Here is a 220,435-nt window from a genome sequence, read left to right on the forward strand (position 1 = left end):
ATGTGAAAGAGCTTTGGGACTGGGCAGAATCCAAGGGGACGATTACTCCTGCACAGGCTCCCGCACAGCAGCCTGCAGGCGGCAGAACCGTAAGTGTTGTCCAGGATTCAGGAGTTGAAGATCTTTTAGATGCCTATTTCGCTAAAAAAGAATATGTAAAAAAAACGGGAGAAGCAGCAGGAACGTTCGAATATACCGTGGGAAGCAACGGAAACAAAACCTCGACAGATGCTGAAAAGGCCAGAGTTGCACAAATTATTCTGGATAAACCCGGAGTAAAAGCTTTGAGTGATAAAAAAGAGTATACTACTTTAGACGCCATCAAGCAGGGGCTGACTAAAGATGTTTATAACAGAGGTGATAAAGTGACGATCCAGACTTTTAAACTGGGCGTAGAATTCACAAAAATAAACAGTGCTCCACTGGATACAAAAATGTACCTGGTAGCAAAAACATCAGGTCTCAACGGCAAGCAGGCGACCATTATCATCAAAGAAAAAGACGGGCTTATAAAAGGTTCCCCGAATGCAGTACTTCAGGCATTGGAGATCACTGAAGCACAAATGGAACAGACGGCACCGGCCGGAGAAGTCCAGGGAACAGAAAAGACAGAATTTAAAGGTACTGTTGATTCCGGAATGGTGAAAATTCCAATCATCCTGAGACCCAAATCTGATGATGAACTGAAACAGTGGAAAGAAAAAATATCCAAAGGAAAAGAAGACGGTGAATACACCTATAAATTTGGAGGTCCGAATAATGTAACTGACGAAAATTCTAAAAAAACGGTAGCGGAAACAATTCTCAGAAATGCTAAAAATGGAAATGCGGCCAATCAAAAAATAGCAGCCGGTAAAAGTGCTTACGTTGACGATATCGTCAAGACACTTGAAATAAAAAGTTACCGGAAAGATGACACCATTACCTTTAAATTATATAAAAAAGAAAAAGAACTCTTATACCTTCAGGCAAAAGCCCAGGGACAGAAGCAACATGATAAAGAGTTTCTGAAAGCGGACGGAGCTTATTTTGTTGTAGGAAAAAATTGTTTCTGTAATCGGGATATTACCATCACAGAATTTGAATCTATCCTCAAAAAGCTGAGAGAATCAGAAGGGATATCCAATACAACCGGATTGTTTTATGCAGATAACTGTAACCTGGATGATAAAACCAATGCAAGCTTCTTAGCTAAAATAAATGAAAAATTCAAAGAATATGAGATCAATACCTGTATCCGGAAGATTCATTTTCTTGCCCAGGTTTATCATGAAAGTGCTAAATTCACGACTACATTAGAATTTGCCAATGGGGCAAAATATGATCCGGGGCGCCATGCAGATGCTTCTAAAAACGGGAACACTGCTGTAGGAGACGGAGAAAAATATAAGGGTAAAGGGCTTATGCAGCTTACCTGGAAGAATAATTACAAAAAATATAAAGCTTATTCGGGGGAAGATGTAGTTGCAAGCCCTCTCAGAGTAGCCACAGAACTTGATCTGGCAGTTGATTCGGCAGGCTGGTTCTGGACTCAGGGGAAAGTTTTGAATAGTGGTACAGAATGGACAGTGCCGGATACATCATACAGTCAGTATGATAAATCTGTAGGTAAAAAATTTCCGAAAGCGCAGGTTTCGACTCCTGACGGAACTGAAACGTATGCGAGCATCAATATGAACCTTCTTGCCGATAAAGATTATGTCGATACCATCAGCTGGTTGGTTAACGGTGGAGGAAACGGAAGACAGGAGAGAAGAGACTACCTGAAAGAAATTAAAAAAATATTCGGTTATCCTGAAGACTGTGCAAATACCACTGCAACTTCATCAGATGCAGCCATCATAAGACTTACAAGAAAATGGCAGACGGATAAATCGACCATTGGTGAGTTTACAATAGACGGTTCGACTGTTTCCGGATATATTCTGGAAGAAAAAGGGCCGGATACTACGGTTTCCGGAATGGAGCAGAGGGTACCGATCGGTACTTACAAACTGGAGTGGCATTCAGGTACTAAATTCGCTAAAGCTTTAAAACTCTCTAATGATGTTGTATCAGTCAGCAGGGCTATCTTAATTCATTCAGGAAATACTGCTGCCGATACTGAAGGCTGCCTGCTTCCCGGAGGAACCAAGTCAACCGATTCTGTGGGAGGAAGCAGGGATAAACTGAAAGAAATCTTTGACTACGTTGAAGAGAAAGGTATTGAGGGTGCGCAAATTATTATAACAGAAGCTTATGAATAAACTGCTGAGCATATTTTTTGCCGTTTTGATTTCCTGTAACAGTCCCTCACAGGAAAAGAATACTGCAAATAAGGAAACTGTAATACAGAATTCATTTTCAGAAAAAAATGAAAAGGAATTTTTAGAAAATTTCCCAAAAGACTTTGTTTCATTCAAGGGTACTTTTGGCTGGAATGATACCAGACAGGCTCCTGAAAAGTTGTATAAAAACTCTGAACAATATATAAAATACTGGTTTTCCCTTCTGGAAAAACCGCAGTACCGAAAATATGAAAAGGGAATTATTTCTATAGCAGAAAACGGGAAATGGGAAGCGGATGCCGTAAATTATTTTAAGAATCAGACGGTAGATTACATCAAGAAAAATGACAGGTACCAGATCATTAATGATCTTGATGGTCAAAAAGCTAAGCATGTTCTGTCTTTTCTTACCTCAGGTCCTGCTTTTAAGTATGATGAAGTTTTTGCCAGACATCTGAATGAAGAAAAGCAAAATATTATTGCTGAGATTTCAGGTGAAAATTTTTCTCCGGAAAAAAAAAGAAGTACATTCAGCACCTATGAAAATAATGATGATTTTTTTATTAAATCATTTGATGTCAATAATGACGGAGTTTCAGATCGTATGGTAAGCAGCAAAGCTTACAGAGGAAATGATTTTTTTGTTTTCCTGGGTGATAAAAAAGGAAATTACCAATTGGTTTTGGAGACCACGAATTTTTCAGAAGACGGAGGTCATATTATCAGTGATATCTCTAAACTTTCTCATGGTAAAGGTCTATCGATAAAAACTTCATTTCCTGACAGAGGATACGATGAAAAAGAGATGATCCTCGTACCGGAAAATAATTCATGGTTCTTAAAGAAAATTGTTTATAAAACAATGTTGGATCTTTCAGCAAATGCCGTGAAATATATTTGTGATGTTTCTCAGAATATAGATATTACTAAATCAGGATGGTCAGGAAAAATTAATCAGATTCCGGCGGAGAACGAGAGAAATAAGAAATGCAGGATAGAGAATATGAATGCTGACACTGCTGGATATTTCGTTCAGGATCCCGATGGTTACACCAATCTTAGAAAAGAAAAAAACACGTCATCACAGATCTTACAGAAAATAAATTCGGGGGAGCGTGTTCATGTAATCAATACATCAGGAGACTGGTTTTATATAAAAACAGATAAAGGAAATAAAGGGTTTGTCCATAAAACCAGAATAAAAAATTCAGAATCATAAAAACAAATAACACAAAAAGATAAAATACATTGATCATTCTTCATTTCATCCGTCACGGTGATACCCTGCAGAGTATTGCCGAGCAAATAAATCTGGAAAACCCTTTATATATTAAAGAATTTCACAACAGCAATTGTGCCGGACAGGATTATATTGTTGAACATCTTGTTGCCGGAAAAAAACTGTTTTTACCGGATCATTTTACTGTTCAGCAGTATAATTCGAGAAATGATGCTGTATTCAAAAGCGTTGAAAGAAATCCAAAAATTATTTTCAATCCTGAAAATGATAAAAGTGAATACCAGGTACATGTTACGGAATCATCTTTCAGTGACGGGATAAAAACTGAAAACTCATTTTCTTATCAATTTTCTTTGCAGTGGATAAAAAATGAATTCAGTCAGCATACTTTTATTTTGTCAAAGAATTATTTTTCAAATCAAAAAGAGACAAAGATTGGTGATCTTGCCATTGCCTGCATTCAGGCTGTCAGCCCGATTGAAATTTGTACGGACTCAAAAGGCGAAATTCTGACTGTTGCTCTCTTGAAAGAAACATTTGAACGATTTCCGGAAATTAAAGAAAAACTATTAGATCAGTTTCCAGATCAGTATGCCAGGATTTATATTGAAGAATTTGAGTATGTAGTTCATAATCAGGAATTGTTTCAGAAAAAAATGAAAGAAGACTGGCTGATCAAAACCTATTTTGCCAATATCAGGAATGATTTTAAAAATGGAAAATCTCACTTTAAAATGACTCTGGAAAATCAGTCAGGTGAGATAAATATTGAGCAGACCGCTGATGTTTCTAAAAATGCAGATGAGGTTATCCTGTATCAGAGTTCGCCTTCTGAAATAAGTAATTTTGCAGGAAAGTATATAGTTTCAAAAATAGACGGAACCATAAAAGAGCTGGAAATCAGTCATTCTTATACCCAATACAATGTATTGTATTCTACTGACTTTAAAATAAATAAGTTGATATAAAGTTATTCCTAATCACGGCAATGCCGGAAGACTTTACTCTTTAAGAGTAGCAATATTTAAAGTCTATCTCATAAAAGACCATCTGTTAACAGTTGTTAATCCTTCCTAAAAAAGTCTTAAATTTCTCCTTTTAAGGTGAAATTTATATAGTCTGATTGTTAGGGAACCCTTATCAACAAAGGGTTTTTCTATTATGTTGACTGAGGTCGTAATTCTACTACATGAAATCGTAGTTTTACTACAAAATCTCAGATAACTGCTGTTTAAGTTTTTATAACTCCTTTTTGGCTCTATCTTCGCTATAGATATAACATCAAATCACAAAATATTAACAGTTTAACATTTACAAAACATGGCAGACAATTCAAGAGGAATCTTAAAATTCAACGGAAGCGAAGGACAGAAATTATTAAAGCTTAATTACAGCGTATCAAGATCTACGGATGTTTCGGGACGTGTAGCTTCAGATCCTTCCAATGCGATTATCAAATTAACAATTGAAGCAACAGAAAAATCTGAAATCCTGGAAAGTTTGCTTAATGGTAAGTATAAACCGACTTCAGGAGAAATTACATTTAACAAATCTCATGAAGAAGGGACACTGATCACTTTAAACTGGGAAAACGGATATGTCATTCAACATGAAGTAGACTTTGATGCAGTAGATCAGAATTCGATGCTGATCAGCTTTATCGTAAGTGCAGAAAAAATTAATTATGGCGGAGCTGCCTACGAAGGTATCTGGCCTGGAAAATAATTTCATTACTTATAAAATGATCGATGTGTACAAATTTTTATTTGTACACATTTTTTTTATAATTTATTCTTAGGCAATCACACTTTGTTTTTCAAACTCTGTACCGCTAAAAAAAAATTGGAAGAAATTCAAATATTTAAACATATTCCACAGATCAGGATAGGTTCTATCCGATCCATAAAAATAGTAAACCCATCAGATCATCAGTTGTTACTGATGTAAAACATGATTTAAATAAAACAAAATATAATGCGTCAAGTTTTGTCGCATTACACTGATAGATTTGCAATATAATCTTAAGGACATGGAATTACCGTTTTATTTAAATTTTAGAGAATTCGAAAAAAATTATTACAATAATCTCGAGTTGTGGTTTGAAGAGTATTATAACACCAGTGAAATTGATTTTCTTAAAAGTTTTGCAGCACTGTACAAACCCTATTTAAGTTACAGTTTTTCCGGTGATATATTACAGGCCGATGCCTCAGTCCAGGTAAAAAACTGTTTTTTTTCGTCGCTTGAAAATTATGGAATCTCGTTTAATATCGATGATAACTCAAAAAATTCCAAGACACAGATCAGTCAGGTGTCAGAACCCAAAATCATTTCAATGATGGAATACGCCCAATGTATATTGGATAAAATCAATGCATATTTTCATAAACATCAGATGAGTATGAAAGAAAATGAGAGCATCCTTGATTATCTCAATCATTATGAAATCATTACACTGAAAGAAAAAAACGGATATTGCCTCGATTATGACCTTCATCAGAAAACGCTTCCTTTTTTAAAAGCTTATCTACCGCGTTTTGGAAATACAGTTGATATGTCTGTATATAGTGATTTTTACTTTTCCGTAGTGAAAATTGCCGATTTTATTGATTTTAAACTTAACGAAGTGGAAGCTTTTGAGAAAAGTATTTACAGCGAATTAAAATCTGAATCAATGATCAGGATCCATATGAGGAATCAAAACTTTCTTACTATTTGCAATTGATTTTCGGGAGCCTGATCCCGCTTTCCGCACTCGCTATTTTTCTTTTTAAGAAAAATGAGCTCAGGCAAATGCTTCAATCGGGGCTAAAGATAACAGGTTTTTAAGAGAAAAAAATGTAATCAGTGATACCACAATCCATAATCCAATATATTTGTTGAAATATTGATGTATTTCAACAAAGAGACCAGATCATAAGATCTGGTCTCTGTTTATTCCAATTCAGATGATTCTTCATCGAGTGAATTTATGAAACTTGATTTTAGGAGAAGAATTAATAAATTTTAAATTCTTTTAAGGCAGATTATCTAAATAGCTCTGATCGATGACTCCGGTAGGAGGCATCTCAACACCTGCTCTCCACATATGCCACTGACCTGCGCCATTGATACTGTTATCTCCTCCGTTATATACCCATAACATTTTTTTAGTTGGTTTAGTAGTAGGAAATACAGCATTTTCAGTCTCAGCAAAACCAATCGTTCCAATGTATGGACTTTTTACAAATTTATGAGGAGGCTGAGCAACGGTCCCTATTAAAGGAAGAACCAAAGTTTTTGCTTCGTGTTCCAATACCAGGATGCCATTCTGGGTCGTTTCCACAGCACCCATAATCACTCCTGTATTTTGCGTAGTTTCTTCTAAAGCGTTTGCTGTTGGTAATGCAACAGCTGATGGTAAAGGAGAAGTAAGAGATATTATACCTGTGGGATCCTGAACCGACGGAAAAGCATAAACTCTGATACTTCTCCCTGCACGGCTTACATACAGTGCTCCCGGTACTCTTACCGTATTATTTGCCGCTGCATTTTCGTTAGCTGAATCGATGATAGGGAGTATGATTCCCATATTTTCTGAACTGAAAGAAAGAAGTACCTTACTGTCTGTAGATACAGACTCAGGATTATTGTCACCAATGATAATCTGAGATTTTATGGTTCCGGTCAGCATAATGAGAATTGACAATACTATACTTTTCATATTATTAATTTTTAGATGTTCCTAATTGAGCCTTGATACTTTCTAATACATCATAAATAGATCTGTCACATCCTTTTGCAATGCAGTCCCATTGATCACCATCAAACAGCATAAGGCATTTTCTTTCAGTGTCATATGCAATTGCACCTTTTAATTCTGAATCTGTTCCCAGCACTTCTGCGGGATTTTTAACTCTTGTTACCACAAAAGGTTTTGTATTTGATGCAAGCACCATTACTCCATTATTGATATCCTTCCCATCAATATCTTTCTGAGGCCAGTTTTGAGCCTGAGATGTGAATGTTGAAATTCCAAACTTTGAGATTTTAGAAACGGCAGCATTGCTGTCATCTATTTTAAAGCAACCTACACTGCCGGTATAACAGTCAATCATAAAATCTTCTGCATTCAAATCTGCAATGTCAGCTGCAGTAGTACCATAAGTATTACCCGTACCTGCGGATATTTTAATTTGGAGATTATTACCGGTATAAGCTGAAGCATTGGTAAGCTGGAATTTGTTATTATCTATAACACCGGCGACATTATTTGCAGATGCCGCTTTGATCTCTGCATAAATATCCTGATCTCCACCACTGTTTTTATTCCCGTAAAAAATATTATTTCTTATATTTCCGATGGTGCTTCCTCTGGTTTGGATTACCGCCTGTCTTCCTGCGCCTGTTCCCTGTAGGGCATTATTGTAAGCGAAGATATTACCTTCAATATCATAATTTGCCCCTGTTCCGACAGCTCCTGTAGCAAATGAAATAGCACTTCCTCCTCCGGTATTGGTACTTACTTTGTTTTCATAGAAAAAATTATTTTTAATATGGTTTGTTGTAACAATTGTACCGGAATTGATTGCAGTTTCTATCGCGATTGCTCCTCCTGCTCCGACACCTGTGTTATTGGTAAAGTTCTGAATAAAATAATTGTCTTCAATCTGCAGCCCCCGAACGTTTGTTGCAAAAATAGCCCCTCCATAGTTTGTCCCGCGAATTCCCAGAAAAACATTATTTTTAATGATTGTATTTCCTGATGCTGTCAGATAAATCCCTCCGGTTGTGGAGTTTGCAGTTCCACATGAAAATACATTTCCGATGATATAAAAACGCGCCTGGCTTGTAGTACTGTTCCCTGCTGAGGTAGCATAAAACCCTGTGCCGTCTGTGGCATTACCTTCGCCAAAAAGATTGTTACTTAATAAGACTTTTACGTCACCATTGACCGTTGTGTATTCAAATGGTCCTGTAGCACCCATTGTATTTCTGTAAAATTTATTGTTATGAAACCAATGAGTAGCCTTACCGCTGTTACCGACTGCTATGCGGAAAAAGCCCGAGCTTCCTCTTGAATCATGAATTTTGCAGTCTTCTACCTTTAATTGGTAATAGCGTGTACCTGCCTCGTGATTAATGATGCTTCCCGGTGTTGCCGTAGTTCCTGTACTTTGAAAATAGATACCTTTAACAGTCAGTTTATTGTTGCTGAAATTATTATCAGTAGCAGTTATATTAATAAATCGTATTGTTGATGCTTTCGAAATTCTTGAAATATAAACCTCAGGATTGTAACCCGACAAATCAGTTCCCGTAGCATCTTTTGAAAAACCTCCCTGGATGACAACATTATTGCCAATATAAGAATAAGCAGAATTGATATGATAATAATCTCCCTCAGCTATATAGATGTGAACATTGTTCAGGCTGTTATTTAGAGCAGGTATACTTCCTAAGGGATCGTCCCAGGATGTCCCGTTACCGGTACCTCCCGATTTAACAAAATAATTGGTTTGTGCTGGTAGGGCAACTGAAAAGAAGGTAAGCAGGCAAAGTAGACCCAGCTTACAAAGTAAGTGTATTTCTTTATACATAATTTTTTTTTCATTTGATTTGTTTTAAATACTTCACTGAATACATTTATATATCATAAATGTATACTGATGTGAATGCTGTTTTATGTATTGCTGTAAGGAGGTCCCCTTTGCGAAGAAGAATATTTACAGACGTTACTGAAAAACCGGTAAGATCTGTAGATGATTTTCTTTTCTTTATCTGAGATGAGATAATGTATCTTAAGAAATATATTGCAAGGCAATATACATTTATATAAAAATGAAGCAGGAATTATTACAGCATGATGCTTTGAAGTATGGTTTACAAATAGATGTCTGCTTTTTCGGATGATAAGACTTGAAGAAAAAGAGTTATTGACAATTAAAGCGGGCTTGTCATATTGCTTTTTAAATTTCCTTTTCTGTCTGTAGATCGAGCTTACAGTTTTTTTTGATTGCTTTTTCTGTTTTTCTTTGGATGGAATATTTTTCTGGCTGACGTTGAAATGACCAACTATGACTGTTCCTGGTTTTATATAAACTTTTGTGGATCCGGATGAACAGTATTTAGAATTTTTATGATATGTTAAATTTTCTTTATTTTTTACTGCGTAGGATACTGTTCTGTAATTCTGAGCTGAAAAGTATGATGAATACAATACTAAATGAATGAGCAGTAAAAAACTGCGCATAAGATAAAATCTTAGTTTCATTGCATTGTCGTTTGTTTTCATCATGTGTTTCAGGTATTGACTAATGATAATAATCAGTAATATCCTGCTGCAAAGTAACGAAATTTAATTTTTTTTAAAAAAAAATAATAACCCTCAAAATCCCTCACTTATAATGATAAAGCCTAATTTTTCTAAAACGTGTTGAAGAAATACGAGAATCAATAAGTATTACTCAGTAGGAGCTATCTCTTTTTATTGGGAAGAGTATTGGATTTATTTCACAGATAGAAGCACCATCTGAAAAAGTAAAAGATAATTTAAACCATCTAAATTTAATTGCAATAGCATTAGGATGCTCAACCAAGGAATTTCTTCCTGATGAACCGGATCCGAGATAAGAAATATGATATTAAGGAAATTAAAAGTAAAAATTCCTGAGGAGAGTCGGGATTTTGGTTTTAAGAAAAGATGCAATCTAATTATATAAAATTAGGTAAAAACACTGAATTTTTATTTTTCAACTTTCTTTATTTTTAAGGGAAAATGAAGAAATAGCTAAATCGTCATTCTTTATCACTAAACATTTTGATGATTAGTGATAAACACAAAATGGTATATAAATTTAAATTTTTTGCGATTTACGGTATTAAGTAATTTGTTACTGATTATTATAATTATTTTTGATTTTATATATATGACTAAAATAAATATTAAATAAAAAAAATCATTATGAAAAGAAACTTTACAATTTTGTCCTTTTTAGTAATATTTCCTGGACTAATAAATGCTCAAGAAGTTATTAATAGTTACACCATGAGTTACTTCAATAAAAATTATGAAATTGAAGCAAGTAAGGGAAAGAGTGATGATTTTACTGTTTATATTCAAGTAAATGCCGAAAGATCAAGTACAAAAGCAAACTATTTGATTAAGAGTGGTAAACTCAATGACTTTAAAGAGGCTCTAATAGCTACAAAAGATAAATATGTAGAATGGTCAAAAGTTGCAAAAGAGAATAATGTAACTGATATGTCAAAAGAAATTGATGTTAAATTTCCCAATGTTGATATTGCTTGGCTCGGTTCGAAATGGTTTTTTTCTTTCGGGAAAAAACTGTCCCCCAAATTTTTGATTTTAAAAGATGGGCAACACGTTGTTACGTTCGTCAATAAAAGTACAGCTTCTTCAAATCAATATATTGATGAAACTACATATTGGGTATTTGCAGATGTTAAAGAATTTGATGAATTTATCCAAAAACTTGATTTTGATAAAATAAACGGAAAACTTGAAAAAAGCGAAAGCAAAGCAGAACTCTTTAAATAGATTGCCTTGCAAATCAAGGGGTTTAGCAAAGTGGGGCGAAACTGCAGACTTCAACGGCAGTTCTTCGATTAAACTTTTGTAAAGTATTGAAGATTTTTGCTTCAATTGTCCCACGACCACAGTGTTCCGAAATTTTTTCCACAAGTAAAACTTAAGTGCAATAACCAATCATAAAGAAATAGCATAACTAGTTTAACAAAGTTTTTTAATTTAGATTAATGTACTATGTAAATTTAAACGTTAGCAACAATATTACCAAACTCAAAATAAATTAAAATGACAATATCTGGAATAATTGTATGTTCTACTTGTGGACATAAAATAAAACTAAGACATCAAATTTGACTTTTTTATCCCGTGAAAGTTAATATCCCTATAATGAATATGGTGAAATTTTAAAGGGAGAAGTAACTAAAAATGGTGATAGAGCATTTGTTTTCCCAAATGAAAATGTAACGATGGATTTTAATGGCGCTGATCAAACGATACAATTAAAACATTTTAACATTCATCAATTATGCTAATTGCATTAAATGAAATCATTTTAAATTATTAAAAACTGATTTTTATGTAGCTGAGTTTGATGAAGATTTTCCAAAATTTATAACAAAAAACTAGCATAAATATAGAAGAAGTAAAAAAAATAAGAATAGAAATTGAAAAATGTATTGATTTAGAGGATGAATTTATAAAAGGTGTAAAATTGTTGGAAAATTTTTCACTAAATGTCTTTTTGACAGGAATGTTTACGGAGTTGATGATACTGATGAGTTTATTTTCCCCAATGAAAATTTTATTTTAAAACAAATGACCTTTTGTGAAAAATCAGAAGTAAGCCTCTTATTCCTTCCTGATTTTGTAGGATATTTATTTAGAAAATCCAAATTATCTAAAGATAGATATGATAGTGGAAATTTAAATCTTGAAAAATCTTTATTAACAATCCACTGTTATAAAAATATGGTTGAATTAAGTGATAAGGGACTTTTTCACTTTTTAGATATCAATGAATAAATTTTACAAAAAGCTATCGAGTTAATAATATAAAATAATTAATTTTCATCAACCATTTAAACTCTAACTAATACATGGAACAAAAATACACTTACAAGGATTTCACTTATATTTTAGACAAAAATAATAATCACATTGTAGAAGTTAATCCCAAAAGAGATACTCCTGAAGAAATTTACAAATATTATTCAATAACAAAAAATTCGATAACTGCATTAAAAGATTTAAAACTTTATGCTACTCATCCATTTTTGTTTAATGATTCAATTGATAGTTCTGAATTGATTTTGGATTTTAGAAATATTTCTAAAGAAAGATATATTAGTTTTTATGAAAGAATAATAAACCGTGAAGAGTTTGTAAAACACGATTTTGGAAGTTTATATGAAGAAGATAAAAAGCGAAAATTTTATAATATAAGAAATGCTATATATACAACATTCTCAAGAAATTTTGGCATAATATCATTAACCACAATACCGTTCAATATTTTAATGTGGTCTCACTATACAAATGAAACAGGTTTTGTGATTGAATTTGATACAAAAAAATTGTTAGATAGTATTAAAATCAATAAAGATGTTAACAACTATTGTTTTCGCCCAGTGCAATATGTTGAAAACATAGAATTTATTGATGTATTTTCAAAGGATTTTTCAACACCTGATGTTTCGTTTTTATATGCTACAACCATAAAAAGAAATGAATGGGAGTATGAAAACGAATGGAGATTATCTGTCTATAAAAATGATATGGGTATCCCCTTCAGTAATTTGTATCCTGATACAAATGATTATGAAGGTTCTGATAATCGTTTTTTTCATTATTCCCTAGATTCAATACATTCAATAAGTTTAGGAAAACACTTTTTTAATGGCAAAAATTGTGAATTCGTTAATGAGGGTAATATATTTACACTTTATAGAAGAGATGATGAAAAAAATAAAGAAAATGATGAATTATTTATTGAATTAGTTACTCACCTTGCTGAAAATTTCAATGACAATCTATATATGTCTGGTGAATATGAAAATGGAAATACTCTAGTAAGAAGTCTTGGCAAAATTAATTTAGAAAAAGTATCTGAAAATGTTTTTAAATTAATTGACTTAAAACAAATAGTGCTACAAGATTAATTTAAAACCAATAACCATAAAAGATTGAATGTATATTTTATAAAATAATTGATGATATGGCAACAATAACTTTTCGTATAATGGGAATTGATGATGAAAGAAGAACTATGGATGTAATAATGCAAACCGTAAGTTGAGAAGGAAGATATATTCTTAAAATACAAAATAATCCAAATTTTGAGGATTTAATGGCTAACCAATTAGTTCAGTATAAAGTTCTGACAAGAAAGGTGATTAAAGATAAAGATGATGTAGAATCTTTTGAGTATAGCGAAGGAGATAATTTTGCTTCTGCAAAACTCAAAGATGCTTATAAATGGGTAGAAGAAGAAAAGAAAAAACTTAATCCAGATTATTACATGAGAATGTGGAATAAATTGAGTAGCAATCTCCTACTTGCTACGCTAATTGGAGCGGCAGTTGGAGCATTATTGACAGTATCATTAACATCCTTATTAAAATAATGAATATGAGTACAGAATTTTACACACAAGCATCGAGATATGAGAATTTAGTTCGTATAGCTTTCAAGTGTCCAAGAGGAGCAAAGAACGGTGCAGATTTAAGTTTTATGCAAAATGCAATGACTATGGAAAATGGAGATTCTTTTGCAAAGCATTTAAGGAGTTTTGATAAACAATTTGATAAGGTTAAGAATTACACTTCTAAAGCATTAATTAAATTATCAAGGACAAAACCATTTTCTTCTGAAAAAGAATTTTTCTTAGACTTAGAAGGGAAAATAAATTTTGTAGGTACAACTTCTCAGTTGATGAATATTGTTAACCAATCAATGGAAAAAGTTTTGGAGTTGAGAGAATAATTTCTATCAGCTCTCCGAGTGTCATAATGATACATATATTCAATCTCTGAGATTCCTAGGACTTATGCGTAATAAATACTTTATAAATATATTTAAACCATTACTGATAGGCTGTTTAGTGTGATTTTCGTTTTACTTGGCAAAATGACATTCATTTTAATGGATCAATATGACTTTTTAGAATCAGTATCAATAAAAATGAGGTATTCAAAATTAATTTTAAAATAAGATTTGTATCTACAAAAACATTTTATACGGTCTGCTACACAACAATAAAAGCTTTTTTTACCCTAGCGTTCAAAGATTCTAGCCCTTATCTTTTTTTTCTGGTAATCAGTGTCAAAAATAAATTTTAGGTGCTAAAATGTGGAAATGTTAGAAAAACATAGTTTTTTCAACATAATTAAAATGGTTATGTGATCATAGAGTTATTACCCTTGAACCTTGTATAAATACACAATAATTTTTTATTAGGTATTTTTGCTGGCTACAGTATTCATGTGCTTTAGCTTGGATTCGAACTAAGATACCCTTCTTGATATTTCATATTACCGTAAAATATCGAGGAAGTGCTTTACCAATTAAGCTACTAAAGCTGTATATATATAATTAATATTTAAGTCATTGATTCCATATTCTTGCAATAAGTAAGATTTTAAAGCATTTTTATATCGTTCCTCTTTATGTAATAAATTTAGTTTAAAATTTTTTCTTTTTAAATGATTTATTATTATATCATCACTTGGTTTTATAAAATCATATAAGTTATTTGCAAAATATTTCAAAGCTCTGGTAAAAAGTATAAAATCATTGAAACAGAGATTTTCATAATCATTCGGAGCATCAAATAAATCATATTTTTCATTTATTTCATCTTTTTTAATAATCAAATTTTGGAAATCCAATTGAAGAGAATCATCTGAAATTTGGAAATAGTGTGAGTATTTGTTTCTTACCTTTTTATAGTACTTAATTATGTCATAATGGATTTGTCCTACTTCAGATAATAAAACTTCTTTATTGTAAGGTAGTTTTGTAAGCAATTTTTCAAGAAAAGTATCATTTGAATCTCCAAATTCCATTTTGTGGTCGTATAATTCTTCATACTCTGTTTTGAATTTATAGAAAAATAATTCAGCATATTGTTGCACTGATGCAATATATTGAAGAGATAGTCTATTCATTAGTATGTCAACTTCAACATCATTTGTTCGAATATTATATTTTTTTGATTGTTCAGTAATATATTCTTGAATAGAAGAATGCTCATTTGCCTTTTCCATAAAATTTCTAACTGAAATTTCTGTTAATTGCACAACTGCATCATATTGTCCTAATATCTTTCTTAATTCTGTAACTGATTTTAATCTAAATGCCACTTTTAAAGTATTGAAGCTAATGCTTAAATATACGAATTGCATTAATATATAGATAGAAAAATTTATTATAATTCTCCTGCAACTTTATTCTAATAGATGTACAATATGTTTACATTTAAACTGTTTTTAAGACTTTCTGTTAAATATTTCAAGCAAAAAATCAATAGTAATATAATATTAAGCTAAACTGATATATTTATTTATTTCAAATTTAAGTAATTCAGGTTGTGCATTAAAAAAATTGACGAAGTCATCATTAGAAGTTAAATTTCCATTATCATCAAAACTAATGTTTTCGATTTGATTACTATTTTTTAAAATTCTTATGACATTAGGATTTAAACCAATTCTTGTTAAATCAATAATCTCTTTATCATCACTTCCATATATAGCCTTATAGTATGTATTTTCATCAATTATTTGAAAATCATATAAAAAAGTTATAAGTTTTTTAAGCTTGAAACTCACAAAATCTTCCTCCAGTTTTATTTTTATCAATGAAATATTTGAAAGTTCTTGTCTTGATTTATTTTTTAAGTTAATATAAACTTTATTAAGATATTCAGGATTATTATATTTTTTTGAAGTATTAATCTCTTCACCAAAAGAACCACCAATAAATAAAAGAGAATCAGTGGAGCTTGACGCTTTAGTTTCAAAATATTTTACAGTAGAAATTATCTTTTCTTTCAAGCCTAACAATTGAAATGTGTCAATATAGTTTTGATAATATTTCCTTGCCTGTGAATTTTTCAAACGTTCAACTTCATAATCTGTTATGTTTGATTCATTATTTTCTATGAATATTTTGTAAATTATATGTAATAAATTATTACCTCGTGGAAGATTATTAATGTTTTTGATAATAGATTTAATAACTACATCAATTTCCTTGTAAAAATCACCTATGTTATTTTCTATAAAATAATGCGTTATTCTTTCTTCAAAATTTTCAGGATTTACATTTAATAGGAAATTTGTAGAGTCAATTATTAGTAAATCTCTAATTTTTTTCTTTTCTTTCTCTTGTTTACTTAACTTTAAATTTTCAATATCATAATTTTCCAATAATGGATTTTTATTTTCATCAATAAAAATATGCTCTCTTAAAAGCTTAATTTTATTTTCCATATTACTTCGTGAATCAGTGAAATCATCACTGTCTACAAAATGAACTTTTGATAATAATCGTTTAAGGGAATGAGAAAAAACATAATTTAATCTATTAACTCTTCCTATTAAATTATTTAAGTCTTTTGAACTTAATCCAAATGTAGATGTTATATATAGATTATCAATAGGAAAATTAACCCCTTCTAATATTACAGAATTTGCAACAAGATATCGAAATTCTTTAATTTCTTTAAAAGCATTCTCCAAATATTCTTTTAAAATATTAGGTAGTTTACCATGAAGATAGAGAACACCTTTCTTAACTAAATTGATTAAATCTAAGTCTCCATTAATTTCGTCGGAGATAACTTTTGCAATTTTATTTAATTCTTCACTCTCATCAAAATCATCAATACTATTATAAATTTTATGCGCTATTCTTTCAACGAATTTTGGACGGTAATTATAGATGAAATTTTTATTATTACTCTTATTAATTATATATTCTGCAAATTCAAAATCCATTTTAAGATTGTAATAATCATCAGTAAATCTATTGTACTTTTTTAGTTTACCTCTTTTGTCAAGATAGTACACATCAAATGCTTTCATATTATGATTGATGGTACTTTCATAAATTTTTCCTTCAGATGTGTTTTTAATTTTAAGTTGTGATGAATCTGAAACAAGAGGACTTAAATAGAGTACTCGTTGGTTGTTATTATATTTATGATTTAACATTATAAATCTCGACAACAATAAATTTCTTGCATCGCTTTTTAGTAAATTATGTGCTTCATCGATAAATAGGATATCAAAAGATAATCCCATCTTATTAATTAATCTGTTAGCCCTTTCCTGTGTTAAAATTCCTATAAATCTTTCTTCATTATTATACATTTCATCATGTAAAATCAACTTATAATTTAAATTAAGTTTTCTTATATCATTGTAAGTTTGTATTAGAAGTGATTTAGTTGGAACTATTATTCCAATTTTATCAAAATTATTTTTTATAATTACATCTTTAATTATCGAACTTTTACCATACGATGTAGGAGCTATGTATGCTGAATCATTTTCTTTAATATTTTCAAAAATTTCCAAACTTCTGTTTGATTGCTCAATGGTTTCAATGTAATTGTCTTTCTTATATTTTTCATAAATCATTTTATTTATTATTCTTTCATTTATGAAACTTTCTATGAGATACTCTTTTGAAAGTATATAGTTAGAAATTGGATAAAAGCCAATTTGCAAACTGATATCATACAATGGTTTATAATCTTTATGGATTATGGAATATTTCAAAATTATATAATAGCCTATATTAAAGTAGCCTTTATATCTCTTATCGTGATTATAATATCTAAAGAATATAATTGCAGCAGATAAAATATAAGTTATTTCATCAGAATCAAGTCTTTGATTTAGTGTTATCTTTTTCAGACACTCATTAAGTATTTCATTATTTTTTAATGAACTTAATTGTTGTTTTTCTCTGGTTTGAATCTTACTCATTTAGATAATCAATAAAATTTTGAATTGATTTTTTATTTATGCAAACTGCATTAATACTTTTAAAATTATATTTAGATAACAATCTGACAAGATTATCCTTCAACATATTCTTATCAATATCTGAATACCTTGTTCCTAAATATATAGTTGAACTTGGTATTATATTGTAATCTTTGATTTGGCTGTAAGTACCATTAACATAATCTTTTGATAAGCTTTTTAATGTTTGAGATATTGTTTGATTAAAATCAATAGATCTTATATTAGAATGATTATAAGCATTTCTCCACGGGTCATTTGTAGTATTACCTCCTTCAATCTTACCTTTTAAATCACGGTATGCTTCACCTATATTACTATTATGAGTTGCTGTTAGTGTAGTTTCCAGAGATGATTTACTTTCGTAAATAAAATAGTCATCATCAATCAAGTAGACACCATCAAATCCCTTTTTCATCCCTTTTTCTTCAAGATTTCTAAAAAGAAAATGTTGTTTAAACTTATTAGCTCTAATATAAAGATGACAAATAAATTCGGATACAATTCCTATTTTCTGTTCCTCGGATTTCCCTTCAATAAGCTTTAAGATTTCTTTCTTTGTGATCGTAATGTCACTCGTATCTTCTATTAATTCATTATCTCCATTCCATATAAAATGAATACTTTCTTCAATGTAGTTTTTAAGACGAGGATTATAAACATCAATATTCAGGAAATGTAAAATAATATTCTCAGTAATTTTTATCTTATATCGATTAAACATTCAACAAAATTTTGGTTTACAGGTTTGTAGTTTTAACAAATATATGAATACTTTATATTTATCAAAATAATAAGGTATTGAATCTCAAAACAATTTGACCCTGTTAGAGGAAATTTTTAATTGAAAAAAATTAGTAAATTAGAGAGAACGGGATATGTGTATAAAACCACCCCCTCTTTGCTCAAAAGGAAAGTCGATTTTTTTAAGGGGGTACGGGTTCAAGGATTTTGGTTTTGAAAATAATTTCCTGAAAATTTATTCTGTACTACGAAAAAGAATACAATGTTTTTGCAGTCACTTTCCTGATTCCTATAAGAACCTGCATTGATATTGAATTATGAGGGTGATTGAGCAATGGAAATATAATAATATCTTAACCCTGAAATAATTTTTCATCACATTTTTATGCAGGATAATATAGAATATTATAACTTTACAGTGGGGAAATGGTGGGGAATAAATCTATAGAAAACAAAAAAACCCGTTGGTTTTCAACGGATTTCAATTAATGTTTGCAGAGAGGAAGGGATTCGAACCCTCGATACAGTTACCCGCATACTACCTTTCCAGGGTAGCTCCTTCAACCACTCGGACACCTCTCTAAATTGAAGACTGCGAAAATACGTTATTTTATTTGATTTACAAAGTAATATTTTCTTATTTGCTAACTTCTCCGCAAATGTCTCCTGAAAAATTCTCAGAAAAACTTCCGGGATAATTCGGATTATCAATTAAATGCATTGCTTTTGTAATGGCACATTCTGCAGTCATATCCCTGCCGCTGATTGCTCCTATTTTAGCGAATATATTACTGTTTTCATATTTGCCGAATGAAATGCCTCCTGATATACACTGGCTTACCACCACAATTTCAGTTCCGTTTGCCCTGATCTGCTGTAGTGTTTCTAAAGTTTTTTCACTGCTGAAAATGGTTCCCGAACCAAAAACCTGAAGAATAAGAACTTTCATTTTAGGGATTTCTTTAAAATGATTCAATTTCATTCCGGGAAAAATCCTCCAGAACAGGACATCCTCAGAAATGTGCTCATCCACATGAAATTCAATATTTTTATCACAACGGAATAACGTGTCTTTGTCGATTTTCAGGTGAACCCCTGACTGACCGAGAATAGGGTAGTTAGGACTGGCATATGCATCAAAGTATTCAGCAGAATACTTCAGGGTACGGTTCCCTCTCAGTAATTTATATTCAAAATAAATGGCCACTTCCTGGATCACTGCCTCATTTTCCTCGTAAAGGCTTGCGTAATACAGGCTGGTCAGAAGATTTTCTTTGGCATCCGTACGCAGATCTCCGATCGGAAGCTGTGAACCAGTTAAAATAACCGGTTTGCTGAGGCCTTTCAACATAAAGCTTAATGCTGAAGCAGTATAAGACATGGTATCTGTTCCGTGAAGGATTAAAAAGCCATCGTATTTTGTATAATTATCAAAAATGTAATTGGCAATAACTCTCCATTCTTCAGGTCCCATGTCGGAAGAGTCGAGTGGCTTTGCGAAAGGATGTACAAAAACTTCGCATTCCATCAGTTTCATTTCGGGCATTTTCTCAAAAATATTTCCGAAATCAAACGCACGGAGGCTGCCGGTTTCGTAATCTTTTTCCATACCGATCGTTCCGCCGGTATAAATCAGAAGGACTTTTCGCTTCATTTTAATTTAAATTAAATATTTGAGTTCCTTTTCAGGTTCAGAATTTCAAAATTACGTTAATTTGCAAAGATTTGAAAATAGATGGAATATTTAGCCGGAACTTACGAATATTTAAAACAGTTCCTAACAGAAGAAAGATTACGGAAAATTGAGCATTTTGCTCCCGAAAGTTCAGATTTTGTCCTTCCGGTCTTAGAAGACGTGTACCAGTTTAGAAATGCTGCAGCCATTGTCCGTTCAGTGGAAGCCTGTGGTTTTCATAAGGTAGTGGCCCTGCAGGAAGAAAATAATTTTGAGCCGAATCTTAAAGTTACTAAGGGCGCTGATACTTGGGTTGAAGTGGAAAAACTTCCCCGCAATATGGACTCTTTTCAAAAGATCAGAGACCTGGGTTATAAAATTGTTGTTGTTTCTTTAGAGAATAATGCAAAGATGTTACCCGAATATGACATTACCGAACCTATCGCTTTGGTTTTCGGAACTGAAATGGAGGGTGTTTCGCAGGAGATTTTAGATTTTGCAGATGAAACCTTAGCCATTCCGATGTATGGCTTCACAAGGAGTTTTAATGTTTCGGTAGCTGCTTCAATCTGTATGTACGAGCTGAAACAGAAGCTCATGAGATCTGATATTGATTATAAGCTTAATGAAGAGAAACTTCTGAAGATGAAAATCCGTTGGGCCGTGAATTCTATAAAAAGCGGTGAACAGATTTTAGCCAGATATGTAAGAGAAAATCAGTAAATTCATTGCATGAAAAATATTATTTTCATGACGATTATTCTCATTGTTTTTTCCTGTAAAAAGGAAAAGGAGACTGATTTAAACTGGATTTTACTGAATGACAAGAACAAAATTCCCGGACAAATCAGGGATTTTTTTCAGGCAGCAGAAAATAATGAACTGTTTCTTGCGAATCCTGATGAAGAATTCAATATAACGGATAATATTTCAAATCCCGGTTTGCCTTCAAGACAGTTGAAACTGTTGGAAAGAAAAAATCATATCTGGAGAATGGTTTTTATAAAGGGAGGTATCGGAAAGTCTTATCAGTTTTATCAATTTAGCATCCGGGGAGATACTATTTCAGAAATTAAAAAGGGCTATTCTCATTATAATATTGAAACCAGCGATTCCTTAGAATATTACATCAAAAAAGGGAAGGTGAAATTTGAAAAAATTCGGATCAGATATGAATAGCGCAAATCAGATCATCTTATTATAATTCCATGCAGCGACAAAAACTCCTGCTGTTTCGGTTCTCAGTCTCTGATTCCCTAATGAAACTGCTCTGATTCCTTTTTCTGCTAAAAACAGAATTTCTTTATCAGAAAAATCTCCTTCAGGACCGATCAGAAAAGTGTAGCTTTCTAATTTTGGAATATCACTCAAATTGATTCTTTCTAAATTTTCGTTGCAGTGCGCTACAAAAGTAGTTTCAGGATCTGCATTTTTAAGAAACTCCGGCAATTTAACCAAATCATTAATGACAGGAAAGTGAAATCTCAAACTCTGCTTAGATGCAGCAATAGCCTGTTTTCTTAGTTTATCAATGTTTAGATTTCTACGCTCCGTCTTTTCGGTCTGCAGAATCGTAATTTCTGAAATTCCCATTTCTACTGCTTTTTCAACAAAAAATTCAATGCGGTCAATGTTTTTTGTAGGAGCAATCGCAATATGCAGGTAAGGATTGAAATCAGGGGTTTCAGTTTTAACCTCATTAACGTCAATTCCTGCTTTTTTGCCTTCTATAACCAGTATTCCGGAAGCGAGATTTCCTTTTCCGTCAGTTACATGAATTTCCTCACCGTCTTTCATACGAAGTACTTTAACAATGTGTTGCTGTTCTTCGTCATTGATGATGGTTTTTTCACCGTTTATTTCTCCAAAAAAAAGTTTCATATGTAAATACTGAATCTAGATAAGTTTTATTGAATGAAATGATTTTTAAAATGTGATTTCATTATCACTTAAAAATGCTACACCGGTTTTTATCGTGGTATAGATGTCACCGTCACAGTCCCTGTAGGAACACATGTAGATTTCTTCAACCCACTTATTATTCATAAAAATCAAATTCAGGTATTCGTTTTTTCTTAAATTGTTTTTGATCGATAAATAATCTCCCTCTTTAGGCTCATAGGTAAAACTGAATACATTTTCAGAATTGATTTTTTCTACGATCTCTTCCTTCACATTCTGAACATATCCTGTTTCTGAACTTACCATTAAATAATCTTCATCCTCAGATTTTTCTGTTACTTCATTTTTTCCGGTAACAGTTTCTAAAACCCAGTAATATTTTGAGTTTTTTTTAGAATGGGTTCCCAGTGTTTTTTCTTCTAATAATATTTTCATCTGTAGATGTTTATTTTTAGTTTTAATTTCAAGCTTTTCTGGTTGAAATCAAACTGAATTAATTCTGATTTTATAAATCGTACTTTGAGGTTGCTGTTGTTCTTAAATCCGTAAATTCGCCTCTTTCAAATTTCAGTTGTGCAACCATAGCAATCATTGCAGCGTTGTCCGTTGTGTATTCAAATTTAGGAATATAAATATTCCAGCCTAATTTTTTGTTATTTTCCTGCATGGCTTCTCTTAATGCAGAATTGGCAGAAACTCCACCTGCAATGGCAACTTCTTTTATGTTTAGATCTTTTGCCGCTTTTTCTAATTTATTCATTAAGATTTCAATGATGCATTTTTGTACGGAAGCACAAAGGTCATTCAGGTTTTCTTTAATGAAATCAGGGTTTTTCCTCACTTCTTTCTGAATGAAATATAAAACTGAAGTTTTAATCCCACTAAAAGAATAATCGTAATTTTCCAATCTAGGTTTGTTAAACTTAAAAGCATCAGGATCTCCTACCTTTGACAACCGGTCGATGATCGGTCCTGCAGGATAATCAAGGTCAAAAATTTTCCCGATTTTATCAAATGCTTCACCTGCGGCATCATCAATGGTTTTCCCGATGATCTCCATGTCGAAATAATCTTTCACCAGGACAATCATGGTATGTCCGCCACTTACGGTAAGACACAAAAACGGGAATTTTGGCGGCACAGGATTTGCATCGTCGATGAAGTGCGCCAAAATATGCGCCTGAAGGTGATTGACCTCTATTAAAGGAACGTCAAGACTCATCGCCAGGGACTTGGCAAATGAAGTTCCTACAAGGAGGGAACCCAGAAGTCCAGGACCACGGGTAAAGCCTATGGCAGAGATTGCATTTTGTTGTATATTTGCTTTGATTAAGGATTTTTCTACTACAGGAATAATATTCTGCTGATGAGCTCTTGACGCCAGCTCGGGAACCACACCTCCATACTCTTTATGGATTTCCTGGTTGGCGGCAATGTTTGAAAGAATAGAATTTCCTTTGATAATGGCTGCTGAAGTATCGTCACAAGACGATTCGATACCTAAAATTATAGAGTCACTCATAGTAATGGCAAAGTTAGAGAATAATAACGAAAATGAGCATAAAAAATCAGTAGCTGAAAACCTGGGTGATCAGGTACAGAAGACGGTTGATAATGTTCAGGAGACCGTAAAGGAGGCTTCTGAGCTCGCTTCAGATGCCATAAAACATCCTATTGATACCGCTCAGGAGTTTGGAAGACAGGCTGCAAAAGATGTTACCAGCTACTCGTGGTGGGCAAAACTTTTACTGTTTCTTTTCTGGACACTTCTTTCGATCGTGGTGATTGTATTTATTGCCATTAATCTGCCCGTAACCAAAAGATGGGCTGCAGATCAGGCTCTGGATATTGTCAACAGAGACTTCAAAGCAAAGATGTCTACAGAAAGTGTCGAGGTCGATTTTTTCGGGGATGTTACCATCAAAGGTTTAAGAATCAAAGATTATAAGGATGTAGACTTCATCAAAGCCAGAGAATTCAAAGCCAATTCAGACTGGTTTTCGTTAGCCACGAATATAGGTAAGAAAAATTCTTTAAGTTTCAACGGGCTGAGACTTATTGATGCTGACATAAAAGTCATTACCTATAAAGGTGACAGTATTTCAAATTTTATCCGTTTTACAAAGCTTTTTGACAGCGGTAAGAAAAAAGATCCATCAAAGCCGCCTTTCCAGTTAAATTCCCGGTTGGAAATTTTAGATTCTAAAGTTTCTATCGTTAACCAGAATTCTCCCGGAGAGCCGGGGAAATGGCTCACTGCCACCAACGTCAATCTCATAGCACCCAGATTGAAGGTGGACGGAGTAAATATTACGGCTACCATTAATAATTTTACATTCACGACCAAAAGGTGGGGGAAATCTCACTTCGTAGAAACTTTTTCTACTGATTTTTCAATGACAGAAGATTTTCTCTTTCTGAAAGATCTGACTTTAAATACGGATCATTCCCTTCTTCAGGGTGATATTAAGTTTAATCTGAATAAAGGTTCATGGGCAGATTTTACCAATAAAGTAAAATGGGATATGAATCTTAAGCTCGGCAGCCAGCTGAGTGGTTATGATATTTCGTATTTTGTCACCAATTGGGATAATTTTGTTCCGTTTAATATAAGTGGTAAAATGGCTGGCCCTTTGAATAAATTTACCCTGGATAATTTTCTGATCAGAAATCCTTCGGTAAATATTGCCACTCAGAAAATGAATATTACCAATTTGCTGAAAGGGAATTTCTTAATCGAAACCAATAATCTTTCTGCAGATTTCACGTACAAAGATCTTAAGGCCATGATGCCGAATTTCATTTCATCTAAAATGAAAAACTTTGCAGATGATTTCGGCAAATTAAAATACAGTGGCGATGTCAGAGTTACACCAAAACAAGTCTATGTTTCATCCGGAAACCTGATGACAGGAATAGGGCAGGCAAAGATCAGAGGTTTTTCATTAACGGATTTCAGTACAGCACTGCCAAAGTATAAAGGTTATGCTGAAGTACAGGATCTCAATACTTCCGTGATTACAAAAAGTAAAACGGTCGGTCTGATATCCGGTAAATTCAATGTAGACGGTCAGAGTTTTGATGTTAAAACGATGCGTATTATCACCAAATCTCAGATTTCAAGTATTGATATCATGAATAAGGAAATCAATAACCTGAATCTGGATGGTCTGCTTGATCACAGAAAATACAATGGGTTGATTACGGTAAACGATGAACAGGCAAAAGTAACAGTCAAAGGTCTGATCGATTTCAGTACTTCAAGGATTTCCGCAAATGTTGACGCCGATGTCTCTTATCTGAATATGAATTATTTTACGGATAAGCCGGGAAGCCAGATCGTCAGCGGTCAGGTCAGCGGAAAGATGTCCATGACCAATATTAATGATCTGAATCTTGATGTTGAAGCAAATAATATCAGCTTCGCAACTGCCGCTCAAAAATATCGGATTCCGAATGCGAAAGTGAAAACATTCATTGAAGGTGGTAACCGGATCATTGATGTCAATGCTCCCGGAGCTGTGGATGGTAAAATCTCAGGAAGGTACAATCTTGCCGATCTTGCAGGGATGGTCGAAAACGGTTTAGGTAAAATTTTAGTTGGTCCGCCGCCAAGAAAACTTTACCGTGGACAGAATTTCACGATGAACTTTGATGTACAGCAGGGCTTGGTCAGTTATTTTATGCCCGATCTTAAACTTCCTCAGGGTGCAACTGTGGAAGGGGAGTACGATGGCAATTCCAATAATCTGATTGTAAACCTTGATGCTGCTTCGCTGAAATATGTGATGACCAAAAAAGAGGAGATAACTGATGCGGATACTGCATTGGCAGATGCCAATCCTGATTATAAGATCAATCCGAGAGAGGTGATTACAAGAGACAGTGCACTGGTCGACAGTGTCATGGTAAGAATCAATACTGCGAATCTGGATCAGCAGCTTTATGCAAAAATAAAAAGAGTAGAATACAATAAAAATATTCTGAAAGATATCCTGTTGACAGGTAAAAACGAGAATAACACCGAACTCCGTATTGCAACAAGTTTCAAACACGGAAGTCCTGAAGATGAGCTCGATGACAATCTGAAAAATTATGCAGTCAACTTCAATCAGTCTACCAACCCCGCGGGGGACTATATCTTCAGGTTCGAACCTACAGAAGTTAATTTCAATAATGTAAAATGGGCGATCGATACCAGCCCGGAACTTGATCATTACATAAGTTACCGCAAAAAAACAAAGGATTTTGAGATCAGAAATCTTAAGATTTATTCAGACCAAAGCTCTTTGTTAATCAATGAATCTATATTTAAATCGATCAAGGATTTCTACGTTGATGCAGAGGTACAGGATTTTGCAGTTGAGAAACTGCTGGAAATGCAGGCCGGAGGGAATCCTATGGATATCAAAGGTTTAGCCAATGGTAATGTGAAAATAAAAATGGACAAGAGCACCTTACAGCCATTGGTTGATCTTACTGTAGATGATATCATGATGAACGGGAATGATATGGGAGACCTTACCATCTCTGCGGTTAACGGTTTTTCACTCAATGTCTATGACGTTGACGTAAAAGTAACTTCGGCAGGAGTAATCGGTAATAATAATCTTCACCTGACAGGAACGGTGAATAATAATACAGCTTCCCCGACAATTGATTTTGTTACGGAACTCAGGGATTTTGATCTCGCATTCACCCAACAATTCGTACAGACTATTTTTGGGAACTTAAGAGGGAAAGCTACCGGGGATCTTAAAATCAACGGAACGCTGAAAAATCTGGATTACAGCGGTGATATTGCTTTGAAAGAATTCGGACTTAAACTTTTGTTCACAGGAGTGGATTATTCATTTGACGATACGGTAATCCCTCTTTCAAAAGGACTGGCTATTCTGAATAATATAGGCGTTCACGATGGCAGATCCAATTCGCAGGGAACGATTTCCGGCGCAATTCAGTTTGAAACTCTTTCATCATTGGGAGTCAACCTGGTTATGAGAGCTGATAATCTTTTGATGTTGAGCACCACGCAGAAAGATTATGATCTTTTCTGGGGAAGAGTATACGGGCAGGGAGATTTATATGTGGACGGTCCTGTTTCTGCTTTGAATTTATCAACACCTAATATGAAGGCGTTGAATGGAAGTACATTTACGTTTAATTCAAGTTCTACGTCCAATGTTGAAGAGTTTAAGATGCTCAGGTTTTTAAAAGAAGGGAAAGACGGTCTTGTTACTTTGGAGGAAAAGAAAAAAACAGGATCCAACATGAATATTGATTTCAGTCTTGATGTTGATAAAGGAACGACCGTGAATGTTTTGGTAGGCGATGACGTTGGTAATATTACCGTTAAAGGAGTTGCTCAGGGACTGAGGTTTCAGATGGGTAGACAGGGAGCTATTGCGATGAACGGAGCGTATATGGTAGACAGCGGAACCTTTGTTTCTAAAGCAATTCTTAACAGGACATTCCAGATTCAGAAAAACAGCAGTATCCGGTGGGATGGCGATGCCATGAAGCCGGCTTTGGATATTACTGCAAATTATGTAAGAATGGTTTCCAATGCAGGAGCATACCTTAACATGGGCCAGCTTCAGCCAATCAGTATTTTACTGCAGACTAAAATTACCAATACCCTGACAGATCCTAAGATTGACCTGAATGTTACCGCTCTGGATGTTTCAAGTCAGGTAAAAGAAACCCTTGCTGCAAAAATCAACCAGACAGAAGGTGAGAATGTTCTGCAGTTCAGCTCAATACTTCTGTTGAATATGTTTAATGAAACAAGCACCGGAGGCGTAGCTTTTAATGCCGGTAATGTAGCTGAATCATCAGGATATAATATGATCCTTAAACAGTTGGGCTCAGTATTGAATACGATGAGTACAGAGTTTCAGATTGACTTAAATTATGTGAAAGCTGATCAGAATTCCAATATCGGTGATCGTGCGAATGCAGGGGTAAGCTTTGATCTTTCACCAAGGATCACAGTGAAGACAGGTTTAGGGATTCCTTTAAATAAAACAGATGCAACAGATGTTAACTATCTCTCTGGCGAAGGAAGTATAGAGTACGATATTTCTAAGAAGAATGACGGAACTTTAATTTTAAGAGGCTATTCCAAACCTACGAATATAGGAATGGGAGTAGGGACTGTCGGCACCAACGGTTCTGCGAATCAGGCCTATGGAGGGGGAATCGTATGGAGTAAGAGCTTCAATTCTTTGTTCAAAAAGAGACGAAAAGATAAAAAAACACCTTCCGGTAATAATGAAATAAAAACAGATTCCGTAAAATCAAAGGTTAAATAATCTGAATCTTTGAATGATTTTTATCATCCGTGTTAATTATTGTTAATGTTTGATATATTTTTTTCAGTTAAATTATTTTTCTTAATTTTGTAAAAAATTTATGGATTTTTTAGGAAAAATATAATTTCACTATATGAACTATCAACTGGACGAAATAGACAAGAAAATTCTTGATTTCTTAGTAGAAAACACAAGAATGCCTTTTACAGAAATTGCTAAGCAGATGGATGTATCTGCGGGAACAATACACGTAAGGGTGAAGAAAATGGAAGATGCAGGTATTATTTTAGGATCATCTCTTAATTTAGATTATGGTAAATTGGATTACCACTTTACTGCTTTTATCGGAATCCTTCTGACAAAATCAAACCGTACGCAAGAGGTTTTGAAAGAGTTGGGAACAATTCCAAACGTTGTAGAAGCAAGCGTTATCTCAGGAAAATACAATATTTTCTGCAAGGTAAAAGCTAAAAATACTGAAGACGCAAAGAAAATTATTTATCAGATCGACGACATTCAGGATGTAATGAGAACTGAAAGTATGATCTCAATGGAAGAATTTTTAAGCGATAAAAACAGATTGATCAACGCAATCTCAATTTAATCAAATTTTAGACGATATAAATACCGGAGAACTTATGAATTCATTCATAAGTTCTTTATTTTTGCATGATGGAACAGGAATATAAAGAATACAGCTACTTTGATGAAGATCCTAAAAAAGGATGGGGGTTTATTTTAGCATTGGCATCATTGCTCCTTTTTACCTTTATGGGAATAGGACTTGATTTTGATGAATATCTGCAGCACGAAACCCTGAATATTCCTTTGGGTTACTTCTATTTTATTTTCTCCATCGATCTCCTGATGATCGCAGGTATTATACTGATGTATTTTTACAGAAAAGCAGGGATCATCCTGTTTCCCGTGATGCTGGTGCTGCATTTTTTTATGCACAATTATTATCTCTCTACATTTCTGTATTCCGATGTGACCAATCTTTTCCTCTTTACAGGATTTGGAATGCTTGCAATTATCCCTAAATGGAAGTTTTTCAGATAGAAAACAGGACTCACGTATCAAAGTGAGTGTACCTGACTAATTCCCGTATTATCTAATTGCAAGATCTGATCACAAATTTCTTTCATATCTTCCAAATAATGATTGATGATCAGAATGACTTTTTCAGATCCAAATTTTCTGATCAGCTCATAAATGAATTTTCTGTTTTCCCCGTCAAGGGAAGAGGTAGGTTCATCCAGTATTATAAATTGAGGATCGTGATATAAGACACGCAGCCAACCGATGAGTTGTTTCTGACCACCTGAGAGATTGATTCCCTCTTCTCCTACGAGTGTGGAAAGCCCTTGTGGTAAACTGTTGATGAATTTCTCAAATCCGTAAAATCTCAGTTTCTGTAGTTTTAGTTCATTAATTTTATCATCAAGAATGATATTTTCCAGAACGGTAGCGTTGAACATCTGTACATTTTGGGGAACAACACCGATAAGGCTCCGCCATTCATATAATGAGACTGTAGTGAGACTGATACCTCCGTTAATCATGATTTCGCCGTTCTCAGGGAAGTAATTTTTTTGCAATATCTCTGTGAATGTCGTTTTTCCACTTCCGCTCTCTCCAAGCAGGCAGGTGATCCTGCCTTTTTTAAGAGATAGTGAAACCTTGTTTAGGATTTTACTTCTTCCTGTAAATCTGAAATCAAGATCTTTGATTTCAATCTTGTCAATCATTTTAATTTCAATACCCTCCGCTTTTTCTTTTTGTAATGAAGAATATTCGAACATCCTGTCGAATGCAACTTTAGCTTCCTGTATAGGAATAGTTATCAGTGCAAGATTGGTGACGGATGCCAATAAGGAACCTGAAATTCCGATAACAGCCATGAGTTCGCCGATTTTAATTTCATTGCGCAGGACACCGAAAGAAGAAAATCCCAGCATCAGCAAAAGAAAAAAAATCAATGTGGTTCCGGAATAAAATGAGATGGTAAGGTTGAGTTTCCCCAATTCAAAAATCTTTGCCTGGAATTGCGTAAAAACATTTTCATTTCTTTTCATAAATACATCCTGTTTAGAAAATCCCTTGATTACGTCAATTCCCCTGATGCTGTCGATATAATTACTTTCATTATTTCCGTTAGCCTGCATCACATTACTCTGGACTTCAACAATTTTCCTGTTGAAGCTGAAAATAATGAAAAAAATGATGGGTGAAATCATTAAACAGATCAGGGCAACTTTCCAGTAATAAAAGAAAAGAAATCCAATTGAAATCAATACTCCTGAAATATCGACAGCTGTGTTGCTGATCAGTTGTTTGATTACAGCCTGTATTCTCTGGGTATCATTCAGCCTCACAGCAAAATCTCCGATTTTTCTTGTATCGAAAAATATTTTTGGAAGATGCAGAAGAGATCCGTAAAATTTCCGGTTTATTCTCTCATTAAAGGCTTTTGCCTGTCGGATGATATACCATTCCCGGAGTGCCTGGATGACCACTTTTACAAAAAGCAGAAAGCCGAGAAATAAAATACTTACTATTAATAAAGAAATTTTTTTCTGCGGTAAAATATCATCGATTAATTTTTGGTAAAATATTGACATTGACATGCCTGATAAAGTAAACAGCAGTCCAAGAAGTATGATCGTGTAAATGGCTTCCTGATCTTCTTTTATCAGATTCTTCAACCACTTTTTTTTCTCCGTGTCTGTATCTGTTTTTTTCGGAAAATGTTCATTGGGTTTTAGCGTAAGACAGGCTTTCGATATCCAGACTTCGTTCAGGTAATCTTCTGTCCAGTATACTAAACCTCTGGCAGGATCCCCAATAAGAAACTGATGGTCTTCAGAAAAATGATGAGAATAGCATATAACATAATGTTCAAATTTTTGGTCTGCAGTAATATGTAAAATGACGGGTGCTCTGTGTTGTATGAGCGCCTGTATATCTGCTTCGCATCCTTCCGCGTCAAAACCTACAGCCGTGGCACATTGCTGCAATCCGAGAAGTGTAGTTCCTGTTTTACTTGTTCCGCTTTTTTCGCGGAGGATTTCCATTGAAATGCTTCCTCCGTAATAGTTAATCAAAGATTGAAGACAGCCGGCCCCACAGTCTGTAAGATCCCTCTGGAGCGAAAATGTCTTTTGTATGAGTTTATTTTTTTTCATTAATGGTGTTGATCAGATTTTCGAGTTTTATGGCGCCGGAATTTCTTTTGAGAAGGTGATTGTTTTTGTCATACACCAGAAAGTAAGGTACACTGCTCATTGCCATTTTACGGTAGAGCTTAGCTTTGTCATCATGGCACCAGAAAATATTATGTTGCTGATCCAGAGCATACTTTGCTGCAAAATCCTTGATTTCTTCCAAAGGTTCACTGGAAAACCATATCCACTGAACATTGCCGTAATTTCCATGGACTTTAGAAAGCTCTTCTGCTTCTGCTGAACAAAAATGACAGGCTGTACTGAAATAGATGATAATTTTAAGCGTATTATTATCCAGATTATCCGAGGTCAGTAAAGTTCCGGAAATAGTCTGAAGGTTAAATGCAGGGATGTTTTTTAAGGCTTCTATCTTCTCTTTCTTATATTGAAAATTCAGAAATAACTGTATGAATACTACGATCAAAACAATTGGAATCAAAACAGCTGATGTTTTTAAGATTTTCTTATTCATCCTTTCAGTACTGTGCGTTGAGTATAATAAATGAAACCACGCCAACCCAAAACAGGAGCCCTATTCCATAGGTTATTGCTGTTAAGCCAAACGATTGTATAAAACTGATCCTGTGGTCTGAAAATTCACGAATTCCCAAAGCTAAAACTCCCCAATACATTAATTCAAAAAGGTTAATCAATTGTAAAGGGTAGGCGATCAGTTTTTCTGTGGATATGTATTCACGAAGATTGATCATTGAAATGGGGTAGTAGGTCTGCAGATCTTCGATCGTATACTCTGTATTGATCCAGTAAAAATTGACAAACTTATAAAAACCTGCTGTGATAAATATAAACTCAGCAATCAACGCGATAAAAATAAATTCTGAAAACTTAATATCATCGGATCCAGGTAGATCTGTGAGTTTGATAAAGCTGAGACAGAAGGCAACCAAAATAATCTTGCTTCCGTATGCAAAAGGAAATACCATGTAATTTAACCATTCCCATTTTCGCTGATATTCTATATAGCTATCTGCTAACTCAACTGGATAGTTTTCAGACAATAATTCCATTAATTTTGACTCAGGGAGTATATATGTTTTGTTGAGCCAGAAGATTAGAATATATAAAATGAGGAGGAGTAAAAATATTAAAAACTTATTCATTATCCGAAAGGTTATAGAATACGTTGGTAATTTCAGTTTCACGATGAGATGAGAAAATTATTGTTGAATCATTGTTTCTATTGATTAATAATTTATCCAGAACATTACAGGAATGATCATCGAGATAAGCGTAAGGCTCATCAAAAATCATTATGTCGCTTTCAAGAGCTAAAATGGAGATTATTCCAACTTTTTTTTTGTTCCCTTCAGAGAGATCTCTTATGTATTTTAATTCATTAAGATTCAAATTAAACTGTTCCGAGAGAGATCTGCAATTCTCTAAATAGCCCTTTTTATTATTTATTTGTTCCAAGAACTTAAAATATTCTAAAGGATACAGATATGGAATCAGACTTTCATTATGTATAAAACCTTTGATATCTTTAGTAGAGATTTTTAATTCACCACTATAATTCAGAAAACCCATTAAAGTATTTAATAGAACAGTTTTTCCCGTACCATTTTGACCTTTGATCTGGAACAGGATGCCCTCTTGTATATGTAATTTTTTGATTTTTAATATGAAATTTTTTAAAGAGATGGTGAGGTTGTTAATTTCTAATATATTCATCGTTTATTTTTTTAATGAAGAGCTCTGTTAAATTTTGTAAACCAAAAAAGAAGATTAAATAAGCAGCTGTAAGTAATAGTAAGGAATGGACAAGATTATTAATCGAAAAATAGTAAATGATGATTAAAATTATTTGAATAACAGAGGTCAAATAATTCATACCTGTCTGCCTTATTATGCTGAGCTTATTATCATATAAGTTCATTTTTCTAAATAACAGAATATAACAGGTTATCTGAAGAGGAATTAAATTTAACGTACATACTATGATGGAGATGGTTTTTTCATTCATTCTGTCTCCAGCAGATAGAAATAGCAATAGTACAGATGAGCAGATAAGTGTACAAAATAGTATTCTCTTAAATTGATCAATTAAAAACTTTTTGATTTGTAGTTTACTTCTGATGTTCAATATCTTATGATAGTCAAATGAAAACCCAAAATTAAAGTAACCAATATTTAAGATATTAAGAGACAGTGCTCCAATGGTAAAAATCATCCAGTTGAATTTACTTTCTTTCGATATTGAAACCAAAGTTAGAAACAACAGAAATGATAATACACCAATAGATAAGTAAACAGCAGGTAGCCAGTTTCTGAAAATTTGCTTGTAAAACATCTAATTTAATTTTAAATAATGATTCAGTTTTTTTACAGTTATTAGTATAAATGCAGTGAGTATGATAAAAAATAGTAAGAAGAATTTATCCCAATCTGATAAGCAGAACATTGTGAATCCGTTTATACTATAAAAGAACAGAAAAAAGATAATTCCTTTTCTTACCGTTTTAAGATTAAATACCAGATATGAATTAAAAAGAAAGAAAAGAAAAATGCTATATTCACCATTTAATAAGATACTTACAAATGGAAGATTTGTAAGTGAGATCAGAGGTAGAAAAAACAGAATGATTTTCTTATGTCTAACCTGAACGGGTAAATATATTAAATTTTTTAAATTTCCAATCATCCCTCTAAAAAATGTAAATTTTATAAAAAAATCAAAAAATATAATTACAAATCGAAGACTGTGAAATATCTGAATCATCTCCCAGTAGAAATATAATAAAATCATATTATAGAGGATATCAAAAATATAGTATCTGTTTTCTCTTTTTGAATTCAGAATAAAAAAACTCATACAGTGTAAAAAAACAGTAAGGTCTTTTTTTACACTGTATGAGCTTTCTTTTTTGTTATGGTTTACCATTGCAAGCTCCGTAATGATCCGCTAACATACTGCATCCGGCTCCTGCTATAAAAGACCCTAATCCTCCGGTGAAAACACCCACTATAGCTCCGGTAATACCACAGCCAACGGCAACGGCTGCCTGACATCTTTTAAGACCTCCCTGCAAATTTTCCATTTGCGAAACATTTAATTTTTTCATTTGTTCAAATTTTAAATTATAAAATAAAATTGTCATACGAGCCCTGACATGGGCGTTGCTGATCAGCCGTGTAATTTTACATTCTGAATGGTGCACCTGTCAAAACATAAAATATAATTGATTGTGTTTTTATATCGCAAACATAGGAAGGATGACGGCGTTAAAAATAAAATTTTACCCTTAAATGAACCCTTAAATTTGATAAGGGTGTAAGTAAGGGTTTTAATTGATTGATTATTAGTTATGTATAGATAATTTGATGAGGGTGTTTATCTGCTGAAATTGTAATTTCGCTTTAAAGAGATTTGAAAATCATCCAACTTTACACACTATAATGATCTACATTTTTAATTTTTTTTAGTCAATATTGAAGATTTCAGTCATTATTATTTGGTGTAACGGATCTGGAGATACTATGATTTTTTTCATCAATACAAAATATCAACACAAACCAACTGTAAAATAAATTCTGAAGATTTAATGCTGTCTGATCCAGGTAGATCTGTGAGTTTGATAAAGCTGAGACAGAAAGCTACAAGTGAAATTTTAATACTAATAATAGCTGGTGTCGTAACATAGCTTAACCCAAGACCATTTTTTCTGACTTTCTAAATAACTTTGTACAATCTCGTTAGAATAGTCGTTGCTTAAGAAATTGAAAATTTTTGAACCTGTAGTAATGTAAGTTTTGTCTAAATAAATAAGCGAAGAATAGCATAAGATAATGGTTATAAAAAGTATAAAGTTTTTCATTTCGTATAACAATTACTTAATTTTCTATTATGGATATTGCAATTTTCAAAGGACTTGAAAGATCATAAAGCATATAATGTATTAATTTTAAGAGAGGTTTTTACACTTCTCCTAAAATTAAAATGATTTATTTCCTTTTATTCAATAAAATTACAAGAATAACAAATATGAAAGTGGCTGAATAGGAAAGATATCTTCTTGCTACATCATTAAATATTTTAAAAATGACATCTAATAAAAAAATACCAAATGCTAAAATAAAATAAATTGTAAAATAAGTTTTTTTATTTAACTTCATTTCAATATTTGTTTTTTATAAAAAGTTTAAAACTTGTATCCAACTACTCCAGTATTTAGCTGCATAGGCCGAAGATAGAAGGCCTGGAAAACAGAGCAGTCCACCAATTATTAGCAAATTCATACCAACAGCAAAACATAATGCAGAGTTGGCACGACCAGATATTTTAGTTTGTTTTAAATTTATTTTCTTTCATTGTTGATTACATAAAATTATTTTAGAAAAATTCTATATAACTGATTAGTAATTAATTACTATTAAGATTTCAAAATTAGCAGATATTATTAACATTATAATTCTGTGAGTAGTCCTTGTTATTTCTTATATTTTATGATCAGATACACAATAACTAATATGATAGCAGAAAAAAAAGTTTTAGGATATATTTCATCTTGAAAAATATAACTAAATAGATTATATAATATAACGAAAACTGTCGCTACAATTATTATTATTTCAAGCCTTTTATTCATAATTAATTTTTTAATGATAATACTGTTCTCATTATTAAAGAACAGTACTACCTTAATTATGTTTAATTACCAGTTTCCAAATAACACACCACAACCAATTACAGCAATCATTAAAGAAGTTCCACCGGTAGGAATGGCTGCCCCTAGTGCTAATCCACATAGAATTCCACCAGCAAGATCTTGACCATCGCCACCAGCAATTATTTTTTCCATCTGATTTTGATTAATTTTTTTCATAAAATTTTGTTTTAAAGTTATTGTTATTTAGAACTGTCGCCTATCAAGCATCCGGCAGCTGCAACTGCAGCTCCCAAATAAAACATAGGAGTAAGCATCATTCCTATTCCAATACCGCAAAGTACTGCCTGATTATTTCCGCCTCCCTGCAAATTTTCCATTTGCGAAACATTTAATTTTTTCATTTGTTCAAATTTTAAATTATAAAATAAATTGTCATACAAGCCATGGCATTGGCGTTGCTGATCAGCCGTGTAATTTTACATTCTGAATGGTGCACCTGTCAAAACATAAAATATAATTAATTGTGTTTTTGTATCGCAAACATAGGAAGGATGACGGCGTTAAAAATAAAATTTTACCCTTAAATGAACCCTTAAATTTGATAAGGGTAGAGGTAAGGGTTTTTAAGTTGTTGATTATTAATGAATTTTTTTGATTTTATTATTTGTTAGAGTCTTTATCAGAAAACAGAATGTTTTTGTAGGTTTTACTTATTTCCAGGATTTCTTTTTTATTCTTGATACCTATTTTCTTGTAAATTTTGGATAAATGTGCAGATAATGTTTTTTCAGAAATATTTAATTTTTGGCTGATCTCAGAATATTTCAAATCAGGATTTTCAAGAAGCATGCTTAAAATTTCAGTTTCTCTTGTTGTAAGCTGATCGAAACATATATTATTTCTCATGTCTTTTTTACGCAATTCATATAAAAAATAATCAATGGCTACAGCAAAAAATCCAAAACTGAAAAAAGTATGCTCAATAAACTGATTATCCCCAAATACTAAAATCGTAACAGGCAGTGATAACAATCCTAATAAGCCAAAGATTCCACTAAGTTCATGAATTCTTAAAATGAAGCTGTTCTGCATTTTTATTTTTCTTATCTGTTGATGGATATCTATTGTTATTACAAACAGTAATAGTATCAGACAAAGACTTAAAAAATACATTCTCGAATCCTCTAACGAGTCAGTTATGGTGTAAGGCAGAATAAAAAGAAAGAGTAAAGCCAATAAAACAAATAGTGCAATTTGAGTAGAATGCAGTTTTTTTATAAAAGAGAAATCATATTCATTTTTTATAAAAATAAAGTAAAGGAATGCAACACCTAACCCAATAACCCAGGCAAAAATATTCTGTGAAATTATATTGATCTCAATTCTTTTGTCCGGTAATAGACCTTCAACGGTATTATAAATCAGCCCTGATGAAAATAAACCTAAAAATTTCAGATGATAGTTTCTGTCATTTTTATTTTCAGCGATTGCCAGTTTTAGTAAAACGATAAGAATCAACAACAAAAATATCAAAATATAAATAGCTGTACTGAAAGTAATTTCTGTATTAAACATATTTCAAAAAATAAAGAGGATAATTAAGCTCAAAAGTTTCATGAAAAATTTCAAAATTGTTTTGAATATAAAATTCACGATTTTCAGGAGTGGTGGTTTCTACGTAAATCAGTTGAGAATTGTAAATCTTCAGAGATTCCTGTAAAAGTTCTGTACCTATTCCTTTGCCCTGCTCACCGGGTAGTACAGCCATAATCCAGAGATGAACAAATTGACCTTCGGGATGGAAATTTTTCAAAAGCTTTTCTCTTCTGATTACATTTAATACGTTTCTTAGTCCAATACATTTAAAAAGCAGCTTGATTTCCAGTAATAATTTTTTTAAACTGAATTCTATCCTTTCCAGATAGAGTATGCAGCCTTTTTCATCATCACTTAAGAAGACCTTTCCATTTAAAACAGATAAGTCAAACTGAAATTCCATTAATGCTTTCAAGCGTTTGTGCCTGTTGCCGGAATTGCTGACAACAAAATTGATTGAATTGGGAATAAGAACATTAATAAAAGTCTTATATAAAATATCAACGGTCTTCTCCCGATCTTCAGAGGTCGCTTTTTTCATATTTTGCGTTTTATTTCAAAAATAAAAATAAAAACAGAATCGCAAAAAGCGCACAGTTAGTGATTAAATGAACAGTTATCTATTATATTTATTAAAAAACACAGAATTTATTTTATGAATATAATATCAAAAAAAAGCATCCGGAATTGGATGCTTTTCACAAATATTTAAAAAAAAAATTATTTATCTAAAATTCTTTTGACTGCTTCTTTTACGGCATCAGAATCAATTTTATATTTTTTCATCAGTTCGGCCGGCGTTGCTGATTCCCCAAACGTATCATTTACGGCTACAAATTCCTGCTTCGTAGGTCTTTTTCTTGCCAGCATTCCTGCTACTGACTCTCCTAAACCTCCTAAGTAATTGTGCTCTTCAGCAGTAACGATCTTTCCTGTTTTCTCAACTGATTTTAAGATGATCTCTTCGTCCAGCGGCTTAATCGTGTGAATATTGATCACCTCACATGAAATTCCTTCTTTTTCAAGCTCATCAGCGGCAACCAGAGATTCCCATACCAGGTGACCGGTGGCAACAATGGTTACATCAGTACCTTCCTGCAGCAGAATCCCTTTTCCGATCTCGAATGGCATATCTTCAGGAATAAAAACGGGAACCACAGGTCTTCCGAATCTTAAGTATACCGGACCTTCAAAATCTGCAATGGCTAAAGTTGCAGCTTTGGTCTGGTTATAGTCGCAGGTATTAATGACTGTCATACCGGGAAGCATCTTCATCATTCCGATATCTTCCAGTACCTGGTGTGTAGCACCGTCTTCTCCTAAAGTAAGACCCGCATGGGAAGCACAGATTTTAACATTTTTATTTGAATAAGCAATAGACTGACGGATCTGGTCATATACTCTTGAAGTAGAGAAGTTGGCAAATGTTCCCGTAAAAGGAATTTTTCCTGTGATACTCAAACCTGCAGCCAATCCCATCATATTAGCTTCAGCGATACCGACCTGGTAGAATCGTTCCGGCGCTTTTTCGATGAATTTTTCCATTTTCAACGAACCGATAAGGTCCGCACAAAGGGCGACTACATTAGGATTTTTATCAGCCAGTTCAGCCAATCCTGCCCCGAATCCTGAACGGGTATCTTTTTTTTCTGTATAAGTATATTTCATGTGAATTTCTAAGTTTATAATTGATTAATGATGTTTGATGAATAAAATACTGTAAACCAATCAGATGAATTAATTTTTAAGAGTAAGATATTTTTTTATGGATACTAAATTCAGATTGATCTGATTCTTAAAAGATTTTAAACTGAAAAATCGTCATGATCCAATATTACTTATCACCAATTACTCATTACTTATAATTAATAATCTGTCGGTGCTTCTAAGTATAACTGTTTAAAGGCTGTATCCAACTGCTCATCATTAGGAGCTTTTCCGTGCCATGCATGAGTTCCCATCATATAATCTACACCATTTCCCATCTGCGTATGAAGGATGATCGCTACAGGTTTTCCGTTTCCTGTCTCGGATTTTGCTCTTTCAAGAATAGCAATCACTGCTTCAAGATCGTTACCGTTTTTTTCTTCGAGAACAATCCATCCGAAAGCTTCTAATTTTGCATGAAGATTTCCCAATGACAGTACATTTTCAGTACTTCCATCGATTTGCTGTCCGTTATAATCAATGGTTGAGATAATATTGTCTACCTTTTTCGCTGCAGCATACATCAACGCTTCCCACACCTGGCCTTCCTGTAATTCTCCATCACCGTGAAGCGTGTATACCAGAGAATTGTCACCATCTAATTTTTTACCCTGAGCAACACCAAGTGCAACGGAGAGCCCCTGACCCAAAGATCCTGAAGCCACTCTGATTCCCGGTAATCCTTCATGAGTTGTAGGATGTCCCTGCAATCTTGAATCTAATTTTCTGAAAGTTTTCAGCTCAGCTGCAGGAAAGAAATCGAATCTTGCCAGAGTAGAATAAAAGACTGGTGAAATATGCCCGTTGGAAAGATAGAAATGATCTTCATTTTTACCTTCCATGGTAAAAGGCAGTCCGTAATTCAAAATTTTACCGTAAAGTGCAGTAAAATACTCTGTACAGCCTAAACTTCCACCAGGATGTCCTGAATTTACAGCATGAACCATTCTTAAAATGTCTCTTCTGATTTGCGTAGTAAGAGATTTCAGCTCTTCAATACTTTTACTCATATAGTAGGATTTATTATTAGAATTGATAGATGCGAATTTACAATTTTTTACCGGCTTACGGAAATGGAAAAATCCGGACTGAATATCCGGATTTCGTTATTATTTACTTTATAAAGTTAAATATATTTGAAAAAATTGAGTTGTCTTCAATAGAAGAATCAGTCTTCAGCCACATTTAGACTTGTAAACAGCATATGGACTAAGTCCAAACTTAACAGCCATTTGGTTTCAACAGTTTGTCATGAATCTAAACCAACTTCAGGTAATTTTTATTTTTAACAAGCCACAAACCGATAAATGTAAGGAGTCCATTAAGAATAATCAGTTCCACGCCAATTCTGTAATCAGTGTATGTGGTTACAAAATGGTTGATGATATAGGTAAGAACAGGAGCCAGAAGTGTTACGGCAAGAATGGAATATTTTCTTGAAATTTTAAACTTAGTAAAGATGCCGAAGGCGAAAAGTCCCAGTAGTGGTCCGTAAGTGTAGCCTGCAATTTCCATAATCAGATAAACAATGGATTTGTCATTCATTGCTTTGAAAACCATGATCAGAATAAAGAAGACAATCGTAAAGGTAAGGTGTATCTTCATCCGTAGATGTTTCTTCTGCTTTTCAGTTCTTGTCTTATCTTCATTTAAATTTAACAAATCGACACAGTATGAGCTGGTAACTGCTGTCAGTGCCCCGTCTGCGGATGGAAACAATGCAGAGATCAGTCCGATGATGAAAATAACGGAAATAGCCATCGGAAAGTATCCGTTGAGAGAGAGTGCCGGGAAAAGGTCGTCACCCATGATGTTTTTGACATTGCCCGCTGCATCTTTAAATCCGAAAACGTTTGAAACGACTTCCTTTCCGTCTACCATACTGATTACCTCGGAATATCCTGCCCCGTTCTGTAAAGCAAAAAGATAAAGCAGTCCCCCTAAAAATAAGAATGCAAGATTTACAAAAAGAAGTGTGCCGGCAAACGTCAGCATATTTTTCTTCGAATTCTTCAGGTTGTCAACAGAGATGTTCTTCTGCATCATTTCCTGGTCCAGTCCTGTCATTGCAATCGTAATGAAGATTCCTCCCAGAATGGTTTTCAGGAAAAAGGTTTTGGAATTCGGGTCAAAATTGATAAAGTGTGTATAGTTTTTCTCTCCCAGAATAGTGTATGCTTCACCAAAAGAGAGATTAAGATTTGATAAGATGTAGACGATACAGGCAATCAGGCTGATGATCATAAAAGAAGTCTGTAAGGTATCGGTAATAACGATTGTTTTCACACCGCCTTCAAATGTATATAAAAGAACCATGGACAGAAGAACCAGTGCGGTCACCCAAAAAGGAACACCCAGACCTTCCAGCAAAAATATCTGCAGGACATTCACAACGAGATAGAGTCTTGCTGTTGCTCCGATTGCTCTTGATACAATGAAAAATACCGAACCAATTTTATGGGCTTCCACATTGAAACGTTTTCCTAAATACGTATAGATAGAGGTCAGATTCATTTTGTAGTAGAGGGGAAGCAGTACTGCAGCCACAATAAAGTAACCGATAAAAAAACCGATAACCATCATGTAATATTCAAAACCTCCGAAAATATATTCCGTACCGGTCATTTTACCGACTGTACCGGGAACGGAAATAAAAGTGACTCCGCTCAGGCTGGTGCCGATCATCCCGAATGCAACAAGCCACCACTTGCTTTTTTTGTTGCCGATGAAAAACGACTGGTTATCTGAATTTCGGCTTGTAAAGTACGAGATCACAAGGAGACCTGCGAAATAGATAAAAACAAACAGCAAAAGGATGGTTCCGGAATTCATGTTTACATTTTAAATTTCAGCAAATATAGTTTTTTTTGTTTCTGTTAAAAAAAGAAAAACCTTTCAGAGAGATTTTCTGAAAGGTTTTTAAGATTTTAATGCGATTGTGATGTTACAATACATCCTGCAAATCTTTATTCTTTTGGAAAGTTGCTTTGGCAAAAGGACAGAGCGGAATGATCTTTTTGCTGTTTTCCCTTGCAAATTCCACTGCCTTGATCAGCATTTCTTTTCCAACCCCTTTGCCGTTATATTCCTGTTCAACCTCCGTATGATCGATGATAAAACGGTCTTCTCCGGCCCAGGTATAGGTCATTAGTCCTGCTTTTTTTCCTTCAATTGAAGCTTCAAAGCTTCCGTGTTTTTCGTCATTGTTCTGTTTTACTTCTATCATATTATGAAAATTTGGTTTGAATTTCTATTTCGTTGGTTAAAATTTTATGAACCGGACAGGCATCAGCAATAGCCTGAAGCCGTTTAAGCTGGTCTGTATCTAAATCATTTCCTTCAAAATTAATACTTCTTTTAAAAACGGCCAGCTTTGTCAGCGGGAAATTTTCCAGTTCTACTTCCACGTCAATTTTGTCAACGTTCCATCCCTTTCTGTCAATATACATTCTTAAAGTCGCCGCAGTGCAGCTTGCGAGGGAAGTCGCTAAAATTTCAAATGGATTAAAGCCTTTATTTTGTCCGCCTTTATCGACAGGTTCGTCTGTAACAAGATGGTTTTCACCCGCGACAACTTCTGTATAATACTTCGTTCTGCCTAAACTTGCTTTTACGGTTACAGCCATGTTTTTGTATGATTGATAATTGATAATTGATAATTGATAATTGATAATTGATAATTGAGCTGGAATCTAAGATTTGCAAAACTTATGTGTTCTTTTCAAGAAAAAGTTTTTTATCTGAAGCTCATATCATTCTACAGACAGGAAATCTTTTATAGTAAGCTCTTACAGTTTAAAGGTTTTAATCTCTCTGTGTAAAATTTTTTAATGATGACTCTGGTTCTTAAAATTCTCAATTTTTTCATTTAAGTCTTTCAGCATCTCCGGATTGATAACACCGCTTTCGAGGTCAAAGTTTTCATGAAATTTTGGCAGTGAAAAAGTCTCTCTGACCTCTGCTGCAAATTGAGGAAAGAAATTTTTGGCCGTATTCATAACATTTCCTCCACCGTATCCTCCGGGAGAGGTTGACATTAAGAACATAGGTTTATTCTGGAATACCTTTACATTGATTCTGGAAGCCCAATCAAAAATGTTTTTAAATGCCGCACTGTAGGAACGGTTATGTTCTGCAAGTGAACAGATAATAACGTCGCATTCTTCGATCTGCTTCAAAAAATGATGTGCTTCATCCGGAAATCCTTTCTTCTCAAGATCTACGGAATAAACAGGCATAGAGAAATCGTTAAGGTCGATTAAATTTACCTCATCTTCTTTAAAATTTTTAAGGACAAATTTTACGAGTTCTCTGTTGATAGAGGTGGAAGAATTGCTTCCAGCAAATGCTAATATTTTCATGATCTAATTTTTTAGGGTTATTTATCGGATCGAATCCTCCTTTACTTTTTCCAGATAGTCTTTTTCCAGATCGGTTAGTTTTTTAAAGAAGTTTTCTTTATCCATAAAAATTTTCGGATTGTAAGGATCCCCTGCTTTTCTTTTTTTGTGAAGATCAAACTGGCTTGCATGAGAAGACACCCATAGATCAAAGTCCAGTTTTTTCATTGCTTCGAAAGTCTCTGCGTAATCTTTCTGAATGTTTTTATAGGTCAGGACTTCAGAGAATTTACCATCGATAATAATTGAAGGTAAATTGGAAATCAAAACGGTATACTTTTTATTTCCCTCTTTGGTTTCAAATATAAAGCTGCATGATCCTCTGGTATGACCCGGATGGTGGAGCAGCGTTAAAACGGTTTTTCCGAGCTTTATCTGATCATTATTTTTCAGTACAAAATCGGGTTGTACGGGTTTGAAGGTGACTCCGTATTTTCCCATTTCGTAATCTGTTTTACCTCCGCTTTTCAATTCATCAGCATCCTTTTCATCTACGTAGAGTCGGGCTCCGGTCTCTTTTTTAATGTCTGCCATGGCTCCCATATGATCATAATGAGCCTGTGTCAGCGTCAATATTTTTATATCTTTATATTTAAAACCCAGCTGACGGATGTTTTTCTTAATAAGCGGAAGAGAGTTGGCCAAACCTGTATTAATCAGTATGTTTCCTTCAGGGGTAACAATTAAGTAGGATGCAAGATCGTAAGTCCCGACATAATATAAATTTCCCGCAATTCTGAACGGTGCATACTCTTTTGACCACTCTGCAGGATTGTTTGTCGGCTCTGTTACGGCCTGTGCGTTACCTAAAAGAGAAATTGCTGTAAAAATAAAAACAAGGAAGTTTTTCATGGGGGTTAGTTGTTGATTCAGAACGATTATTTTCTGTTTAAAATCGATTTCGGAAGTGGGACATAATCTTCATCATCTCCCGGAACTAAAGGAAAAGCTTCATGATTTTGATCATTCCAGTTTACCTTTGCTTTGTCAATCAATTCTTTATCTGAACTGACAAAATTCCAGAAAATAAAACGTTCTTCTTCGAAAGGTTCGCCGCCAAAAAGATAAACAGTAGCATTTTCGCTCATCTCAAACTCACAGAGTTGGGTATTTTTGGCGATCAGCAACTGTTTTGATCCATATGTATTTTCTTCAATATTCACTGTTCCGTCCAGGACATACATCGCCGCTTCCCCGTAAAGATCCTTGCCAATGCTTATCTTCTGTGCAGTTTTTGTCTTGATTTCAATAAAAAAAAGTTTACTGTGAACCGGGACTGCAGATTTTTTTCCGAATGCTTCCCCGGCAATTAATTTGTAATGAATTCCATTCTCTTCCCAGGCTGGAAGTTCATTTTCTTCAATGTGATGAAAGGTTGGCTCACTTTGTTCAAGATGTTTAGGAAGTCCTACCCAGATCTGGAATCCATGAAGTTTTTTGTCAGTTGTACGAAGGTATTCCGGTGTTCTTTCAGAATGTACCACCCCTTTTCCGGCAGTCATCCAGTTTACAGCTCCGGGTTTGATTTCCACTGAACTGCCGATGCTGTCTCTGTGGAAAATTGATCCTTCCAGCAGGTAGGTCAGAGTTGACAGTCCGATGTGAGGATGAGGAGGTACATCAAGGTTCTGATAGTCCTTCAGTTCGGCAGGTCCCATATGATCAATAAATACGAAGGGTCCTACCGCCCTTTTTTCCCGGAAAGGCAATAGTCTTCCTACAAGAAAATTTCCTATATCCGCTGATTTCTCTTCTATAATGAGTCCGATATTTGACATGATGCAGTGATTTGGTTTTTGTTTCAGGCTAATTTAATTAAAATTCGTTCTTTATCATATACTTTACTAAAAATTAAAGTTTAGCGTATCCCTCAAATGTCTCATCTACAATGCGTTTCCACTCCGTATTTTTTTTAATAAATGCAAAGACGTAAGGACAGAAAGGAAGAATTTTTTTTCCGCTCTCTTCAATGAAATGTAAAGTTTTTTCAACGACGGCTGCAGCTGCACCGGTTCCCTTAAGTTCAGGCTCTGCCTCGGTGTGTGTAAGTGCGATCTGGTGACTGGTTTCCTTATAATCAATAAATGCAACATGAAGGTTGTATTCTATTTCAAATCTCTTTTTTTCTTCATTTTTCAACAAAGGAATATTTTCGAATTCTGGTTTCATAACAGGTCTGTTTTTTAATTGTTAAGGTGTACTATTTATTTTTCTATTAATAATGTATAGTGAAATCAATCCTCAAGATATCCGAATTTCCCGGTATTGAAATCTTCAAAAGCCTGCATGATCTCTTCTCTGGAATTCATTACAAAAGGACCGTGGGAAAAGATAGGTTCGTTAATAGGTTCACCACTGATGATCAATACTGTTGAATCATCAGTGGCTTCCAGTGTGAAATTTTCCCCTTCATTTTTAAATAAAACAAAGTGGTCAGCAGGCGCTTTTTCTTCACCATTAACTATGATGTGTCCTTCAATAACCAAAGCGGCTGTATTGAACTGTGAAGGAAAACTGAATTTTACCTTTCCACCCGGTTTTAATTTGGCAGTCATCATGTGTATCGGAGAGAAAGTACATGCAGGACCTTTACTTCCTTTATAAGTTCCGGCAATGACTTCGATGAAACCGTTTTCACCTAAATCTGCTTTCTGCATTTCAGTTTTAGAGATGGCCTGATATTTTGGTTTACTCATTTTATCCTTTGCAGGAAGATTGACCCAAAGCTGAACCATCTGAAAAATCCCTCCCTTTTTTGACCATTCTTTCTCATGATATTCTTTATGCAGAATACCTCTTGCTGCAGTCATCCACTGTACATCACCCTCACCAATGATTCCGCCGCCGCCTGCGCTGTCATGATGTTCCACTTTTCCCTGATAGGCAATGGTCACGGTCTCGAAACCTCTGTGCGGATGTACACCGACCCCTCGTAGATTTTCAGATGCGTTAAAATGAAATCTGGAATTATAATCAAGCATAATAAAAGGATCCATTCTTTTCATATCCAGCCCCGCGATGCCAGGAATAAAATTATGCACCCTAAATCCATCACCCACAAAATGGGCTGGCTTTGGTGGAACAATGATTTCTGCTTTTTTAGTTGTCATAACAGGTTGTTTTAATGATAAACAAAATTAGGACTGTGAAAAGAGAAATACATTGATGTGTGGTAAGTTTGAATTTTTTGTATTGTTGAGTCTAAAATGTATAATTTTATTCTTCGGATTTCATATTTCTTCCATCAAACGTGTGAAGCCTTCTGAATACCAGACTTGATAAAATAGTTAAAATACCTACAGTAAGTAAGGTATAGCGGAATGCATTGTGGGTTTCATGCTGAATGAGATCCGGATTGTTTTCGTAAATTTTTAAAACAATGAGACCAAATGCGATCCCGAATCCTATTGCTAACTGTTGGTTAACAGAAATCAGAGAATTTCCGCTGCTGGTCTGGAAGTTCCGTAAATCGGCAATAGAGATGGTGTTCATCGAAGTAAACTGTATAGAATTAAAAAATCCTAAGACGGCAATGACAGGCACAAACCAGAATATAGAGGTATGAATATCAGGAATGGCAAGACAGCAGATTAAAATCCCGATGACGAATGTATTGACCATCAAAGTTCTTCTGTAGCCGTATTTATTCAATATCCTGATAACGGAAGATTTTCCGAACATTGCAGTGAGTGCCATAGGAGCAATGATCCATCCTGATATAACTGCAGATTCATTGTAGGCAATCTGAATCATTAAAGGAAGCAACAGCGGAACTGAGCTGATCCCTAATCTTGTAGCAAGGTTTCCCACAATTCCTACCCGAAAGGTACGGACCTGAAATAAATTGAGAGGGAAAATCGGGTTGTTGCCTCTTTTTGCATGTCTGTAATAATAGTATAAGAACAGGAATCCCAATATGAAAACCAGTAAAACAGGAGTTATATTCTGCATATCTCCGAATAATTCAAGTGAAATTGAAAGCAGGAGGGAAGCGGCAGCAAAAATCATGAAGCCTTTCAGGTCAAAATCGGTTTCACGTGAATTATAATTGGGCATATATTTTAAGCCTAAAACAATTCCTAAAATTCCGATAGGGATATTGATAAGGAAAATCCAGTGCCAGGAAAGGTAATCTACCATATAACCTCCTACAAGCGGACCCAAAACCGGACCGATCAAAGCGGGGACTATCGCAAAATTCATCGCTTTAAGCAATTCATTCCTGTTAAATGTTTTAATTAAAGCCAATTTTCCCACAGGAGTCATCAGGCTGCCGCCCACTCCCTGGATAACCCTTGATATAACCAGATGTGTTAAATTTTGGGACATTGCACAGAATACAGAACCTAAACTGAAAAGCACCAGAGAAAAGATGAAAACTTTTCGTGTTCCGAACCGGTCGGCCAGAAAACCGCTTGCGGGCATGAATACCGCTAAGGTCAGCACATAACTGATAATTGCATTCTGCATATTCAGAGGAGACTCGTTGAGATCTCTTGCAATAGACGGCAGGGAAGTGTTGAGAATTGTAGAATCAAGCATCTGCATAAAAATAGCAGTTGCCAAAATGAGAGGAAGAACTTTTTTTACGGTTTGGCGTGGGGATAATATTGTAGGCATTGTATAAAATTAAAAAAGTCCTGCGAGATTTCACAGGACTTTCTTATTTATTTTCTGGGTTTTTCTACTCCGATCCAGCCTTCGCCTTCTCTTTTGATTTGGCTCAGTGTGAATGTTTCAAAATCATCCGTTTTGTATTCGATGTTATCCAAATTCTGCTCGAATGGCATGATGTAAAAGAAATCTTTATCTGTTTTGTCAGCCTTGGTTCCTTTTTTAACTGTAGGCATATACTTTCTGTTGAATTTATATTTCGGTAAATACTGTTTCAGTGAAGCATAAAACTTTTTGTCTTTTTCATTCGGAACAATATCCACAATCTTAAACTCGTCTTTTTTCTTGTTTACCCAAAGATAATAGATGGTTTCTTCCATTGTTTTTTTATTCAGCGATGCGAAACCGAAGAATTCTTTTGGAGCCAGTTCCTTGATCTTTTCTGCATCAACTTTCGTAAAATATTCACCCTGAGAAGGATCTACGTACGTTTCAAGGTTGTATAACAATACCTGGTTATTCTGGAAATTTTTGTTCTTGAAATATTGGTCTAAGGATAATTCTGCTGTTTTTCTAAGTTCCTTTCCTCTGTCATCCAGTTTTTTTGTAGGGTTTTGAGGGTTGACTTTTTTTACAAAATTGTAAAGAACCACAGGTTTTACATCCGCCAGGTGAGGAAATGTTTTTAACTGTTCCGCTTTTACCAACCAGTAATATTGCTGATAATAGTCGTCTTTATCAACAGGTTTTACACTTTTATAAGTAAGAGCAAGTTTTTTTGAATTGAGATATTTTCCATATTTACCTTGTCCAAAAGCGAAGCTTACAGATAGTATAGCAAATAAAATAGTAATGTTTCTTTTCATTTTACAGCAATGATTTTTTTAATTTTTCAAATATAATTATTTATTAGATAATAAGTTTAATACTTAGTTAAATTATCCGAATATTATTGATTTTATTCAATAAAAAATCCTGTAAGAATACAGGATTAATAAATTTATGAGTTTTTAATAAGAGGTTTCGTGTACTTTGACCGCTCTTCCGCTCGGGTCATTCATCTTTTTAAAGGCTTCATCCCATTCCAGTGCGATCGGAGTTGAGCAGGCCACCGAAGGTACAGAAGGTACCGTTCCTGCTGCAGTCTCACTCGGGAAGTGCTCTTCAAAAATGGTCCGGTAACGATATTCTTCTTTGTTTTGCGGCGTGTTCAGGGGAAATCTGAATTTCGCATTCTCCATCATCTCATCAGTTACGTATTTTTCAGCAATTTCTTTCAGAGTGTCAATCCATGAATATCCGACGCCGTCAGAAAACTGTTCTTTCTGTCTCCATGCAATAGATTCAGGTAAAAGATCTTCAAAAGCTTTTCTCAATACCCATTTTTCGATTTTCCCTTCTGCTTTACTGATCATCTTATCCTCGGGATTTACGTTCATCGCAATATCCATAAATTCTTTATCTAAAAACGGAACCCTGCCCTCAATTCCCCAGCTCATCAAAGCTTTGTTGGCTCTCAGGCAATCGTAAAGATGAAGTTTTCCAAGTTTTCTTACGGTTTCATCATGAAATTCTTTAGCATTAGGCGCTTTATGAAAGTACAGGTATCCTCCGAACAATTCGTCAGCACCTTCGCCGGAAAGAACCATTTTGATTCCCATTGATTTTATAACTCTTGCCAAAAGGTACATTGGCGTGGATGCACGGATGGTCGTAACATCATACGTCTCTAAATGATAAATTACATCACGAATCGCATCCAGACCTTCCTGTACGGTAAAATTAACCTCATGATGAACTGATCCTATATGCTCTGCCGCTTTTTTCGCAGCTGCCAGGTCAGGAGATCCGATCAGGCCGACAGCAAAACTGTGCAGTCTTGGATACCATGCTTCCTGGGTATCACCGCTTTCCACTCTCTGTCTTGCATATTTTGCTGTAACTGCAGAAATAATAGATGAGTCCAGACCTCCGGAAAGCAGAACCCCATAAGGAACATCACTCATCAGCTGTCGGTGAACTGCATCTTCCAGTCCTTTTCTGATTGCCTGAATATCGGTGATGTTATTTTCCACTGCCTCAAAATTTTCCCAGTCCCTTTGGTACCATTGTTGAGCTTCACTGCCTTCGGGACTGTACACATAATGTCCGGGAAGAAAGGTTTCAATTTTTTTACAGACACCTTCCAAAGCTTTCAGTTCAGAGGCGATATAATAATTTCCATTTTTGTCCCAACCCTGATAAAGCGGACAGATGCCCATATGGTCACGGGCAATCAGATAAATGTTTTTTTCAATATCATATAAAGCGAATGCAAATATTCCGTTTAGTTTTTCAATAAAGTCTTTTCCATATTTTTCATAGAGCGCCAAAATGACTTCACAGTCAGATTTTGTCTGAAACTCATAATCCTGAAATTCTTCTTTAAGTTCACGGTGATTGTAGATCTCTCCATTGACAGCTAAGACGATTTTTCCATTTTTCGAAAACAGAGGCTGTTTTCCCGAGGTCGGATCTACAATAGCGAGTCTTTCATGAGAAAATAAAACATTTTCATTTTGAAAAACACCACTCCAGTCAGGTCCTCTGTGTCTGATCTTTTTAGACATTTCCAAGACCTGAGGCCTTAATATTTCAGTTGGCTGTTTAGCGTCAAACAGGCATATAATTCCACACATGTTATTTTTATTTAGAAGCAAAATTAAGAATAACAAATAAATTTTAAAACAATAAATGATATAAAGTTTAATTTTTTAATTAAATAATACTTTAAAGTTTAAATTTTAATTATTCTGTGGGCAATTATGCATCTGTGCTTAATTTTTTTCAGTGAGAAAAAATGATTTTTTCAGAATCAAAAAAAAATATAAAATCTTGATGTATGATAATTAATAATTCAAATATTTTTCATTCCTTTGTTGCTCGAAATAATTTTTTTTCATCATTTGTGTTTTTACCTCCTTGTAATAATATTGCAAGGAGGTTTTGTTTTAATCGGAACCCAGTAAAACTCCTGAAATATTCCATGCACTGAAACTCGTTCCTTCGGGTTCTCCCTGAGGAATTTTTATCTGAATCGTATGCTTTCCGGCCTTCAGATTACCCAGCTGAATGTAGTTTGGGTTAGTAACCGTTCCGGGGCACCAGTTTGATCTGCTGAGATCTGAGGAGGAAAGTCCGTCAGGAAAGTTTCCTGATGCAGGATTATACAGCCTGTACGATCCACAGTCAGTTCTCCAGGGTGTAAAGGAGAATGTCATTTTTCCATCCAGGTAAACGGAATTTTCTTTTGGGATAAATTCATCACCGTTTTCCCATCCGCCGTGACCGGTGGTAATATATCTTAACTGAGCATTTTTCAGATCTTTTTCTAAATTCATTTCAACAAAAATTCCTTTTTCATTATTAAACATCGTTGCATAATCCTGTCCTGCCATTTCCATAATATTTGTTGTATTGAATAGTGGAATGACCTTGCTGTTTTTGTGAACGGTCTGATCACTTTTATGAATAGTTATCTCCAGGCTTACCTTGTGACCGCTTTTATCATAATTTCCGATAAAGGTTCCAATCCATATTTCTTTTTCAGAAAGAGAAGGTTTCAGCTCGGTAATATCCTGACGAAACGGACTAACCGTCTGCCAGGTTTTGTCTTTCAGTTCCAGATTATTAAACTTGTTGATGCCAAATGCTGTGAAAAATCTCATCAGTTCAACCGCTGGCTGATAGTTTTCAGTTGCAGTGACTCCGAAATACTGTTTACCGTTTCCATTCTCATAAACCGGAAGTGTTTTTACGCCTTTTTCCAATCCGTCGAAAAATGTTTGTGAGGTATTTTCAGGAATGAAAAATACAGTTCCCGTCCTGTCGTAGGCATCACCGGTGGACTGTTGTTTTAATTCTACAAAAACATTCTCGCCCTGTGTGATTTTCGGGAATTTAATTTTTTTCAAAATGATGGTTCCATTGGCGAATCTTTTAATGTTTTCATCTGATTTTGACTGATCAGAAAAATTGATAATTTCATTTTCAAAAACCTTCAATGTTGTGAATCTGCTTTTCCAGAGTAAATCTTTATAGCTTAAAAGGTCTGTTGTTGAGATCGGTTTATTAATGATATCTTCAATTCCTGATTTTCTGATTTTTTTCAGTGAAGTTGCGGTGGTTGCTGAATTTCCGTTTCTTTCGATTTCTAAGACCAGACCTAAATTCTGACCCAGGCCTGACGGTCCGCCTTTCAGTTTGAGATCATTGGTGTACCAGATTTCTATGGTATTGGAATTTATTTTTGTTACTGCTTTTTTGCAGTTGTATCCTAAAATTTTCTTTGTTTTATCTGTGAATTCAAAATCTTGCTTTGCGATCGATTCTTTATCTGAAGTGGAAACAATATCTGCAGGATTTAAAAAACCGTAAGATACGATCGTATTGGAAGGCTTTTCTATTTTGCTTATTTCGAATGGATATTCATTTTTCTGTTCTTTGATTTTGGAATTCAGAATATAATTTTCACTTTCATTTACCCAGACAATCACAGGGTTCTGGTTGGGCTGTACTTTACCATTGTAAGAACTGGTGTACTGGATCTCATAGGTCTGAGAAAAACTCAGAGCAGATATGAAAATAAAAAAACTTGCTAAAATGGTCTTAAACATAATGTATTGATGGTTTTTTACAAAGATAATTTATAGTTAATACTGGTCAAATGTCTTTACCTCAATTTATCTTTAAAATATTAATTTAAGAATTTCGTTTGAAGTACAAACTAAAAAAATGAAGCTTCTTTTTTCTTTATTGATGTTTTTGTTCTGTGCGCATTATTATAATGCTCATAAAACGAAAGTAAAGATTAAAAATTTTGGAAATATAAAAACACTCTATATCTCAGTATTTAATTTTGGTGAAAAAACGGTGTCTGCAGAGGAACTGAAAATGGAAGTTTTAGGAAAATTGTCAAAGCAGATAGCAGATAAACTAGGCTTTAAAGATACTGTCATGCTTGAAAGGAAAACAGATATGTATCCTAATACGACTGACATCTTTATAGTAGAACAGAATGATACTAATTATAAACTGTTAAAACTTAGCGAAGGTTATGACGAAATGAAAGGTGGGAGCGGAATTGCAATAAGAATACAGAGTCTCAAAGTAAATATTGAGGATGTCTTAAAACTGGTTGAGTACGGTATTAAAAATCAAGAGAAGCTTAACAGGCATCTGTTAAAAACAAACTATTTGATAAATGAAACTGATATTGTTCAAGTTTTAGAGAATTCTAAAGAGTTTATTTTAGAAATTACAAAACCAAAATCAAATTTGGTCAGTGAGCTTATTCGTGAAAAGATATTTTTGTCTGATAATTCTGTTATGAAGATTTTTTGGCAAAATAATGAGTTTGTTTTTGGGATGAATTTAGATAAATTTAAACCTGAAAATATTTATGCAGAGATCATAAAATCAAAGTTTAGAGTTGGAGACTTTGATTATTACATCAATTCTCAGGACTCATATTTTTTTTTGATTTTCTATGATGCTGAAACATTTTCCTATTTTGATGGATGTGAAGAAAACGGTACTCTGAAAATTTTAATTGAAAAAAAAATTGGTATCCGTTTAGATTAGGCAAAGAAAAAATTGGTGATAAAATTATACTCTATGATACATCTGAATATTTTTATGTTTACGATATCAAAAAAAAACTACTCCAAAAAATAGAGTAGTCTGTATCTTGTATTTAAAAAAAATCTAAGCCCGTCTTTCGATCAAAGCCATGTAGAATCCGTCATAGCCTTGGCTTGGCATTATTTTTTCGTCTTTGATTAATTGGTAATCAGGATTGTTTTTTAAAAATTCAGCAACCTGTTCATTGTTTTCAGATGGAAGAATAGAGCAGGTGGCGTACACCATTTTTCCACCCTTTTTAAGGATCTTTGAGTAGTCCTGGATAATTTGCTGCTGTTCTTTTTTGATTCTGTCAATAAATGCCTGATCGATTTTCCATTTGCTGTCCGGGTTTCTTTTAAGGACTCCCAAACCTGAACATGGTGCATCAATCAGCAGTCTGTCTGCGGTCTCGTGCAGACGTTTGATGACTTTGTTATCAGAAATCATCCGGGTTTCAATATTGTGGGCTCCGGCTCTTTTTGCACGGCGCTTCAATTCAGCCAATTTCCATTCATAAATATCTAAAGCGATAATCTGTCCTTTATTGCCCATTAAAGCTGCTAAATGGAGGGTTTTTCCCCCTGCTCCTGCGCAAACATCAACGACTCTCTGACCCTCTTTTACATCAAGAAAATATCCGATTTTTTGTGATGTTGCATCCTGTACCTCAAACAGTCCGTCTTTGAATGCGCTTGTAAGAAAAACATTCTTCTTCTCTTCCAGCTGCACTGCATCAGGATAGTTTTTTACGGTGTAAGCCACCACATTTTCAACGGCAAGATCTGAAATCAATTCTTTCGCTGAAGTTTTCAGTGAATTGGCTCTCAGAACGGTCGGGGCCTGCTCGTTCAGAGCTTTCATTTCTTTTTCCCAGACAGGGCCCAGTTCTTTTTCTAAAGTTTCTGCCAGCCATTCAGGAATTGAATGTTCTATTGATTTTGTAGGAACAGTTCCTTTTTTGAGTTTGGTTGTGATGTCGGCGATTTTGATACCTTCGAACTCTTCAAATCTTTTATAGTTGGTTTTACTGTAAAGACAGTAAGCCACAATTAATTTATAAACATTATCAGGTTTTACACTTTCACCCATATAGTATTCAAGGCGTCTTTTCCAACGGATAATGTTATAGAAAATCTCAGAAACAACTGCTCTGTCCTGGCTTCCCCACTTTCTGTGAGCCTTTAAAAGTCTTTCAATTACTTTATCGGCGTATTTATTTTTCTCGAAAAAAGTTTCCTGTAACGCATCGTGAATTCCGATGGCCAGGTTTCTGTGTATTAATTCCATTATTGCAGTATGCTGTTTGAACTTGCAAAAATACGAATTTAACTTGAGAGTTAGGAGTTTATAGATATGAGTTATATTTTTGTAAATATTTGAATCATTCTTATCATTCACTTAGATTATTCTGTTACAAAATAAAGTTTTGATTTTGTGCAAATTTCACGATGAAACTTGTAATTCAAAAAAAATTACCTTTGCAAAAATTTAAATATGAGTGATGTGGTTATTTGCCCGAAATGTAGTTCGGAGTTTACTTATGAACAGAATGATCTGATGGTTTGTTCGCAATGTTTCTACGAATGGAATCCTAAAGAAGCTGCTGCCGAAAATGATAATTCAGGAAAAATTTTAGACGCTAACGGAAATGAACTGCAGGACGGAGATTCTGTTGTTGTAGTGAAAGATTTACCTGTAAAAGGTGCTCCAAAACCTGTAAAAGCAGGGACTAAAGTAAAAAATATCAGATTGAGACCTGATAGCGATCATAATATCGACTGCAAAATCGACGGTTTCGGATCGATGGCACTTAAATCTGAATTTGTGAAGAAAGCTTAAATACGTATGGTGTGAAGCATTTAGCTTTTAGCATATTGCCTATTATGTAAAACCGGCATCTGAAAGCTAAGTGCCTATTACCAAATAAAAAAAAGGAAAAGATTGAACAGGGTAAACTTCCGTAGACTTCATTGCAGGAGAATGCTAATTTCAGTCTGTGGTCGGAAGGATATTGAATCAAAAATTTCCTTATGTTGTTGCTGATTCAAATGTATTAAAAATACTGTTAATCAGATAGATAAATATTTTTTATTTATCCACAAACTAACATTGAGGTTGATAACTAAATGTTAATAAGACGAGCTACCATTGAAATATTCTTTTATGAATTGATTTTTTTCAAAAGGATGAAAAGAATTCTTCAGTCAAACCGATAAATTGTTTTCAAAAGAAATTTTTAAGGTTCCCTCAATTTTTTCATGGGTATATATGATGAGCAGCTTATTTTCTGAAACTATTTTATTCCAGTAATGATTTCCTGCAAACCGGCTTTCTATTACTTCTGCTTCAAATCCATGTTCTGAAATTCCAATCTGATGGGGATAATACGCAAAACCTGAAATTCTAAAATTCTGCATTTCAGATTCAGTGAAAATATTTACTTCTCCAAAAAGTTTGGCAACATAGGTGTTGTAAGGATTTTTATAGGTTTCTTCGGGGCTGTTTTTCTGTATCAGTCTTCCGTTTTCCAGAATAACGATCTGGTCAAGCCATGGAATCACATCCTGTAATTCGTGGGTGGAAATAATCAATGAGATATTTTTTTCCTTCACATATGTGAAAAGCTTTTCACGAAGTTCGATTTTTCTTGCATAATCAAGGTGGCTGAAAGGTTCATCCAACAGAAGTAATTTAGGCAAAACGGAAAGTGCTCTTGCAATGGCAACCCTTTGCTGCTGTCCGCCGCTCAGATTTTTAGGAAGTACATGGGCAAATTCTACCAGTCCGACCACTTCCAACAGTTCGTAGACCGTTGCTTTTTTTTGGGCTAAATTGATATTGGAAATGAATTTCCCGACATTGTCAGCTACCGTTGCATAAGGCATCAGGTCAAAATTCTGTGCAACCAGTTTCATGTCAGCTTCTCCCGGAACAAGGTTTCCTTTCGGACCCATAAGTTTTTTGCCTTCGAATACGATTTCTCCCTGTTCCCAATTCAGAAGCCCATAGATCAGGCTTAATAAAGTTGATTTTCCGCAACCGCTTTCTCCTGCTAATGCAATTATTTTTCCTTCATCAAGATTAAGGTTGAAGTTTTCGAACAGAAGCTGCTCTTTTGTATGCGAAAAATGTAAATCGGTTATCTCTAATAGCATAACACAAAAATACGGATTTTAGGAAACACTGGCATATTTTTAGTAATTTAGCAGAGAGTTAAAATTTATTTATAATGAAAAGAAGATTATTCTCTTTGGCAGTTCCTGTGCTTTTTACTGCAGCTGTATTGTTTTCATGTCAAAAAGAAAAACCGTTAACGAGTGATAGCAATGAAGTGACGACGACAAAAGACGGTGACCGTTATGTGCTTGATACTTTAAACAGCAGAGTTGAGTGGAAAGGATATAAAGTGTTCAAATCTGAGAATACAAGTCATTTTGGAACGATCACTTTTGAAAGCGGTGATGTGACCGTAAAAGACGGGAAGCTGGAAAGCGGAAAATTTGTAGCAGATATGAATTCCCTTACATCTGTTGACTTAAAAGAAGATGCGGAAAATTTAGGTAAACTGAACGGTCATCTGAAAAGCGGTGATTTCTTTGAAACAGAAAAATTCCCGACCGCTTCGTACGAAATTACAAAAGTGACTCCATCCTCTGAAGGCGATTATAATACGCTGTTGGATGGTAATTTAACAATAAAGGGTATTTCAAAACCAGTTCAGTTTAAAGCCAATGTTTCTGTTAATGCAGGGGTTGTAAGTATTGCAACGGAGCCTAAAGATATCATGAGGGAAGAATTCGGAGTGAAATTCCAGAGTCCTGCTCAAAATGGGGTAATCAAAGATGAAGTTAGCCTTCAGATTAATGTGAAAGCTTTAGAAAAAAAATAACAGGATTTTTCATTCAGTCTACTGCTTAGTATTTCTTTTTCTAAGGCGAATGACTAAGTGATTTTAAGAAAAAATATCAGGATCTGCCTTAAAAGGCAGATTTTTTTATGATAAATTCAAAACTTTTTTAATTGGAAAACCTTATTTTTGCAGATACATTTTTGAAAGGGTTAATATAATGACAGAAAAGATAGAAGAATTACTGATCGAAGTAAACAGCTTCAGCGCAACATCCAAAGATGAGATTGAGAATTTCAGAATCAGGTACAACGGTAAAAAGGGAGTTCTGAATGATTTTTATGAATCATTAAAGACGGTTCCGAATGACCAGAAAAAAGATTTTGGGCAGAAGATTAATTCTTTGAAACAAGCGGTAGCTGCCAAACTTGAAGATTTTAAAGCGTCTTCTGAATCTTCTGTGGTTCTTGAGAAAGAAGACCTTACAAGGCCTGCCTTTCCTCTGGATTTGGGTTCCAGACATCCCATCAATCTTGTTAAGAACAGAATTATTGAGATCTTCAAATCTATTGGTTTCGCAGTTGCGGACGGACCTGAAATTGAAGATGACTGGCATAATTTCACCGCATTAAATTTACCGGAGTATCACCCGGCAAGAGATATGCAGGACACTTTTTTCATTGAGCAGAATCCTGATATTCTGTTAAGAACACATACTTCATCAGTACAGATAAGGTATATGGAAGAAAATCAACCGCCTATAAGAATCTTATCTCCAGGCAGAGTCTTCAGAAATGAAGCCGTTTCTTCGCGTTCACACTGCATTTTCCATCAGATTGAAGGATTGTATATAGATGAAAAGGTAAGCTTTGCAGATTTAAAGCAGACGATCCAGTTTTTTACGACGGAGTTATTCGGAAAATCCAAGATCAGAATGAGACCTTCTTATTTTCCTTTTACTGAACCAAGTGCAGAGATTGATGTATATTGGGGATTAAATTCTGAAACAGATTACCGAATCACAAAAGGAACCGGCTGGCTTGAAATCATGGGCTGTGGAATGGTGGATCCTGCTGTACTTAAGAACGTAAATATAGATTCTGAAAAATATTCTGGTTACGCTTTCGGAATGGGCATTGAGCGAATTACAATGCTTCTTTACCAGATGAGTGACATCAGGATGTTTTTCGAAAACGATATAAGAACGCTGGAACAGTTTAAGACACTGTAAAGCACTCTGTAATTTCAATAAAATTCGATCCTGTAAATTAATTTTTTACAGGATTTTTTTTATTAAATTTATCCTATAATTACGCAAAAAATGTTTAAAAAATCTTTGAGTTTCAGACTGAGGAAAATTGTGCAGTATTCACTTATCATTTGCATTCTTTTAATACAATGTATCATTGCCGGTTTTTTTTATAATGAGTTTGTCAACAGTAAAAATCTGAATTTTATTGAAAAACAGTTAAAAGAAGTCCAGCTGCTTGAAAATCTGACTTTTGATTCAAGGAAAGAACTGAATACTGCCCAGGATTATTTTCAAAAATATGTAGAAAGCGGAGATGAAAAATATTTAGAGCTTTACTTCAATTCTGTCAATAAGCTGACTGAAAACCTGGATAGTATCAACCATTTCAAATATCAAAATCCTGATCTTAAAAATATTTTTGCATCTCACAAAAAAGATAGCGTAGAAACGAAAAAATTGAAACTTATGGTAGATTCTACCTATCAGTTTTCAATTAATTCAAGTTTTAAAGGGGCAAGCGAGCTGCCTAAATTTAAGAAATTCGAATCGCAGTATAATTTTGACAAATTTGAGGTGCAGACAAAAACTTATTCAGACACTGTAAAAAAGAAACGTTTGCTGGGCCGGTTGGGTGATGCAATATTGGGAAAAGAAAATGTCAGGAGAGACAGCGTTGTTGTGACTGTAAAAAGTGGTAAGCCGCTGAATATTCCCATCATAAAAGGAGAGGTAGACAGTATTGTCAATTCAATAAATAAACATTATGCGAAAGAAATTCAAAAAATTCAGTATAATATCACTAAAAATAAAGATAACAGCGGAAAGTTTTATACAACTTTCGGCAATATTTTACTATACAGTAATCAGCTCATGAGTATTTATGAGTTTGCTGTGAAAGATTCAAAAGCAGAGTTGGAAAGAGAATATGCCGATCAAAATTCTGAAAGCAACAAAATCAGAAAAGATCTGGTACTGGGATTAATGATTTTAATGTTTGTGGTGTCAATTCTGATCATGTATTTTACAGGCATTGCTTTTATTTATGAACAAAATCTCAAAACGGCTAACAGGCAGATCAATGAAAACCTGAATTTTAAAAACAGGATTCTAGGAATGCTGAGCCACGAACTGCGTTCACCTTTAACGATAATAGGAATTTTCATCAACAGAATCAATAAGAAAACAAATGATGAAAAGATTAAAGAATACCTGAAATCAATCAGTTTTACCAATGATACTCTGCTGATGCAGGCCAACCAGATTTTAGAATATACTAAAAATCAGCATGTGGAGAATAAACTCGTTCCCGTTGTTTTTAATTTGAGAAATGAAATAGAGTCAATAGTAACTTCCATAGAGCCCTATATAGAAACAAGAAATAACAGATTTATCGTTGAAGAAAATATTGATCCGGATCTTACGGTTTATTCTGATAACACAAAGATCAATCAGATTTTCATGAATATTCTTGGTAACGCAAATAAATTCACGGAAAACGGGCAGATTACTGTATCAACTGCATCTCAGAAAATTGATGAAAAAACAGTTTCCCTCCATACTGATATAAGTGATACCGGTGCAGGAATTTCAGAATCTGATCTGGAAAAAATATTTGAACCGTATTATCAGGGAGTATTGTCAGACAAGGTAGAAAATCTCGGCGCAGGCCTGGGGTTAAGTCTTTGTAAGGAAATTATAGAACTGTATTCAGGAAGTATTTCTGTAAAAAGTGAACTCAAAAAGGGAACCACAGTTTCTTTCATAATCAATCTAAATCTAAAGCAGTAATGAATCAATCAGATACAAAGGCGGTAACTTTTTTGCTTGCAGACGATCACAGTCTCATCCGGCAGGGGCTGATTTTTATGATTGAAGAAATATCTCCCCAGAGCAGTATCCTACAGGCGTCGAGTCTGCAACATGCCATGGATTGTCTTAAGACAAATGACGTTGATATTGCGATTATGGATGCTCATTTTCCGGATGGTAACAGCTTAACAGTTTTATCCGAAATAAAAAAAATAAGACCCGAAGTCAAAATTCTGATTTTTACAGGAATGGATGAGAATACCCAGGCTCTCAAATTTATCAACGCAGGCGCAAACGGATTTCTCAGCAAGATGAGTGAGGAGGACGAGATAGAAAATGCAATAAAGCAAATGCTGGAGCATGGTGAATATATTTCATCAGTTACAAAGGATTTATTACTGATTTCTTTGCGTAATCCTAAAGATCTTAACCCATTGTTACGCCTCACGGAAAGAGAACTTCAGATTGCGGAATTGTATGCGGAAGGTTTAGGGAATCTTGAAATTGCCAATCAACTTGAGGTCAGGCAAAATACGATCAGCACGATCAAAAAGAGACTGTTTGACAAATTAGAAATTGGAAATATTGTAGAACTCATTAAGATCATTAAAGACAGATAATGTGAAATTAATAATTTAAATTCATTCACTTCTGTTTATTTAAGTTACTTTTTTTTACAAATCTCATAAGCGTAGATAAATATCTACACTTGTGTCGAAGTATATCTAAGTGTTTTATAGATGATTTGATACTTTATGTTAGTAATTTTGCTATATCATAATCGATAGTTATATCGTAACTGGTAATTTAATTTGGTGTTTGGTTCTAAAAACACAAATGATGAATTTTCAAATATCAAATTAAGACATAAGTGGTGAAATAAAGTATTATCGTGCAGGGTCATCAGACTCTGTATGAAATGCTTTAGAAAAAAACATATTTCGCAAAAGGTATAAAACACAAATAATAAACTCTTTTTACCAATAGCGACTTTAGAGTTGTTATTAAACACAAAAGCCAAGGCAGTCCTGCTTTGGCTTTTTAATTTTTAGGTCATTAGTGCTTTAAATGCTTACTTTATAAATTTCAGGGGATATTTTACATTCTTATAATCATCAATACTGGCTTTCAGAGATCCTACTGCCAATTCAGCTTTCAGCAGTAAAGGAATATGATTTCCGTCGTTGGATACCCACATGGTCACCCCTTCTTTTTCCTTAAATACCCTTCCGCTTTTTACAGACGGAATAATTTTCAACGCATTAATAGTGCCGAATTTTGTTTTTAAATTCTCTGTTCCTATTACTTTCAGCTGAAAAGGAAACATTTCATCATCAATCCATACATTCATATTGATGATGGTTCCTGTCCGCAGTTCTGCAGGCGTTTTACTCCTTAAAAAATAGAAACAGGAAAGCATATCCTGAACGCCTTTTACAGATTTTATTGTTTTTGAACCATTGGCAGTATTTTTTTTATCTGTCAGCACTAAGGTATGGTTATCATGGTTGAATACAGTCTGTAAATGCTGTGTGTAACTTCCTTCTTTTACATTTCTTACATAAAAACTGGGAAGTTCTGTCTGCATATTGATATAACTTTCATAGAGGTCCTCCACCTTAAAAAAAGCTTTTACAGCACCTGTGGTCTGCCCTGCTCCCTTCACATACAGATGCGGGACACCTTTGTAATTTGTTCTCCTGGCTGTCAGATTAGCAGATCCGGCATTTAAAAAACCATAATGAATTCTCAGGGTGATGGATTCACCGTCTGCAACATTTGTGATTTGAGAATAGGCGAAAAAGAAAGCAAATATCGCCGTAATATTAAATAATTTCTTCATAATGTACAATTTTACAAAAACACTGCCAGTAAAGACAATGTCTGTCCGGGAGATTTGATAAATCTCAGTTTTTTATTTAAGCCTGATTAAATACGCTTCGCATTAAAATTAGTAAATTTGCAGGTACATACAATTAAATTATCTATATTATTATGATAACGACAGACATATTGATTATCGGAGCTGGACCAACGGGGCTTTTTGCTGTATTTGAGGCAGGTTTGCTTAAAATGAAATGCCATATCATCGATGCACTTCCACAGCCTGGAGGTCAGTTGGCAGAGTTGTATCCTAAAAAACCAATTTTTGATATTCCGGGTTATCCGTCTGTGAATGCAGGTGAACTGGTAGATAATTTAATGGAACAGATCAAGCAGTTCCAGCCTGGTTTTACTTTAGGTGAAACAGCGGTGTCGTATAAAAAAGTGGATGATGAGTGGTTTGAGGTGACAACCAACAAGGGTACCATACACAGGGCAAAAGCAATTGCAATTGCAGGTGGTCTGGGAACTTTTGAACCAAGAAAACCGACAATGGATAATATTGCTGATTATGAAGAAAAAGGTTTGGAGTATTTCGTAAAAGAGCCTGAACATTTCAGAAATAAAAAAGTTGTCATTGCAGGAGGTGGAGACTCTGCTTTAGACTGGAGCGTATTTCTTTCAAACGTAGCGAGTGAAGTAACCCTCATTCACAGAAGAAACGAATTCAGAGGCGCTTTAGATTCTGTTGAAAAGGTACAGGATCTGAAAAATCAGGGTAAAATTAAACTGATTACCCCTGCAGAAGTTACAGCCATTAAAGGAGATGGAAGGGTAGAGGCAATTACTGTAGTAAAAGATGGAGAAGAGCCTGTCGATATTGCGACGGATTATTTCATTCCGTTATTCGGTTTGACTCCAAAATTGGGAGAAATTGCTCAGTGGGGACTGAATATAGAAAAAAATGCAATCGTTGTCAATAACGCATTGGATTACCAGACCAACATCGAAGGAATTTATGCAATCGGTGATATCAATACATATCCCGGAAAATTAAAGTTGATTCTCTGTGGCTTCCACGAAGCTACTTTGATGTGTCAGAGTGTTTATAACAGATTAAACCCGGGTAAAAAATTCGTTTTAAAGTACACGACCGTAAGCGGAGTAGACGGTTTCGACGGAAGCCGTAAAGAAGCTGAGAAAGCAGTGGTGAAAAAAATTGATTAATTTTGGGAGTATAATTGGCGGGTTAATATAATTAAAAACTATAGTGATCAGCAATTAATAATCAGCATCAGACAGAATGAACGATATAAATATAAGAATAACCGACAGAGAAGGCCTGACTCATGACATTGTCGCTCCTACCGATATGTCAATGAATCTGATGGAAATTATCCGCTCTTATGAATTGGCAGAAGAGGGAACCATCGGAGTTTGCGGCGGAATGGCCATGTGTGCTTCATGTCAGGTTTATGTAATTACAGACCTCGGACTTGAGCCGATGGGTGATGAAGAAGATGCCATGCTTGGAGAAGCGTTTCATGTGCAGGAAAACAGCAGGTTAGGCTGTCAGCTTCATATTGCCGACGCCATGGAAGGTCTTGCAGTTGAAATCGCACCTTATCCTTAATGAAATTTTCTAAAAATATAAACTCCCAATTTTTTCGGGAGTTTTTTGTTGTCTCAGATTCGTTTTCTGAATTATTACCAAACATTAATTATACAGATAAATCAACCTATATATCTTCCTTAGAAATCCACTTGCCAGCCGTTGGAGCTTTATAGTTTCTCATCTTTTCCAGAAGATCATTACTATTATCACTCACCAAAAGCATTTCCTGATTAATCTGTTTTAAAAATCCTTTGTCAACCATTGTCTGGACTAACTTTATCAGGTCATCATAAAATCCGTCAATATTCAAAAGCGCAATTGGTTTTTGATGAAGTCCGAGTTGTGCCCAGGTAATCATTTCAAATAACTCTTCCAGAGTTCCAAATCCTCCCGGCAGTGCAATTACACCATCGCAAAGTTCATTCATTTTGGTTTTTCTTTCATGCATGGTTTCTACCAAAATAAGTTCCGTGAGATGAGTATGTGCAATTTCTTTTGACTGTAAAAAATGCGGAAGAACTCCAATGGCTTTTCCGCCTTCTGACAAAACTCCGTCAGCAACCGCACCCATTAATCCTACATTGGCACCCCCATACACAAGTTGAATATCTTGTTTGGCTAAAGTCTGTCCGAGAAGAGTTGCCTGTTCTTTATAAATTTCTTCCGAACCGAAACTTGATCCGCAAAATACTGTAATACTTTTCATTGCTGTATATTAATTATTTTCAATTTGATTTTACCGCAGACATGATTTTTAATTCAAGTCGGATTTTTGATAAAACTTCGAAATCATTCTTTACATAAAATTCCAAACGAGATTTGTAAAGATTTCCGTTGAGTTTATATCATTATTGTGGTCGATTATCCAACCATTTAATTTATTTTCATGTTGTCTCAGTTCATTCAAAACTTTTCTTACGCAACCTTTACCATGAAGGTTTTCTGAAAAAATAATCGCAAACCAAATTCGTTATCTCTTAAAAAGTCATTAAAAGTCATTGGTTAACCTTGGATTTTTTCATCATCATTAATTAAAAAAAATGATTAACCTTATTTAATTTTTCAAGAAATCTTTTAAATCCATCGAAACTTTTATAGGCAGTTCTTCAGGATATTCACTATTCTATCATTGCAGAATCTGTTTTTTTGTTCCTGATTACGTTGTTGGGTATTTTTGATTTTCATCTGAATGATTTTAAACAAAAAATATCCAAAATCAAAAGACTTTGGATATTATAATTTGATTAATGATCTACTTATTTCAAAGGAATATTCGCTAAAATATCTTTAGTGAAACTCCAGAATTTCTGAGTAGAAGAAATATTGGCTTTTTCGTCAGGTGAGTGTGCTCCTCTTATGGTGGGTCCGTAACTTACCATTTCCATTTCAGGATAATTGGCCCCTATGATTCCACATTCTAAACCTGCATGACACGCGACAACGTGTGGTTTTTCTGCAAATTTTTCGGTGTATATTTTTTCCATTATCTGTACGATTTCAGAACCTGGTTTTGGTTTCCATCCCGGATACGATCCGCTGAGTTCAACATTCATTCCTGCCAGTTCTGAAACGGATTTTAATTGTTCAGCAACAGAATCTTTAGATGAGTCTACGGATGATCTTGAAAGGTTTAGTATTTTCAGACCTCCTTCTTTCAATTCTACCCTTGCCACATTGTTGGATGATTCTACCAGGTCCTGTACATCAGGACTCATTCTGTAAACACCATTGTGAAGAGATTTTAAAACAAGAATGATTTTCTTTGAGTCTTCCTCAGAAATGGCAGGATCTGAAGAAGTTGAATTTTCAATATTGATCTGAAGTCCTGCTTCAACCGAGGCAAATTCTTCTAAAATTTCTTTTTTGATACCGTTGGTTACATGGTCAATAAATTCTCCTGAATTTCTAACAGAAATTAAGGCAACAGCTTCTCTCGGAATTGCATTTCTCAGACTTCCTCCGTCTATAGAAATCAATTGAACGTTTTGATTTTCCAAAGCTTTATAAAGAATTCTGCCTAAAATGATATTGGCATTCCCGAAACCTTTATGGACATCCATTCCGGAATGCCCTCCCTGTAAGCCTTTTACCTCAATTCTTACGATTTGTCCCTTGGATGCTTCTGTAGAATAGTTTTGGCTTACGGTTACATCAATTCCGCCTGCGCAACCGATATCGATTTCATCATCCTCTTCTGTATCGAGATTTAAAAGGATTTGTCCTTTTAACTGTCCGGGCTTTAGTCCCAGAGCTCCGGTCATTCCCGTTTCTTCATCAATGGTAAAGAGTGCTTCCAGATCAGGATGAGGGATATCTGTACTTTCAAGAACTGACATGATGGTTGCTACTCCCAGACCGTTGTCAGCACCTAAGGTTGTTCCCTTGGCCTTTACCCAGTCTCCGTCAACTTCCATCTGGATTCCCTGAGTTTCAAAATCAAAATTGACATCATTATTTTTCTGGCAGACCATATCAAGGTGTGACTGCATGACAATTGATTTACGGTTTTCCATTCCCGGAGTGGCTGGCTTTTTAATGATCACGTTCCCAACTTCATCAACGGTGGTATTCAGTCCTAAATTTTCGCCAAATTCCCTGATAAAAGCGATTACTTTTTCTTCTTTTTTAGACGGTCTCGGAACAGCATTCAATCTGGAGAAATTCTTCCAGATAATCTGCGGTTCTATGTTTGATAGTTCCATAAAATTTATTTTTATCAAAATTACGAAATCGCTGTGATTTAGAAACGATAATGGCCGCTAAAAACTCCATGATTCTACATGATAAAAAAATAGATAAGTATATATGAAATAAAAAACTGCTCCCAAAATCCAGGAGCAGTCATTTTTGCATATTACCTATTACCTATTACTCATTACCCATTACTCAGCATCCGCATTCACCGTAAATAGGCATTTTGGTAACGCTACCGTCAGGTTTTTCAATGGTCAGCATTCCTTCAAAAAGAAGAACCTCTTCGTGTTTGATCTTTTTACCTCTTACAGAGATTTTATAGTTTTCATTTTCAATCTCTTTAGTGAGCTCTTCATCCACTTCAATATCACTGGAAGAAATCAGATTCATAGCGATTCTTTTTCCGTCGAGTTTCATGTAGGCAGTTTTCCCTGCATCATCCGCATAAATGTATTTTTCATTTTCGAAATCAGCTTTGTTTTTTGCAAAATAACAAGAGCATTCTTTGATTTCCTTTGGAAATGGGAATACATCCACCAAAACAGTGGAATTTGGAGAATCAGTTTTTACAGAATCCTGAACAATGTTTACAGAATCTGAAGGTTTTGAATTTAAAACAGTTTCTTTCTCCTTTTTGCAGGCTATCAGTGAAAATGCTGAAAAGAAAATGATTAAGTATTTCATCTTTTTAAGGGTTTTTTCCGTGCTGTAGAATTATAGTACTATCATGAGTTCAAAATGTAAGCCATCTGCATAAAGCAAATTTCCAAAAACAGGATTATCCTCTGGCTCTTTCCAGAAGAACCATCATCAGTAAAGATAATACTACCAGGCTTTCATCTTCATCATCTATGTCAATCAGTCTGTCCAGCTGGAATCTTCTTCCGAACATAGACGGCATTTTTTTAAGTTTGAAATATTCTTTTCCGTCGATTCCTTTAACGGTATATGCAGGATTAAGAAAATATCCTGTAAACATTCCGATAACAGGGATTTCACCTACCATTCCGTCAAAAAACTTCACCCATGCATTGTCTTCAGTGATCGTAAATTTCTGCTGATCGGCTTCATCCAGAACATTATACGTAGATTTCCAGATAGAGCGCATTCCTTTTCTTGCCAATCTTCCGAAGTTTTTCCCCAAAGTATCTTTAATCGAATAAGATGCATTAAAATCAATCCATTGGTTTGCCTGAATTCTGAAAAGTTCTTTTGTTTTGCTTTCGTCATTGAAAACAATAACATCTTCTTTCAGTTTAAACATTTTCTGACGTACGTAGGCGACATAATTTCCGTTTTTATCTGTGATATTGAAATCGCTCGCAAGTGTGGTGATTTTAAACTTAAAATCAAGTGGATAGTTGAGGTTATTAAGTACCATAAAGTTTATTTTTCTGTTTAATATTTTGATGATCAAAGATAAATCATTGCGAAGAATTTTTTCGTTTAAAAGTGAAATATTTTAAAGTATAGATCAATAAATGTAATATGATCAGTAAAAATCTTTATCATTGAATTTTTATCTTTACACCATTGTTTAAGATAAATCATGGGGCTATTTATTCATACAGGTTCTTTTGAGGAGCAATCTTTCCTGGAGAGCTTTCTGGAAAAAATGAAAATTTATTTTGAAAGTATAAATACAACAAATACTGTAAAATTGTCTAAAGCTGAAATAGAATTTATAGAAAGAGGTTTGCAACAAGCTGATAAATGCGATTTGGTTATAAGCAAGGATGTTCATGAGAAAGCAAAAAAATATGTTCAAAATAGAATGGACTTTCGAAGTTCAGGAATAATATTTTAAAACCCTGGAATTTTGGAATGATTATAATCAATCTTCTGCATATTCTGAAAAATTAAAGAAATTCTATGTGTAGAGTCTCTTTCAGCTCAAAATCCTTTTATTGGTTAAATCATCGACGGTACAAACAGCAAAGTAAGAAGAGTTTTGATATTGCAGAATTTTGCACTGTACTACAGAATGAAAATAACAGTATTGAAATCATTTCATTTTGGGGAAATGAGATGAACCCTGATAAACTTATAATGTAAGCTGCATTTTTAAGTTTTTTAATCGAAATTCTAAAATTTGATTCCGGTTTTTTAGCTTTTTAATCATAATCTTTTTCCTTATTTTTGCTTTATGGATTATCCAAGTAAAGTACTGGCAAAAGCAGTCGAAGAAATTTCGGGACTTCCGGGTATCGGCAGGAAAACCGCATTACGCCTGGCACTTCATTTACTTAAACAGCCAAATTCCAGAGCAACAGGTTTAGGAACTTCGATTATCAATCTGGTCAATGATATCAAATACTGCAAAGAATGTCATAATTTTTCTGATTTTGACGTTTGTGAAATCTGCAGCAGTGACAAACGCAGTGATGAACTGATCTGTATTGTCGAAGATGTGCGTGATGTCATTGCTATAGAAAATACAGGAAAATACAGAGGAAAATATCTTATTTTAGGAGGGAAGATTTCTCCTATGGAAGGAGTAGGGCCCCACCAGCTTAATATTCCGAGCATTGAAAAAAAACTGCAGCAGGGCCATGCGAAAGAATTCATCTTTGCCTTAAGTGCGACAATGGAAGGCGATACCACCGCTTATTATATTTATAAGAAATTTAAAAACTCAGGCATACAGTTTTCCAGTATTGCGAGAGGAATCTCCGTAGGTGATGAGCTGGAGTATGCTGACGAAATTTCACTGGGAAGATCAATTACCAACAGGCTTCCCTACAACGAAAAAGATTAAAATGAATAAGAAGCTTTCAATCATTATCGTTCATTATAATGTCGCTCTGCTGCTCAGAAAATGTCTTCTTTCTATTCAGAAGTATGCTTCGGAAACAGACTTTGAAATTATTGTCGTTGATAATCACTCTACAGACAGTTCGTGGGGCGATCTTATCCCTGAATTTCCAAAAGTACGTTTTATTGCTTCGAAAAAAAATGAAGGCTTTGCAGCAGCAAACAATAAAGCTGTTAAAAATGCAGAAGGTGACTATCTTTTGATTTTAAATCCGGATACTGAGCTGGAAGGATATTATCTGAATGAAATTCTAAGTTTTGCAGATTCCAAAGATGATTTTGGATGCCTTGGCGTAAGGATGCATGATGCCAACGGAGATTTTCTCCCGGAAAGTAAACGTTCTGTGCCTGATATGTTCAATTCCTTCGAAAAACTGTTTACGAATTTTAAAAAGAAAAATTCAAAATCATATTACCGGAATGATATTGATGAATATGAAATTGCTGAAGCAGAGGTCATCACAGGAGCGTTTTTCTTAGTTAAAAAGCATGTCTATGAAGAAGTTGGAGGACTCGATGAAAGATATTTTATGTATGGTGAAGATATTGATCTGTGCTATACTTTACTGAAAAACGGATTTAAGAATTACTATTATGGAAAAGCCTCTATACTTCATCATAAAGGTGAGAGCACGGTGAAAAATGAGGTCTATCTTGAGCGGTTTTATGGTGCAATGCAGATTTTTATTGATAAATATTACCGTGAAAGTAAACCGTTGCAGTATTCGTTTCTGAAAGCAGGTTTAAAATTACGGCACAAAATTGAACTCATAAAACTGAAATAAAAAAGCAACTCGATTTGAGTTGCTTTTGTTTATCTTAAATAAAATATTTATTATTTAGTTGCCGGAGTACTTACCGGAGCTGTAGTTTTAGAAGCTGGTGCTGTCTGATTCGCCGGTGCTTCAGTTCTGGCAGGAGCTGCAGGAACAGGAGCTGCTTGTTTCGGTTTCCCTGTAACAACAACGCTGATCAGGATAAGAACGATGATTACCGTTCCTAAGGTCCAGGTTGACTTCTCCATGAAGTCATTGGTTCTCTGTACCCCGAACTGTGCAGAAGATGCACCTCCGAATGTACTTGAAAGACCGCCACCTTTAGGGTTTTGAGCCATGACAACGATTACCAATAAGATGCTGGCAATCATAATAAGAACCATCAATAGTGTAAATATAGTATCCATTAATTCTAATATCTTTTTGAATGGGCAAATTTAATGTTTTTTTACAGAACGGCAAAATAAAGATTTCACTAAAAAACAAAAGCGGCAACAATTGTTACCGCTATTGTAGAATTTATTATATTCTTATTTGAAATCAGTGTCTTTTGCCTGATTTACTTCATAAGATTTTACTTTCATGGTCATATCCATACCCATCTGATTGACAGTGATGGTATAAGGCATTTTTACACCAGCAACATCCTTATAGTCAGAAAATGTAGTGGGAACAGTCATATTTTGCCCCTGCGCTTTAACTGTTTCTGTTTCTCCGGTTTTAAGACCTGTTTTTACGCTGTAATAGTAAGCTTTGTCAGCATTTTTTATAGCGTAAGAATCTTCACCTGCGATTTTTTCAATTCCTGCCAATTTATAATCAGCCGATTTAGAAAAACCAAGTTCTTCAAAAAGTTCAGTATTTTTCAGGTTATCAGCAATTTCTTCTTTGGTCATGGCAACCTTTTGCCCTTGCTGCTCAGAGAATCCTGTTGTACCGTCAAAAACCTGTTTCTGAAGAGTCATAGCTCCCATAGAAACTAAGGTAAGTTCTTTACCGCCCTGGGCTTTAATAGTTTTAAAATCAATGGTCTGGCCCTGCATAGACATCGAGGCCATCATCGTATAAGAAGATACCTTTGCGATATTTGCTTTTCCACCGATCGCTGTAATGTATTTATCAACAACAGAAGCAACTGTAATTCCTGCATCTACTTTTTGAGCCGTTGGCTTGGCAACAGGATTTGCATTGGCATCGTAATATTTTACAGGATATCCTAATTTCTCCAATCCTTCAGAAATGTCTGAAGCTTTTCCTGCGATGAAAATTCTGCTTTGATTTGGCAGAACAGTATTTTTTACAGCACCTGAAACATCTGCAGCAGTTACTTTATCGATGGATTTTAAATAATTGGTGTAGAAATCTGCAGGAAGGTTATTCACTTTTTGGCTTACTGCAAATCTTGCAATCGTAGCAGGCTGTTCCAGTGACATGATAAAGCTTCCTTTTAGTTTCGCCTTAGCGTTTGTTAATTCATCAGCTTTAACAGTAGAAATTCCATTGATCTCGTTCATGAATTCTTTAACTGCCTTATCAGTTACTTCGTTTCTTACGCTGGCTTCTGCTGAAAATTCAGGAGAATATTTACTTGCACTCATGCTTGAATACGCTCCGTAAGTAAATCCGTTTTTCTCACGGAGATTCATGAAAAGTCTGGCCTCACCACCGCCGCCAAGAATGTAATTGGCAATGGTAGCAGGAAAATAATTGGGATCATTCATCTTCAGTGAAGTTAGATTTCCGACTGAAACTACAGACTGCACTGCAGAAGGTACATCTACCACGTTGATTTCAGTTTTAGTAACATTTGAAGCCGGCTCTAAAGGTGCAAAAGTCGTGTTGGCTTTTTTCCAGTTGCTGAAAGCTTTTTCAACCATCGGTTTTACCTTGTCAAACTTTACATCACCAACAATTACCAAATAAGCATTGTCGGGCGCATAATATTTTTTATAAACATTCTGAACGTCAGCTAACTGAATTTTGTTAATAGATTCTACCGTCTCGAATTCTCCTCTTGCTGTATTTTTACCGTAGGTCAGTGCATTGGAAACTCTTGATGCAATTGCAGAAGCATTCTTTTCTTCACTTTTGATGCCTTCGATTGATCTTTCTTTTGATTTCTGAATTTCATCAGCAGAAAATTTAGGGTTAATGACTGCATCAGCCATCAAGTTTAATACCTGAGGAAAATATTTTGAAAGAGAATTGGATGAAGCACCTGCAGAGTTAAAACCTAAGCTTGCTCCCAGGAAATCTACTTTTTTGTTGAATTCGTCTTTGCTTAAAGTCGTTGTTCCGTTACCAAGCTGATCTGCCATAATCTGGCTAACCCCTGTGACAGCTCCCTCGTAATAAGGTTGTCTGTCCATAGAGAGGCTCATGTTTACTCTGGGTAATTTATTATTTTCAACAACCATTACAGTTAAACCGTTTTTTAACTGAAAGGTTTTTGGTTGCGCAATATTAATCGAAGGGGTAGGTCCCGGTTTCGGCATTGCGTTAAGGTCAATTTTTTGTGCAGAAAGCATTCCTGAAAATAAAAATGCTGCTGCTATATAGGTGAGTTGTTTTTTCATTTGTAAAAATTTAAGGGTATAATCTGATTTAAAAACAGGAGTTTCCAAATGATTATTTTTTTTCAGGTACGTAATTGATAATTACTCTTTGGTTAGAATTAAGATACTTTTTGGCAGCATTCTGCAAATCCTGCTTAGTGATTGATCTGTAGATTTCAATTTCTTTATTGATCAGATTGGTATCTCCCATTAACACATGATTGGTTGCTAACGAAGCTGCAATTCCCTGAATACTTGAATTGGCATTGACAAACTGATTCTCATACTGATTCTGAAGCTTCTGATAATCTTCATCTGAAATCAGGGTAGTTTGTACTTTTTTAATTTCAGCATCAATGTCATTCTGTAAAGTCTGCTTCGTTGTCGTTCCCATTGGAATAGCAAAGAATGCAAAAATACTGTAGTCTTCCATACCTTGATTGAAAGCAGCTACCTGAAGAGCTTTTTTGTCCTGATCTACCAATTTTTTATATAAAACAGAAGATTTACCATTACTTAAATAAGAAGAAAGCATATCTAATACATAAGCGTCTCTTTCTTTATTGCTTGGTGTTCTGTACGCAAAAATGTAAGCAGGAAGCTGAATATTTGCATCAGTGGCAGTGACTTCTTTTTCCTTTGTTATAGGCTCATCCTTAGGAAAGTTTTTTGGAGTTACAGCTCCTTTTGGAATACTTCCGTAATATTCAAGAATCCATTTTTTAGTCTGTTCAGGTTTTATGTCTCCGGCAACGACTAAAGTAGCATTGTTTGGGACATAGTATTTTTTATAAAAAGCTTTAAACTCGTCCAGTTTGGCGCCGTTTAAATCTTCTATAGAGCCAATTACAGAACCGTGGTATGGGTGATTGGTGAAAAGATTTTGCTGAATAGTATTAAAAAGATTTCCATAAGGTGAGTTATCCATTCTCAGCCTTTTTTCTTCTTTTACTACCTCTCTCTGGGTATCTACACCGATTTGGTTAATTTCCGCATGACGTAATCTTTCAGCTTCCATCCAAAGGCCCAGCTGCTCATTGTTTGAAGGGAATGTTTCGTAGTAATACGTCCTGTCCATGCTTGTGTTGGCATTGTTTTGCCCTCCGTTGGAAGATACAATTTTAAACCATTCCCCTCTTTTGATATTCGGAGTTCCTTCAAATAGAAGGTGCTCAAAAAAGTGGGCGAAACCTGTTCTTCCTTTAACTTCATCTTTTCCACCAACGTGATACATTACTGCTGTGGTAACAACCGGAGCAGTATTATCCTGGTGAAGAATTACGTGCATACCATTGGGTAAATCATACTCTTCGAATTTGATTTGTTGTGCGTTCAGTATTACTCCAAAAAAAGCAGCAGCTGCAACACTAAGAAGTCGTTTTTTCATAAATAGAAATTGTTTTGTCAATGAGTGCCAAAAATACAGGAATTGTTACAAATTTCTGAGAAAATTTTGTAGTTTTAAAAGTTGGGATAGTAATTTGGCTTAAATTATGGTATTTCAGTCATTTTAAAATTATATTTGAAGCTTGTAAAGTACTTCGTATGAAAAGTTTTTTAGAACAGAATGTTTCACCGGAATCATTGATAACACTCTTCAGTCAGGCTCCTGTAGCAATGTGTCTGTTAATGGGTGATGATCTTATTATTCAAAACGCAAACCCGCAGATTTTAGAATTGTGGGGACGTGATTCTTCAGTAATCGGAAAGCCATTGTTTGAAGTTTTACCGGAAGTGAAATCTCAGGGTTTTGTTGATATTTTTGATAATGTTTATAGAAAAGGTGAGATATTTAACGGCAATAAGCTTCCTATTTTTTTAGAGAAATTCGGTAAACTTGAAGAGCATTTCTTTGATTTTATTTATGCCCCTGTTTTTAATGATAAAAAGAAAATCATAGGTGTAAGCGTAGTCGCTACTGAAGTAACAGATCAGGTTATTTCTGAACAAAAATTACAGGAAAGTGAATACAGACTTGAGGAATTAATAAAAAATTCAGATTACTCTACTGCCATTTACCGTACCGATGAATTGTATATCGAATTAGCGAATGATCTGATCCTTAAGACCTGGGGTAAAGATGCTTCTGTGATCGGGCTTAAACTTGAAGATGCCCTTCCTGAACTTGAAGGTCAGCCTTTTATAGGGATTCTCAAAGATATTTTTAAGACCGGAAAGACGTATACTGCAAAAGAAGACCGCGTTGATCTGATGGTTGACGGTAAACTTCAGAGCTATTACTTTAATTTCTCATACAAGCCGTTAAAAAATGCAAATGGGGAAGTGTATGCCATTCATAATATGGCAGTTGATGTTACAGATCTGGTCACTGCAAGGGAAGAGATCCAGAAGAGAGAAGAGAAATTCAGAGATTTGGCCGATTCAATGCCACAATTTGTCTGGACCTGTGATAAGCATGGTGAAGTAACCTACATGAATGACAACTGGTACCGGTATACAGGTTTTGACCGAAATGAAAAACCATCCGAAGGTTTTAAAAGAGTAATCAGTCCGGAAGTGCATGCAAAAGTGGAAGCTGTATGGGCTGACAGCGTGAAAAACGGAACCTCTTTCGAAATGGAATATCAATTCAGCGATCCTAAAGATCCCAACGTATACCGCTGGTTCTTGGGAAGGGCAGTTCCTACTTTTGATGAAAAAGGTGAAATTACCCAATGGATCGGAACATTTACCGATATTGATGATTTTAAACAGTTACAGACCCAAAAAGATAACTTCCTCGGTATTGCCAGCCATGAGCTGAAAACTCCTCTCACAAGCCTGAAAATCTATACTCAGTATATTGAAAAAAATCTCATCAGGCAGGATGACCGTAAAAATGCTGAAGTTGCCAGAAAAATGGACGGGCAGATTGATCTTCTTACAGATTTAATCAGTGATCTTCTGGATGTAACCAAAATACAGAACGGAAAAATTCAGCTGAATGAATCTGAGTTTGATTTTGACGAACTGGCAGGGGAAACTGTTGCAGAACAGCAGATGACTTCAAGACATAAAATAACTTTTAATCCGTCGGGTATCGGAACTGTCTTTGCAGATCGTCACAGAATTGCGCAGGTAATGAGTAATCTTATAAGCAATGCGATCAAATATTCTCCTGGTGCAGACCAGGTCATCGTGTCTACAGAATTGAATGACAATACCATCACGTTCAGCGTAAAGGATTTTGGAATTGGAATTCCTGCGGATAAGCATAAAAAAGTATTTGAACAATACTATAGAGTGAGTGGTTCGAAGGAGCATACTTTTCCGGGACTCGGGCTCGGGCTTTATATTTCTTCTGAAATCATTAAAAGAGCCGGCGGCCGTATTTATGTCTTGTCAGCAGAAGAAAAAGGGTCTGATTTTTGCTTCGAAATCCCCAAAAGTAAAAAAGTATAACAAAAATGCCTAACGCAACAAAAGTTTTAGTGGTAGATGACAGTCCGGCGATTGTCGATTCTATAGAGATGATGCTTGATTTTGAAGGATTTGAGATTGAAAAATTTTATAAAGGTTCAGATATGCTGAAAACTTTAGATGCTGACTCAAAACCGAATGTGATTTTAATGGATATGTGGCTGTCCGGTGAAGATGGCAGAGATATATGTAAAGAAATCAAATCAGACGAAAACCTTAAAGATATTCCTGTTCTCATCATGTCAGCCAGCCGCGGATTAGAGCAGTCAGCATTAGATGCCGGTGCAGATGCTTTTATAGCGAAGCCTTTTGACCTGGGAGATATGGTTGACCGTCTAAAAGCCTATGCTACCTAAAGGACAGTTTAATATATATAAAAAGTCAGCAGAATTTTTTCCGCTGACTTTTTGTTTTAAGCCATAAATAATACTATTATGTATTTTTAAGATGTTGTGAAACCATCTGTTGTCACTATAATTTTATTGCTTCAGTAAATTAAATATCCTTCCTGTTTTTAAAACAATTTATTCAGAAAAAATTGTCTTTTGAGCAGGTTAAAAAATGTACCAATACATGAATTTCTAGAGAATATAAAATAAACAGGGCTCTTTCACTTATTTTCGAAAATGCATAATAGGTGAAAAAATATTTAATGAAAGTAAATATGAAACAGAACAGGTTATAAAAACTTTTTAGTTCTGAAATCAAATTTGAATTCTCCTTATAATACACTAATTTTGTCATCCCAAATTTTTTTGCAGTATGGATTATCTGAAAGGACTTAACGAACCACAATATGAAGCCGTTACCACAATACAAGGGCCATTAATGGTGCTTGCCGGAGCAGGTTCCGGAAAAACACGTGTACTCACCATGCGTATTGCACATCTGATTACCAATGGAGTAGATCCTTTTAATATCCTGGCACTTACCTTTACCAATAAGGCGGCAAAAGAAATGAAGGAACGTATTGCAAAAGTTGTGGGGCAGAGCAATGCGAGAAGTCTTTGGATGGGAACTTTTCACTCTGTTTTTGCAAGAATTCTCAGAAGTGAAGCTCATTATCTGGGCTATCCTTCCAACTTTACGATCTATGATCAGCAGGATGCACTGAATGTCATCAGAAAAGTGCTGAAAGATATGAATATTGATGCTGATCTGTATAAACCTAAAAAGGTTCAGTCAAGAATTTCAAATTACAAGAATAACCTGATTACTGTAAAGGCCTATTACAACAATCCGGAACTGATGGAAGCTGATGAAAAGGCCAACATGAAATTCATTGGGAAGATCTATGAAAAATATGTTGAAGCCTGCTATAAAAACGGTTCAATGGATTTTGATGACCTTCTGTTAAAAACCAATGAACTGCTGACCCGGTTTCCTGAAGTTTTAGCCAAATATCAGGATAGATTCAGATACATTCTGGTCGATGAGTACCAGGATACGAACCATTCCCAGTATCTGATTGTGAAAGCCCTTGCCTCAAAATTTGAAAATATCTGCGTGGTGGGGGACGATGCACAGTCAATCTACTCGTTCCGTGGTGCCAATATTTATAATATTTTAAACTTCAAAAAAGATTATCAGGATGCCGTAACGGTTTCTCTGGAACAAAATTACCGTTCTACACAAAATATCGTTAATGCTGCGAATGCGGTAATTGCCAAAAACCTGCAGCAGTTTAAGAAAAATGTCTTCAGTGAGAACGAAGAAGGGGAAAAGATCAAAGTATACCGCTCACTTTCTGACGCTGATGAAGCCAATTTCGTTGCAGGAAATATCTGGGAGCTGAGAAACAGGGATCAGAAAAAATTCAGTGATTTTGCTATTTTATACCGTACCAATTCACAGACAAGGGCATTTGAAGATTCCCTGAGACGGAAAAATATTCCGTATAAAGTGTATGGAGGTCTGTCTTTCTATCAAAGGAAAGAAGTGAAAGATCTTATTGGCTATCTGAGACTTCTGATCAATGAAAATGATTCCGAAGCTTTGATGAGAATCATTAACTATCCAACCCGTGGAATTGGTGAAACGACTCAGAATAAACTGATTGTTTTTGCAGATTCACAGAATATTCCGGTTTCTAAGGTTTTAGACAATCTGGGAATGTACGCTCCACAGCTGAAATTCAATAATGGGGTTCTCACAAAACTGAGCGATTTCTGGTCGATGATCAAAGCCTTTCAGGTTTTGCTTAAAACAGAAACTGCTTACAGTGTTGCCATGGAAGTGGCTAAACGAAGCGGCCTGATTAAATTCTTAAAAGATGATCAGACACCTGAGGGAATTTCACGTGTAGAAAACGTACAGGAATTGATGAACTCGATGCAGGGTTTTATTGAAGAACAGATGCAGCTTGAGGACGGTGATCCGAGTTTGCCGAATTTCCTGGAGAATATTGCCCTTTCTGCTGATACCCAGAGAAAAGATGATGATGAAGATATGGTGTCACTGATGACCATCCACCTTTCAAAAGGTCTGGAATTTCCTGTTGTGCATCTCGTAGGACTGGAAGAAAATCTCTTCCCCAGTTTTATGAGTTCCGCAACCCGTGAAGATCTGGAGGAAGAAAGACGTTTGTTTTATGTGGCGCTGACCCGCGCAGAAAAGCAGGCTTTCTTCTCTTACGCCGTTTCGCGCTTTCAGTGGGGGAAAATTACGGATGCAGAGCCTTCAAGGTTTTTGAGTGAAGTTGATGAAGCCTATATTGAGTTTTTAAATCCGGCTATTGAGAAGAGGTTTATCAACAATGCGGGGATCACGTCCAATATTTTTGATGAGCATCCTTCCGAAATGAAAAGTTTTAGGAAGATCGAAAAGAAAAGTATTACCAAAACTGATAATGACAAGTCAATCGCAGAGCCGAAAAAGTTAAGACCAGTGAGTACTGCGAAAATCATCAACCCAAGCGGAGCTTCCTCACAGGATATTGAAGTGGGGGATAAAGTAAGACATGACCGTTTCGGAATTGGTGAAGTGAAATTCCTGGATGGGACGGATCCGCAGAATATCAAAGCTAAAGTCGTTTTCCTGCATGAAGGAGAAAAGAACCTGATCTTAAAGTACGCGAAACTTACCAAAATTTAAAAATTATAATCGGAATATATTATTTTTTGTAATTTAATAGTCTACTTTTTTTGTAGACTATTAAATATTTTTTACATTTGCATCCTGTAAAAACAAAATTTAGAATATCTAATTATAGAGTGTATGAAAAATAAAAAGACCATTTTGTCTGCGTCGGTTTTGTTTTTCCTGGGAACTTATGCAGCGGCACAGGAAAAAGATACGGTGAAGACAGCTAATGTAGAAGAGGTCGTCATTTTAGGATCAAGGAGCGGAGCAAGGTCAAAGGCTGACAGCCCGGTTCCTGTAGATGTATTTAATATTAAAGAAGCATCGGTTGTTCTTCCGCAGAGTACCATCGGCCAGATACTGAATTCAATTTCGCCTTCATTTACCTCAACGATTCAAACCAATGCAGATGGTACAGATCATCTGGATCCGGCACAGCTGAGAGGATTGGGTCCGGATCAGGTTTTGGTACTGGTGAATGGAAAGAGAAGACATACTTCAGCTTTGGTCAATGTAAACGGCTCACCGGGAAGAGGAACGGTAGGCACGGATTTGAATGCGATACCTTCCTTTGCAATCAGCAGAATTGAAGTTTTAAGAGATGGAGCTTCTGCGCAGTATGGTTCCGATGCTATTGCCGGGGTGATCAATTTAGGATTAAAGAGAGATATCGGTAAGCTGACCGGGCAGTTTACATACGGCGGAAATTTGACCCCTGCTGCGAATGATCATACAGGAGATTTTGACGGCCAGAATGTTCAGGTCGATTTGAATTATGGTAACAAGATAGGAAATAAGGGTGGTTTTTATAATATTACATGGTCTTCCCAGTTCAGAAATCCAACCTACAGAGCAGGTACGGAAAGCGGTAATCTCTTCAATGCCTATAATGCTATTGAAAAACGTGCTCTGAATGATGGTGTAAACCTTTCTTCACTGTTCACCGATATCGGAAATACACCTAATTCACAGCAATTGATCAATTACATACATCAATATGCTCAGGGCGTGGATTATTTTTCTTCCCAGTTTCAAAGTCAGATTCAGGGTGCTACTACAATTGCGGGTTTGCAGGGACTGTTAGGTCAAAATGTTACTGATCAGGAGCTGGCTTACAGAGGTCTTTCAAGAAAAGATTTCAATATGCAGGTAGGGCAGTCAAAACTGAATAACCATCAGCTTTTTGCCAATATTGAAGTCCCGATTAATGACAATTGGAAAGCGTATACCTTTGGAGGATACAGCTTCAGACACGGAACTTCAGGAGGTTTTTACAGGAAACCTAATCAAAGCAGAACGTTTACTGGGCTCTATTCTGACGGTTATCTCCCACAGATCGGAACTGATATCCAGGATTTATCCCTCGCTGCAGGAATCAAAGGGAACTGGAATGGCTGGGATGTTGATTTCAGCAATACTTTCGGTAGAAATTCATTTGATTATACCATTTCCAATACAGGAAACACATCTTTACGGTTCGCTTCTCCGGCTGAGTTTGATGCCGGAGGACTCAGATTTTCCCAGAATACCATCAACCTGGATTTCTCAAAAAAATATGATGTATGGAAAGGGATCAATGTTGCATTCGGAGCTGAGCACCGGTACGAAAATTTTAAAATAACAGCCGGAGAAGAAGCTTCTTATTCTGCTTATGATGCAGCCGGTAATTTATTCAACGGATCTACCCAGAGGCCGACTGATTTTTTCGGGAATATTCTTCCCGGCGGTTCACAGGTTTTCGGAGGTTTTAAACCGCTTAATGCTGTTAATAAAAACAGACAGTCTGTTGCGGGATATGCAGATGTAGAATTCAATTTTACAGATTGGTTGCTGGTTGATGCAGCGGCGAGGTATGAAAATTACTCCGATTTCGGATCTACCTTCAATTACAAGCTGGCTTCGAGAATCAAACTTACGGATCATTTAAATTTCAGGTTTGCAGGATCTACAGGTTTCCGTGCTCCTTCGATTCATCAGATTTATTATAATGTGACGTCTACTCTTTTCACAGACGGTAATTTGCGGGAAGTGGGAACCTTCAGTAATGATTCAAAACTTGCAGAGCTTGTAGGAATACCGAAGCTGAAACAGGAAACTTCCAAATCCGCAAGTGCAGGGTTTACCTACAGAATTCCTTCCGCAGGTTTAACATTTACCGCAGACGGATATTTTACCCGGATTGATGACAGGGTAGTACTTACCGGGCAATTCCCCAGAGCGGTGGCACCGGAAGCATTTGATGCTGAAGGAGTCAATGCGGCTCAGTTTTTCACCAACGCTATTGACACCGAGACAAAGGGTCTTGATGTAGTGATTTCCCATACAGCGAGATTTTCACAGGTAAAACTTGATAACAGTTTTGCACTGAATTTAAATCAGACAAGAAAAGTGGGAAATATACATTCATCCGGAGCTTTGCAGGCGGCGAATCTGGAAAACACCTATTTTTCAGAAGCAGCAAGAGTATATCTTGAGGAGGCAGTTCCGAGGACGAAAGCAAGTTTGTCTCATACGATCTCATGGGACAAAGCCTCATTATACCTGAGAAATACTTATTTCGGAAAAGTAACCAGTCCTGATACCGTTGATGCCAATGGTGACGGAGTGATTTCACCGAACGAACACCAGGTTATCACCGATAAAATTATCACAGACTTATCTCTGGCTTACCAGTTTACAAAAAGCGTAGGATTGACAGCAGGAGTGAATAACCTGTTTGATGTTTATCCTACCAAAAACATTCCTGCATCAACCAATAATGATCAGTTTATCTATTCGCGTTCTACTTCACAGTTTGGTCAGAACGGAAGGTATGTTTTTGCAAGACTTAATTTTAATTTTTAATAGTTTATAGTTTGATTTGGAACGGGTTCAATTTTTTTTGAATCCGTTTTTTGTTTGAGGAAAGATTGAAATTTCATGAAATTTTTAATTGTCAAACTTATATGTTCTCTTTAGCACAAAGATGATTTTAAAACTGATGTGACTCATGTGTTTACAGGGACACAGTCACCTTTGTAATCCTCAGATTATATAATTTTCAAACTTATATGTTCTCTTCAACACAAAGATGATTTTAAAACTGATGTGACTCATGTGTTTATAGGGACAGAGGCACCTTTTCCATCCTCATATTATATAATTTTCAAACTTATGTGTTCTCTTCAAAACAAAGATGATTTGCAAACTGATGTGACTCATATGTTTATAGGGGCAGAGTCACATTTGTCATCCTCATATTATATAATTTTCAAACTTATATGTTCTCTTCGACACAAAGATGATTTTAAAACTGATGTGACTCATGTGTTAATAAGAACAGAGTCACTTTTGTCATCCTCGGAAATTTTCAAACTTATATGTTCTCTTCAACACAAAGATGATTTTAAAACTAATGTGACTCATGTGTTAAAATCTTTAGTAACCAAAAAACACTTATCCAGTTGCCTGAAAATCCAAAATCACGAAATTACAAATTTGTATATTTAGCGTATAAAAATTCTACAATGAAAAAACTGCTTCTGTTTTTCTTACTGACAATCACATCAATTCCATTGTTTTCACAGGAATACCAAACTATTTCAAACGTTCATTACTACGATGAAAAAACAAACAAAACGGATGCATACATCAATGAAAGATGTGTTCTGGACATTTACTTGCCAAAAAACGTCAGGAATTTCTCCACGATCATCTGGTTTCACGGAGGAGGAATAACGGGTGGCGAGAAGAATATTCCGGAAGAATTAAAAAACAAAGGAGTAGCGGTCATTGCGGTGAATTACAGACTTTCACCCAAAGTGAAAGCTCCGAAATATATTGAGGATGCAGCGGCGGCAACGGCCTGGGTTTTTACCAATATCAAAAAATATGGCGGAAGTGAAGACCTGATTTTTATCACAGGACATTCAGCAGGAGGGTATCTTGCTTCTATGGTTGGATTCAATAAATCTTATCTGAGTACCTATAAAATAGATGCTGATCGTTTAGCCGGAATTATTCCTTTCAGCGGACAGATGATCAGTCACTTTACCACCAGAAAAGAACAGGGAATTGAGGAACTCGATGCAAGGATTGACGAAATGGCACCACTTCATTTTATCCGGGCAGATGCACCGCCACTGCTTTTAATCACCGGAGACCGTGAAAAAGAACTGCTCGGAAGGTATGAAGAAAATGCATATATGTGGCGCATGATGAAGTTAAAAGGTCATACACAGACTGTTTTGTATGAACTTGACGGTTTTGATCACGGAGGAATGGCTCATCCTGCTTTTCCATTGCTTTTAAATGAGATCAGAAGAATCGAAAAACTTAAAAAGATACAGCGATGAGACCATTTATTTTTCTGTTACTCATTTTGGTTTTTTCCTGTCGTGATCCGGAGGAGAAAACGATTGTCGGCTCGTGGGAATTAAAAGAATTGCAGTATGGAACAGGTGCAGAAATTGTAGATGATAAAGACGATTTTGAATATACTCTAAGTTTTGATAAGAATGGCAGATACCGGGAATGGATTAATGGCAAACAGATAGATGACCGATATCTGCTTACTGATCATCATTTAATTCTGTTAATCAATTCCAAAACATCAGACAGACTCTACTATGCGTATCGTCTGGATGGGAAGAAATTAATTTTAGATGAAGCCGACAGAAAAAGGGAGTCTGATGTGTGATGAGGGCTGCTCAAAAATCTTTAAGAGACAGAAAAAATAAAAGAGACGCAAATCAAATTGCATCTCTTTTTTATATTTTGTTTGCAGATTATCTCTCCACCAGTTCTTTGACTGTTTCGCCATAAAAATCAGTATGGGAAGTTTTGACCTGCAGGAGCTGATACCATTTTCTAAACGCACCGACAAAAACCACCAGCATCAGAACCATTGCGATCACTGCCAGCACTGCCAGCAGATATTGTCCTTTAGGAATGTAGATATCCATTACCTGGATATAGCCTGCCCAAAATGTTATGATAGCCATAAATACACCCGGGATTGCCGAGCAGAGTGCATATTTTCCCCTGTTGAGGCGGATGAGCATCGTAGTACAGACAATCAGACCACAGGCTGCGAGCAGCTGATTACTGATTCCGAAAAGAGGCCAGATGCTGCTTACATTTCCGGTGAAGACCAGATATCCCCAGGCGAAAGTAAAAAGGAGACTGCTGATGATAATTCCCGGAGTCCAGTTTTTATCATTGAATTTAGGAATTACAGACCCCAGCATTTCCTGTAAAAAGAATCTTCCGACTCTCGTACCTGCGTCAATGGCAGTCAGAATAAATACCGCCTCAAACATAATTGCAAAATTGTACCAGTAGGCCATCAGCTGATCCATATACGGGATCTTATTGAAAATATGTGCCATTCCTACTGCCAGGGAAACCGCTCCTCCGGTTCTTCCGTGCAGGTCAATCCCGATCCTTTCTGAAAAATAATCGATATCAACACCGTGTAAACCGGGGTGAGTTGCGAGAAAGGCATCATATGTATCTTTTGGAGTATTGATTGCAAAGTAATCTCCCGGCATCAGTGTACAGGCAGCAATCAGTGCCATTAATGCTACAAAACCTTCTACCAGCATGGCTCCATAACCCACAAATAAAATTTCTTTTTCTCTGTTAAGCATTTTAGGAGTCGTCCCTGTTGCAATGACCGCATGGAATCCTGAGATCGCTCCGCAAGCAATTACAATAAAGATAAACGGTAAAACCGGTCCACCGATAACCGGTCCGCCTCCGTTAATAAATTCTGTCAGTGCAGGCATCTGAATCGTAGGATGAATAACGATAACTCCGATGGCGAGCATGATGATTGTTCCTATCTTCAGATAAGTTGAAAGATAATCCCGGGGTACCAAAAGCAGCCAGACAGGAAGCACAGAAGCTAAAAATCCATATAAAGGAATGGCAATGGAAATTGTTGTGATGTCCCAGGTAAACATACTGTTCATGGTTTCATTCTGCATCAGGCTGTGTCCACCGATAATTCCTGCAATCAGGAGAACACCCCCCAGAATACTCGCGAAAGTCACAGAGTTTTTCCTGTACCGCATGATCAATCCCATAATAATGGCAATCGGCATGGTGATGATAACGGTAAATAATGACCACGATGCCTCGTGCATAGCATTGATACAAGCCAGTGACAGTCCCGCCAGTGTTAAAATCAAGATGAATAAAATAGCAAAACCTGCTACCGTTCCCGTTGTTTTTCCTATTTCTTTGGAGGCGATAGTTGCTAAACTCTGCCCTTTATGCCGTACTGATGCAAAAAGCACCACCATATCATGGACACCGCCTCCCAAAACACATCCGATCAAAATCCATATTGCTCCGGGGAGATATCCGAATTGAGCAGCTAAAACAGGACCTACCAAGGGACCTGCGGCAGCAATTGCCGCAAAGTGGTGTCCAAAAAGAACGTTCTTATTGGTAGCCACGTAGTCTTTTCCATCTGCAAATTCTACAGCCGGAGTCGTATTTTTGTCATTAAGGCGCAATACTTTATTTGCCAGAAAAATTCCGTAAAAACGGTAAGCAATAGCAAAGATGAGAAGTGAAGTAAACACCAAAGTGAGTGCATTAATTCCATTTAGAAATTCCATATCATTTTGATTTTATAAGAATAAATAATTAGGGTTTTTGCTCTTTTATTGTTAATAATGTAAGCATTCTGCCAAGGTACTTATTTTCAGTATAAAATGAATCAATATGTATATTAATTTAGCAAAGTTATTGTTTTTACAACATGTTATCTAATATAAAAATTTGTATATCAGTATTTTAATGAATGATTCAATTTGAAAATAGATTTAATGTCAGTACATTGAATTTATTTCTTTAGTGTGTATGGGACACAATGAAATCCACCATTGCAGTATTCAGTTCGTTCTGATAGGCAGCGTCAGTGGTTTTAAAACCGTGATTCCCTTTCTTTACGATGATAAAAGAATGTTCCGTCCCTGCTTTTTTAAGCATCCTGTTGAGTCTTTTTGAATGTCTGATTGGAGCGATTTTATCTTTGTTACCATGAAGTATTAATGTAGGGACCGTATTTTGGGTATAATAAAGTGGTGAAATTGTTTTACACAGTTCTATTACCTTTTTTCTTTCAGTTTTGATGTCATAACCGGTCATTCCTTTCGCAATTTTAGTTCTGATATCGATAATTTTCGGAGCAATGCGACCAACAAGGAACAGCAGAGGCTGTGGTGCTCTGGTATGAAGAAGTCTGTTTATATCCGTCGGTCCGAAATTATCAACCACGTAGCCGACTTTACCTGAATATTTTGACAGCTGTGGATCACCGACAAATTCATTATCCGGAGTATATGCTGAAAGCAGGGAGATATGGGCACCTGCAGAAACTCCCCATAGACCGATGTTTTCCGGATCAAAACCATATTGATCTGCATTTTTTCTTACCCATCTTACTGCATCTTTAGAATCTTCAACAGGGCCGGGAAAATGAGTGTCATCGCTGACAAGGCGATAATTTACACTTAGTACTGCATAGTTCTTTTCCGTCAGCTTTAAAATGGTCTGTTCTACATAATTATCAGGAGCGATTACTTTGTCACCTAAAGCCCACGCTCCGCCATGGAGAAAGATCACAACCGGCAGTTGTTTACCTGCTGAATTTTTTGGTCTGTATATATCTAATTGCAGATCTTTCCCTTTGTCATCTTTTTTATAGGTGATATTTTCAGAAACTGCAGTTTTCTGCTGAAGTAAAATACTTTTTGATGTCTGTGCAGACAGGGATACTGAAAAAAAGAAAATAAAAAATAGGTTCATAAAAAACCTGTTGATATCTGTATTGCTGATAAATAAATTCATAAAGTAAATGGTTGAGGTATATTATTTCACTAACTCCTCAAAAAGTTTACCAAAAGTCTTTTCCAGGTCTTTGGATTTCCCCGGATGAGGTCTCGAAGTCTGCACAACTGCACTCCTCACAGCTGTCAGCCAACGGAATCTATCGGGAATGTCCAGCATGGCTATTGGCCCGCCATCTTTTTTTCCTTCCGCAATATTTTTAAAGCTTTCCAGATTTTTGATAATGTCTTCGTAATCGAGTTGGCTTTTTATCAGTTTAAATTTATCCGGACAAAGGTAAAATTCTACTTTAATAAATTTTTCCCTTTTCGAAAACATGACCAATCCTATATTGAAAAACTCTTCTCTTTCAACCTTCGGCACCAGGCGTATAACGGCGTATTCGTATATTTTATCCTCTTGCATTTTTGGCTTCGTTTACAAAGATTTGAGAGTTTTCTAATCGGGTTTTCAGGAAGTTAAAATAAACTTCACGTATCTCGTCCGGATTTTCTTCAGCATCATCCCAATGCAGCCAGTCCTGTGGTATCAGATTGACAATCTCTCTGAAAACCTCATCATTTAAAACTTCGTGAGCAAATTTTTCAGCTTCATCCAATAAGGTGGCCTGCCGGAGGAGAACATGGTCTTTCACATATTTAAACGGGGTTTTTGCTGCCGTGTCAAAATTCTGCCACGAATGATGAAAATAAAATGAAGCTCCGTTATCAATTACCCACAATTCCTTGTGCCACATCAAAAGATTTGTATTCTTAAACGTCCGGTCGATATTGGTAATAAACGCATCCAGCCAGACAATTTTTGAAGCAAGAAGCGGATCAACTTTTACACTCGAATCGAATGCAATTGACTCTGATAAATAATGAAGTCCTAAGTTTAATCCTTCAGAATTTTTCAGCAGATCCTGAATTTCTTCATCCGCTTCCGTTCTTCCGAAATCTACATCAAGGTTGGCAAAAACCAGTTCGGGGATTGGCAGTCCCAAAGCCTGTGTAATCTTCCCTCCCAAAAGTTCAGAAATTAGCATTTTTACGCCGTGGCCTGCACCACGAAACTTTAAAACATATTTAAAATCATCGTCAGCTTCTGCCAAAGCAGGGAGCGAACCACCCTCCCGCAGCGGCAGTATATAGCGCATTACTGTAACGGTTCTTAAATCCAACATACCGCAAAAATAAGGTTTTCCTTTGTGTTTAAATGTATTTGTGCTATTTTTAGGTCTAAAATTTATCGGATTATAATCTATCAGAATTTAAAAAGCTTTGTACTCTTTGCTCAGTGAACTGCCTTAGTGAACATTAAAAGCAGTTAGCGATAAAAAATTCTTTGCGGACCTTTACGTTAAAAAAATGCATCATTATTAAAAGCGAGTATTAAAAAAATAGTTGAAACTAAAATATTTCTCTCACAGGCTGGACTGATTGACCAGATTTTTTAGTTTAACAAAAATCAAATGAATCTGTAAAATCAGTGAGAAAAAACAATTAATAAAAATATGAAAATCATCAAAAATCAAAACATCATTATCTCAAATCCCGAAACCAAAGATTTTCCTGCAGATGCTTGTTATGCTGAATCCGAAAATAAGCTTCCGCTGGTGATCTTCGTTCATGGATATAAAGGATATAAAGATTGGGGAGCCTGGGATCTGATGTCTGAGAAATTTGCAGAAGCAGGTTTTTTCTTTGTTAAGTTTAATTTTTCACATAACGGTACTACATTGGATAATCCTTATGCATTTGACGATCTGGATGCTTTTGGAAATAATAATTATTCAAAGGAACTGTCTGATCTTGATGCGGTTCTTGATCATTTTATCAAAGATCCTAAAGTTGACAGCCAGAAAGTGATTTTAATAGGACATAGCCGTGGAGGAGGAATTTCGATTATTAAAACCTGTGAAGATATCAGAATCAATGGATTGATTACCCTTGCAAGTGTTGATCATCTTGAACGTTTTCCTAAAGATGAAGCCCTGGAAAACTGGAAAAAAGAAGGGGTCTATTATGTGGAGAATGCACGTACCAAACAGCAGATGCCGCATTTTTATCAGTTTTATGAGGATTTTTACCGCGATCCGCATCGTTTTGATGTCGAGCGATCCATGGAAATGGCAAAAGCCCATGTTCTGATCATTCATGGAACTTCCGACGAAGCAGTCAGTATGAAAAATGCCGAACACCTTTATATCCTGAATCCGAATACTGAACTTTTTTTAGTGGAAAATGCCAACCATACGTTTGGAGCAAAAGAACCATGGGAAGAAAAAACTTTACCTGATGATCTGAATACGGTTGTCGAAAAGTGTATCAGATTTATCACAGATAAAATTGTCAATGAATAAAAAAAGAGACCGCAGAAAATTATTTCTGCGGTCTCTTTTTAATAGATAAAAGCCTGTAATCTGGCTCTTTCTGCTCTTCACTTAAGCTTCACAAGCCGAACAGCTCACAAAATTCACCATCATCTCTTTAGAAACAGATGAGCTTCTCTGATAGTATAAGGTTTTTACTCCTTTTTTCCATGCTTCGATGTACAGGTAATTCACATCTTTTACTGGCATGGTAGACGGAATCTGTAAATTCAGGGACTGTGCCTGATCAATGTATTGCTGTCTCTGTGCTGCCTGGGAAATGATCTCCATTGGAGAGATTTCCTTGAAGGTTTTGAATACTGCTTTCTCTTCGTCAGTAAGTTCAGTAAGGTGTTGTACAGAACCATGATTCAACATAATGGTTCTCCATGTTTCCTCATTGTCAAGACCTTTTTCCTCAAGTAATTTAGCAAGATATTTATTCTTACGCATAAAGTTTCCTTTTGCTAAACCTGCTTTGTAATAATTTGAAGCAAAAGGTTCAATTCCGGGAGAAGTCTGTCCTAAAATTGCTGAACTTGAAGTGGTAGGGGCAATTGCCATGACCGTTGTATTTCTCATTCCATAACCTTTCAGAAGTTCAGGCTCGCCATAGATGTTGGCCAGTTCTTTTGATGCGATATCAGCCTGTGCTCTGATGTGTTTGAACGCTCTAGCATTAAACTGTGTTGCCTCAAAACTCTCAAAAGGAATCATGTTTTTCTGAAGGTAAGAGTGGTAACCCAAAACACCTAATCCAAGTGCTCTGTGACGCATTGCAAAGTCTCTTGCTCCCTGAAGGTAATAATTTCCTTCCGTTTTCTCGATAAATTCAGATAAAACAGCGTCAAGGAAATAAATTGCCAGCTGTACAGCATTCGTATCTTTCCACTCGTCATATAATTCCAGGTTCATCGAAGAAAGACAGCAGATGAAAGATTCCTGTCTTGTAGACGGAAGCATAATTTCCGAACAGAGATTACTCGCATTGATGGTTAATCCAAGGTCTTTATATACCTGCGGTTTGTTTCTGTTCACGTTATCGGTAAAGAAGATGTAGGGAAGGCCTTTCTGCTGACGACTCTCCAATACTCTTGCCCAGATTTTACGCTTGTCGGCATCACCGTCAATCATATCCTGCATCCAGTAATCCGGTACGCAGATTCCGGTAAACAGGTTCTGGATTGGGCTTCCGATATCTTTAATTGATAGAAATTCCTCAATATCGCCGTGGTCTACATCTAGATAGGCTGCAAAAGCACCTCTTCTTACACCGCCCTGAGAAACGACATCCATTGAAGTATCAAAAAGTTTCATAAAGGAAACCGCACCCGAAGATTTTCCGTTATCGGTCACCGCAGTTCCTCTGTTACGCAGTTCCCCGAAATATCCCGAAGTACCGCCCCCGATTTTCGTCTGCATGATTACTTCACCCATTTTGTGGGTAATTCCTTCAATGCTGTCCGGAATATGCACATTGAAACAAGAGATTGGAAGACCTCTCTGCGTTCCCATATTTGCCCACACCGGAGAAGAAAAACTGATCCATCCTTTCATGATCATCTCCTTGAAAGCCGGCTGTAGTTCAGGTTTATATAATTTTTTTGCTGCTGCAGTCGTGATTCTGTCGATTGCGCCGTCTACGGTTTCGCCTTTCAGAAGGTAGCCTCTGTTCAGCATTTGCTCAGATTCTTCGTTGAGCCACCAGATATTGTTGTTTTGTTCTTCCATTTTTTATATTGTAAAATGCACTAAGTACATTGTTTTGTTAATTTTCAGGAGCAGAAAATTTGTTTTTCTTCTCACTTGTGTACCTGCTTTCCGCTGTATCTTTTTTCTGGGTACCTTCGACTGCGCTCAGTCACCCAGAAAAAAGGATGCCGCTGCAATCAGGGCTAAGACGGTGGTTTGTCTTTCTTATCACTGAGTCTATTATTCCGAAAAACAATAGCTTTAAGTTTTGGCTAAATTCAGATGAATTTCTTTTTCTTTTAAAAACGGGTTAAATCCCTGTATTGATGTTTTAATCAAAATTCAAGGTTTTTTCCTAATACTTCGACAATTCAATACGACATGATGAGTTCTGAAAAGAAGTTTTAGGCAACCTGATTATTTGTGCATTTTTTCTACTTCTTCAGTGCAGGAGAATTTTTTAAAACAAATCATTCGCCGTAATACTCTTATCATGCTTCGTATAATCCACCGGTCTTTTGGCAAAGAAGTCATCCATAGAATTGGCAAAAACTTCTTCTTCAAACCATTTCATCGGGCTGTATTGTTCTGCAGTGGTATTGTACCGTTTTTCCATGTTGATTTTAATTAAGCTTTCGTCAACACGGTATTTCATAAAGTTGATCAAATCCTGTTTTGAGAATTTATCCAGTTCACCCATTTCAAAGATCCAGTCCAGAATCTCTTCTTCCAGTTCTATGGATTGATCAACTAAAGTATAAATATCTTCAATATCAGAATCGGTTAGCAGATCAGGCTGCTCCTCACGGATTTTATTGATCAGGTAAATTCCCCCGTTAGCATGAATCTGCTCATCAATAGACGTCCACGCAATGATGTTGGAAACATTTTTCATGAAACCTTTAAATCTTGTGAAAGAAAGAATAATGGCAAACTGTGAAAACAGAGACACATTCTCAATCAGGATACTGAATAAAAGCAGCGATGATACGTATTCCTTTGGTGTTGCTGAATTGGCATGTTTCAGAACGTTGGATAAGAAATCAATTCTTTTCTTTAATGCAGGAACTTCTACAACATGAGAAAATTCTTCGTTATATCCCAAAACTTCCAGCAAACGGGAATAGGCTTCAGAATGACGGAATTCACATTCTGCGAATGTAGATCCCAAACCATTCAGTTCAGGTTTTGGAAGGTGGCTGTAAAGATTTCCCCAAAATGACTTTACCGAAACTTCAATCTGGGCAATGGCTAAAAGTGCATTTTTTACAGCATTTTTTTCGTGTGGTTCAAGCTGTGACTGAAAATCCTGTACATCTGCTGTAAAATCAACCTCAGAGTGTACCCAAAATGATTTGTTGATTGCTTCAGTAAACTGAAGAACTTCAGGATATTCAAATGGCTTATAGCTTATTCTTTTATCAAAAATTCCCATATTATAGTGTAATGTCTTAAAATTATAAAAATAGATTCACGGTATTTAAAATCAAGGAAAATGATAACTTTCTGATCAGTTGAGGGTTATGTATAAAACCTTTCAACGTAGAAGAGTGTTCATCTCTTGTATCGTGCGAAGCACAAAGTTCGAAAAAAAGAAACGATTTAGAAAGGGGTAAAGACTAATTGACTGACTTTTAACCTTAAAAGTTTTCCACATTTACATGAAACTCCCTCTGATATTGATTTAGAGATAGTTAATGATCAAAAATCTAAGCCCTGTAAAGATATAGGTTAAACAGACTTTTGTAAATTACTGATTTGCAAATTATTGTATGTTAAACATGTGAATTTGTAAAGTTTTTTTTAATCTTGTAACAAAAGCAAAAGATCTACTACTTATTGAGAATAAAAACAGTCAACGCTTCATGTTAGTAATTCAGGATCTGCATAAATCATACGACACCGGAAAGAGTAAGCTGCACGTTCTCAAAGGTATTAATCTTAATATCGGAGAAGGTGAATTTGTCTCTATTATGGGAAGTTCCGGTTCAGGAAAATCGACCCTTTTGAATATTATCGGAATTTTAGATGAAAAAGACAGTGGGGTTTACGAGCTTGACGGAATTCCGATTGAGCATCTTAACGAAGTGAAAGCAGCAGAATACCGCTCAAAATTCCTTGGTTTCGTATTTCAGTCGTTTAACCTGATTGGATATAAAACCGCCCTGGATAATGTTGCGCTTCCTCTGTACTATCAGAATGTACCGAGAAAGGAACGTAACCGGAAAGCAATGGAGTATCTCGAAAAAGTGGGTCTTGCGCAGTGGGCAACCCACCTTCCGAATGAACTTTCGGGCGGGCAGAAACAGAGAGTTGCTATTGCAAGGGCATTGATTACCGATCCTAAGGTGATCCTGGCCGATGAACCTACAGGAGCATTAGATTCAAAAACCACCCATGATATTATGAAACTTCTTCAGGATATCAATAATGAGGGGAAGACGATCATCGTGGTTACCCATGAGCCGGATGTGGCTGCACAAACCAAAAGAAACGTCATCCTTAGAGACGGAATTATGGAGAGTGACGAATTTATTCAGCAGATTGTTCTTTAAAGGTGAGTGGTGAATAAAAGAAAATTGCCTGCGAAGTAAATTCACTTTTTTACAAGTAAAAAAAAATAAAAATATGTTTGACCTTGATCGTTGGGAAGAAATATTCAGTTCTATTCGCAGTAATGTATTGCGGACCGTACTTTCAGGCTTTACGGTAGCATTGGGTCTGTTCATATTTATTGTTCTTTTCGGAATAGGGACCGGTCTGAAAAATGCTTTTACGCAGGGCTTTGCGAGAGATGCTCAGAACCTGATTTCTATTTTTACAGGAAATACGACAGTAGCTTATAAAGGCCTGCAGTCGAACAGAACGGTAACGATGAATAATGATGATTACGATTTTCTGATCGGAAGTGATAAAGAGAAAGTTGGTTATTCCACGCCCAGATATACTGCCAATCTGATGGTAAAGTACGGGAAAGAAAGCGGTACTTACCAGATCAACGGCGCAGATCCGGAAGAAAAATTCATCGAGAACAGGAAAATGCTCGAAGGACGATACCTTACACCGGGGGATTTGCAGAGAAAACAAAACGTAGCTGTAGTCGGAAGAATGGTACAGCGGGATCTGATCAAAAACGGAAGCCCGGTCGGGAAAGACCTGGATATCAACGGAACAATGTTTAAAGTAGTCGGAGTATTTTCAGATGATGGCGGAGACTGGGATGAGAGGCATATTACCGTTCCGATCACAACGCTGCAGCAAATGAAAAAAGGTTCTGATACGGTAAGTGGAGTGTATATTGCGTACAACGAAAATATGACACCGGCTGAAGCCATAAAATATGGCGAACAGTTAAGAGATAAACTGAAAGCCAGAAAAAGTGTTTCTCCGGATGATGAAAATGCGGTCCGTGTGTGGAATAATGCTCAGAATATGAACGAAACTTTCATGTTTATGGCAGTACTCACAGGAATTGTAACCTTTATCGGATTGGGAACTTTGCTTGCAGGGATTATCGGGATCAGTAACATCATGGTATATATCGTAAAAGAAAGAACCAAAGAAATCGGTGTCCGGAAAGCGATTGGTGCCAAGCCGCGGAGTATAGTTGCGCTGATTGTTCAGGAAAGTGTGGTGATTACCGTTGTATCAGGGTTTGTAGGCGTAGGTGTAGGCGTTCTGGCTTTACATTTAATAGGAGACAGCCTTGAAGATTATTTTATTAAAAGCCCGAGTGTCGGTTGGGGAACCATTTTCGCAGCATTTGTGGCACTTGTTTTTTCAGGTCTGATCGCAGGATTTGTTCCTGCCTACAGAGCCTCCAAAATTAAACCTATCGAAGCATTAAGAACAGAATAATTTAATTTGAAAATTTGAGAATGAGATAATTTAAGAATGAAATTAACTTCTACCAATAACTTATAACGTACTAAAGTGAACATTTTATTTAAAAAAGATACCTGGCAGGAAATTTATTATTCATTACGGAATAATAAACTCCGCACATTCCTTACCATGATCGGAGTGGGCTGGGGGATGTTTCTGTATGTTGTTTTGCTGGGCTCTGCCAAGGGGATGGAGAATGGTTTTGATAAATTGTTTTCAGGTTTTGCGACCAATTCTATTTTTCTGTGGGCACAGAATACTTCGATCCCTTATGAAGGTTTTCCAAAGGGAAGAGATGTTAACCTGAAACTGTCTGATGTAGATGTTTTAAAAAGAAAAATTTCAGATATCGATTATATTTCACCACAGAATTCCAGGGGGAGTTTTACAGGTACTCCTGGTGAATCGATGTCAAGGAACGGGAAAAATGCCACATATTCCCTTACCGGAGATTATCCGATCGGTAATAAAATTTCAGAAAAAAAACTCATTTTCGGAAGATACATCAATGATGCGGATGTTACCGGAAATAAAAGCGTGGCCGTAATTGGTGAAGAAGTGTATAACAACTTTTTTGATTCAAAAAAGAAAGAAAATCCACTGGGTAAGTCTATCAATGTTAAAGGGCTTTTTTTCAATGTTATAGGAGTTTTCAGAGTAAGAAAAGGAGGTGGTTTTGAAAATGACCGTACCGTGTTTATCCCGCTTTCCACCTATACGAAAATGTATAATGCAGGGGAACAGATCGATATGTTTGCGATTGTCAGCAAACCCAATGTAGATGTAAACAGTGTTGAAGAAAGAGTAAAAACCGAATTGAAGGCTAAAAATCAGATTTCTCCTGAAGATACCAATGCATTCGGAAGTTTTAATCTGGGTAAAGAATTCAAAAAACTGACAGGGTTCCTGAGCGGAATGCAGCTTCTTACGATCATTGTAGGAGCACTGACAATTCTCGCAGGAGTCATTGCTATTTCAAATATTCTTCTGATCACGGTAAAGGAAAGGACCAAAGAGATCGGTATCAGGAGAGCTTTGGGAGCAAAGCCGTCTGAGGTAAGAAACCAGATTTTACTGGAAAGTGTTGTAATAACACTCAGTTCGGGACTGCTCGGGTTTATTCTCGGGATTTTTGTCCTGATGATTTTTAATATGCTCACGCAGAATCAGGATGATTTTCCATTCTATAATCCCACCGTCAACTACGGGAATGTTTTCGCTGCAATGTCGGTCATGGTGATTTTAGGATTGATCATTGGTATGATTCCTGCGCAGAGGGCAGTAAAAATAAGACCTATTGAAGCCCTGAGAAGTGAATAGGTTCCTGAAGTTGAAAAGAAACTGATAAAAACACAATCAGAATAAAAATAATATTAAAAATAAACTATATATGTGACATCGCCGGCGATATCATGTGACCATTAAAAAAATAAAAATTTACTTATGAAAAAGAAGTTCACCTGGAAAAAAGCTATTTATATTGTCCTTGGGCTTTTATTTGCGCTTGCATTATTTTCGGGAATCAGCTATTTGGTAAAGTCAAATTCTAAGCAGAGTGAAGCTTTTCTGACCAGAAAACCGAGCGTTCAGAATATGGATGATAAAGTAATGGCAACAGGAAAAATTGTTCCGAAGGAAGAAATTGAAATCAAGCCGAATATTGCTGGAATTATCGATAAAATCCTGGTGGATGAAGGGGATAGAGTAGAAGCAGGGCAGCTGATCGCAACAGTGAAAATTATTCCGAATATTGCTGAAGTAAACAATGCACAGCAGGAGGTTATGAATTCTCAGCTCCAGATCAGCAATGCAAAAATGAATGTTGACAATATGCAGAAACAGTTTGCCATGCAGCAGAAACTCTTCAGTCAGGGAGTCATTTCAAAACAGGAGTATCTGAATTCTCAGCAGCAGTTATATTCAATGCAGCAAAGTGTAAAGAATGCCAATCAGCAGCTTCAGACGGCACAGAAAAGACTGCAGATTGTAAAAACCGGGGCAACTCCGGAATTGCAGGGTCTTGCAACCACACAGATCCGTTCAAAAGCTGCGGGAACTGTTTTGGAAGTTCCTGTAAAAGTAGGAAGCCAGGTAATTGAAGCCAACTCATTTAATGCGGGAACCACCATTTGTTCGATTGCAGATTTAAATTCATTAATTTTCCAGGGGGAGATTGATGAAGCACAGGCAGGGAAACTGAAACAGGGAATGGATATGAATATTGTCATCGGTGCTTTACAGAATAAATCTTTCCCGGGAAGACTGACCATGATCGCTCCCAAAGGAAAAGATAATAACGGAACGATAAAATTCCCTGTGGAAGGGGATGTTCACAATCCTAACAATGAGTACATCAGAGCAGGATTTTCAGCGAATGGAGAAATAGTCATGAGTTCTCAGAAAAATGCTTTGCTGCTGGATGAATCTTTGGTTCAGTACGAAAAAAGGAACGGTAAAGACAAAGCTTTTGTAGAGGTGAAACAACCTGACGGAAAATTCAAAAAAGTGTATGTAAAATTAGGAGCGAGTGATGGTATCAATGTGCAGATTCTTTCAGGTATTGATAAGAATGCGGAGGTGAAAGTATGGAATCCTTCGGATAAGGATAAAGAAGAATTAAAAGAAAAGGCGAAAAAGTAATTTGTTTTATCTGAGATAAGACAGAATTAAATAAACGGTTCCAAAGAATCTTTAACCTGTTTTAAATTAAACAAAAAAGTCCCGGATTTCCGGGACTTTTTTGTCTGGCTGTTATCAGAGTTGACTGAATAAACTTTTAGATTACAGTTTTAATCTTAAACTGATCTTAAAAAACCTTGTTTGAAACTAACTCAAAAACTTAATTTCTTTGTCTTTGAATTTGTTTCTTATCACCAGTTTGTTCATGGTAGAGAGCATTTCTCTACGGAGTTTAGCCAGTTTTCTTACATTTTTATCTTCGCTGTAATCAAAAATATTGTCTTTGAAACTAAATGTGTCGCCATCTTTAAAATCGATATTGTTTTTCTTTAGTTCTCCCTGCAGCATAAGATTTGTCATGCTTTTAAGGATTAAATATTCAGATTCACCGAGAGATTTTAAAGATCTGAGCAATTGTTTTTTGTACTTTTTCTTTCCCATAATTTCAGACGATTTTTCGCTTTTTTAAGATGAATGCAAATATATATTTTTAATGAAGAGACTTTTTAAAATTACTCAAAATTTATTCCCGAATTCACAAAAGGTTTAATCTTAACTAATTTTAAGAAATTCATTGCTTAGGGCATGTAAAAGGAACTTATCAAGATGTATGTGAAATTACAGGATGATGAATCAATTATAAATTAATGAGCTGGTTGATAACCCATAATTCTCGGAAATTCCGTAATTTTGGAATTCAAAATCTAAAATCTAAAAGTAAATGGACATTATTTTTGACCTTATCGAAAAAGAAAGAGAAAGACAATCCCACGGATTAGAGCTTATTGCATCAGAGAACTTTGTATCTGAAAATGTAATGAAGGCGATGGGAAGTGTATTGACTAACAAGTATGCGGAAGGATATCCCGGAAAAAGATATTACGGAGGTTGTGAAGTAGTAGATGAGGTTGAGACATTAGCCATTGACAGAGCAAAGGAGCTTTTTGGGGTTGATTATGTGAATGTGCAGCCACACTCAGGTTCCCAGGCCAATGCTGCAATTTATCTGGCAGTTCTGAAGCCTGGTGATAAAATCATGGGGATGGATCTTTCTATGGGAGGTCACCTTACCCACGGTTCTGCAGTGAATTTCTCAGGAATTCAATATAATGTGGTTTCTTACGGTGTTCAGCAGGAAACCGGTCTGATCGATTATGACCAGATGAGAGAAGTGGCATTAAGAGAAAAACCTAAAATGCTGATCGCAGGTTTTTCGGCCTATTCAAGAGATTTAGATTATGCAAAATTCAGAGAAGTCGCAGACGAGATCGGTGCAACACTCTGGGCAGATATTGCTCATCCCGCAGGTCTGGTGGCTAAGGGATTGCTTAATTCTCCATTCGAACATTGTCACGTTGTAACCACAACGACTCACAAAACTTTAAGGGGTCCAAGAGGAGGAATGATCATGATGGGAAAAGACTTTGAAAACACGTACGGACATACGACTCCGAAGGGAGAAATTAAGCAGATGAGTCAGGTTTTGGATAGTGCTGTTTTTCCTGGAATTCAGGGTGGGCCGTTAGAGCATGTCATCGGAGCAAAGGCAGTTGCATTTGCTGAAGCGATTGATGACCAGTTCCTCACTTATGCAAAGCAGGTAAAATCAAATGCTCAGGCTTTGTCAAAGGCAATGGTAGGATTAGGATTTGATATTGTAAGCGGTGGGACTGATAACCATTTGATGCTGGTTGATCTCAGAAATAAAGGAGTTAACGGGAAAGAAACTGAAAAAGCTCTGGTAAAAGCTGATATTACCTGCAATAAAAATATGGTTCCTTTTGATGACAAATCTCCTTTCACTACCTCAGGGATCCGATTGGGAACTGCTGCAATTACTACCAGAGGACTGAAAGAAAATGATATGAATACGATCGCTGAACTTATTTCAGAAGTTGTTGATCATATTGGAAATGAAGAAGTAATTTCAGGAGTCAGAAAGAAAGTCAACGGACTCATGGAAGGAAAAGCTTTATTTAATTATTAAAAAGCTGACCGCTGTTGGCATATAGCTGACGGCTTCTAACAATATAGAGATAAAAGAGGTGCAAATAATTTGTGCCTCTTTTTAATAAAGCATATTTTCATCACCCATCGCTAATTATCCATTACCTATTACTCATTAACTATTATCCATGCAGCCCGAAAAAAAACTTTTCACTTTTGAAGAAACAAGACAGAAGCTGGTTAACTACTGCGTTTACCAGGATCGCTGTCACGCAGAGGTAGAGCAGAAGATGAAAGAATTTGTGCTTATTCCGGAAGCAAAGGAAGAAATAATCCTTTATTTATTAAGAGAAAATTATCTTAATGAAGAACGTTTTACCCGAAGCTATATCCGTGGAAAATTTTACATCAAACACTGGGGAAAGACGAAGATCAGGATACATCTTAAGCAAAAAGGTATTACGGAAAAGTTAATAATCAGATGTTATGATGAGATTCATGATGATGATTACAGGAAAACAATTCAAAAACTGTATGAAAACTACGAATCCAAACTGAAAGGATTGAAGGATTATCAGAAAAAATCAAAGACTGTTAAATATCTACTAAGCCGGGGGTTTGAGTACGATGTGATTATGCAAGTTTCTGAAAGTTAACATATATGTAATTTATAGTTTTAAACATTATTTTTTTTAAAGCATAGTTTTGTGAACGAAAAAAATAATTATGAATTTAAAACTACAAAATTTCTCAAAAGTGTCTGCGGCATTTTTGATGACGCTGTTCTCAGTTTGGGGATGGGGACAGGGAACTTTAGTGAATCCGGTTTTTTCGGAGAATTTCGGAACCCTTGCTGATGGAACTGATTTAACAACTGCTAATACTGCTTTCAGCTGGATTCGTGTAGGAACATCTACAGGATCTGCAAGTATCAATAATGAGATTGTTGCCAAGAATCCATCTGTTTTTACCGGGAGTTCAGGCTTGATCGGTGCAAAAGGCGGTAGCGTTTCTACGGTAGATAAAACGGGACTGTCTTCTTTTAATACAGGTGTTTTTACTTTCAGGTTCAGGACACCCGCTTCACTTACTTCAGCTACGATGGTTGCTGCCGTAGGTTCGGGATCCAGTTTTGGTTCAACCAATGGGTTTACGGGCGCTCAGCTTTCTGCAGCTTTCCAGATCAACGGTATAAATTTACAGATCAGAACCAGCGGAGGGTGGACAACTGTTCAGACCGTTACAGCTTCCACAAATTATACGGTAGCCATTGTATTTAATAATACAACAGGAAGTTTAAGCTACGGTGATGGTAATACCTTACCGGCAAACAGAACGGATATTTGGATAAACGGAGTGAAAACTTCCAGTCAGTATGTTGCTGCAACATCTTCTTTGTCAGCTACTGCATTCAGAATATACACGACAACTGCAGAATACGAAGTTGATGATATTGCAGTTTATAATACTCTTCCCACTGCATCTGCTACAACATGGAACGGAACATCATGGTCTAACGGAAATCCATCATCCACTCTTAATGCAGTCATTAACGCAGATTATACGGGAGCGTCTTTTACTTCAAATTCTCTAACTGTAAATGCTGCAAACACCCTTACAATTAATTCCGGACAAACTGTAACAGCAGGTAATGTTACAAATAATGGAAACATCATCGTAAATGATGGCGGTAACTTTATCCAGACCGTGGGTGGTACTTATACAACAGGAACCGGATCTTCATTCATAGTAAACAGAAACAGCACAAGTGCTGGAAACAAATATGTATTTTGGTCTTCACCCGTAGTAGACCAGAATATTTTTACAGCGTATACATCAGGTTCTTCAGCTTTAGTACCCACTTACGTTATGACCTATAATACAGGATCAAATTTGTATGATCTTGTGACAAATGCGGATAATAACTTTGTTGCCAATACGGGAAAAGGATATTCCGTAAAAGTACCTCAGGATAACGCAGGATTGTCTTTTGGTGGAACAAATAAAACACCTAACAATGGAACTTTTAATCTTTCGTTAAACGGAACAACCGGAGGGATAAACTATAATTTGATAGGGAATCCGTATCCTTCCAATCTGGATCTTAATGCTTTTTACACCGCAAATAATTCTGTGTTAGAATCTACATTGTGGTTTTGGGATAATACAACAGGGAATGTTACGACACAGACGGGAAATACTTCAGTAAATGTAGGATATGCAACAGTTAATGCTGCATCCGGAACATGGACTGAAGCGCCGGGAACACAGGCATACACTTCTGCTGCTCTTAATGGAACAGGGAATATCGCAAAAACAGGACAGGGCTTTATTGTTAAAGCAGTAACTTCAGGTACGGCTTCATTTACTAATGCAATGCGTGCTTCTGTCAATGGAGTAACACTGAACAAAAACGGAGATTCTGATACAGGGAAATTCTGGATTAAACTGACAACTTCTTACGGTAATACCGTTACCCAGGCTGTGACCTATAATCAAGGTGCATCAAATGCATATGATGTATATGATTCAAAAGCAATGGGAACGGGTTCAGACGCATTTTATTCTTTGGCAGGTGCTGAAAAGGTAATTATTCAGGGTAGAGCACCTTTTAATATTAATGATGTAGTTCTTTTAGGAACTAAACATTTTGAAAACGGAAACTTTACAGTTTCTTTATCTCATAAAGAAGGTCTGTTTGCAAATGGTCAGGCTATTTATCTGCATGACAAATCAACAGGAACCTACACTAATCTTCAGAATCAGTTGTATTCTTTTTCAGGTACTGCAGGAGAGTTTGAGAACAGATTTGAAATTGTCTACAAATTAGATGTATTAGCTACCTCAGAAACTCACAAAGATACTTTTGAAGTGTACAGAGACGGTGAAGACCTTTTTGTCAGAAACAATAAAAATATACAAACGGTTGAAATATTTGATGCGGCTGGCAGAAAAGTACACGATATTGCCGGCAATTCTACAATGATCCGTATTAAATTAGAATCTAAAGGATTGTATATCATCAGAGCGAAATCAGGAGGAAAAGAGTATTCTAAAAAAGTAATTAAATAATACATTTGAAATAATGAAAAAAACAATAATAATGTGCTCAGTAGTTCTTTCAGGTCTTGCATTTGCAGATCAGTCAGACAATCCATTTGTTTATGAGGAAGAACCACTGGAGGTAACAGCGGTAGGAGATGCTCCAGCAGCTCCCGGAGATCCCGGTGCGGTTCCCATTGATCAGTACATTCCCTTTCTTCTCATAGCCGCGGCTGCAATAACATTTACTTACGGCAGAAGAAAGAGGACAGCTTAATACATATCTTTTAATACTAAAATTTACAACTCCTGATGTTTTTACTTCAGGAGTTGCTGTATGAGATTGTACCATCTTTGAATGATGCAGCAATTATTTTAGAATTTCCGTTACCACCATGCTAAATGAAAGGATCTGTTTAATCAGGATTGTCTGTGGATGAAAGAATTTCAGAGAAAACTTATAGAGGAAAAGATCATGCAGCAGCATTGATATTTTGTAAGCTTTACTTTAAAAGATCTATCAGTTCTCTGTTTACTATCATTTGATGACCGGGTAAATATATAATTAGTAAATTTCTATATTTACAGTTTAAATCAAAATATATTCGAATAATTGTGAATAATATTACATAGAATGAAATCATTAACTGAATTCTTCAACTTTAAAATAATGTTCGCAAGTAGTATTTTAATCAAGATAATATCATTATCTTTGCAGGATATAACAAAAACACCAGAAATGCTGAATGAAAAAGCTGCGTAACGCTTTTATTGCTTTATATAATGGGGATAATATTCTGAAACTCACCGAGCTAAGGTATATTCCTAGATGGATCGTTTTTTTAATTGATGTATTCATCATTCTTTTATCAATTTTACTATCCTATTTTCTACTTGAAAAACTGAAAGTACGAGTTAACTTCCTTGAATACTTAACGGAACAGAGGATTTTATTGATCTTGATGAATATTCTTTTTATGTTTCTCTTCAAGACCTACGCTGGAATTATAAGGCATTCCACTTTTTTTGATTTTTTTAAGATCATTCTTTCTTCAGGGGGTACTTTATGTGCTTTGCTATTATTAAATTATGCAAGTGAATTTTGGTTAGGCAAATCATTATATCTTTATCCTACTCTCTTTCTTTATTTTTTTATATCTGTTTCTGTCCTGTTTTTTTTCAGAATGCTTACCAAGCAGTTTTTTAATGTTTTAATTGATATTAAAGGGTCTTCATCAAAAATAAGAGTAGCTGTAGTAGGGGTAGGGGATGCATCTGTATCTTTAGCAAGAGCTATACTTCATAATCCTAATTATCCTTACCGTTTGGAAGGTTTTCTGACCAAACGGTTAGATTCTCATAAAGCTGTATTACTGGGACATAAAATTTATAACAGTGAAAAGTTTTATAAAAATCCAGCTCTTGTTAAACAGTTTGATGCCGTTCTGATCATTAAGGAAATCATGACTAAAAATGAGCTTGAAGAATGGATGACTGCTGCACTGGATCATGGTTTAAAAGTTTTGAAGGCGCCGACTGTCAGTAAAATGAGAGATTCTGATTTGGTAGGAGGAATACGTCAGCTTCAGATTGATGATTTACTGAATCGGAGACCTATTAAAATCGAAAATAAGGATATCATTAAGAGGCACGTTGATAAAAATGTTTTGGTTACCGGAGGTGCAGGTTCCATCGGCAGTGAAATTGTACGCCAGGTTGCGCAGTTCAGCCCTTCTCTGATTGTCGTTTTAGATCAGGCAGAGTCTCCTCTTTATGAATTGGAATTGGAGTTGTTAGAAAAGTTTCCGGAACAGAAGTTTAAATTTGTATTAGCTGATATATCGAATAGCTACCGATTGGAAAAGTTATTTGAAATCTACCAGTTTTCAATGGTGTACCATGCCGCTGCTTATAAGCACGTACCGCTGATTGAAGAAAATCCGCATGAAGCGATTTTCGTCAATGTTTTAGGAACTAGAAATGTGGCTTTGCTTTCTAAAAAGTATCTTGTAAACCGTTTTGTCATGGTTTCAACCGATAAAGCAGTTAATCCTACTAATGTAATGGGAGCCTCAAAAAGAACTGCCGAATTATTTGTGCAGTCGCTGCAGAATTCTGAGGGTAATACAACAAAATTTATCACCACCCGATTTGGAAATGTATTGGGATCAAATGGATCTGTGATTCCCCATTTTAAGAAACAGATTGAAAAAGGAGGTCCTGTTACGATTACCCATCCAGATATTATCAGATATTTTATGACGATTCCTGAAGCGTGCGAACTGGTACTTCAGGCAGGAACCATGGGAGCAGGTGGTGAAATCTATGTTTTTGATATGGGAGATCCTGTGAAAATCTTAGATCTAGCCAAAAGAATGATTAAACTATCTGGTTTTACTCCTGATTTGGATATTAAGATAAAGTTCATCGGACTGCGTCCGGGAGAGAAACTATATGAAGAACTTCTGAGCAATGATGCCACAACAGTTCCTACTCATCATGAAAAAATCATGATTTCTAAGGATCCTACCGTTGATTTTAATGAAATTGAAATTCTTTTCAAACAAATCATCAAGTCTGCAGTTAAGAGAGATAAGGTACAAGTCGTTACTTTATTAAAGAAAATCGTTCCTGAATTTATCAGCAACAATTCGGAATACGAAAGCCTGGATAAAAAGAGTTCCGACAATCAGCATATACATGTTACTGAAAATATATTACAAAGCAAGTAAAATATCAAAATTCAAAACAAGTTTCAGTTTAAAATAATAAACCTATTTTTGTGAAAAATTTATTAAGAATGACTTTAAAAAAATATTGTGTATACACAGCATTAACTTTAGCTGTGTTTTCCTGTGCTCCAAGACAGGAGATTAATTATATGAAGGATATTGAAAATATTGCTTTGGATAATTCTGTTAAAAACAGCCGGAGTACTTTACAGCCAGGTGATCAGTTGGTAATAACGGTTTCAGCCAAAGATCTGGATGTGGTAAAACCTTTCAATCAAAACTATTCTTCTACTGCAACAGTTGCACAATATACTGCACCAAGCGGAAATACTCAGTTTCAGGCGGTACCAACTTCGGGACCTACATATATCGTTGATACAGATAGTAATATAGATTTTCCTCAGATAGGTTTAGTAAACACCAAAGACGAAAATGTTGAAACACTGAGAGCGAAACTGTCAGGTCTGATCTCTGCCTATGTTAAGAATCCAGTAGTTGATGTTAAATTAATTAATTTTAAAGTATCTGTATTGGGAGAAGTATCTAAACCTGGGACTTACGTAATCCCTGATGGTAATGCCACAATTTTACAAGCATTAGGTATGGCAGGTGATTTGACGACTTTTGGTTTGCGAAAGAATATCCTGATCATTAGAAATGTAGATGGGAAATTTACCCAACAAAGAATAGATATTACAAGTGCTCAATTTATAAATTCTCCTTTTTATTACTTAAAGCAGAATGACATGATTTATGTACAGCCGAATACTGTTAGAGAAAAATCGGCAAGAGTAGATCCTAATACGGGATTATATATTTCTGTAGCTTCCTTGGCGGCTTCTTTGGTGATTAGTGTTTTAGCACTTCTCAAGAACTAATTTATTAAATTTAATTAATCTTATTGTGAATAATAATGAATTTCATGAGTCGTCTCAGGAAGATGAATCTTTTAATATAAGAGAGATTGTCAAGCCTTATATTTATCGTTGGTATTGGTTGATTGCGGGAGTCATCATCGCTGTTCTTATAGCATGGTTTTTTTTAAGATACACAATTCCCGTTTACAATACAGAATCAACATTATTGATTAAAGAGGTTAAAAAATCTTCCTCTGGTCAGCCGGAAATGTCTGTACTTACTGAAATAGGGGGTGTAGGGGGTATGGGTACCAACTCGGTAGACAATGAGATTGAAATTTTCAAGTCAAAAAAATTGATGATCTCAGTTGTCAGGGAATTAGGTCTTGAAACAAATATTTTCTCTAAAGGAAAGCTTAAAGATACTGAGCTTTACAAAGATGCAGTTCCTTTTATTATAAGAGTTATTCAAGAAAAACCTCGAGGTGCTTATCCCGCAAAAGAAGTTTTTGCATCAGTACAGGGAAATTCAATTGTTTTAGAATCAGAAAGTTTTAAAGCGCCGATTACAACGACTTTTAATAAAGCACTTTCATTACCATTTGGTATAGTCATGTTTCAGAAAAATCCCAAACTGATCCAAACCAATAAACCTTTACAATATCGACTGGAATTCATGTCTGCGATGAACAGGGCCAGATCTCTGCTTGTTGCACTGAATGTAAGTTTGGTGGAAAAAAATTCTACAGTAATAAAATTAAGTATCAATCATCCCTCATCAGAAAAGGCGGAAGATATTTTAGACAGGTTGGCTGTTAATTACAACCGCGAAGCTATTTTAGATAAAAACTCGGAAGCCCAAAAAACTGCCGCATTTATTGATGAAAGAATCAAACTTATTGGTGACGAGTTAGGAAGAGTTGAGACACAGAAAGAGAATTTTAAGGTTCAGAATAACATTGCGGATATTGAAACTGAAGCTGGATTGTCTTTAGAAACGGCTTCCACGATACGCCAGCAGCAAATTGCTACAGAATCTCAGCTTGAACTGATTGGGAGTTTAATTGCAAACTTAAACAGCAGACAGGGCAATTACGAAGTTTTGCCTTTAAATGTTGGTCTTGCAGATTCAGATTCCAATTCAAATATTGAAATGTATAATCAGCTTGTATTAGAAAGAGCTAGGTTATTGCAAAATGCTACAACTTCAAATCCTATGGTGCAGGATTTGACAAAACAGATCATCAGCATCAGGAGTTCAGTATTGCAGAGTTTACAAAAGAGCAGATCTGCTCTTCAGATCTCCCGAAATAACGTACAATCTGAACAGAACAGACTGTCAGGCAGAATTTCCAAGATCCCTATTCAGGAAAAACTTTTCAGAAGTATTGAGAGGCAACAGAATATTAAAGAACAGTTGTATCTTCTTCTTTTACAGAGGAGAGAAGAGGCTGCAATTTCATTGGCGATTGCCGCACCTAAAGCAAGAGTAGTTGATGATGCTTTGACAATTAAGATGGTCTCACCTAACAGACAAGTTATATACCTTGGTGCTTTGTTGGTGGGTTTATTAATACCTTTTTTAATTATTTATTTTGTAGAATTATTTAATAATAAAATTAAATCCAAACAGGATCTAGAAAAATTATCTGAGGGTGCAACCGTTGTTGGCGAATTACCCTCCTTGGAGAAAGGTGATCCTGAGATTGTTCATCTAAATGATTTATCACCATTAGCTGAAGCTTTCAGAATTTTGATTACCAATATTAATTTCATGCTCCCTAAAAATAAAAAAGGGCATGTCGTTTTTGTAACCTCTACAGTAAAGGGTGAAGGTAAAACATTTGTTTCGGTAAATTTAGCTTTAACACTTGCAACGCCTCGAAAAAAGGTGGTGATTATTGGCTCAGATATCCGTAATCCCCAACTGCAGCGATACAATGAAAACAGAAGAGGATTGGTAGGATTGTCAGAATTTATGTATGACGATAAAATGAAAATATCTGAGATTATTCATCAGACAACATTCAATCCTTACTGTGACGTTATCTATTCGGGTGCTATTACACCAAATCCTACGGAATTGCTTTCAAATGGCAGATATCAGGAACTTATAGAAAGTTTAAAGTCAATATATGACTACATTATTTTAGATACAGCGCCTTTAATGTTAGTTACAGATTCACATTTAATCTCTGATGTAGCGGATGTAACGATTTATGTAACAAGATCCGGGTATACGGAAAAAGAGCTGGTTGGCTTTATCAATAAACAGATTCGAGATAAAAAAATAAAAAATGTAGGTTTAGTGCTTAATGATGTAAGCAAAATGAATAGCGGTTATGGCTATGGATATAAGTATGGATATGGATATTCAGCGGATCAAAAAAAATCTTTTTTTGAAAGATTTTTAAAAAATAATTAAAACAACATAATTTCAGTAATGAAATTATGGTCATATAAATGGATAGAATACACAAAATTGCAGTAATTGGTCTGGGATATGTTGGTTTACCTTTAGCGAGGCTTTTTGCAACAAAGTACCCGGTCGTAGGCTTTGATATCAATGAAAAGCGTGTTGATGAGGTCAATGCCGGAAACGATACTACTCAGGAAATTTCTGCAGAATTACTGCAGTCAGTTTTAGTTTGCAGGAATCCATTTTCAAATGCTGAGGAGGGTTCAGCAGAGATCCTATCAGAAAAAAATACAGGTCTATACTGTTCTTCAGATAGTAAAGATATTAAGGATGTAAATGTTTACATTGTAACCGTTCCCACACCTATTGACAAGCATAACAGACCTGACTTAACCCCGCTGTATAAATCAAGTGAAACTGTAGGACGGGTACTGAAAAAAGATGATATTGTTATTTATGAATCTACTGTTTACCCGGGAGTAACAGAAGAGGAATGTGTACCTGTTTTGGAAAAGATATCGGGCTTAAAATTTAACAGAGATTTTTTTGTAGGCTATTCGCCTGAACGCATCAATCCCGGAGATAAAGAACATACTGTCGAAAAAATCTTAAAAGTTACTTCAGGATCAACTCCTGAGATCGGGAAAGTTGTTGATGATCTGTATAAATCAGTTATTACTGCAGGAACTCACCTTGCGCCTACAATCAAAGTTGCAGAAGCATCGAAAGTGATTGAAAATTCACAGAGGGATCTTAATATTGCTTTTATGAATGAGCTGGCAAAGATTTTTTCATTAATGAATATTGATACCCATGATGTGTTGGAGGCCGCAGGAACCAAATGGAATTTTTTAAAATTCAGACCTGGTTTGGTGGGTGGCCACTGTATTGGGGTAGATCCATTTTACTTAGCTCAAAAAGCGCAGGAAATAGGATATTATTCTGAATTGATTTTAGCAGCAAGAAGGTTAAATGATTCGATGGGGGCATTTGTAGCATCTCAGGTTGTTAAACTGATGATAAATAATGATCTTAAAATCAGAGGTGCAAAGATTTTAAATCTGGGAATTACTTTCAAAGAAAACTGTCCTGATATCAGGAACTCAAAGGCTATTGATGTGATTACAAATTTACAGGAATATGGCGCTGATGTTATTACCTATGATCCATGGGCAGATTCTGAAGAAGTTAGATATGAGTATGATCTTCCCAGCTATATGGATCTGAACGAACAAAAACTGGCTGAGGCGCTCAAAATAAAATTTGACGCAATTATTTTAACGGTTTCACATCAGGAATTTTTAAGCTTAAACCTGTCTGAATATCTTAAAGAGAATGGAGTTATCTACGATGTAAAAGGAGTTTTATCGAAAGAAATAGCATCCAGACGGCTATAATTTCTCCTGATGGAAAACGCTCTGACAATCTAAAAATTTACAGTCTAAAAACAAATAATAGAAATGCAAAAACTGGAACACGACATAAGACCCTGGGGAGAATATTGGGTGCTTGAAGATGCAGAAACCCATAAGGTAAAGAGGATTTTAGTTAATCCGGGTCAACGTTTATCCCTTCAATATCATCATTACCGTGCAGAGGTTTGGACTGTCATTTCCGGCATAGGAATAATTACAATCAATGATGAAGTAAAAGAATATAAAATTGGTGATGTTGCACAGATTCCTGTTGGAGCTCAACACAGAATGGAGAATAAAACAGCTGAACCTGTTATTTTTATTGAAGTTCAGTACGGTACTTATTTTGGAGAAGACGATATTGTAAGAGTTGAAGATGATTATAACCGTTCATGAAAATCTATAATGTAATTTTATCAGGCGGAATCGGAAGTCGATTATGGCCGCTCTCCCGAAAACAGCATCCGAAGCAGTTCCTGAAATTGTTTTCAGGAAAATCACTATTTGAACTTACTGCAGAAAGAAATGCGTCAATAGTTGATGAGGTAATGGTGGTGGGCAATACAGATCATATTGAACTAAGCCGAAAACTTTTGATTGATATAGCTCTGCCTCAAAAATTTATTACCGAAACCCAGGCAAGAAATACAGCCGCTGCGATTGCATTTGCCGCTCTTGCCGTAACTCCGGAAGATATTTTGATTGTTACACCTTCAGATCATCTGATACAGAATCAGGACAGCTATAATAAAGCTATCAGAGATGCTATTGATTTAGCAAAAAAAGATTTCCTGGTTACCTTTGGTGTTGTGCCTTCCAAACCTGAAACTGGGTATGGTTATATAGAATATGAAGGCAAAGATGTTTTGTCATTCAGGGAAAAGCCGAATACTGAAACTGCTCAGGAGTTTTTAGACCGTGGGACTTTTTTATGGAATTCCGGAATGTTTTGTTTTAAAGCCGGAGTATTATTAGAAGAACTGAAAAATTACCAGCCTGAAGTATATGAAACATGCCTGGAGACCTGGAAACTTTCTTTAAATCATATCATTGATGAATCTGCATCTCTCAGAATTCCTTCAATCAGCATTGATTATGCGGTGATGGAACGTTCAAAGAGAATAAAAGTAGTTCCGGCTCATTTTAGATGGAATGATCTGGGATCTTTTGAATCTTTATATGATTATCTGCGTTCGTACGGTCATTCTGTGGATGAGAGCGGAAATATGATCATTGGAACTGATATTTTCACTGCTTTCGTAGGAATGAGAAATTGCATATTGGTTCATACCAATGATGCTATTTTGATTCTGCAAAAAGAAAAGTCGCAGGATGTAAAGAAGATTTACAATCAGCTGGAAAAATACCAGTCAGTTTTAAGATAGGAATAAAGATGCCATGATTCTGAAAAAGCTAAAAATATCCTTTTATGTCTTTAAGCAGAAATTGACAGATAATCCTCAAAATTCTAATCCTGTATGAACAAAAAACTATTATTTTCAGTTATTTTTAAAAGAAGCTAATTGTTTAATATAATACTAAAATGAAATTACCTACACTAATAAATCTTCCTAAGATTCTAGACAAAAGGGGGAATTTATCTTTTTTTGAACATCCGAATCAATTGCCTTTTGACATTGCCAGGACGTACTGGATTTATGATGTTCCGGGAGGAGAAGTCAGAGGAAGCCATGCATTTAAAGAGCAACAGGAATTTATTGTTGCACTGTCAGGGAGTTTTGATGTAATATTAAATGATGGTCAGAAGGAGGAGAAATTTTCACTTAACAGATCTTATCATGGGTTATATATTCCTACAATGTATTGGAGGAGTTTAGAGAACTTCTCTACAAATTCACTGGCTCTTATTGTCTCAGATAAATTGTACGATGCAGATGATTATATCAGAAATTACGAACAGTTTAAAATGTTAAGAAATGGATAAGATATCAGTTTTTGACTGTTCAGTAATTGATCTAGGGAAAATTAATTTCGATGAAGGAAATCTTACAGTTGTTGAAAGTGATTCAGATTTTCCATTCAATGTAAAAAGAGTATTCTACCTTTATGATATAGCAGGAGGTGAAAGCCGGGGAGCTCATGCACATAAAGAATGCCATCAGTTTCTCATCGCTGCGAGCGGTAGTTTTGAGGTAGGTCTAGATGATGGGAAATATAAAAGACAGGTGTTTCTTAATAGACCAAATATCGGCCTACACATTCCGCCCGGAGTATGGGCATCGGAAATAAATTTTTCCTCAGGAGCAATTTGTCTTGTACTGGCATCTCATCAATATAATGAAGCTGATTATATCAGAGATTACGAACAATATATCAAGCTAAAAAATGGATAAAAAAATAATCTGCATAGCAGGCAAAAATAATATAGCGGTTGATGTCGCACAATATATTCGACATCAATATCCTGAATTTACATTGGTTGCATGTTGTAATACGAATGATACCGGTAACAACAGTTTTCAAAGATCATTCAGAAATTTTTGTGATTTAAATAATATTCTTATTGTTGAATTAAAAGATCTGTATAGCATTGTAGATCTTATTTTTCTCAGTCTTGAATATGACAAAATAATTAAAACCGAATTCTTTTCAAGCACCAGACTGTTTAATATCCATTTTTCCTATCTTCCAGAATATAAAGGAATGTACACTTCTGCTTTGCCAATACTGAACGGCGAAACGTATACAGGAGTCACATTGCACAAAATTGATTCAGGAATCGATACAGGAGATATAATTTCGCAGCAAAAAATTATTTTAAATGAAGAGGTTACAGCAGAGAAATTATACTCTATGTATATTGATTATGGCTCTAGATTAGTAATAAGTAAACTGCAGGAATTAATTTACAATGATTTTACCAGCCATATACAACCAGGTAAATTATCAACTTATTACTCAAAAAAAGCTATTGACTATGGAAACATTATTATTAATCTTAATAAGACAGCATATGAAATAAGCAAGCAGATTAGAGCATTTGTATTTCCTGCCTATCAACTTCCCAAGGTATTTGGATATGAAATTTATGATGGTCATATTACTGATGTAAAGTCCACTGTCAAAGCAGGTACCTTGCTTAAAGATGATGAGTTTTCTATCTTAGTAAGTTCAATCGATTATGATATCAGATTATTAAAGGATTTACGCAAAAATTTATTTGATTTTACCAGAGAAGGAAACCTGAATAGTTTAAAATACTATATTGATAAAGGTTATGATATTTTTCAACGTTCAGAAGAAGGTTGGGATTTAGCTATTATCGCAGCATATAATGGTCGGTACGCTTTTCTTGAATACCTTATAGAAAATTTAAATTGGGATGTGAATACAAAAAATAATAATGGAACCACTTTAACAATGTATTTGATGACGTATTGTTCTAAAAATAATGAGCCGGCTATGTTGGAAAATTACCTAAAAAAATACATTCCGCAAAAAGACCAGATTGACTTCTCAGGTAATAATATTGTATATTATACTGAAAAATATAATAATTTTGAAGTCATACAGATAATTAAAAATTACTTTAAATGATCAAATTTCTTGATTTACAGAAAATAAATCTTGCCTATCAGCAGGAGATAGAAGAAAAAATACTTAGTACATTTCGTTCAGGATGGTATCTTTTGGGAAATGAAGTTAACAGTTTTGAAGATAAGTTATCTCAATATATTGGAGCTGACCATACAATAGGTGTTGCCAATGGTTTAGATGCTTTACGATTAATTTTCCGTGCATATATAGAACTTGGGATAATGCAAAAAGGCGATGAAATCATTGTTCCTGCCAATACCTATATTGCATCAATACTGGCTATTTCTGATAATGGGTTAGTTCCTGTACTGATAGAACCGGAAATCAATTCACAAAATATAGATATATCTAAAATTGAGGAGAAAATTTCCGATAGGACAAAAGGGATCATGGTTGTACATCTTTACGGACGGGTGATTTTTTCTGCAGAATTAAAAAGAATTGCAGAGAAGTACCAACTCAAAATCATAGAAGATAATGCACAGGCTATTGGTGCAGAATGGAACGGTCTAAAAACTGGAAATTTAGGTGATGCGGCAGGATTTAGCTTTTATCCCGGAAAAAATTTGGGAGCGTTAGGTGATGCAGGAGCAGTGACTACCAATGACAGTAACCTGGCAAAAACAATCCGGACTCTGGCAAATTATGGCTCCAATGAAAAGTATGTAAATATTTTTCAAGGATTAAATTCCAGATTAGATGAAATACAGGCTGCTGTCCTCTCGGTAAAATTAAAATATATTGATGCTGAGAATAACAGAAGAAGAGAAATTGCGATACGGTATACAAAAGAAATAAAAAATCCTGCTGTTATTCTTCCTGAAATACCAGACAGTTCAAAAGAACATGTTTGGCATTTATTCGTTATCAGAACCGGGCAGAGAGAAAATCTTCAGGCATATCTTACAGAAAATGGTATCCAGACTTTGATTCATTATCCTATTCCTCCTCATAAACAGAAAGCTTATAAGGATTGGAACAATCTTTCATTTCCAATCACTGAAATGATACACAATGAGGTTTTGAGTCTGCCAATAAGCCCTGTGATGGAAGAGGAAGATATTAACAAAGTTATTCAAGCGATCAATAGCTATTCATAAAAGTAAAAAAGTTGTTTAATATTCATAATTATCTTGTTTTTCATCAAAACTTATTATTGTATAATTGTAAAATGAGTAATTGCTGATCCTATTCAGAATCCTATAAATTCGAAAAAATAAATTAAAATATCCAGTTTAGCTGAGACGGTTTTTTCTTTGCTTTATTAAGTTATATATTTGTAAAATAAGATGACATTACAAGTACAATTTGTACAATTAATTGAGCTCAACTGTTTTTAGTATGAGTTTATTATTACAAAATTTTATTGATCAGACATGCACCATTTAAATTTTAAGTCAGTTACCTTTTTTTATCCAAGCAGAGTAATCGGAGGAGCGGAATTCTTATTTTTTAGGCTTGCTGTATATCTTTTAAGTAAGTATGGTGTTTCGATATCTTATATTGATTATCATGACGGTGTCGTGAAGAAAATGTTTGAAAATGAAAATGAAAATATAAATATCAATTTTCTGGAATATACTGGCTCCAGTACAATTGAAGTAAATTCTGATTCTGTTTTGATAACCCCTTTATCATCCGTGTATGATATATTGTTTTGTTTAAAGGGGCAGTTCAGAATATTTTTTTGGTCAATCCATCCTTCCGGATTATACAATTCAGTCAAATTGAATAACAGGTATCATTTAAATAGCATACCATTGGCCAAAATTGGTAATGATTTAGATTTGATGATCAGTAAAAAAGGTGTGTTTTTTATGGATGAAACCAATCTGTCATTTCAGCAAGATATCTTTAATTTTAAAAGAACACCCGATTTTTTTGTACCTATTTTCTACGAAAAACGAAAAGGTAAACATAAAAATGTAAATAAAGATCATATCCATCTTGGTTGGGTGGGACGGTTAAGTTTTGATAAAATATTTTCTCTGATTAATGTTATCCATCATTCGATTAATTTTGCACATGAACATTTAAATAAAAATCTGACAATTCATATAATAGGTGAAGGAGATGATAAAAATAAAATTGAACAAATAAAACTACCCAGTAATGTGCAGATTATTTTTCTAGGTACACTTGTAGGAGAAAGCCTTACCGATTATGTCAATAATAATTTTGATTTGGTTTTTGCTATGGGGACTTCAGCATTGGAAATGGGTAGTATGAAGAAACCTGTTATTTTAGTGGATTTTAAATTTACTCCTTTTCCTGAAAATAATAAATTTAGATGGTTATATCAAGCAGAAAATTATAATGTTGCAGAAAAGTTTGATCCGAATCTGGTTAGAAAGTTAAGTTTTACAGAACTGATTGAGTTGGTAAGTAAAGAAAAACATTATGATGAGGCTGAAAAATGTTATCATTACGTTGAAAGTAACCATTCATTACATGCTGTAGGAGAAAAAATTATTAACGGTATCAATCAGAGTGATTTGTTTTTTGAAGATCTGTATAAAACAAGTTTTAAAATATCTGTTATCCTTAAAATTTTAAAATTCAGTAAAAGATATTTAATAAATAATAGACAAAAAATACGCCTATGAAGTTAATCTTTCATTTTATTTTTCTTAACAAACAGGATTTTCCCGCATTAACCAATAAGAATTTGTTGAGTGCCAAGGATAATAATTAAATTACTGAATTTATCAATACATAAAGTCGCTGGTGACAAAATTGTTGATGAGTTATAACAAAAATAAATCATTTTAATGTCTGAAGAAAAATCTTCTTATCGACAAATTTTTAAGGCAACTTCTATTTTTGGAGGTGTTCAAGTATTTAATATTATTATATCGATCATACGGTCTAAGTTTATTGCAGTTTTAATAGGTCCTGCAGGACTTGGTATATTTGGATTACTAACCTCTACACTGAGTTTGATAACTTCATTTACCAGTTTCGGTTTGGGAACTAGCAGTATTAAAGATATTGCTTTAGCCAATGAACAGCAGGACAGACCTAAACTATTGAATGTGATCAGTGTTCTTAATAAATTGGTTTGGTATACCGGAGGGTTGGGAATGATTTTAACTTTACTGTTTTCTCCCTATCTGTCTAAATTAACTTTTGACAATTATGACTATACATGGTCTTTCGTTTTTTTATCTGTAACTTTATTTTTAGGTCAATTATCATTAGGCAAAGATGCAGTTTTACAGGGGACCCGTCAGTTGAAATGGTTGGCCTATGCCAATATGTCAAGCTCTCTAATTGCATTGTTGATTACATTTCCACTGTATTTCATATATGGTGTAAAGGGGATTGTGCCCTCAATGGTTATTATGGCAATCGTTACATTAATTGTTACCCAGTTTTTTTACACCAGACTAAAATTTGTTGTACCAAGTACAAATTTTAAAGAAACATGGGAGAAGGGAAAAGGAATGATGCGGTTAGGTTTTTTTCTAAGTCTCAGCGGAATTATTGCTACCGTTGGTTCTTATGGAGTAAGAATCTTCATTACCCGTTTCGGTGGACTTGAGCAGATGGGCTACTACAGTGCCGGTTTTGGAATTATTAATTCTTATGTAGGGATTGTTTTTGCAGCTATGGCAACAGATTACTATCCTCGGCTTTCGGGTTCCATTCATGATCACGTAAAAATGAGTTCAATTATTAACCAACAAGGTACTGTCGCGTTAATCATCCTGGGACCGCTACTTACCACATTCATAATTTTTGTCAATTTTGCCATTATCCTTTTATACAGCAGAGAATTTCTGCCAACAGAATCCATGATGCAATATGCAATGATTGGAATCTTTTTTAAAGCTGCATCATGGCTGCTTGGTTTTCTTGTACTGGCAAAAGGGGATACGAAAATTTTTTTTTGGTCTGAATTAGGATTTAATGTTTATCAGACTATATTTAATTGTTTAGGATTTTATTTTTGGGATATTGAGGGTTTAGGAATCTCTTTCATAGCAAGCTATGTTTTATATCTCATTCAGATGATCTATATCTCAAAATTTAAATACCAGTTTAGCTTTGATATTGATTTTATAAAAATTTTTATCATCCAGATTTCTGTAGCTGCAGTAGCACTTTTAATCATGAAATTAGTTCCCAATATTATCTTGGGATACAGCATCGGATGTATATTGATGATCGTGTCAGTGACCTTATCACTAAGAAAGCTGAATACGATTTTCAGCATACAGTCTCTTTTACAAAAATTTAAAATAAAAAAATAATTTTCTCTCGCAGATGTTTTTTTAAGCAATTTTGCTTTTATGAATTTTTAAATATATATATGATGTATCCCTTAGTCAGCATTCTTATTCCTTCATACAATCATTCTAATTATATAGTAGAAACTCTGAATTCAACTTTAGAGGATACCTATAAAAATAAAGAAATTGTAATTATAGATGATGGTTCAAAAGACAATTCAGCAGATGTTATTGAGCAGTGGATAATTGATAATCCTAATCAAAAGGTCAATTTTAGAAAGAGAGAGAATAAGGGATTGTGCGCCACATTCAACGAATTAGTAGAAATGGCTGAAGGGCAGTATGGAGTCATATTGGCAAGCGACGATTTACTGATCAATAATACGATTGATGAACGGGTAAAGATTCTACAAAACAGTAACAAAAAGGTTGTTGTGTCGGATGCTGTAGTGATAGATGATAAAGGAGAAAAAATTTATGACAGTATGTTATCTGACTTTCATAAAGCTGATAAATCCAAATATATAAATGATGATGAACTTATGGATCAGATTATCTTCAAATTTTCAATTTCAGGCGCCGTTGTAATGATGGATTTGAGTATTTTCAAATTGATAGGAAAATATCCCGAAGATTTAAAAGCAGAAGATTTGTACTTCTATGCAAGCGCCGCTGCCAAAAGTGAATTGTTGTTTTATGACCGTTATGTTTCAAAATACAGAATTCACGATTTTAATACATCAAAAGATAATCCTGAATTGATTAAAACTGTCTTAAAAACCTGTAAAAGATTATTTTTTAAAATACCCGGATTTAAAAGAAAATTAAAACTCTTAAGGAATATAATAGGATATCAAAGGTATATTTACAGAAATGGTCTTTAATAATAAATAAATGATTTATAATGCTTAGATTTTTTAAAATTTTAAATTACTATAGAATTTTATCAATTAATGATATTAAATGCGTTTCTAAACAATTTGAATGGCGTTCAAGAAATCAACATAATATGACTCATATTTCTAAAACTGTAAAGGATATAAATATAATAAATGTTGGTAAAGATTCTTATGGAGTTATTGATATTTTATCTTATGAGAATCCTGATGAAGGTTTAATTATTGGTAATCATGTATCAATTGCAACCAATGTATTGTTCATTTTGGGGGGGAATCATCAAATAGATTCTTTTACAACATATCCCGTTAAAGCTCAATTTTATAAAAAGTATGCAGTAGAGGATGCGCAAACTAAAGGGAAAATCATTGTAGAAGATGACGTTTGGATAGGAGCAAACGCTATAATTTTATCAGGTATTACTATAGGTGAAGGAAGTATAATATCCGCAGGAAGTGTAGTTACTAAAAATGTTAAGCCCTATTCAATTGTTGGTGGAAATCCGGCAAAATTTATAAAATTCCGTATTCCTGAAGACCTTATAGAGGCAAGAATGGAATTTGATAGGGAAAAGTTGCTATATAAAAATTTATCCTCTGAAAAATTAGATTTGCTTTATCGTCCATTAGATAAAACAGTTTTAAAAAAATTAACAGAAAATTAAATGGATTTATCAATCATTATTGTTAACTATAATACTTACAATTTAATTGTTGATTGTATAGATTCTATCTATAAAAATACTTCAAATATCAAATTTGAAATTATCGTTGTTGATAACGATTCGCCTGATAGAAGTATAGAGAATTTACCTGAAATTTTTCCCCCTGTTAAATTAATTAATAATCATATAAACAGTGGTTTTGGAGCTGCCAATAATCTTGGAGCCCAGGCTGCTGTTGGAGAATATTTATTTTTTTTAAACCCGGACACTATATTGTATAATGAGGCAATCAACATTCTTTATGATTTTATAAAAACGAATCCTGGCACAGGTGCTTGCGGCGGAAATCTTTTAACACAGGATTTTTTGCCAAATACATCGTACAGCAATTTTATGCCGGGTTTATTGCACGAGATAGACTTTTTTTTATTCAATGCTTTAAGCAAAATAATATATAAAGGTGAAAATTTTAACCATTCAGGAAAAAACAAACCTGTGGGAGGATTCATCAGCGGTGCAGACCTCATGATCAAAGCTGATGTATTTAATCACCTGAAAGGTTTCGATGAAGATTTTTTTATGTATTATGAAGAAACTGAACTAATCTATAGGATCAGAAAACTCAATCTCAAAATTTTCTCAGTGCCAAAAGCAAAAATTGTACATTATGAAGGAGGATCAGAAGGTATCAAAGAAAAAACGTTTGAAAGAATGAAAAACAGTGAACTGCTTTATTATGAAAAAACGGATCAGCAGTATATGATTTATGTAGGTTTTTATCTGAGAATTATCCGTTTTTCCCTAACTGCTTTTGTGTACTCACTAATCGGTCAAAAACAGAAGTCAGAGATTTTAAAAAATATGATTCACTATCTGAAAAAATACAAAAATTTTAAGCGTCATGAAAATTAGCATTATCGTTCCGGTATACAATGTTGAGAAATATTTAGACCGATGCTTAGAATCTATATTGAACCAAAGCTATACAGACTTTGAAGTAATATTGATTAATGACGGTTCCTCAGATTCTTCTTTGCATATCTGTGAAAAATATACTGGAAAAGATAAAAGATTTTTTCTTATAAATAAGAAAAACGAAGGCGTTAGTAAAGCCAGAAATAGAGGAATTGCTGAATCAGGTGGAGATTGTATATGTTTTGTTGATTCGGATGATCATATCGATGCCGATTATCTATTGACAATGTTTAAGGATTGGCATAAGTCAGAAAATACAGAATTGGTTTTTCAGGGAGTTAGAAGAATTTTTGAAAATGGTACAGAAAACATAACGGATATACCCGATATGACTGTACGTTTTTTTGATAAACATAAACTGTTTAACGCAGGTAAAATTTCTTTAAATGGAAATCCTGTCTCTAAGTTATTTAAGTCTTCAATTATTAAAGACAATAATTTGTTCTTTAATGAAAAATTCACTTACAATGAAGATATGATCTTCATTCTTGAATATATTCTACTTTGCAGAAATCAAATTGTTTTTTCCAGTACTGTACATTATAATTATATGATCAATATGGGATCTCTGACAAATAAATTACTACTGCCTAATGAATATTTTGAACCTTATGTTCATTATAAAAAATTATTTGTTGAGGACTATAAAATTGACTTGGATGATCAGAATTTTTCAATAATTTATGAAAACTTCAAAATCAATCTTCATATGTTTATGAATTCAGCCTTAATAAATAAAGTTAGTCCTTCTGATATATTTAAACAGGGAGATTGGTTGATTTACCGTAAGATATCTGAAAAGAGTGAACCAAGAAGAAAATTTCTGGATTTTTTTATTATCCGAAAAATTTATTTTATTCCCGGAATTTTTACCCGTCTTTTTTTTAATTCAAAATTTTAATATGAGCAGACAGCTAATAATATTTTCCTACGACTATCCGCCATCAGACGGAGGTATAGCCCGTTTATGCCAGGAAGTTGCTGATGGAATGAGCTCATTTTATGAAAATGTGACAGTTCTAACCAGAAAAAAAAATGGTTTTAGTAAACCTTATAATTATAATAACGTCAAGATCATTACATTACCTTCCAAAAGATTTTTTTGTGAATTATCTGCATTATTTTTTCTGTTAAAACTAAATGATAAAAAAAATATTGACGTTCTTTGTGGACTATGGTATCCGGAGGGTCTTTTATGTCTGCTTGCCGGTATTAAAAATTACTATGTTTTGGGGCATGGCACTGAGTTTTTATCAGGAATGTCTAAATTTAGAAAATCTATATGGCTTCCTGTTTTAGGGAAATTGGTATTGAGAAAGGCCAGGAATAATATTGCAAACTCTCATTATACAGCAGGTCTTATGCAAAAAGTATCTCCAAAATCAAAAGTATCTACTTTACCATTGGCTGTAAATCAAAATTTTTTTAAGCCCTTTCCAAATAAAAATTCTAATGGTCAATTAAATATAGTAACAGTCTCAAGAATTCTGAAATTTAAGGGATATGATTTTATAGCGGAAACAATAAGTAAGCTTCCCGAATACTACCGAAATCGTATCAATTGGAATATAGGCGGTACAGGATCATATTTAGAGGAGTTGAAAATATTGGTGAATAATCTGGGATTAAATGATAATGTTAGCTTTCACGGGTTCGTTCCTGATGATAAGTTGCCGGAATTTTACAGTGAAAATGATCTTTTTATTATGTGTACAAGATCTTCGGAGGAGGACACAAGTGTTGAAGGGTTTGGTCTTGTTTTTTTAGAAGCACAGTCTTGTGGTACTCCTGCTATCGGAACAAAATCCGGAGGTATCCCTGATGCAATAAGTCATCTGAATGGAGGCTGGTTAATTGAGCAGGATAATTTTGAGGATCTGTCTCAAATTTTAATATCGCTGGTAGATAATCCTCTAATCATCAGAAATCAGAGTATAAAAGCAAGGGAAAGAGTACTGTCTAACTGTACATGGGAGATGTATTGTGAAAAATTAAAATTTGTGATGTCATGAAATTCGGAGAACTGTTTCCCATATATTATTATGTAATATTATCTGCTTTTGTATTGTTCTATTCAATACCATTATTTTACATAAAAAAAATAAATTTATATCCGAAGATTAATCAAATTATCGGTCTTCCTTTATTAGCTTTCTTCATAACATTTTATATTGGTTTAAGAGATCCTTTCGGTTCGAGTAATTTCTATGGTGACACTTTAAACTATACAATGTTTTACATCAATTTGGCCGATAGCGAATTTGGATTTAATTTACTGATGCGATTCTGTAAAAATTTTTTACTTTTAAACGTAACAGGATTTTATTTAGTTTGTTCGTTTATTTATATAGGATTTCACTATCTGGCTCTGAGAAGGTGGTTTTCAAAAGATGTATTTTTTCCTTTTATTATCTTGATAACAACAATGTTCTTTTTTAGTTTCGGGATTAATGGGCTTCGGACTGGATTAGGCTTTTCTTTATTTTTTTATGCATTGTCATGTGAGAAAATGCTTCTAAAAATCTTGTTTATGTTCATTAGTGTAAGTATGCATTCGTCCTTACTGTTGCCTGTAATGGGCTATTTATTAGCTCAAACAAAATGGATATCTATAAAAAACTTAATAAAAATATGGTTTTTTGCAATTATAATTGCATTTCTTGTAGGCAAACAGATCATGAGCCTCGCAGAAAGTTATTTTGCTTTCATCTTTTCGGATGATGATAGAACAGGTAGTTATCTCAGTGCTGAAAATACAAGCAGTACTTTTCGAATCGATTTTATTATATATAGCGCAGTTCCAATTTTTGTTGGATACTATTTTATTTATAAGAGAAAATTTTATGATCGTTTTTATACTGTTATTTTTAAAACCTATATAATAGTAAATACATTCTGGATTTTTATTATCTATGCTAATTATACCAATAGATTTGCATGTTTATCATGGTTTTTAATTCCTTTAATACTTTCTTTTCCGTTATTTAAAGACAAGGAACTTATCAAAAATCAACCTAGATTTCTGCTTAAGATAATATATATACAATTAGCATTTACTATTTTCATGTTTTTGAAAGACTACGTCAAAGTTATCTAAACAAAATACACTTATGAAATATACTTTTACAATCTTCACTCCGACATACAATAGAGGACATCTTCTAGAAATTGTATTTTCATCATTACTGTCTCAGTCATATCAAAATTTTGAGTGGGTGATTGTCGATGACGGAAGTACTGATGATACTGATGAAATCGTTAATCACCTCAAGTTAAAGTCAAATTTCCCAATCAAGTATTTGAAACAACAAAACAAAGGAAAACACATAGCAATCAATAGAGGTGTTGAAATTGCCGAGGGAATAATGGTAGTACTACTCGACAGTGACGATAGACTTCCCTCTGATTCATTACAAATTATATTTAATAAATATCAACAAAATAAAGATAGAAATAATTTTGGTGGAGTAGCAGGAAGAAAAGCCTATTTTAATGGTCGAATTGTAGGAAGTGAGACTCCTTTTGATGAAATTTATACAAATTCTATTGATTACAGGCACAAATATAAAATCATAGGAGATATTGCAGAAGTATTTTTGACTCATGTGTTAAAAGAGTTTACATTTCCTGAGACAGCTGGTGAGAAATTTTGTCCAGAAGCTTTGGTTTGGAATAGGATAGCACAAAAATATAATTTATTGTTCTTTTCAGAAATAATTTATGAGTGCGAGTATCTTCCTGATGGTCTGACATCTAAAATCGTTAAAATCAGAATGAACTCTCCAATTGCATCAATGATGTTCTATTCCGAACTTGAGAAATGTAAAATCCAATTTATTCAAAAAATTAAAGCAAACATTAATTATTGGAGATTTTCTCTAAATGCTTCTTCCGGTTTCAAAGAGAAATTGAGGAAAATATCAAAAATTTATACTATTATTGGCCTTTTGCCAGGAATTTTGATGTATATGAATGATAAAAAAAATAATCAATAAAATGTCACAGAAAGTATTACACGTCATAAATGAATTAGGAATGGGCGGAGCAGAAATGCTCTTGATAAAAGCTCTTCCTAAATATGACAATAAGCTGATTACTGTAGATCTTTTAGTTTTGCTAGAAAGACCAAACTGCCCATATACATCAGATCTAAGAAGAAAAGGTGTGAATATTATTACGTTAGGCTCAAATGGTTTTAAAAATCCAGTATTAATATTCAAGCTTATTCCTTATCTTAGAAAATATGATATAATACACGTTCATCTTTTTCCGTCATTATATTGGGTAGCTTTAGCTAAAATGGTGAGTTTTTCATCAACTACCTTAGTTTTTACTGAACATAGTACAAACAACAGAAGGATAAATAGTTCGCTATATTCTGTTTTTGACTTTTTTATATATAAATACTATTCAAAGATTGTTACAATTTCCAAGGATGTAGATATAGCAATTAAAAAACATTTAGGTTTCAAAGATTCCAGATTTCATATGATTGAAAATGGGGTTGATTTACAGGAAATCTATGATGGAGTTGCTTATAATAAAGAAGATTACTTTAATTTTAAAGACTGTAAGATTATATTGCAGGTTTCAAGTTTTAAAGATCCAAAAGATCAGGATACCCTAATAAAATCATTAAAACTGCTTCCCGAGAATTTCTGTCTGATTTTAGTGGGTGAGGGTATAAGAAAAGATGAATGTGAGTTATTAGTGAACAGCTTAGAATTAAAGCATAGGGTATTATTTTTAGGAAACAGGAATGATATACCGAAATTATTGAAAACAGCTGATATTGTTGTCTTATCTTCACGTTATGAAGGACTTTCTTTGGCAAGTATAGAAGGTATGGCATCGGGAAAACCCTTTGTAGCATCTGATGCGCCGGGGCTTAGTGATATAATTGAAGGTGCAGGTATATTATTTCCAATTGGAAATGAAAAAAAATTAGCTGAAATAATTCAATCTTTAGACTCTGACAGTGAGCTGTACAGAAGTACAGTAGAAAATTGCTTAATCAGAGCTAAGAAATTTGATATCAATCGAATGATTGATCAACATATAGATTTATACAAAGAATTAAATTGATAAAAATGGATTCCAAAATTTTAGATCTTAATGATCAAACGAAATATATCTTCAAAGAATGTTTTGACAATAATGAGTCACCCAAAAACATTGAAGTAATAGACTGGCAGTTTTTTAAAAATAAAAACAAAAATTTTGTTGATATTGAATTTGATGAGGTCAACAAAAAAGCTGCTGCGATTTACGCAACTTTTGGGGTTAAGTTTAAAATTAACAGTAAAATTTATTTAGGCTCACAGTCTTTAGATACCATAACGGATATTGATTACCGCGGAAAAGGTCTTTTTATTAAGTTAGCGAAAGATGTTTATAAAAATGCAACAAGTGATCATGTAGCTCTGGTATATGGTTTCCCAAACGGAAATTCTATTCATGGTTTTAAGAATAAATTGGGATGGGAAGTCTTGGATCCTGTACCATTTTTAATTAAGCCGTTGAGGTCGGGCTATTTTACTCAAAAAATCCCATTTTTAAAATTTTTGCCTAACATTAATATTCCTTTTTTTACATACAAGAAAAATAAAAAATTCCGTATTGAAGATAGTTTTTCATTTCCAGAAGCTGTAAATGATCTATGGCAGGAGTTTTCAAAAGATATTAAAGTAACAGTTCAGCGTGATAAGCAGTATTTAGATTGGCGATATCTCGAAAAACCTTTTGAGGATTACAAAATTTTGCATTGCTATGATGATAAACAAGTTTATGTAGGTTTTATTGTATACTCAATAAAAGAAAAGCATGGAGGAAAGATTGCGTACATTATGGAATTAATATACAATTTAAGTATTCCGGAATCTGGACAAGAATTATTAAAGTGCGCGATCAGTAAAATAAAAAAATCTCAAGCAGATTGTATCTTAAGCTGGTGTTTTCAGCATTCTCCAAATTTTGGATCATTTAAAAATGAGTTATTTTTAAATATGCCAGAAAAATTTCGACCTATTGAACTGCATTTTGGTGCGAATAGCTTTATCGATGATTTAAAAGATACGATAAATGATAGAAAAAACTGGTATATAAGTTACTCAGATTCAGATACTGTTTAAAATTTTTAAAATTTTTGTGATGGGTAATGGTAAATTTGTTATATCTCTAGATTTTGAACTGCATTGGGGAGGGGTTGAACTGTGGGATTTAGAGAAAAAGAAGAAATATTTTGAAACTACAAGAGTAGGTATTCCTAAAATAATCAATTTATTCGAAAAATATTCAATTCATTGTACATGGGCTACCGTTGGGTTTTTATTTGCCAAGAATCTGCAGGATTTGAGAGATAATATACCTAACGAAAAACCAACCTACTTAAATGAAAATTTATATTATTATTCATTGATAGAGAAAAATAAAATAGGGACAGATGAAATTGATGATCCTTTTCATTTTGGTTTTTCCCTTATCCGGAAAATTCTGAATTCCAAAAATCAAGAATTGGCATCTCATACTTTCTGTCATTATTACTGTACCGAAAAGGGACAAAATGTTACGCAATTTAATGCTGATATAAAAGCTGCCCAAAACATATCGGAAAATAATTTTCAAACAGAATTGAAATCACTTGTGTTCCCAAGAAATCAATTTAATAGAGATTATTTGGAAGTTGCCAGACTTCAGGGGATTAAAGTATTCAGATCCAATCCAAATGTGTGGTTCTGGAAATATAGTTTTGGTAAACTTACTTCTTTGTTCAGAGCTTGCGATACTTTATTTTCTATCAGTAAAACACTGACATTTAAGGAGTCTGAAATAGTATCTATAGGTGATATTGTAGAACTTCCGGCTTCGAGATTTTTCAGACCTTACGTTTCAAAAGAAAAAATAATAAGAAAAATAAGAATACGAAGAATTTTGAATGAAATGACTTTTGCAGCTAAAAATAATAGAATTTATCACCTTTGGTGGCATCCTCATAATTTTGGTGATGCATTATCCGAAAATCTTGAAGATTTAGAAATCATTTTATTACACTATCAAAAGTTGAATGGTCAATACGGCTTTGAATCAAAAGCAATGAAAGATTTCTTAAAAAAATAGTAATGCAAAAAATTATACGTACCTCGACGATATCATTATCATTAGATATTTTGCTGAAAGGTCAATTGGCTTTTTTAAGACAGTACTATAAAGTGATTGCGGTTTCAGGGGAAGATAGCCATTTAGTAACTGTAGCTAGAAGAGAAGGGGTTTACACCGCTGATGTAAAAATGGAAAGGAATATTTCTCCCATCAAGGATTTTATTTCACTCGTTAAATTATACCTGCTTTTTAAAAAGGAAAAACCACTTATTGTTCATTCTATTACTCCAAAAGCAGGATTACTTTCTATGACAGCCGGTAAACTTGCAGGTGTACCAATTCGTATGCATACCTTTACCGGCTTGATTTTTCCGACTCGTACAGGTTTTATTCAAAAGCTTCTAATTAATATGGACCGATTGCTATGCTGGGCAGCAACCAATGTATATCCGGAAGGAAACGGTGTGAAGAATGATTTGGAAAAATTCAAAATAACATCAAAGACGTTAAAAGTTCTGGCACAAGGGAACGTTAACGGTATTGATTCAGAATATTTTAATGTAAAAAATATTTCTCATGAGCAAAGAGTAGTATTAAAGAATGATTTAAATATTAAAGACATTGATTTTGTATTTATATTTGTAGGACGTTTAGTCGGAGATAAGGGAATTAATGAATTAGTATCCGCATTTAAAAACCTTCCTTTGGACAGAAATAATTCAAATAACATAAAATTGCTGTTAGTGGGAGCTTCAGAAGAGGAATTAGATCCTCTTTTACCCCAAACAAGTTATGAAATTACACATAATCCAAATATTATCAGTGTTGGATTTCAGAAAGATGTTCGCCCATATTTAGCGATTTCTGACGCATTGGTTTTTCCAAGTTACAGAGAGGGTTTCCCCAATGTTGTCATTCAGGCTGGAGCAATGGAACTGCCAAGTATTGTTTCTGATATCAATGGATGTAATGAAATTATAATAAATGGTGAAAATGGAGTGATTATTCCTGTGAAAAATTCAGAGGCTGTTAAAAACAGTATGATTCATTTTATTCAGGATAAAGAGTATTATAAAAAAATTAAAAATAACAGTAGAAATTTAATTATAGAACGATACGAGCAATCAGTTGTATGGAATGCTTTATTAGATGAATATAATTTATTATCAAACGCTAAGAAAAATGTTGTATAAAAATTATATAAAAAGATGTTTTGATTTTGTTTTCTCATTTTTTGGATTGTTGATCTTGAGTCCGGTTTTTATAGCTGTAACAGTCGGTTTATATTTTGCAAATGACGGTAAACCTTTTTTTCTTCAGTCCCGGCCAGGATTAATGGGAAAAATTTTTAATATCATCAAGTTTAGAACAATGAATGATAAAAAAGATTCGAAAGGAAACCTTCTTTCTGACGCTGAAAGACTGACTTCGATCGGTGCTTTTATACGTAAGACATCTTTGGATGAATTACCACAGTTAATCAATGTTTTTAAAGGTGATATGTCATTGATTGGTCCAAGACCGTTATTGCCTCATTATCTACCCTTATACAGTCAAAATCAGAAACGCCGTCATAATGTCCGACCTGGAATTACGGGTTGGGCACAGATTAATGGAAGAAATGCTATTTCGTGGACAAAAAAGTTTGAATTGGACGTTTGGTATGTAGATAATGTTTCATTTGTCACAGATATGAAAATATTCTTCACTACATTTAAAAAAGTTTTTAAAAGAGAAGGTGTTTCACAGGAAGGACAAGCTACAACGGAAGCTTATAATGGAAGTAATTAGCAATAAATAATTATTTTAGAATGTACTTATACGGAGCAAGCGGCCATGGAAAAGTAATTGCAGAAATTGCGGAGGAGAATAACATCAGAATAGATGCCTTTCTTGACAGCGATATATCCAAAAAAAACCTTTTAGGTTATAATGTCATTCATGAAATTCCGGAGATGGATATTGATGTAATTATCTCAATTGGTAATAATGTAATACGGAAGAATATTGTTTTAAAATATAAAAATTTTACTTTTAAAAAATTACTTCATCCCAAAACTGTTATTTCCAGAAGAACTGAAATTGAAGAAGGCACTGTTATAATGGCTGGTGTAACTGTAAATTCCGAAGTCAAAATAGGTAAGCATTGCATTATTAATACCAATGCATCTATAGATCATGACTGTACTCTGGAAGATTTTACGCATATTTCACCCAATGTTTCATTAGCAGGAGATGTATTTGTAGGATCAGGTTCACATATTGGTATAGGTGCAACGGTAATTCAGGGAATTACAATCGGAAAATGGTGTACTGTAGGTGCAGGTTCAGTAATTATAAAAGATATTCCTGACGGCGCAACAGTTGTTGGAAATCCGGGAAAAATAATAAAAATACTTTAGATATATTAAAATGAATTCAAAAATATGGCTATCCTCGCCTCATATGGGCGGAAACGAACTGAAATATGTACATGAAGCTTTTGAAGCAAATTGGGTGGCGCCTTTAGGTCCGAATGTTGACGGTTTTGAAAAAGATATAGAAGATTTTTTAAATAGTGATGTAAAAGTAGCTGTTCTTTCTGCCGGTACAGCAGCATTGCATTTAGCGTTAATTGAATGTGGAGTAAAATATGGTGATGAGGTAGTTTGTCAGACCATGACATTTTCAGCTTCTGCAAATCCAATCGCCTACTGTGGGGCAATTCCAATTTTTATTGATTCAGAAAAAGATACGTGGAACATGTGCCCTACAGCATTAGAACAGGCAATTGAGGATAGAATTGCAAAGAATAAAAAACCTAAAGCAATCATTGTTGTGCATTTGTATGGAATGCCTGCAAAAATGGATGAAATTATTTTAATTGCCGAAAAGTATCAGATTCCTGTTGTTGAAGATGCTGCAGAAGCATTAGGTTCAAATTATAAAGGCAGAGCATGTGGAACTTTTGGACGTTTTGGTGTTTTATCATTCAATGGAAATAAGATTATTACCACTTCCGGAGGGGGGGCTCTTGTATGTCATACACAGGTCGATAAGGATAAAGTTGTGTTTTTATCTACGCAGGCCAGAGATAATGCTCCTCACTACCAGCATTCCCAAATAGGATATAACTACAGAATGAGTAACATTGTGGCTGGAATAGGGCGTGGTCAGATGGAAGTCTTATGTGATAGGGTTGATGCACGTAGAAAAATGCATGATTTTTATCTAGATACGTTTGAAGACATTGCAGGCGTTGAAGTCTTTACAGAGATAAATGATGATTTCTATTCAAATCACTGGTTGTCTGCAATTATAATTGATGAAGCAAAAACAGGTAAAAACCGTGAAGATTTGAGACTGGCTTTTTTAAAGGCTAATATAGAATCAAGACCATTGTGGAAGCCGATGCATTTACAGCCTGTATTTGCTAATGCTCCTTATTACGGCACCGATATTGCCGAAAAACTGTTCAATGATGGATTGTGTTTACCTTCAGGATCTAATCTTTCTGATGAAGACCGGAGTAGAATTAAGAAAGTGATATTGGAGATCTTTAATAAGGTATAATGAGTTTGAATAAATTTAGTGTTTAAGCAACTGCTTGCTTTTCAAAAAGTAAGCAGTTGTTTATTCTGTCGACAGAGATGAATCGTCATGATATAGAATTGATAATCAACATCTTTTTTTATCTTTGCAAACTAATTCAGCACAAGTGAAGAAATATCCATGGTGGAAAGCTTTGATGGACTACGGATTAAGCTTCGTAGCGATTATTGTTTTGCTTCCTGTATTTTTAATTTTAGTGATAGTTGCTTCAGTCGATACAGGCTTTCCAGGGATTTTTATGCAGAAAAGAATTGGCAGAAGAGGCAGCGTCTTCGTCATTTATAAATTCAGAAGTTATCATCCCACAAATAAAGTCAAATCAAATATTGGTGTCTGGATGAGGAAAACGAAACTCGACGAAATGCCGCAACTTTTTAATATTCTTAAAGGAGATATGTCCTGGGTAGGGCCAAGACCGGATATTTCCGGATACTACGACAAACTGAAGGGTAAAGATAGGCTTATATTAGATTTAAAACCTGGATTAACAAGCGAAGCAAGTATTAAATTCAGGAATGAAGAGGAAATTTTAAATCTGCAAAACGACCCACTTAAGTATAATGACGAAATACTATTTCCGGAAAAAGTAGAAATGAATCTTAAATATTATCATAAACTTTCATTTAAAAACGATATGAAAATTTTGATGAGAACTCTTCTCACTTTCGGTGAAAAATAATATCATTAATTACGGAAACAGGTAAAAGATGTTTTATGCTTATGTTTTAACGGAAACTAAATTAAGATATTCAGTTATCAAAAACGGCAGTTAGATTATTGCTGTCTCTTCCGGATTAGCAATCAAAATCCCAGCTAGAAATCAGGATAAAAAATATTTTCTCTGATAAATGACATTAGTGATTACCGTACGATGTCAATATAAAAAATCTTATCAAAAATGGACTTGAGAATTTAATTTCAATGTTGAAAACCTATTGAATTTAGTTATGAAATTGCATCTGACAATCATAATATAACCTGAGTTCGGGACAAATAATTTTTAAATAATTGATTTTCAAAACAATGTTGTTTTATCGCAAAGAAAAACAAGAAATACTACTTTTTGAAACGCTTTCAAGTTAAACAGTGTCACTTCGTTTATCAAAGCTATACAGGAATTTTGTATTGCTATGATAAGTTTCATGCCTTTGTCTATCCTAAATCTTAGAAAATCATGTGATTACTATTTTTGTTTAGCTTTGCGTTTTATAGAGCCTTATTCCGAACTGAGGTTAATATAGAATAATAATAGCGAAAATTTGTAGAGAACAAAGATAACAGATACGGTATAGTACATTATAGTACATTATTTTTTTTCTAAAATAATATACCAGTCTGCCAAAAGTCTTTTTTATTGATTCAAAATATAATTATTAGAATAATTACTATAGGCTTTTTATAAAATATAGATATATTTGCAAAGTTTGTTATTAAATAAAAATTAAACTTAATTCTCATCTTATAATCCAACGAAATGGATAGCAAAAGCACTAAAGAAATTAACATCAAAGAACTTATAAATCCTTATATAAAAAATTGGAAATATTTCGCAGGAATGGTTTTTCTAATGATATTACTGGCCATTTATTATATAAAATCTTCTGCTCCTGTTTACAAGGCACAAACTTCTGTACTTATTAAAGATGCCAAGAAAATGTCTGCTGCATCAGGAGATATGGGGGTACTTCAAAGTTTAGGAGGTCTTAGCGGAATGGGAACCAATAGTATTGAAAATGAAATTGGAGTTTTTCAGTCAAAATCTATTGTTGTAGATGTGCTGAAGAATTTAAATTTTCAGACTACTTTTTATGCTAAACAGACTTTAAAAAATATTGAGCTTTATGGAAAATCCAATCCTTACATTATTCATGTAATTGCGGAGAAAGAAACTGCTGATTTTCCAGAAAAACCAATATCTATTACCAGCAAGGGAAATAGGGTAATTTTGTCATCTGATGAGTTTAAAGAAGATATTGTAACCACTTTTGATAAGACAACAACTCTGCCTTTTGCGATCATTATGATTAGCAAAAATCCGGCTTATCAAGCTCCATATAAAACGGATATGTCTGAAGTGTTTTTCTCTTACAACAGTTTTGACAATATAGTAGTAGATTATCAGGAAGCATTAATGGTTGATTTATTAGATAAAGATGGAACGATTATTAATTTATCGGTAAATTTTGAGAATAAAGATAAAGCCAAAGATTTCTTAAATGGATTGGTCCGACAATATAATGAGTATGCTACTAATGACAAAAATATAGAGTCGAAGAGAACAAAGGATTTTATTGACCAGAGAATAATATTGATCTCACAGGAATTGGGTGATGTAGAAACACAGAAAGCGGGGTACAAATCCAGTAACAATATGGTAGACCTTCCAACAGAAGCGAGGATAGGTCTTCAGATGAGAGAGCAGAGTAAAAGTCAGATTCTTGAACTGGGAACTCAACTCGAACTTAATAAAATAATTCAGAACTCGCTTAATAAAAAAGGGATTGAAGATGTTCTGCCAATTAATATAGGTCTAGAAAGCGATGCCGCAGGTAAAGCCATTCAAGAATATAATGCGTTGGTTTTGCAAAGAAATAAATATTTACAGGATGCAACTCCTGATAACCCGCTTGTAAAAACAGCTGAAAAACAGATTCAGGAATTAAAGTCTTCACTATCTCAGTCTTTACAAAGGAATGTAACTTCTCTTGAATTGGCAAAAAGGAAAGTTGAAAGTCAGCTGGGCGGGTCTGAACAAGTGATAGACAGGGTGCCGAATCAGGAGAAAATGTTTAGAAGTATAGAAAGGCAGCAGCAGATCAAAGAAAATCTGTATCTTTTGCTTTTACAAAAAAGAGAAGAGGCGGCAATTACAATGGAAATTACTTCAGAGAAAGCTAGAGTACTGGATAAAGCATTTATCTTAAAAAAACCTGTTGCCCCTAGAAAGATGGTCATAATGGCAATTTGTCTTTTTTTGGGATTATTGATACCATTTGCTGTAATTTATTTAAAACAGCTTCTTCAAAGTACTATAGTTCGAAGATCAGATATAACAAAACTCACAGATTTGCCGGTAATTGCCGAAATTCCAAAACTCAGATCACGAGACAATGCATTGGTTACATTCAACGATGTTTCTCCAATGGCTGAAGCATTTAGAATACTGGTCACCAACCTTAAATTTTTATTAAGTGCAAAAGATGAATGTCAGGTGATTATGATCACTTCATCAGTAAAAGGTGAGGGGAAAACATTTGTATCTACCAATTTATCAATTATTCTTGGTTCAGCGCGAGGTAAAGTACTGATCATCGGTGCAGATGTCAGAAATCCTCAATTACAGCGGTATAATCCTGAAATGAAATCAGCGAAAGGTCTGACTGAATTTTTAAGTCAGGAAGATATTTCTGTCAACGAAATAGTTCATCCGAGTGGCTACAATGAAAACTGTGATTTTATTTATTCTGGTTCAATACCTCCGAATCCTACAGATCTTTTACAGAATGGAAGATTTGATGTACTTCTTTCTACTATAAAATCTCAGAATAAGTACAAGTATATTGTTTTAGACACTGCGCCGCTTCTGCTCGTAACAGATTCTTTCCTGATAGCAGAGAAGAGTGATGTAATTGTCTACGTTACCAGATCTGAAATTACAGAGAAGGGATATTTAGAATTTCTTAATAATTCAACTGAAAATAAAAAACTTAAAAACATTGGAATTGTTTTAAACAGTGTTAAAGATTCAAACTTTGGATATGGCAATAAGTTTGGATATGGCTATAATGCTGATAACAAAAAATGGTGGCAATTTTTTAAATAAAAGCATAAATGAAAAAAAATTTAATTGTTTTTGGTACCAGGCCAGAAGCTATAAAAATGATACCACTTTTTAAGAAATTTAAGGAATATCCAAATTTGTTTGAAACAAAGATCTGTGTTACAGCTCAACATAGAGAGATGTTGGATCAGGTATTAGATTTCTTTAATGTAATACCTGATTATGATTTGAATATCATGAAACCGAATCAGGATTTATTTTCTTTAACTTCTGAAATTATCAGCCAAATGAAGTTCGTATTGCAGGATTTTTCTCCTGATTACATTTATGTCCATGGTGATACAACAACAACGATGGCCACGGCAATAGCAGGTTTCTATTCAGGTGCGGAAATATGCCATGTAGAAGCAGGTTTACGAACCTATGACAAAAAATCTCCATTTCCTGAAGAGATGAATAGGCAGGTTACAGGAAGAGTTGCAGATTATCATTTCGCACCAACCGGTCAAGCAAAAATTAATTTGCTAAAGGAAAATGTTTCTGAAGAAAATATTTTAGTTACAGGAAATACAGTTATAGATGCTCTGATGGAAAGTTCTGCAAGAGTGGAGGATTATCATAGTGCAGAAATTGAAAATTTAAGTGGAAAGATAGATGTACATAAGAAAATAATTTTGGTAACAGGGCATAGGAGAGAAAATCACGGACAGGGTTTTGTCAATATCTGTCTTGCATTGAAAGAGCTAGCTCATCTTAATCCAGACGTACAGATTGTATATCCGGTTCATCTAAATCCAAAAGTTAAAGATGTGGTTTACAATTTATTATTTGGAATTGATAACATCATTTTAATTCAGCCATTATCGTATCCATCATTTGTATGGATGATGAAAAAATCTTATATTATTCTTACGGATTCGGGAGGTATTCAGGAGGAAGCTCCAAGTCTTGGAAAGCCTGTGCTGCTTATGAGAGAAGCTACGGAAAGACCGGAATCCCTGGAGGCAGGTACGGTAATCTTGGTAGGAAGTGATAAAGATAAAATAATATCCGAAACCATGAAGCTACTCAATAACAGCGAGCTTTACAGTAAGGCCAGTAACATACATAATCCTTTTGGAGACGGACAAGCCAGTCAGAGGATTGTTGATTTTATGGCTAAATTATAAACAATAAATGATCATATTAATTGAAAAAAGTGATATGCTGTTACAAAATTATACCAAGACAGATGTTTTTAATAATAAATGGTTATTATTAAAAGAAAAAATAGGTATGTCAATTTTTTGTCCGCCAAAAACTTTCACATCAGAATTTTGCTAAAAAAATACTGTCATTATAGTCTGCATAAAGCATCAATTATACTGGCTAACGCACTTTTAACAATATATCTGTTTTTAAAATTACAAAATTGGACGTATGATTTTATTTTTATCTAAATATCCGCAGACCGAAGAAGATTTCAGGGATGGTTATTTTCAAAGAGTAATACATGTTGATGCTCTTTTTGCTGATAGAAAAAAGGTATATCTTGTCGTATCTCCTTACAGATATCTAAAAAAAATGTATCTGGTAGATGATCAGGAAAAGAGAGTAATCGTAAAATGCAATCTGATTTTTTGTATAGGATTAATTTTAAGATTATTTAAAAAGTCAAAAACTGTATATGTACATTCTATACATAATCTGGTTTATTTATTTTTGTTTTTTAATTTTTTTAAAAGAAGATATGTTTTAGACTTACATGGCTTGGTTCCGGAAGAATTTGCTCTTCAAAAGGAGCATAACAAAGTTTTAATTTTCAGTTTGATTGAGAAGTTCACTTACAATAAGCTGAAGTTTGTTATTGGAGTCACTCAAAGAATGATCAATCATTATAAAATAAAATATCCCACCGCAAAGTCCGAGAATATTGTCTATCCAATTCTTCCAAACAGCTTAATTGATATTACACAGTTTGAAATAGATTTATCCAATAAAAGTGAAAAGGTTAACTTCATTTATAGCGGAAATCTTCAGGCTTGGCAGAATATAGATTTAATGTTGGATCATATTAAAAAAATTAATCACAATGCACATTATTTTTTTCAAATATTAACAGGAGAAGTTGAAAATATGAAAAAAAAATTCTCTGAGAAACAAATAGATATGAATAATATCGATATACGAGGGGTACAATCATACGAGCTTGCAGAATACTATAAAAAAGCGCACTACGGATTTGTTTTGAGAGATAATATTCCTGTTAATAATGTTGCATGCCCAACAAAATTGGTAGAATATATGAATTATGGGATTATACCGATCGTACTGTCAGAAGAAATCGGAGACTTCAAAAATATGGATTACGAAAATATTTCTGTTGATGAACTTTCCGATAATTTACAACCAAAAAAAAGTTTGCACAATATAAAAATCATACAGGCAATGTATTCTGAAAGTTATAAAAGCAAGTCTTTTATTAAAAATCTTTAACAGGATTAGATCAGATATTGAGTTTCTTATATTGAGTTTTTTAATTGAAGTTGAAAAAATTATAATGATTAGCCTTTTCTTAGCACTTTTTCTCGTTTTCACCATATTATTTTTAGTTGATATAAAGAATAAGATAATGGTTGGTGCAGTACTGATAGTTTGTGCTTTTACACTCATTCTTGTTGCCGGATTGCGCGAAAAAGGTATGGACAAAGATTACTTCATATATAAAGCATTTTGGATGACCACTCATTTGCGTGGCAATGTAGAATATTCATTTTATCTCATTCGTAATTTTTTAAAATATCAGTTGGGATTACAATTTCAGTATATGCTATTGGTGTATGCAGTCTTGGGCGTTACTATGAAACTTGTTGCAATAAAGAAGCTGTCTCCTTTTCTATGGGCATCTTTGCTGATTTATTTTTCAAATTATTATATTTTACATGAGTTTACGCAGATTAGAATTGGCGTAGCTACTGGTTTTTTATTATTATCGCTGTATTATTTGATAGATAAGAAGTACGTTCATTTCTATGTATTTGCAGGTTTGGCTATTTTTTTCCATCAGAGCTGTTTCTTCATTATTATTTTTCCGCTACTACAAAACACAGACAAAAGAATTAAATTATATTATTGGGTTATTCCAATAGGATATCTTCTGTTTTTCTTTAATACTTATCTAAATTTTAAGATTCCAATTCCTAGTCTTCAAGATAAGATCGATATGTATGAGATGGCTACAGAATCTGGTTGGATGAAAGAAGAAAAAACAAATGTATTTAACGCGTTATTGTTAATCAGAATCGTAATTTTGAATGTCTTACTGTATTATTCAAAGAAAATATCGGAACATTTCTCTGGTGTTTATCTTTTAGTTAAAATTTATTCATTCTCTTTATTTAGTTATCTATTTTTATCTAAAATTCCTGTATTTGCTGTTCGAATTCAGGAGTTATTGGGTGTAGTTGAAATAATTCTGATCCCCTGCCTTATTTACATTTTTTCAAAGCAATTTAAGTTTTTAGGAATGTTTTTAGTCTGGACAGTAGCTTTAGCATTTTTTTTAATGGATATTTATTATGTCAAGCTAATACTGGTAAAATAGATGAGTAATAAAATAGCAATTCTTCTCTCTACATATAATGGAGAAAAGTATCTGGAGAAACAGCTACAATCTATACTGAATCAGGATCACAAAAATTGGGAATTATATATCCGTGATGATGGATCCGATGATTCAACAACAGATATTATAGAAAATTTTTGCAGAATATATAGTAATATTTATTTCTTTAAAAAAGATAATATCAACAGAGGTGCAGCTGGTAGTTTTATGTATTTGCTTGAACATGTTGAATCTGACTATTATATGTTTTGTGATCAGGATGATTTTTGGTATAGTAATAAGATAAGTACAGTTTTTAATATTCTACTTGAAAATAATAATACACCATGTCTGGTTTTTTCTGATGCAAAAGTCGTAGATCAAAACCTGAAAATTATAGATAATTCTTTTTGGAGCTACAATAAAACTCCACCAGACCCTATGCTCTCTAATCCGGAATTCATTGCAGTTTATAATTGCGCCCCAGGTTGTACAATGATTTTTAATAAAGCATTAAAGAATCATCTAGCAGATTATGACTCTAATATGATTATGCATGATTGGTATGTATTGATAAAAGCATTACAAAAAGGAACAGTGAAATACAGTAATAAAGCTTTAATGATGTACAGACAGCATCAGAATAATGCTTTAGGTGCCGATAAAATATCCATTTCAGATCGTTTTTCTAAAATATTCAGGATGAAAAAATCTTTTAATACTCAGATAAAACTTTTCAGATTTGTCAAAAGATATATGAAGATAAACATTTTCAATTTCTATATGCTTAAATTGAAGTTCAATTTATTGAGATTTAAAAACAAATGATCATATAAATCTTTTTTTAATTTTGTCAGTAAATTATTAATTATCATAATAACTAAAATTCGTTTGCATGAAGGTAAGTATTTGTATGGCTACATACAATGGGGAAAAATATCTGGAGGAGCAATTGCATTCTATATTAAAGCAATTGAAAAGTACTGATGAGGTTATAATTTCTGACGACGGATCTACTGATAATACAGTCAACATCATCAATGAAATCAATGATGATAGAGTAAAACTTATTTATAACAAAAGCAATAAAAAAGGTTATACCCCAAATTTCGAAAATGCATTAAGCTATGCAACCGGAGATGTTATTTTTCTATCAGATCAGGATGACGTCTGGATATCAGGTAAATATAATGCTGTATTGAAGAAACTTAAAACTTATGATTTAGTGGTTACAAATTCAATGGTTACTGATGATTCTTTAAATGTTACCAACAATTCTTTTTTCACAATATATAATTCGGGGACAGGAATTTTAAAAAATGTTTTCTGTTGTACCTACTATGGTTGCTGTATGGCTTTTAAGAGAGAGATATTGAATCAGTGTATGCCACTTCCAAAGAACAGTGAGATAGCAGTTGACCTTTGGATTGGTCTGGTTGCAGAAGTTGTAGGAAAAGTGAAGTTTTTAGAAACACCATACCTCTTATACAGAAGGACTGATAATAATGTTACGCAGCTTGGGAGTATTTTATCAAGAAGCGATAGGCCGTTCTATATGAAACTTTATAAAAGGCTTGTCCTTTTAGTAGCCATATCTAAGTTTTCTATTAGATACAAACTAAATCAATTCTGTAAAAGCGTATAATTTACAATATCCAGGTCATAAAATATCTGAGCTGAAAATATTCCAACTGTGATGGTTCTTTTAATATTTGTTAAAAAGATTGAATTTATGTGAACAGATAGCAAATGACTGACAACAAGAAGTTTCTTTTTTCCTTATTCTTTTATATGTAATTTTTAAATATAAAAGACTAATTTAGAATTTTATATTTAAAAAGTTTTTTTATGAAAATAGCATTGGTTCACGATTGGCTAGATAAATATGGGGGTGCTGAGAGGGTTGTCAATTCGTTAGATACTATTATAGATTTTGATTACTATTTCGCTTACGCCGATGTAATGAGTGATGCTGACAAACAAATAATGTTTAATGGTAAAATTCCTTCTATACTTTCAAGTCATTTTTTAAAATTATTAGGGGGGAGATTTCGTTATGCTTTACCTCTTTTTCCATTAATAACCAGGTTTTTTAATAAGCAGGTTAAGTCGATTGAAGTTGATATTGTTATTAGTTCATCCTGGTGCCTATCGAAAGGATTTAGAATTGACCACGAAAAACAAGTGTGTTACATGCAGGCCAGAAATTTCAAATATGTCTGGGACGAATATGATAATTATTTTAAAGGGTTGGTAGGAATACTATTTCTTCCGTTTAGGCATTATCTTCGGTCTTTTGATAAGAGGATGGCACAAAACCCAGACTATATAATTGCCAATTCAAGATATGTACAGGAATGGATCAAAAAACATTATAACAGAGATTCATATGTAATATATCCTCCAGTTGCAATTGAAAATTTCATTTTGCGTACTGTAGAAATTCATACATCCGATTATTACGTAACGGTAGGTCGTCTTGTTCAATATAAAAGATTTGATCTGTTGATTAAAGCTTTTATCAATATGAAAAAAAAATTAATTATCATTGGCGATGGATCTGAAAGATCAAAGCTGGAAAAGTTAGCATCCGGAAATGAGCATATAATTTTTACAGGTTTTTTAAAATCCGATGTAATTAATCAATATATAAGTAATGCAAGAGCTTTCGTTTTTTCTTCTCTTGAAGATTTTGGTATAGCTCCGGTAGAAGCTCAGGCATGTGGTACTCCTGTGATAGCTTACGGAAAAGGTGGAGCATTAGAAACCATTGTTAATAATGAGACAGGTGTTTTTTTTTATTCTCAGGATGTTACGGAAATAGAATCAGCAGTTGTTAAATTCGAAAAAAATATACATACATTTAATCCTCGTAAAATTCGTGAAAATGCAGAAAAGTATAGTTCCGAAGTTTTTAAAACCAGGATGCAGTCATTTTTATCAAAATTATGATGCTTTTATATAATTTCTCATAAATAATTAATCACCGTTAAAATTTATCATGAATACATTTAAATATATTATTAATATCTTTCTCATTATACTTTCAACTACTCTTTTCAGCTGTCAGGATCTTACCGGAAATCTTACCGTTGACTTTCAGAAAAGAGAGTCTGTAAATTCAATGGTGGGTTTTTTACATTTTAATGATATTTATAAATTAGAAAAAGATATTAAAGAACTTAAACCGAAGTATTGGAGATTCAGATTTAGAGATAATACATTAAACATCGTAAAAGTTCTTCTAAAAAATGATGTTACTCCTATTATTGTTATAAGTGATAAATATGGTTACACAGATGATCCCAACTGGAAATCACCGCTGGAATCAAATAGATATAAAAGTGTAATCAAAGAAATTTATTCAGAGTTAGGTAACAAGGTAATATATGATCCATGGAATGAACCTTACATGAGAGGTTTTGGTGAATTTTCTTCCAAGGATTTTTTTGCTGTGTTTAAGCAGGCTCATGATATGATAAGATCTTTGCCGGACGGAAAGAATGCCTTAATTACAGGGCCGTCATTTCATGAGTTCAAAAGAGCTGAAATGGAAGATTTCTTCATTTTTTGTAAAAATAATAAGATAAAAGTCGATATTTTATCATGGCATGATTGGAGAAATGGAGACGAATTAAAGGCAATGCAATCTGATATAGAATGGGTGAAGAATTTTCTTTTGCCAAAATACCCGGAGGTAGGTGTCAAGAAAATTGTTTTGACAGAAGTTGTCCACGCTTATATTCAATTTTCACCAACGCAAGTTTATAAGGTTTATGAAGCTTTAGAAAAAAGTAAAATTGATGGTGCCTGCAGAGGCTGCTTTTCTGAAACGGATGGTGTTGTTAATTGTGAAAATAATTCGATGACGGGATTACTTGATTCTTCAGGAAATCGCAGATCTATCTGGTGGGCAACTAAGATGTATGCAAAGAGCACGGAAAACCGAGTGTTAAGCCAGAGTAATTTAAAGGATTTGATATCTTTTGCTTCATATGATCAAAATAATGCATATTTATTATTGGCTAACAATTATAAAAAACAAATAAAAAATCTTAATGTTAATTTAAAATTAAACAAACTTTCAATTCTGAAAAATAATAAAAAATTAAGGCTGACGATTTATAAAGTTCCTGATACTGGTGAAAAATTATTAAATAACCCTATTTTTGTCTCTTCAAATTTTGTAAGTACAAAAGGAAATATTTTGAATTTTGAAATTAAAGATTTATCTCCACAAGAGATATTGTACGTTACAATTTCAAAATGATATTATATTGCAATTAAACATTACAACAAAATCGATTTTAATAATAAAATTTAATATTTTTGCCACAGTTTCTAAAAAACCACATGTGTTATGAAAATAAAATCTACCCCACTGAAAGACTGTTATATTATAGAGCCGAAGATTTTTGAAGATGACAGAGGATATTTTTACGAAAAATTCAACGAGCAGAAATTTGAAGATCTAACAGGGATGAATGGGCATTTCGTACAGGATAATATCTCAAAATCCAGTTATGGCGTTTTAAGAGGTTTACATTTGCAGAAAGGAGACAGAGCACAGGCTAAACTGGTATCATGTTTGGAAGGTAAGGTTTTGGATGTAGCGGTTGACTTACGTGAAGATTCTCCAACATATGGGCAGTGGTTTTCTATTGAACTGACTGAGGAGAATAAGTTACAACTTTATATTCCGAGAGGTTTTGGACATGGATTTTCCGTTCTTAGTAATAACGCTGTGTTTTCTTATAAGTGTGATAATTTTTATGATAAAGATTCGGAAGGTGGTGTTTTATGGAATGATGCAGATCTCAATATTGACTGGCAGCTACCCATAGAACATATATTGCTTTCAGATAAAGATAGAATTCAGCCGGCATTTTCCGAAAAAAATTTTTAATGTTAAAAAGTCAGTTAAGATCAAAAATTCTTGTTACTATATATATGCAGTATATTTGTGATTAAGAAAGGTCTGAATACTAATTGCCGGGTTATGCTAGTCTATTTTTTAAAACATTTACCTAAAATTTTTCTGGTTGTAGATTATTTCATCATTAATCTATTTTTTATTGCAGGGAAGTTATACTTCTTTGAATTTAGTGATTTGGATTTTGCGCAGGATTACAGAATTCATCTTATTCTTCTTAATAGTTCATGGCTTGTTATTACACTTATAACACAGCCTTACAAAAGTTTAAAGATTAAAGAGTCATCACTGCATTTCAATGCATTGACAAAATCTTATATTTTACTTATTCTTACTTCGTTTGTATATCTGAATTTTGTTTTTGAAGTAGAAATTGACTATAAAAACATGATTATTTATTTTGTATTAGTCGGTTTCTTTATCACTCTTACCAGGTTTGTTATTTTCTTGTATCGAAAAAAAAACAGAGTTAGATTAGGAAGAAAAATATTTTCACAAAATACTGTACTTATAGGCGAAAATATTACCTCCAAAGCACTTTTGTCAAATAACAATCTGAGAAGGTCTCTTGGAATTAAGGGGACATATACTACAGGGAATAAAAAAACAAAAAATAAGTATTTAGGTGATATAGATCAGTTATTTGAGGATCTGGAAAAAAATCTAATTAACAATATTATATTTTGTGATGATAATTTTGATATAGAACTATATAAACATATTATTGATGTTGCGGAAAATAAAATGATAAGGATTTATATGGTGCCGAGTTTCAAATACATTAATCTTGGTCCTAATTATTTGGATATAATCGATGAGGTTCCTTTTTTGAAATTATTAAAGGAACCACTGTCGAATCCCAAAAAACAAATTCTGAAGAGAACGTTCGATATTTGTTTCTCACTTTTCGTAATCATATTCCTATTATCCTGGCTTATACCTGTAATAGCACTTATCATACAACTGGAAAGCAATGCATCCGTATTTTTTTTACAGAAAAGATCGGGATTAAATAATAAGACGTTTAACTGTATAAAATTCAGAAGTATGACAGTCAGCAGGAATGCTGATTTGCAGACCGCAAAAAAAGATGATCCGAGAGTTACGAAATTTGGAGCATTTATGAGAAAAACCAGCATCGATGAATTGCCACAGTTTATTAATGTTCTTTTAGGTGAGATGTCTATTGTTGGGCCCCGTCCACACATGGTGTCACAAACAGAAATATATTCTAAAATAACAAAAAAGTATATGACCCGGCATATAGTCAAGCCTGGAATTACTGGTTGGGCACAGGTAATGGGCTCAAGGGGAGAGATCTTTTGTCACGGGGATATGGAGAAACGGGTAGAAAAAGATATATGGTATATTCAGAACTGGTCTTTTTTCTTAGATATGAAGATTATTTTTCTTACTTTATATAATATTAGCAGAGGAGACGAACAGGCATACTGATGTTCTTTAAAAAAGATATTATTTCATTCAATAAAATAAAGAATTATTTAAAATCAAAATCTCTAACCACTTATTCCCAAGTGGTTTTTATATGTTTAAGATACAGATTTATATTTTGTATCTTTGCAGACTCAAAATAGAAAGATGCGTACAAAATCTGTAGGAAAGAAAAAAATTAATGTTGTAACCCTTGGGTGCTCTAAGAATGTTTACGATTCAGAAGTTCTGATGAGCCAGCTTAAAGCCAACGGTAAAGAGGTCGTTCACGAGGACAGAGGAGATATTGTTGTGATCAATACCTGCGGATTTATTGATAATGCCAAAGAAGAATCAATCAATACGATTCTGGATTATGTGGAAGCAAAAAACAGGGGAGAAGTAGAAAAGGTTTTTGTTACTGGCTGTCTTTCTGAGAGATATAAGCCGGATTTGATTAAAGAAATTCCCGATGTAGATCAGTATTTCGGAACCCGGGACCTGCCGATTTTGCTGAAGCATTTAGGGGCAGATTACAAACATGAGCTGGTAGGAGAGCGATTAACTACGACTCCGAAACATTACGCATATCTCAAGATTTCTGAAGGCTGCGACAGACCCTGCTCATTTTGTGCTATTCCCCTGATGAGAGGAGGGCATGTTTCTACTCCCATTGAAAAACTGATAAAAGAGGCGCAGAAACTGGCAAAGGTCGGAGTGAAGGAATTAATCCTGATCGCTCAGGATCTAACGTATTACGGATTGGATATCTATAAGAGGAGAGCGTTAGGTGAACTTTTAAAAGAATTGGTTAAAGTTGAAGGAATTGAGTGGATTCGACTTCATTATGCTTTCCCGAGTGGCTTTCCTGAGGATGTTTTAGATATCATCAGAGAAGAGCCGAAAGTTTGTAATTACATCGACATACCGCTTCAACATATCAATTCTGATCTTCTGAAATCGATGAAACGTGGGACAACTCATGAAAAAACAAATGCTTTATTAGATAAATTCAGAGAAAAAGTGCCTGATATGGCAATCAGAACCACTTTGATCGTTGGATACCCTGGTGAAACCAAAGAAAGATTTAATGAATTGAAAGAGTGGGTAAAAGCTCAGAAATTTGACAGATTAGGCTGCTTTACATATTCTCATGAAGAAAATACAGGAGCTTATGTTCTGGAAGATGATATTCCGCAGGAAGTAAAAGAAGCGAGAGTGGAAGAGATCATGGAGTTGCAATCACAGATTTCATGGGAAAAAAATCAAAAGAAGATTGGTGAAGTTTATAAATGTGTCTTTGACAGGAAAGAAGGAAACTACTTTGTTGGAAGAACAGAATATGATTCTCCTGATGTTGATAACACTGTTTTAGTTGCTGCTGACAATACTTACATTTCAATCGGTGAGTTTGCCAACGTAAAAATAACCTCTGCAGAGGAGTTTGATTTGTATGGTGAACTGATATAGGAATAGATATTTTAAACAAAAATAAAAACCAATGATCAAGTCATTGGTTTTTTGTTGCATATGCGGTACCTGTGAAAGAGATGTTGTCATATTCCTTATCTGAGTTATTTGAATAGTGAAATAAAAATAAAAAATGGTAAGTGGATCTTGCCAATTAAGAAAGTGCCAGTATCGTATAAACTTCAGTTAATTTCAATTTCATTAAGATTTTCTTCGCTCTCTGTTCAAAAAGCACTTCTTTTGACTTGAAAAAGTAACAATACCTTAATCATACAAACTGATGAAATGTATGAAATAAATACATGATTTCAGATCTGTTTTTATTCTCTATCTGATCTGGTGATAATAAATTTCGATGAATAATTAGTGAAAAATAATGTGAATTTTAGCAAAAATAGAATTAATTAAATATTTGATTATCAGTTATTTAAAAATTAATATCGCTTTTAAAGACACTTGAAGCAGTTAATTATGTTAACTTTTACTCTATAATTTTAACGTTTTTTAACATAGCCTTCTAAACGTCCTGTTAATAGGTACTTAGAATAAATTTTAAGTTATTTTTAATCTTTTATTAAGGTTTGTTAACATTTAAAATAGGTGAGTAAAAACTTTCAGTATACTTTTGCCCTGTCAAACAATAAAATAATTCAAAATGATGAAAAGATTCATTCTCGTAATCATAATGATGATTTCAACACTAGGTATTTATTCTTTCAAGAATAATGCCGAAGATGCGAAGAAAACAAGTTATGCGTCGTATTACCACGACAAGTTTAATGGTAAAAAAACAGCAAGCGGAGAAGTTTTTAATAATTCAAAACTAACTGCAGCACACAGAACGCTTCCTTTTGGAACAGAAATTAAGGTAACCAATCTGAATAATGGAGAAGAGGTAATTGTAACGATTAATGACAGAGGACCTTTTCATTCATCAAGAGCATTAGATATGTCTAAAGCAGCGTTCGATGAGATTGGGGGAATACAGAAAGGTATTATCCCGGTAGAGTACGAAATTGTCGATTAAATGTAATACGATTCTTAAAATTAAAATAAAGCCAGCTGATTCAGCTGGCTTTATTGTTTTTAGAGGTTGACTTCAATCATTGCAGGGCAGTGATCAGAATGTACCGCTTCCTTCAATATAACAGCCCTTGAGAGTTTATCTTTCAAAGAATAAGATGCGAAATTATAATCCAGTCGCCAGCCCTTATTATTGGCTCTCGAATTTTGCCTGTAACTCCACCAGGTATAGTTGCCGGGCTCGTTATTGAAATGTCTGAAGCTGTCTATCAGTTCGCATTCATTGATGAAATTGGTCATCCATTCTCTTTCCATTGGTAAAAAGCCTGAAGTGTTTTTTAAACCAACCGGGTTATGAATATCAATGGCTTGGTGGCAGATATTAAAATCACCCGATATAATAAGATTCGGAATCTCTTTCTTTAAATTTTTAATGTATTCTAAAAAATCGTGGCAGAACTGCATTTTAAATTCCAGTCTTTCTATATTGGATGCCGAAGGAACATAAACTGAAATCACAGAATAGCCTTCAAAATCTGCACGAATAATTCTTCCTTCATTATCATAGCTCTCTATTCCACATCCATATTCAATATGAAGAGGCTGGATTTTTGAGGCAATGCCGACACCACTGTATCCTTTTTTAACTGCTGAGTGCCAGTAACTGTGATAACCGATTTTTTCTAAGCTTTCGATGTCAATCTGATCGTTTCCTGCTTTGCTCTCCTGTATACAGATAATATCAGGATCAGCAGTTTTGAGCCAGCCTAAAAAATCTTTCGTAAAGGCTGCTCTTATTCCGTTGACATTGTAGGTGATTAATCTCATTAAAATTGTGTGAATTAAAGTAAAATAGATTTTGATTGTAGAGTACAAAAATAACAAAAGAAATGACCGGAGGAAAATGATGATTGAGTATTATGATCAGATTCAAAATCAGTAATCGTACTAAGATATACTTTTTCCTATCACGGATATGAGTTTTTTGTATGCAGAGACTTAAGATCAGTTGATAAGAAGTGTCAATAAAAAAATCCGGGCGGTAAAACTGAATTTTTACCGCCCGGACCCAAAATAATAACTATGAAAAACTATTTAGGTTCTAAAATGCTTATCGGAATGATACATTCCTCTAAAGAAATTCCACCATGCTGATAAGTCTCTTTATAATAATTGACAAAATGATTGTAATTTTTAGGATATGCTAAAAATGTATTGTTCTTTGCAAAAATATATTTTGAACTTAAATTTCCTTTAGGTAAAAATATCTTTTCAGGATTTGTTACTGCCCAGACATCCTTATCGTCATAGGTTAAACTTTTTCCTGTTTTATAACGGATGTTGGTCGAGGTCTCTCTGTCACCTACAACACGGCTCGGTTTTTTCACATAAACAGTTCCGTGATCTGTGGTAATCACCAATTTAAATCCGCTTTCTGCTGCCAGTTTAATAATTTTGATTAATGATGAATTCTCAAACCAGTTGGATGTTAATGATCGGAAAGTCTTATCATCTCTGATTAACTGATCAACAATATGATTATCTGTTTTAGCGTGAGAAAGTATATCAATAAAGTTGTAAACAATCACCAAAAGATCATTGTTTTTGTGCTGATTAAAATCTTCGTAGATTTTTTTCTCGAAATCTGCATTCAACACTTTCAGGTATTTCATTGATTTAGAATTTAAACCAATTCTTTTCATCTGATCTTCAAGGAAATCCCTTTCAAATTCATTCTTGTTTCCTTCTTCATTATCGTTAAACCATTTGTCAGGGAAACGCTTTTCGATTTCTGATGGAAGCATCCCTGCAAAGAAGGAATTCCTTGCATATTGAGTCGCTGTTGGAAGAATGCTGTAATAATAATCCTCCGAAACTTTATTGTAATATTTTGTAAACAGAGGTTCAATCACTTTCCACTGATCATATCGCAGGTTATCAACCATAAGCAAGAGGACTTTGTCTTTTTCAACTTCCGGTTTTACCTTATCCCTGAATAGGGTATGGCTCATTAAGGGCTTATCATTACCATTAAGCCAGTCTTCATAATTGTTTTCAATAAATTTCGCAAACTGAATATTGGCTTCCTCTTTTTGAGACTGCAGCAGATCAGCAAATTCGTTATCAGCAACTTTGTCGAATTTAAGTTCCCAGTTAACAATCTTTTTATAATATTCAGCCCAATCCTGGTAGGTTCTTAAATAGGAAAGCTCCATCGAAAGGTTTCTGAATTCCTGCTGATACTGAAGGATTGTTTTTTGTTCAACAAGATTATCCTGCTGAAGGTTTTTCTTGAGTGATAAAAGGATCTGATTAGGATTTACCGGCTTTAAAATATAATCTGCAATCTGAGAGCCGATTGCTTCTTCCATAATATGTTCTTCCTCACTTTTGGTGACCATTACAATCTTCAGAGAACTGTCTTTTTCTTTGATCATCGGAATAGCCTCCAGGCCTGAGATTCCCGGCATGTTTTCGTCAATAAGTGTCAATGCAAATTTTTCTGAATCCATCAGTTCCAAAGCCTCATTTACATTATTGACAGGAGTTACATGATAACCCTTCTTTTCCAAAAATACGATATGAGGTTTGAGTAAATCTATTTCATCATCGATCCATAATATTTTTTCTGACATAAAAGTTTTATTTTCTGTTATTATTGTATCAAAACTGTGACCAAAAGGCTTTAACAAAAGCCAAATTGACTCACCTAAAAGTTAAATCTTAGTTAAAGAATTCTGACTCTTTCATATTTATAATATGTGGTATGAAGATACTGCAAAACTTCACTGTTTAAAGCATTATTAAGGAAAATTCATTCGATAAATTTTACAATTTTCGTAGAATTGACTTTAATACCTTAATTTTGCAGTTATCACAGTGTATTTCTATGCAGAATAAACTTAAAATTATCAACGATCCTGTTCACGGTTTCATCAGAATTCCTCATGAGATTTTATTTGATATTATCGAACATCCCTATTTTCAGAGATTGAGAAGAATTTCGCAGACCGGACTTTTAAATTTAATTTTTCCGGGTGCGACCCATACAAGATTCCATCATGCATTAGGAGCCATGCATCTGATGTTTACCGCTCTGGAGACACTAAAACAGAAAGGGATTAAGATTTCTGAAGAAGAAGAAAAAGGAGCTATGCTGGCCATTTTAATGCACGATATTGGTCACGGACCTTTTTCGCATGCTTTGGAAAACAGGTTGATGAATGACTGGCATCACGAAAATCTGTCGTTGCTCTTAATGAACCGATTGAATGATGAGTTTAATGGAGAATTATCAACGGCAATCGAAATGTTTCAGGGCAAATATCACCGTAAGTTTTTCAATCAGTTAATAAGTTCACAGTTAGATGTCGACCGTCTGGATTATTTGAAAAGAGACAGCTTTTTCACGGGTGTTTCGGAAGGGAATGTTAATACCCAGAGAATTATTTCAATGATGAATGTTTGTGAAGAAGAATTGGTCATTGACGCCAAAGGAGTTTATTCTATTGAAAACTTCCTGACGGCAAGAATGTTTATGTACTGGCAGGTATATTATCATAAAACATCGGCATTGGCAGAATTTATTCTCGTTAAAATTTTAGAAAGAGCAAAATACCTGGCTTCACAGGGAATAGATTTACCTGCAACTGAGAATCTGAAGTACTTTCTGAATCGTGAAAAAAGCGGAGAAAGTGAAGAAGATATCCTCAGATTTACCCAAATGGATGATAATGATATTATTCATGCCATGAAATTATGGCAGACTGCCGACGATTTTATTCTGTCCTATTGGTGTCAGTGTGTAATTCAGAGAAACCTTCCTAAGACCATCATTTCTTCCCAGCCTTTTGATCCGGGATTTATTGAAGAAAAAATAAAAAGCACGAATGAGTTTTTAGGGATAACCAATGCTCACGAACTTGTACACGAGATTGAACGGAGTCTTTTGCCTTACAATACATTAAGACAGCCTATTTATTTATTGCAGAAAAGCGGAAAAATCCTTAGACTTGATGAATCGGAGGATCAGCTTTTATCAGGTTTAATCACCAATAAAACTACCCGCTACATACTTACTTTTCCAAGACATTAAAAGCTTTGAATTCTTAAAGAATATTAAAATCGATATTCCATAAACTAAAAAATGTTGGTGAATAATAGAATTTGTTATCTTTGCAGAATATGGAATTCACAGCTTCGCAAATTGCGAGTTTTATTGACGGAAAAATTATAGGTGACGAAAATGCACTTATAACAGGGGTTTCACCTATTGAAAGCGGGGAAACCGGGCATCTTTCTTTTATTGCCCAGGAGCGTTTTTCTCACCACTTGGAAACTTCAGAATGTTCCGTACTTATAGTTTCGGAAAACATTTTAACTAAAGATACTTACAGACAGACCATCATTGCTGTAAAAGATGCCTATCTTTCATTTCAGGTTCTGATGAATTTATATCAGGAAATGCAGGGAAGAAAAGAGGGCGTTGAAGACGGTGCTTCTATCCACGATACTGCTGTGGTAGGAGACAGGGCATATGTCGGAGCATTCACCTATATATCTGAAAAAGCTAAAATTGGAGAAGGATCACAGATCTATCCTCAGGTTTATATCGGTAAAGGAGTGAAAATCGGCAAAAACTGTAAAATAGACAGTGGAGCAAGAATTTATGACTACTGTATTATTGGAGATAACTGTATCATTCATTCCAATACGGTGATCGGTGGTGACGGTTTTGGTTTTCAGCCAACTGCGGAAGGCTTTAAAAAAATACCTCAGCTGGGCAATGTTATCATCGAGGATGATGTTGAAATTGGCTCGAACTGCAGTATTGACCGGGCAACAATTGGCTCAACTACGATTGGCAAAGGAACTAAAATCGATAATCTTATTCAGATTGCCCATAATGTAAAAATCGGGCAGAATAACGTAATTGCCTCACAAACCGGAATTGCAGGTTCCACAATCGTCGGAGACTGGAATCAGATTGGCGGTCAGGTAGGAATTGTAGGACACATCAAAATCGGAAATCAGGTGAAAATTCAGGCCCAGAGCGGAGTAACTTCTCATGTAAATGACAGAGAAACTTTATATGGCTCCCCTGCAATCAGTTATAATGACTATCTTAGAAGCTACGTTCATTTCAGGAATCTTCCTGAGCTCGTAAAAAGAATAAATAATCTTGAGAATAACTCAAAAGATCAGACTAATGAGTGATATGCAAAAAACACTTCAGGAAGAAGTAACTCTATCCGGAATTGGCCTTCATACTGGTAAAGAAGTAAAATTAACCATCAAACCTGCCAAAGAAAATACGGGTTTTATCTTCGTCAGAACAGATTTGGAGGGTCATCCTCAGGTTGAAGCTGATGTCAATTACGTTGTCGCCACTGAAAGAGGAACTACCCTGGAAAAGCTTGGCGTGAAAATCAATACCTGTGAGCATCTTTTAGCGGCTTTAGTGGGTTGCGATATCGACAATGCTTATCTGGAGATGGATGCTTCAGAACCTCCGATCTTAGACGGATCTTCCAAATTTTTCGTTGAGGCCATCGAAAGTGTAGGGATTGTAGAACAGAAGACAGCCAGAGAATATTTGGTAGTGAAAGAAGTATTGAGCTACAGTGATCCTGCAACCGGTTCAGAAATTACAATTATCCCTTCAGATAATTACGAAATTACAACAATGGTAGATTTTGGGACTAAGGTGTTAGGAACTCAGAATGCTACCCTGAAAAATATTTCAGAATTTAAAGAAGAAATTTCTTCAGCAAGAACATTCAGTTTTTTACATGAACTGGAAATGCTTCTTGATCACGGTTTGATCAAAGGGGGAGATATTTCTAATGCGATTGTATATGTTGATAAAGATCTTACTGTTGAAACAACAGAAAAATTAAAGAAAGCCTTTGGTAAAGATCACGTTGCGATCAGACCCAACGGTATCCTTGATAATCTGACATTAAATTATCCTAACGAAGCCGCAAGACACAAGTTACTTGATGTAATTGGTGATCTGGCACTGTGTGGAGTGAAAATAAAGGGTAAGATTATTGCCAACAAACCCGGACATTTTGTAAATACCCAGTTTGCAAAAAAACTGAACCGTCAGTGGAAATTACAGAAAAAGAAAAACGTACCTGATTTCGATTTAAATAAAGAACCTGTTTTCGATATTAACGGAATCATGAGATTAATGCCTCACAGACCTCCGTTTTTATTAATAGACAAGATTCTTGAATTATCAGATTCTCATGTAGTAGGTCTCAAGAATGTAACCATGAACGAACCTTTCTTTGTTGGTCACTTTCCGAAAGAGCCGGTAATGCCGGGAGTTTTACAGGTTGAGGCGCTGGCACAGACCGGAGGTATTCTTGTTTTGGCAAGTGTACCGGATCCTGAAAACTATTCTACTTATTTCATAAAAATGGATAAAGTAAAATTCAAGAGAAAAGTAGTTCCGGGAGATACAATGATTTTTAAAATTGAATTGATTGAACCAATCAGAAGAGGTATCGTGCACATGCAGGGGTACGGATATGTTGGTGATACCATAGCTGTAGAAGCTGAGCTGATGGCTCAGGTTGCAAAAAATAAAGTTGAGTAGATGATTCATCAATTAGCCGCCGTTGATAAACGAGCAAAAATCAGTAAAAATGTAGTTGTAGAACCATTCACTACCATTGCAGGGGATGTAGAAATAGGGGAAGGTACCTGGATCGGTTCTAATGTGACTATTATGGATGGAGCAAGAATCGGAAAAAACTGCAGGATCTTTCCCGGAACTGTTATTTCCGCCATTCCGCAGGATCTGAAATTTGATGGAGAAGACACTCAGACAATTATTGGTGATGAAACAACCATCAGAGAATGTGTTACCGTAAACAGAGGAACAAAAGCTTTAGGTTTTACAAAGATCGGAAACAACTGTCTGATTATGGCAACCTCTCATATTGCGCATGACTGTGTGATTGGTGATCATGTAATCATCGTTAACGGATGTGGAATTGCCGGTCATGTGGAAATTGGTGATTTTACAGTAATGGGCGGCTTAAGTGCTGTACACCAGTTCGGTAAAATCGGTAAGCATGTGATGATTTCAGGAGGTACTTTGGTGAGAAAAGACATTCCGCCTTATGTGAAAGTAGCACGTGAACCTATGTCTTATGCAGGAATCAATTCGGTAGGTCTGAGAAGAAGAGGTTTTACCAATGATAAAATCTTTGAAATCCAGAAAATTTACAGAGCAATCTTCCAGATGAAAATGAATGTTTCCCAGGCAGTTTCGCACATCGAAAAAGAAATGCTTCCAACCGCTGAAAGAGATGAAATTCTCCAGTTTATCCAAAACTCTCCAAGAGGTATCGTTAAAGGATATGGAACAGGAAAGGAGTGATCATCGAAAGTCGAGTATAAATAAAAAATAATTAACTATAAAAACCGGGATTAAAACTTACATTTTAATCCTGAAACTTTAAACCAAAAGTATGGCAACAAGTAACGATATAAGAAAAGGTCTCTGTATTGAATTCAGCAATGATATTTTCAAAGTAATCGAGTTTCTTCACGTAAAACCGGGTAAAGGACCTGCTTTCGTAAGAACGAAACTAAAATCAGTAACCAACGGAAAAGTTCTCGACAATACTTTTTCTGCAGGTCATAAAATTGATGAAGTAAAAGTAATTACCAGAAAATTCCAATATCTTTATGATGATGAGAACGGTTTTCACTTTATGAATAATGAAGATTTCTCTCAATTATATCTTGATAAAGAAATGATTGAAAATTCTCAGCTGATGAAAGCGGGTGAAGAAGTAACCATCATTTTGAAGGAAGCTGATGAAACTCCTCTTTCTGCAGAATTGCCACAGTCAGTATATTTGGAAGTTACCGAAGCTGATCCGGGTGTAAAAGGAAACACAGCGACCAACGCACTGAAAAATGCGATCGTTGAAACAGGAGCAAGAGTAATGGTTCCTTTATTTATCGAACCTGGTGACAGAATCAAAGTGAGCACCGAAGACGGATCTTACTTAGAAAGAGTAAAATAATTTTTTACCGATAATGCAAACCTTCCAGTACATCAGAGATTTTACAGCTGTCATCTGTTTCTTTGGCTGGATTTTGCTTTATTTTATAGATAAGGAATACACAAAAAATATTCGCAAAAATTTACTCATTGTATTTATAATATGTGTAATACTATTTATTTACAATATTTATTTAGTGAAAATTAATTAATATAAGGATGAACTGATGTAAGTAGTTCATCCTTTTTTAATATAAATATATATGACTTTTCATCATCCACAAAAACTAAAAACAATTGCAGATCTTATCGGAGCGAGATTTGTAGGTTCCGAAGATTTTCAGGTTTCAGGGACAAATGAAATTCACAGAGTAAAATCCGGTGAAATTGTATTTGTCAATCATCCGAAATATTACGATAAAGCTTTAAATTCCGAAGCAACTGTCATCCTGATCGATAAGGAAGTTGAATGCCCGGAAGGAAAAGCACTGTTGATTTCTGAAGATCCGTTTGCGGATTTCAACAAGATCAATACTCATTTTACTAAAATCTATAATTTTACTGAAACCCTCCATGACGTTGAAATAGGAGAGGGTACAAAAATTCATCCTTCAGCAGTTCTTGGAAATAATATCACGATTGGGAAAAATACAGTAATTTTTCCTAATGTTGTGATAGGAGATCGTACAGTAATTGGTGACAATGTGATTATTCAGTCTAATACAGTATTGGGAGGTGATGCATTTTACTATAGAAAATCAAACGGTGATTTTGACCGCTTAATCTCGGTAGGAAATGTAATCATCGGTAACAATGTTGAAATAGGAAACGGATGTACCATCGACAGAGGGGTCACCGATTCTACCATCATTGGTGAAGGTTCAGTACTGGATAATCAGATTCAGATTGGTCATGATACCGTTATTGGAAAAAAATGTTTAATTGCTTCTCAGGTCGGTATCGCCGGATGTTGTATCATTGGGGATGAAGTTACCTTGTGGGGACAGGTCGGTATCGCTTCAGGAAACACGATTGAAAGCGGTTCTGTTTTGTTAGGTAAAACAGGAGTTAACCGTGATCTGAAAAAAGGAACATACATCGGGATGTTTGCTGAAGATTATAAAACTTACCTTAAAAAAGAGGTGAAACTGAGAAATCTTGAATAACAATTTGCCGTGTTTTATCTGAATTCAAAGAAAAATAAGTAAATTTGTGAGCATTAATAAGAAATCAAAAAATAAATTAAAACAACAATAAAATGTCAATTTTAGTAAACAAAGATTCTAAAGTAATTGTACAAGGTTTTACAGGTAACGAAGGTACTTTCCATGCAGGTCAGATGATTGAGTACGGAACGAACGTAGTAGGTGGTGTCACACCTGGAAAGGGAGGCAGCGAGCACTTAGGAAAGCCGGTATTCAATACTGTTGCTGACGCTGTTGCCAAGGCAGGAGCCAATGTAAGTATCATCTTTGTACCGCCAGCATTCGCTGCAGATGCAATCATGGAAGCTGCGGAAGCGGGAATCAAAGTAATCGTATGTATTACAGAAGGTATTCCTGTTGCAGACATGGTAAAGGTAAAATCTTATATCGCTGACAGAGAATGCAGATTGATCGGTCCAAACTGTCCGGGAATCATCACTTCTGATGAAGCTAAAATTGGTATCATGCCAGGTTTCGTTTTCAAAAAAGGAAAAGTAGGAATCGTTTCAAAATCAGGAACTCTGACTTATGAAGCTGCTGATCAGGTGGTAAAAGCCGGTTATGGTGTTTCTACCGCCATTGGAATCGGTGGTGATCCAATTATTGGAACTACCACAAGAGAAGCATTGGAATTATTCATCAACGACCCGGAAACTGAAGCGGTTGTAATGATTGGTGAAATCGGTGGTGGTCTTGAAGCTGAAGCAGCGAGATGGTACAAAGCCAGCGGTTCTACAAAACCGGTTGTTGGTTTTATCGCAGGACAGACTGCTCCTAAAGGAAGAACGATGGGGCATGCAGGTGCTATCGTAGGAGGTGACGAGGATACAGCTCAGGCTAAAATGGAAATTATGAGAGAAAACGGTATCAATGTAGTAGATTCCCCTGCTGACATTGGTGTTACCGTAGCCAAAGTTTTAGGATAACCTCCTAAACAATAAAATGATATGTAATCGCCTTGACTGACTTAGAAGCAAGCAATGAGCAGAAAGGCGGTTACATTTCTTTCCTGATTTTATTCAGGATAAATTTAAAACAATACAATGTACATATGAAAAAATTTTTATTAACATCCGCTTTGGCTTTTTCTGCGATATCCTTTGCACAAATAGATCTAAGCAGTACTAGATTTGGAGTAACCGCAGGCGCAAATTACTCTAGAGTTAAAAATGCTCATAATCCCTCCGGAGCAAGGTTTGCTTTTCAGGGAGGAGTTTTGGCACTAATCCCAATGGGAAGTTCCAATCAGTTTTATCTTCAGCCGGAAGTGGTATATTATGGAGCAGGAGAATCCGGAAAAGATAAAGATGCTAAAGGTTTGGCAGGTTATGATGCAATGTATGCAAATAACTACATCAGCGTTCCTGTTTCCTTCAAAGGATATTTTTCAGAAGCTGAATCGGAATTCTTTGGGTTGATCGGACCTAGATTCAATTTCCTTATCGACCAGAAAGTTAAAAACGAATCCCGTGAAATCTACAGAACAGATCAGCTGGGAAAGGCTAAATCATTTAACTTCGCCATTGGTGCAGGTCTTGGGTACAGCTATAAAAGACAACTTGAAGTTGCTTTAAAATATGATTTCGGATTATCTAATACGTATCCGGATTTGGATGAAAGTAAATTAGATCCAAACTCTGCTAAAAAGAAATCTGAACAGGTTTTGAGTGTAAGCTTAAGCTACATCTTTAATTAAGAAGTTTTCATTTAAACATAAAATACAAAAACTCCCGGAATATTATTTCGGGAGTTTTTGTATTTGAAAACAGGACGCTTCAAGTTTGTGAATCAAGCAATAATTAGCTTTCTTTAATTTTTAAAATTTTAATGAAAATGATCATCTGTTAACTTCTGATCCATTTCCAAAGTTCCTTAAGTGTTGCTTTGTTTCCATACATCAAAATTCCAACCCTGTAAATTTTTCCTGCCAGGAAAATCATAAAAATAGTTGTGGCAAGAAGCAAGAATATAGATAAGGCAATCTGCCATGCCGGAACGCCGTACGGTATCCTTGCAATCATGGCAACGGGTGATGTGAAAGGAATAATGGATAACCAGAAACCTAACGGTCCGTCAGGATTATTCATCAGAGAAAAGCTTCCGTACATTCCTAAAGTTAAAGGTAAAATAGCGAATAAAGTAAATTGCTGTGTTTCCGTTTCGTTGTCAACTGCGGAGCCTATTGCTGCGTAGATCGAACTGTAAAAAATGTATCCCAAAAGGAAAAATACAATAAATACAAAAATGATTAAAGGAAAATTAAGATCCAGTAAACTGTGAGAAACCTGTGTCGCAATCTGAGCTATATCTAATTTTTCAGTTAATTCATTATTAGCTCCCGGTATATTTTTCTGAACAGATGAAAAACCTGTATTCAATACCAAAGCTCCGATTACTGACATCGTAATCCAGATAATGAACTGTGTAAGAGCCACCATGGTTACACCAAGAATTTTACCCATCATCAGTTCAAAAGGTTTTACAGAAGAGATGATAATTTCTACTACACGGTTATTTTTTTCCTCAAGAACACTTCTCATGACACGGACTCCGTAAATTATAATGAACATAAAAGTAACATACATTAATCCTAAACTTAATCCTGTCTTTACACCGAAAGCCAGATCCGAATCCTCTTTATTGTCTTCTGAAACATTAATAGTCTTCAGTTCAAAACTTTTGTCAAGATTGTTGAGCTGAGATTCAGCAATACCCAATTGCTTGATTTTTTCCTTTTTAATCACATTACTGATGTCAGAAATAATCTGCTGCTTGGTATCAAGACCAATTTTTGTATTGACAACCAGCCTGGTGTTTTTTTCAAGGTCATCAAAATTCTGACCTGAGATCTGAGGTAAGATAAGAATTCCATCTAAGTATTCATTGCCTTTCAGATTCTTGATTTTAGATTTTTCATCAGCTGCCGGAACAAAAATATATTCCAGTTTATCGTTAGATTTCAGCTGACCTTTGAAAAGCCCGCTGTTGTCTACCACTTCGATGATATTGTGGGATTCATTCGCTTTGAACATCAGTCCGATTACTGCTCCGAAAACAACAATCATTAAAGGAGCGAGTAAAGTAAGCAAAATGAATGATTTTTTCTTAACCTGAGTAAGAAATTCTCTTTTGGTAATTAAAAAAATATTTTTCATGGATAAATTCCGTTGTTGTGTACTATAAAATTAGATCTTCTGATTTTATCAGTGTCTGTGCATGAAGATGTCGTATTATGGAGGTATTTAATTTAAGAGCGGCTGCCACCAACAGCATTGATAAATACTTCATTCATACTCGGGATCTTTTCGTCAAATGACCTTACTTTTCCGACCTGGACAAGATCCAGAAGGATATCATTCTGATTGACGGTATTTTTAAGGTCAAACGAAATCAGATTGTTCTGTTCCGATAGATTGAAGATCTCATATTTGTTCTGAAAATTTTGAAGCTGTTCATTATTCACATCAGAAAGTGTGATTCCAAAAATATTCTTCTTGAATTTTTCTCTTACATCAAATACTCTTCCGTCGATAATTTTCTTAGAATTATCTATTAATGCTACATAATCACACATTTCTTCCACACTTTCCATCCGGTGGGTAGAAAGAATAATAGTGGTTCCGTTGTTTTTAAGTTCGATGATCTGATCTTTAATCAAATTAGCATTGACCGGATCAAAACCTGAAAAGGGCTCGTCAAGAATCAAAAGATGGGGTCGGTGTAGTACGGTGACTACAAACTGGATTTTCTGAGCCATCCCTTTGGAAAGTTCAGAAAGCTTTTTTTTCCACCACTGATCAATATGCAGCTTTTCAAACCATTTTTTTGCTTCATTGAGAGCGTCATTTTTTTTCATTCCTTTCAGTTCTCCGAAATAGAGAATCTGATCTCCGACACTCATGTTTTTATACAGACCTCTTTCCTCGGGCATATAACCGATATCCCTGATGTGATTGGGATTCAGCTTTTCTCCGTTAATGAAAACATCCCCGGAATCTGCCTGTGTAATTTGGTTGATGATACGGATAAACGAGGTTTTACCCGCTCCGTTGGGTCCGAGAAGACCGTAAATACTTCCTTGGGGAACGTGAATGCTAAAATCTTCCAGTGCTGTTTTTTTTCCGGCATTGTAGGTTTTAGTAATATGATCAGCTTTCAGCATGAATTTGTTTTTATAATGAGTATAAAAAATAATCCGAAAGTTACGGAAATATTGAAGCAGAATAAATCCAAAATAAAAAATCCTGATGATTATCAGGATTTAAGTATTATTGTTTTACTATTTGAGTAACTTTTTGCGTATTGTCACTGAGAATATACCTGATCAGATATTTCCCAGGTTTTAATTTTTCAATATTGATTTCAGCTTTGTTCGTATTGACATTGTAGTTGGCCACCTGTGTTCCCAATATAGAATAGAAAATAACTGATTTGATTTTTAAAGAAGAATCCTTGGCTTTTACCACCAGAAAATCTTTTGCGGGATTCGGGTATGCAGTAAGAACACCATCGTCAGATTTCTGAGATGTCGCTGTTGGCTCCTTGATCTGTGCTTTGATATTGTTGGAAAAACCAACAAAAGCGCCCGTGAATATGATTAAAAGTAAAAGTTTTTTCATCTAACGTATTATTTGCATAATTATTACTAACAAAAATAATAAATTCTATAATCATCTGCAACAGTTATTTATAGAACTTATATTAAATTTGCAATAAATTATTCAAAAAGTATTCCAAAATGATATATTCAAGAAACAGAAGATTGAGAGTAAATGAATCTATGAGGGGATTGGTTAGAGAGTGCAGTCTTTCTACAGACGATTTTGTGATGCCGGTTTTCGTAATGGAAGGAGAAAATAAAGAAGAAGCGATTTCATCGATGCCCGGAATTTTCAGACGAAGCATTGATCTGACTGTTAAAGAATGTAAGGAATTATTTTCTTTGGGGGTAAAAGCGGTAAATCTTTATATGAAGGTTTCAGATCACTTAAAGGATAATACGGGGAAAGAAGCATGGAATAAAAACGGCTTGATGCAGAATACCATCAGAGCTATAAAAGATGCTGTTCCCGAAATGGTCATTATGCCGGATGTTGCTTTAGATCCTTATTCAGTCTACGGTCATGACGGGATCATAGAGGGTGGAAAAATTTTAAATGATGCGACCAATGATGCTTTGGCCAGAATGTCAGTATCACATGCAGAAGCAGGTGCAGACATAGTGGCACCGAGTGATATGATGGATGGCAGAGTTTTGGCGATTCGTGAAGCTTTGGAGCAGAGTGGATTTCATGATGTCGGAATTCTGAGCTATGCTGCAAAATATGCAAGTTCGTTTTACGGACCTTTCCGCAGTGCTCTTGACAGTGCACCTAAAGATGATCTGGAGATCCCAAAAGATAAAAAAACCTATCAGATGGATTTTCACAATTCCCGTGAAGCTTTAAATGAAGTATTTAAAGATGTAGAAGAAGGTGCTGATATTATTATGATCAAACCGGGACTTCCTTATCTGGATATTGTTGCAAAGGTTCGTGAAGTCATTGATTTACCCATTGCAGTATATAATGTCAGTGGAGAATATGCCATGCTGAAAGCTGCGGCTCAAAATGGCTGGTTAGACAATGATAAAGCAATTATTGAAAGTCTCACCTGCTTCAAGAGGGCAGGAGCAGATATGATCTTTACTTACGCTGCCAAAGAAGCTGCAATGCTCTTACATAAATAAGGATAAATGTGAAAAGCACTTCGATCGAAGTGCTTTTCTGTTTTTTTAAGAATAATTACTATCCGAAACAGGCATTGTAATGAGGAGATCCCGGTACAATCGGTTGCTGGCCACCTTTATCATACACACAGATATTTGAGGGGCACAAATACCATCCCGGTTGACAATTGCCATTTTCATCAGGAAATCTAATATTTCCACCATTAATTTTCATTAGGCTTTTTCTTGTTAATTTTTTCATGATAAAATCTTGTTTTAGTGAAAAACTAAATTAGCAAAAATATATCACATTATGTTAAAATCTTTTCCTTTGATAAATTTAGCGGCAAAGGGAGCCTGATTTCCGGAGTATTTTAAAACAAAATGTTTTTTGGTATCGGTATCAACTTTCGCTTCCACTTCGACATTCTGCGTCTGAAAACTAACATCTACGTTTACACCTGAATTTTTTTCAAGAAAAATCTCAACACTTTCTGCATAAAATAAAGAAGTACTCAGATAATTGAATTTGATGTTTTTCCGGTATGTTTTCGATTGGGAATCCGTGAAATCAGAATAACTTCTCATAATCTCAATTCCCGGAGAATCAATGTTTGTAATTCTCGATTTTGTTACTCCGTTGACACGTACGGAAAAACTTTTGGCACTGTTAATATCTCCGTTGATTCCGATATTGAACAGAGAGGGGAGAGATAGCCCATATTCAATCATATTTTCTTTGGTAAATTCAAAATCAGGGATCAGAGCTGCATGTCTGGGAACATGTGCCAGCTGATCTTTAACCTTTGCCAGCTGGATATCTGAAAAGAGAAAGCCTATCAGGTTGTTATTCGTTGTTCTCCAGTTCCTGCCGTTCCATTCGTAAATTTCACAGAGCAGCGTGTCTGTGGAGGAATGAGGGAGAAGATCGATGTCCTGCCATTTAAAAACCTCCTTGGCGTAAGGTCTTCTGTTGATCAGATTAATGCCAAGATCTAAAGCTAAAAGTTCTGTGAGCTGTTGATTATTTTCCATAAAAATTAAATTGTCATTGGTCATTTAAAATTATGAAAAAAAATTGTTCAAATCTAAAAAGAAGAAATTTATTAAACCTAAAGCCAGCCTTTTTTATTATGAACATAAGTATTGTCAAATTGTTCATCACTCATGAATAAATATAAAATACCTTCAATGAACGGAATAATCGAAGCAACTCCACAAGTAACAATGTTTAGGACAATCTGAATAATGCCTTCTTTCGTATAACCTAAATAGAATTTGTTCAAAGCTAACCAACCGACCAACAAACCTAAAAGTGCCGCAGTAATCTTCTTTTCCGATTTATAGGGAATACTGTTTTGCAGTTGTGTGTTGTTTTCTTTTGAATAGCCATAATTTTCCATAATTTAAATTTTTATTATTTATAAGTAGCATCTATTATGATATCGTTACATAGAATTGTTAAGATAACTGAAAATTAATATTCGTCTATTAAAATATCATAAAACTGACGTAACCGTTTTTTTAATCTGAAATTTAAATTCAAAAAAACTTTATCTTTGCCTTATGATTTTACGAGGAGAAAACTTAATCAAGGAATACGGTCCCAAAAAAGTTGTAAAAGGTGTTTCTGTAGAGGTTCAGCAGGGCGAAATTGTTGGTTTGCTGGGTCCGAACGGGGCAGGAAAAACGACTTCGTTTTATATGATCGTTGGTTTGGTAAAGCCGACTTCTGGAAAGATTTTTCTTGACAAACAGGAGATCACCACTGATGCAATGTACCGACGGGCCCAGAAAGGAATCGGTTATCTTGCTCAGGAGGCCTCTGTTTTCAGAAAACTTTCGGTAGAGGATAATATCATGGGAGTTCTGCAGCTGACGAAACTTTCAAAGCGTGAGCAGCAGATCAAATGTGACGAACTGATAGAAGAGTTTTCATTACAGCATGTAAGAAAAAACCGTGGTGATCTGCTCTCAGGTGGAGAAAGACGTAGAACCGAAATCGCAAGATGTCTTGCAACCAGCCCAAGTTTTATTTTACTGGATGAGCCTTTTGCCGGAGTAGATCCGATTGCTGTAGAAGATATTCAGAAAATCGTCAGAAGCCTTACCGATAAAAACATCGGAATTCTGATCACTGATCACAACGTACAGCAGACTTTGGCAATTACCAACAAAACCTACATTATGTTTGAAGGAAAGATCCTGAAAGAAGGTCTTCCTGAGGAACTGGCCAATGATCCGCAGGTAAGAGAAGCATATTTGGGAGAAAACTTTGTTTATCAGAGTATTTTTGACAAGCCAAGTAAGAAGACCTATGCATATAATATCTGGGCGGGTAATTTTGAATCCAAATCTCAGCTTCAGAGTTTTGTTAATGATCAGTTTGCTCAGTTCGATGATTTGAGACTGATGTATGGTTTTGAAGACATCAGCTTTGCTTCTTTAGCCAATTCTGAAATCGAGCATATTTTTGCTGATGTGGTTGATAAAAATGCGAATAATTCTTTTGTTTTTCAGCGTAAGGAAATCAATTTGCAGTATTCTCTGGAACAGGCAGAAGCAGAATCAAAAGCAGCAGGTAAGCCCGAATTGCATTATCTGACAACCTATGTTTATGAAGGATAAAGTTTAAATTTAAAAGAGAATTATTTGCTCTGAAATATAATAAAAACGTACCTTTTCTCTCAGAAACGGTACGTTTTTCTTTAAAACCAATTCATGGCAAAACCTTTTAACCGCACAGTTACCCTATTTGGAATTTACAAACAGCTGATTCCTTTTATAAAGCCGTACCGCCCGATGATCTATGGTACTTTATTTCTGACTTTTATCGGTGCTCTGGCAGCACAGGTGAATCCTCTGGTTCTGAAATATACGGTGGATGAAGTAACAAAACTTACCCATTTTCCTGATCCTATGAATCAGGGAGTCCATATCCTCATTGTCATTTCAATTATCTTATTGGGAAAAGAGCTGCTCAATATTTTTATCAATTTCGGACAGAAATTTTATGGTGAAAAAATCAGGATTAAAGTCAGTTCGGTTCTGGCACAATCTGCAATCGATAAAATTCTGACATACCGGGTTGCCTATTTTAATGATGAAAATCATGAATCCGGAAAGTTACAGATCAGGATAGACCGCGGAATCGAAAGTTTGACAAGATTGGTTCAGAACTTTTTTATTGATATACTTCCCCTGTTTTCAAATGCTTTCATTGCACTGATTATCATGTATATGCAGAATGTGTACGTGGGTCTGGTATCCACAGTCATTGTTCCTGTCTATTTTTATATCAGTTCGTTACAGGCAAAAAAGCTGGGAGGTGTGAGAAGGACGCTGAGAAATCAGAGAGAACAGAAAACTTCAGGACTCTTAAATTTAATCAACTCAATTATGGTGATTAAAAGTTTTGTCCGTGAAAAATTTGAGGGTAAAAAGCAGTATGACCTGCAGATGAAATTAATGGACAGCCAGATGTTTACCAGGAAAACCAATTTTATTTATGACGGGTTAAAAACTTTTATTGAACAGTTCGGAGTGGTTTTAATTATCCTTCTTACTGTATATATGGTATTGGATCAGCAGATGACCATCGGCGCTATTATGCTTCACATTATGCTTTTCAGTAACGTTTCTTCACCAATCAGGCAGCTGCACAGGATCTATGATGATATGAACGATGCAATGATCTATGCCGAAGGATATTTTGATATTTTGAATGCTGATCAGGAAAAGGAGCCGACCGGAACTTTTGTTGAAAATAAAATTACCGGCAATTTTGAATTAAAAAATGTCAACTTTACCTATCCGAATGGCACGAAAGCCTTGAATGATGTTTCTATGTTCATTGAAAATGGGAAAACAACGGCTCTGGTAGGATTAAGCGGTGCCGGAAAATCAACGGTTATCAATCTTCTCTGTAAATTTTATCTGCCGGATTCCGGTGAAATAAGTTTAGATAAAGTTGATTTGAATCAATACAATAATACTTTCCTGCGTGGCGACCTGGGACTTGTTTTGCAGAAGAACCATATTTTCCAGGGGAGTATAGAAGATAATATCCGTTATGGAAATATGAATGCAGGGTTTGAAGAAATAGAAGAAGCTGCAAGAAAAGCTTACCTCCACGAACAGATTTTAGATCTACCAGAAAAATACCGGCATGATGCTACCCAGCTTTCAGGCGGACAGCAGCAGAGAATTGCAATTGCAAGGCTTTTTTTAAAAAATCCACCCATTATTTTTCTTGATGAGCCCACGGCAAGTCTTGATGCAATTGCAACCGAACAGATCAAAAATTCATTAGATGCCATTAAAGAAGGCAGGACTGTAGTTATAATTTCTCATTCTCTTTCCCAGATTTTAGATTCAGATAAAATCTATGTGATGAAAAAAGGTCATGTTGTAGAAAGCGGAACCCATGATGAACTTTTTGAAAAGGACGGGACATACAGGGAAATTTTTGACGCTTCTGCAAGAAGTCTGAACCTTGGCCGTTTAATAAAAACCTACAAAGAAAATTAATGCAGGATCATTATCTGAAAAAACTTGACAGGGTTACTGCAATTCTCACGCAGTTACAGTCTAAACCTCTCGTAAGAGCACAGGATCTAGCAGGAAGGTTTGAGGTCAGTGTAAGGACAATCTACCGTGATATCAAAACCCTTGAAAATGCCGGAATTCCAATAATCGGTGAAGCTGGAAGCGGTTATTCACTCATGGATGGCTATAAACTTCCGCCTGTAATGTTTAGCAGGGAAGAAGTGTTAAGTTTCATAACGGCTGAAAAACTCATGCAGAAATTTTCCCACCAGAGTTTAGGGAATCATTATCAGACTGCTATGGAAAAACTTCGTTCTGTCTTGAGAAATTCGGATAAAAATCTAATTCAGAATATTGAAAACCAGATCGATATATTTGATTATAGTCCTAAATCAGATGATACAGTGAAAAATATTATTCCGATTATCCTGGACAGTATTGCTGAAAAAAAACAGCTGTCTATCGAATATCAGCGTGTTGATGCAAATGTGTCAAGCCGTACGATTGAAGCCGTAGGAATTTTCTATGAATTCACTTACTGGTATATTATGGCATTTTGTACACTGAGAAAAGATTTCAGACAGTTCAGAGTCGACAGGATTATGAAAATTTCCAAAACTGAAATTCCATTTTCCCAGGAGTATGGAAAAATCAATGACCACCGCAGAGTTGCATCAAAAACCACAACAAAAGTAAAATTACTGGTTGATAAAAAAATTATAGGGTATCTGGTGAATTCTAAAAGCTATTACGGATTGATCAGTGAAGAAGAAACTGATAAAGGAATTGAAATGACTTTTGAAACAGAATGGATTGATGAAGGATTTCCCCGGTGGCTGATTACTTTTGCAGACTATGCTGAAATTGTGGAGCCGGAATTTTTAAAAACTAAAATGAAAGATTTAATCACTAAAATTGCAAAAAGATTTTAAATACATGAAGACGTTTTTTTTACGAAGTTTATTGGTACTAACGCTTACACATTCTGCCGCAGCGTTAGCCTGTTCCGCCTTTTTATTAAAAGGAAAAAACCACTGCGTGGTGGGTTTCAATGAAAACTGGAAAACAATGCCGGGAATGATTGTCGTCAATAAACGCGGTGTCTCAAAGAGAAATATAAGCTGGGAAAATCTGACGACAAATAATGTAAAAGCTCAAAAAGAATGGATTTCAAAATACGGTTCGGTGACTTTCAACCTTCTCGGGTATGATTTCCCCTGTTATGGTGTCAATGAGAAAGGACTTTTTCTGGTCGAATTATATCTGGAGGAAACTACAAAAGTTTACAATCCGAAAAAGCCCAATATGTTCTGGGCACAGTGGATTCAATATCAGCTGGATCATTATAATTCTGTAAAAGAAGTTGTAGATCACCTGAATACAGGCCCCAATATTGACTGGTGGCCAAACGCTGCCGGAAGTCATTTTTTCGTGACCGATGCCAAAGGAAACTCCGCCACCATAGCTCTGCTTAACGGAAAATATACCGTGCTGACAGACAAAGAAATGCCGATGCCGCTTCTGTGTAATAATCAGTATAAAAAAGACCTGGAGGCTGCTGAAAAGTTTGATTTTCTGGGTGGACGTGAAAAGTTTGATTTTGCACAGCAGGGAAAATGGGAAGACCGCTACAACCGTGCTTACTATATGCTGCAAAACTATCAATATGATGATAAACCAATAGATTATGCGTGGAATATTTTAAATTCAATACATGCAGGTGAATGGCAGACCGTGATCGATGTGAAAAATATGAACCTTTCTTTTCGATCAGATCTTAAAAAAGAAATAAAAACGATTGACCTGAAAAAGCTTGATTTTTCAAAGGACGCAAAAGTGAAGTTTCTTGATATTCATACAGATCAGCTAGGAGAGGTCAATAAGGATTTTCAGGTCTTAACAATGAATAGAAATAATGCATATGTTGAAAAAGGATTCCCGATCGGTTACGATAATAAAGAATTTGGAACTTCTGAAATTTTTCAGACACTGAAAGAAAATATCAAAAAATTCTTCAGATCTGTCTTACCTTAATAGATATCGATATACAGGAAAAAGTATATAGGGAGTAAGTGAGTTAGCACGGTGGATGCTACTTTACTTACCGTTAATAACAAAAAGCTTTCAGAATTTTCTGAAAGCTTTTTTGTTGGCCTTAATTCAGATTAAAATCTTTCCCAGAAGAACGGCGGTTCAATGCCTAAGGCTCTCAAGTACGTAAAGCCCTGTCCACGATGATGAACTTCATTATCAATAAAATACAGGATGTTCTGATAAACAGGAAATTCATACTGACCGAATAAATTGAACGTTTCCTGGAATCTTTCTTCTGAAATCAGATTAAAATAATGATTGATAACCTCCGTTTCCTCGTCCCATTTTTTCAGAATTTCTTCTTTTGTTTTCGGCTGAAAAGCTTCTTCTGAAAACTCTTCCACCTGTGAGTCAACGATTCCTTTCAAGGCAGGTCCAGCAATGCTGATCAACTCAACGGCTAATTGGGCAAATGGTCTCATTCCACCGATTGAAAACCCGAAAAGTTCTTTTTCAGGGAACATGTCGATAACTCTTCTTGTCAGGTTTCTGTGACCCTGCCAATGTTCCAGAAGTTGTGCTGCACTGATAAATTGTTTTGTTGTTGCTGCTGTAGTTGTCATAACGTGTTTGTTTTTTTGTTAATGTTAAGACAAAGGTAAGGTCAGATGATGACAACAGTTTGTCAGTAGGAAATCAGATCGATGTTTTTTTATTTCAAAGATTTAAAAAAAGCAGAACGACTGAAACTTAAAGTCATCTTATAGTATAATTTGACCGGAGAATTTTAGACCTGGTCATTTAAAGATAGAGTACTGCTAACGTCAAAATTAAGGCAGGGATCATTACAAGGATACCAACCTTTAAAAACTCCCAGGCAGAAATACGGTAACCTTCTTTTCTTAAAGCGACCAGCCAGAGAATTGTAGCTAAAGAGCCGGTAACAGATAAATTCGGGCCTAAGTCTATACCGATCAGTACAGCATTCTTTACTGAGTCTGAAATCTGGGCAAGTTGTAAAGTGCTTCCTGCAATTAATCCTGCGGGTAAATTATTCGTAAGATTACTGCCAAAACCCATTATTAAGCCAGTTGTAAAAACTGCAAGATCTTGTGACTGAGCAGAAAAGTCAGTCAGTACAGATGCCAGAAGATTAATAATTCCCGTCGTATTCAGTGCTTCTACAATAATAAATAGTCCGGCAACTAAAGGAAGTACAGACCAGGAAACCTCTTTGATGATCTTCACAGGAGACTTTTTTGAAATTAGAATTACAGTAAGTGAAGTTAAAATCCCGGTAACTGCAGTAGGTAGACCCAGATCAAGACTGAATGAAGATGCTGTTAATAAAACAACAGCCGTAAAAGCAATTCCAAAGGCAGCAGATTTGCCACCAACAGACAATTGGGGAACCGTAACATCCGATTCTATTTTCTGTCTGAGAGATTTCTTTTGTGTAAAATAAAGCATGATGAAAGTAACAAGAATAGAAACCAGAGAAGGAAGTAAAAAATGACTGAACCACACAGGAAGTGAAGGCATATCTTTTCCGTAAATAACAAAGTTAGCAGGATTGGAAATGGGTAAAACAAACGAAGCTGCATTGGCAATAAATGCACAGATGAGTAAATAAGGAAGAGGCTGTTTTACGTTAGCCGCTTTCATGGCAGCAATTACAGCAGGTGTCAAAACGACTGCAGTTGCATCATTTGAAAGAAATACAGTAACGAAGGTGCCTACCAGATAAATAAGAATAAACAATTTAACGGGTGAACCTTTAGATAGACGGGTGGCAAAAGCAGCAAGCCAATCGAACAGTTTTTCTTCTTTAGCGGTTTCAGCCAGAAGCATCATTCCAATTAAAAAAAAATAAACATCACTGCCGTTTTTTATTCCTTCAAAAGACTGACTCAGGGAAAGTAAACCTGAAACTATCAGAATAAGCGCACCTGAAACTGCCCAGACAGCTTCTGCTATCTTAAAAGGACGGATAATGACGAATGCCGTTGTCACCAAAGCAGTCAACCATATCAATTGATTATGATCCATTGAAAATTAAATTATAAATCTAAATAACTGACGTAACTTCTAACAACATTTTTTTAAAGAAGAGGCAAAAACCATCCACACCACGATTGATACTGTTGCGAAACTCCCGAGAATCAAAAACGCGGAACCATAATCCATCTTCTGTGCGATCCAGCCACCGATTGCGGGGCTTAAAGCGGCACCGATTCCCTGAACTGTCATCACCGCACCCTGTCCTACATTAATTCTTCCGGTTCCGTTCAATATCTTTGCTACTAAAGCAGGGACAGCCACACTCTGTAATCCGGCGCCTATGCCGTCGAGGATCTGAACGGGATAAATTCCGAATGAACTGACAAAGCGGGAGGCAATGTAACCCCGGATCGGCAGCGAGAAAAAGGAAATGAGCATGACAAAATAATATCCTTTTACAGCACCACTTCTCATGGCAATTATCGATGTAATAATCATTGTAGCCTGAGCAATAACAATGGTAAGTGCAACAAATAAGGAGGGATCATTACTGTTTTTTGCAGCATTTGCCAAACCATATAATGGAAGCATGGCCCCATTCCCTAAGTGAAAAAAGGCAAGACAGACTGCCAGAATGATTAATGCTTTGGTTTCAAATAAAACTTTAAAGCCGCTGGCCTTATCGTTACGGTGTTCCTCTCCTTCTTTTAAACCACGCGAAGCATTATAATCAATACTATCTGCGGGAATTGCAAATGTGGTTATAATCGTAAGAACACCAAATACAGCTGCCAGGATAAAAATTGCAGGCATCCCGAATTTCCATCCCAGAAAACCAGAAAGACCGGCTGCAATCATATTTCCCGCATGATTATAGGCCTGATTAATACCATTCTGCCGGTTAAAGCCCTTTTGTTTTACAATTCCCAAAGTAATTCCGATGACTGCAGGACCAATGGCTGCACCGGCAACAGCAGTAGCGATCTGAGATGCTGTCACCAGCCAAAAATCCTGGGAAACTAAAATCAGTCCCGAAGCAATGATTGTGAAAATTGCAGGAATGATTACATAAAGCCGCTTATTCTTACTCATATCAATAAGTGCACCTGCGGGTGTAGTGACCAGCATCCCAAAAATACCAGCTATCGATAAAACGGTTCCTATCAAGCCGCTTTCCCACTGGTGTGCTAACAGAAAAACTCCTAAAAAAGGACCGATTCCTGCCTGAACATCGGCCATAAAAAGATTTAAAAATTTTAGTTGTAAAAGACCTTTTTTTGGTGTTTCCTGTATGTTTTCCATCATCGTATTCGGTATTTTTCCGATAAATAAATATATTACAATTTTTCAAGCTGTAGAAAAAAAAGTACATTAGTACCATGAAAATTTATACCAAAACAGGCGACAAAGGACAGACCGCTTTGTATGGCGGAACAAGAGTTTCTAAGGCAAGCGCAAGAGTAGAAAGTTATGGGAATATTGATGAACTCAATTCGTTTATCGGAATCTCAAAAAGTCATATTGGCGATGAAGAAGTTTTAAGACAGCTGAAAAAAATACAGTTTGATTTGTTTACGGTAGGCTCTGAAGCAGCAACACCGGTTGACAAACTGATGCTGGCAAACGGAAAATCCCGTCTTCCTCTGGTTATTTCAAATCAGGAAATTGAAGAACTCGAAAACTGGATGGATGCTTTTGAAGAAAAATTGGAACCGCTTCAGTATTTTATACTTCCGGGAGGTGGAAAATCATCAACATTTTTACACGCTGCAAGAACCATCTGCAGAAGAGCAGAAAGGTCTTTGGTCTTTTTAAATGAATCTGAAGAAGTACGTCCTGAACTGATTAAATACTTAAACCGGCTTTCAGACTACCTTTTTGTTCTGGCAAGATATATTTCAAAAATCAACAACGAGCCTGAAGAATACTGGAATCCGAATGAAAGATAATATGGTAAGAATAGTTCTTCTTTTGTTCTGTATATTTTCTCATTCTCTTTTTTCTCAGGACATCACTGTGTATCTTGATGAGGGAGACCAGTTTATTTCCAAAAATAAATTTTCTGATGCCGAAAGTATTTTCCGCAGGGGACTGAAAGAAAATCCTGAGAATCCAATTTTAAAATCGCAATTGGCTTTATCCCTGATCAATCAGGATAAAAATGCTGAGGCAGAGAAGATCATTGATGAAATTCTGGCATTACAGCCGGAATTCACTGCAGCACTCTGGTATGGCGGAATTAACAATTTTAGTAAAAAAGAACCCGATTTCAGGAAAGCAATTTTCTATTTTGAAAAAGCTTATCCTCTGATTGATGCAAATTCAGGACAGTATTCCGGGGTCAATTATTTCATTGGAAGATCATACCGGAAACTGCTATACAGAGAAGGACTGACTTATCCTGAAGTGGACAGAATGCTGGAAACGTATAAAAAATATATCGAATTGCAGCCTGATGCAGAAGATAACCTGGACGCAAGAAGTTTCGTAAAAAAAACAGAAGAAAAAAGACCGGGTAAAAATGTAGCGAAATGGATTATCATGACACAGCAGAACGTACAGGAACTGATGAATAAAACGACGGAATAATGAAAAAAGCTTTATTATTTATCAATGGAGATGCTCCGGAATCCTTTCCTGATCCGGAAAATTATGATCTGATTGCCTGTACAGACGGTGCTTTTCATTATTTAAAACGATTGGGTTTTCCGTTGGAAAAATTAGATTTTATCTCCGGTGACTTTGATTCACATTCAGGGGCGGATGAAAATGTATATGAAGATAAATTCATTTATACTCCGGATCAGGAAAAGACCGATTTTCATAAAGCCTTAGAGATCATATCAGAAAAAGACTTTAAAAATATTGATGTTTTTGGTGCGAGTGGAGGAGAACAGGATCATTTTTTGGGAAATCTCACCGTTGCTTATACATTTAAAGAAAATTTAAACATAAAATTTTACGATGAATTTTCTGAATATTTTTTTATTCCCAAAACTTATCTGCTGAAAAATGTTAAGGATAAACTCGTCTCGCTCTATCCTTTCCCAACAGTTGAACAGGTGATAACTCAGGGATTGAATTGGTCCTTAAGTCGTGAAAATCTGAGTGTTACCACCAGAATAGGAACCAGGAATTTTGCTGTTGAAGATGAGGTTACCATTACCTATGAGAAAGGGGATCTGATGATCTTTATAGGAAGGGAATATCTCTGAAAATTCCATAGACCGGAACGATTTTACTAATTTCAAATCTTCGAAAACTTTAAGAAAATTTAAAACTAAAAAATCAAACTTTTTTAGCAATTTTGCATTCTTAATTCACTTGTCAGAAAATGAAAATAAAATACTCGGAACTTATTGATCAGACATTGTATTTTCCTACGGAAGAATTCAATGTTTCTGAGAACAATTTGTCTTTTCACGATATCCCCTTAATGGAAGTTGTTGAGAAGTTTGGAACTCCTTTAAAGGTAAGTTACCTCCCGAAGATTTCTCAGAATATTCAGAAAGCAAAAGGCTGGTTTAAGGAAGCTTTTGAGAAAATCGATTATAAAAAAAATTATAGGTACTGTTACTGTACAAAATCCAGCCATTTCAAATTTGTTATTGAAGAAGCTCTGAAGAATGACATCTCTATCGAAACATCTTCGGCTTATGATATGGATATTGTAAAATCACTTTATCATGAGGGTAAGGTTGATAAAAATATTGAAGTAATCTGCAACGGTTTCAAAACAGATGACTATCTGGCGAAAATTTCAGATATGATCAACAGCGGTTTTGAAAATATTACTCCGATCCTTGATAATTACCGCGAGCTGGATAAATTAACTGAAAGTATTGATACCACTTTCGATATCGGAATCAGAATCGCATCTGAAGAAGAACCGAAGTTCGAATTTTATACCTCAAGATTAGGAATCGGATATAAAGATATTATCCCGTATTACAGCCAGAAAATTGCAGAGCATCCCAATGCGAGGCTTAAAATGCTTCACTTTTTCATTAATACCGGTATCAAAGACACTGCATATTACTGGAACGAATTATACAAATGTCTTCGTGTTTATGCACGTTTAAAAAAGATTGCTCCGGAAGTAAACTCATTAAATATCGGTGGTGGTTTCCCAATCAAAACATCTTTGAATTTCGATTATGATTACCAGTATATGGTCGAAGAAATCGTTTCTCAGATTAAAAAATTCTGTGAAGAGGAAGGCGTTGAAGAACCAAATATTTATACAGAATTCGGAAGTTTTACGGTGGGAGAGAGTGGAGCCAACCTCTATAAGATCATTTCTCAGAAACGTCAGAATGACAGAGAAAAATGGAATATGATCGATTCATCGTTCATGACAACCCTTCCTGATACCTGGGCTATCTCAAGACACTTCATTATGCTTCCTCTCAATCGTTGGGAAGATTCTTATGAAAGAGTTTTCTTAGGTGGGTTAACTTGTGATTCAGATGATTATTACAATTCAGAGCAGCATACCAATGCCATTTATTTACCTGTTTTCAGCGATACGAAACCTTTGTATATCGGTTTCTTCCATACGGGAGCTTATCAGGAAACAATTGGTGGTTATGGCGGCGTTCATCACTGTCTGATGCCACAGCCACGGCATATTCTGATTCAGAAAGATGAAAATGGAGAGTTTCAGTATGAGATTTTCAGAGAAAGACAGGAACCTGAAGATATTCTGAAAATATTGGGTTACTGAGTTGTTGCTGTAAGCAAAAAACTAAGCATATCATTAATAGAAAGGGCTTTAGCCCATTTTCATACAATAAATCAATTGGCTTTAGCCAATACTTATCAAAACAGCTTTCATACTTTGAAAGCTGTTTTTTTATTTGATAAAATTCGAAATCTTATCAATTTCCAGTTCATTATAATCTGAAACTACAATATTGGCAAGACTGTAATCCTGATGATGGGTGTGCAGACTTTTATACGCAGCACAGAAAATATTCGCCCGGTGCGCCGCCAAAATTCCGTTGGTGGAATCTTCAATGACCATACAGTGTTTTGAATCCTCATTTGACATTTCACCTGCTTTGATGAAAATTTCAGGATGAGGTTTGGATTCTTTTAGATCCGCACCACTGATTTTTCCACTGAAGTATTTTTCCAGCTCAAATTTCTCGAAGACCATATTGATCGTAGTCATGGTCGCAGAAGAGGCGAGAATTAAGGTAATTCCGTTATCATAATAATGCTGAATCAGTTTTCTGACTCCCGGTATCAAATCAAACTCTTCATCATGATAAAAATAATCTTTGAAATGGGCTCTCTTCATGGCAGCCAGCTCCTCATATGTATAAGAAAGACTGAAACGTCTGATTAAAGTTTCGAAGACATTTTTGGTAGAAGCACCTGTGAAAGAACTGTAAAGTTCTTCGGAAACATCAATGTGCAATTCATTGAATGTTTTGAAATACGCTTTTCTGTGCAAAGGTTCTGTATCTACAATAACGCCATCCATATCGAACAGCACAGCTTTTAAGGACATAAAATGATAATTTGTACAAAAATAATGTTTTAATCTTTGAATCTTTGAAGATTGAAAGATTAAAAGGATTTAAAGATTGAAAAATTAAAAGATTAAAAAAAACATAAAACTCTTCACTTATGATTTGTAAATTATAATACTTGCAAATTGTTCTTCTTATCTTTGCCTTATTATTTTAACATTTAAATTATTTAATTTTTTAATCATAAATTATGAAAACATACGCAGGGATTCCTGAAGAAAATGCTTCATTGGAAAATTCAAAAGTAGTTTTGGTAACCGTTCCCTATGATGGAACTTCAACCTGGGGGAAAGGAGCTGATAAAGGTCCGGAACTGTTTCTGGATGCTTCAGAAAATATGGAACTTTACGATATTGAAACAGGTACTGAGCCTTATCTGGAAGGAGTTTACCTGGCTGGTGAAGTTTCTGAAAACGCTACACCCGAGTCAATGACAGAAGCGGTTTATCAGAAAACAAAAGAGCTTCTTTCAACAGATAAGTTATTTACACTTTTCGGTGGAGAACATTCAGTTTCTATCGGTTCGATCCGTGCCGTGGGAGAGAAATTTGAAAATCTTACGGTATTGCAGTTAGATGCCCATACAGATCTCCGTCCGGAATTCCATGGTTCTGCATCCAATCACGCATGTGCTGTTTTTGAAGCCAACCAAAAGCATAATCTGGTTCAGGTGGGAATCCGTTCTATGGATGTAGAAGAGGTTGAATATTTACCTGAAGGAAGAGTGTTTTTTGCGCATGAAATTGCCAATAACGAGAACTGGGTCAATGATGTTTTGGAAAAAGTTTCCGGGAATGTTTATATCACCATCGATCTGGATGCTTTTGATCCTTCAATAGCGCCTTCTACAGGAACTCCGGAGCCTGGTGGTTTACAGTGGTATCCCACTTTGGAATTGCTAAGAAAGGTTTTTGAAAAATGTAATGTTGTCGCTTTTGATATCGTTGAGTTAATGGATTCTGCATATTCTAAGCCGAGCGCATTCCTGGCAGCAAAACTTTATTATAAAATGTTGGCCTATTATCACATCAACAGAGATTAAAATTCCGCAGGAAACGGATTTTTTCTTTCAGTTTTTCTTTGGAAATTTGTGATATCAATACAGTGAAAATGTCCAGACAGGAAGAAATAGATTATCAGAGAATTGCGAAAGCAATTGCGTTTATTCAAAGTAATTTTAAGCAGCAGCCAAATTTGGATGAAGTTGCCGGACACGTGAGTATAAGTCCTGCACATTTTCAGAAAATATTTACAGATTGGGCCGGAACAAGCCCAAAGAAATTTTTGCAGTTTATCAGTCTTGAACATGCAAAAAGTTTATTGAAAGAAGAAAAAGCAACGCTTTTTGAAGCTGCCTCAGAGACGGGACTTTCAAGCACCAGCAGGTTACATGATCTGTTTGTGAAAATTGAAGGGATGTCGCCTGCAGAGTATAAAAACGGCGGAAAAAGCTTACATATCAATTACAGTTTTTCCGAAAGTCCTTTTGGGAGAATCATTGCCGCTTCCACTGAAAAAGGAATCTGCTATATGGCTTTCGGAGAAAATACAGAAAATGCATTGGGAGATTTAGTCAATAAATTTCCCAATGCATCTTTTTTTGATAAAATAGATGAGTTCCAGCAAAATGCGCTGTCTATTTTCAATTTGGACTGGACAAAACTGAACACGATTAAACTCCACCTCAAAGGAACTGATTTCCAGTTAAAAGTATGGGAAAGTTTATTAACTATCCCGATGGGAAAACTTTCAACCTATGGAAAATTAGCTGGTGAAATTGGAAATCCGAAATCTTCGCGGGCTGTAGGAACAGCTATAGGAAGTAACCCGGTTGCTTTTTTAATTCCATGTCATCGTGTCATACAGTCGTCCGGTAAAACAGGAGGGTATATGTGGGGCAGTGACAGGAAGCAGCTGATGATCGGCTGGGAGAGTTCGAGGGTTTATGCTTCTGATGATCCTGTATAGGATGAGAGGTATCCTAAAAGATGACTGTATCTGCTTATAGTAGATATTAATGTTTAATATAACAGTGATTTCAGATGAATTTATTCGGCGATATACAGGAATTCCCCATCAACATCCTTCCTAAAGATGGGATTGCAGATTACTACGGTGCGGTTTTTTCTGATCAGGAATGCGAAAAATATTATCAATATCTCTTTAATGAAATTCCGTGGGAAAATGATGAAGCGGTCATTTTTGGCAAACTGATCATTACCAGGCGCAAAGTAGCATGGTTTGGTGAAAAGGAGTTTGAATACACTTATTCTAACAGAACGAAGTACGCAAAACTCTGGACTAACGAATTATTGGCATTAAAACAAAAATGTGAAGCCGTTTCCGGAGAGACCTATAATTCCTGCCTGCTTAATTTATACCATGACGGAAGTGAAGGAATGGCGTATCACAGTGACGGAGAAAAGGATTTAAAGAAGCAGGGTGCAATTGCGTCTGTGACTTTCGGAGCAGAAAGGAAATTTTCTTTCAAACATAAATTATCCAAAGAAAGAGTTGATATAATGCTGGAAAACGGTAGTCTTCTGGTCATGAAAGGAACGACTCAGGAAAACTGGCTTCACAGGCTCCCTCCGACTACGAAAGTGAAAACACCGAGAGTGAATCTGACTTTCAGGACTATTGAGGAATAAAGACGGTGGCTTCGAGAGCCTCAGCCACCTACTTTATTTCGATTAGTTATTCTTTAAAATTCTAAAGTAGGAAAAAGGTCAGTATTTTTATGAAATCTTTAAGATAGACCTTTTGAAAAGTTGCATCTTATGTTGACTGAGATTTGGGGACGGTGGCTTCGAGGGCCTCAGCCACCTACTTTATTTCGACAAGTTATTCGTTAAAATTCTCCAGTCGAAAAGGTCAGTATTTTTATGAAATCTTTAAGATAGACCTTTTGAAAAGTTGCATCTTATGATGATTGAGGCTCTTGGATGGTGACTGAGGCTCTCGAAGTCACCATTCGAGCCTCAGCCACCTACTTTATTTCGACTAGTTATCCTTTAAAATTCTAAAGTAGAAAAAGGTTAATATTTTTTGATGAAATCTTTAAGATAGACCTTTTGAAAAGTTCTTATGTTGACTGACATTCGGGGACGGTGGCTTCGAGGGCCTCAGCCACCTACTTTATTTCGACTAGTTATTCGTTAAGATTCTAAAGTAGAAAAAGGTTAGTGTTTTTTGATGAAATCTTTAAGATAGACCTTTTGAAAAGTTGCATCTTAATGTTGACTGACATTCGGGGATGGTGACTGAGGTTCTCGAAGTCACAAAACCTGAGCTTCAATCGATGAATCCGCAAAAACTTTGATAAAAGCCTTTGTATAATCTTCTTTGGTTGCCATATTTGGATTAGCCAAAAACTTCTGCGGATTGACAGAAAACAGGGGAAACCAGGTCGAGCTGATCTGAATCTGAATTTTATGTCCTTTCTTGAAAGTATGGACAACATCCTGTAATCTGAAATTAACCGCAGTTTTTTGATTGGGAACCAAAGGTTCCGGTTTTTCACGGGAATTTCTGAACCTTGCAGGCATGATTTCACTTCTTACCATCTGATGATAATTCCCATAGATGACTCCTTCTTTTTTCTCCACCGGTTTGAAATCTTCAGGATAAACATCGATTAATTTTACAGCAAAATCTGCATCAGTAGAGCTAGAAGCAATGTTTAATTTCGCCATTAATTCCCCGGCAAACGTGATATCATCCGATAAAATATCAGTAGTGAAAGTAAGGACATCAGGTCTGCCCACAGCAAATCTCTGATCTTCCGACATATAGTTCCTTGGAGTGAAACCGTTAAAATCTTTCAGGTTTGTGGAACTTAAAACAGGATTGTCAGGATCGCTGTAATATTCTGATGCGTTCTGTCCTGCTATATTTTTTAAAGTTCCGTTGGCTAAATAGAAATTTATTTTTTTTGCATTTTTCGGAGGATATTCACTGAATTCTTTCCACTCTTTAGCTCCTGTATCATACATGACTGCTTCAGGTAAGCCGGCGTCCTGTTTTGTATTTCCTTTTAAGTAATGGTTGAAAAATTTTGTTTCAAGGTTCTTTTGATAATAAGTTGCGATGCTGTCTCCGAAATAAATTTCGTTGTGAAAGTGCTTTCCCTGTTCCTGAGCCCAGGCTCCGTGTGAAAAGGGTCCCATCACGATCGTATTTTTAGCCTTCGGACTTGTTTTTTCTATTGTTTTATAAATATTTAAAGGTCCTGACAAATCTTCTGCATCAAACCAGCCTCCTACAGTCATTACCGCATGACTGATGTTTTTAAGATGGGGTAAAAGGTTTCTTTTCTGCCAGAAATCATCATAATTCGGATGATTCATAATTTCTGTCATGAAGAAATTATTTTTATAATATTTATCATAAGCTTCTTTAAGTGTTCCTAGTTCCCTGTAAAATTTCAGGCCGTCTTCCGAAGTTGATTTAATCATAGAATCTGAATACCATGCTTTTTGCTCAGGCTTTGTTTTCTGAACTCCAAAAACAGGAAAGGTTTTAAAGTAACCCAGCATAAATTTTCCATTATGAAGGAAATCATCATTCCAGAAATCTGAAATCGGTGCCTGAGGTGAGGAAGCTACCAAGGCGGGATGCTGTGCCAGAGTTCCTACAGCTGTGTAAAATCCAGGATAGGAAGTGCCGTACTGTCCTACTTTACCGTTATTGTCTTTGATGTTTTTAACCAGCCAGTCAATCGTATCGTAGGTATCTGTGCTTTCATCAACCTCTTTTTTTGTTTTCCGTTCTACCTGCGGAGTCATATTGGTGAATACTCCTTCACTCATGTATCTTCCACGGACATCCTGAAGAACAAAAATGTACTTTTCGTTCATCAGGTACTTGTTGGGACCTAATTTAGTTCTGTATTCATTCTCACCATAAGGAGCAATACTGTAGCAGGTTCTCTGCATCAGAAACGGATATTTTTGTTTTTTTGAAATATCTTTTGGAATGTAAACTGCAGTAAAAAGTTTTATACCGTCCCGCATTGTGATATAAAATTCTTTTTTGTTGAAATTATCTTTTACAAACAGGTCTGCTTCAGCGGAATTCTGAGATTTCCCGGTTATAAAAAGTAAAATAAGGATCAGTGAAAAAGAAATCTTCATAATTGAAATTTGTTGCTAATTTATTAATAAATAATTAGTCATATAATTTAAAAAAGAAAAATGATCAGAATTTCTCCTGATCATTTTAGAAATATATAAATGGTTGGTTTGGTCATTATCAGCAATACTGTAATCTTTAGATGATCGAGGGTATGCTGCCGTCTTGTATTCAAAATCACTGCCAAAAAAAGACTTATTTTTAAAAAACAGCTGATAGGTCTGATTCTCAATGGTCTTTTTTTTAACGTCAGCTATTTCCCACCAACAGTGAGTTCACGGTTTTTTTAATAAACACTTTTTTTATAAATAATAGCAGTAGTATATACTTTTCAATTTGTTTCAGAAATCTGAAAAATAAAAAACATCCCTCATCAGGGATGTTCTTTATTTTGTATTTTTAAACTTAAGTTTTAAAAAAGTTACGCTCTTAGGTATCTTGAATATGCATAACCTTCCTGTCCGTCAGTGGTTTTTACTTTCCACCAGTCATCAGAAGTCTGTTCAACTAATGTCACTGAAGATCCTTTTGCTGCTTTACCGACAACGGCAGCTTCTGTAGAAGGTTCCTGTCTGATGTTCAGATTAGAATCTTCTGTTGCGATCGTAAGAGAGGCACCGGCAGAAAGCCCCGCAACCTGTACGTCGATGTTTATATCTGAAGCAGAATAGGTAGAGTCAATAGCTCCTAAAGCATTCCATACGGCATCTTTAGCAGCAGTATTGGAAGCATTTCCTGAAACGTATAAAATTCCGTCCTGTTCCTGAACCTGAAGATTGGATACACCTGCAGACTGGGCTGCAGATACTACGCTTGAATATTTATCTTGTAATGTGCTCATTTCGAATTATTTTACGGTGTAATTGTAATTAACTTTCCCAACTTTCAAAGCATCAACAGATTCTTTGATTTTTCTTGCCTGAATCGAAGATGCAGTTCCTGTAAGAGTCAATTCGCCGTTGACAACTTCTACGTTAACTGAAGGGAAATCCTTTAATGCATCCTTTACTTTCTGCTGTACCATAGGATCTGCCGCTGAAGTAGTTGTTACAGGTTCAGAAGCGGCTACCGCAGGAGTGACAGTTGCCATATCATGGACGTCTTTTACTCCTTTAATTTCTTTCAGTGACTTGATAGCTGCATCTTTTTCAGCCTGTGTATTGAATGTTCCGCCTAAATGCGCCACACCTTCTTTTATTTCTACCGTTGCAGCCGGATTAGCCGTTACGATTGTAGTTGCCTGAGTCTGAAGTTCAGCATCTGAAACTTTCTTTTTACACGAAATCGATCCAAACGATACTGCCAAAGCTAAGGCAGACATTGCGATTGTTTTTTTCATAATTGTTTAATTTAATGTTTTAATTACTCTCAAATGTAATAATAAAATCTATACCAATGATTTAAAAAACAGATAAATATGTGAAGATTTAACTGTAATGTTTTAATAATCCGTGTTTTAATTATGAGAATATTTTATTCTTATTTAGTTTTACAAAATTTAGTCATCAATGATAAAACCATTATATTTGTGGCTATTGAACTAAAAATATGAAGGGACAGAATAAATTATTTATTGCAATCATCATCGCCTTAGTGGTAGGGGTTGCGATTGGCGGATTTGTACATATTCAATATCCTGAAAGCGCAAAACCATTTTCCCAAAATATCAAACTTCTCGGAACGGTCTTTATCAGGCTGGTACAGATGATCATTGCGCCATTGGTCTTTACCACTCTGGTGGTAGGGATTGCTAAAATGAGTGATATTAAAATGATTGGAAGGGTAGGGACAAAAGCAATGCTCTGGTTTATTTCAGCTTCTCTGGTATCCCTTTTTATCGGTTTGGTTTTGGTCAACTGGCTTGAGCCGGGACATGTAACGAAACTGCCTATTCAGGATGTGGCATCGGCAGATGAACTTTTAAAATCAAGCAAAGGTTTTTCTATGGAAGACTTTGTAAAGCATATTATACCTAAAAGTATTTTTGAAGCGTTCGCAACGAATGAAGTGCTTCAGATTGTTGTTTTCTCTATTATGTTTGGTGTTGCATTGGCTAATTTAGGGGACGAATATGCGCAGCCGGTTATCAAACTATTTGATATCATTGCTCATGCGATATTGAAAATGGTAGGTTACATTATGTGGTTTGCACCTCTTGGAGTATTGGGAGCTATTGCGGCAGTAGTGGCGACAAACGGATTTGAGATATTTAAAGTATATGCTATTTACCTGAGAGACTTTTTCTTTGCAATAGGCGTTTTGTGGCTGGTACTTTTACTTGTAGGATATCTGATCCTTGGAAAACGTCTTTTTGAGTTGTTAAGAAGAATAAAATCCCCTTTGTTAATTGCATTTTCAACGACTAGTTCGGAAGCCGTTTTCCCGAAACTGGTTGAAGAGCTTGAAAGATTTGGCTGCAATAACAGGGTAGTATCTTTTATATTACCATTGGGATATTCCTTTAATCTCGATGGAAGTATGATGTACATGACATTTGCTTCTATTTTTATTGCTCAGATTTATGGGATTGATATGACTTTGGGTCAGCAGATTACCATGCTTCTTGTACTGATGCTGACTTCAAAAGGTATTGCAGGGGTTCCGAGGGCTTCACTGGTGATCATTGTTGCAACGTGCTCTATGTTTGGAATTCCACCTGAAGGGATCGCTTTGATTTTACCGATTGATCATTTCTGTGATATGGCGAGAAGTATGACCAATGTTTTAGGAAATGCTCTGGCAACTTCCGCTGTTTCCAAATGGGAAGGACAGCTGGATAATCATGGTGGAGATCTGTAACTGTATGAGTAATGGGTAATGGGTAATGGGTAATGAGTAATCTGTACACTCTTCAAATTTAATTAAGAACATTAAACTTTAAATAAAAATGTTGAATGTACGACAACATAAAAGTCAAATTGCTGATAAAGGATTTTCCGTTATCAGCAATGTTTTTTCCAGCAAACAAATTGAACGTATTTCTGAAGTCATTCAGAATATGGACACTTCAAAAGAAACGTTCAGGAAATCAGAAGACCTTTTTGCCATAAGACAATTTTTAAAGGAAATCCCTGAAGTAAGAGATTTAATTTTTAATGAAAATCTAAAGACAGTTATCAAAGAAACTTTTGGAGAAAATTATTTTGCTGTAAAAAGTATCTTTTTCGATAAGCCTGAAAAGTCAAACTGGTATGTCGCTTATCATCAGGATCTGACGATTTCTGTTGATCGAAAAATGGACATGGAAAATTTCGGACCGTGGACGACCAAACAAAATCAGTTTGCAGTTCAGCCCCCGCTGGATATTCTTGAGAATATATATACTATTAGAATTCATTTAGATGATACTAATGAAAATAACGGCGCCCTTAAAGTCGTTCCGGCATCTCACTCCAAAGGAATTTACAGACCCGATACCATCGACTGGAATGTAGAAACTGAACAGATCTGCAGCGTTGATAAAGGAGGGATTATGATGATGAAACCCTTGCTTCTCCACGGCTCAAACCGAACAACGAATGGAAAAAGACGGAGAGTCATTCATATTGAATTTTCAGATATGGAGTTGCCCGGTGAATTGAGATGGTCGGAGAGAATGAATTGATTTTATTTGCTGGCTTTTTTCGTTCCACATGCATCTCAACTTTTTTGAATTAAATATTTATTTAGATTCCTCCGGAATGATCAACTGGATGTTTTTTTGAATCCAATTCCGAAGATATCATCATAATAAATAACCTCTTCCGAATCGAAAGAGGTTCATTTGTTTTGAAAAAATCAGTCTTACTTCACAGAAATCTCATCTACAAAAACATACGCATCTCCGCCGGCACCCTGATGCCATTCAGGAAGTTTACCGTAGTGGTAAGCTTTAACTTTCAGATAGCGTGCCTCTGTTGGCAGAACTTCTGTTGAGAAATCTTTTACCTGAACGGTTTCATTTTTAGCATCAATATTATTTTCCAAAGTTTTCAGAAGAATAAATGTTTTACCATCCATTGAAGCATAGTATTCTACTTTTTTAGGCATTAAAATCCACGCTCTGCTGTCTTGCAGATAGGTTGAAGAGATGTGATTGATTGGCTGAGGTGATTTGAAATCAATAATTGCTTCTACGGTTTGTCCCTGGTAGCCCTGCCATTCGCCTTTTCTCCAGTTAACATCACCGTTGATTCCGTCGATCAAAGCAAACCTGCCACCTGCAGTATATTGAGGATTAACGTTTGAATTAATGGTAATATCCCAATGATTAGGTCTTTTATTGAAGTTAGATGTTGTTACTGAACTTTTCTCGCCATTTCTTTCGGCATAAGTAGAAACCTGAGTGGTTTTGCTGATCGTAAAAGGTTCTTTATAAACTTTAAAAGTTTTTCTCACATTCACATCATTTTCGTCCATCGTCAGGTAATAGATCTTATCCTTTTCGTTCAATGGAGTGATTCTGACCTGAGTAGAGAAATCGAAAAGACGGTCGGCAGCAATGACGGGAGATGCAGTTTGTTCATCGTATTTTAAATCTTTAGCAACTTTTACATTTTCAAAACCTAAATGTTTAAGCTCTGTTTTGGGAGTATTTTTAGTGATGATTCTTGTTGTTCCGTCCTCAAGGTGTAATTTGATTTCATCAAAGTATGGCGTTACCGTTTCCCATTCAGGTTTCCCGGGAGTTACAGCATAGATGCCCATCGAACTTAAAATATACCAGGCACTCATCTGCCCGCAGTCTTCATTTCCGATCAGACCGTCAGGCGCGTTTTTGTAGAAATGATCAAGGATATATTTGATTTTTTCTTCCGTTTTCTGGGGTTTACCGACAAAATTATACAGGTAAGCAATGTGATGGCTCGGCTCATTTCCCTGTGCATATTGTCCGATGAGCCCTGTAATATCTACCTGTTCTCTACCTGTTGTTTTGTCCGGTGCTGAGAAAATAGCATCAATGAACTGTTCAAATTTTTCTTTTCCTCCATGCGCCTGGATCAGTCCCGGGATATCCTGAGGAACGAAGTATGAGTAATGCCACGAATTCCCTTCCGTATAATTGTTATTTACTTCTCTGGGATCAAACGGCTCATACCAGTTCCCGTTTTTCCTTGCCTGCATAAAGCCATTTTTAGGATTGTACAGGTTTTTCCAGTTCTGGGAACGTTTCATGAAATATTCGTAATCGTCTTTCTTGTTTAAAATTTTTGCCATCTGAGCAATGCACCAGTCATCATAAGCATACTCCAGTGTTTTAGAAACGCTTTCATGCTCATCATCAATACTGATGTAATTGTTCTGCTTGTAAACACTTAAACCAAAAATATCCTGCATCGCTGAATTTTTTGAAGCTTCGAATGCTTTTTCATAATCAAAACCGGTAATTCCTTTTGCCATCGCATCTGCAATCACAGAAACACCGTGATAGCCAATCATACATTCTGTTTCATTGGAGGCAAGTTCCCACACGGGAATTCTTCCTCCGTGTTCACGTTGTTTAATAAAGGTGTTGACGAAATCGGCCGTTCGTTTTCTGTCGATTAAAGTCATCAAAGGATGAGCACCCCTGAAAGTGTCCCAAAGTGAGAAAACGGAATAATATCCGAAATCTTTTGCCATATAGAACTTATTGTCTCTTCCACGGTATTTTCCGTCAGCATCCATATTGATGTTAGGCTGTGTGAAAACATGATACAGTGCTGTATAGAAAACGGTCAGTTTATTTTTATCATCAGATTTCACTTCGATTTTTGAAAGTTCTGTATTCCAGTCTTTTTCTGCCTGTTTTTTTATCAGTTCAAAATCATTTGAAGAGCCTTCCGCCAGCATGTTTTTTCCTGCACCTTCATAACCGGTCGGAGAAATAGAAACCTTGATATTGATTTTTTCTCCTTTTTTAACGGCAGCAGTAAAAGCTAACGCCAGTTTTGTTCCGGTGAATACAGCAGCTTCTTCTTTTCCGTTAAATTGTTTTTTTGAGATTTTCATCGGTTTTGAAAACTCAATTTTTGCATAAATGTACTGGTTGGTTGCCCAGGCCTCACTTCTCCTGAAAACTTCAATGGTTTTGCTGTCGATGATTCTTACTTCACCTTCCAGCAATTTATCTCTGTGATTTAAATCTAAAATAATATTGGCATTTCCTGCTTTGTTAAATTGATATTCATGATAGCCCACTCTTTTTGTTGTGGTTAAACGAACGTCAATATTATGTCTGTCTAATTTAACAGAATAAAATCCGGCTGTTGCTTTTTCGTTTTTATGTGAAAATTTGGAAGAATATTCTTTCGGAGTCAATCCCGGATTTCCCATCGTTGGCATCAGCATCATGTCTCCATAGTCTGAAACTCCTGTTCCGTTCAAATGGGTGTGTGAAAAACCATAAATTGTAGAATCGGAATAATGGTAACCGCTGCAGCCATCCCAGCTTCCGTCGATCCTTGTATCCGGAGACAGCTGAACCATCCCAAAAGGGACAATGGCGCCGGGAAATGTGTGCCCGTGACCACCGGTTCCAATAAAAGGATTAACGTATTGCGAATAATTCTGGGAAAATAAATGGTGGGCCACCAGTCCTAAAATGATGAATACAAATTTCTTCATAAGTTAAAAAATTACAATCGCCCTAAAATACTACAATATTTCGTTCCACAAAAGAATTTATCTATCACCCTGTTTATTGATTCTAAATAGCTAAAATTTCCGTAAATTTGTACTCAATTTATATTTTTATGTTAACTAAAGAAAAAGTTCAGGATTTCCTTAAAGAAATAGAAGTAGATGATTTAGTAAGTAACTTTCAGGTAATGGGCAGTGACGTGTACATCGATATGACCGCTCATTCACCGGCAATGCACGAAAAAAAGAAGCTTGAAGCAGCAATGAAACAGGCTTTTGCCAGCGAGTTCGGAGAAGAAATTAATTTAAAACTTAAAATAGTTTCCCCAGAACCGAGCGAAGTTCAGCTAAGTCAGATCAAAGGAAAACAGATTCCTGGAATTCAAAATATTATTGCCATCGCATCCGGAAAAGGAGGAGTTGGTAAGTCTACCGTTGCGGCTAATCTTGCGGTAACTTTAGCAAAAATGGGTTTTAAAGTAGGATTACTGGATGCTGATATTTACGGTCCTTCAGTTCCTACGATGTTTGATACAGAAGGGCAGAAACCTGTTTCTGTTGATGTCAACGGAAAAAGTCTGATGAAACCTATCGAAAATTACGGTGTCAAAATGCTTTCGATCGGGTATTTCTCGGGAGCCAACCAGGCGGTGGTATGGAGAGGTCCGATGGCTTCAAAAGCTTTGAACCAGATGATCAGAGATGCAGCATGGGGAGAATTGGATTTCTTGTTAATTGACCTGCCTCCGGGAACAGGTGATATCCATTTATCCATCATTCAGGAAGTTCCGGTAACAGGAGCAGTGATTGTAAGTACACCTCAGCATGTAGCACTGGCAGATGTAAGAAAAGGGATTGCCATGTTCCAGATGGAAAGTATCAACATTCCTGTATTGGGACTGGTAGAAAATATGGCATATTTTTCACCGGAAGAATTACCGGACAATAAATATTATATCTTTGGGAATCAGGGAGCACAGTATTTAGCTGACGACCTGGGAATTCCTGTTTTAGGTGAGATTCCTTTGATTCAAAGCATCAGGGAAGCAGGTGATGTCGGAAGACCCGCAGCGCTTCAGGAAAATTCTAAGATCGCAGATATTTATACAGAGACTGCGAGAAAAATGGTTGAGAGTTTAGTGGAAAGGAATAAGTTTCTTCCTCCTACAGAAGCTGTAAAAATTACAACAATGGCGGGCTGCTCACCAAAAAAATAAAATAATGATTTCAAATTAATTTTTGAAAAACCAAATTCAAATATGGAGACAAATATAGCACACGAACAAACTGTAACTAAAGTACTGGAGGCTCTGGAGAGCATTCGTCCGTTTTTAAACAAAGACGGTGGAGATATTGAGTTGATTGATGTGAAAGAAAGTACGGTGTATGTAAAACTCTTGGGGAACTGCTCCGGCTGTTCTCTGAACTTCTCAACCCTTAAACTTGGTGTGGAAAATACCATCAAACAGCACGCTCCTGAAATCGATAAGGTAGTGAACGTAGAATAAAAAATACAAGGATATATTTTTTGAAGACAGGCTTTTAGTCTGTCTTTTTTTGTGGCTTTATAAGTGATGGAATTTAAAAAGGGAACATCACAGGATAGTATCAATAGAGATGGGGTATATTTTCCTAAACCTGTCAAATAGATGGCGTTTGAAAATTATCATATTTTTACAAGTAAAAAGCCCCGGATTTCCGGGGCTTTAACAAAATCTAATATAAAGAAAATTACTTCACAATCACTCTTTTCACGTGACCTTCAGAAGTTTTAAGCAGATAAATTCCTGTAGAAAGTTTTGAAGTATCAACAGTCAGCGCATTTTTCTCTTTTCCGAGTAATTTTCCTGACATATCATATAACTCATAACCCTGTGCCCTGTTGAAATACAATGTATTTCCTTTATTGACAGGATTAGGGAAAACATTAAACGTTGCCGTTTCAGTTTTTATTTCTCCTGTTGATAAAGTAGAAGGAACAGCCACTTCATACATGGACAGAGTTCCGCTGATCTCGTTGGCTACGATCACATAACCTTTTCCTGTAGATGAATTCTGTGGAGTGATATAAGTAATACCTTCCGGTCCGTTATCTCCTCCGAATGCAGAGGTAGATCTTGAATGTTTGTAATCAACGAAAGTGACGTTGTTCGGATCGGTGACATTATACACCATAACGCCTCCGGTTCTTTCCAGAGTAATGAATGCAAAGGTTTGGGTCCCGATGGTTCCCAGAGTTACTCCTTCCGGCTCAGGACCTTTAGCACGGCTTCTTGCTTTGGCACCATTGGCTTCATTGTCGGCATTGAAGATAAGCGGATGGTTGGCAGCAATGTATCTTTCAAACTGATCTCCGCTGTCGTAAACGATTTGTTTTGTGTCAGCATTGAAAATGGAGAATGATCTTGCTCCCAAAGCGTGGATTTCTTCAAATTCGGCATCACCGTCTGTATTTCCGTTTACATTGGTTACCCTGAATCTTCCTAAGTTATGGGAAGCTTTCAATACAGAAGCATTTGGGAATACAGTTGAGTCTAATGAATATCCGTTGGCACCGACAGTGGTTCTTTCGCTGAATCCGCCAAGATCTTTTTCATCTCCTTCGTTGGCTGTCACAATGTAATTGGTGCTTCCGATTTTATAGGATGCCATTGCATCAGGATTATAATAGGCTTTTACAGGCCAGTTGGCAATCAGTACTTCGCCGTTATTATCAGAAGCGTCAAAACCGTTTCCTGGGAGGCTCATATCCTTTTTCCCTAATCCCCAGATATTTCCTAAAGTTTTGTTGGCTAAATTAACCTCAATGACTGCATTGTTTTCCTGACATGAAACCCATGCTTTCTGACTGTCTGAGCTGATGGCAATATATTCAGGTTCCAGGTCCTGAGCTAAAGTGCTCGTTGATTTTACCTTTCTTACTCCTGAAGCTGCAAGGGCAGCTTCCTGTCCGTTAAACTGTGTGAATCCGAGTGTAGTCACATTTGACTGGGTAAGGCCTGCAATTCCTCCGGTAATATCAATGATACTGATTGAGCCTTCCGGGTCCACAGTGTAAGCATCGTTGGGTTCACCTTCGTTGGCTGTCATCACTTTGGTTCCGTCAGGGGTGAAAGTGATCATATCGGGAAGAACGCCAACTTCCAGTTGTTTCAGGAAAACACCGTTAATATCGAAAAACACGACTTTGCCATTTCCCTGAGGATTTGTTCCGTTGGGAGAAGCTACTGCGATGATTCCGTTCTTTACGGCAATACTCGTGATACCTCCATACGGAAGCATATTAACGGTTTGAATAACTGTTGGTGTATTTGGATTTGAAAAATTAATAATATCAAATACATCTGTCAGAGAACTGATGGTAAACAGTCTTTGTGTTACAGGATCATGGACTACAATTTCAGTGGAACTTGTATTGTTTCCCGAAGGATCAAAACTTCCGATATAATTTAACTGAATCTGATTGGAAGCCACCGGAGCTGCTTTGTCATTATCAATAATATAAATGGTGGAGTTTGCATCTCCTGTTATTGCTGCACCGACCGGGTTTTCAAGACCTACAACAAAATACTCAGCTTTTTGCTCTTCCAGAGTATCATCGATAATCGGAATGTTTACCGTAATACTTGTCGTAGAAGGGGTTATATTGATGGTCTGATTGGCTAAAGTGAAATCACTGCTGTTTGCAGTGTTGAATGATGCCGGCTTTACAACCAGATTTACAGTAGCATTTGACGGATTGGTAACATTGATTTTAAATGCCAAAGTTCCGGCATTTTCATTGACTTTAATTAAATTTTTATCTAAAGAAATACTTGTCGCTGCCGTTGTAAAAGTACTTGAAGTCACTGTACTTACTGCATTATCGCTTGTATCTTCAACTAAATTGGGTTTTAAAGCTAAATAGTAAGTCTGATTGGGAACCAGGCCAGTGGCAGGAATTACGGTAATTACATTGTTAGCGAAAGCTGTGCTGAAAGGAACCGTATTCCCTGTAGCATTGTTTAGCCTTAATTCGACCAAATTCTGAGCGTTTGCTGCAGTAATTGCTGAATTATCGAGAAGTCTTACATTTTCATTAAATGTAATTGTAGGATTTGCCGTTGTAGAGGCGTTGTTTGTATTATTTGCCGGTAAATAAGCAACCGTTGGTGGAGTCGTATCAACACCGCCTGCAGGAGTGGCATCCACAGTAAAGTTATCAAATCTGTTGTTGCCAACTGCGCCTCCTGAACCTGCTGCAAACTCAACTTTCAGTTTAAAATTCGGATTGTTGGAAGCTCCTGCAATTGCAGAGAAGTCCAGGGTTGTCAATGTAGGAGCTCCATCTTGCGGGGAAACAGTCTGGAAAGTCTGATAGGTCGTTCCGTTTGTAGAATATGACCAGGTTTGGGTTCCTGCTCCGGATCCGGATCTTCGGGTAATGAATTTTACAACAACGTTATTGTATCCCGTTGTAGGGATATTGAACTGTAAATTTCCGAAAGTGGGATAATTATATCTCAAATGTGATCCTATCGGGTCACTGTTTCTTGCATTTTCTGCAGTAAAGTTTTGCCCGGTTCCGTTCGCAAAATCTACATAGGTATTGGGTAAACTGGTCGAGGCAGTTATTGATCCTGCCAGAAGGGTAGAAGTGGGAGCCAGGATGGCTGCTTCTGAAGTGCTGTTATTGAAGTTCCAGTAATGAACTAAAGTGGTTTGCGCAGTAAATGCTCCGTGAAATAAAGCGGCAACAGGCAGTAAGCCTCTCAAAAGGTATTTTTTCTTCATTTTTTACTTGATTATAGATTTGTGCAAAAATGAAGATTAATCCTGTTGAAGGTTTTAATTAAACTTTAACAAATGATTAATTGTACGTATTGACTTTTGATTAAATTTAAAGTGAGTTCGGGATAAACAATTTTTTAAATAATTGGTTTTTTAAAATAATGTTATTTTTTCGCAAAGAAATACTTCTTTTTGAAACGCTTTCAGATTAAACAATGCCACTTCGTTTATCTAAGCTATACAAGAATTTTGTATTACTTTGATAAGTTTCACGTCTTCGTCTGGTTTAAATTTTTGAAAATCAAGTGATTGTTATTTTGTTTAGCTTGCGTTTTATAGAGCCTTATCCCGAATTGAGATTAAAATTAATTTTTAGCCCCGATTGCAGTGACATCCTTTTTTGTGTTGGAAAAAGGCGGTTGGGAAAAAGATACAACGGAAAGCGGGAATCAGCTCCAAAAAAAATCCAGTCACTTGCGCAACCGGATTGTATTAAAATATAATTATTTTCTATTCTGCCGAAACCTTCTTATAAATATGGTGAATCAATCCATCTGCTACCGAAATTTTTGGAACAAAAATCTTATTGATGTCTGCCCAGTGCATGACAAAATTATAGATTTTCAAAGCATGAACCAATACATCAGCTCTGTCTTCCCTGAATCCGTATTTTGTCATTCTTTCTTCAACAGTAAGATCATTGAATTCCTTATATGCTTTTTTAAGGTAAGCAATTGACATCGGTTTTCCGTCTTTGGTTTTACTCATGGAGAACACTTTGTTGATGTTCCCACCGGAACCGATCGCTACAACTTGCTTTTTACTGGTAATATTGGCTTTTATTTCCTCTTTCATTTCCTTCCAGTTGTTTTCTGTAACAAGATTGTTTAGAAGACGGATGGTTCCGATATTGAAAGATTTTTCGTAAATCATTTCATCATTTTCATAGAACGTGAGTTCGGTAGAACCCCCGCCAACATCAACATACAGATAGGCGAAATCTTTATCAAGCCCTTCAGCAACGTGATTTTCGTAAATTAGGGTTGCTTCTTCATCCCCTGAAATAATTTCGATATTGATCTTTGAGGTGTTTTTAACTTTTTCGATAATTTCCTTTCCGTTTTCAGCGTCACGCATGGCACTGGTGGCACAGGCTCTGTAGTGTTCAACTTTGTATACTTTCATTAGGTCACTGAAAATCTTCATTGAATCAAGGACCATTTTTTCTCTTTCTTCCCCTATTTTTCCAAGGGTAAAGACATCCATCCCCAGCCTCAGGGGAATCCTCAGGAGATTCAGTTTAATAAATTCGGGAATTCCGTTCTGAATTTTCACTTCGTTGATTAAAAGTCGGGCTGCATTACTTCCTATGTCTATCGCTGCAATAATCATTTGTTGACTGTGTTTTTGATTGAATTTCAGTTGTTTAATTTAAAAAAAAATAAATTCATTAAAATTAATTTCTTCAATTTCTGAAGGGCATAATTTCATAAATCCTGTAGGGATTTTTTATCCTTTTTGGCTGAATGAAAAGTAAAATTTCATTTTTAAAAGCCGAATTTACAAAATAATTTGTTTATACTTATTGGAAAGACTTCAAAACCTCTTCCCAAAGCTATTTTACGGTAGTTTTTGCTTTCAGATATTTGTAGGTTTCAATTTGTGAGCGGCATTCTTTCTGGTCATTACTGATGTATTCGTTACTCAGTTTTTTATCGAGAATTCTTGCTTTTACATTGTCTCTCAGCTGGATATCCAAAATGTCTTTCAGCTCTTTCTTAAGATTCTTATCCGTAATTTTTGCAGCAGCTTCTATCCGGTAATCCAGATTTCTGTTCATCCAGTCTGCAGAGGAAATGTAGATGTCTTCTGAACCTTTATTGTAAAAATACATGACTCTTGCATGTTCAAGGTATTCATCTACGATGCTGATGGCCTTTATTTTCTCCTTGAAATCTTTCTGGTTAATGGCGCAGTAGATACCTCTCACAATAATTTTGATCACAACACCGGCGGATGCTGCATCATATAGTTTTGTGATCAGAGCACGGTCACTTACAGAATTGGCTTTAATGATCATTTCAGCTTTTCTGCCTGCTTTAGCCTCCTCAATTTCTTTATCAATGTGATTTACAATTTTTTCCCGCATAAACTGCGGGCAGACCAATAAGTTTTTACAGGTTTTTAAAACCGACAGGTAATCTTCTTTAGGTTTTTTCAGAACGGTAAAGACTTTATTGATATCAGCCATAATTCCTCTGTCAGAGGTCATGATCAGATGGTCACCATAGATTCTTGCTGTTTTTTCGTTGAAATTTCCAGTGCTGACAAAGCCGTACTGTAAGGTTTTATTATGAACCCGTTTCTTGATGATGCACAGTTTTGCATGCACTTTTTTATCCGGAATTCCGATAAGAACAGTGATTCCCTCCGGTTCAAACATTTCTTTCCACATTAGGTTAGACTCTTCATCAAATCTTGCCTGAAGCTCAAGCATGACCGTTACCTCCTTTCCATTTCTGGCAGCATAAATCAAGGCATTGCTTATCTTTGAGTTGCTGGCGAGACGGTAAGCGGTAATCTGAATGGATTTCACATCAGGATCCATCGCTGCTTCACGAAGTAAGTCAATTACAGGCGTGTAGGTATGGTAAGGGAAGCTGAGCAGAACATCCTGTTTCTGAATGACGTCGGTCACCCTTTCACCATGTTCAAAAGCCTGATGGGTAAATGAAGTTCTTTCAATTGGTTTCTTATAATATTCAAAGACATCCGGAAAATCCATAAAATGTTTGAAATTATGAATTTTTCCACCCGGAATAATGCTGTCTTTTTTGCTTAAGTTTAATTTCCGGATGAGCAGTTCAAGCATTGCTTTATCCATATCTTTATCAAAAACAAAACGGGTAGGTTTTCCTTTACGTCTGTTTTTAAGGCCTTTTTCTATTTTTTCAGCAAAATTGGTTTTGATGTCGTTATCGATATCCATTTCTGCATCTTTAGTTACTTTAAAAGAGTTGGCGGAAAATTCGTCATAACCGAAATATGAAAAAATATGCGGAAGGTTAAAGGTAATAACATCTTCCAGGAGCATGACATTTTTTTCTTCCGGATCTTCAGTCGGCAACAGGACAAATCTTCCCACAAAGCGGGACGGGATCTCAATAATTGCATAGTTGCTGTGATACTGCCAGTCTTTTTTTCTCATTGCGATGCCTAAGTAAAGACTCTTATCCCTGTAGTAAGGCATCGGTGTGTTTTCGTGAAGAAGAATAGGAATGACGTTGGATTCTACTACTTCATCAAAATACTTTCTCACAAATTCCTTCTGTCTGGCAGTAAGGTTCTTGGAAGTCTTGATAAATACTTTCTGTTCTGCCATTTCAACCTGGATTTTCTTCCATGTTTTGTCAAAATCTGCCTGCTGGGTAATCACAATCTCATTGATTCTCTGAAGAATTTTTGAAGGCGGCTGATAAAATGATTCGGCAATTACTTTTTCTTTAAAATCCATTGCCCGTTTTAGACCTGCGACACGTACTCTGAAGAATTCATCTAAGTTATTGGAGAAAATCCCGAGAAATCTTATTCTCAGGTGAAGCGGCACCTTTTCATCCATTGCTTCCTGTAAAACTCTCTCATTAAATGCTAACCAGGTGATATCTCTGGGATTAAAATGTACGGACATAAACAGTAGTAAAATTTATCAAAAATAATAATAAAACTAATCTTTTACCTGATTCCAAAGTTAATTCTTAATTAAATTTTTAGTTGAAGTAAAAGTGGGTTAAAGAAAAAGGTTGCGTTTAAGATTAAATTATATTCAATGGAGGGATTCAGAGGAAATATGGTATTGGCTTACAGGAAAATTTCTGAACAAACAGGATCTTAGTTTGAAAAATCTCGCTTTTATCTTATCCGTTTGGTTATACTGCTTGTATTTCCGGTATTATTGAAATTCTTCATTTTAAAATTAACATCCTTTTCCTTCTGTTAGATCTATTTTGTCATTCTGCTGAAAATCTTTCAGAAGATTATTGTCCTTATTTCAATTAAGAATTTATGAAACTGTCAATTTGTCATAAAAATTCTAATGGTACAGATATTGAGAAACTGAGAGTGTAATTAAATTTTAAAAATCAAAAAAAATAAATATTATGAGTAAAATTATTGGAATTGACTTAGGTACCACTAACTCTTGCGTTGCCGTAATGGAAGGTAAGGATGCTGTAGTGATTCCTAATGCTGAAGGAAAAAGAACAACTCCTTCTATCGTTGCGTTTACAGAAGATGGTGAAAGAAAAGTAGGGGACCCTGCAAAAAGACAGGCTGTAACCAACCCAAAGAAAACGGTATATTCTATTAAAAGATTCATAGGAACCCATTTCAAAGAAGATGCTAAAGAAATCTCAAGAGTTCCTTATGAGGTTGTAGCAGGACCGAACGATACGGTAAAAGTAAAAATTGACGACAGAGAATATACTCCACAGGAAATTTCTGCAATGACTCTTCAGAAAATGAAGAAAACGGCAGAAGATTATCTTGGACAGGAAGTGACAAGAGCAGTAATTACTGTTCCTGCTTACTTTAATGATGCTCAGAGACAGGCTACTAAAGAAGCTGGTGAAATTGCCGGACTTACCGTAGAAAGAATTATCAATGAGCCTACAGCAGCTGCTTTGGCTTATGGTATGGATAAAGCTCACAAAGATCAGAAAATTGCTGTTTATGACCTTGGAGGCGGTACTTTTGACGTTTCTATCCTTGATTTGGGAGACGGTGTATTTGAAGTATTGTCTACAAACGGAGATACTCACTTAGGAGGTGATGACTTTGATGATGTAATCATCAACTGGATGGCTGACGAATTTAAAGCTGAAGAAGGGGTTGAATTAAAATCTGATGCAATTGCATTACAGAGATTGAAGGAAGCGGCTGAAAAAGCGAAAATTGAATTGTCTTCTTCTCCTCAGACTGAAATCAACCTTCCTTATATTACTGCTACGGCTACAGGTCCTAAGCACTTAGTGAAGACTTTGACGAAAGCTAAATTTGAGCAGTTGTCTGCTGACCTGGTAAGAAGATCAATGGAGCCTTGTAAAAAAGCACTTTCTGATGCTGGTCTTTCAATCTCAGATATCGACGAAGTAATCTTGGTAGGTGGTTCTACAAGAATCCCTATTATCCAGGAAGAAGTTGAAAAATTCTTTGGTAAAAAGCCTTCGAAAGGAGTTAACCCGGATGAGGTTGTAGCGATCGGTGCAGCGATTCAGGGAGGTGTTCTTACAGGAGATGTGAAAGACGTTCTTTTATTAGATGTTACTCCACTTTCTTTAGGAATCGAAACAATGGGGTCTGTGTTTACCAAATTGATCGAGTCTAACACGACAATCCCGACTAAAAAATCTGAAGTATTCTCTACAGCTTCTGATAACCAGCCAGCTGTAAGTATCAGAGTAGGACAGGGTGAGAGACCAATGTTCAACGATAACAAAGAGATCGGCAGATTTGACCTTACTGATATTCCACCTGCACAGAGAGGAGTTCCTCAGATCGAAGTAACTTTCGACATTGATGCAAACGGAATCCTTAGCGTTTCTGCAAAAGATAAGGGTACAGGAAAAGAGCAGTCGATCAAAATTCAGGCATCTTCAGGTCTTTCTGACGAGGAAATCGAAAGAATGAAAAAAGAAGCTCAGGAAAACTCTGCATCTGACTTAAAGAGAAAAGAAGAAGTTGAAATTTTCAACAAAGCTGACGGATTGATCTTCCAGACTGAAAAGCAATTGAAAGAATTTGGTGATAAATTGTCTGCTGACAAAAAAGCAGCAATCGAAACCGCTCATGCTGAATTGAAAACTGCTTTCGAAGCTAAAAACGGCGATGATGTGAAAGCTAAAACTGAAGCACTTGACGCAGCATGGATGGCCGCTTCAGAAGAAATGTATGCAGCAGGACAACAAGGTCAGGATGCAGATGCAGGAGCTCAGAACCAAGGAGGGAATGCAAACGGAGCAGAAGATGTTCAGGATGCAGATTTCGAAGAAGTGAAGTAAGTAGCAATTATCATCGATTAATACCGATTGAAATAAATTAGTAAATCGCTGTAAATGTAATGTTTACAGCGATTTTTTTTGTTTCCACATTGTCTAACAATAGTTGACTTTAAACGATTTTTTTTGAATTTTATATCTTATTTGTACTGCGTCTTATTTGGGTAGTATGTGCGTCTTATGCGCCTTAAATATAAAAAAAACTCAAAAAACGGAAAATGTTCAGGATGTTATTTCAGAATGGGATTTAGTAAATTGAAAATACCTAGGGTATGTGAGCGGTGCTCTAAGCCCTTTGAAGCAAAAACAGTTATGACTCGTTTTTGCTCTTTATCTTGTAATAATAAAGCATTAAAAGAGAAGAAAAAACTTGAAAAAGAACAAGTAGAAAAAGATACTCTTTTACAAAAATATAAGAACAAGATTACCGAAGTTCAGAATAGGGAATTTATTTCAGTTGCAGAAGCAACTGTTATGTTTGGACTTTCCAAAGATACTGTGCACAGATGTATAAAACGAGGAATCATTACTGGAATTAATCTAGGCTCAAGATTGACTCGTGTGAAGCGATCAGATCTGGAAAATTTATTTTCAGCAGTTGAAATACCGGAACAAAAGGAAGTAATAATTGAGAAACCCAATTTTGAAGTTGGTAATTGTTATACAATTTCCGAAATTAGTTCAAAATTTTACGCTGATCCAGGAACTGTAACAAACCTAATTAAAAGAAACAAAATTCCGACAAAGAAAGTTGGAAGTTTCGTGTATGTTCCTAAAAAATTAATTGATAAAATTTTTGACGGAAAATGAAAGAGTTATTAAAAACCAAAGTTACCGTACGATTGCGAAAATCCGAATTCCGAAAAGAATGGTTTATTTATTTGGAAAGTTATCCTGTGATGATTCCAGGTAAAGATAAAGTTCAGAGAATTCGGGAATATTTGAACCGGAGCGTCACAACCGTAGATTTTGATAAGAAAAGACCTGCAAGAACAACCCAAGAATCCGTTTCATTTAAACCTAAAAGAGATGACAATGGTGTTATCGTTTGCAAAAGCGAAAACGACCGCGAGACAATGTTCTATGCAGATTCTATGCGTAAATTACGTCAGAGAGAATATGACAATATTGAACTTTACAGCGAACTCGACAAAATTCAAGTAGAACAAAAAGAAAAATCGCAGGAGAATTTTGTGAGATATTTTGATTTGCTGGTTAATAAACGACATAAAAACAATTCCGAATCTATTCAAATAAATTGGTATCGCTCGATAGAATTTCTAAAAGATTTTGGAGGCGAAAAAATTATGTTTTCGCAGATCAACACAAAATTCTGTGAACACTTTAAATCATATTTGTTGACTGCGAAAAGTGGTAGTAACAAGGAAGAGATTATTTCTCAAAATACGGCTTCAACTTATTTTTCTGTATTCAAAGCTGCATTAAAACAAGCTTTTATTGATGGATATTTTACGACTGATATTTCTGCTAAAATTAAAGCCATTCCGCACGCAGAATCAAGACGAGAATATTTAACACTTGATGAACTTAATACTTTAGTTGAAACGCCTTGCGAACTTGAAGTTCTTAAACGAGCAGCACTTTTTTCAGCGTTAACAGGTTTACGCCATTCCGATATTCAGAAACTAACGTGGAACGAAATAAGTATTGAAAACGATCAGGCAAAAATAAATTTTACTCAAAAAAAAACAAAAGGTGTAGAATATATGCCAATGTCTAAACAAGCATTACAACTTTGTGGTGAAGTAGGTCTTCCAACTGATTTGATTTTTAAAAATCTGACTGATCCAGCTTGGATTTCCCGGCCACTCAAGAAGTGGATTGAAAGTGCTGGAATTACTAAAAAAATAACCTTTCATAATTTCAGACACACTTTTGCAACACTTCAACTTTCGAGTGGAACTGATATTTACACAGTGAGTAGGTTGTTGATGAAAAGAAAAATAAAGCTTCTACAGCTATTCAATTAAAAAACTTATAAAATGCACTTAAAATATTTCGAATACATTGTCATCTACCTTTCCGTTCTATTAGTATGTGTAATAGGGGGGAGCGTTAGCAAGAATTTCTTTTCTTGGAAAAGGTGGTGACGAATATACCGCAAATATTGTATTTTGGTCAATCACAGCATTAAGTTTATTATTTTATGCACTTATTATTTTATTTCTCGATGGTATAATTGTCTTACTCAGAAAGATTTTCCCTAAAAAAGGCAGTTCCGAAAATTCTACTGAAGATTTGATCCCATCTGAAAATCCTGAGAATTTATGGGAGAAGCAAAAACAAATAATTGATGAAAATACGTCAATCTATTTAGTCGAAAATTCGGAGGAAAATATTGTGAATCAAACTACAGAATCCGTGAATCTGGAATCTATAAGAAAAACTCAACTCCAGCAAAAGCAACAGAATGAAAGTGTAAAACTACAAATCGCTCTGGATTATACTCGGAATCAATTTGCATTATATGTAACAGATGAAGATCTTGATGCACTTTGTAATGCCGTAAGTTTATATTCGAAAAAAGAAAAGATTCCTAACGATATTTCTGTCAACACAAAAGGATTAAGTAATCTAGACCTTTATCATTTCGGTTGGAATATTTGGAATTATTTTAGACCAATAAAACAGGAAGAAATTTCAAAATTATTAAAAACTGTATTTGTTTCGCTTGATGATATTGATTTAGATAGTATCAAGTCACATTTGAAAGATGAACCTCAAAAAAGGTAATATTAAAATTCAAGAAAACTTGACAGACTACCAAAAAACATAAAAAATCACAAAATCAAGTGTATGTTTAGTGATTCCTCTGTGATTGCGTGTTTATAGCGATCACAGACGAATCACTTTTTTTCTTTGCACCATAACAATCAAAAACAATAGTTATGGATAGCAATGACATTTCATTTGAAAATCTGCCAAGAGCGTAGCGCATCTGGTTAGCGAAATAGCAGAAATTAAATTTCTCGTAGAAAGGAAAGAACCTCCGATAATTCCCGTAAAAAGAATTCCGATTGATATTTTAGAAGCTTGCCAAATTATCGGTAAGGCTAAACCTACAGTTTATACTCTAGTGCGGAAAAGATTGATTCCCTGTTATAAAAATGGCAAGAAACTGTACTTCTTTGAAGACGAATTATTGGATTGGATTTCTAAAGGAAAGAAGAAAACCTTACAGGAAATCCAATCTGAAGCGGAAGCCAGTTTCAGAAAAAATTCAAGAAAGGCAAATGTGGATTCTAACCCAAATCTACAAAGATGAGCCAAAAAATTCCCTATATCCGAGTTGGTACAACTTACTATAAAGTAATAGAAAAGCCATTAATTTCGGGCGATAAAACTTCTGTTTTGGTTCGCTGGAATCGAGAAACAATCGTGAGCGATCACGGAAAAAACGTATGTTTCAACTGTGCCAAAATTTGACGGTTTTTGTTGCATTCCGGAGCATTTAAATTATCAACAAATCGTTCAGGGTTTCTATAATATTAACAATGAAATTCCATTTGCTCCTTCATCAGAAAAGGAAAATTTAAAAAATAACATTCCATTTTCTTTGAATTTTGTAGCGCATATTTTCGGTGAACAACTGGAAATGGGTTTGGATTATTTAAAAATTCTCCTGCAATTTCCAACACAAATTCTACCAATTTTATGTTTGGTTTCTAAAGAAAGAGCAACTGGTAAATCAACATTTATCAAATGGCTGAGAGAGATTTTCGGATTAAATATGACTTACATCAAAGGCGATTCATTCGGAAGTCAATTTAACAGCGATTGGGCAGCAATGTTGTTGGTGGCAATCGATGAAGTTTTTTTCGATAAGAAAGAAATCACTGAAAGATTGAAATATCTATCGACAACTAATAAAGATAAACTCGAAGCCAAAGGAAAAGATAGAGAAGAAATCGATTTTTTCGCCAAGTTTATTCTTTGTTCCAATAACGAAGAGAATTTTATTCAAATTGATGAAAACGAAATTCGATTTTGGATTCTGAAAATCAATCCGATCAAAACGGAAAACACTGAGTTTTTGAATAACCTCATTTCCGAAATTCCCTATTTTCTTCGGTTTTTAATTGAAAGGCCATTTTCAACGGTAAAGAAAACACGAATGTGGTTTTCCGCCGATGAGATCAGAACAAAAGCACTTCAGAAATTAGTTTTCAAAAACAACAATAAACTCGAATCTAAAATAATAGAATTGCTTTATGAGTTTTTTGAAAGCAACAATGATGAAGAAATAAATGTTGTTCCGCAAGACTTGCTGAATATGATAATCAGAATGTTTCGACTTACTTATTGGACGAGAAATGATATTCGAAATCTTTTAAAGGAAACTTGGAAATTAAATCCACAAAATAATGGTTTGACTTACATCAGATACGACCTTGATTTTGCAGGAATTTTCTATCAAAATAATTCAGTTGGTCGCTATTTCACCGTAAAAAAGGATTTTATTCTTAATAAACGTGTTGAAATGTTGAATTGATTGATAATGAATAGAAAATCAAACACTTTGAACTCAACAAAATCCTCAACAAACTTTTAAACACAACTTTTTGTTGAATGTTTGTTGAGCGGAAAAACTCTAGTTTGTTGAATTGTTGAGCATTTGTTGAGTAATTAAATGTTATTAAAACAATGAGTTACAAGGTTTTCTCAACAATTCAACAAAAAATATCTCACTCAAAACACGGAAAATTTACAGCTATGAATTGCAAACAATTTAATACAATCCAGTTGGAAGAAGTCCTCCTTTCTCTCGGACACCTTCCAACTAAACAAAATGAAAAAGAAGCTTGGTATCTTAACCCCTTTGCCTGCGAATCCCAAGCCTCTTTTAAAATCAATAAACATCTAAACAAGTGGTACTTATTTTCAGAAGGAATTGGTGGAAACAATACTGACTTTATGAAGAAGTATCTGAATGCTTCAGTCAATGAAGTTTTAGCGTGTGCAGAAAGTCAGAATTTTTCTTCTTTTCAAAATCAAAATATTCTTGATCAGAAGTTCGAAAACCCGAATAAAAATTATGAGATACTTGATGTGAATGAAATCTGGCATCCTGCACTTTTGGAATATTTAAGAGAAAGAAAAGTTGGAAATCAAACCCAGTTCTTACACGAAATTCATTACCGAATGAATGATAAAAACTATTTCGGAATTGGTTTCAAGAACGATTCTGGCGGTTATGAAATTCGTAATAAATACTCCAAAATTTGCTTGGATAAAAAAGACATTTCGACAATTAAAAACGATTCAAATTCATTAAGAGTTTTTGAGGGTTTTTTCGATTTTCTTTCCTTCAAAAATGTAGAGATTTTTTTAGAAAAAGAACCTTCAGATTATATCATTGTGAATTCAGTTTCGATGATTCATAATATTAAAAATTCACTCGGAAAATATGAAAAAGTGGAGCTTTATTTTGACAATGACGAAGCCGGAAATCGTGCGGTTGAAATGATTAGAAATGAAAATCAAACCGCAGAAGATTGTCGGGTTTTGTATTCAGATTTTAAAGACTTAAATGATTGGATGATTCACAAAAATCCATCACCTGAAAGACAAGTGAAACATAGGCGAAGGTGAGTAAAATAAATACAAGTAAAATATGGTGGTATAGTTAGTGCAAAAAGTACGCAAAGTTTACAATAAGCGTACCCGCTGATTGCAAAATTGGGATTTTTGATTTCTTCCTGTCGTCAGAAATGTTTTTAAATACACTAAAATTAACACAATGGAAAAAGACTTTTTAAAAGAATTTATACAACAAGCCACCCAAGAAAATGAAGCTATAATTGCTCTGGAAAAGAGAAAAAAACATTTTCAGGAATTGGGTCGGAAAGGTGGCTTGAAGACCAAAGAAAATAAAAAACTGGATAAAGTTATTTCAATCCGAATGACCAATTCCGAATACGAAACTCTCATTCAAAAACAAGAAAAATATCCTCTGAAATTATCAACCTATATCCGGAATATTTTGTTCGAAAAAGAACTGAAAATTAATGAATTTCAAACTGATGAGATCTTACTTCAATATGGAACTCATTTTAAAAAAATCACCAATCTTTTACGAAATCGTGAATGGGATGTTTTTGAAAACAAGAAAGAAATTTTAGTGAGAATTGAAAATCTAATCGGATTAATTCATCAATATTTATATTCTAAAATTCAGAAAAATGAATAATTCTGCAACCACAAGAGCTATCACAAAGATTGCTTTGGAATACAACGGAAATGACAAAGGAACAGCCGAAATGATTTCGTCAAATTGTCTTTTAAGTTCAAATCCGGAAGGTCAGTATTTAGAAATAAAAACTGTAGCAGACCGAAATTCCAAAGTGAATAAATGGGCATTGACAGGCTACATCTCTCAACCGGACGAAATTGGCAGAAAATTGAAGGATGTAGAATTTTTAGAAATCGCCACTAAAGCTTTAGAAAAAATTGGAGTGACAGAAAACAACCAATTCCGATTGGATATTCATAACAGTACAAAGCAAAAACACATTCATTTTATCGTGAACAGGATTGATATTTCAGGGAAATGTACCGTGAAATCACACGATATAGGAAGAAAATTCGGAGAAGCCGTTCGAGAAGTTTGCAAAGAAAAAGGATTGTTAACCGATGTGGAAATTGGAATTCAGAAAAAAACTCAGATGCTGAAAAGCTTGACCGAGGCTATTAGGTCAGAAGATAATTTTGATGATCTGATCGTAGCAATGAAGAAAAGATGTTTTGAAATTCAATTGTCTTTAAATGTCAAGGATGGAATTTCGGGAATGCGGATTGTGATGGAAAAAGACAAAAATTTTGAAACCGAAAGGATTTATAAAGCTGGTTACAAATTATCTGAAATCTCAAATCAATTGAAAATTTCTGAGATAAAATCTGTATTTGAAATGAAACAAGCAGTTAGAGAAGCACAAAAGCACGCTGACAACTTACAGGGATTTCGGGCAAATTTACAACAGAAAGGATTTTCTGTAAAGATCCAATATAAAGGAGAATTTAAAGCTGGTCAAAAAAATTAAATTAAAGATATATGGATAAATGAAGTTGATGGTAATCAAAAAAAAACGGATTCTTTTTCCGGAAAAATGTCGGGTTCTCTCTATCGGCAATAGATTCTCTTTGTGGTGATGCGGTAAAATCATTGAATCAAAATAGTGTAATAAATCATTTGAAATCAGAAACAAATGAAAGCTTAATAGAAATTGCAGGCGGATTATTAGGTGACTTCTTTAATCTAACCTATGTTTCTAAGGACGAAGATGAACTCTGGAAAAAGAAGCGAAAATTAAAACGATAATCAAAAATTTAAAAAATAAATATGGAAAATGAAAATAAAGAATCTAAAAGTAACGGAATGGAGCTTTTAGAAAATGTGATCAAATCAAACAATGAAAATATTGAACAAAATATCAAACTTCAGTTTGCCATTGAAGACCATACGACCCTGTTGAACGAGGTACAGATCAGATTGGAAGAAGGACAGTCGTTCAATAATGAAACGGTAGCCTTTTTTAAATTAGAGCAAACCAATAGAGCTGAATTCCTTGCCAGTATTCCTAATCAGATAGAGATGGTTCTTTCAAAAGAAGCTAAAGATTATTTGGAAGGTTTTGGAAAGGATATAAAATGGAAGAAGAAATTTATTTGGAGCGGAATTGGAGTTTTTGTCTTTGCGATTTTAGTATTCATCGCCTCCATCAATTTCGCTACCAAATGGTACAAAGAAAGCATCAAAGCAAAAAGTGAACTACGCCAAGATATTTTAAATGAAATTGCTGGTGAAGGAAAAAAAATCTATGACGAAAATGAGGTGAAAATGTTACAGGAAAACACTAAAGTAATGCAACTTTGGATTAAAAATAATCCTAAGAAAGCAGGAGATTTTTTGAGGTTTAAGGATGGGTTTGAGGCGAGTAAGCAAAATAAATAAGGAAACTAAACTAAGCCAATTATTAGAACAGATCAAACTCTTCAGAAAGCAAAGAAAACTACCTACTATTCAGATTGCAGAAAGGATAAGAATTTTACGTTCAATATTATATTTAGGTGAGAAAGAGATTCTGGCGTTTCATCAAAATTTTCAAGTGATTTTTCTGAATTACCGATTTTGTAGCCACTGGCTACAAAATTGGAAAGTTAATTATATTCTCAATATTAATGGAAAATTACTCAGGATAGTATAAATTTTAAATTCCGACCATTTCAAAAAATTTAGATAATGTAATATTTTTTGCTTCGCAGATTCTCATAATAGTTATTAGACTTATGTGATAATTTTCATCATCTTTTATTCTGCGAACCGTCTTTTCATCAATATTATATTCGGTAGCAAAGAGGCTGTTGTTGTTGATAGGAATAACCCAGTTATCCCTTATATATTCAACAATCTTCCTATTTGCAACTTTCATATTCACAAATAAAAGAGATAGCCTCTAAATTAATTCGGACTGAAATCCGAATTAATGAATTTTTTATTATATTTGGAAAAAAGCCTTTACTGTTTTCCTTTTTATATTGTAGTTGATTTTCCTTAATTTAGCGAAACCAAAGATAATCATATGAAATTAATAATCTTTATTCTTTTTACAACTATAAATTTTACGTTTGGGCAATTACCAAATTTCCCAACCATCCAACAAACTAATAGTCCAAGTTCCTTTAGTAATTATTCGAGTCAAACCTTTACCAATACAAAATCAAATATTCCAAGTATTCCCCAAAACTATATCAATGGTAGTTTATCCAAGCAAGAAGAGCAAAATAGAATAATGGTTTTAGAGGATTTCAAACGTGTTGAGGCCGAAGAAAAGGAAAGAAATCGTCAACAGGCAGAATTGAACAAGGATGCAGAAGAAATGAAATTTCGTGAATGGGTAACAAACGGACGAAATATGTCTTATGACCTGCCCACATTATCAGGAAAGGCAGGAACACAATCCTATTACGATGCTTTTGATAAACTTTCAGGAATGGATGCTGAAAATTATTCTTTGACAGATGCTAATTTTACTGTTGAGAATGCTTTTTACGGAAATAAACAGAATTTATCACAATTCAAATCCGACGTACAGAAAACTGCAAAACAATTGTTGCAGAAAATGAGAGAACGGAAACAGGATACTGAAAGTAATGTTTCTAAAAACCTTATGATATTTGAGTATTTCTCAAAGGATATGAATTTGGGTGGAACAACCCACAAAGCCTTTGAATATGATTTTAAGGACTACTTGGGAGAAAAGGACTGGAGCAAAATGTTTGTTTCAAAACTTCTGAAAACGGGATCTGGGCAATGCCATTCTATGCCTCAGTATTATTTGATGCTTGCGGAAGCTATGGGAACAGAAGCTTATTTAGCATTAGCACCTAACCATTCCTACATCAGATTTATAGATGATGAAGGAAAGTTGCGGAATATAGAATTGACCAACGGAATGTTTTCTACCAATACGTTTCTATTGGAATCAGGTTACATTAAATCCGAAGCTCTTCAAAATAAAATCTATATGGAAAACCTTACCAAAAAAGAATTGCTGGGAATGGCATATTTTGATTTGGCAAGAGGATATGTTCACAAATTCGGGTATGATGAATTTGTAAATAAAGTTATAGACAAAGCATTAGAACTTTATCCTAACGGAATTGCCCCCAATATGGAAAAGTCAAATGTCAGTCGGACAAGATTGTTGTCTGCATTAAGACGACTAGGAATTAATCCTGATGATAAAAGGGATTTGGAAAGAGCAGGTTATTTTCCAAAAGTTGTGGATCAGTTTAAACAATTACAACAACAGTTTGGTAAAATTGATAATTTAGGATATGCTGAAATGCCTGCATCCGCTTACGAAGCGTGGCTTGGAAGTCTTAAAACCGAAACCAATAAGCAGGAAAGTGAAGCACTGGCTCAAAGAATACATTTGTATCAGCTACAAAAACAACAACAAGAAGCAATAAAAAAAGCGGAGGACAAGAAAAAGCAGGATAAAAAACCTAAATATTTTCCGATAGATCCAAGTAAACTTTAACAAAAAATAAATAACTTTAACCATCATAAAGACAAATGACTATGAAAAAATTATTATTGATTGCTTTTGCAGTAATAACAGGTTTTACACAGGCACAGGTCAAAAAGAAGAGTCCAGCCACACAGAAACCGAAAACTGAAAAGAAATGGGTGAATCCTGTACAATTGACCAAAGAAGAAAGAAATCGTCCTTATATGGATGAAGTTCTTAAGACCAGAGATTCTATTACTCCGGAAGAAGCAGAACGCAGACGAAAGAATATAGCAATAGGAAATCCTTTTGAAAAATATGGATACTATCCTAAGATTGCTACTTTAAGCAAAGGCAAATATTTGGAGTTTCACGATACGGATAGTATTGTGGTTATCGGTTCTATAAGATACAACACAAAAAGCGGAAATATAATTGAGGTAAGAGAAATTGATCTATCTGATCCTGATGCACAGCCAATTGGTGACACGCACGGACGTTGGATTTCTCCCGATCCTTTAAGTGAAGAGTTTTCAAATTGGTCACCATATAACTATGCGTTTCAAAACCCAATTAGAAATACTGATCCTACAGGCTTAGCTCCTGTGGATATTGTTGTTCCGCAAAAATATCAAACTCAATTTAATAAAACTTTGAGTAGTGTATTTGGAAAAGAAGCAAGTAATTTCAGTTATGATAGTAATGGAAAGTTATCTTATACAGGAGATACCAAAAATTTCAATTCAGACCAAAAAGCAATATATAAGGGGTTAGATAATTTAATGTCGTCAAAAGATGTTACTAATGTTATCTATGAAAAAAACTATTCTATTGTTGATAATAATGGAAATTCAATTCCTATTGATGCTTCTAAATCAGGAGGAGAGTCCACAATTTTAAAAGCGGAAAATTCAAACCTATCTGAAAATTACGTTATAGTAGACCCAAATGGAGCAGCTTCGGTAAATGTTATGGAAGTGACAAGTAATTATTATTCATCTAAAGGAACTATGCCCTCTCCAAATGACCCTCCCAATTTTAAGCCCGCCACAGTTCAAACAAATCCTGAAAGTTCTACAATACACGGTTTGGGACACGTAGTTAATGCTGGAAAATCTCAAGATAAAGTTTTGAATTATGATAATAAAGCCCGTACTCAAATGAATATGCCTAAAAGAAATCCTGATGAGACACATAATAAAACCGTGACAACTGGATCAGGCTCTGTCTGGGAACAACATTAAAATATTATATTATGAAAAATGTATATACATTTATATTGGTAATTTTATCTATTTACAATTTCAAAGCCCAGCAAGTACGGAGTTCATATTGTCTATGTGAAACAAAAGGAACAGAAATTGTTGATAAAACTGATACAAAGGATGTTATTATAAATGCAAAGTATTCTGATGGCTCTATCACTATCAAAGTCTTAAATAACACCCCCAACACCATCTATTTATTTAAAAGTTATTTTGAAAATGATATAAGTATATCGCCATATTTATATCGTTATGATAAGAAAAAAAACGAAGTTAACATTTCATTTCTTCCGCTGCTACCTTATTTATTTACGAAGTATTCCGATAAAATAATATTCCAAGATAGGATTATAAAAAATTATCAAACTGTTTATGACTTCTATAAAATCCTCCCATTTTCTGAGTATACATTTAGCATAATAACAATGGATTTTAAAAACTCCTCAGAATTTATAGAGGATTTTGACATTTATACTTTAAATAAATTTCAACCAATCAAAAAATTCAAAAAGAAAAAAGTATGCAAAAAGGAGATACCAAAAGTTTTTGTTAAGGTTGCTTATTATAGCGATATAAATACCATATGTAATCCTAATGCCTATTTTCTTGATGAATTGAAATTTAACGATGCTGCAAAAAACTTTGAGATTTCGGAAATTGAATTAAAATAAGGAATTCATTAATATAATCAAGAATAGTGAAATAAAACAATAATATTTATTACTTATAAGCTAGATTATACTACACAAAATGGCTCATTTCAAAATAATATTAAAAAGTTTATTACTATCAGTTCTATTGCTTAGCTCTAATAATAAAAATCTTTTAGAAGAGCTAAATGTTAACTCGAAAAATGCTCTCAAATTTAAAAACTATGAAAAGCAATTTTGTTTTGAAAAAGTTTACAAGTTTGCAAATAAAACTATTTCTAAAGAATCAGAATATTACCCTTTAGACACGGTACAGGTCTACAAGTTTTTAGAGAAGAATAATCTGCCAATCGCAAAAAGGTTTGAGGATTTTGTTTCATACTCAACGGATGTGAAATTTTATCTGCTACAAAATCAAAATCAAAATATTGTAATTGCTATTGGTAAAGCATCTGGTGCATCTGGCATAGGAGCTGATTATTGGAATTATCTATGTTATTCTGTTTCAGAAAGAAAAGAATTAAAATTAGGTTCTTTAATTAATAGCCCTTATTCTGTATTTGCGGCAGGCGATAGTATTAATTATATTGAAGTAGTTGACAATATTCCACGACCTGCTAGCGGAGAGGTTATAAAATTAGAATATACACCTTTAATAATTACAGTGTATAATTCAGAAAGTAAGCAATTGTCACATTTTGAAATGAATTGTTATTAATATTGGGTTAAATATATATTACTACTATTTTTTCTTCTACAATATTTCTTGGTAGTCCACAGTTATATGCAACCGAGTAAAAAAGTTAAACGAATTATTATAATAATTTCTATTATACTAATAGCTTTTATAGCATATTGGGGATTTATTTATTGGAATTTTTATTTAGTCAAAGAAAGAAATCAAATTAATACGTGGAATAGAAGAGTTGAAGAATATAATAATAAACACAAGTCTGACATAATTAAAGTAAAAGATTCTATAAACCAAAACAATAAAAAATAATGAAAAGATTTTTTTTCATTTTAGCAGTTGCTATTTTCGGATTTGCGAAAAGTCAGAATAATCATTTTTATTCTGATGCATTTCAGACAATAGATAATATGTTGAATGATAGGCAAAAGTATAGTTTCAAAGAAGCGGTATTTGATGTGGAAAATGCATATTATCAAGGAAATTTGGATACATTGGCTTTAAACAGAAAAGTCAAATTTTTAGGAAAATTCTGTAAACAAATTGTTGATAGTCGAGACTTAAAATATGCTGATAGGGATAAAGAAAAGGTAAGTAAATATGCTGCCATTTTCACAGTCTTATGCCAAACAACTCCTGTAATTGTAAGGAATGACACTGTCAAATATAAACCTTTCACTTATGATTTTGATGATGTTTTTGGGAATAAGGAATTCTCAAATCTCTTTGTCTCAAAATTGTTAGACACGCAGAAAGGCAACTGTAATTCGATGCCATATCTTTATAAGATTTTAGCAGAAGAATTAGGAGTTGATGCAAATTTGGCACTCGCTCCAAATCACGTTTATATCAAACATAATATAAAATCTTTGGGTTGGTATAATACCGAACTTACAAGTGGCATATTTCCGCAGGACAGTTGGTTAATGGCTTCAGGATTTATTCATTTAGAAGCTGTCCAAAATGGTGTATATCTAAAAGCTCTTACTAATAAAGAAAGTCTTGCACTTCTTTTAGTTGATCTAGGAAATGCTTATAATAGAAGTTTTCCTGACAATGATTGGAGTTTTCCGATGAAATGCGCAGAAAGAGCAATTCAAATCTATCCATATTTAGCCAATGCTTTGCTATTACAAGCAGAAACCCATACGAAACAGTTCCAAAAACTGATGAAAGAGCATAATACAACAGATATTCAGGCTACATTAAGCGATCCGAAAGCTAAAGAATTATTTGATCTTATGAATAAGGAATATGCGCACATCCATAAGATAGGTTACCGTAGTATGCCACAACAAATGTATCTTGACTGGCTGGTATCTTTGAAAACTGAAAGAGCAAAATATGAGGACAAGAGATTCAACCAATAATCCTCATCCTCCTATATTTTTCCTATATTACAGTAAACAACCAAACCACTTTTGCTTTTAAAAAGAAAATATGTTCTATTCTGATAGCTAAAAATTTTTATTTAGATATTTCTTAATGGCGTGGTTTAAAATATTCTGTCTTTTTTTCACTTGATTCAAGAATGAGTTATTCTCATCTCTATTAAAAATTCTATCGCATCTTTTCAAATAAGATATATAATTAGATTGTTTTTTCACGGGCATCTTTACTGGTTCCAAATCGTATTCTCCCAATTCATTTTTTACAAACCTATATCTCATTCGAAATTTTTGTTTTAACTCTTTAGAATCACTGTCAATATTTTTTAGAGGAGCATTATATAACTTCTTTATTTGGTGCTTGTAAATCGCCCTTTTGCTTTCTGGTGTTATGTTTTGGGCAGCTCTTTTAGCTCTCCTGTTGACGATGTAAATAATTATAGAGTTGTCAGATTATAAAAATGAAGATATCGTAATTCGGTTAATAATTCAGTAGAAATACGGAATGATGTGTGACTGGAAAAAATTAATTTTGTCAACAGTTAGATATACTTCATATAAATATATAAAGTAAAAAAAGTATTCTGTAATAAATATTAAACTTATGTGAATTTTGTAACTTTTTAATATTTTGTTTGTTTTTTATTTAATAATAAATATATATTTGTAGTGATCATTTAATGATTTAAAAAACTTTAACTATCCAAAACTATATTAACATGAAAAATTCCACAGAACTATTCAATTTCTGCCATCTTCATAAACTTTGAAATGCAGATCTGTCTGTCATGCTGAGTAATCTGCATCAGCAGTAAACCTTCCTGCCACTTTAAATCATCAAACACCTGCGGGATATTATCCGTAGGGTTTATCTATAAATCATTATCAATAATCTTTTGATAGGGTATATTGACCTATTTGAAATTTAAACTTTTATAAAAACAAGTAATTATGGACGGAACAATTGGAGAAATCCGACTTTTTGCCGCAAACTTTGCTCCCAAAAACTGGCAGTATTGCGATGGCAGCATATTGGCCATCAGGTCAAATACGGCATTATTCTCACTTTTAGGAACCACTTATGGCGGAGATGGGGTTAACAACTTCGCACTTCCGAACCTGGCCGGAAGATCGGCTGTAGGGGTAGGACAAGGGCCCGGTTTATCTTTTTATCCGCAGGGAGCAAAGCTCGGAACTAACTCGGTCACGCTCACAATGGCCAATCTTCCGGCACATACACACAGCCTATCAGGCAATGTGGTGATCCCGGCTTATTCGGATGAGGGAAACTCAGGAACTCCGGCAAATAATGTACTTGCGTCCAAGGACATGATGTATAGTAGCCAGGCTACCGATTCCAATACGAAAGCTATTCCGTTTGCTTTACAGATCGGCGCTTCAGGTGGGAACAATGCACTAACCTTTGTTCAGCCTTCCCTTGGAATGAACTATATCATCTGTCTTTACGGCGATTTCCCTCAAAGATCATAAGCACTGAATTAAAAAAGTAAATAACAATTAAAGACATCATTATGGAAGGTTATATAGGAGAAATCAGATTATTCGGCGGAAATTTCGCTCCGAGAGGATGGGCATTCTGTGACGGAACGCTTTACAGTATATCAGAATATACCGCAGCCTACTCAATCGTAGGGACTTATTACGGCGGTGACGGCCAGACTACATTCGGTGTTCCGGATCTTCGCGGAAGAACTGCTGTAGGAACAGGCCAGGGAGCAGGCCTGTCTCTGATCAATTTGGGAGAGACTGCAGGAAACGAGACGGTTACCATGACTACGGCACAAATGCCTGCACACAGCCATACTGCTGCGGCAACCATTACATTCCCTTGCTTTTCGGATGAAGGGAATACCGGGTCTCCGGCAGGTAATGTGCTGGCAGGTTTATCGGGAGCTTATTCCAGCCTGGCACCGGATACGACTATTGCACCGGCAGCCACATCGGGATCATTATCGATTGTAGGAGGCAGTGTGCCATTCAGTATTGTACAGCCTGTGCTGGCAACCAATTACATTATCTGTATTGAAGGGATATATCCGTCAAGAGGTTAATTCATTAAATTATTAATAAAAAAACAATTACTATGGAAGGAACCATGTCAGAAATAAGAATGTTTGCCGGAAATTTTGCTCCTCAGTACTGGGCATTTTGTCAGGGACAGACATTACAGATCAATACCAACCAGGCACTTTTTGCCCTGCTTGGAACCATTTACGGTGGTGATGGAAAAACAACCTTTATGCTGCCTAATTTTGCCGGAAGAACGGCAATGGGAACCGGTGTCGGAGCGGGTACCAAGGTATTTTCATTAGGAATGGCCGTGGGTGCCGAAACAGTAACCTGCGATGTACAGCACATGCCAATGCATATGCACACTTCCGGATCTGAAACCGTTTCTTTAAAAACAGTTTCCGATGAAGGAAATTCAGGATCTCCGGCCGGAAATGCACTGGCATCATTAGGAGGATTGTATTCCAACCAGCAGCCGGACAGTACCATGAAGCCGATATCCAATGCATTTTCTTTAAGTACATCGGGAGGCAGCCAGCCGATTAATATCCGCCAGCCTTATCTGGGGATCAATTACATCATCTGTACTATGGGAATTTTCCCTTCAAGGTCTTAAATATTATTCAGTTATTCTCCGGCAAAACAACTTTGCCGGAGATTTTATCAATTATATGAAAATAGCTTTACTTTTACCACGCTCTGTTATTTATCCGTCTATTTCGTTCGATATTATGGACGGATTTAAACAATCCCTCAAACACATGGGTCTGGAAGGATATCATGAAATTGCTTCGGCAGGAATAGGGGTTGCTGCAAAGAATGAGGAAATTTATGACCATTGCGAACAGTTTTTACTGGCCGGAACCGATATCATCATAGGATATATGAACCCGCTGTCGGCAGAATTCATACATCCTCTGTTTGAAGCTTCAGGCACAACCCTGATTGTTCTGGACAGCGGCTATCATTTTCCTGCATTCAGCGAAAAACTTTCCAACGCGTGGTTTATTTCCCTTCAGGGAAGCTTATGCACCCGGGTGATAACACAGAAAGCCATTGAGGACGGATTCAGAAATTTCGCATTTACCTGCTCTTTTTACGATGCCGGATACCGCCCCTCTTATCTGTATGCCGCTGCGGCTGAGGAAAAGGGAGGATCCGTCGTATTCAACCATATTACTCCGTTAAAACGTTCGGAATTTACATTAAAACCGCTTGTCGAATTTCTTGAGAAAAAGCAGGAAACTGCCGTACTTGCTACTTTTTGCGGCGATATGGCGGAAGACTTTTTTGCCGGAAGCAGCGAGATAGATGGTTATTGTAAAGTATACGGTACGTGCTTCACTTCTGACGAGACCTGGCTGAGAAAAATACCTTACCCGGGATATGAATGGACTGCGGCAATAGCCTGGTCTAAAAACATAGAAATCCCTGAAAATGAAATATTTGTAAAAATAATGGACGGTATGAAAGATGGGAAGGCCAATCTTTTTTCTTTATTAGGATGGGAAGCTGCCCAGTTCATCGGGCTGGAAAATACGGAGTTCGGTGAAATGTCTGTCAAATCACCACGCGGAAAAGTATACATGAATCCTGAAAGCGGATTTTCTGAGGCAGAAGTTTATTATGCAACCGTCTCAAAAGATGAACACACCGGAAACTGTCTGCTGAAAAATATTCATGAATCTTCCGTCACCGGGGCGGAACGCGAAGGTTTGCAAAAGAACATGGAATATATAAGAACCATAGAGACCAATACCTGGTTTAATGCTTATGCCTGCCTGGAATCATGACAAATTCACAAAAAATAGCAGTCTTATGTAACAATCGGATGGCATTTCCGGCATTGCAGGCCTTGCAGGCAGCAGGCCGGCTTTGTGCTTTAGGAGTGCCCGGTAATAATGCGGACGTCATCGATTTTTGCTCGATGCTTTCCAGACATTCAGGAATACCTCTTTTGATCATGTCCGGGGAAAACTGTAATGATCAGATCAAAGAAATGATAAAAATTTCAGGTGCCGATACCGTTTTTAGCATGACTTTTCCGTGGAAAATCTCTTCTGAAATCCTGATGCTGTATCCGGGTATATTTTACAACTTCCATTATGGGCTTTTACCTGAAATGAGGGGTGCAGATCCGGTTTTTGAAGTCGTCAGAAGCCGCGTCGGACAATCTGGAATTACTGTGCATGCTATGAATAAGCATATTGATAAAGGAGCTGTCATTCTTAAGAAAAGTATTCCTGTAACTGAAGATATGACGCATGGCTCCCTGTGCACCCGTCTGTCATGGTTGGGTGCTGATCTTCTGAATGAACTTTTAAATCTTTTACAAAATCATTTTGAGGGAACAGAACAGAAAGAAGATCAGGCAGGGTATTATCCGAAGCCGGGTGCATCCGACGTCTGTATTTCCTGGGAAAGACAGGATGCAGAAACCATAGAAGCATTGGTAAGAGCCTGCAATCCTTGGAATAAAGGTGCTTATACCCAATGGAACGGGTGGAACATACGGATAGCGGAAGCTACTGTAATCAATAAAAATCATACAGGATCTCCCGGAACCATATTATCCTTGGATCAGGAAAACGGATTGATCGTGAAATGCAGTCATCATTCAAATCTGAGATTAGACATCGTCTACACGGAAGAAGGTTTCATGAGCGGGTATAAATTGTCCGCTTTTGGTCTCAGAAAAGGTGAAAAGTTTATGAATTTATAACTTAAATATATTAACAATGAAAAATTTTTATTCTAAAATCAAAACCCTTGCGCGTACAGTCGTCATCGCGGGAGCGTTGATGCTGGGATATGCGCAGGCGCAAACTACGCTCTCCCCCGGAGGGATTGTGTTTACCTCCTACGATTCCAGTTCTACTGCGGTAGATGTATTTTCATTTGTTTTGCTCACTCCTATTTCGAGCACAACACAAATAAGCTTTACCGACCGGGGCTACCAGGGAAGCAATGTATGGCAGGTCTCATCGGCCTCAGAATCTACCGTTACCTGGACCAGCAGTACCGCACTGCCGGCCGGTACGGAGGTATACATTTCGGGTTTAACGGCTTATGTCTATAATCCTGCAGCCAGTGTATCGACCTTAAATGGTACTGTTACACTTACCGAAGGATCATCCTCCAATGGCCTGTCATTATCCTCCGTAGGAGATCAGGTCATCGCTTTTCAGGGTGGAGGCGGAAGTGTTACCGGTGGTAATGTGACGTGTATTGCAGGAATCAATTATTTCTATACAACAGGATCTACAACAGCAGGGTGGAACTCTGATGCTGTTGGAAGTCCCAATGCTTCCTTAATGCCACCGGGGCTTACAGGGGGAACCAATGCATTTTATACAGGATCTGTATCCGGTAATACATTAGCCAGATCGGGAAAGTTTAACTGTACTGGGGTACCTGCTTCAACAGCTGCCAATATTCGAACAGCGGTCATGACCATGAGCAGTTGGATACTTAGCATTTCAGCAGGGTCGCAGTATTCAGGATGCACCTTTCTGGCAAGTACGCCTGTAATCACAGCCAACCCTGCCAACCGGACGATCTGTGCAGGAGGTACCACGACATTTACGGTCAGTGCTTCCGGAGCGACTTCCTATCAATGGTATCAAAATACAGGAAGCGGATTTATCGCTTTAACCAATACCGATCCTTATTCAGGAGTGATGACCAATACATTGACCATTACCGGGGCCACTGCAGCAATGAACGGTTATCAGTACCGTGCTGTGGCAACTGGTTCCGGGTCCGCTACTTCCAATGCTGCCACACTAACGGTGACCAACATCAGTACAGCGGGAAGCAAAACTGACGTATCCTGTAATGGAGGCTCCAACGGTTCGGCTACGGTTGTACCTTCAGGAGGCGTCGCACCTTATACCTATTCGTGGTCACCTGCAGGCGGCACGGCGGCAACGGCTACCGGCCTTTCGGAAGGAACCTATACCGTAACGGTAACGGATAATTCAGGATGCCAGACCACGAGAGCCTTCACCATTAATCAACCGGCTTCTGCAGTTAGCGGAAGCACGGTAGTAACGAATATAGCATGTAACGGAGCTTCTACCGGAGCCATCAATTTAACGCCAGCCGGTGGAACGGCACCTTACACTTTCAACTGGGGTGGTGGTGTGACCACGGAAGACCGAACCGGTCTTGCAGCGGGAACATATACGGTAATCATCACCGATGCAAACGGATGTACCGCGACGGTAAATGCTACGGTAACCCAACCAGCGTCTGCAGTGAGTGGAACGACTGTAGTAACGAATATAGCATGTAACGGAGGTTCTACCGGAGCGATCAATTTAACACCAGCGGGAGGAACGGCACCTTACACTTTCAATTGGGGTGGTGGAATCACGACAGAAGACCGAACCGGTCTTGCAGCCGGAATATATACGGTAGTA

Annotated in this window: 191 protein-coding genes, 2 tRNA genes and 2 pseudogenes (1 of these 195 running past the window's edge); 124 read left to right on the forward strand and 71 right to left on the reverse strand. The window is 35.2% G+C overall.

Features of this window, described 5'->3' with window-relative positions:
* The 5 genes from AC2A07_RS06045 to AC2A07_RS06065 form a co-directional block, all read left to right on the forward strand.
* Positions 1-2,246, forward strand: the 3' portion of a protein-coding gene (locus AC2A07_RS06045) for a DUF5675 family protein (protein ID WP_484049673.1). Its footprint begins 859 nt before the window's first position; only the last 2,246 of its 3,105 coding nucleotides appear in the window; the start codon falls outside the window, past its left edge; its stop codon occupies positions 2,244-2,246.
* Complete coding sequence (locus tag AC2A07_RS06050; protein WP_484049674.1) at positions 2,239-3,486, forward strand: SH3 domain-containing protein; 1,248 nt, start codon at positions 2,239-2,241, stop codon at positions 3,484-3,486. Before AC2A07_RS06045 ends, AC2A07_RS06050 begins: the two co-directional genes overlap by 8 nt.
* 29 nt (positions 3,487-3,515) lie before the next feature.
* The gene (locus AC2A07_RS06055) at positions 3,516-4,475 is read left to right on the forward strand and encodes a hypothetical protein (RefSeq protein ID WP_484049675.1); all 960 of its coding nucleotides are present in this window, start codon (positions 3,516-3,518) and stop codon (positions 4,473-4,475) included.
* Between the two features lie 352 nt (positions 4,476-4,827).
* Positions 4,828-5,232, forward strand: a complete 405-nt coding sequence (gene tssD / locus AC2A07_RS06060; RefSeq protein ID WP_314494259.1) for a type VI secretion system tube protein TssD — start codon at positions 4,828-4,830, stop codon at positions 5,230-5,232.
* A 304-nt stretch (positions 5,233-5,536) separates the two neighbouring features.
* Entirely contained in the window at positions 5,537-6,232 is a 696-nt protein-coding gene (locus tag AC2A07_RS06065; RefSeq protein WP_484049676.1) for a hypothetical protein, read from the forward strand.
* Between the two features lie 291 nt (positions 6,233-6,523).
* Here AC2A07_RS06065 and AC2A07_RS06070 read toward each other — a convergent pair whose 3' ends face one another.
* From AC2A07_RS06070 to AC2A07_RS06080, 3 genes are all read right to left on the reverse strand, one after another.
* Positions 6,524-7,210 carry a hypothetical protein gene (locus tag AC2A07_RS06070; protein WP_484049677.1) on the reverse strand — a complete coding sequence of 229 codons (687 nt, stop codon included), beginning with the start codon at positions 7,208-7,210 and terminating at the stop codon, positions 6,524-6,526.
* A 4-nt stretch (positions 7,211-7,214) separates the two neighbouring features.
* Positions 7,215-9,086: an autotransporter outer membrane beta-barrel domain-containing protein gene (locus tag AC2A07_RS06075; protein ID WP_484049678.1), complete on the reverse strand. Its 1,872-nt coding sequence runs from the start codon at positions 9,084-9,086 to the stop codon at positions 7,215-7,217.
* A gap of 83 nt (positions 9,087-9,169) precedes the next feature.
* Positions 9,170-9,784 carry a hypothetical protein gene (locus AC2A07_RS06080; RefSeq protein WP_484049679.1) on the reverse strand — a complete coding sequence of 205 codons (615 nt, stop codon included), beginning with the start codon at positions 9,782-9,784 and terminating at the stop codon, positions 9,170-9,172.
* A 666-nt stretch (positions 9,785-10,450) separates the two neighbouring features.
* Between AC2A07_RS06080 and AC2A07_RS06085 the strand changes: the two genes are divergently transcribed.
* From AC2A07_RS06085 to AC2A07_RS06100, 4 genes are all read left to right on the forward strand, one after another.
* Positions 10,451-11,047 (forward strand): hypothetical protein, encoded by a 597-nt coding sequence (locus AC2A07_RS06085; protein WP_484049680.1) that lies wholly within the window; start codon positions 10,451-10,453, stop codon positions 11,045-11,047.
* A 1,088-nt stretch (positions 11,048-12,135) separates the two neighbouring features.
* Positions 12,136-13,197, forward strand: coding sequence for a DUF2971 domain-containing protein (locus AC2A07_RS06090; RefSeq protein ID WP_484049681.1), 1,062 nt, complete (start codon positions 12,136-12,138; stop codon positions 13,195-13,197).
* 188 nt (positions 13,198-13,385) lie between these two features.
* Entirely contained in the window at positions 13,386-13,661 is a 276-nt protein-coding gene (locus AC2A07_RS06095; RefSeq protein ID WP_484049682.1) for a hypothetical protein, read from the forward strand.
* A 5-nt stretch (positions 13,662-13,666) separates the two neighbouring features.
* Positions 13,667-14,020, forward strand: coding sequence for a hypothetical protein (locus tag AC2A07_RS06100; RefSeq protein WP_484049683.1), 354 nt, complete (start codon positions 13,667-13,669; stop codon positions 14,018-14,020).
* Positions 14,021-14,521: 501 nt separating this feature from the next.
* Here AC2A07_RS06100 and AC2A07_RS06105 read toward each other — a convergent pair.
* The 6 genes from AC2A07_RS06105 to AC2A07_RS06130 all read right to left on the reverse strand — a co-directional run bounded on the left by AC2A07_RS06105 (position 14,522) and on the right by AC2A07_RS06130 (position 20,470).
* Positions 14,522-14,616 (reverse strand) — tRNA-OTHER (locus tag AC2A07_RS06105).
* Positions 14,602-15,399: a hypothetical protein gene (locus AC2A07_RS06110; protein ID WP_484049684.1), complete on the reverse strand. Its 798-nt coding sequence runs from the start codon at positions 15,397-15,399 to the stop codon at positions 14,602-14,604. The genes AC2A07_RS06105 and AC2A07_RS06110 overlap by 15 nt, the downstream gene beginning before the upstream one ends.
* A gap of 177 nt (positions 15,400-15,576) precedes the next feature.
* On the reverse strand, positions 15,577-18,033 hold the full coding sequence (locus AC2A07_RS06115) for a DEAD/DEAH box helicase (RefSeq protein ID WP_484049685.1): 2,457 nt from the start codon (positions 18,031-18,033) through the stop codon (positions 15,577-15,579).
* Complete coding sequence (locus AC2A07_RS06120; protein WP_484049686.1) at positions 18,026-18,796, reverse strand: hypothetical protein; 771 nt, start codon at positions 18,794-18,796, stop codon at positions 18,026-18,028. The genes AC2A07_RS06115 and AC2A07_RS06120 overlap by 8 nt, the downstream gene beginning before the upstream one ends.
* A gap of 515 nt (positions 18,797-19,311) precedes the next feature.
* A tRNA-Ser gene (locus AC2A07_RS06125) sits at positions 19,312-19,398 on the reverse strand.
* Positions 19,399-19,453: 55 nt separating this feature from the next.
* Entirely contained in the window at positions 19,454-20,470 is a 1,017-nt protein-coding gene (locus tag AC2A07_RS06130; protein ID WP_484049687.1) for an asparaginase, read from the reverse strand.
* Between the two features lie 81 nt (positions 20,471-20,551).
* Here AC2A07_RS06130 and AC2A07_RS06135 point away from each other — a divergent pair, with 81 nt between their 5' ends.
* Together AC2A07_RS06135 and AC2A07_RS06140 are read left to right on the forward strand one after the other, a co-directional pair.
* The gene (locus AC2A07_RS06135; protein WP_484049688.1) at positions 20,552-21,214 is read left to right on the forward strand and encodes a TrmH family RNA methyltransferase; all 663 of its coding nucleotides are present in this window, start codon (positions 20,552-20,554) and stop codon (positions 21,212-21,214) included.
* A gap of 9 nt (positions 21,215-21,223) precedes the next feature.
* Positions 21,224-21,670, forward strand: coding sequence for a hypothetical protein (locus tag AC2A07_RS06140; RefSeq protein WP_484049689.1), 447 nt, complete (start codon positions 21,224-21,226; stop codon positions 21,668-21,670).
* 6 nt (positions 21,671-21,676) lie between these two features.
* On the opposite strand, the gene AC2A07_RS06145 is transcribed toward AC2A07_RS06140, so the two are convergent.
* The 3 genes from AC2A07_RS06145 to tsaD all read right to left on the reverse strand — a co-directional run bounded on the left by AC2A07_RS06145 (position 21,677) and on the right by tsaD (position 23,915).
* On the reverse strand, positions 21,677-22,372 hold the full coding sequence (locus AC2A07_RS06145; RefSeq protein WP_484049690.1) for an RsmE family RNA methyltransferase: 696 nt from the start codon (positions 22,370-22,372) through the stop codon (positions 21,677-21,679).
* A 45-nt stretch (positions 22,373-22,417) separates the two neighbouring features.
* On the reverse strand, positions 22,418-22,828 hold the full coding sequence (locus AC2A07_RS06150) for a hypothetical protein (RefSeq protein WP_484049691.1): 411 nt from the start codon (positions 22,826-22,828) through the stop codon (positions 22,418-22,420).
* Positions 22,829-22,898: 70 nt separating this feature from the next.
* Positions 22,899-23,915, reverse strand: coding sequence for a tRNA (adenosine(37)-N6)-threonylcarbamoyltransferase complex transferase subunit TsaD (gene tsaD / locus AC2A07_RS06155; protein WP_314494220.1), 1,017 nt, complete (start codon positions 23,913-23,915; stop codon positions 22,899-22,901).
* Positions 23,916-23,919: 4 nt separating this feature from the next.
* Between tsaD and AC2A07_RS06160 the strand changes: the two genes are divergently transcribed.
* The 3 genes from AC2A07_RS06160 (at position 23,920) to AC2A07_RS06170 (ending at position 29,769) form a co-directional block, all read left to right on the forward strand.
* Positions 23,920-28,707 (forward strand): translocation/assembly module TamB domain-containing protein, encoded by a 4,788-nt coding sequence (locus tag AC2A07_RS06160; protein WP_484049692.1) that lies wholly within the window; start codon positions 23,920-23,922, stop codon positions 28,705-28,707.
* 133 nt (positions 28,708-28,840) lie between these two features.
* A complete protein-coding gene (locus tag AC2A07_RS06165; protein WP_047446659.1) occupies positions 28,841-29,311 on the forward strand; it encodes an Lrp/AsnC family transcriptional regulator in 471 nt (156 codons plus the stop codon).
* Between the two features lie 65 nt (positions 29,312-29,376).
* Complete coding sequence (locus tag AC2A07_RS06170) at positions 29,377-29,769, forward strand: hypothetical protein (protein WP_484049693.1); 393 nt, start codon at positions 29,377-29,379, stop codon at positions 29,767-29,769.
* 17 nt (positions 29,770-29,786) lie between these two features.
* Here the strand turns inward: AC2A07_RS06170 and AC2A07_RS06175 are convergent, their stop codons facing one another.
* The 23 genes from AC2A07_RS06175 to AC2A07_RS06285 all read right to left on the reverse strand — a co-directional run bounded on the left by AC2A07_RS06175 (position 29,787) and on the right by AC2A07_RS06285 (position 53,534).
* Positions 29,787-31,895, reverse strand: a complete 2,109-nt coding sequence (locus AC2A07_RS06175) for a peptidase domain-containing ABC transporter (protein WP_484049694.1) — start codon at positions 31,893-31,895, stop codon at positions 29,787-29,789.
* A complete protein-coding gene (locus AC2A07_RS06180) occupies positions 31,882-32,406 on the reverse strand; it encodes a TlpA family protein disulfide reductase (RefSeq protein WP_484049695.1) in 525 nt (174 codons plus the stop codon). The genes AC2A07_RS06175 and AC2A07_RS06180 overlap by 14 nt, the downstream gene beginning before the upstream one ends.
* 4 nt (positions 32,407-32,410) lie before the next feature.
* Positions 32,411-32,962, reverse strand: a complete 552-nt coding sequence (locus AC2A07_RS06185) for a hypothetical protein (RefSeq protein ID WP_484049696.1) — start codon at positions 32,960-32,962, stop codon at positions 32,411-32,413.
* A gap of 85 nt (positions 32,963-33,047) precedes the next feature.
* Positions 33,048-33,626: an ATP-binding cassette domain-containing protein gene (locus AC2A07_RS06190; RefSeq protein ID WP_484049697.1), complete on the reverse strand. Its 579-nt coding sequence runs from the start codon at positions 33,624-33,626 to the stop codon at positions 33,048-33,050.
* Positions 33,627-34,822: 1,196 nt separating this feature from the next.
* Positions 34,823-35,017, reverse strand: coding sequence for a hypothetical protein (locus AC2A07_RS06195; protein ID WP_484049698.1), 195 nt, complete (start codon positions 35,015-35,017; stop codon positions 34,823-34,825).
* Between the two features lie 1,590 nt (positions 35,018-36,607).
* Positions 36,608-36,778 carry a hypothetical protein gene (locus AC2A07_RS06200; protein WP_314494201.1) on the reverse strand — a complete coding sequence of 57 codons (171 nt, stop codon included), beginning with the start codon at positions 36,776-36,778 and terminating at the stop codon, positions 36,608-36,610.
* Between the two features lie 23 nt (positions 36,779-36,801).
* A complete protein-coding gene (locus AC2A07_RS06205; protein ID WP_484049699.1) occupies positions 36,802-36,963 on the reverse strand; it encodes a hypothetical protein in 162 nt (53 codons plus the stop codon).
* 259 nt (positions 36,964-37,222) lie between these two features.
* Complete coding sequence (locus AC2A07_RS06210) at positions 37,223-38,137, reverse strand: LuxR C-terminal-related transcriptional regulator (protein WP_314494197.1); 915 nt, start codon at positions 38,135-38,137, stop codon at positions 37,223-37,225.
* The gene (locus AC2A07_RS06215) at positions 38,130-38,699 is read right to left on the reverse strand and encodes a GNAT family N-acetyltransferase (protein ID WP_484049700.1); all 570 of its coding nucleotides are present in this window, start codon (positions 38,697-38,699) and stop codon (positions 38,130-38,132) included. The genes AC2A07_RS06210 and AC2A07_RS06215 overlap by 8 nt, the downstream gene beginning before the upstream one ends.
* A 179-nt stretch (positions 38,700-38,878) precedes the next feature.
* On the reverse strand, positions 38,879-39,826 hold the full coding sequence (locus tag AC2A07_RS06220) for a transketolase family protein (protein WP_484049701.1): 948 nt from the start codon (positions 39,824-39,826) through the stop codon (positions 38,879-38,881).
* Positions 39,827-40,023: 197 nt separating this feature from the next.
* Positions 40,024-40,875 (reverse strand): transketolase, encoded by an 852-nt coding sequence (locus AC2A07_RS06225; RefSeq protein ID WP_484049702.1) that lies wholly within the window; start codon positions 40,873-40,875, stop codon positions 40,024-40,026.
* Positions 40,876-41,122: 247 nt separating this feature from the next.
* Positions 41,123-42,697: a sodium:solute symporter gene (locus AC2A07_RS06230; RefSeq protein WP_484049703.1), complete on the reverse strand. Its 1,575-nt coding sequence runs from the start codon at positions 42,695-42,697 to the stop codon at positions 41,123-41,125.
* Between the two features lie 112 nt (positions 42,698-42,809).
* Positions 42,810-43,091, reverse strand: a complete 282-nt coding sequence (locus AC2A07_RS06235; RefSeq protein WP_484049704.1) for a GNAT family N-acetyltransferase — start codon at positions 43,089-43,091, stop codon at positions 42,810-42,812.
* A 1-nt stretch (position 43,092) separates the two neighbouring features.
* Positions 43,093-43,491 carry an OsmC family protein gene (locus AC2A07_RS06240; protein ID WP_484049705.1) on the reverse strand — a complete coding sequence of 133 codons (399 nt, stop codon included), beginning with the start codon at positions 43,489-43,491 and terminating at the stop codon, positions 43,093-43,095.
* Between the two features lie 201 nt (positions 43,492-43,692).
* Positions 43,693-44,226: an NADPH-dependent FMN reductase gene (locus AC2A07_RS06245; protein ID WP_484049706.1), complete on the reverse strand. Its 534-nt coding sequence runs from the start codon at positions 44,224-44,226 to the stop codon at positions 43,693-43,695.
* 21 nt (positions 44,227-44,247) lie between these two features.
* Positions 44,248-45,117, reverse strand: a complete 870-nt coding sequence (bla, locus tag AC2A07_RS06250; protein WP_484049707.1) for a subclass B3 metallo-beta-lactamase — start codon at positions 45,115-45,117, stop codon at positions 44,248-44,250.
* A gap of 26 nt (positions 45,118-45,143) precedes the next feature.
* On the reverse strand, positions 45,144-46,043 hold the full coding sequence (locus AC2A07_RS06255) for a pirin family protein (RefSeq protein WP_484049708.1): 900 nt from the start codon (positions 46,041-46,043) through the stop codon (positions 45,144-45,146).
* 73 nt (positions 46,044-46,116) lie between these two features.
* Complete coding sequence (locus AC2A07_RS06260) at positions 46,117-46,434, reverse strand: GNAT family N-acetyltransferase (protein ID WP_484049709.1); 318 nt, start codon at positions 46,432-46,434, stop codon at positions 46,117-46,119.
* Between the two features lie 65 nt (positions 46,435-46,499).
* Positions 46,500-47,375: a pirin family protein gene (locus AC2A07_RS06265; RefSeq protein WP_484049710.1), complete on the reverse strand. Its 876-nt coding sequence runs from the start codon at positions 47,373-47,375 to the stop codon at positions 46,500-46,502.
* Between the two features lie 106 nt (positions 47,376-47,481).
* Positions 47,482-48,885, reverse strand: coding sequence for an MFS transporter (locus AC2A07_RS06270; RefSeq protein WP_484049711.1), 1,404 nt, complete (start codon positions 48,883-48,885; stop codon positions 47,482-47,484).
* Positions 48,886-48,932: 47 nt separating this feature from the next.
* Positions 48,933-49,745, reverse strand: coding sequence for a hypothetical protein (locus AC2A07_RS06275; protein ID WP_484049712.1), 813 nt, complete (start codon positions 49,743-49,745; stop codon positions 48,933-48,935).
* A gap of 144 nt (positions 49,746-49,889) precedes the next feature.
* Positions 49,890-51,557: an asparagine synthase B gene (gene asnB, locus AC2A07_RS06280; RefSeq protein WP_484049713.1), complete on the reverse strand. Its 1,668-nt coding sequence runs from the start codon at positions 51,555-51,557 to the stop codon at positions 49,890-49,892.
* 312 nt (positions 51,558-51,869) lie between these two features.
* Complete coding sequence (locus AC2A07_RS06285) at positions 51,870-53,534, reverse strand: GLPGLI family protein (RefSeq protein WP_484049714.1); 1,665 nt, start codon at positions 53,532-53,534, stop codon at positions 51,870-51,872.
* 277 nt (positions 53,535-53,811) lie between these two features.
* On the opposite strand from AC2A07_RS06285, the gene AC2A07_RS06290 reads away from it, so the two are divergent.
* On the forward strand, positions 53,812-54,501 hold the full coding sequence (locus tag AC2A07_RS06290) for a hypothetical protein (protein WP_484049715.1): 690 nt from the start codon (positions 53,812-53,814) through the stop codon (positions 54,499-54,501).
* A 123-nt stretch (positions 54,502-54,624) separates the two neighbouring features.
* On the opposite strand, the gene AC2A07_RS06295 is transcribed toward AC2A07_RS06290, so the two are convergent.
* Entirely contained in the window at positions 54,625-55,830 is a 1,206-nt protein-coding gene (locus AC2A07_RS06295; protein ID WP_314494165.1) for an RsmB/NOP family class I SAM-dependent RNA methyltransferase, read from the reverse strand.
* 207 nt (positions 55,831-56,037) lie between these two features.
* On the opposite strand from AC2A07_RS06295, the gene AC2A07_RS06300 reads away from it, so the two are divergent.
* Positions 56,038-56,382: a zinc ribbon domain-containing protein YjdM gene (locus AC2A07_RS06300; protein ID WP_484049716.1), complete on the forward strand. Its 345-nt coding sequence runs from the start codon at positions 56,038-56,040 to the stop codon at positions 56,380-56,382.
* A gap of 365 nt (positions 56,383-56,747) precedes the next feature.
* Here AC2A07_RS06300 and AC2A07_RS06305 read toward each other — a convergent pair whose 3' ends face one another.
* Positions 56,748-57,698 (reverse strand): ATP-binding cassette domain-containing protein, encoded by a 951-nt coding sequence (locus AC2A07_RS06305; RefSeq protein ID WP_314494161.1) that lies wholly within the window; start codon positions 57,696-57,698, stop codon positions 56,748-56,750.
* Positions 57,699-57,772: 74 nt separating this feature from the next.
* Here AC2A07_RS06305 and AC2A07_RS06310 point away from each other — a divergent pair, with 74 nt between their 5' ends.
* The 4 genes from AC2A07_RS06310 (at position 57,773) to AC2A07_RS06325 (ending at position 62,071) form a co-directional block, all read left to right on the forward strand.
* Entirely contained in the window at positions 57,773-58,432 is a 660-nt protein-coding gene (locus tag AC2A07_RS06310; RefSeq protein WP_484049717.1) for a YceI family protein, read from the forward strand.
* Between the two features lie 178 nt (positions 58,433-58,610).
* Complete coding sequence (gene pheS, locus AC2A07_RS06315; protein ID WP_314494156.1) at positions 58,611-59,621, forward strand: phenylalanine--tRNA ligase subunit alpha; 1,011 nt, start codon at positions 58,611-58,613, stop codon at positions 59,619-59,621.
* 90 nt (positions 59,622-59,711) lie between these two features.
* Positions 59,712-61,430, forward strand: a complete 1,719-nt coding sequence (locus tag AC2A07_RS06320) for a sensor histidine kinase (RefSeq protein WP_484049718.1) — start codon at positions 59,712-59,714, stop codon at positions 61,428-61,430.
* Entirely contained in the window at positions 61,430-62,071 is a 642-nt protein-coding gene (locus AC2A07_RS06325) for a response regulator (RefSeq protein ID WP_484049719.1), read from the forward strand. The genes AC2A07_RS06320 and AC2A07_RS06325 overlap by 1 nt, the downstream gene beginning before the upstream one ends.
* A 452-nt stretch (positions 62,072-62,523) precedes the next feature.
* On the opposite strand, the gene AC2A07_RS06330 is transcribed toward AC2A07_RS06325, so the two are convergent.
* Entirely contained in the window at positions 62,524-63,294 is a 771-nt protein-coding gene (locus AC2A07_RS06330; protein WP_314494152.1) for a DUF3108 domain-containing protein, read from the reverse strand.
* A gap of 152 nt (positions 63,295-63,446) precedes the next feature.
* Between AC2A07_RS06330 and AC2A07_RS06335 the strand changes: the two genes are divergently transcribed.
* Both AC2A07_RS06335 and AC2A07_RS06340 read left to right on the forward strand, forming a co-directional pair.
* Positions 63,447-64,502, forward strand: a complete 1,056-nt coding sequence (locus AC2A07_RS06335; RefSeq protein ID WP_484049720.1) for an NAD(P)/FAD-dependent oxidoreductase — start codon at positions 63,447-63,449, stop codon at positions 64,500-64,502.
* A 76-nt stretch (positions 64,503-64,578) separates the two neighbouring features.
* Positions 64,579-64,908 carry a 2Fe-2S iron-sulfur cluster-binding family protein gene (locus AC2A07_RS06340; protein WP_484049721.1) on the forward strand — a complete coding sequence of 110 codons (330 nt, stop codon included), beginning with the start codon at positions 64,579-64,581 and terminating at the stop codon, positions 64,906-64,908.
* 106 nt (positions 64,909-65,014) lie between these two features.
* On the opposite strand, the gene AC2A07_RS06345 is transcribed toward AC2A07_RS06340, so the two are convergent.
* The 4 genes from AC2A07_RS06345 to AC2A07_RS06360 all read right to left on the reverse strand — a co-directional run bounded on the left by AC2A07_RS06345 (position 65,015) and on the right by AC2A07_RS06360 (position 68,965).
* Positions 65,015-65,596, reverse strand: a complete 582-nt coding sequence (locus AC2A07_RS06345; protein WP_484049722.1) for an LOG family protein — start codon at positions 65,594-65,596, stop codon at positions 65,015-65,017.
* Between the two features lie 550 nt (positions 65,597-66,146).
* On the reverse strand, positions 66,147-67,592 hold the full coding sequence (locus AC2A07_RS06350) for an aminoacyl-histidine dipeptidase (protein ID WP_484049723.1): 1,446 nt from the start codon (positions 67,590-67,592) through the stop codon (positions 66,147-66,149).
* Between the two features lie 184 nt (positions 67,593-67,776).
* Positions 67,777-68,268 carry a hypothetical protein gene (locus tag AC2A07_RS06355; protein WP_484049724.1) on the reverse strand — a complete coding sequence of 164 codons (492 nt, stop codon included), beginning with the start codon at positions 68,266-68,268 and terminating at the stop codon, positions 67,777-67,779.
* A gap of 94 nt (positions 68,269-68,362) precedes the next feature.
* Positions 68,363-68,965, reverse strand: coding sequence for an LURP-one-related family protein (locus AC2A07_RS06360; protein WP_484049725.1), 603 nt, complete (start codon positions 68,963-68,965; stop codon positions 68,363-68,365).
* A gap of 168 nt (positions 68,966-69,133) precedes the next feature.
* Between AC2A07_RS06360 and AC2A07_RS06365 the strand changes: the two genes are divergently transcribed.
* From AC2A07_RS06365 to AC2A07_RS06375, 3 genes are all read left to right on the forward strand, one after another.
* Positions 69,134-69,391 carry a hypothetical protein gene (locus AC2A07_RS06365; RefSeq protein WP_484049726.1) on the forward strand — a complete coding sequence of 86 codons (258 nt, stop codon included), beginning with the start codon at positions 69,134-69,136 and terminating at the stop codon, positions 69,389-69,391.
* Positions 69,392-69,730: 339 nt separating this feature from the next.
* Positions 69,731-70,342, forward strand: a complete 612-nt coding sequence (gene recR / locus AC2A07_RS06370; RefSeq protein ID WP_484049727.1) for a recombination mediator RecR — start codon at positions 69,731-69,733, stop codon at positions 70,340-70,342.
* 1 nt (position 70,343) lies between these two features.
* On the forward strand, positions 70,344-71,183 hold the full coding sequence (locus AC2A07_RS06375; RefSeq protein WP_484049728.1) for a glycosyltransferase family 2 protein: 840 nt from the start codon (positions 70,344-70,346) through the stop codon (positions 71,181-71,183).
* Positions 71,184-71,233: 50 nt separating this feature from the next.
* On the opposite strand, the gene secG is transcribed toward AC2A07_RS06375, so the two are convergent.
* The 3 genes from secG to AC2A07_RS06390 all read right to left on the reverse strand — a co-directional run bounded on the left by secG (position 71,234) and on the right by AC2A07_RS06390 (position 75,116).
* Positions 71,234-71,581, reverse strand: a complete 348-nt coding sequence (secG, locus tag AC2A07_RS06380) for a preprotein translocase subunit SecG (protein WP_484049729.1) — start codon at positions 71,579-71,581, stop codon at positions 71,234-71,236.
* 123 nt (positions 71,582-71,704) lie between these two features.
* Entirely contained in the window at positions 71,705-73,750 is a 2,046-nt protein-coding gene (locus AC2A07_RS06385) for a M16 family metallopeptidase (RefSeq protein ID WP_484049730.1), read from the reverse strand.
* A 52-nt stretch (positions 73,751-73,802) separates the two neighbouring features.
* Positions 73,803-75,116 (reverse strand): M16 family metallopeptidase, encoded by a 1,314-nt coding sequence (locus AC2A07_RS06390; protein WP_484049731.1) that lies wholly within the window; start codon positions 75,114-75,116, stop codon positions 73,803-73,805.
* A 158-nt stretch (positions 75,117-75,274) separates the two neighbouring features.
* Here AC2A07_RS06390 and AC2A07_RS06395 point away from each other — a divergent pair, with 158 nt between their 5' ends.
* From AC2A07_RS06395 to AC2A07_RS06420, 6 genes are all read left to right on the forward strand, one after another.
* Positions 75,275-77,131, forward strand: a complete 1,857-nt coding sequence (locus tag AC2A07_RS06395) for an ATP-binding protein (RefSeq protein ID WP_484049732.1) — start codon at positions 75,275-75,277, stop codon at positions 77,129-77,131.
* Between the two features lie 5 nt (positions 77,132-77,136).
* On the forward strand, positions 77,137-77,505 hold the full coding sequence (locus AC2A07_RS06400; protein ID WP_484049733.1) for a response regulator transcription factor: 369 nt from the start codon (positions 77,137-77,139) through the stop codon (positions 77,503-77,505).
* A gap of 406 nt (positions 77,506-77,911) precedes the next feature.
* Positions 77,912-80,242 (forward strand): ATP-dependent helicase, encoded by a 2,331-nt coding sequence (locus AC2A07_RS06405; RefSeq protein WP_484049734.1) that lies wholly within the window; start codon positions 77,912-77,914, stop codon positions 80,240-80,242.
* Between the two features lie 123 nt (positions 80,243-80,365).
* Positions 80,366-83,074, forward strand: coding sequence for a TonB-dependent receptor plug domain-containing protein (locus tag AC2A07_RS06410; protein WP_484049735.1), 2,709 nt, complete (start codon positions 80,366-80,368; stop codon positions 83,072-83,074).
* Positions 83,075-83,736: 662 nt separating this feature from the next.
* Positions 83,737-84,564, forward strand: coding sequence for an alpha/beta hydrolase (locus AC2A07_RS06415; RefSeq protein WP_484049736.1), 828 nt, complete (start codon positions 83,737-83,739; stop codon positions 84,562-84,564).
* Positions 84,561-84,908, forward strand: a complete 348-nt coding sequence (locus AC2A07_RS06420; protein WP_484049737.1) for a hypothetical protein — start codon at positions 84,561-84,563, stop codon at positions 84,906-84,908. Before AC2A07_RS06415 ends, AC2A07_RS06420 begins: the two co-directional genes overlap by 4 nt.
* Positions 84,909-84,996: 88 nt before the next feature.
* On the opposite strand, the gene AC2A07_RS06425 is transcribed toward AC2A07_RS06420, so the two are convergent.
* The 4 genes from AC2A07_RS06425 to AC2A07_RS06440 form a co-directional block, all read right to left on the reverse strand.
* Positions 84,997-86,838 carry a carbon starvation CstA family protein gene (locus AC2A07_RS06425; protein ID WP_314494109.1) on the reverse strand — a complete coding sequence of 614 codons (1,842 nt, stop codon included), beginning with the start codon at positions 86,836-86,838 and terminating at the stop codon, positions 84,997-84,999.
* Positions 86,839-87,073: 235 nt separating this feature from the next.
* Positions 87,074-88,072, reverse strand: coding sequence for an alpha/beta hydrolase fold domain-containing protein (locus tag AC2A07_RS06430; protein WP_484049738.1), 999 nt, complete (start codon positions 88,070-88,072; stop codon positions 87,074-87,076).
* Between the two features lie 21 nt (positions 88,073-88,093).
* Complete coding sequence (locus tag AC2A07_RS06435) at positions 88,094-88,477, reverse strand: DUF3037 domain-containing protein (protein ID WP_314494105.1); 384 nt, start codon at positions 88,475-88,477, stop codon at positions 88,094-88,096.
* The gene (locus AC2A07_RS06440; RefSeq protein ID WP_314494103.1) at positions 88,464-89,237 is read right to left on the reverse strand and encodes a HipA family kinase; all 774 of its coding nucleotides are present in this window, start codon (positions 89,235-89,237) and stop codon (positions 88,464-88,466) included. Before AC2A07_RS06440 ends, AC2A07_RS06435 begins: the two co-directional genes overlap by 14 nt.
* Positions 89,238-89,567: 330 nt before the next feature.
* Between AC2A07_RS06440 and AC2A07_RS06445 the strand changes: the two genes are divergently transcribed.
* Positions 89,568-90,416 (forward strand): alpha/beta hydrolase family protein, encoded by an 849-nt coding sequence (locus AC2A07_RS06445; RefSeq protein ID WP_484049739.1) that lies wholly within the window; start codon positions 89,568-89,570, stop codon positions 90,414-90,416.
* 81 nt (positions 90,417-90,497) lie between these two features.
* Here the strand turns inward: AC2A07_RS06445 and AC2A07_RS06450 are convergent, their stop codons facing one another.
* Complete coding sequence (locus AC2A07_RS06450) at positions 90,498-92,156, reverse strand: ribonucleoside-diphosphate reductase subunit alpha (protein WP_123887109.1); 1,659 nt, start codon at positions 92,154-92,156, stop codon at positions 90,498-90,500.
* A 421-nt stretch (positions 92,157-92,577) separates the two neighbouring features.
* On the reverse strand, positions 92,578-93,552 hold the full coding sequence (locus tag AC2A07_RS06455) for a ribonucleotide-diphosphate reductase subunit beta (protein WP_484049740.1): 975 nt from the start codon (positions 93,550-93,552) through the stop codon (positions 92,578-92,580).
* Between the two features lie 430 nt (positions 93,553-93,982).
* On the opposite strand from AC2A07_RS06455, the gene AC2A07_RS06460 reads away from it, so the two are divergent.
* From AC2A07_RS06460 to AC2A07_RS06475, 4 genes are all read left to right on the forward strand, one after another.
* The gene (locus tag AC2A07_RS06460; RefSeq protein ID WP_484049741.1) at positions 93,983-94,672 is read left to right on the forward strand and encodes an ABC transporter ATP-binding protein; all 690 of its coding nucleotides are present in this window, start codon (positions 93,983-93,985) and stop codon (positions 94,670-94,672) included.
* Positions 94,673-94,745: 73 nt separating this feature from the next.
* Positions 94,746-95,975, forward strand: a complete 1,230-nt coding sequence (locus AC2A07_RS06465; RefSeq protein ID WP_314494093.1) for an ABC transporter permease — start codon at positions 94,746-94,748, stop codon at positions 95,973-95,975.
* A gap of 75 nt (positions 95,976-96,050) precedes the next feature.
* On the forward strand, positions 96,051-97,322 hold the full coding sequence (locus AC2A07_RS06470; protein ID WP_484049742.1) for an ABC transporter permease: 1,272 nt from the start codon (positions 96,051-96,053) through the stop codon (positions 97,320-97,322).
* A gap of 123 nt (positions 97,323-97,445) precedes the next feature.
* Positions 97,446-98,642: an efflux RND transporter periplasmic adaptor subunit gene (locus tag AC2A07_RS06475; RefSeq protein WP_484049743.1), complete on the forward strand. Its 1,197-nt coding sequence runs from the start codon at positions 97,446-97,448 to the stop codon at positions 98,640-98,642.
* 186 nt (positions 98,643-98,828) lie between these two features.
* Here the strand turns inward: AC2A07_RS06475 and AC2A07_RS06480 are convergent, their stop codons facing one another.
* Positions 98,829-99,122 carry a hypothetical protein gene (locus AC2A07_RS06480; protein WP_314494088.1) on the reverse strand — a complete coding sequence of 98 codons (294 nt, stop codon included), beginning with the start codon at positions 99,120-99,122 and terminating at the stop codon, positions 98,829-98,831.
* Positions 99,123-99,402: 280 nt separating this feature from the next.
* Here AC2A07_RS06480 and glyA point away from each other — a divergent pair, with 280 nt between their 5' ends.
* The 43 genes from glyA to AC2A07_RS06695 all read left to right on the forward strand — a co-directional run bounded on the left by glyA (position 99,403) and on the right by AC2A07_RS06695 (position 148,336).
* Positions 99,403-100,668 (forward strand): serine hydroxymethyltransferase, encoded by a 1,266-nt coding sequence (gene glyA / locus AC2A07_RS06485; protein ID WP_484049744.1) that lies wholly within the window; start codon positions 99,403-99,405, stop codon positions 100,666-100,668.
* A gap of 148 nt (positions 100,669-100,816) precedes the next feature.
* Complete coding sequence (locus tag AC2A07_RS06490) at positions 100,817-101,284, forward strand: regulatory protein RecX (protein WP_484049745.1); 468 nt, start codon at positions 100,817-100,819, stop codon at positions 101,282-101,284.
* Positions 101,285-101,354: 70 nt separating this feature from the next.
* Entirely contained in the window at positions 101,355-103,700 is a 2,346-nt protein-coding gene (locus AC2A07_RS06495) for a T9SS type A sorting domain-containing protein (RefSeq protein ID WP_484049746.1), read from the forward strand.
* A 31-nt stretch (positions 103,701-103,731) separates the two neighbouring features.
* The gene (locus AC2A07_RS06500) at positions 103,732-103,947 is read left to right on the forward strand and encodes a hypothetical protein (protein WP_314494080.1); all 216 of its coding nucleotides are present in this window, start codon (positions 103,732-103,734) and stop codon (positions 103,945-103,947) included.
* 469 nt (positions 103,948-104,416) lie between these two features.
* Positions 104,417-106,402, forward strand: coding sequence for a polysaccharide biosynthesis protein (locus tag AC2A07_RS06505; protein WP_484049747.1), 1,986 nt, complete (start codon positions 104,417-104,419; stop codon positions 106,400-106,402).
* 50 nt (positions 106,403-106,452) lie between these two features.
* Positions 106,453-107,280 (forward strand): polysaccharide biosynthesis/export family protein, encoded by an 828-nt coding sequence (locus AC2A07_RS06510; protein ID WP_484049748.1) that lies wholly within the window; start codon positions 106,453-106,455, stop codon positions 107,278-107,280.
* A 25-nt stretch (positions 107,281-107,305) separates the two neighbouring features.
* The gene (locus AC2A07_RS06515; RefSeq protein WP_484049749.1) at positions 107,306-109,684 is read left to right on the forward strand and encodes a GumC family protein; all 2,379 of its coding nucleotides are present in this window, start codon (positions 107,306-107,308) and stop codon (positions 109,682-109,684) included.
* Positions 109,685-109,722: 38 nt separating this feature from the next.
* Entirely contained in the window at positions 109,723-111,075 is a 1,353-nt protein-coding gene (locus AC2A07_RS06520) for a nucleotide sugar dehydrogenase (protein ID WP_484049750.1), read from the forward strand.
* Positions 111,076-111,147: 72 nt separating this feature from the next.
* Positions 111,148-111,489, forward strand: a complete 342-nt coding sequence (locus AC2A07_RS06525; protein WP_484049828.1) for a phosphomannose isomerase type II C-terminal cupin domain — start codon at positions 111,148-111,150, stop codon at positions 111,487-111,489.
* Positions 111,486-112,478: a mannose-1-phosphate guanylyltransferase gene (locus AC2A07_RS06530; protein ID WP_484049751.1), complete on the forward strand. Its 993-nt coding sequence runs from the start codon at positions 111,486-111,488 to the stop codon at positions 112,476-112,478. Before AC2A07_RS06525 ends, AC2A07_RS06530 begins: the two co-directional genes overlap by 4 nt.
* A gap of 158 nt (positions 112,479-112,636) precedes the next feature.
* Positions 112,637-113,038, forward strand: coding sequence for a sugar 3,4-ketoisomerase (locus AC2A07_RS06535; RefSeq protein ID WP_484049752.1), 402 nt, complete (start codon positions 112,637-112,639; stop codon positions 113,036-113,038).
* Positions 113,031-113,447 carry a sugar 3,4-ketoisomerase gene (locus AC2A07_RS06540; protein WP_484049753.1) on the forward strand — a complete coding sequence of 139 codons (417 nt, stop codon included), beginning with the start codon at positions 113,031-113,033 and terminating at the stop codon, positions 113,445-113,447. The genes AC2A07_RS06535 and AC2A07_RS06540 overlap by 8 nt, the downstream gene beginning before the upstream one ends.
* Positions 113,440-114,651 carry a formyltransferase family protein gene (locus AC2A07_RS06545; RefSeq protein WP_484049754.1) on the forward strand — a complete coding sequence of 404 codons (1,212 nt, stop codon included), beginning with the start codon at positions 113,440-113,442 and terminating at the stop codon, positions 114,649-114,651. Before AC2A07_RS06540 ends, AC2A07_RS06545 begins: the two co-directional genes overlap by 8 nt.
* A complete protein-coding gene (locus tag AC2A07_RS06550) occupies positions 114,648-115,751 on the forward strand; it encodes a DegT/DnrJ/EryC1/StrS family aminotransferase (protein ID WP_484049755.1) in 1,104 nt (367 codons plus the stop codon). Before AC2A07_RS06545 ends, AC2A07_RS06550 begins: the two co-directional genes overlap by 4 nt.
* Positions 115,752-116,027: 276 nt before the next feature.
* A complete protein-coding gene (locus tag AC2A07_RS06555) occupies positions 116,028-117,257 on the forward strand; it encodes a hypothetical protein (protein WP_484049756.1) in 1,230 nt (409 codons plus the stop codon).
* 165 nt (positions 117,258-117,422) lie between these two features.
* Positions 117,423-118,907 (forward strand): O-antigen translocase, encoded by a 1,485-nt coding sequence (locus AC2A07_RS06560; protein WP_484049757.1) that lies wholly within the window; start codon positions 117,423-117,425, stop codon positions 118,905-118,907.
* Between the two features lie 59 nt (positions 118,908-118,966).
* Complete coding sequence (locus AC2A07_RS06565; RefSeq protein ID WP_484049758.1) at positions 118,967-119,770, forward strand: glycosyltransferase; 804 nt, start codon at positions 118,967-118,969, stop codon at positions 119,768-119,770.
* A 20-nt stretch (positions 119,771-119,790) separates the two neighbouring features.
* Positions 119,791-120,447: a CatB-related O-acetyltransferase gene (locus AC2A07_RS06570; protein ID WP_484049759.1), complete on the forward strand. Its 657-nt coding sequence runs from the start codon at positions 119,791-119,793 to the stop codon at positions 120,445-120,447.
* The gene (locus AC2A07_RS06575; RefSeq protein ID WP_484049760.1) at positions 120,448-121,359 is read left to right on the forward strand and encodes a glycosyltransferase family 2 protein; all 912 of its coding nucleotides are present in this window, start codon (positions 120,448-120,450) and stop codon (positions 121,357-121,359) included.
* Complete coding sequence (locus AC2A07_RS06580) at positions 121,349-122,323, forward strand: glycosyltransferase family 2 protein (RefSeq protein WP_484049761.1); 975 nt, start codon at positions 121,349-121,351, stop codon at positions 122,321-122,323. Before AC2A07_RS06575 ends, AC2A07_RS06580 begins: the two co-directional genes overlap by 11 nt.
* A 1-nt stretch (position 122,324) precedes the next feature.
* Positions 122,325-123,434: a glycosyltransferase family 4 protein gene (locus AC2A07_RS06585; protein ID WP_484049762.1), complete on the forward strand. Its 1,110-nt coding sequence runs from the start codon at positions 122,325-122,327 to the stop codon at positions 123,432-123,434.
* Positions 123,431-124,519 (forward strand): EpsG family protein, encoded by a 1,089-nt coding sequence (locus AC2A07_RS06590; RefSeq protein ID WP_484049763.1) that lies wholly within the window; start codon positions 123,431-123,433, stop codon positions 124,517-124,519. Before AC2A07_RS06585 ends, AC2A07_RS06590 begins: the two co-directional genes overlap by 4 nt.
* A 13-nt stretch (positions 124,520-124,532) precedes the next feature.
* The gene (locus AC2A07_RS06595) at positions 124,533-125,417 is read left to right on the forward strand and encodes a glycosyltransferase family A protein (RefSeq protein WP_484049764.1); all 885 of its coding nucleotides are present in this window, start codon (positions 124,533-124,535) and stop codon (positions 125,415-125,417) included.
* 1 nt (position 125,418) lies between these two features.
* Positions 125,419-126,507: a glycosyltransferase gene (locus AC2A07_RS06600; protein WP_484049765.1), complete on the forward strand. Its 1,089-nt coding sequence runs from the start codon at positions 125,419-125,421 to the stop codon at positions 126,505-126,507.
* A gap of 5 nt (positions 126,508-126,512) precedes the next feature.
* Positions 126,513-127,553: a GNAT family N-acetyltransferase gene (locus AC2A07_RS06605; RefSeq protein ID WP_484049766.1), complete on the forward strand. Its 1,041-nt coding sequence runs from the start codon at positions 126,513-126,515 to the stop codon at positions 127,551-127,553.
* Positions 127,554-127,572: 19 nt separating this feature from the next.
* Entirely contained in the window at positions 127,573-128,538 is a 966-nt protein-coding gene (locus AC2A07_RS06610) for a polysaccharide deacetylase family protein (protein ID WP_484049767.1), read from the forward strand.
* Between the two features lie 2 nt (positions 128,539-128,540).
* On the forward strand, positions 128,541-129,713 hold the full coding sequence (locus AC2A07_RS06615; RefSeq protein WP_484049768.1) for a glycosyltransferase family 4 protein: 1,173 nt from the start codon (positions 128,541-128,543) through the stop codon (positions 129,711-129,713).
* A complete protein-coding gene (locus AC2A07_RS06620) occupies positions 129,706-130,311 on the forward strand; it encodes a sugar transferase (protein WP_484049829.1) in 606 nt (201 codons plus the stop codon). The genes AC2A07_RS06615 and AC2A07_RS06620 overlap by 8 nt, the downstream gene beginning before the upstream one ends.
* A gap of 20 nt (positions 130,312-130,331) precedes the next feature.
* A complete protein-coding gene (locus tag AC2A07_RS06625; RefSeq protein WP_484049769.1) occupies positions 130,332-130,922 on the forward strand; it encodes an acetyltransferase in 591 nt (196 codons plus the stop codon).
* Positions 130,923-130,932: 10 nt separating this feature from the next.
* The gene (locus AC2A07_RS06630; protein WP_484049770.1) at positions 130,933-132,072 is read left to right on the forward strand and encodes an aminotransferase class I/II-fold pyridoxal phosphate-dependent enzyme; all 1,140 of its coding nucleotides are present in this window, start codon (positions 130,933-130,935) and stop codon (positions 132,070-132,072) included.
* Between the two features lie 145 nt (positions 132,073-132,217).
* On the forward strand, positions 132,218-132,790 hold the full coding sequence (locus tag AC2A07_RS06635) for a sugar transferase (RefSeq protein ID WP_484049771.1): 573 nt from the start codon (positions 132,218-132,220) through the stop codon (positions 132,788-132,790).
* Between the two features lie 795 nt (positions 132,791-133,585).
* Positions 133,586-135,934 carry a GumC family protein gene (locus AC2A07_RS06640; RefSeq protein WP_484049772.1) on the forward strand — a complete coding sequence of 783 codons (2,349 nt, stop codon included), beginning with the start codon at positions 133,586-133,588 and terminating at the stop codon, positions 135,932-135,934.
* Between the two features lie 8 nt (positions 135,935-135,942).
* Positions 135,943-137,061 carry a non-hydrolyzing UDP-N-acetylglucosamine 2-epimerase gene (gene wecB / locus AC2A07_RS06645; RefSeq protein WP_484049773.1) on the forward strand — a complete coding sequence of 373 codons (1,119 nt, stop codon included), beginning with the start codon at positions 135,943-135,945 and terminating at the stop codon, positions 137,059-137,061.
* A gap of 250 nt (positions 137,062-137,311) precedes the next feature.
* On the forward strand, positions 137,312-138,367 hold the full coding sequence (locus tag AC2A07_RS06650; RefSeq protein WP_484049774.1) for a glycosyltransferase family protein: 1,056 nt from the start codon (positions 137,312-137,314) through the stop codon (positions 138,365-138,367).
* A 64-nt stretch (positions 138,368-138,431) separates the two neighbouring features.
* On the forward strand, positions 138,432-139,475 hold the full coding sequence (locus AC2A07_RS06655; RefSeq protein ID WP_484049775.1) for an EpsG family protein: 1,044 nt from the start codon (positions 138,432-138,434) through the stop codon (positions 139,473-139,475).
* A complete protein-coding gene (locus AC2A07_RS06660; RefSeq protein ID WP_484049776.1) occupies positions 139,476-140,303 on the forward strand; it encodes a glycosyltransferase family 2 protein in 828 nt (275 codons plus the stop codon).
* Positions 140,304-140,370: 67 nt separating this feature from the next.
* Positions 140,371-141,120, forward strand: a complete 750-nt coding sequence (locus AC2A07_RS06665) for a glycosyltransferase family 2 protein (protein WP_484049777.1) — start codon at positions 140,371-140,373, stop codon at positions 141,118-141,120.
* Between the two features lie 203 nt (positions 141,121-141,323).
* On the forward strand, positions 141,324-142,427 hold the full coding sequence (locus AC2A07_RS06670; protein WP_484049778.1) for a glycosyltransferase: 1,104 nt from the start codon (positions 141,324-141,326) through the stop codon (positions 142,425-142,427).
* Positions 142,428-142,599: 172 nt separating this feature from the next.
* Complete coding sequence (locus AC2A07_RS06675) at positions 142,600-143,745, forward strand: hypothetical protein (RefSeq protein WP_484049779.1); 1,146 nt, start codon at positions 142,600-142,602, stop codon at positions 143,743-143,745.
* A 90-nt stretch (positions 143,746-143,835) separates the two neighbouring features.
* Positions 143,836-144,381: a dTDP-4-dehydrorhamnose 3,5-epimerase gene (gene rfbC, locus AC2A07_RS06680; protein WP_484049780.1), complete on the forward strand. Its 546-nt coding sequence runs from the start codon at positions 143,836-143,838 to the stop codon at positions 144,379-144,381.
* Between the two features lie 93 nt (positions 144,382-144,474).
* Positions 144,475-145,863, forward strand: a complete 1,389-nt coding sequence (locus AC2A07_RS06685) for an exopolysaccharide biosynthesis polyprenyl glycosylphosphotransferase (RefSeq protein ID WP_484049781.1) — start codon at positions 144,475-144,477, stop codon at positions 145,861-145,863.
* 144 nt (positions 145,864-146,007) lie between these two features.
* Positions 146,008-147,309: a 30S ribosomal protein S12 methylthiotransferase RimO gene (gene rimO, locus AC2A07_RS06690; RefSeq protein WP_484049782.1), complete on the forward strand. Its 1,302-nt coding sequence runs from the start codon at positions 146,008-146,010 to the stop codon at positions 147,307-147,309.
* A 655-nt stretch (positions 147,310-147,964) separates the two neighbouring features.
* Positions 147,965-148,336 (forward strand): septal ring lytic transglycosylase RlpA family protein, encoded by a 372-nt coding sequence (locus AC2A07_RS06695; RefSeq protein ID WP_314493993.1) that lies wholly within the window; start codon positions 147,965-147,967, stop codon positions 148,334-148,336.
* Positions 148,337-148,395: 59 nt separating this feature from the next.
* Here AC2A07_RS06695 and AC2A07_RS06700 read toward each other — a convergent pair whose 3' ends face one another.
* Both AC2A07_RS06700 and porX read right to left on the reverse strand, forming a co-directional pair.
* The gene (locus AC2A07_RS06700) at positions 148,396-149,160 is read right to left on the reverse strand and encodes an exodeoxyribonuclease III (RefSeq protein ID WP_314493991.1); all 765 of its coding nucleotides are present in this window, start codon (positions 149,158-149,160) and stop codon (positions 148,396-148,398) included.
* Between the two features lie 263 nt (positions 149,161-149,423).
* Positions 149,424-150,968: a T9SS response regulator signal transducer PorX gene (gene porX / locus AC2A07_RS06705; RefSeq protein WP_314493989.1), complete on the reverse strand. Its 1,545-nt coding sequence runs from the start codon at positions 150,966-150,968 to the stop codon at positions 149,424-149,426.
* A gap of 254 nt (positions 150,969-151,222) precedes the next feature.
* Here porX and AC2A07_RS06710 point away from each other — a divergent pair, with 254 nt between their 5' ends.
* The 8 genes from AC2A07_RS06710 to AC2A07_RS06745 all read left to right on the forward strand — a co-directional run bounded on the left by AC2A07_RS06710 (position 151,223) and on the right by AC2A07_RS06745 (position 159,262).
* Positions 151,223-152,428: an HD domain-containing protein gene (locus AC2A07_RS06710; RefSeq protein WP_484049783.1), complete on the forward strand. Its 1,206-nt coding sequence runs from the start codon at positions 151,223-151,225 to the stop codon at positions 152,426-152,428.
* Between the two features lie 89 nt (positions 152,429-152,517).
* On the forward strand, positions 152,518-153,549 hold the full coding sequence (gene lpxD / locus AC2A07_RS06715) for a UDP-3-O-(3-hydroxymyristoyl)glucosamine N-acyltransferase (RefSeq protein WP_314493985.1): 1,032 nt from the start codon (positions 152,518-152,520) through the stop codon (positions 153,547-153,549).
* Complete coding sequence (locus tag AC2A07_RS06720; protein WP_314493983.1) at positions 153,542-154,939, forward strand: bifunctional UDP-3-O-[3-hydroxymyristoyl] N-acetylglucosamine deacetylase/3-hydroxyacyl-ACP dehydratase; 1,398 nt, start codon at positions 153,542-153,544, stop codon at positions 154,937-154,939. Before lpxD ends, AC2A07_RS06720 begins: the two co-directional genes overlap by 8 nt.
* Positions 154,940-155,728, forward strand: a complete 789-nt coding sequence (gene lpxA / locus AC2A07_RS06725) for an acyl-ACP--UDP-N-acetylglucosamine O-acyltransferase (RefSeq protein WP_314493981.1) — start codon at positions 154,940-154,942, stop codon at positions 155,726-155,728. It abuts the gene before it with no gap.
* 91 nt (positions 155,729-155,819) lie between these two features.
* Positions 155,820-156,383: an elongation factor P gene (gene efp / locus AC2A07_RS06730; protein WP_314493980.1), complete on the forward strand. Its 564-nt coding sequence runs from the start codon at positions 155,820-155,822 to the stop codon at positions 156,381-156,383.
* Positions 156,384-156,624: 241 nt separating this feature from the next.
* Complete coding sequence (locus tag AC2A07_RS06735) at positions 156,625-157,527, forward strand: UDP-3-O-(3-hydroxymyristoyl)glucosamine N-acyltransferase (protein ID WP_484049784.1); 903 nt, start codon at positions 156,625-156,627, stop codon at positions 157,525-157,527.
* Between the two features lie 92 nt (positions 157,528-157,619).
* A complete protein-coding gene (sucD, locus tag AC2A07_RS06740) occupies positions 157,620-158,492 on the forward strand; it encodes a succinate--CoA ligase subunit alpha (protein WP_314493977.1) in 873 nt (290 codons plus the stop codon).
* 125 nt (positions 158,493-158,617) lie between these two features.
* Complete coding sequence (locus AC2A07_RS06745; protein ID WP_484049785.1) at positions 158,618-159,262, forward strand: porin family protein; 645 nt, start codon at positions 158,618-158,620, stop codon at positions 159,260-159,262.
* A 148-nt stretch (positions 159,263-159,410) separates the two neighbouring features.
* Here the strand turns inward: AC2A07_RS06745 and AC2A07_RS06750 are convergent, their stop codons facing one another.
* The 3 genes from AC2A07_RS06750 to AC2A07_RS06760 all read right to left on the reverse strand — a co-directional run bounded on the left by AC2A07_RS06750 (position 159,411) and on the right by AC2A07_RS06760 (position 162,185).
* Positions 159,411-160,721, reverse strand: a complete 1,311-nt coding sequence (locus AC2A07_RS06750; RefSeq protein ID WP_484049786.1) for an ABC transporter permease — start codon at positions 160,719-160,721, stop codon at positions 159,411-159,413.
* A 92-nt stretch (positions 160,722-160,813) separates the two neighbouring features.
* The gene (locus tag AC2A07_RS06755) at positions 160,814-161,728 is read right to left on the reverse strand and encodes an ABC transporter ATP-binding protein (protein ID WP_484049787.1); all 915 of its coding nucleotides are present in this window, start codon (positions 161,726-161,728) and stop codon (positions 160,814-160,816) included.
* A 106-nt stretch (positions 161,729-161,834) separates the two neighbouring features.
* Entirely contained in the window at positions 161,835-162,185 is a 351-nt protein-coding gene (locus AC2A07_RS06760) for a T9SS type A sorting domain-containing protein (RefSeq protein ID WP_314493969.1), read from the reverse strand.
* A gap of 119 nt (positions 162,186-162,304) precedes the next feature.
* On the opposite strand from AC2A07_RS06760, the gene hemB reads away from it, so the two are divergent.
* Positions 162,305-163,294, forward strand: coding sequence for a porphobilinogen synthase (gene hemB / locus AC2A07_RS06765; protein ID WP_484049788.1), 990 nt, complete (start codon positions 162,305-162,307; stop codon positions 163,292-163,294).
* 58 nt (positions 163,295-163,352) lie between these two features.
* Here the strand turns inward: hemB and AC2A07_RS06770 are convergent, their stop codons facing one another.
* The 3 genes from AC2A07_RS06770 to AC2A07_RS06780 form a co-directional block, all read right to left on the reverse strand.
* Entirely contained in the window at positions 163,353-163,535 is a 183-nt protein-coding gene (locus AC2A07_RS06770) for a hypothetical protein (protein WP_314493965.1), read from the reverse strand.
* 44 nt (positions 163,536-163,579) lie between these two features.
* Positions 163,580-164,308, reverse strand: coding sequence for a hypothetical protein (locus tag AC2A07_RS06775; RefSeq protein ID WP_314493964.1), 729 nt, complete (start codon positions 164,306-164,308; stop codon positions 163,580-163,582).
* Positions 164,309-164,385: 77 nt separating this feature from the next.
* Entirely contained in the window at positions 164,386-164,676 is a 291-nt protein-coding gene (locus AC2A07_RS06780; protein ID WP_484049789.1) for a TM2 domain-containing protein, read from the reverse strand.
* Between the two features lie 163 nt (positions 164,677-164,839).
* Between AC2A07_RS06780 and lptB the strand changes: the two are divergent.
* The 4 genes and pseudogenes from lptB to AC2A07_RS06800 form a co-directional block, all read left to right on the forward strand.
* Positions 164,840-165,565 (forward strand): annotated as a pseudogene (lptB, locus tag AC2A07_RS06785) (LPS export ABC transporter ATP-binding protein); the annotation flags it as partial.
* Between the two features lie 510 nt (positions 165,566-166,075).
* Positions 166,076-167,803, forward strand: coding sequence for an ABC transporter ATP-binding protein (locus AC2A07_RS06790; RefSeq protein ID WP_484049830.1), 1,728 nt, complete (start codon positions 166,076-166,078; stop codon positions 167,801-167,803).
* A complete protein-coding gene (locus AC2A07_RS06795) occupies positions 167,803-168,753 on the forward strand; it encodes a helix-turn-helix transcriptional regulator (RefSeq protein ID WP_484049790.1) in 951 nt (316 codons plus the stop codon). The genes AC2A07_RS06790 and AC2A07_RS06795 overlap by 1 nt, the downstream gene beginning before the upstream one ends.
* Before the next feature lie 4 nt (positions 168,754-168,757).
* Positions 168,758-169,855: a linear amide C-N hydrolase gene (locus tag AC2A07_RS06800; RefSeq protein WP_484049791.1), complete on the forward strand. Its 1,098-nt coding sequence runs from the start codon at positions 168,758-168,760 to the stop codon at positions 169,853-169,855.
* A gap of 131 nt (positions 169,856-169,986) precedes the next feature.
* Here AC2A07_RS06800 and AC2A07_RS06805 read toward each other — a convergent pair whose 3' ends face one another.
* The 3 genes from AC2A07_RS06805 to AC2A07_RS06815 all read right to left on the reverse strand — a co-directional run bounded on the left by AC2A07_RS06805 (position 169,987) and on the right by AC2A07_RS06815 (position 173,161).
* Positions 169,987-170,478 (reverse strand): DinB family protein, encoded by a 492-nt coding sequence (locus tag AC2A07_RS06805; RefSeq protein WP_484049792.1) that lies wholly within the window; start codon positions 170,476-170,478, stop codon positions 169,987-169,989.
* 178 nt (positions 170,479-170,656) lie between these two features.
* Positions 170,657-171,904: an arsenic transporter gene (locus AC2A07_RS06810; RefSeq protein ID WP_484049793.1), complete on the reverse strand. Its 1,248-nt coding sequence runs from the start codon at positions 171,902-171,904 to the stop codon at positions 170,657-170,659.
* A 39-nt stretch (positions 171,905-171,943) separates the two neighbouring features.
* A complete protein-coding gene (locus tag AC2A07_RS06815) occupies positions 171,944-173,161 on the reverse strand; it encodes an MFS transporter (protein WP_484049794.1) in 1,218 nt (405 codons plus the stop codon).
* 74 nt (positions 173,162-173,235) lie between these two features.
* Here AC2A07_RS06815 and AC2A07_RS06820 point away from each other — a divergent pair, with 74 nt between their 5' ends.
* From AC2A07_RS06820 to AC2A07_RS06835, 4 genes are all read left to right on the forward strand, one after another.
* A complete protein-coding gene (locus AC2A07_RS06820; RefSeq protein WP_484049795.1) occupies positions 173,236-173,805 on the forward strand; it encodes a cob(I)yrinic acid a,c-diamide adenosyltransferase in 570 nt (189 codons plus the stop codon).
* A gap of 1 nt (position 173,806) precedes the next feature.
* Positions 173,807-174,445: a tetratricopeptide repeat protein gene (locus AC2A07_RS06825; RefSeq protein WP_484049796.1), complete on the forward strand. Its 639-nt coding sequence runs from the start codon at positions 173,807-173,809 to the stop codon at positions 174,443-174,445.
* Positions 174,445-175,071 (forward strand): thiamine diphosphokinase, encoded by a 627-nt coding sequence (locus tag AC2A07_RS06830; protein WP_484049797.1) that lies wholly within the window; start codon positions 174,445-174,447, stop codon positions 175,069-175,071. The genes AC2A07_RS06825 and AC2A07_RS06830 overlap by 1 nt, the downstream gene beginning before the upstream one ends.
* Positions 175,072-175,190: 119 nt before the next feature.
* Positions 175,191-176,582, forward strand: a complete 1,392-nt coding sequence (locus AC2A07_RS06835; protein ID WP_314493946.1) for an arginine decarboxylase — start codon at positions 175,191-175,193, stop codon at positions 176,580-176,582.
* Positions 176,583-176,711: 129 nt separating this feature from the next.
* Here the strand turns inward: AC2A07_RS06835 and AC2A07_RS06840 are convergent, their stop codons facing one another.
* Positions 176,712-177,374 (reverse strand): HAD family hydrolase, encoded by a 663-nt coding sequence (locus AC2A07_RS06840; RefSeq protein WP_484049798.1) that lies wholly within the window; start codon positions 177,372-177,374, stop codon positions 176,712-176,714.
* A 212-nt stretch (positions 177,375-177,586) separates the two neighbouring features.
* Here AC2A07_RS06840 and speB point away from each other — a divergent pair, with 212 nt between their 5' ends.
* The 3 genes from speB to AC2A07_RS06855 all read left to right on the forward strand — a co-directional run bounded on the left by speB (position 177,587) and on the right by AC2A07_RS06855 (position 180,047).
* Positions 177,587-178,438, forward strand: coding sequence for an agmatinase (gene speB / locus AC2A07_RS06845; RefSeq protein ID WP_484049799.1), 852 nt, complete (start codon positions 177,587-177,589; stop codon positions 178,436-178,438).
* A gap of 68 nt (positions 178,439-178,506) precedes the next feature.
* The gene (locus AC2A07_RS06850; RefSeq protein ID WP_484049800.1) at positions 178,507-179,364 is read left to right on the forward strand and encodes a bifunctional helix-turn-helix domain-containing protein/methylated-DNA--[protein]-cysteine S-methyltransferase; all 858 of its coding nucleotides are present in this window, start codon (positions 178,507-178,509) and stop codon (positions 179,362-179,364) included.
* A gap of 74 nt (positions 179,365-179,438) precedes the next feature.
* Complete coding sequence (locus tag AC2A07_RS06855) at positions 179,439-180,047, forward strand: alpha-ketoglutarate-dependent dioxygenase AlkB family protein (RefSeq protein WP_484049801.1); 609 nt, start codon at positions 179,439-179,441, stop codon at positions 180,045-180,047.
* A 627-nt stretch (positions 180,048-180,674) separates the two neighbouring features.
* Here the strand turns inward: AC2A07_RS06855 and AC2A07_RS06860 are convergent.
* The 3 genes from AC2A07_RS06860 to AC2A07_RS06870 form a co-directional block, all read right to left on the reverse strand.
* Complete coding sequence (locus tag AC2A07_RS06860; protein WP_484049802.1) at positions 180,675-182,531, reverse strand: CocE/NonD family hydrolase; 1,857 nt, start codon at positions 182,529-182,531, stop codon at positions 180,675-180,677.
* Positions 182,532-182,950: 419 nt separating this feature from the next.
* Entirely contained in the window at positions 182,951-183,370 is a 420-nt protein-coding gene (locus AC2A07_RS06865) for an SH3 domain-containing protein (RefSeq protein ID WP_314499662.1), read from the reverse strand.
* 6 nt (positions 183,371-183,376) lie between these two features.
* The gene (locus AC2A07_RS06870; RefSeq protein WP_314499660.1) at positions 183,377-183,868 is read right to left on the reverse strand and encodes a BON domain-containing protein; all 492 of its coding nucleotides are present in this window, start codon (positions 183,866-183,868) and stop codon (positions 183,377-183,379) included.
* 209 nt (positions 183,869-184,077) lie between these two features.
* Here AC2A07_RS06870 and AC2A07_RS06875 point away from each other — a divergent pair, with 209 nt between their 5' ends.
* Complete coding sequence (locus tag AC2A07_RS06875) at positions 184,078-185,328, forward strand: dicarboxylate/amino acid:cation symporter (protein WP_314499658.1); 1,251 nt, start codon at positions 184,078-184,080, stop codon at positions 185,326-185,328.
* An 88-nt stretch (positions 185,329-185,416) separates the two neighbouring features.
* Positions 185,417-186,133: a phytanoyl-CoA dioxygenase family protein gene (locus AC2A07_RS06880; RefSeq protein WP_484049803.1), complete on the forward strand. Its 717-nt coding sequence runs from the start codon at positions 185,417-185,419 to the stop codon at positions 186,131-186,133.
* Between the two features lie 179 nt (positions 186,134-186,312).
* Here AC2A07_RS06880 and AC2A07_RS06885 read toward each other — a convergent pair whose 3' ends face one another.
* The gene (locus tag AC2A07_RS06885) at positions 186,313-189,114 is read right to left on the reverse strand and encodes a GH92 family glycosyl hydrolase (protein WP_484049804.1); all 2,802 of its coding nucleotides are present in this window, start codon (positions 189,112-189,114) and stop codon (positions 186,313-186,315) included.
* Between the two features lie 128 nt (positions 189,115-189,242).
* Here AC2A07_RS06885 and AC2A07_RS06890 point away from each other — a divergent pair, with 128 nt between their 5' ends.
* Both AC2A07_RS06890 and AC2A07_RS06895 read left to right on the forward strand, forming a co-directional pair.
* Positions 189,243-190,346 carry a P-loop NTPase gene (locus tag AC2A07_RS06890; RefSeq protein WP_314499650.1) on the forward strand — a complete coding sequence of 368 codons (1,104 nt, stop codon included), beginning with the start codon at positions 189,243-189,245 and terminating at the stop codon, positions 190,344-190,346.
* A gap of 42 nt (positions 190,347-190,388) precedes the next feature.
* The gene (locus AC2A07_RS06895) at positions 190,389-190,637 is read left to right on the forward strand and encodes a NifU family protein (RefSeq protein ID WP_314499646.1); all 249 of its coding nucleotides are present in this window, start codon (positions 190,389-190,391) and stop codon (positions 190,635-190,637) included.
* 223 nt (positions 190,638-190,860) lie between these two features.
* Here AC2A07_RS06895 and AC2A07_RS06900 read toward each other — a convergent pair whose 3' ends face one another.
* The 3 genes from AC2A07_RS06900 to ppk1 form a co-directional block, all read right to left on the reverse strand.
* A complete protein-coding gene (locus AC2A07_RS06900) occupies positions 190,861-193,902 on the reverse strand; it encodes a choice-of-anchor I family protein (protein ID WP_484049805.1) in 3,042 nt (1,013 codons plus the stop codon).
* Positions 193,903-194,409: 507 nt separating this feature from the next.
* Positions 194,410-195,291, reverse strand: coding sequence for a Ppx/GppA phosphatase family protein (locus AC2A07_RS06905; RefSeq protein ID WP_484049806.1), 882 nt, complete (start codon positions 195,289-195,291; stop codon positions 194,410-194,412).
* A gap of 223 nt (positions 195,292-195,514) precedes the next feature.
* A complete protein-coding gene (gene ppk1 / locus AC2A07_RS06910; protein WP_484049807.1) occupies positions 195,515-197,587 on the reverse strand; it encodes a polyphosphate kinase 1 in 2,073 nt (690 codons plus the stop codon).
* 469 nt (positions 197,588-198,056) lie between these two features.
* On the opposite strand from ppk1, the gene dnaK reads away from it, so the two are divergent.
* The 21 genes and pseudogenes from dnaK to AC2A07_RS07015 form a co-directional block, all read left to right on the forward strand.
* Entirely contained in the window at positions 198,057-199,955 is a 1,899-nt protein-coding gene (gene dnaK, locus AC2A07_RS06915; RefSeq protein WP_484049808.1) for a molecular chaperone DnaK, read from the forward strand.
* Between the two features lie 177 nt (positions 199,956-200,132).
* Positions 200,133-200,762 (forward strand): helix-turn-helix transcriptional regulator, encoded by a 630-nt coding sequence (locus AC2A07_RS06920; protein WP_484049809.1) that lies wholly within the window; start codon positions 200,133-200,135, stop codon positions 200,760-200,762.
* The gene (locus tag AC2A07_RS06925; protein ID WP_484049810.1) at positions 200,759-201,943 is read left to right on the forward strand and encodes a phage integrase SAM-like domain-containing protein; all 1,185 of its coding nucleotides are present in this window, start codon (positions 200,759-200,761) and stop codon (positions 201,941-201,943) included. The genes AC2A07_RS06920 and AC2A07_RS06925 overlap by 4 nt, the downstream gene beginning before the upstream one ends.
* Positions 201,944-202,211: 268 nt before the next feature.
* A complete protein-coding gene (locus AC2A07_RS06930) occupies positions 202,212-202,706 on the forward strand; it encodes a hypothetical protein (RefSeq protein ID WP_484049811.1) in 495 nt (164 codons plus the stop codon).
* 343 nt (positions 202,707-203,049) lie between these two features.
* Positions 203,050-203,238: a hypothetical protein gene (locus AC2A07_RS06935; protein WP_484049812.1), complete on the forward strand. Its 189-nt coding sequence runs from the start codon at positions 203,050-203,052 to the stop codon at positions 203,236-203,238.
* Positions 203,235-204,465: pseudogene (locus AC2A07_RS06940) on the forward strand (primase-helicase family protein). The gene AC2A07_RS06935 and the pseudogene AC2A07_RS06940 overlap by 4 nt, the downstream one beginning before the upstream one ends.
* A 221-nt stretch (positions 204,466-204,686) precedes the next feature.
* Positions 204,687-205,565 (forward strand): toprim domain-containing protein, encoded by an 879-nt coding sequence (locus AC2A07_RS06945; RefSeq protein ID WP_484049813.1) that lies wholly within the window; start codon positions 204,687-204,689, stop codon positions 205,563-205,565.
* Positions 205,566-205,713: 148 nt separating this feature from the next.
* A complete protein-coding gene (locus AC2A07_RS06950; RefSeq protein ID WP_484049814.1) occupies positions 205,714-206,163 on the forward strand; it encodes a plasmid mobilization protein in 450 nt (149 codons plus the stop codon).
* Complete coding sequence (locus AC2A07_RS06955; protein WP_484049815.1) at positions 206,156-207,013, forward strand: relaxase/mobilization nuclease domain-containing protein; 858 nt, start codon at positions 206,156-206,158, stop codon at positions 207,011-207,013. Before AC2A07_RS06950 ends, AC2A07_RS06955 begins: the two co-directional genes overlap by 8 nt.
* A 299-nt stretch (positions 207,014-207,312) precedes the next feature.
* Positions 207,313-207,924, forward strand: coding sequence for a hypothetical protein (locus tag AC2A07_RS06960; RefSeq protein WP_484049816.1), 612 nt, complete (start codon positions 207,313-207,315; stop codon positions 207,922-207,924).
* A 628-nt stretch (positions 207,925-208,552) separates the two neighbouring features.
* A complete protein-coding gene (locus tag AC2A07_RS06965) occupies positions 208,553-210,016 on the forward strand; it encodes a hypothetical protein (protein ID WP_484049817.1) in 1,464 nt (487 codons plus the stop codon).
* Positions 210,017-210,057: 41 nt separating this feature from the next.
* Positions 210,058-211,230 (forward strand): hypothetical protein, encoded by a 1,173-nt coding sequence (locus AC2A07_RS06970; RefSeq protein WP_484049818.1) that lies wholly within the window; start codon positions 210,058-210,060, stop codon positions 211,228-211,230.
* An 11-nt stretch (positions 211,231-211,241) separates the two neighbouring features.
* Positions 211,242-211,922, forward strand: coding sequence for a hypothetical protein (locus AC2A07_RS06975; RefSeq protein ID WP_484049819.1), 681 nt, complete (start codon positions 211,242-211,244; stop codon positions 211,920-211,922).
* A 79-nt stretch (positions 211,923-212,001) separates the two neighbouring features.
* On the forward strand, positions 212,002-212,619 hold the full coding sequence (locus tag AC2A07_RS06980) for a hypothetical protein (protein WP_484049820.1): 618 nt from the start codon (positions 212,002-212,004) through the stop codon (positions 212,617-212,619).
* Positions 212,620-212,903: 284 nt separating this feature from the next.
* A complete protein-coding gene (locus AC2A07_RS06985; protein WP_484049821.1) occupies positions 212,904-213,962 on the forward strand; it encodes a hypothetical protein in 1,059 nt (352 codons plus the stop codon).
* A 969-nt stretch (positions 213,963-214,931) separates the two neighbouring features.
* Entirely contained in the window at positions 214,932-215,471 is a 540-nt protein-coding gene (locus AC2A07_RS06990) for a phage tail protein (RefSeq protein WP_484049822.1), read from the forward strand.
* Between the two features lie 41 nt (positions 215,472-215,512).
* A complete protein-coding gene (locus tag AC2A07_RS06995) occupies positions 215,513-216,052 on the forward strand; it encodes a phage tail protein (protein WP_484049823.1) in 540 nt (179 codons plus the stop codon).
* A gap of 32 nt (positions 216,053-216,084) precedes the next feature.
* The gene (locus tag AC2A07_RS07000) at positions 216,085-216,627 is read left to right on the forward strand and encodes a phage tail protein (protein ID WP_484049824.1); all 543 of its coding nucleotides are present in this window, start codon (positions 216,085-216,087) and stop codon (positions 216,625-216,627) included.
* 55 nt (positions 216,628-216,682) lie between these two features.
* Entirely contained in the window at positions 216,683-217,804 is a 1,122-nt protein-coding gene (locus AC2A07_RS07005; RefSeq protein WP_484049825.1) for a type 1 periplasmic-binding domain-containing protein, read from the forward strand.
* Positions 217,801-218,733, forward strand: coding sequence for a formyltransferase family protein (locus tag AC2A07_RS07010; protein WP_484049826.1), 933 nt, complete (start codon positions 217,801-217,803; stop codon positions 218,731-218,733). The genes AC2A07_RS07005 and AC2A07_RS07010 overlap by 4 nt, the downstream gene beginning before the upstream one ends.
* 16 nt (positions 218,734-218,749) lie before the next feature.
* The coding region (locus AC2A07_RS07015) for a SprB repeat-containing protein (protein ID WP_484049827.1) at positions 218,750-220,435 on the forward strand (1,686 nt) is incomplete at its 3' end.

Source organism: Chryseobacterium sp. HNCC26DJ238 (assembly GCF_057180465.1).

Excerpts from the sequence above, each read along its gene's own strand:
- AC2A07_RS06050 (WP_484049674.1), top strand. The coding sequence starts at position 2,239 with ATGAATAAACTGCTGAGCATATTTTTTGCCGTTTTGATTTCCTGTAAC.
- tssD (WP_314494259.1), top strand. The coding sequence starts at position 4,828 with ATGGCAGACAATTCAAGAGGAATCTTAAAATTCAACGGAAGCGAAGGA.
- AC2A07_RS06065 (WP_484049676.1), top strand. The coding sequence starts at position 5,537 with ATGGAATTACCGTTTTATTTAAATTTTAGAGAATTCGAAAAAAATTAT.
- AC2A07_RS06070 (WP_484049677.1), bottom strand. The coding sequence starts at position 7,210 with ATGAAAAGTATAGTATTGTCAATTCTCATTATGCTGACCGGAACCATA.
- AC2A07_RS06075 (WP_484049678.1), bottom strand. The coding sequence starts at position 9,086 with ATGTATAAAGAAATACACTTACTTTGTAAGCTGGGTCTACTTTGCCTG.
- AC2A07_RS06080 (WP_484049679.1), bottom strand. The coding sequence starts at position 9,784 with ATGATGAAAACAAACGACAATGCAATGAAACTAAGATTTTATCTTATG.
- AC2A07_RS06085 (WP_484049680.1), top strand. The coding sequence starts at position 10,451 with ATGAAAAGAAACTTTACAATTTTGTCCTTTTTAGTAATATTTCCTGGA.
- AC2A07_RS06090 (WP_484049681.1), top strand. The coding sequence starts at position 12,136 with ATGGAACAAAAATACACTTACAAGGATTTCACTTATATTTTAGACAAA.
- AC2A07_RS06095 (WP_484049682.1), top strand. The coding sequence starts at position 13,386 with ATGGCTAACCAATTAGTTCAGTATAAAGTTCTGACAAGAAAGGTGATT.
- AC2A07_RS06100 (WP_484049683.1), top strand. The coding sequence starts at position 13,667 with ATGAGTACAGAATTTTACACACAAGCATCGAGATATGAGAATTTAGTT.
- AC2A07_RS06115 (WP_484049685.1), bottom strand. The coding sequence starts at position 18,033 with ATGAGTAAGATTCAAACCAGAGAAAAACAACAATTAAGTTCATTAAAA.
- AC2A07_RS06120 (WP_484049686.1), bottom strand. The coding sequence starts at position 18,796 with ATGTTTAATCGATATAAGATAAAAATTACTGAGAATATTATTTTACAT.
- AC2A07_RS06130 (WP_484049687.1), bottom strand. The coding sequence starts at position 20,470 with ATGAAGCGAAAAGTCCTTCTGATTTATACCGGCGGAACGATCGGTATG.
- AC2A07_RS06135 (WP_484049688.1), top strand. The coding sequence starts at position 20,552 with ATGGAATATTTAGCCGGAACTTACGAATATTTAAAACAGTTCCTAACA.
- AC2A07_RS06140 (WP_484049689.1), top strand. The coding sequence starts at position 21,224 with ATGAAAAATATTATTTTCATGACGATTATTCTCATTGTTTTTTCCTGT.
- AC2A07_RS06145 (WP_484049690.1), bottom strand. The coding sequence starts at position 22,372 with ATGAAACTTTTTTTTGGAGAAATAAACGGTGAAAAAACCATCATCAAT.
- AC2A07_RS06150 (WP_484049691.1), bottom strand. The coding sequence starts at position 22,828 with ATGAAAATATTATTAGAAGAAAAAACACTGGGAACCCATTCTAAAAAA.
- tsaD (WP_314494220.1), bottom strand. The coding sequence starts at position 23,915 with ATGAGTGACTCTATAATTTTAGGTATCGAATCGTCTTGTGACGATACT.
- AC2A07_RS06160 (WP_484049692.1), top strand. The coding sequence starts at position 23,920 with ATGGCAAAGTTAGAGAATAATAACGAAAATGAGCATAAAAAATCAGTA.
- AC2A07_RS06165 (WP_047446659.1), top strand. The coding sequence starts at position 28,841 with ATGAACTATCAACTGGACGAAATAGACAAGAAAATTCTTGATTTCTTA.
- AC2A07_RS06170 (WP_484049693.1), top strand. The coding sequence starts at position 29,377 with ATGATGGAACAGGAATATAAAGAATACAGCTACTTTGATGAAGATCCT.
- AC2A07_RS06175 (WP_484049694.1), bottom strand. The coding sequence starts at position 31,895 with ATGAAAAAAAATAAACTCATACAAAAGACATTTTCGCTCCAGAGGGAT.
- AC2A07_RS06180 (WP_484049695.1), bottom strand. The coding sequence starts at position 32,406 with ATGAATAAGAAAATCTTAAAAACATCAGCTGTTTTGATTCCAATTGTT.
- AC2A07_RS06185 (WP_484049696.1), bottom strand. The coding sequence starts at position 32,962 with ATGGAATTATTGTCTGAAAACTATCCAGTTGAGTTAGCAGATAGCTAT.
- AC2A07_RS06190 (WP_484049697.1), bottom strand. The coding sequence starts at position 33,626 with ATGAATATATTAGAAATTAACAACCTCACCATCTCTTTAAAAAATTTC.
- AC2A07_RS06195 (WP_484049698.1), bottom strand. The coding sequence starts at position 35,017 with ATGAAAAAATTAAATGTTTCGCAAATGGAAAATTTGCAGGGAGGTCTT.
- AC2A07_RS06200 (WP_314494201.1), bottom strand. The coding sequence starts at position 36,778 with ATGAAAAAAATTAATCAAAATCAGATGGAAAAAATAATTGCTGGTGGC.
- AC2A07_RS06205 (WP_484049699.1), bottom strand. The coding sequence starts at position 36,963 with ATGAAAAAATTAAATGTTTCGCAAATGGAAAATTTGCAGGGAGGCGGA.
- AC2A07_RS06210 (WP_314494197.1), bottom strand. The coding sequence starts at position 38,137 with ATGTTTAATACAGAAATTACTTTCAGTACAGCTATTTATATTTTGATA.
- AC2A07_RS06215 (WP_484049700.1), bottom strand. The coding sequence starts at position 38,699 with ATGAAAAAAGCGACCTCTGAAGATCGGGAGAAGACCGTTGATATTTTA.
- AC2A07_RS06220 (WP_484049701.1), bottom strand. The coding sequence starts at position 39,826 with ATGAAATATACTTATACAGAAAAAAAAGATACCCGTTCAGGATTCGGG.
- AC2A07_RS06225 (WP_484049702.1), bottom strand. The coding sequence starts at position 40,875 with ATGAGTAAAAGTATTGAAGAGCTGAAATCTCTTACTACGCAAATCAGA.
- AC2A07_RS06230 (WP_484049703.1), bottom strand. The coding sequence starts at position 42,697 with ATGAATTCCGGAACCATCCTTTTGCTGTTTGTTTTTATCTATTTCGCA.
- AC2A07_RS06235 (WP_484049704.1), bottom strand. The coding sequence starts at position 43,091 with ATGATAGAAGTAAAACAGAACAATGACGAAAAACACGGAAGCTTTGAA.
- AC2A07_RS06240 (WP_484049705.1), bottom strand. The coding sequence starts at position 43,491 with ATGGCTGTAACCGTAAAAGCAAGTTTAGGCAGAACGAAGTATTATACA.
- AC2A07_RS06245 (WP_484049706.1), bottom strand. The coding sequence starts at position 44,226 with ATGAAAATATTAGCATTTGCTGGAAGCAATTCTTCCACCTCTATCAAC.
- bla (WP_484049707.1), bottom strand. The coding sequence starts at position 45,117 with ATGAAAAACTTCCTTGTTTTTATTTTTACAGCAATTTCTCTTTTAGGT.
- AC2A07_RS06255 (WP_484049708.1), bottom strand. The coding sequence starts at position 46,043 with ATGTCAAATATCGGACTCATTATAGAAGAGAAATCAGCGGATATAGGA.
- AC2A07_RS06260 (WP_484049709.1), bottom strand. The coding sequence starts at position 46,434 with ATGAAACCAGAATTCGAAAATATTCCTTTGTTGAAAAATGAAGAAAAA.
- AC2A07_RS06265 (WP_484049710.1), bottom strand. The coding sequence starts at position 47,375 with ATGACAACTAAAAAAGCAGAAATCATTGTTCCACCAAAGCCAGCCCAT.
- AC2A07_RS06270 (WP_484049711.1), bottom strand. The coding sequence starts at position 48,885 with ATGCCTACAATATTATCCCCACGCCAAACCGTAAAAAAAGTTCTTCCT.
- AC2A07_RS06275 (WP_484049712.1), bottom strand. The coding sequence starts at position 49,745 with ATGAAAAGAAACATTACTATTTTATTTGCTATACTATCTGTAAGCTTC.
- asnB (WP_484049713.1), bottom strand. The coding sequence starts at position 51,557 with ATGTGTGGAATTATATGCCTGTTTGACGCTAAACAGCCAACTGAAATA.
- AC2A07_RS06285 (WP_484049714.1), bottom strand. The coding sequence starts at position 53,534 with ATGTTTAAGACCATTTTAGCAAGTTTTTTTATTTTCATATCTGCTCTG.
- AC2A07_RS06290 (WP_484049715.1), top strand. The coding sequence starts at position 53,812 with ATGGAAGTTTTAGGAAAATTGTCAAAGCAGATAGCAGATAAACTAGGC.
- AC2A07_RS06295 (WP_314494165.1), bottom strand. The coding sequence starts at position 55,830 with ATGGAATTAATACACAGAAACCTGGCCATCGGAATTCACGATGCGTTA.
- AC2A07_RS06300 (WP_484049716.1), top strand. The coding sequence starts at position 56,038 with ATGAGTGATGTGGTTATTTGCCCGAAATGTAGTTCGGAGTTTACTTAT.
- AC2A07_RS06305 (WP_314494161.1), bottom strand. The coding sequence starts at position 57,698 with ATGCTATTAGAGATAACCGATTTACATTTTTCGCATACAAAAGAGCAG.
- AC2A07_RS06310 (WP_484049717.1), top strand. The coding sequence starts at position 57,773 with ATGAAAAGAAGATTATTCTCTTTGGCAGTTCCTGTGCTTTTTACTGCA.
- pheS (WP_314494156.1), top strand. The coding sequence starts at position 58,611 with ATGACAGAAAAGATAGAAGAATTACTGATCGAAGTAAACAGCTTCAGC.
- AC2A07_RS06320 (WP_484049718.1), top strand. The coding sequence starts at position 59,712 with ATGTTTAAAAAATCTTTGAGTTTCAGACTGAGGAAAATTGTGCAGTAT.
- AC2A07_RS06325 (WP_484049719.1), top strand. The coding sequence starts at position 61,430 with ATGAATCAATCAGATACAAAGGCGGTAACTTTTTTGCTTGCAGACGAT.
- AC2A07_RS06330 (WP_314494152.1), bottom strand. The coding sequence starts at position 63,294 with ATGAAGAAATTATTTAATATTACGGCGATATTTGCTTTCTTTTTCGCC.
- AC2A07_RS06335 (WP_484049720.1), top strand. The coding sequence starts at position 63,447 with ATGATAACGACAGACATATTGATTATCGGAGCTGGACCAACGGGGCTT.
- AC2A07_RS06340 (WP_484049721.1), top strand. The coding sequence starts at position 64,579 with ATGAACGATATAAATATAAGAATAACCGACAGAGAAGGCCTGACTCAT.
- AC2A07_RS06345 (WP_484049722.1), bottom strand. The coding sequence starts at position 65,596 with ATGAAAAGTATTACAGTATTTTGCGGATCAAGTTTCGGTTCGGAAGAA.
- AC2A07_RS06350 (WP_484049723.1), bottom strand. The coding sequence starts at position 67,592 with ATGGAACTATCAAACATAGAACCGCAGATTATCTGGAAGAATTTCTCC.
- AC2A07_RS06355 (WP_484049724.1), bottom strand. The coding sequence starts at position 68,268 with ATGAAATACTTAATCATTTTCTTTTCAGCATTTTCACTGATAGCCTGC.
- AC2A07_RS06360 (WP_484049725.1), bottom strand. The coding sequence starts at position 68,965 with ATGGTACTTAATAACCTCAACTATCCACTTGATTTTAAGTTTAAAATC.
- AC2A07_RS06365 (WP_484049726.1), top strand. The coding sequence starts at position 69,134 with ATGGGGCTATTTATTCATACAGGTTCTTTTGAGGAGCAATCTTTCCTG.
- recR (WP_484049727.1), top strand. The coding sequence starts at position 69,731 with ATGGATTATCCAAGTAAAGTACTGGCAAAAGCAGTCGAAGAAATTTCG.
- AC2A07_RS06375 (WP_484049728.1), top strand. The coding sequence starts at position 70,344 with ATGAATAAGAAGCTTTCAATCATTATCGTTCATTATAATGTCGCTCTG.
- secG (WP_484049729.1), bottom strand. The coding sequence starts at position 71,581 with ATGGATACTATATTTACACTATTGATGGTTCTTATTATGATTGCCAGC.
- AC2A07_RS06385 (WP_484049730.1), bottom strand. The coding sequence starts at position 73,750 with ATGAAAAAACAACTCACCTATATAGCAGCAGCATTTTTATTTTCAGGA.
- AC2A07_RS06390 (WP_484049731.1), bottom strand. The coding sequence starts at position 75,116 with ATGAAAAAACGACTTCTTAGTGTTGCAGCTGCTGCTTTTTTTGGAGTA.
- AC2A07_RS06395 (WP_484049732.1), top strand. The coding sequence starts at position 75,275 with ATGAAAAGTTTTTTAGAACAGAATGTTTCACCGGAATCATTGATAACA.
- AC2A07_RS06400 (WP_484049733.1), top strand. The coding sequence starts at position 77,137 with ATGCCTAACGCAACAAAAGTTTTAGTGGTAGATGACAGTCCGGCGATT.
- AC2A07_RS06405 (WP_484049734.1), top strand. The coding sequence starts at position 77,912 with ATGGATTATCTGAAAGGACTTAACGAACCACAATATGAAGCCGTTACC.
- AC2A07_RS06410 (WP_484049735.1), top strand. The coding sequence starts at position 80,366 with ATGAAAAATAAAAAGACCATTTTGTCTGCGTCGGTTTTGTTTTTCCTG.
- AC2A07_RS06415 (WP_484049736.1), top strand. The coding sequence starts at position 83,737 with ATGAAAAAACTGCTTCTGTTTTTCTTACTGACAATCACATCAATTCCA.
- AC2A07_RS06420 (WP_484049737.1), top strand. The coding sequence starts at position 84,561 with ATGAGACCATTTATTTTTCTGTTACTCATTTTGGTTTTTTCCTGTCGT.
- AC2A07_RS06425 (WP_314494109.1), bottom strand. The coding sequence starts at position 86,838 with ATGGAATTTCTAAATGGAATTAATGCACTCACTTTGGTGTTTACTTCA.
- AC2A07_RS06430 (WP_484049738.1), bottom strand. The coding sequence starts at position 88,072 with ATGAATTTATTTATCAGCAATACAGATATCAACAGGTTTTTTATGAAC.
- AC2A07_RS06435 (WP_314494105.1), bottom strand. The coding sequence starts at position 88,477 with ATGCAAGAGGATAAAATATACGAATACGCCGTTATACGCCTGGTGCCG.
- AC2A07_RS06440 (WP_314494103.1), bottom strand. The coding sequence starts at position 89,237 with ATGTTGGATTTAAGAACCGTTACAGTAATGCGCTATATACTGCCGCTG.
- AC2A07_RS06445 (WP_484049739.1), top strand. The coding sequence starts at position 89,568 with ATGAAAATCATCAAAAATCAAAACATCATTATCTCAAATCCCGAAACC.
- AC2A07_RS06450 (WP_123887109.1), bottom strand. The coding sequence starts at position 92,156 with ATGGAAGAACAAAACAACAATATCTGGTGGCTCAACGAAGAATCTGAG.
- AC2A07_RS06455 (WP_484049740.1), bottom strand. The coding sequence starts at position 93,552 with ATGGGAATTTTTGATAAAAGAATAAGCTATAAGCCATTTGAATATCCT.
- AC2A07_RS06460 (WP_484049741.1), top strand. The coding sequence starts at position 93,983 with ATGTTAGTAATTCAGGATCTGCATAAATCATACGACACCGGAAAGAGT.
- AC2A07_RS06465 (WP_314494093.1), top strand. The coding sequence starts at position 94,746 with ATGTTTGACCTTGATCGTTGGGAAGAAATATTCAGTTCTATTCGCAGT.
- AC2A07_RS06475 (WP_484049743.1), top strand. The coding sequence starts at position 97,446 with ATGAAAAAGAAGTTCACCTGGAAAAAAGCTATTTATATTGTCCTTGGG.
- AC2A07_RS06480 (WP_314494088.1), bottom strand. The coding sequence starts at position 99,122 with ATGGGAAAGAAAAAGTACAAAAAACAATTGCTCAGATCTTTAAAATCT.
- glyA (WP_484049744.1), top strand. The coding sequence starts at position 99,403 with ATGGACATTATTTTTGACCTTATCGAAAAAGAAAGAGAAAGACAATCC.
- AC2A07_RS06490 (WP_484049745.1), top strand. The coding sequence starts at position 100,817 with ATGCAGCCCGAAAAAAAACTTTTCACTTTTGAAGAAACAAGACAGAAG.
- AC2A07_RS06495 (WP_484049746.1), top strand. The coding sequence starts at position 101,355 with ATGAATTTAAAACTACAAAATTTCTCAAAAGTGTCTGCGGCATTTTTG.
- AC2A07_RS06500 (WP_314494080.1), top strand. The coding sequence starts at position 103,732 with ATGTGCTCAGTAGTTCTTTCAGGTCTTGCATTTGCAGATCAGTCAGAC.
- AC2A07_RS06505 (WP_484049747.1), top strand. The coding sequence starts at position 104,417 with ATGAAAAAGCTGCGTAACGCTTTTATTGCTTTATATAATGGGGATAAT.
- AC2A07_RS06520 (WP_484049750.1), top strand. The coding sequence starts at position 109,723 with ATGGATAGAATACACAAAATTGCAGTAATTGGTCTGGGATATGTTGGT.
- AC2A07_RS06530 (WP_484049751.1), top strand. The coding sequence starts at position 111,486 with ATGAAAATCTATAATGTAATTTTATCAGGCGGAATCGGAAGTCGATTA.
- AC2A07_RS06535 (WP_484049752.1), top strand. The coding sequence starts at position 112,637 with ATGAAATTACCTACACTAATAAATCTTCCTAAGATTCTAGACAAAAGG.
- AC2A07_RS06540 (WP_484049753.1), top strand. The coding sequence starts at position 113,031 with ATGGATAAGATATCAGTTTTTGACTGTTCAGTAATTGATCTAGGGAAA.
- AC2A07_RS06545 (WP_484049754.1), top strand. The coding sequence starts at position 113,440 with ATGGATAAAAAAATAATCTGCATAGCAGGCAAAAATAATATAGCGGTT.
- AC2A07_RS06550 (WP_484049755.1), top strand. The coding sequence starts at position 114,648 with ATGATCAAATTTCTTGATTTACAGAAAATAAATCTTGCCTATCAGCAG.
- AC2A07_RS06555 (WP_484049756.1), top strand. The coding sequence starts at position 116,028 with ATGCACCATTTAAATTTTAAGTCAGTTACCTTTTTTTATCCAAGCAGA.
- AC2A07_RS06560 (WP_484049757.1), top strand. The coding sequence starts at position 117,423 with ATGTCTGAAGAAAAATCTTCTTATCGACAAATTTTTAAGGCAACTTCT.
- AC2A07_RS06565 (WP_484049758.1), top strand. The coding sequence starts at position 118,967 with ATGATGTATCCCTTAGTCAGCATTCTTATTCCTTCATACAATCATTCT.
- AC2A07_RS06570 (WP_484049759.1), top strand. The coding sequence starts at position 119,791 with ATGCTTAGATTTTTTAAAATTTTAAATTACTATAGAATTTTATCAATT.
- AC2A07_RS06575 (WP_484049760.1), top strand. The coding sequence starts at position 120,448 with ATGGATTTATCAATCATTATTGTTAACTATAATACTTACAATTTAATT.
- AC2A07_RS06580 (WP_484049761.1), top strand. The coding sequence starts at position 121,349 with ATGAAAATTAGCATTATCGTTCCGGTATACAATGTTGAGAAATATTTA.
- AC2A07_RS06585 (WP_484049762.1), top strand. The coding sequence starts at position 122,325 with ATGAGCAGACAGCTAATAATATTTTCCTACGACTATCCGCCATCAGAC.
- AC2A07_RS06590 (WP_484049763.1), top strand. The coding sequence starts at position 123,431 with ATGAAATTCGGAGAACTGTTTCCCATATATTATTATGTAATATTATCT.
- AC2A07_RS06595 (WP_484049764.1), top strand. The coding sequence starts at position 124,533 with ATGAAATATACTTTTACAATCTTCACTCCGACATACAATAGAGGACAT.
- AC2A07_RS06600 (WP_484049765.1), top strand. The coding sequence starts at position 125,419 with ATGTCACAGAAAGTATTACACGTCATAAATGAATTAGGAATGGGCGGA.
- AC2A07_RS06605 (WP_484049766.1), top strand. The coding sequence starts at position 126,513 with ATGGATTCCAAAATTTTAGATCTTAATGATCAAACGAAATATATCTTC.
- AC2A07_RS06610 (WP_484049767.1), top strand. The coding sequence starts at position 127,573 with ATGGGTAATGGTAAATTTGTTATATCTCTAGATTTTGAACTGCATTGG.
- AC2A07_RS06615 (WP_484049768.1), top strand. The coding sequence starts at position 128,541 with ATGCAAAAAATTATACGTACCTCGACGATATCATTATCATTAGATATT.
- AC2A07_RS06625 (WP_484049769.1), top strand. The coding sequence starts at position 130,332 with ATGTACTTATACGGAGCAAGCGGCCATGGAAAAGTAATTGCAGAAATT.
- AC2A07_RS06630 (WP_484049770.1), top strand. The coding sequence starts at position 130,933 with ATGAATTCAAAAATATGGCTATCCTCGCCTCATATGGGCGGAAACGAA.
- AC2A07_RS06640 (WP_484049772.1), top strand. The coding sequence starts at position 133,586 with ATGGATAGCAAAAGCACTAAAGAAATTAACATCAAAGAACTTATAAAT.
- wecB (WP_484049773.1), top strand. The coding sequence starts at position 135,943 with ATGAAAAAAAATTTAATTGTTTTTGGTACCAGGCCAGAAGCTATAAAA.
- AC2A07_RS06650 (WP_484049774.1), top strand. The coding sequence starts at position 137,312 with ATGATTTTATTTTTATCTAAATATCCGCAGACCGAAGAAGATTTCAGG.
- AC2A07_RS06655 (WP_484049775.1), top strand. The coding sequence starts at position 138,432 with ATGATTAGCCTTTTCTTAGCACTTTTTCTCGTTTTCACCATATTATTT.
- AC2A07_RS06660 (WP_484049776.1), top strand. The coding sequence starts at position 139,476 with ATGAGTAATAAAATAGCAATTCTTCTCTCTACATATAATGGAGAAAAG.
- AC2A07_RS06665 (WP_484049777.1), top strand. The coding sequence starts at position 140,371 with ATGAAGGTAAGTATTTGTATGGCTACATACAATGGGGAAAAATATCTG.
- AC2A07_RS06670 (WP_484049778.1), top strand. The coding sequence starts at position 141,324 with ATGAAAATAGCATTGGTTCACGATTGGCTAGATAAATATGGGGGTGCT.
- AC2A07_RS06675 (WP_484049779.1), top strand. The coding sequence starts at position 142,600 with ATGGTGGGTTTTTTACATTTTAATGATATTTATAAATTAGAAAAAGAT.
- rfbC (WP_484049780.1), top strand. The coding sequence starts at position 143,836 with ATGAAAATAAAATCTACCCCACTGAAAGACTGTTATATTATAGAGCCG.
- AC2A07_RS06685 (WP_484049781.1), top strand. The coding sequence starts at position 144,475 with ATGCTAGTCTATTTTTTAAAACATTTACCTAAAATTTTTCTGGTTGTA.
- rimO (WP_484049782.1), top strand. The coding sequence starts at position 146,008 with ATGCGTACAAAATCTGTAGGAAAGAAAAAAATTAATGTTGTAACCCTT.
- AC2A07_RS06695 (WP_314493993.1), top strand. The coding sequence starts at position 147,965 with ATGATGAAAAGATTCATTCTCGTAATCATAATGATGATTTCAACACTA.
- AC2A07_RS06700 (WP_314493991.1), bottom strand. The coding sequence starts at position 149,160 with ATGAGATTAATCACCTACAATGTCAACGGAATAAGAGCAGCCTTTACG.
- porX (WP_314493989.1), bottom strand. The coding sequence starts at position 150,968 with ATGTCAGAAAAAATATTATGGATCGATGATGAAATAGATTTACTCAAA.
- AC2A07_RS06710 (WP_484049783.1), top strand. The coding sequence starts at position 151,223 with ATGCAGAATAAACTTAAAATTATCAACGATCCTGTTCACGGTTTCATC.
- lpxD (WP_314493985.1), top strand. The coding sequence starts at position 152,518 with ATGGAATTCACAGCTTCGCAAATTGCGAGTTTTATTGACGGAAAAATT.
- AC2A07_RS06720 (WP_314493983.1), top strand. The coding sequence starts at position 153,542 with ATGAGTGATATGCAAAAAACACTTCAGGAAGAAGTAACTCTATCCGGA.
- lpxA (WP_314493981.1), top strand. The coding sequence starts at position 154,940 with ATGATTCATCAATTAGCCGCCGTTGATAAACGAGCAAAAATCAGTAAA.
- efp (WP_314493980.1), top strand. The coding sequence starts at position 155,820 with ATGGCAACAAGTAACGATATAAGAAAAGGTCTCTGTATTGAATTCAGC.
- AC2A07_RS06735 (WP_484049784.1), top strand. The coding sequence starts at position 156,625 with ATGACTTTTCATCATCCACAAAAACTAAAAACAATTGCAGATCTTATC.
- sucD (WP_314493977.1), top strand. The coding sequence starts at position 157,620 with ATGTCAATTTTAGTAAACAAAGATTCTAAAGTAATTGTACAAGGTTTT.
- AC2A07_RS06745 (WP_484049785.1), top strand. The coding sequence starts at position 158,618 with ATGAAAAAATTTTTATTAACATCCGCTTTGGCTTTTTCTGCGATATCC.
- AC2A07_RS06750 (WP_484049786.1), bottom strand. The coding sequence starts at position 160,721 with ATGAAAAATATTTTTTTAATTACCAAAAGAGAATTTCTTACTCAGGTT.
- AC2A07_RS06755 (WP_484049787.1), bottom strand. The coding sequence starts at position 161,728 with ATGCTGAAAGCTGATCATATTACTAAAACCTACAATGCCGGAAAAAAA.
- AC2A07_RS06760 (WP_314493969.1), bottom strand. The coding sequence starts at position 162,185 with ATGAAAAAACTTTTACTTTTAATCATATTCACGGGCGCTTTTGTTGGT.
- hemB (WP_484049788.1), top strand. The coding sequence starts at position 162,305 with ATGATATATTCAAGAAACAGAAGATTGAGAGTAAATGAATCTATGAGG.
- AC2A07_RS06770 (WP_314493965.1), bottom strand. The coding sequence starts at position 163,535 with ATGAAAAAATTAACAAGAAAAAGCCTAATGAAAATTAATGGTGGAAAT.
- AC2A07_RS06775 (WP_314493964.1), bottom strand. The coding sequence starts at position 164,308 with ATGGAAAATAATCAACAGCTCACAGAACTTTTAGCTTTAGATCTTGGC.
- AC2A07_RS06780 (WP_484049789.1), bottom strand. The coding sequence starts at position 164,676 with ATGGAAAATTATGGCTATTCAAAAGAAAACAACACACAACTGCAAAAC.
- AC2A07_RS06790 (WP_484049830.1), top strand. The coding sequence starts at position 166,076 with ATGATCTATGGTACTTTATTTCTGACTTTTATCGGTGCTCTGGCAGCA.
- AC2A07_RS06795 (WP_484049790.1), top strand. The coding sequence starts at position 167,803 with ATGCAGGATCATTATCTGAAAAAACTTGACAGGGTTACTGCAATTCTC.
- AC2A07_RS06800 (WP_484049791.1), top strand. The coding sequence starts at position 168,758 with ATGAAGACGTTTTTTTTACGAAGTTTATTGGTACTAACGCTTACACAT.
- AC2A07_RS06805 (WP_484049792.1), bottom strand. The coding sequence starts at position 170,478 with ATGACAACTACAGCAGCAACAACAAAACAATTTATCAGTGCAGCACAA.
- AC2A07_RS06810 (WP_484049793.1), bottom strand. The coding sequence starts at position 171,904 with ATGGATCATAATCAATTGATATGGTTGACTGCTTTGGTGACAACGGCA.
- AC2A07_RS06815 (WP_484049794.1), bottom strand. The coding sequence starts at position 173,161 with ATGATGGAAAACATACAGGAAACACCAAAAAAAGGTCTTTTACAACTA.
- AC2A07_RS06820 (WP_484049795.1), top strand. The coding sequence starts at position 173,236 with ATGAAAATTTATACCAAAACAGGCGACAAAGGACAGACCGCTTTGTAT.
- AC2A07_RS06825 (WP_484049796.1), top strand. The coding sequence starts at position 173,807 with ATGGTAAGAATAGTTCTTCTTTTGTTCTGTATATTTTCTCATTCTCTT.
- AC2A07_RS06830 (WP_484049797.1), top strand. The coding sequence starts at position 174,445 with ATGAAAAAAGCTTTATTATTTATCAATGGAGATGCTCCGGAATCCTTT.
- AC2A07_RS06835 (WP_314493946.1), top strand. The coding sequence starts at position 175,191 with ATGAAAATAAAATACTCGGAACTTATTGATCAGACATTGTATTTTCCT.
- AC2A07_RS06840 (WP_484049798.1), bottom strand. The coding sequence starts at position 177,374 with ATGTCCTTAAAAGCTGTGCTGTTCGATATGGATGGCGTTATTGTAGAT.
- speB (WP_484049799.1), top strand. The coding sequence starts at position 177,587 with ATGAAAACATACGCAGGGATTCCTGAAGAAAATGCTTCATTGGAAAAT.
- AC2A07_RS06850 (WP_484049800.1), top strand. The coding sequence starts at position 178,507 with ATGTCCAGACAGGAAGAAATAGATTATCAGAGAATTGCGAAAGCAATT.
- AC2A07_RS06855 (WP_484049801.1), top strand. The coding sequence starts at position 179,439 with ATGAATTTATTCGGCGATATACAGGAATTCCCCATCAACATCCTTCCT.
- AC2A07_RS06860 (WP_484049802.1), bottom strand. The coding sequence starts at position 182,531 with ATGAAGATTTCTTTTTCACTGATCCTTATTTTACTTTTTATAACCGGG.
- AC2A07_RS06865 (WP_314499662.1), bottom strand. The coding sequence starts at position 183,370 with ATGAGCACATTACAAGATAAATATTCAAGCGTAGTATCTGCAGCCCAG.
- AC2A07_RS06870 (WP_314499660.1), bottom strand. The coding sequence starts at position 183,868 with ATGAAAAAAACAATCGCAATGTCTGCCTTAGCTTTGGCAGTATCGTTT.
- AC2A07_RS06875 (WP_314499658.1), top strand. The coding sequence starts at position 184,078 with ATGAAGGGACAGAATAAATTATTTATTGCAATCATCATCGCCTTAGTG.
- AC2A07_RS06880 (WP_484049803.1), top strand. The coding sequence starts at position 185,417 with ATGTTGAATGTACGACAACATAAAAGTCAAATTGCTGATAAAGGATTT.
- AC2A07_RS06885 (WP_484049804.1), bottom strand. The coding sequence starts at position 189,114 with ATGAAGAAATTTGTATTCATCATTTTAGGACTGGTGGCCCACCATTTA.
- AC2A07_RS06890 (WP_314499650.1), top strand. The coding sequence starts at position 189,243 with ATGTTAACTAAAGAAAAAGTTCAGGATTTCCTTAAAGAAATAGAAGTA.
- AC2A07_RS06895 (WP_314499646.1), top strand. The coding sequence starts at position 190,389 with ATGGAGACAAATATAGCACACGAACAAACTGTAACTAAAGTACTGGAG.
- AC2A07_RS06900 (WP_484049805.1), bottom strand. The coding sequence starts at position 193,902 with ATGAAGAAAAAATACCTTTTGAGAGGCTTACTGCCTGTTGCCGCTTTA.
- AC2A07_RS06905 (WP_484049806.1), bottom strand. The coding sequence starts at position 195,291 with ATGATTATTGCAGCGATAGACATAGGAAGTAATGCAGCCCGACTTTTA.
- ppk1 (WP_484049807.1), bottom strand. The coding sequence starts at position 197,587 with ATGTCCGTACATTTTAATCCCAGAGATATCACCTGGTTAGCATTTAAT.
- dnaK (WP_484049808.1), top strand. The coding sequence starts at position 198,057 with ATGAGTAAAATTATTGGAATTGACTTAGGTACCACTAACTCTTGCGTT.
- AC2A07_RS06920 (WP_484049809.1), top strand. The coding sequence starts at position 200,133 with ATGCGCCTTAAATATAAAAAAAACTCAAAAAACGGAAAATGTTCAGGA.
- AC2A07_RS06925 (WP_484049810.1), top strand. The coding sequence starts at position 200,759 with ATGAAAGAGTTATTAAAAACCAAAGTTACCGTACGATTGCGAAAATCC.
- AC2A07_RS06945 (WP_484049813.1), top strand. The coding sequence starts at position 204,687 with ATGAATTGCAAACAATTTAATACAATCCAGTTGGAAGAAGTCCTCCTT.
- AC2A07_RS06950 (WP_484049814.1), top strand. The coding sequence starts at position 205,714 with ATGGAAAAAGACTTTTTAAAAGAATTTATACAACAAGCCACCCAAGAA.
- AC2A07_RS06955 (WP_484049815.1), top strand. The coding sequence starts at position 206,156 with ATGAATAATTCTGCAACCACAAGAGCTATCACAAAGATTGCTTTGGAA.
- AC2A07_RS06960 (WP_484049816.1), top strand. The coding sequence starts at position 207,313 with ATGGAAAATGAAAATAAAGAATCTAAAAGTAACGGAATGGAGCTTTTA.
- AC2A07_RS06965 (WP_484049817.1), top strand. The coding sequence starts at position 208,553 with ATGAAATTAATAATCTTTATTCTTTTTACAACTATAAATTTTACGTTT.
- AC2A07_RS06970 (WP_484049818.1), top strand. The coding sequence starts at position 210,058 with ATGAAAAAATTATTATTGATTGCTTTTGCAGTAATAACAGGTTTTACA.
- AC2A07_RS06975 (WP_484049819.1), top strand. The coding sequence starts at position 211,242 with ATGAAAAATGTATATACATTTATATTGGTAATTTTATCTATTTACAAT.
- AC2A07_RS06980 (WP_484049820.1), top strand. The coding sequence starts at position 212,002 with ATGGCTCATTTCAAAATAATATTAAAAAGTTTATTACTATCAGTTCTA.
- AC2A07_RS06985 (WP_484049821.1), top strand. The coding sequence starts at position 212,904 with ATGAAAAGATTTTTTTTCATTTTAGCAGTTGCTATTTTCGGATTTGCG.
- AC2A07_RS06990 (WP_484049822.1), top strand. The coding sequence starts at position 214,932 with ATGGACGGAACAATTGGAGAAATCCGACTTTTTGCCGCAAACTTTGCT.
- AC2A07_RS06995 (WP_484049823.1), top strand. The coding sequence starts at position 215,513 with ATGGAAGGTTATATAGGAGAAATCAGATTATTCGGCGGAAATTTCGCT.
- AC2A07_RS07000 (WP_484049824.1), top strand. The coding sequence starts at position 216,085 with ATGGAAGGAACCATGTCAGAAATAAGAATGTTTGCCGGAAATTTTGCT.
- AC2A07_RS07005 (WP_484049825.1), top strand. The coding sequence starts at position 216,683 with ATGAAAATAGCTTTACTTTTACCACGCTCTGTTATTTATCCGTCTATT.
- AC2A07_RS07010 (WP_484049826.1), top strand. The coding sequence starts at position 217,801 with ATGACAAATTCACAAAAAATAGCAGTCTTATGTAACAATCGGATGGCA.